195 protein-coding genes, 3 tRNA genes and 1 pseudogene (1 of these 199 cut by a window edge) are annotated in these 230,686 nt (G+C 40.6%); 97 read left to right on the forward strand and 102 right to left on the reverse strand.

Translation table 11 applies throughout. The annotated features are described in order from the left end of the window. Together psaJ and ACPZ3T_RS04910 are read right to left on the reverse strand one after the other, a co-directional pair. A protein-coding gene (gene psaJ, locus ACPZ3T_RS04905) for a photosystem I reaction center subunit IX (RefSeq protein WP_490273952.1) crosses the window boundary here: on the reverse strand, nucleotides 1–117 show its 5' portion. The gene continues 30 nt to the left of window position 1, outside the view; the window shows 117 of its 147 coding nt (coding positions 1–117); its start codon is at nucleotides 115–117; its stop codon lies off the left edge, out of view. A 38-nt stretch (nucleotides 118–155) separates the two neighbouring features. Next, nucleotides 156–650, reverse strand: coding sequence for a Photosystem I reaction center subunit III (locus ACPZ3T_RS04910; RefSeq protein WP_490273954.1), 495 nt, complete (start codon nucleotides 648–650; stop codon nucleotides 156–158). Between the two features lie 329 nt (nucleotides 651–979). On the opposite strand from ACPZ3T_RS04910, the gene tsaD reads away from it, so the two are divergent. Further along, nucleotides 980–2,029: a tRNA (adenosine(37)-N6)-threonylcarbamoyltransferase complex transferase subunit TsaD gene (tsaD, locus tag ACPZ3T_RS04915; protein ID WP_490273956.1), complete on the forward strand. Its 1,050-nt coding sequence runs from the start codon at nucleotides 980–982 to the stop codon at nucleotides 2,027–2,029. Between the two features lie 96 nt (nucleotides 2,030–2,125). Here tsaD and ACPZ3T_RS04920 read toward each other — a convergent pair whose 3' ends face one another. The 3 genes from ACPZ3T_RS04920 to ACPZ3T_RS04930 all read right to left on the reverse strand — a co-directional run bounded on the left by ACPZ3T_RS04920 (nucleotide 2,126) and on the right by ACPZ3T_RS04930 (nucleotide 4,033). Continuing rightward, on the reverse strand, nucleotides 2,126–3,058 hold the full coding sequence (locus ACPZ3T_RS04920) for an alpha/beta fold hydrolase (protein WP_490273958.1): 933 nt from the start codon (nucleotides 3,056–3,058) through the stop codon (nucleotides 2,126–2,128). 101 nt (nucleotides 3,059–3,159) lie between these two features. Beyond that, nucleotides 3,160–3,879 (reverse strand): hypothetical protein, encoded by a 720-nt coding sequence (locus ACPZ3T_RS04925; RefSeq protein ID WP_011318303.1) that lies wholly within the window; start codon nucleotides 3,877–3,879, stop codon nucleotides 3,160–3,162. Between the two features lies 1 nt (nucleotide 3,880). Beyond that, nucleotides 3,881–4,033, reverse strand: a complete 153-nt coding sequence (locus ACPZ3T_RS04930; protein ID WP_490273961.1) for a hypothetical protein — start codon at nucleotides 4,031–4,033, stop codon at nucleotides 3,881–3,883. 536 nt (nucleotides 4,034–4,569) lie between these two features. Here ACPZ3T_RS04930 and ACPZ3T_RS04935 point away from each other — a divergent pair. From ACPZ3T_RS04935 to ACPZ3T_RS04960, 6 genes are all read left to right on the forward strand, one after another. After that, nucleotides 4,570–5,124 carry a GNAT family N-acetyltransferase gene (locus ACPZ3T_RS04935; RefSeq protein ID WP_490273963.1) on the forward strand — a complete coding sequence of 185 codons (555 nt, stop codon included), beginning with the start codon at nucleotides 4,570–4,572 and terminating at the stop codon, nucleotides 5,122–5,124. A 95-nt stretch (nucleotides 5,125–5,219) separates the two neighbouring features. After that, a tRNA-Pro gene (locus tag ACPZ3T_RS04940) sits at nucleotides 5,220–5,293 on the forward strand. An 802-nt stretch (nucleotides 5,294–6,095) separates the two neighbouring features. Then, complete coding sequence (locus tag ACPZ3T_RS04945; RefSeq protein ID WP_490273965.1) at nucleotides 6,096–6,896, forward strand: Tic22 family protein; 801 nt, start codon at nucleotides 6,096–6,098, stop codon at nucleotides 6,894–6,896. A gap of 208 nt (nucleotides 6,897–7,104) precedes the next feature. Further along, nucleotides 7,105–8,025, forward strand: coding sequence for a peptide chain release factor N(5)-glutamine methyltransferase (gene prmC, locus ACPZ3T_RS04950; RefSeq protein WP_490273967.1), 921 nt, complete (start codon nucleotides 7,105–7,107; stop codon nucleotides 8,023–8,025). Between the two features lie 52 nt (nucleotides 8,026–8,077). Continuing rightward, nucleotides 8,078–8,674: an L-threonylcarbamoyladenylate synthase gene (locus ACPZ3T_RS04955; protein ID WP_490273969.1), complete on the forward strand. Its 597-nt coding sequence runs from the start codon at nucleotides 8,078–8,080 to the stop codon at nucleotides 8,672–8,674. 63 nt (nucleotides 8,675–8,737) lie between these two features. Continuing rightward, the gene (locus ACPZ3T_RS04960) at nucleotides 8,738–9,652 is read left to right on the forward strand and encodes a sensor histidine kinase (RefSeq protein ID WP_490273971.1); all 915 of its coding nucleotides are present in this window, start codon (nucleotides 8,738–8,740) and stop codon (nucleotides 9,650–9,652) included. On the opposite strand, the gene ACPZ3T_RS04965 is transcribed toward ACPZ3T_RS04960, so the two are convergent. The 4 genes from ACPZ3T_RS04965 to secD all read right to left on the reverse strand — a co-directional run bounded on the left by ACPZ3T_RS04965 (nucleotide 9,612) and on the right by secD (nucleotide 13,438). Then, entirely contained in the window at nucleotides 9,612–10,082 is a 471-nt protein-coding gene (locus ACPZ3T_RS04965; protein WP_490273973.1) for a GNAT family N-acetyltransferase, read from the reverse strand. The genes ACPZ3T_RS04960 and ACPZ3T_RS04965 overlap by 41 nt on opposite strands. Nucleotides 10,083–10,321: 239 nt before the next feature. Then, the gene (locus ACPZ3T_RS04970; protein ID WP_490273975.1) at nucleotides 10,322–10,720 is read right to left on the reverse strand and encodes a hypothetical protein; all 399 of its coding nucleotides are present in this window, start codon (nucleotides 10,718–10,720) and stop codon (nucleotides 10,322–10,324) included. Nucleotides 10,721–11,033: 313 nt separating this feature from the next. Next, entirely contained in the window at nucleotides 11,034–12,017 is a 984-nt protein-coding gene (secF, locus tag ACPZ3T_RS04975; protein ID WP_490273977.1) for a protein translocase subunit SecF, read from the reverse strand. Continuing rightward, nucleotides 12,014–13,438, reverse strand: a complete 1,425-nt coding sequence (gene secD, locus ACPZ3T_RS04980; protein WP_490277120.1) for a protein translocase subunit SecD — start codon at nucleotides 13,436–13,438, stop codon at nucleotides 12,014–12,016. Before secD ends, secF begins: the two co-directional genes overlap by 4 nt. Nucleotides 13,439–13,515: 77 nt before the next feature. On the opposite strand from secD, the gene ACPZ3T_RS04985 reads away from it, so the two are divergent. Further along, on the forward strand, nucleotides 13,516–13,806 hold the full coding sequence (locus tag ACPZ3T_RS04985; protein WP_490273978.1) for a hypothetical protein: 291 nt from the start codon (nucleotides 13,516–13,518) through the stop codon (nucleotides 13,804–13,806). Here ACPZ3T_RS04985 and ACPZ3T_RS04990 read toward each other — a convergent pair. The 4 genes from ACPZ3T_RS04990 to ACPZ3T_RS05005 form a co-directional block, all read right to left on the reverse strand. Further along, the gene (locus ACPZ3T_RS04990) at nucleotides 13,793–14,776 is read right to left on the reverse strand and encodes an alpha-ketoacid dehydrogenase subunit beta (protein ID WP_490273980.1); all 984 of its coding nucleotides are present in this window, start codon (nucleotides 14,774–14,776) and stop codon (nucleotides 13,793–13,795) included. The genes ACPZ3T_RS04985 and ACPZ3T_RS04990 overlap by 14 nt on opposite strands. Nucleotides 14,777–15,000: 224 nt before the next feature. Next, nucleotides 15,001–15,291 (reverse strand): helix-turn-helix domain-containing protein, encoded by a 291-nt coding sequence (locus ACPZ3T_RS04995; RefSeq protein WP_490273982.1) that lies wholly within the window; start codon nucleotides 15,289–15,291, stop codon nucleotides 15,001–15,003. A gap of 267 nt (nucleotides 15,292–15,558) precedes the next feature. Then, nucleotides 15,559–16,521, reverse strand: coding sequence for a trypsin-like serine peptidase (locus ACPZ3T_RS05000; RefSeq protein ID WP_490273983.1), 963 nt, complete (start codon nucleotides 16,519–16,521; stop codon nucleotides 15,559–15,561). Nucleotides 16,522–16,688: 167 nt separating this feature from the next. After that, a complete protein-coding gene (locus ACPZ3T_RS05005; protein ID WP_490273985.1) occupies nucleotides 16,689–20,669 on the reverse strand; it encodes a CHAT domain-containing tetratricopeptide repeat protein in 3,981 nt (1,326 codons plus the stop codon). A gap of 67 nt (nucleotides 20,670–20,736) precedes the next feature. On the opposite strand from ACPZ3T_RS05005, the gene ACPZ3T_RS05010 reads away from it, so the two are divergent. From ACPZ3T_RS05010 to ylqF, 6 genes are all read left to right on the forward strand, one after another. Next, a complete protein-coding gene (locus ACPZ3T_RS05010; RefSeq protein ID WP_490273987.1) occupies nucleotides 20,737–20,919 on the forward strand; it encodes a hypothetical protein in 183 nt (60 codons plus the stop codon). A 457-nt stretch (nucleotides 20,920–21,376) separates the two neighbouring features. Continuing rightward, on the forward strand, nucleotides 21,377–21,646 hold the full coding sequence (locus ACPZ3T_RS05015) for an AbrB/MazE/SpoVT family DNA-binding domain-containing protein (RefSeq protein WP_490273988.1): 270 nt from the start codon (nucleotides 21,377–21,379) through the stop codon (nucleotides 21,644–21,646). After that, entirely contained in the window at nucleotides 21,643–21,816 is a 174-nt protein-coding gene (locus tag ACPZ3T_RS05020; protein WP_490273990.1) for a putative toxin-antitoxin system toxin component, PIN family, read from the forward strand. Before ACPZ3T_RS05015 ends, ACPZ3T_RS05020 begins: the two co-directional genes overlap by 4 nt. A 91-nt stretch (nucleotides 21,817–21,907) precedes the next feature. Continuing rightward, a complete protein-coding gene (locus ACPZ3T_RS05025) occupies nucleotides 21,908–22,873 on the forward strand; it encodes a glycosyltransferase family 2 protein (RefSeq protein WP_490277121.1) in 966 nt (321 codons plus the stop codon). Between the two features lie 117 nt (nucleotides 22,874–22,990). Continuing rightward, nucleotides 22,991–23,365 (forward strand): VOC family protein, encoded by a 375-nt coding sequence (locus ACPZ3T_RS05030; RefSeq protein WP_490273992.1) that lies wholly within the window; start codon nucleotides 22,991–22,993, stop codon nucleotides 23,363–23,365. A gap of 68 nt (nucleotides 23,366–23,433) precedes the next feature. After that, entirely contained in the window at nucleotides 23,434–24,318 is an 885-nt protein-coding gene (ylqF, locus tag ACPZ3T_RS05035) for a ribosome biogenesis GTPase YlqF (RefSeq protein WP_490273994.1), read from the forward strand. A 138-nt stretch (nucleotides 24,319–24,456) separates the two neighbouring features. Here ylqF and ACPZ3T_RS05040 read toward each other — a convergent pair whose 3' ends face one another. Beyond that, nucleotides 24,457–25,938: a VanZ family protein gene (locus tag ACPZ3T_RS05040; RefSeq protein WP_490273996.1), complete on the reverse strand. Its 1,482-nt coding sequence runs from the start codon at nucleotides 25,936–25,938 to the stop codon at nucleotides 24,457–24,459. Between the two features lie 683 nt (nucleotides 25,939–26,621). Between ACPZ3T_RS05040 and ACPZ3T_RS05045 the strand changes: the two genes are divergently transcribed. After that, a complete protein-coding gene (locus ACPZ3T_RS05045) occupies nucleotides 26,622–28,265 on the forward strand; it encodes an adenylate/guanylate cyclase domain-containing protein (RefSeq protein WP_490273998.1) in 1,644 nt (547 codons plus the stop codon). Nucleotides 28,266–28,811: 546 nt separating this feature from the next. Here the strand turns inward: ACPZ3T_RS05045 and ACPZ3T_RS05050 are convergent. The 3 genes from ACPZ3T_RS05050 to ACPZ3T_RS05060 all read right to left on the reverse strand — a co-directional run bounded on the left by ACPZ3T_RS05050 (nucleotide 28,812) and on the right by ACPZ3T_RS05060 (nucleotide 31,703). Next, nucleotides 28,812–29,384 carry a DUF3611 family protein gene (locus tag ACPZ3T_RS05050; protein WP_490273999.1) on the reverse strand — a complete coding sequence of 191 codons (573 nt, stop codon included), beginning with the start codon at nucleotides 29,382–29,384 and terminating at the stop codon, nucleotides 28,812–28,814. Between the two features lie 402 nt (nucleotides 29,385–29,786). Then, the gene (locus tag ACPZ3T_RS05055; protein ID WP_490274000.1) at nucleotides 29,787–30,425 is read right to left on the reverse strand and encodes a class I SAM-dependent methyltransferase; all 639 of its coding nucleotides are present in this window, start codon (nucleotides 30,423–30,425) and stop codon (nucleotides 29,787–29,789) included. 402 nt (nucleotides 30,426–30,827) lie between these two features. Beyond that, the gene (locus ACPZ3T_RS05060; protein WP_490274002.1) at nucleotides 30,828–31,703 is read right to left on the reverse strand and encodes a LysR family transcriptional regulator; all 876 of its coding nucleotides are present in this window, start codon (nucleotides 31,701–31,703) and stop codon (nucleotides 30,828–30,830) included. Between the two features lie 2 nt (nucleotides 31,704–31,705). Between ACPZ3T_RS05060 and ACPZ3T_RS05065 the strand changes: the two genes are divergently transcribed. Next, complete coding sequence (locus ACPZ3T_RS05065; RefSeq protein WP_490274004.1) at nucleotides 31,706–31,855, forward strand: hypothetical protein; 150 nt, start codon at nucleotides 31,706–31,708, stop codon at nucleotides 31,853–31,855. Nucleotides 31,856–31,887: 32 nt separating this feature from the next. Here the strand turns inward: ACPZ3T_RS05065 and ACPZ3T_RS05070 are convergent, their stop codons facing one another. From ACPZ3T_RS05070 to ACPZ3T_RS05090, 5 genes are all read right to left on the reverse strand, one after another. Beyond that, a complete protein-coding gene (locus tag ACPZ3T_RS05070) occupies nucleotides 31,888–32,877 on the reverse strand; it encodes a phosphonate dehydrogenase (protein ID WP_490274006.1) in 990 nt (329 codons plus the stop codon). An 11-nt stretch (nucleotides 32,878–32,888) separates the two neighbouring features. After that, nucleotides 32,889–33,698, reverse strand: coding sequence for a phosphonate ABC transporter, permease protein PhnE (gene phnE, locus ACPZ3T_RS05075; RefSeq protein ID WP_490274008.1), 810 nt, complete (start codon nucleotides 33,696–33,698; stop codon nucleotides 32,889–32,891). 224 nt (nucleotides 33,699–33,922) lie between these two features. Then, on the reverse strand, nucleotides 33,923–34,861 hold the full coding sequence (gene phnD, locus ACPZ3T_RS05080; protein ID WP_490274010.1) for a phosphate/phosphite/phosphonate ABC transporter substrate-binding protein: 939 nt from the start codon (nucleotides 34,859–34,861) through the stop codon (nucleotides 33,923–33,925). 171 nt (nucleotides 34,862–35,032) lie between these two features. Further along, nucleotides 35,033–35,800: a phosphonate ABC transporter ATP-binding protein gene (gene phnC / locus ACPZ3T_RS05085; protein ID WP_490274011.1), complete on the reverse strand. Its 768-nt coding sequence runs from the start codon at nucleotides 35,798–35,800 to the stop codon at nucleotides 35,033–35,035. A gap of 277 nt (nucleotides 35,801–36,077) precedes the next feature. After that, entirely contained in the window at nucleotides 36,078–36,305 is a 228-nt protein-coding gene (locus ACPZ3T_RS05090; protein ID WP_490274012.1) for a hypothetical protein, read from the reverse strand. 119 nt (nucleotides 36,306–36,424) lie between these two features. On the opposite strand from ACPZ3T_RS05090, the gene ACPZ3T_RS05095 reads away from it, so the two are divergent. Next, entirely contained in the window at nucleotides 36,425–36,898 is a 474-nt protein-coding gene (locus tag ACPZ3T_RS05095) for a TspO/MBR family protein (RefSeq protein ID WP_490274013.1), read from the forward strand. Between the two features lie 334 nt (nucleotides 36,899–37,232). On the opposite strand, the gene ACPZ3T_RS05100 is transcribed toward ACPZ3T_RS05095, so the two are convergent. From ACPZ3T_RS05100 to bchE, 3 genes are all read right to left on the reverse strand, one after another. Continuing rightward, a complete protein-coding gene (locus ACPZ3T_RS05100) occupies nucleotides 37,233–37,937 on the reverse strand; it encodes a M15 family metallopeptidase (protein WP_490274014.1) in 705 nt (234 codons plus the stop codon). A 305-nt stretch (nucleotides 37,938–38,242) separates the two neighbouring features. Continuing rightward, nucleotides 38,243–39,127, reverse strand: a complete 885-nt coding sequence (locus tag ACPZ3T_RS05105; protein WP_490274016.1) for an all3515 family Zur-repressed PEP-CTERM protein — start codon at nucleotides 39,125–39,127, stop codon at nucleotides 38,243–38,245. Nucleotides 39,128–39,529: 402 nt separating this feature from the next. Continuing rightward, nucleotides 39,530–41,122: a magnesium-protoporphyrin IX monomethyl ester anaerobic oxidative cyclase gene (gene bchE / locus ACPZ3T_RS05110; RefSeq protein ID WP_490274018.1), complete on the reverse strand. Its 1,593-nt coding sequence runs from the start codon at nucleotides 41,120–41,122 to the stop codon at nucleotides 39,530–39,532. A gap of 726 nt (nucleotides 41,123–41,848) precedes the next feature. Between bchE and ACPZ3T_RS05115 the strand changes: the two genes are divergently transcribed. Further along, a complete protein-coding gene (locus ACPZ3T_RS05115; RefSeq protein WP_490274020.1) occupies nucleotides 41,849–42,019 on the forward strand; it encodes a hypothetical protein in 171 nt (56 codons plus the stop codon). Between the two features lie 78 nt (nucleotides 42,020–42,097). Here the strand turns inward: ACPZ3T_RS05115 and ACPZ3T_RS05120 are convergent, their stop codons facing one another. The 4 genes from ACPZ3T_RS05120 to ACPZ3T_RS05135 all read right to left on the reverse strand — a co-directional run bounded on the left by ACPZ3T_RS05120 (nucleotide 42,098) and on the right by ACPZ3T_RS05135 (nucleotide 45,173). Further along, nucleotides 42,098–42,955: a mechanosensitive ion channel family protein gene (locus ACPZ3T_RS05120; RefSeq protein ID WP_490274022.1), complete on the reverse strand. Its 858-nt coding sequence runs from the start codon at nucleotides 42,953–42,955 to the stop codon at nucleotides 42,098–42,100. A 595-nt stretch (nucleotides 42,956–43,550) separates the two neighbouring features. Beyond that, nucleotides 43,551–44,414 (reverse strand): mechanosensitive ion channel family protein, encoded by an 864-nt coding sequence (locus ACPZ3T_RS05125; protein ID WP_490274024.1) that lies wholly within the window; start codon nucleotides 44,412–44,414, stop codon nucleotides 43,551–43,553. 84 nt (nucleotides 44,415–44,498) lie between these two features. Continuing rightward, nucleotides 44,499–44,726 (reverse strand): hypothetical protein, encoded by a 228-nt coding sequence (locus ACPZ3T_RS05130; RefSeq protein WP_490274026.1) that lies wholly within the window; start codon nucleotides 44,724–44,726, stop codon nucleotides 44,499–44,501. Continuing rightward, on the reverse strand, nucleotides 44,727–45,173 hold the full coding sequence (locus ACPZ3T_RS05135) for a PIN domain-containing protein (RefSeq protein WP_490274028.1): 447 nt from the start codon (nucleotides 45,171–45,173) through the stop codon (nucleotides 44,727–44,729). 60 nt (nucleotides 45,174–45,233) lie between these two features. Here ACPZ3T_RS05135 and leuB point away from each other — a divergent pair, with 60 nt between their 5' ends. Continuing rightward, entirely contained in the window at nucleotides 45,234–46,316 is a 1,083-nt protein-coding gene (gene leuB, locus ACPZ3T_RS05140; RefSeq protein ID WP_490274030.1) for a 3-isopropylmalate dehydrogenase, read from the forward strand. Between the two features lie 304 nt (nucleotides 46,317–46,620). Here the strand turns inward: leuB and psaM are convergent, their stop codons facing one another. Continuing rightward, nucleotides 46,621–46,716 (reverse strand): photosystem I reaction center subunit XII, encoded by a 96-nt coding sequence (gene psaM / locus ACPZ3T_RS05145; RefSeq protein ID WP_490274032.1) that lies wholly within the window; start codon nucleotides 46,714–46,716, stop codon nucleotides 46,621–46,623. A 309-nt stretch (nucleotides 46,717–47,025) separates the two neighbouring features. Here psaM and ACPZ3T_RS05150 point away from each other — a divergent pair, with 309 nt between their 5' ends. From ACPZ3T_RS05150 to ACPZ3T_RS05160, 3 genes are all read left to right on the forward strand, one after another. Beyond that, entirely contained in the window at nucleotides 47,026–48,291 is a 1,266-nt protein-coding gene (locus ACPZ3T_RS05150; protein ID WP_490277122.1) for an FGGY-family carbohydrate kinase, read from the forward strand. Next, nucleotides 48,239–48,388, forward strand: coding sequence for a hypothetical protein (locus ACPZ3T_RS05155; RefSeq protein ID WP_490274034.1), 150 nt, complete (start codon nucleotides 48,239–48,241; stop codon nucleotides 48,386–48,388). Before ACPZ3T_RS05150 ends, ACPZ3T_RS05155 begins: the two co-directional genes overlap by 53 nt. Nucleotides 48,389–48,749: 361 nt before the next feature. After that, the gene (locus tag ACPZ3T_RS05160) at nucleotides 48,750–49,805 is read left to right on the forward strand and encodes a WD40 repeat domain-containing protein (RefSeq protein ID WP_490274036.1); all 1,056 of its coding nucleotides are present in this window, start codon (nucleotides 48,750–48,752) and stop codon (nucleotides 49,803–49,805) included. Here the strand turns inward: ACPZ3T_RS05160 and ACPZ3T_RS05165 are convergent. Both ACPZ3T_RS05165 and ACPZ3T_RS05170 read right to left on the reverse strand, forming a co-directional pair. Further along, nucleotides 49,797–50,768 carry an N-acetylglucosamine kinase gene (locus tag ACPZ3T_RS05165; protein WP_490274038.1) on the reverse strand — a complete coding sequence of 324 codons (972 nt, stop codon included), beginning with the start codon at nucleotides 50,766–50,768 and terminating at the stop codon, nucleotides 49,797–49,799. The two genes, ACPZ3T_RS05160 and ACPZ3T_RS05165, sit on opposite strands and share 9 nt — an antisense overlap. A gap of 179 nt (nucleotides 50,769–50,947) precedes the next feature. Then, nucleotides 50,948–52,216 carry an MFS transporter gene (locus tag ACPZ3T_RS05170; RefSeq protein WP_490274040.1) on the reverse strand — a complete coding sequence of 423 codons (1,269 nt, stop codon included), beginning with the start codon at nucleotides 52,214–52,216 and terminating at the stop codon, nucleotides 50,948–50,950. A gap of 558 nt (nucleotides 52,217–52,774) precedes the next feature. On the opposite strand from ACPZ3T_RS05170, the gene ACPZ3T_RS05175 reads away from it, so the two are divergent. Continuing rightward, nucleotides 52,775–53,047 carry a GlsB/YeaQ/YmgE family stress response membrane protein gene (locus ACPZ3T_RS05175; RefSeq protein WP_490274042.1) on the forward strand — a complete coding sequence of 91 codons (273 nt, stop codon included), beginning with the start codon at nucleotides 52,775–52,777 and terminating at the stop codon, nucleotides 53,045–53,047. A gap of 153 nt (nucleotides 53,048–53,200) precedes the next feature. Here the strand turns inward: ACPZ3T_RS05175 and ACPZ3T_RS05180 are convergent, their stop codons facing one another. The 3 genes from ACPZ3T_RS05180 to ACPZ3T_RS05190 form a co-directional block, all read right to left on the reverse strand. After that, on the reverse strand, nucleotides 53,201–53,968 hold the full coding sequence (locus ACPZ3T_RS05180) for a ChaB family protein (protein ID WP_490277123.1): 768 nt from the start codon (nucleotides 53,966–53,968) through the stop codon (nucleotides 53,201–53,203). A gap of 135 nt (nucleotides 53,969–54,103) precedes the next feature. Beyond that, on the reverse strand, nucleotides 54,104–54,643 hold the full coding sequence (locus ACPZ3T_RS05185) for a Dps family protein (RefSeq protein WP_490274044.1): 540 nt from the start codon (nucleotides 54,641–54,643) through the stop codon (nucleotides 54,104–54,106). Nucleotides 54,644–54,956: 313 nt separating this feature from the next. Further along, on the reverse strand, nucleotides 54,957–55,307 hold the full coding sequence (locus ACPZ3T_RS05190) for a hypothetical protein (RefSeq protein WP_490274046.1): 351 nt from the start codon (nucleotides 55,305–55,307) through the stop codon (nucleotides 54,957–54,959). Nucleotides 55,308–55,936: 629 nt separating this feature from the next. Between ACPZ3T_RS05190 and ACPZ3T_RS05195 the strand changes: the two genes are divergently transcribed. Both ACPZ3T_RS05195 and ACPZ3T_RS05200 read left to right on the forward strand, forming a co-directional pair. Beyond that, a complete protein-coding gene (locus ACPZ3T_RS05195) occupies nucleotides 55,937–56,182 on the forward strand; it encodes a hypothetical protein (RefSeq protein ID WP_490274048.1) in 246 nt (81 codons plus the stop codon). After that, nucleotides 56,163–56,447: a hypothetical protein gene (locus ACPZ3T_RS05200; RefSeq protein WP_490274050.1), complete on the forward strand. Its 285-nt coding sequence runs from the start codon at nucleotides 56,163–56,165 to the stop codon at nucleotides 56,445–56,447. The genes ACPZ3T_RS05195 and ACPZ3T_RS05200 overlap by 20 nt, the downstream gene beginning before the upstream one ends. A gap of 166 nt (nucleotides 56,448–56,613) precedes the next feature. On the opposite strand, the gene ACPZ3T_RS05205 is transcribed toward ACPZ3T_RS05200, so the two are convergent. The 12 genes from ACPZ3T_RS05205 to ACPZ3T_RS05260 all read right to left on the reverse strand — a co-directional run bounded on the left by ACPZ3T_RS05205 (nucleotide 56,614) and on the right by ACPZ3T_RS05260 (nucleotide 69,206). After that, nucleotides 56,614–57,159: a hypothetical protein gene (locus ACPZ3T_RS05205; RefSeq protein WP_490277124.1), complete on the reverse strand. Its 546-nt coding sequence runs from the start codon at nucleotides 57,157–57,159 to the stop codon at nucleotides 56,614–56,616. A gap of 19 nt (nucleotides 57,160–57,178) precedes the next feature. Then, nucleotides 57,179–58,702 (reverse strand): TrbI/VirB10 family protein, encoded by a 1,524-nt coding sequence (locus tag ACPZ3T_RS05210; protein ID WP_490274052.1) that lies wholly within the window; start codon nucleotides 58,700–58,702, stop codon nucleotides 57,179–57,181. A 10-nt stretch (nucleotides 58,703–58,712) separates the two neighbouring features. Further along, nucleotides 58,713–59,405 (reverse strand): hypothetical protein, encoded by a 693-nt coding sequence (locus tag ACPZ3T_RS05215; RefSeq protein WP_490274054.1) that lies wholly within the window; start codon nucleotides 59,403–59,405, stop codon nucleotides 58,713–58,715. A 31-nt stretch (nucleotides 59,406–59,436) separates the two neighbouring features. After that, nucleotides 59,437–60,252 (reverse strand): hypothetical protein, encoded by an 816-nt coding sequence (locus ACPZ3T_RS05220; RefSeq protein WP_490274056.1) that lies wholly within the window; start codon nucleotides 60,250–60,252, stop codon nucleotides 59,437–59,439. Nucleotides 60,253–60,273: 21 nt separating this feature from the next. Then, complete coding sequence (locus tag ACPZ3T_RS05225) at nucleotides 60,274–61,320, reverse strand: hypothetical protein (RefSeq protein WP_490274057.1); 1,047 nt, start codon at nucleotides 61,318–61,320, stop codon at nucleotides 60,274–60,276. Between the two features lie 169 nt (nucleotides 61,321–61,489). Then, nucleotides 61,490–62,233 carry a hypothetical protein gene (locus ACPZ3T_RS05230; RefSeq protein ID WP_490274059.1) on the reverse strand — a complete coding sequence of 248 codons (744 nt, stop codon included), beginning with the start codon at nucleotides 62,231–62,233 and terminating at the stop codon, nucleotides 61,490–61,492. A 106-nt stretch (nucleotides 62,234–62,339) separates the two neighbouring features. After that, complete coding sequence (locus ACPZ3T_RS05235) at nucleotides 62,340–65,087, reverse strand: hypothetical protein (RefSeq protein WP_490274061.1); 2,748 nt, start codon at nucleotides 65,085–65,087, stop codon at nucleotides 62,340–62,342. After that, complete coding sequence (locus ACPZ3T_RS05240; RefSeq protein ID WP_490274063.1) at nucleotides 65,035–65,412, reverse strand: hypothetical protein; 378 nt, start codon at nucleotides 65,410–65,412, stop codon at nucleotides 65,035–65,037. Before ACPZ3T_RS05240 ends, ACPZ3T_RS05235 begins: the two co-directional genes overlap by 53 nt. Before the next feature lie 21 nt (nucleotides 65,413–65,433). Next, on the reverse strand, nucleotides 65,434–66,048 hold the full coding sequence (locus ACPZ3T_RS05245; protein ID WP_490274065.1) for a hypothetical protein: 615 nt from the start codon (nucleotides 66,046–66,048) through the stop codon (nucleotides 65,434–65,436). Nucleotides 66,049–66,958: 910 nt separating this feature from the next. After that, nucleotides 66,959–68,041, reverse strand: coding sequence for a glycosyl transferase (locus tag ACPZ3T_RS05250; RefSeq protein ID WP_490274067.1), 1,083 nt, complete (start codon nucleotides 68,039–68,041; stop codon nucleotides 66,959–66,961). A gap of 229 nt (nucleotides 68,042–68,270) precedes the next feature. Then, on the reverse strand, nucleotides 68,271–68,603 hold the full coding sequence (locus ACPZ3T_RS05255) for a hypothetical protein (protein WP_490277125.1): 333 nt from the start codon (nucleotides 68,601–68,603) through the stop codon (nucleotides 68,271–68,273). A 201-nt stretch (nucleotides 68,604–68,804) separates the two neighbouring features. Beyond that, nucleotides 68,805–69,206 (reverse strand): fasciclin domain-containing protein, encoded by a 402-nt coding sequence (locus ACPZ3T_RS05260; protein WP_490274068.1) that lies wholly within the window; start codon nucleotides 69,204–69,206, stop codon nucleotides 68,805–68,807. Nucleotides 69,207–69,424: 218 nt separating this feature from the next. Here ACPZ3T_RS05260 and ACPZ3T_RS05265 point away from each other — a divergent pair, with 218 nt between their 5' ends. The 4 genes and pseudogenes from ACPZ3T_RS05265 (at nucleotide 69,425) to ACPZ3T_RS05280 (ending at nucleotide 72,780) form a co-directional block, all read left to right on the forward strand. Then, nucleotides 69,425–70,384, forward strand: a complete 960-nt coding sequence (locus tag ACPZ3T_RS05265; protein WP_490274070.1) for a putative 2-dehydropantoate 2-reductase — start codon at nucleotides 69,425–69,427, stop codon at nucleotides 70,382–70,384. Between the two features lie 154 nt (nucleotides 70,385–70,538). After that, nucleotides 70,539–70,762 (forward strand): annotated as a pseudogene (locus ACPZ3T_RS05270) (IS4 family transposase); the annotation flags it as partial. A 287-nt stretch (nucleotides 70,763–71,049) separates the two neighbouring features. Beyond that, a complete protein-coding gene (gene bchI, locus ACPZ3T_RS05275; RefSeq protein WP_490274072.1) occupies nucleotides 71,050–72,171 on the forward strand; it encodes a magnesium chelatase ATPase subunit I in 1,122 nt (373 codons plus the stop codon). Nucleotides 72,172–72,483: 312 nt separating this feature from the next. After that, nucleotides 72,484–72,780, forward strand: coding sequence for a hypothetical protein (locus tag ACPZ3T_RS05280; protein WP_490274074.1), 297 nt, complete (start codon nucleotides 72,484–72,486; stop codon nucleotides 72,778–72,780). Nucleotides 72,781–73,034: 254 nt separating this feature from the next. Here ACPZ3T_RS05280 and ACPZ3T_RS05285 read toward each other — a convergent pair whose 3' ends face one another. Then, nucleotides 73,035–74,123 (reverse strand): nucleotidyltransferase domain-containing protein, encoded by a 1,089-nt coding sequence (locus tag ACPZ3T_RS05285; RefSeq protein WP_490274076.1) that lies wholly within the window; start codon nucleotides 74,121–74,123, stop codon nucleotides 73,035–73,037. Nucleotides 74,124–74,483: 360 nt separating this feature from the next. Here ACPZ3T_RS05285 and psb29 point away from each other — a divergent pair, with 360 nt between their 5' ends. Then, complete coding sequence (gene psb29 / locus ACPZ3T_RS05290; RefSeq protein WP_490274078.1) at nucleotides 74,484–75,188, forward strand: photosystem II biogenesis protein Psp29; 705 nt, start codon at nucleotides 74,484–74,486, stop codon at nucleotides 75,186–75,188. A 76-nt stretch (nucleotides 75,189–75,264) separates the two neighbouring features. On the opposite strand, the gene ACPZ3T_RS05295 is transcribed toward psb29, so the two are convergent. The 4 genes from ACPZ3T_RS05295 to ACPZ3T_RS05310 form a co-directional block, all read right to left on the reverse strand. Next, on the reverse strand, nucleotides 75,265–75,633 hold the full coding sequence (locus ACPZ3T_RS05295; RefSeq protein WP_490274080.1) for a phage holin family protein: 369 nt from the start codon (nucleotides 75,631–75,633) through the stop codon (nucleotides 75,265–75,267). 150 nt (nucleotides 75,634–75,783) lie between these two features. Continuing rightward, nucleotides 75,784–75,972 (reverse strand): hypothetical protein, encoded by a 189-nt coding sequence (locus ACPZ3T_RS05300; protein ID WP_490274082.1) that lies wholly within the window; start codon nucleotides 75,970–75,972, stop codon nucleotides 75,784–75,786. Continuing rightward, a complete protein-coding gene (locus tag ACPZ3T_RS05305; RefSeq protein WP_490274084.1) occupies nucleotides 75,972–76,577 on the reverse strand; it encodes an ExbD/TolR family protein in 606 nt (201 codons plus the stop codon). Before ACPZ3T_RS05305 ends, ACPZ3T_RS05300 begins: the two co-directional genes overlap by 1 nt. A gap of 229 nt (nucleotides 76,578–76,806) precedes the next feature. Next, nucleotides 76,807–77,538, reverse strand: coding sequence for a MotA/TolQ/ExbB proton channel family protein (locus tag ACPZ3T_RS05310; RefSeq protein ID WP_490274086.1), 732 nt, complete (start codon nucleotides 77,536–77,538; stop codon nucleotides 76,807–76,809). Nucleotides 77,539–77,752: 214 nt separating this feature from the next. Between ACPZ3T_RS05310 and ACPZ3T_RS05315 the strand changes: the two genes are divergently transcribed. From ACPZ3T_RS05315 to ACPZ3T_RS05330, 4 genes are all read left to right on the forward strand, one after another. After that, on the forward strand, nucleotides 77,753–78,052 hold the full coding sequence (locus tag ACPZ3T_RS05315; protein WP_490274088.1) for a YkvA family protein: 300 nt from the start codon (nucleotides 77,753–77,755) through the stop codon (nucleotides 78,050–78,052). A gap of 189 nt (nucleotides 78,053–78,241) precedes the next feature. Beyond that, nucleotides 78,242–79,210, forward strand: coding sequence for a sodium-dependent bicarbonate transport family permease (locus ACPZ3T_RS05320; protein WP_490274090.1), 969 nt, complete (start codon nucleotides 78,242–78,244; stop codon nucleotides 79,208–79,210). 4 nt (nucleotides 79,211–79,214) lie between these two features. Continuing rightward, entirely contained in the window at nucleotides 79,215–79,526 is a 312-nt protein-coding gene (locus ACPZ3T_RS05325; protein WP_490274092.1) for a P-II family nitrogen regulator, read from the forward strand. Between the two features lie 175 nt (nucleotides 79,527–79,701). Further along, nucleotides 79,702–80,409 carry a carbonic anhydrase gene (locus ACPZ3T_RS05330; protein ID WP_490274094.1) on the forward strand — a complete coding sequence of 236 codons (708 nt, stop codon included), beginning with the start codon at nucleotides 79,702–79,704 and terminating at the stop codon, nucleotides 80,407–80,409. A gap of 35 nt (nucleotides 80,410–80,444) precedes the next feature. Here the strand turns inward: ACPZ3T_RS05330 and ACPZ3T_RS05335 are convergent, their stop codons facing one another. Next, nucleotides 80,445–80,594, reverse strand: a complete 150-nt coding sequence (locus ACPZ3T_RS05335) for a hypothetical protein (protein WP_490274096.1) — start codon at nucleotides 80,592–80,594, stop codon at nucleotides 80,445–80,447. A gap of 134 nt (nucleotides 80,595–80,728) precedes the next feature. Further along, nucleotides 80,729–81,469 (reverse strand): DUF1995 family protein, encoded by a 741-nt coding sequence (locus ACPZ3T_RS05340; RefSeq protein WP_490274097.1) that lies wholly within the window; start codon nucleotides 81,467–81,469, stop codon nucleotides 80,729–80,731. Nucleotides 81,470–81,680: 211 nt separating this feature from the next. On the opposite strand from ACPZ3T_RS05340, the gene ACPZ3T_RS05345 reads away from it, so the two are divergent. Continuing rightward, nucleotides 81,681–81,956, forward strand: a complete 276-nt coding sequence (locus tag ACPZ3T_RS05345; protein ID WP_490274099.1) for an AbrB/MazE/SpoVT family DNA-binding domain-containing protein — start codon at nucleotides 81,681–81,683, stop codon at nucleotides 81,954–81,956. After that, nucleotides 81,949–82,350 carry a type II toxin-antitoxin system VapC family toxin gene (locus tag ACPZ3T_RS05350; protein ID WP_490274101.1) on the forward strand — a complete coding sequence of 134 codons (402 nt, stop codon included), beginning with the start codon at nucleotides 81,949–81,951 and terminating at the stop codon, nucleotides 82,348–82,350. Before ACPZ3T_RS05345 ends, ACPZ3T_RS05350 begins: the two co-directional genes overlap by 8 nt. Before the next feature lie 20 nt (nucleotides 82,351–82,370). Here ACPZ3T_RS05350 and ACPZ3T_RS05355 read toward each other — a convergent pair whose 3' ends face one another. Beyond that, nucleotides 82,371–83,540: a cysteine desulfurase family protein gene (locus ACPZ3T_RS05355; RefSeq protein WP_490274103.1), complete on the reverse strand. Its 1,170-nt coding sequence runs from the start codon at nucleotides 83,538–83,540 to the stop codon at nucleotides 82,371–82,373. A 169-nt stretch (nucleotides 83,541–83,709) separates the two neighbouring features. Between ACPZ3T_RS05355 and ACPZ3T_RS05360 the strand changes: the two genes are divergently transcribed. The 6 genes from ACPZ3T_RS05360 to ACPZ3T_RS05385 all read left to right on the forward strand — a co-directional run bounded on the left by ACPZ3T_RS05360 (nucleotide 83,710) and on the right by ACPZ3T_RS05385 (nucleotide 89,711). Then, nucleotides 83,710–85,338 carry a phospholipase D-like domain-containing protein gene (locus ACPZ3T_RS05360; protein WP_490274105.1) on the forward strand — a complete coding sequence of 543 codons (1,629 nt, stop codon included), beginning with the start codon at nucleotides 83,710–83,712 and terminating at the stop codon, nucleotides 85,336–85,338. Nucleotides 85,339–85,596: 258 nt separating this feature from the next. Further along, nucleotides 85,597–85,842: a ChaB family protein gene (locus tag ACPZ3T_RS05365; RefSeq protein WP_490274107.1), complete on the forward strand. Its 246-nt coding sequence runs from the start codon at nucleotides 85,597–85,599 to the stop codon at nucleotides 85,840–85,842. A gap of 166 nt (nucleotides 85,843–86,008) precedes the next feature. Further along, a complete protein-coding gene (locus ACPZ3T_RS05370; protein ID WP_490274109.1) occupies nucleotides 86,009–86,203 on the forward strand; it encodes an RNA-binding S4 domain-containing protein in 195 nt (64 codons plus the stop codon). A gap of 331 nt (nucleotides 86,204–86,534) precedes the next feature. Beyond that, nucleotides 86,535–87,740: an NAD(P)/FAD-dependent oxidoreductase gene (locus ACPZ3T_RS05375; protein WP_490274111.1), complete on the forward strand. Its 1,206-nt coding sequence runs from the start codon at nucleotides 86,535–86,537 to the stop codon at nucleotides 87,738–87,740. A gap of 98 nt (nucleotides 87,741–87,838) precedes the next feature. Next, complete coding sequence (locus ACPZ3T_RS05380) at nucleotides 87,839–88,489, forward strand: HAD-IA family hydrolase (RefSeq protein WP_490274113.1); 651 nt, start codon at nucleotides 87,839–87,841, stop codon at nucleotides 88,487–88,489. Between the two features lie 205 nt (nucleotides 88,490–88,694). After that, the gene (locus tag ACPZ3T_RS05385) at nucleotides 88,695–89,711 is read left to right on the forward strand and encodes a sulfate/molybdate ABC transporter ATP-binding protein (protein WP_490274114.1); all 1,017 of its coding nucleotides are present in this window, start codon (nucleotides 88,695–88,697) and stop codon (nucleotides 89,709–89,711) included. On the opposite strand, the gene ACPZ3T_RS05390 is transcribed toward ACPZ3T_RS05385, so the two are convergent. Beyond that, nucleotides 89,708–89,875, reverse strand: coding sequence for a hypothetical protein (locus tag ACPZ3T_RS05390; RefSeq protein WP_490274116.1), 168 nt, complete (start codon nucleotides 89,873–89,875; stop codon nucleotides 89,708–89,710). The two genes, ACPZ3T_RS05385 and ACPZ3T_RS05390, sit on opposite strands and share 4 nt — an antisense overlap. Nucleotides 89,876–90,678: 803 nt before the next feature. Between ACPZ3T_RS05390 and ACPZ3T_RS05395 the strand changes: the two genes are divergently transcribed. Both ACPZ3T_RS05395 and ACPZ3T_RS05400 read left to right on the forward strand, forming a co-directional pair. Further along, nucleotides 90,679–91,329 (forward strand): hypothetical protein, encoded by a 651-nt coding sequence (locus ACPZ3T_RS05395; RefSeq protein ID WP_490274118.1) that lies wholly within the window; start codon nucleotides 90,679–90,681, stop codon nucleotides 91,327–91,329. Between the two features lie 97 nt (nucleotides 91,330–91,426). Next, nucleotides 91,427–92,707, forward strand: a complete 1,281-nt coding sequence (locus ACPZ3T_RS05400; RefSeq protein WP_490274120.1) for a hypothetical protein — start codon at nucleotides 91,427–91,429, stop codon at nucleotides 92,705–92,707. Nucleotides 92,708–92,826: 119 nt separating this feature from the next. Here the strand turns inward: ACPZ3T_RS05400 and ACPZ3T_RS05405 are convergent, their stop codons facing one another. Continuing rightward, entirely contained in the window at nucleotides 92,827–93,099 is a 273-nt protein-coding gene (locus ACPZ3T_RS05405; protein WP_490274122.1) for a hypothetical protein, read from the reverse strand. Here ACPZ3T_RS05405 and hetI point away from each other — a divergent pair. Further along, nucleotides 93,081–93,785 (forward strand): 4'-phosphopantetheinyl transferase HetI, encoded by a 705-nt coding sequence (hetI, locus tag ACPZ3T_RS05410; RefSeq protein ID WP_490274123.1) that lies wholly within the window; start codon nucleotides 93,081–93,083, stop codon nucleotides 93,783–93,785. The two genes, ACPZ3T_RS05405 and hetI, sit on opposite strands and share 19 nt — an antisense overlap. Nucleotides 93,786–93,824: 39 nt before the next feature. Here hetI and ACPZ3T_RS05415 read toward each other — a convergent pair whose 3' ends face one another. From ACPZ3T_RS05415 to ACPZ3T_RS05455, 9 genes are all read right to left on the reverse strand, one after another. Beyond that, complete coding sequence (locus ACPZ3T_RS05415) at nucleotides 93,825–94,622, reverse strand: SDR family NAD(P)-dependent oxidoreductase (RefSeq protein ID WP_490274125.1); 798 nt, start codon at nucleotides 94,620–94,622, stop codon at nucleotides 93,825–93,827. Nucleotides 94,623–95,090: 468 nt separating this feature from the next. Beyond that, nucleotides 95,091–96,620, reverse strand: coding sequence for a thioester reductase domain-containing protein (locus ACPZ3T_RS05420; protein WP_490274127.1), 1,530 nt, complete (start codon nucleotides 96,618–96,620; stop codon nucleotides 95,091–95,093). A 223-nt stretch (nucleotides 96,621–96,843) separates the two neighbouring features. Further along, the gene (locus tag ACPZ3T_RS05425; RefSeq protein ID WP_490274129.1) at nucleotides 96,844–98,502 is read right to left on the reverse strand and encodes a PfaD family polyunsaturated fatty acid/polyketide biosynthesis protein; all 1,659 of its coding nucleotides are present in this window, start codon (nucleotides 98,500–98,502) and stop codon (nucleotides 96,844–96,846) included. 101 nt (nucleotides 98,503–98,603) lie between these two features. After that, the gene (locus tag ACPZ3T_RS05430) at nucleotides 98,604–101,942 is read right to left on the reverse strand and encodes a PfaB family protein (RefSeq protein ID WP_490274131.1); all 3,339 of its coding nucleotides are present in this window, start codon (nucleotides 101,940–101,942) and stop codon (nucleotides 98,604–98,606) included. A 217-nt stretch (nucleotides 101,943–102,159) separates the two neighbouring features. Further along, nucleotides 102,160–103,509 (reverse strand): beta-ketoacyl [acyl carrier protein] synthase domain-containing protein, encoded by a 1,350-nt coding sequence (locus tag ACPZ3T_RS05435; RefSeq protein WP_490274133.1) that lies wholly within the window; start codon nucleotides 103,507–103,509, stop codon nucleotides 102,160–102,162. A gap of 303 nt (nucleotides 103,510–103,812) precedes the next feature. Next, nucleotides 103,813–105,546, reverse strand: coding sequence for an SDR family NAD(P)-dependent oxidoreductase (locus ACPZ3T_RS05440; protein ID WP_490274135.1), 1,734 nt, complete (start codon nucleotides 105,544–105,546; stop codon nucleotides 103,813–103,815). Between the two features lie 159 nt (nucleotides 105,547–105,705). Then, nucleotides 105,706–111,072, reverse strand: a complete 5,367-nt coding sequence (locus ACPZ3T_RS05445; protein ID WP_490274137.1) for a beta-ketoacyl synthase N-terminal-like domain-containing protein — start codon at nucleotides 111,070–111,072, stop codon at nucleotides 105,706–105,708. Nucleotides 111,073–111,515: 443 nt separating this feature from the next. Further along, entirely contained in the window at nucleotides 111,516–111,794 is a 279-nt protein-coding gene (locus ACPZ3T_RS05450) for a hypothetical protein (RefSeq protein ID WP_490274139.1), read from the reverse strand. A 685-nt stretch (nucleotides 111,795–112,479) separates the two neighbouring features. Beyond that, entirely contained in the window at nucleotides 112,480–113,817 is a 1,338-nt protein-coding gene (locus ACPZ3T_RS05455; protein WP_490274141.1) for a ParB/RepB/Spo0J family partition protein, read from the reverse strand. Nucleotides 113,818–114,113: 296 nt separating this feature from the next. Here ACPZ3T_RS05455 and ACPZ3T_RS05460 point away from each other — a divergent pair, with 296 nt between their 5' ends. From ACPZ3T_RS05460 to devC, 3 genes are all read left to right on the forward strand, one after another. Next, nucleotides 114,114–114,284: a hypothetical protein gene (locus ACPZ3T_RS05460; protein WP_490274143.1), complete on the forward strand. Its 171-nt coding sequence runs from the start codon at nucleotides 114,114–114,116 to the stop codon at nucleotides 114,282–114,284. A 320-nt stretch (nucleotides 114,285–114,604) separates the two neighbouring features. After that, complete coding sequence (locus ACPZ3T_RS05465; protein WP_490274144.1) at nucleotides 114,605–115,813, forward strand: ABC exporter membrane fusion protein; 1,209 nt, start codon at nucleotides 114,605–114,607, stop codon at nucleotides 115,811–115,813. 150 nt (nucleotides 115,814–115,963) lie between these two features. Next, on the forward strand, nucleotides 115,964–117,139 hold the full coding sequence (devC, locus tag ACPZ3T_RS05470) for an ABC transporter permease DevC (RefSeq protein ID WP_490274146.1): 1,176 nt from the start codon (nucleotides 115,964–115,966) through the stop codon (nucleotides 117,137–117,139). Here the strand turns inward: devC and ACPZ3T_RS05475 are convergent. Further along, complete coding sequence (locus tag ACPZ3T_RS05475; protein WP_490274148.1) at nucleotides 117,107–117,343, reverse strand: hypothetical protein; 237 nt, start codon at nucleotides 117,341–117,343, stop codon at nucleotides 117,107–117,109. The two genes, devC and ACPZ3T_RS05475, sit on opposite strands and share 33 nt — an antisense overlap. 22 nt (nucleotides 117,344–117,365) lie before the next feature. Here ACPZ3T_RS05475 and ACPZ3T_RS05480 point away from each other — a divergent pair, with 22 nt between their 5' ends. The 7 genes from ACPZ3T_RS05480 to ACPZ3T_RS05510 all read left to right on the forward strand — a co-directional run bounded on the left by ACPZ3T_RS05480 (nucleotide 117,366) and on the right by ACPZ3T_RS05510 (nucleotide 124,222). After that, nucleotides 117,366–118,367: an NAD-dependent epimerase/dehydratase family protein gene (locus ACPZ3T_RS05480; protein WP_490274150.1), complete on the forward strand. Its 1,002-nt coding sequence runs from the start codon at nucleotides 117,366–117,368 to the stop codon at nucleotides 118,365–118,367. A 78-nt stretch (nucleotides 118,368–118,445) separates the two neighbouring features. Beyond that, complete coding sequence (locus tag ACPZ3T_RS05485; RefSeq protein ID WP_490274152.1) at nucleotides 118,446–118,631, forward strand: hypothetical protein; 186 nt, start codon at nucleotides 118,446–118,448, stop codon at nucleotides 118,629–118,631. Next, entirely contained in the window at nucleotides 118,585–119,592 is a 1,008-nt protein-coding gene (locus tag ACPZ3T_RS05490) for a glycosyltransferase family 2 protein (protein ID WP_490277126.1), read from the forward strand. The genes ACPZ3T_RS05485 and ACPZ3T_RS05490 overlap by 47 nt, the downstream gene beginning before the upstream one ends. Before the next feature lie 36 nt (nucleotides 119,593–119,628). Further along, complete coding sequence (locus ACPZ3T_RS05495; protein ID WP_490274154.1) at nucleotides 119,629–120,096, forward strand: DUF2141 domain-containing protein; 468 nt, start codon at nucleotides 119,629–119,631, stop codon at nucleotides 120,094–120,096. Between the two features lie 150 nt (nucleotides 120,097–120,246). After that, the gene (locus ACPZ3T_RS05500) at nucleotides 120,247–121,506 is read left to right on the forward strand and encodes a glycosyltransferase family 2 protein (protein WP_490274156.1); all 1,260 of its coding nucleotides are present in this window, start codon (nucleotides 120,247–120,249) and stop codon (nucleotides 121,504–121,506) included. A gap of 119 nt (nucleotides 121,507–121,625) precedes the next feature. Next, nucleotides 121,626–122,852, forward strand: a complete 1,227-nt coding sequence (locus ACPZ3T_RS05505; RefSeq protein ID WP_490274158.1) for a glycosyltransferase family 2 protein — start codon at nucleotides 121,626–121,628, stop codon at nucleotides 122,850–122,852. A gap of 104 nt (nucleotides 122,853–122,956) precedes the next feature. Continuing rightward, nucleotides 122,957–124,222, forward strand: a complete 1,266-nt coding sequence (locus tag ACPZ3T_RS05510; protein ID WP_490274160.1) for a glycosyltransferase — start codon at nucleotides 122,957–122,959, stop codon at nucleotides 124,220–124,222. A gap of 390 nt (nucleotides 124,223–124,612) precedes the next feature. Here ACPZ3T_RS05510 and ACPZ3T_RS05515 read toward each other — a convergent pair whose 3' ends face one another. Further along, the gene (locus ACPZ3T_RS05515; RefSeq protein WP_490274162.1) at nucleotides 124,613–125,851 is read right to left on the reverse strand and encodes a tetratricopeptide repeat protein; all 1,239 of its coding nucleotides are present in this window, start codon (nucleotides 125,849–125,851) and stop codon (nucleotides 124,613–124,615) included. A gap of 175 nt (nucleotides 125,852–126,026) precedes the next feature. On the opposite strand from ACPZ3T_RS05515, the gene ACPZ3T_RS05520 reads away from it, so the two are divergent. Next, complete coding sequence (locus tag ACPZ3T_RS05520) at nucleotides 126,027–126,623, forward strand: chromophore lyase CpcT/CpeT (RefSeq protein WP_490274164.1); 597 nt, start codon at nucleotides 126,027–126,029, stop codon at nucleotides 126,621–126,623. A 455-nt stretch (nucleotides 126,624–127,078) separates the two neighbouring features. Then, nucleotides 127,079–128,290 (forward strand): RNA-guided endonuclease InsQ/TnpB family protein, encoded by a 1,212-nt coding sequence (locus ACPZ3T_RS05525; protein WP_490274166.1) that lies wholly within the window; start codon nucleotides 127,079–127,081, stop codon nucleotides 128,288–128,290. A gap of 11 nt (nucleotides 128,291–128,301) precedes the next feature. Here the strand turns inward: ACPZ3T_RS05525 and cpdA are convergent, their stop codons facing one another. Next, nucleotides 128,302–129,111 (reverse strand): 3',5'-cyclic-AMP phosphodiesterase, encoded by an 810-nt coding sequence (gene cpdA, locus ACPZ3T_RS05530; protein ID WP_490277127.1) that lies wholly within the window; start codon nucleotides 129,109–129,111, stop codon nucleotides 128,302–128,304. 410 nt (nucleotides 129,112–129,521) lie between these two features. On the opposite strand from cpdA, the gene ACPZ3T_RS05535 reads away from it, so the two are divergent. Beyond that, nucleotides 129,522–129,593 (forward strand) — tRNA-Cys (locus ACPZ3T_RS05535). Nucleotides 129,594–130,072: 479 nt separating this feature from the next. Here the strand turns inward: ACPZ3T_RS05535 and ACPZ3T_RS05540 are convergent. The 7 genes from ACPZ3T_RS05540 to ACPZ3T_RS05570 form a co-directional block, all read right to left on the reverse strand. Next, a complete protein-coding gene (locus ACPZ3T_RS05540; RefSeq protein ID WP_490274168.1) occupies nucleotides 130,073–130,234 on the reverse strand; it encodes a hypothetical protein in 162 nt (53 codons plus the stop codon). 106 nt (nucleotides 130,235–130,340) lie between these two features. Further along, nucleotides 130,341–131,465 (reverse strand): hypothetical protein, encoded by a 1,125-nt coding sequence (locus tag ACPZ3T_RS05545; RefSeq protein ID WP_490274170.1) that lies wholly within the window; start codon nucleotides 131,463–131,465, stop codon nucleotides 130,341–130,343. After that, nucleotides 131,455–133,410 (reverse strand): AAA family ATPase, encoded by a 1,956-nt coding sequence (locus ACPZ3T_RS05550; RefSeq protein ID WP_490274172.1) that lies wholly within the window; start codon nucleotides 133,408–133,410, stop codon nucleotides 131,455–131,457. Before ACPZ3T_RS05550 ends, ACPZ3T_RS05545 begins: the two co-directional genes overlap by 11 nt. Next, nucleotides 133,407–134,975, reverse strand: a complete 1,569-nt coding sequence (locus tag ACPZ3T_RS05555; protein WP_490274174.1) for a restriction endonuclease subunit S — start codon at nucleotides 134,973–134,975, stop codon at nucleotides 133,407–133,409. The genes ACPZ3T_RS05550 and ACPZ3T_RS05555 overlap by 4 nt, the downstream gene beginning before the upstream one ends. Next, nucleotides 134,972–136,849 carry a class I SAM-dependent DNA methyltransferase gene (locus tag ACPZ3T_RS05560; RefSeq protein ID WP_490274176.1) on the reverse strand — a complete coding sequence of 626 codons (1,878 nt, stop codon included), beginning with the start codon at nucleotides 136,847–136,849 and terminating at the stop codon, nucleotides 134,972–134,974. The genes ACPZ3T_RS05555 and ACPZ3T_RS05560 overlap by 4 nt, the downstream gene beginning before the upstream one ends. Nucleotides 136,850–136,934: 85 nt before the next feature. After that, a complete protein-coding gene (locus tag ACPZ3T_RS05565; protein WP_490274178.1) occupies nucleotides 136,935–139,670 on the reverse strand; it encodes a type I restriction endonuclease subunit R in 2,736 nt (911 codons plus the stop codon). Nucleotides 139,671–140,002: 332 nt separating this feature from the next. Next, complete coding sequence (locus ACPZ3T_RS05570; protein WP_490274180.1) at nucleotides 140,003–140,266, reverse strand: helix-turn-helix domain-containing protein; 264 nt, start codon at nucleotides 140,264–140,266, stop codon at nucleotides 140,003–140,005. A gap of 98 nt (nucleotides 140,267–140,364) precedes the next feature. On the opposite strand from ACPZ3T_RS05570, the gene ACPZ3T_RS05575 reads away from it, so the two are divergent. The 7 genes from ACPZ3T_RS05575 (at nucleotide 140,365) to ACPZ3T_RS05605 (ending at nucleotide 149,898) form a co-directional block, all read left to right on the forward strand. Continuing rightward, nucleotides 140,365–140,676: a hypothetical protein gene (locus ACPZ3T_RS05575; protein WP_490274182.1), complete on the forward strand. Its 312-nt coding sequence runs from the start codon at nucleotides 140,365–140,367 to the stop codon at nucleotides 140,674–140,676. Next, nucleotides 140,669–140,953: a helix-turn-helix domain-containing protein gene (locus tag ACPZ3T_RS05580; RefSeq protein WP_490274184.1), complete on the forward strand. Its 285-nt coding sequence runs from the start codon at nucleotides 140,669–140,671 to the stop codon at nucleotides 140,951–140,953. Before ACPZ3T_RS05575 ends, ACPZ3T_RS05580 begins: the two co-directional genes overlap by 8 nt. A 104-nt stretch (nucleotides 140,954–141,057) precedes the next feature. Next, the gene (locus ACPZ3T_RS05585; RefSeq protein WP_490274186.1) at nucleotides 141,058–142,368 is read left to right on the forward strand and encodes a hypothetical protein; all 1,311 of its coding nucleotides are present in this window, start codon (nucleotides 141,058–141,060) and stop codon (nucleotides 142,366–142,368) included. A gap of 500 nt (nucleotides 142,369–142,868) precedes the next feature. Then, a complete protein-coding gene (locus ACPZ3T_RS05590; protein WP_490274188.1) occupies nucleotides 142,869–145,655 on the forward strand; it encodes a TnsB C-terminal domain-containing protein in 2,787 nt (928 codons plus the stop codon). Next, the gene (locus ACPZ3T_RS05595; protein ID WP_490274190.1) at nucleotides 145,655–146,830 is read left to right on the forward strand and encodes a TniB family NTP-binding protein; all 1,176 of its coding nucleotides are present in this window, start codon (nucleotides 145,655–145,657) and stop codon (nucleotides 146,828–146,830) included. The genes ACPZ3T_RS05590 and ACPZ3T_RS05595 overlap by 1 nt, the downstream gene beginning before the upstream one ends. Before the next feature lie 5 nt (nucleotides 146,831–146,835). Next, nucleotides 146,836–148,437, forward strand: coding sequence for a TniQ family protein (locus tag ACPZ3T_RS05600; RefSeq protein ID WP_490274192.1), 1,602 nt, complete (start codon nucleotides 146,836–146,838; stop codon nucleotides 148,435–148,437). Nucleotides 148,438–148,617: 180 nt separating this feature from the next. Continuing rightward, nucleotides 148,618–149,898, forward strand: a complete 1,281-nt coding sequence (locus tag ACPZ3T_RS05605; RefSeq protein WP_490274194.1) for a TniQ family protein — start codon at nucleotides 148,618–148,620, stop codon at nucleotides 149,896–149,898. A gap of 181 nt (nucleotides 149,899–150,079) precedes the next feature. Here ACPZ3T_RS05605 and ACPZ3T_RS05610 read toward each other — a convergent pair. Both ACPZ3T_RS05610 and ACPZ3T_RS05615 read right to left on the reverse strand, forming a co-directional pair. After that, nucleotides 150,080–150,153, reverse strand: a tRNA-Val gene (locus ACPZ3T_RS05610). A gap of 66 nt (nucleotides 150,154–150,219) precedes the next feature. After that, the gene (locus ACPZ3T_RS05615) at nucleotides 150,220–151,092 is read right to left on the reverse strand and encodes a hypothetical protein (protein WP_490274196.1); all 873 of its coding nucleotides are present in this window, start codon (nucleotides 151,090–151,092) and stop codon (nucleotides 150,220–150,222) included. Nucleotides 151,093–151,254: 162 nt separating this feature from the next. Between ACPZ3T_RS05615 and ACPZ3T_RS05620 the strand changes: the two genes are divergently transcribed. Continuing rightward, nucleotides 151,255–152,031, forward strand: coding sequence for an SDR family NAD(P)-dependent oxidoreductase (locus ACPZ3T_RS05620; RefSeq protein ID WP_490274198.1), 777 nt, complete (start codon nucleotides 151,255–151,257; stop codon nucleotides 152,029–152,031). 50 nt (nucleotides 152,032–152,081) lie between these two features. Here the strand turns inward: ACPZ3T_RS05620 and ACPZ3T_RS05625 are convergent, their stop codons facing one another. From ACPZ3T_RS05625 to ACPZ3T_RS05660, 8 genes are all read right to left on the reverse strand, one after another. Next, nucleotides 152,082–152,861 (reverse strand): photosystem II electron transport protein, Sll1252 family, encoded by a 780-nt coding sequence (locus ACPZ3T_RS05625; protein WP_490274200.1) that lies wholly within the window; start codon nucleotides 152,859–152,861, stop codon nucleotides 152,082–152,084. Between the two features lie 18 nt (nucleotides 152,862–152,879). Continuing rightward, entirely contained in the window at nucleotides 152,880–153,032 is a 153-nt protein-coding gene (locus tag ACPZ3T_RS05630; RefSeq protein ID WP_490274202.1) for a hypothetical protein, read from the reverse strand. Next, nucleotides 153,029–153,523, reverse strand: a complete 495-nt coding sequence (locus ACPZ3T_RS05635) for a hypothetical protein (RefSeq protein WP_490274204.1) — start codon at nucleotides 153,521–153,523, stop codon at nucleotides 153,029–153,031. The genes ACPZ3T_RS05630 and ACPZ3T_RS05635 overlap by 4 nt, the downstream gene beginning before the upstream one ends. A gap of 248 nt (nucleotides 153,524–153,771) precedes the next feature. Further along, on the reverse strand, nucleotides 153,772–154,149 hold the full coding sequence (locus tag ACPZ3T_RS05640) for a hypothetical protein (RefSeq protein ID WP_490274206.1): 378 nt from the start codon (nucleotides 154,147–154,149) through the stop codon (nucleotides 153,772–153,774). Between the two features lie 323 nt (nucleotides 154,150–154,472). After that, nucleotides 154,473–156,608: a TolC family protein gene (locus ACPZ3T_RS05645; protein ID WP_490274208.1), complete on the reverse strand. Its 2,136-nt coding sequence runs from the start codon at nucleotides 156,606–156,608 to the stop codon at nucleotides 154,473–154,475. A 107-nt stretch (nucleotides 156,609–156,715) separates the two neighbouring features. Then, nucleotides 156,716–158,275, reverse strand: coding sequence for a circadian clock protein KaiC (gene kaiC, locus ACPZ3T_RS05650; RefSeq protein WP_490274210.1), 1,560 nt, complete (start codon nucleotides 158,273–158,275; stop codon nucleotides 156,716–156,718). A 75-nt stretch (nucleotides 158,276–158,350) separates the two neighbouring features. After that, nucleotides 158,351–158,677 (reverse strand): circadian clock protein KaiB, encoded by a 327-nt coding sequence (kaiB, locus tag ACPZ3T_RS05655; protein ID WP_490277128.1) that lies wholly within the window; start codon nucleotides 158,675–158,677, stop codon nucleotides 158,351–158,353. Nucleotides 158,678–158,748: 71 nt separating this feature from the next. Continuing rightward, the gene (locus ACPZ3T_RS05660; protein WP_490274212.1) at nucleotides 158,749–159,315 is read right to left on the reverse strand and encodes a KaiA family protein; all 567 of its coding nucleotides are present in this window, start codon (nucleotides 159,313–159,315) and stop codon (nucleotides 158,749–158,751) included. A 596-nt stretch (nucleotides 159,316–159,911) separates the two neighbouring features. Here ACPZ3T_RS05660 and ACPZ3T_RS05665 point away from each other — a divergent pair. Beyond that, entirely contained in the window at nucleotides 159,912–163,205 is a 3,294-nt protein-coding gene (locus tag ACPZ3T_RS05665) for an ATP-binding protein (RefSeq protein WP_490274214.1), read from the forward strand. 176 nt (nucleotides 163,206–163,381) lie between these two features. Here ACPZ3T_RS05665 and ACPZ3T_RS05670 read toward each other — a convergent pair whose 3' ends face one another. Both ACPZ3T_RS05670 and ACPZ3T_RS05675 read right to left on the reverse strand, forming a co-directional pair. Further along, nucleotides 163,382–165,331: an ArnT family glycosyltransferase gene (locus ACPZ3T_RS05670; protein ID WP_490274216.1), complete on the reverse strand. Its 1,950-nt coding sequence runs from the start codon at nucleotides 165,329–165,331 to the stop codon at nucleotides 163,382–163,384. A gap of 306 nt (nucleotides 165,332–165,637) precedes the next feature. Beyond that, the gene (locus tag ACPZ3T_RS05675; protein ID WP_490274218.1) at nucleotides 165,638–166,261 is read right to left on the reverse strand and encodes a hypothetical protein; all 624 of its coding nucleotides are present in this window, start codon (nucleotides 166,259–166,261) and stop codon (nucleotides 165,638–165,640) included. 547 nt (nucleotides 166,262–166,808) lie between these two features. Here ACPZ3T_RS05675 and ACPZ3T_RS05680 point away from each other — a divergent pair. Together ACPZ3T_RS05680 and ACPZ3T_RS05685 are read left to right on the forward strand one after the other, a co-directional pair. Next, nucleotides 166,809–167,141, forward strand: a complete 333-nt coding sequence (locus tag ACPZ3T_RS05680; protein WP_490274220.1) for a DUF565 domain-containing protein — start codon at nucleotides 166,809–166,811, stop codon at nucleotides 167,139–167,141. Then, nucleotides 167,141–168,166, forward strand: a complete 1,026-nt coding sequence (locus ACPZ3T_RS05685) for a glycerate kinase (RefSeq protein WP_490274222.1) — start codon at nucleotides 167,141–167,143, stop codon at nucleotides 168,164–168,166. Before ACPZ3T_RS05680 ends, ACPZ3T_RS05685 begins: the two co-directional genes overlap by 1 nt. Nucleotides 168,167–168,286: 120 nt before the next feature. Here ACPZ3T_RS05685 and ACPZ3T_RS05690 read toward each other — a convergent pair whose 3' ends face one another. From ACPZ3T_RS05690 to ACPZ3T_RS05700, 3 genes are all read right to left on the reverse strand, one after another. After that, nucleotides 168,287–169,276 (reverse strand): diguanylate cyclase domain-containing protein, encoded by a 990-nt coding sequence (locus ACPZ3T_RS05690; RefSeq protein WP_490274224.1) that lies wholly within the window; start codon nucleotides 169,274–169,276, stop codon nucleotides 168,287–168,289. Further along, nucleotides 169,273–174,729, reverse strand: coding sequence for a PAS domain S-box protein (locus ACPZ3T_RS05695; protein WP_490274226.1), 5,457 nt, complete (start codon nucleotides 174,727–174,729; stop codon nucleotides 169,273–169,275). Before ACPZ3T_RS05695 ends, ACPZ3T_RS05690 begins: the two co-directional genes overlap by 4 nt. A 581-nt stretch (nucleotides 174,730–175,310) precedes the next feature. After that, the gene (locus ACPZ3T_RS05700) at nucleotides 175,311–176,768 is read right to left on the reverse strand and encodes a protein adenylyltransferase SelO (protein WP_490274228.1); all 1,458 of its coding nucleotides are present in this window, start codon (nucleotides 176,766–176,768) and stop codon (nucleotides 175,311–175,313) included. A gap of 658 nt (nucleotides 176,769–177,426) precedes the next feature. On the opposite strand from ACPZ3T_RS05700, the gene ACPZ3T_RS05705 reads away from it, so the two are divergent. The 7 genes from ACPZ3T_RS05705 to ACPZ3T_RS05735 all read left to right on the forward strand — a co-directional run bounded on the left by ACPZ3T_RS05705 (nucleotide 177,427) and on the right by ACPZ3T_RS05735 (nucleotide 187,870). Next, nucleotides 177,427–178,809, forward strand: coding sequence for a CmpA/NrtA family ABC transporter substrate-binding protein (locus ACPZ3T_RS05705; protein WP_490274229.1), 1,383 nt, complete (start codon nucleotides 177,427–177,429; stop codon nucleotides 178,807–178,809). Between the two features lie 211 nt (nucleotides 178,810–179,020). Further along, on the forward strand, nucleotides 179,021–179,860 hold the full coding sequence (gene ntrB, locus ACPZ3T_RS05710) for a nitrate ABC transporter permease (protein WP_490274230.1): 840 nt from the start codon (nucleotides 179,021–179,023) through the stop codon (nucleotides 179,858–179,860). 250 nt (nucleotides 179,861–180,110) lie between these two features. After that, nucleotides 180,111–181,844, forward strand: coding sequence for a diflavin flavoprotein (locus ACPZ3T_RS05715; RefSeq protein ID WP_490274232.1), 1,734 nt, complete (start codon nucleotides 180,111–180,113; stop codon nucleotides 181,842–181,844). 176 nt (nucleotides 181,845–182,020) lie between these two features. After that, nucleotides 182,021–182,533: a phosphate-starvation-inducible PsiE family protein gene (locus tag ACPZ3T_RS05720; RefSeq protein WP_490274234.1), complete on the forward strand. Its 513-nt coding sequence runs from the start codon at nucleotides 182,021–182,023 to the stop codon at nucleotides 182,531–182,533. Between the two features lie 200 nt (nucleotides 182,534–182,733). Continuing rightward, nucleotides 182,734–184,455: a diflavin flavoprotein gene (locus ACPZ3T_RS05725; protein ID WP_490277129.1), complete on the forward strand. Its 1,722-nt coding sequence runs from the start codon at nucleotides 182,734–182,736 to the stop codon at nucleotides 184,453–184,455. Nucleotides 184,456–184,577: 122 nt separating this feature from the next. Beyond that, entirely contained in the window at nucleotides 184,578–186,581 is a 2,004-nt protein-coding gene (locus ACPZ3T_RS05730) for an ABC transporter ATP-binding/substrate-binding protein (protein WP_490274236.1), read from the forward strand. A gap of 446 nt (nucleotides 186,582–187,027) precedes the next feature. Then, nucleotides 187,028–187,870 (forward strand): nitrate ABC transporter ATP-binding protein, encoded by an 843-nt coding sequence (locus ACPZ3T_RS05735; protein WP_490274238.1) that lies wholly within the window; start codon nucleotides 187,028–187,030, stop codon nucleotides 187,868–187,870. Nucleotides 187,871–188,014: 144 nt separating this feature from the next. Here ACPZ3T_RS05735 and ACPZ3T_RS05740 read toward each other — a convergent pair whose 3' ends face one another. Further along, nucleotides 188,015–190,198, reverse strand: a complete 2,184-nt coding sequence (locus tag ACPZ3T_RS05740) for a site-2 protease family protein (protein ID WP_490274240.1) — start codon at nucleotides 190,196–190,198, stop codon at nucleotides 188,015–188,017. A gap of 580 nt (nucleotides 190,199–190,778) precedes the next feature. Here ACPZ3T_RS05740 and fba point away from each other — a divergent pair. After that, entirely contained in the window at nucleotides 190,779–191,858 is a 1,080-nt protein-coding gene (fba, locus tag ACPZ3T_RS05745) for a class II fructose-bisphosphate aldolase (RefSeq protein ID WP_490274242.1), read from the forward strand. A gap of 464 nt (nucleotides 191,859–192,322) precedes the next feature. Here the strand turns inward: fba and ACPZ3T_RS05750 are convergent, their stop codons facing one another. Then, a complete protein-coding gene (locus ACPZ3T_RS05750; protein WP_490274244.1) occupies nucleotides 192,323–193,588 on the reverse strand; it encodes a glycosyltransferase family protein in 1,266 nt (421 codons plus the stop codon). Between the two features lie 371 nt (nucleotides 193,589–193,959). Here ACPZ3T_RS05750 and ACPZ3T_RS05755 point away from each other — a divergent pair, with 371 nt between their 5' ends. After that, a complete protein-coding gene (locus ACPZ3T_RS05755; protein WP_490274246.1) occupies nucleotides 193,960–194,724 on the forward strand; it encodes an Rpn family recombination-promoting nuclease/putative transposase in 765 nt (254 codons plus the stop codon). Between the two features lie 213 nt (nucleotides 194,725–194,937). Here ACPZ3T_RS05755 and ACPZ3T_RS05760 read toward each other — a convergent pair whose 3' ends face one another. Beyond that, the gene (locus tag ACPZ3T_RS05760) at nucleotides 194,938–196,449 is read right to left on the reverse strand and encodes a beta-barrel domain-containing protein (protein WP_490274248.1); all 1,512 of its coding nucleotides are present in this window, start codon (nucleotides 196,447–196,449) and stop codon (nucleotides 194,938–194,940) included. A gap of 495 nt (nucleotides 196,450–196,944) precedes the next feature. On the opposite strand from ACPZ3T_RS05760, the gene ACPZ3T_RS05765 reads away from it, so the two are divergent. The 4 genes from ACPZ3T_RS05765 to ACPZ3T_RS05780 all read left to right on the forward strand — a co-directional run bounded on the left by ACPZ3T_RS05765 (nucleotide 196,945) and on the right by ACPZ3T_RS05780 (nucleotide 203,409). Next, a complete protein-coding gene (locus ACPZ3T_RS05765; RefSeq protein WP_490274250.1) occupies nucleotides 196,945–199,494 on the forward strand; it encodes a two-partner secretion domain-containing protein in 2,550 nt (849 codons plus the stop codon). A 114-nt stretch (nucleotides 199,495–199,608) separates the two neighbouring features. Further along, complete coding sequence (locus tag ACPZ3T_RS05770; RefSeq protein ID WP_490274252.1) at nucleotides 199,609–201,753, forward strand: peptidase domain-containing ABC transporter; 2,145 nt, start codon at nucleotides 199,609–199,611, stop codon at nucleotides 201,751–201,753. 374 nt (nucleotides 201,754–202,127) lie between these two features. After that, nucleotides 202,128–202,310, forward strand: a complete 183-nt coding sequence (locus ACPZ3T_RS05775; RefSeq protein ID WP_490274254.1) for a hypothetical protein — start codon at nucleotides 202,128–202,130, stop codon at nucleotides 202,308–202,310. Between the two features lie 331 nt (nucleotides 202,311–202,641). Continuing rightward, nucleotides 202,642–203,409: a lecithin retinol acyltransferase family protein gene (locus tag ACPZ3T_RS05780; protein WP_490274256.1), complete on the forward strand. Its 768-nt coding sequence runs from the start codon at nucleotides 202,642–202,644 to the stop codon at nucleotides 203,407–203,409. Nucleotides 203,410–203,540: 131 nt separating this feature from the next. Here the strand turns inward: ACPZ3T_RS05780 and ACPZ3T_RS05785 are convergent, their stop codons facing one another. Together ACPZ3T_RS05785 and vapB are read right to left on the reverse strand one after the other, a co-directional pair. Then, nucleotides 203,541–203,927 (reverse strand): type II toxin-antitoxin system VapC family toxin, encoded by a 387-nt coding sequence (locus ACPZ3T_RS05785; protein WP_490274258.1) that lies wholly within the window; start codon nucleotides 203,925–203,927, stop codon nucleotides 203,541–203,543. Then, nucleotides 203,924–204,169 (reverse strand): type II toxin-antitoxin system VapB family antitoxin, encoded by a 246-nt coding sequence (gene vapB / locus ACPZ3T_RS05790; protein WP_490274260.1) that lies wholly within the window; start codon nucleotides 204,167–204,169, stop codon nucleotides 203,924–203,926. Before vapB ends, ACPZ3T_RS05785 begins: the two co-directional genes overlap by 4 nt. A gap of 456 nt (nucleotides 204,170–204,625) precedes the next feature. On the opposite strand from vapB, the gene ACPZ3T_RS05795 reads away from it, so the two are divergent. The 7 genes from ACPZ3T_RS05795 to ACPZ3T_RS05825 all read left to right on the forward strand — a co-directional run bounded on the left by ACPZ3T_RS05795 (nucleotide 204,626) and on the right by ACPZ3T_RS05825 (nucleotide 212,365). Next, on the forward strand, nucleotides 204,626–208,612 hold the full coding sequence (locus ACPZ3T_RS05795) for a magnesium chelatase subunit H (RefSeq protein WP_490274262.1): 3,987 nt from the start codon (nucleotides 204,626–204,628) through the stop codon (nucleotides 208,610–208,612). 161 nt (nucleotides 208,613–208,773) lie between these two features. Further along, complete coding sequence (locus tag ACPZ3T_RS05800) at nucleotides 208,774–209,352, forward strand: transposase (RefSeq protein WP_490274264.1); 579 nt, start codon at nucleotides 208,774–208,776, stop codon at nucleotides 209,350–209,352. Between the two features lie 79 nt (nucleotides 209,353–209,431). Beyond that, nucleotides 209,432–209,767 carry a XisI protein gene (locus ACPZ3T_RS05805; RefSeq protein WP_490274266.1) on the forward strand — a complete coding sequence of 112 codons (336 nt, stop codon included), beginning with the start codon at nucleotides 209,432–209,434 and terminating at the stop codon, nucleotides 209,765–209,767. Nucleotides 209,768–209,967: 200 nt separating this feature from the next. Further along, nucleotides 209,968–211,713 carry an AIPR family protein gene (locus ACPZ3T_RS05810; RefSeq protein WP_490274268.1) on the forward strand — a complete coding sequence of 582 codons (1,746 nt, stop codon included), beginning with the start codon at nucleotides 209,968–209,970 and terminating at the stop codon, nucleotides 211,711–211,713. A gap of 46 nt (nucleotides 211,714–211,759) precedes the next feature. Continuing rightward, nucleotides 211,760–211,903 carry a hypothetical protein gene (locus ACPZ3T_RS05815; RefSeq protein ID WP_490274270.1) on the forward strand — a complete coding sequence of 48 codons (144 nt, stop codon included), beginning with the start codon at nucleotides 211,760–211,762 and terminating at the stop codon, nucleotides 211,901–211,903. Continuing rightward, nucleotides 211,903–212,169 carry a type II toxin-antitoxin system HicA family toxin gene (locus tag ACPZ3T_RS05820; RefSeq protein WP_490274272.1) on the forward strand — a complete coding sequence of 89 codons (267 nt, stop codon included), beginning with the start codon at nucleotides 211,903–211,905 and terminating at the stop codon, nucleotides 212,167–212,169. Before ACPZ3T_RS05815 ends, ACPZ3T_RS05820 begins: the two co-directional genes overlap by 1 nt. Further along, a complete protein-coding gene (locus ACPZ3T_RS05825; RefSeq protein WP_490274274.1) occupies nucleotides 212,153–212,365 on the forward strand; it encodes a type II toxin-antitoxin system HicB family antitoxin in 213 nt (70 codons plus the stop codon). Before ACPZ3T_RS05820 ends, ACPZ3T_RS05825 begins: the two co-directional genes overlap by 17 nt. A gap of 255 nt (nucleotides 212,366–212,620) precedes the next feature. Here ACPZ3T_RS05825 and bioU read toward each other — a convergent pair whose 3' ends face one another. Then, nucleotides 212,621–213,625: a (S)-8-amino-7-oxononanoate synthase BioU gene (bioU, locus tag ACPZ3T_RS05830; RefSeq protein WP_490274276.1), complete on the reverse strand. Its 1,005-nt coding sequence runs from the start codon at nucleotides 213,623–213,625 to the stop codon at nucleotides 212,621–212,623. Nucleotides 213,626–214,061: 436 nt separating this feature from the next. Between bioU and ACPZ3T_RS05835 the strand changes: the two genes are divergently transcribed. Next, the gene (locus tag ACPZ3T_RS05835) at nucleotides 214,062–214,607 is read left to right on the forward strand and encodes a pentapeptide repeat-containing protein (protein ID WP_490274278.1); all 546 of its coding nucleotides are present in this window, start codon (nucleotides 214,062–214,064) and stop codon (nucleotides 214,605–214,607) included. A gap of 248 nt (nucleotides 214,608–214,855) precedes the next feature. Here ACPZ3T_RS05835 and ACPZ3T_RS05840 read toward each other — a convergent pair whose 3' ends face one another. From ACPZ3T_RS05840 to ACPZ3T_RS05850, 3 genes are all read right to left on the reverse strand, one after another. Continuing rightward, on the reverse strand, nucleotides 214,856–215,206 hold the full coding sequence (locus ACPZ3T_RS05840; protein ID WP_490274280.1) for a hypothetical protein: 351 nt from the start codon (nucleotides 215,204–215,206) through the stop codon (nucleotides 214,856–214,858). Between the two features lie 253 nt (nucleotides 215,207–215,459). Beyond that, nucleotides 215,460–216,110 (reverse strand): GTP cyclohydrolase I FolE, encoded by a 651-nt coding sequence (folE, locus tag ACPZ3T_RS05845; protein WP_490274282.1) that lies wholly within the window; start codon nucleotides 216,108–216,110, stop codon nucleotides 215,460–215,462. 315 nt (nucleotides 216,111–216,425) lie between these two features. Then, a complete protein-coding gene (locus ACPZ3T_RS05850) occupies nucleotides 216,426–217,028 on the reverse strand; it encodes a DUF411 domain-containing protein (RefSeq protein ID WP_490274284.1) in 603 nt (200 codons plus the stop codon). 317 nt (nucleotides 217,029–217,345) lie between these two features. Between ACPZ3T_RS05850 and fldA the strand changes: the two genes are divergently transcribed. The 5 genes from fldA (at nucleotide 217,346) to ACPZ3T_RS05875 (ending at nucleotide 222,556) form a co-directional block, all read left to right on the forward strand. Next, the gene (gene fldA / locus ACPZ3T_RS05855) at nucleotides 217,346–217,858 is read left to right on the forward strand and encodes a flavodoxin FldA (protein WP_490274286.1); all 513 of its coding nucleotides are present in this window, start codon (nucleotides 217,346–217,348) and stop codon (nucleotides 217,856–217,858) included. Between the two features lie 69 nt (nucleotides 217,859–217,927). Continuing rightward, nucleotides 217,928–218,314, forward strand: a complete 387-nt coding sequence (locus ACPZ3T_RS05860; protein ID WP_490274288.1) for a hypothetical protein — start codon at nucleotides 217,928–217,930, stop codon at nucleotides 218,312–218,314. Between the two features lie 18 nt (nucleotides 218,315–218,332). Continuing rightward, entirely contained in the window at nucleotides 218,333–220,402 is a 2,070-nt protein-coding gene (locus tag ACPZ3T_RS05865) for a copper-translocating P-type ATPase (RefSeq protein WP_490274290.1), read from the forward strand. A 40-nt stretch (nucleotides 220,403–220,442) separates the two neighbouring features. Then, nucleotides 220,443–221,837: a rhodanese-like domain-containing protein gene (locus ACPZ3T_RS05870; protein WP_490274292.1), complete on the forward strand. Its 1,395-nt coding sequence runs from the start codon at nucleotides 220,443–220,445 to the stop codon at nucleotides 221,835–221,837. A 161-nt stretch (nucleotides 221,838–221,998) separates the two neighbouring features. Beyond that, nucleotides 221,999–222,556: a DUF305 domain-containing protein gene (locus ACPZ3T_RS05875; RefSeq protein ID WP_490274294.1), complete on the forward strand. Its 558-nt coding sequence runs from the start codon at nucleotides 221,999–222,001 to the stop codon at nucleotides 222,554–222,556. A 397-nt stretch (nucleotides 222,557–222,953) separates the two neighbouring features. Here the strand turns inward: ACPZ3T_RS05875 and ACPZ3T_RS05880 are convergent, their stop codons facing one another. Beyond that, nucleotides 222,954–226,076: an efflux RND transporter permease subunit gene (locus ACPZ3T_RS05880; RefSeq protein WP_490274296.1), complete on the reverse strand. Its 3,123-nt coding sequence runs from the start codon at nucleotides 226,074–226,076 to the stop codon at nucleotides 222,954–222,956. A 25-nt stretch (nucleotides 226,077–226,101) separates the two neighbouring features. Beyond that, the gene (locus tag ACPZ3T_RS05885) at nucleotides 226,102–227,742 is read right to left on the reverse strand and encodes an efflux RND transporter periplasmic adaptor subunit (RefSeq protein WP_490274298.1); all 1,641 of its coding nucleotides are present in this window, start codon (nucleotides 227,740–227,742) and stop codon (nucleotides 226,102–226,104) included. Between the two features lie 178 nt (nucleotides 227,743–227,920). Between ACPZ3T_RS05885 and rppA the strand changes: the two genes are divergently transcribed. Both rppA and rppB read left to right on the forward strand, forming a co-directional pair. After that, complete coding sequence (rppA, locus tag ACPZ3T_RS05890) at nucleotides 227,921–228,625, forward strand: two-component system response regulator RppA (protein WP_490274300.1); 705 nt, start codon at nucleotides 227,921–227,923, stop codon at nucleotides 228,623–228,625. Beyond that, a complete protein-coding gene (rppB, locus tag ACPZ3T_RS05895) occupies nucleotides 228,612–229,949 on the forward strand; it encodes a two-component system sensor histidine kinase RppB (protein WP_490274302.1) in 1,338 nt (445 codons plus the stop codon). The genes rppA and rppB overlap by 14 nt, the downstream gene beginning before the upstream one ends. Nucleotides 229,950–230,686: the final 737 nt, after the last annotated feature.

Consider the following 230,686-nt stretch of genomic DNA (forward strand, 5'->3'; position numbering starts at 1 on the left):
GAAAAAGCGATTGAATTCAATCAAAATACCGGCTGTAATTGTTAGCCAGATAGTAGCTGCAACAGGTGCTGTGGAAATGAACTTAATCAAATAGCCTTGATCAGATTTGTCTGCCATGATTTACTCTCCAAAATAAGTGAGTGAATTAAGTTGGATTAGCGAGGAGAAACAGTAATTTCTGTGTCTTTCGCAGTTAATTCCCCAGACAGCAGTTCTTTGACGGCTGCGGCTGGCCAAGCAAAACCTGTAGCCATGATTGACAGTGCTAGACCGAGATCGATTTGAATTTCTTTTTGCTCGGTGTCAGATTCTTTTTTGATGGCTTGTAAGTAGGCACGACCTACCCAACCAATCCAACCAGCGATGTACAAGAACAGAATGCTAGGAATTAAAAAATCACCAGCGCGATCAAGGCGACCATCAACAATTAAGTGAGGATAGCCTTCTGGGCCACATAGTGCCTGGGAATAACGTTCAAAACGTTTTTTGCCTGATTCTGGGTCGGCTGTAGTATTACGGGCGTTTTTTGCTAATGCTTGAAATGCAGGATTGTCTTTACAGGGGGTCAGGTTCGCGCCTAGAGCCTTAGCTGGAGGTGCAAAACTGAACGCAAGACAAATCACCAAAATCAAAGCAAACAATCGTTTCATGGATGTGTTTCCTTTTATTACAAAAGAAAAAGTTTTTTGTACAAAACGAAGCGGCTTGTACATTCTTTATTTGCTTAACTAGCAAGTCATCATACTCTTGGGCGGGAATCGAGTAAAGTTGAAGTAAATAAAAGTTAAAGCTTCTCAAACAAGTGATTACGGAGTGATGAGTAATAAGTGGAGAGTGCTGAGTGTTTGTTTATAGCATATAACTCACCCTTGAAGACTGAGTTTGGTAAGACTACTCTAGGTTTTACCAAAGATACTCTGACGGCTCATAGCCTAACACTCCACATAGAAAATTCAGCACTGATTACGCCTTTGTAGCAATGGTAACTGTTTTAGCGATAGAAACTAGTTGTGATGAAACTGCTGTGGCAATTGTTAAAAATCGTCAAGTTTGCAGCAGTATTATTACCTCTCAAATTCCAGTACATCAGCAGTATGGTGGGGTAGTACCAGAGGTGGCATCTCGCCAGCATTTAGAAACGATAAATGTGGCGATCGCCCAAGCCTTAGAACAAGCTCAATTAACTTGGGAACATATTGATGCGATCGCCGCCACTTGCGCCCCTGGATTAGTCGGAGCGTTGTTAGTGGGGTTAACGGCTGCCAAAACTTTAGCGATTGTCTACAACAAACCATTTTTGGGAGTTCATCACCTCGAAGGTCACATTTATGCCACTTATTTGAGTGAGCCAACATTAGATCCCCCTTTTCTTAGCTTACTGGTTTCTGGCGGACACACAAGCTTGATTTATGTTAAAGAATGTGGTATTTACGAAACCCTGGGAGAAACTCGTGATGATGCCGCAGGAGAAGCTTTTGATAAAGTAGCTAGATTGTTAAAGTTAGGTTATCCCGGTGGCCCGGTGATTGATCAATTAGCCCAAGGCGGAAATTCCCAAGCCTTTGCTCTACCAGAAGGCAAGGTGTCTTTACCCGGAGGAGGTTTTCATCCTTATGATGGTAGTTTTAGCGGATTGAAAACGGCAGTATTGCGTTTAGTACAGCAGTTAGAAAAAGATGCTCAACCTTTGCCAGTAGCGGACATAGCAGCCAGCTTTCAGGTAACTGTAGCCAAGGCATTAACCAAAAGAGCGATCGCCTGTGCCATTGATTATGGCATCAATACAATTGCTGTCGGTGGTGGCGTAGCAGCCAACAGTGGCTTAAGAAAAAACTTACAAGCAGCAGCCTCAGAGCATAACATCCGCGTCCTTTTCCCACCCTTAAAATTTTGCACCGACAACGCTGCCATGATTGCCTGTGCCGCCGCCGATCATTTCTCTCGTGGTCATACCTCACCCCTCACCTTGGGTGTAGAATCTAGACTGCCATTGACCCAAGTGATGAAATTATATTCTGTAGGGGTGTAGGGGCAAATCAATTCAAAATTCAAAATTCAAAATTCAAAATTAAATGCCCCATGCCCCATTCCCCATTCCCCATTCCCCATTCCCCATTCCCAATAACTAATTACTATTAACCATTGACTCCTGCTTGATCAATATTTCCCGAATATGAACAGCCACAGCATCTGGCTGTTCCAACATTGCCAGATGTCCACAATTAGGAATTTCAATTACATTGTCACCACAGTATTGAAAAAGCCTATGAAAACTAGCTAAATGACGCACGTACTTAGGTTCCATGACTTTATCATCAGCACCAGCCAGAAAATAAACTGGTTGTTTTAACTGTGATACCAACTTTGGTAGACGATTGACTTCTTCTTCTGTTGTAGATTCTAATAATGATCCCAGAGCTGCTTGTGGATCAGCCACGACAAAATCAATGACGCGCTGACGCGCCCAATAACGCTCCAAAGGGCGAGATACACTATTTCTAGTAAACAGTAAATCAATTAAAGGTACTTGAGACAGCCATCGGGGACGGACTTGTAAAAATTTTTGTCCTACGGAACGAAACTGATCAAAAGCCTCTTTGAGATAAATACCACCGCCTGCATTGATACAAATTACACCCTTAATACACTCAGGCATTTGAGCAGCTGCCCAAAGAGCGATCGTCCCTCCCAATGAGTGACCAATTAACCAAGCACTAGTAATATTTAACTGTTGCAGAAGGGCTACTAAATCCTGAGCATAGGCTTCTGGTGTATGGACGGACTCACCAGAAGAATTAAGGGGATCAACGGAGGTAGAGGCCAAATTAACAGAACTTTGTGTTTGACTAAAATCAGTGTCTATTTGTAACTGAGATTCGCCAAAGCCTCGTAAATCATATGACAGACACTGCAAATCAGCTGACAACCGAGAAATCACAGGTTGCCAGTATCCACGGCTATTGAGCCAACCGTGGATAAATACTAAAGCATGGGGGCAGGACGTTGGAGCTGTTAGCTCGTATGCGTGTGGAAAACCCAAGATTTCAATAGTTGCCATACTTATATCCTACCCTTAACAGTGGATAGGACTGGATACACAGGGAGACAAACTATCGAAAATTCAAAATATCCTACAAAAAAACAGTTAAAAAATTCAAACTACTTACCCAACAATCTTTGACGTACTCCTTCAGCGATTTTATGTCCTAGATATTCAGGAATTAGGCTTTCATTTGGCCCTAATAAGTAGAGAATGAGCCTTGTACGTCCCCGCCAAACCAGTAAATTCGCATTCACAACTAACAGGTCTTCCTGCCAAATGGCATACATAACCTTGTAAAATAAACCAGGCTGATTATCCGCTTCAATCACTAAAGCAGGCAGATGAAACACTGGATCAACATAAAACTCAGTCTGTACCTGTTCTAAGCCAACATCTAGGTTAAATTCTACTGCCAGCATTTCTTCTACCTCAAATCTTCCCCCTAAAGCTTCCCGAATGGCACGACAAACATTTTCTGCGGTTTTCTCTGTTAGGGCTTTACTACCACGAGATACCAAAAGTTTGATAAAAACGAGCATGGGGGGGCGAATCTGCCCATATAAGCTTAAACCGTGGATTGTTAGCCCATAAGCTGCCAATACACCAAAAATATCACTGAGGAGAAAGGACTGATTGCGGTAAGCAAAATGCAAGGCACTTTTACTACCTTCTGGTTTTAGCTCAATTACAGCCCGTTTGGTCTTATAGAGACGATAAGCTAACCGTAAATTTTGCAGTTGAATTTCACTGCTTACAAATTGCTCATAAAACTGGGGGAACGCTCGATTAAAGCGTTTTAGAAGTTCCAGTGTTGAAGATTTTAAGCCAGAAGCCATCTTAGGTGTTAAAACTCGCTTGCTGATTTCGCCTGGGAATTGGGGGACTGGGAACTGGGGACTGGAGATAAAAAATCAAAAAGTCATCAGATGCGCTGATTTTGCTTTTTACCTTTTTACTTCCTGATTCCCCTGTGTTCCTAGTGTTCCCCATCTTGCCCTGCAATCAACTGAATTGCGAAGCCATATCCGTGTGTTAGGTTAGTTCAGGAATTTCTCCTAGCCTTGACAACAAAGTGCTAAAGTTGAATATGATTGGTGTGAAACACGCTATTAACAGAGTGTTACCATGAAAAACTCCCATAATATCTAAACAAATTGAGAGGAAGATTCAGAAACAATAGTAGAATCCCTGAGTAGGATGGGCTACATCCGAATTGACGCTTGTGGACAAGAAGGAGCCTACTCCCTTGGTTGAAGCAAGAAAAGAAGATCGATCTGTATGACCTAGTTCAATCAGGTTTGAGTAAGTTTCTTATAGCAGATAAACGGCTTTGCCGAAAAACGCTCTGTAAAACTTAGATCGGATTCAGTTCCGGGTATTCAGTAATGAATACGCTCAACAGAGCAACAGCAAGTGAGACGCGTTTGCGTAGCGGCGCGTTAGGGCAGCCCTGACTATAGCGGAGCTTAGTTGGGATACCTCACTAATAGAATCCAATTCAGTTATACTCCCCGAACCACCTTGGCATGGGTTTTTGGAAAACTTGGTTTAGCACTTCTGAATCTGCGACAACAAGTAAAACAAACTCTTTTGAAGAGCATACAGTAGACGCTACAGGCAACTCTTACTCCAACAGTGATGCCTCAGGAGTCTCCCGGAGTGCAGAACGTATTGTTTTTAGCACTGAGCGAGATATTGACCTGTATGAACTAGAAGAACTTTGTGATGCTGTCGGTTGGTCGCGTCGTCCGTTAAGAAAGGTCAAAAAAGCTATTGAGCATAGTTTTCTGGTCGCCTCAATGTGGCAGGTACGAGGCAACCAAAGGCGACTGATTGGTTTTGCTCGTGCTACCTCAGATCATGCCTTTAACGCCACTATTTGGGATGTGGTAGTTCATCCAGACTTTCAAGGCAAAGGAATGGGTAAGGCATTGATGAAATACGTCCTCAAAAAACTCAGAAGTGAGGAAATTAGCAATGTGACTCTTTTTGCCGATCCTCATGTGGTAGATTTCTATCGCACTATGGGTTTTATGCCCGATCCAGAAGGTATCAAAGGTATGTTCTGGTATCCTCATTAATTTTCTGTACCAGAATATAGCTGACTATAAAAAAGTCAGTTATTATGGTATAGTGTTAATAATGCTGATTCATGATTAAAGTCAAATCAGCTATACGGGATGTAGCGCAGCTTGGTAGCGCGCCTGCTTTGGGAGCAGGATGCCGCAGGTTCAAATCCTGTCATCCCGATTTTAAATTATCAATAAAAGCCACTGCACCATTTTTAGTATTGACCACCCCTCGTTGGGGCAGGGCGTAGGGGTGGTTGAAAGTCTAATAATTTCCTGGGTTTTAAAGTTCTCACTGGAATTATTTACAGGAAAAACCTGCCCTTAAAAGACCCCATACTCAGTTTTTGACAGACTTGAAAAGCTTTAATTATCAGCATTTTATGTTGGTTTGATCTCCTAAGTAAAACGACTTGAAAAAAACAAACTATGTAAAGTAATGTAAAAAAAATTGCATTTAGTTCGTAGTAAGGACTTTAGTCCTCTCATAAGGACTAAAGTCCTTACTACAAACCTTTAATTATTTACACCGTTCTAGTTAATCTATCTAGCTACGGCTATAAATTTGGTTTTGATTATCTAGACTCACCCGTAATGGAACAATTAATTATTTGATTGTGTCTGTGATATCTGAGAAACGCAATACAATGGCATTGACTGCCTGAAGGTGAAAAATTTTTTGCTGCATAAGTGGTAAAAGGGCTATATATCCCAGGCATTTACAGTATTGTTGGACGCATAGCAGGGTGAATGTGAGAAAAATACACTTGATGAGAGTCTACTAGTGGTAAGTATTCAAGATAGCGATTCTCAGGGGCTTGACAATATCACGTTTTACGAGATGATGGTTAGCATTTAACGCTTGCAGAATTTTTTCACATCTCAAAGGGATTGCTATATAACTAAGACTAGTTGGTGCTGTGCCAATTCCACCATTGATCTAACTTCATAACTAAATTGAACTATTGATGCGAGTAACAGTCATGAAAACATTGGTTCGCTTGGGCGTAATATTGGGTATTGCTGGCAGTATATTATCTGCCGATTTGCCAGTAATAGGGAATCTACAAGCAGTGGCATTACCACAAGAGCAGGTAGTTAAAAAACTGCAAGAAGTTCCTGTATTTACGCTGACCAATGCTAAAGGGGAATTTGTCATTATTTCCAGGAACAACCAAGGGAAGACAATCTCTCAAGTCGGATTTTTTATTAGTAGGCAGGATGCTCAGAAATTTTTAGATAATCGCCTCAAGAAAGAAAATCCCCAATTGGCAAGCACGCTACAAGTAAGACCTCTGTCCTTAGCTGACTACTATAAAATAGTCTTAGAAGGCAAAAAGAAATCAGACTCTATCATTTATACTTTGATGCCCATGCAAAATCAGGTAGAGTCAGCAATTAGCCTGTTAAATCAAAGTGGTCAAAAAGGAAACCAGTTCAATGGTATTCCTTTATTTGTACCTAAATTTAAGAAAGAAAATAGCTACTTGACGATCCCGATGCCACAAGGTAATGAACGGTATATCCCTTTCTTTTTTGAGAAAGAGCAAGCAGTGGCTTTGTTAGATCAGTTCAAAAAAGCTGTACCACAGGAAGGTGCTAATACTGAGATTCAAGTGGTGGATTTGTTTGGTGTGATGGAAGCTCTCAATAGTAGCAATGATCCTATGATCAATAAAATTGTTCTGTATCCTTCACGAGAGTCGATCAGTTTTATTCGATCGCTAGTGCAGAAATCCCCGGCACCAAATCAACCAGCACCTAGACCTGCTCCCAAAAAATAGTTAACATTGGACTTACGCAGTGTACAAATGGGACATCATGTGTATTCACACAATCAGGTCGTTTTGGTATTTTGGCGAATAAGATTTGAATCAGCAGCGATCGCTATCTCATATTAGAAAAATCAACCTTGAATACCTGATGATTTTGCTCAATGCGTAAGTCCTATGAATTAACAAGACTAAGAAGTAGCGATCGCCCTCAACAGGAATGGTAGAGCAGAAAATCAATTTAGTCTCTGGTTTACAACTTTGGCAGTGGCGTAATAGAGCGATCGCACAAGCGATCGCTGATAATATTCCTTTAGCAGAAATAGATTGGTTATTACAAGAAATAGCAGGATTAGAACGATTATCACTGCGTTTAAACTCTTTTAAAGACCAAGCTGAGATTTACATGGCTTTGTCTTTAGAAGAGTTAGAGCATTTTTGGCAAAGACGCTTAAAGGATAGCTTGCCAGTACAGTACATTGCTGGTAGTACACCTTGGCGAAATTTCAGACTGAAGGTGTCAAGTGCAGTTTTAATTCCCAGACCAGAAACTGAATGCTTGATTGATTTAGCCTTAATGGCAGCTACCAGAGATATTCAGTCACAATTACAACAAGGGAATTGGGTAGATTTAGGGACGGGTAGTGGTGCGATCGCCTTGGGATTGGCGGATGCCTTGCCACAAGCCACAATTCATGCTGTTGATTACAGTCCAGAAGCCTTAGCGATCGCCCAGGAAAACGCCCATAATCTCGGTTTAGCTCACAGGATCAAATTTTATCAAGGGTCATGGTGGCAGCCTTTAGCAGCGATGCAAGGTCAATTTAGTGGTATGGTTTCTAACCCTCCCTATATTCCCAGCTATATTGTGCCGACACTGCAAGCAGAAGTAGTTAACCATGAACCACATTTAGCCTTAGATGGCGGTGTGGATGGACTAGATGACATTCGCCAATTAATAGAAGTTTCCCCCAGTTATTTGCAACCTGGTGGCGTATGGTTAATTGAAATGATGGCAGGACAGGCTGAGGCTGTGACAATGCTCCTAGAAAAGCAAGGTAGTTATGAAAACATTCAAATTCACAAAGATTTAGAAGGTGTGGAACGCTTTGCTTTAGCTTATGCCAAACATAATTTGTAATTAAATAGTAAATTACGAATTACGAATTACGAATTACGAATTACGAATTACTATGGCTAAAGTTACTTTAGAAGAATTAATAGCTGGCGTTGGTGCTGGTGTTGTAGTCAGTTTTCCTACGGATACTGTTCCTGCGCTGGCGGCTCTCCCAGAAAAAGCGGCGTTGATTTTTGCGGCTAAACAGCGTAGTCAAGATAAGCCGTTGATTTTGATGGCGGCTCAGGCAGAAGATTTATGGCCGTATGTCCGAGGTAGCGCGGAAGAATATCAGATTTGGCAGCAAGTAGTAAATCAGTATTGGCCGGGAGCATTGACATTAGTATTACCGGCTAGCGATCGCGTCCCCTCAGCTATGAATCCCAATGATCCCACAACCATTGGGATTCGAGTGCCAAATAGTGCGATCGCTCGACAAATTTTATCTCAAACAGGCCCTCTAGCTACTACAAGTGCTAATTTATCGGGTCAGCCAGCTTTAGAAACTATGGCAGAAATTGATGCTCAGTTCCCGGAAGTGTTGACGTTGAAATCCAGAGATACAGAATTTTTCCGTGAAAATACTGCACTGAGTCAACCTTCAACTGTTGCTAAATGGACAGGGAGCAATTGGCAAATTTTACGTCAAGGTGCATTACACTTAGATGTTTAAGTTTAAGCTGGAAAGTGATTGTTTGTTTTTGTGGTCAATTAAAAAGTTAATAACTGCCAAATTATGAGTTGGAGTAACTGGATATACCTCGGAGTCGGAGTATTAATAGGGTTGGGTTATCGTGGATTTGTAACAAAAAGGTCTGTAAATCCCGTTTCTAGTGATTCACCAATCACCCCAAAAGATCAAAAGCACACGGGAGCATCTCAACAAGAGATCGAAAATACACAGCTAGCCTATGAAATGGCCAAAGAAATGAGCCAGTTTAAAGGGGGATTTTTAGCACGTACTACCCATGAATTGCGATCGCCTCTTAATGGTCTGATTGGCTTACATCAGTTAATTTTGTCAGATTTATGTGAAAATCCAGCAGAAGAGCGGGAATTTATTGAACAAGCTCATGAAAGGGCTTTAAAACTATTACATTTGATGGATGAAATTCTCAATGTTGTCCGTACAGAACACGGGACTAACAAGCTAGATATTCAACCCCAACCTGTAGCTGAGATTTTACAAGAAGTTTATAACTTAACTTATATGTTGGCAGTAGATCGCAATTTAAAGTTGCGAATTTTGCCTCCAGATAGCGAGACTTGTGTTTTGGCTGATCAAAGATGGTTGAGGCAAATATTACTCAATTTAGTAGATAATGCTATTTCTCAGATGACAGAAGGAAGTATTTGTATTTCTACTGCTATTGATCCTAATTTTGTCCAAATTTATCTAGATTTACCTCATCATGCCTTCGTTAATCATGAGTCTATAGATTTACTCAAATCTGATGAAAATTCTGTTGAGGGTGAGCCAGAGAAAACTGCTTTGTCTCCAGGGATGAAGCTATTACTAAATCACAAACTCTTAGAAGTGATGGGAGGCAAATTAGATATTTTACCCTCTCCCATCTCTGAACCAGAGCCTTTAACTAGACTACAGATATCTATGCCCCTAGCGATTCTTGCAGGTGAACTTCCACAGTAGTTAAAGTGCTAATATTCGATTGGTTATGCAGCACCATAGTTGTAGTGTTATTAACTTGGAAACCAATTTTTTCGTAGAATTTCTGTTGGTGAGTAGTCATTAAATAAACTCGCTCAACCTGCATTCGGGGATGGCTTAAAACAGTTTCAACTAATTTGCTACCTAGTCCAGTACCTTGATAATCTGGGTGAATGACCACATCCCAAATTGTTGCCCGATAGATACCATCGGAATTTGCCCTAGCAAAACCAATCAACTTTTCTGCATCCCATACAGAAATTACCGGATCGCTATTGGCAATAGCTATACTCAAATCTTGAATACTGCGTTCTTTTGCCCAAAAAGCTGCAAGATTAAATAGCTCTTGGAGTTGGTAAAGGTCTATTTGAGTATGGCGATGTTCGCAAAACTGAATCTGAGGGTGGTTCATGATGTAGGCACTCCGATGTGGCAGTATTTTGTTACTGTCTTTCAATCATATTGTGCAGGAAATTACGGAGTTCGGATATGTATATGCAACTAAATTAAGAAAACTGTTATATCAAGTTTGGATAATTAGTTATAATTCTCTGACCTGTGCAGAAAGAAAAAACTCCTTCTTCCCCCTGCCCCCTGCCCCCTGCCCCCTTGCAGTCTTAATTATAAATCTTTAACTAAACACGATATTAACTATTGACACACCCATTTCCATAAAGGATGAGTAGGGCCTTGCTGGCGAATCTGAAACACTTGTTTTTCTAGGCGTTGTTGTTCTTGGCGTGGTAAACCGAGTAAAATATTGCGACTTTGCCAAACTAAAACAGAAGTAGTCATCCCAATACAAAAAGCTAAACCAATAGCAGATAAGGGATGATAAAAGAGTCCATACCGTAGTGCTACCCAAGTAAAGTATTGTTGCCACAAGGCAATTTCTGAGCGGAGATTCCACAAACACACAGGCGCAATTGTCAGCCATAAACAGCCAACAAATATCCATCTCCCATATACAGTTAATTGGTGCAGTTTTTGGACTTGTTGGGCTAAAGATTCTTCATTGCCAGAAATTGCTGGTTGTTCTGGTTCAGTCATGGGCAATTTTAGGAACTAATCAATTTAAAATTCAAAATACCCTGGGGGAAGTACAAAATTCAAAAGTAAAGAATTGTCCAGGAGTGGAAATACAAACTAAGTACAACAGGGTAAATTATTAAATATTTGTTATGAAAACTTTAGTTCTCCAAAAAGGACTAAAGTCCTTACTACAAACTTAATTCTAGTGTTTTTACATTATTTATCATAGTTTGATTTTTTTAATTGGTTGCACTTGTATCAAGGAGTTATATCAGTAAATAGTCAACAGTTATCAAGTAAATAGTAACTGATAACTGATAACTGATAATTACTACTCTACAGATGTATCAGTGACTCCAGTGGCTGCTACTGCTGTAGAATTAGGTTTACGTTCTCGCCAGACACTCAAGAGGGTGCTGGCGATGAAAATGCTGGAATATGCGCCGGCTATGAAGCCAAAAATGAGAGCTAGAGCGAAGTTTTTGAGAGTTTCGCCACCAAAAAGAAAGATAGCGAATAATGGCAGCATGGTAGTCAAAGTTGTATTGATTGATCTGCCTAAAGTTTGGTTAACTGCATTATCAACAATCTCATTAATTGGTTCATTAGGAGTTGCTTTTAATGTTTCCCGAATGCGATCGTAAATAACTACTGTATCGTTGACAGAGAAGCCTGTAATAGTTAGTAGAGCCACAATAAATAAGCTATCTACTTCTGTACCGAAAACTAGACCGAAAATAGAGAATATGCCCATTGTAACGAGGACATCGTGAAGCAGGGCAACAATCGCAAATACAGCGTAATCTAACTGAAACCGAAAGGTTAAATAAGCAATGATACCTAAAAAAGAAACAATCAGGGCAATCATCCCAGAGGTAAACAACTCTCTGCCCAAGGTTGGCCCTACGGTGTCAATTTGATTTTTTTGCTCGTCAAAAGTGCCGACTTTTTCACTTAAAGCAGTTTGTAATTTGATACGCTGTTCACGATCTAAGTTTTTGGTGCGAATTAAGATGCCATTTTCTTGGCGTGTTTCTTTGTCAGCAATAATTTGAATGCTGCTGTCTCCGAGTCCTTCGGCTTTAGCGACTTCCCGAACTACATTAATATCTATGGGTTGGTCACAGTTACCTGGTTTGGTACAATCTCGTTCTAGTTGTAATCTTGTGCCACCGACAAAATCCAAACTCGGACGTAGGGGAGCGCGAATGTTGGGGTTTTGCCAAGAAATCACCATTGAGATGATACCAGTCAAGATGATCGCACAAGAAATAGTCCACCAGAGCGATCGCATTTTGTTAATACTTAGTTTCATTGAGCTACCTCTGCCTTGTTAGATGCCCCTGATGCTGGCAGGTTTGGACAAAATAGTTCTACTTTCCGCAGTGCAGGAATGGAAATGGCGACAAACATTAAACTGCGGCTACAGGTAATAGCTGTGAACATACTGACGGCTACACCTAAAGCCAGAGTTAAAGCAAAGCCTTTGACTAAACCAGCACCGAGCCAAAATAGTGCGGCACAGGCGATTACTGTTGTCACGTTGCCATCTAAGATACTAGAAAAAGCGCGGTAAAAGCCTGACTCTACGGAACGATACAATGATTTACCTGCTCTTAATTCTTCCCTTGTGCGTTCAAAAATTAGCACGTTTGCGTCTACTGCCATGCCGATGCTGAGAATAAAACCAGCGATACCTGGGAGAGTGAGAGTGACACCTAACAGAGCAAAGCTAGCCCAAGTCAAGATGGCGTAGGTGATTAAAGACAAATCAGCAATTAATCCTGGTAGTCTGTAATACACCACCATAAATATTAAGACTAAAATCAGACCGCCAATGCCTGCATAGATACTGCTGGTGATACTATCTTTACCCAAGGTTGCCCCAACTGTACGAATTTCAGCAATTTCAACTGGTACAGGTAAAGCACCGCCCCGTAATTGTACGCCTAAGTCGTTAGCTTCTTGGGCTGTAAATCTACCAGTAATTACCGCAGCACCGCCTGTAATCCCTGTAGCGGCAAATTCTACCCCAACAACGGGAGAACTGATCAATTCATTGTCTAAGAAAATCCCGATGCTGCGTCCTGTACCTGCGAGATTTTTAGTTAAGGTGGCAAATATTTCACCACCTTTTTGATTAAAGCGAATGGCAACATTCCAGTTGCTACCTTGTTGAGTAGGTTCGCCGTAGGCATCTTGCAGGTATTTACCATCAAGTGGTGGGTTGGTACTTTCAAATAATTCGGCGATCGCTTGATTATTTTTCTGTAAATCTTCTAAATTTTTATTAATTGCGTCTTGATCGTTACTTTTTCTTAATTCTGCTTGCTTGACTTTCATCTCAGCCCGTGAAGCTTGAAAAGCCAATAATTGAGTTTCTGTATTGGGTTTTTGTTGGCGAAATTCTAACTGTGCTGTACCTCCCAAAACTCGCTCCGCTTGTTCTGGGTCATTCACCCCTGGTAACTGCACCAGGATTTTATCTGTACCTACTGTTTGGATGACTGGTTCAGAAACACCCAGTCCATTAATTCGACCTTCAACAACTTTTTTCACCCCATCTAATTCACGGTCGGTGATTTGCTTGATTTCGGCTGAGGGTTTCACCTGAATAGTCAGTTGTGAACCCCCGCGCAAGTCTAACCCCAAGGGTACAGGAATCAAAGCAATAGCTGTAACGGCAGCTATCACTAAAATAAATATCAACGCTAAAAGCGATCGCTGTCTCTGCATACCATAACTCGCAACTGACAAACGCTATAATAACGCTCTTTGCATCAGTTATGAGTAGTGGGCATGGGGAATTGGGCATGGGGCATGGGGCAAAAAAATTCAAAATTCAAAATTCAAAATTCAAAATTGAAGAGTTTTACTCCCCTGCTCCCTACACCCCTACACCCTTACACCCTTACACTAGGCTGTTGACTTTGTTGAAATTTGGGCGGTTTTTAGTAATTTTGTACGCGATGTTTAATTTGTGCCTCAAAGCCTTCTCAAAACACAGTTTCAGCCATCGTAACTACGCACATTTTTTGCATGGACAAAATCCCAAAAAAGGTACAGAGTCAACAGCCTACCCCTACACCCCTACACCCGCATAGCAACCATTTTCTGCACTGCTTCCACAATTTGCTCTGGTTGCACAATTGTCAGACGTTCTAGTGTGCCGTTGTATGGTGTGGGGATGTCTTGGGATGATAGTCTTAATACTGGTGCGTCTAATTCATCAAATAGGCGATCGTTAATAGATGCCACTAATTCTGCACCAATACCACCGGTTCGCATACATTCCTCTACGACAATCACGCGGTGAGTTTTCCGCACGGATGCACCAATGGTATCAAAATCTAATGGTTTGAGGGATATTAAATCAATTACTTCTGGGTCATAACCTTGTTTTTCTAAAGGTTTCACAGCTTGCATCACATGATGACGCATCCGTGAATAAGTTAAAATTGTTACATCTTTACCTTTGCGGACAACTTCGGCTTTATCTAAGGGAAGTACATATTCTTCCTCTGGTAGATTTTCTTTTAAGTTGTAAAGTAAAACGTGTTCAAAGAATAATACTGGGTTATCGTCGCGGATAGCAGCTTTTAGTAGTCCTTTGGCATTGTATGGGGTAGAACAGGCGACAATTTTTAATCCTGGTACAGCTTGGAAGTAAGCTTCTAGGCGTTGGGAGTGTTCTGCACCTAGTTGTCTACCTACACCACCAGGGCCACGAATTACCATTGGGATTTTAAAGTTACCGCCGGAGGTATAACGCAACATTCCGGCGTTGTTAGAAATTTGGTTAAAGGCTAAGAGCAAAAAGCCCATGTTCATGCCTTCAATAATAGGCCGCAGACCCGTCATGGCTGCGCCTACTGCGATACCTGTAAAGCTGTTTTCTGCGATAGGAGTATCTAAAACTCTCAAATCACCATACTTTTGGTGTAGGTCTTTGGTAACTTTGTAAGAGCCGCCGTAGTGTCCTACGTCTTCACCAAGAACAAATACGCTGGAATCACGCGCCATTTCTTCATCAATGGCTTCCCGCAAAGCGTTAAAAAATAGTGTTTCTGCCATTTAGACCTTTTTTTACAACTATCGTTTTAGAATCTTATCGCGCTAGTGCAACCAATATGGTGAGCGATCGCACTAGTTAGAGATCAGTTAGAAACGCTCAACATCCGACTAGAAAATCATCGCCCTTGCTGACAACTTTGGAAACAGTTATCATCCAGCAATTATCTACTGTGAAATTGAGCCAAAGTTATCTACTTTGAGATAGACTTTGAATTAGCAGGCTATCAGCTGCAAACTGGCGAATCAGTTACCTCTGTTACCTCATCTTCCCGAAAGCGTTTTGGCCTGCCTGGTTTGCGTTTGTGTTGTTGATTAATTGACTTTTCACTAGCGATCGCCAATTCTTCCGGTGTACATTTAAATATCCGCAAAGCTTCCAAATATTTCTTTGGTGTCATCGTTGGCTCAGTGCGCCCAGCTTCCCAATTGCGAACACTGGTTTCACTGATTGCAAGCCTGAAGGCAACTTCCGCGCGACTGACACCAGCACGCTCTCTCAGGACTTGCATATCCATAGTTCATGCTCCCATTACAAAATTTAAAGTTTTTTGCTAAAACAATTGACATTTTTTGTCAATTATGAAATTCAAAAGACTAAATTTATTATTGATATTTATTTTATAGGCGATCGCACCACTCTTTGACAAACTCGGCCACTAATTTCTGTAACACCCCATACAAAACCTACTTTTAACCTCAACAATAGTAGGTTGGGTTGACGCAAGGAAACCCAACAAAACCTTGTATGTTGGGTTTCGCCCTCACCTAACCTTTACCCAAGATTAATTTCTCCCAAACAACCTATCCAAGAAATCAACCCTTACCGCCAGATTAATAATCCCCCGATTCGTGCGTGAATCTCTAATTTCCGCATTATTCAACGCCACAATATAAGGCTCACCACCAATCAAACCAATCAGCGCACCACCGGAAGAACCCCCAGTAGTATCACAATCATGGAATAATACGCCATCCTTCTCCTGAACAATACCGCATCCAGCTTGATATGAAGCAGTCCAACCCTGACCAGCAGACAGGAACTCATAGCCTTTTTTTCTAGTATCAGGGAAGTCACCAGAATAACCGACAAAGAAGAGTTTATCCTGATTTTTCAAGAAACTGGCAGTAGAGAGAGATTGCCAACCCAAATAACCATACTTACGACCAAGTGGCCTATCAATTACCATCACCGCCCAATCATTGATTTGATTACTGAGTTCATTTCCAGTAAAATCAGTACCATAAACAACACGCTCAACCACAGCGATATCTCTTTTATTAGGAACTACACCATTAATTACATTGGGTAAGAATCGAATTTCTCGACTTAACTGATTGGTTCTAGAATCAATCACACAATGAGCATTTGTTAAAACCAGCCTTTCACCAATTAAAGTACCAGTGCAATGATAATCTCTAAAGTCAGTAGTTGTTCCCTGCACGCGCCCAATAGTTGACCAAGGATATTCTCTACTAATCATAGGAATACGGTCATCCCAACCAATAATCGCTCTGTCTGCTGGATAGGGTTTTTCAGACCGTTGCAGATTAGCAGGTTTGAAGGGCTTACTATTACTTAATAGATTTAATTTACCTGCATCTTCGAGTTTAATAAATTCTGGTGCTTTTGTTTCTTTTGCTTGGACAGATCCCCAACCGCCTAAAGTTGTAAAACTCAAAATTCCTGCGATGAAGCAAGCGAAAATTACGGTCAAAGGTTTCTTATAGAAAGGCTTTTTAGTCATCGTTCAAACTCCTTAATGACAAATTCATCGGTGATGCTATGAGATTATTTATGTTTCACGCAGAGGCGCAGAGACGCAGAGAGTTAGGAAGAGTTAATCACTTGAGCAGCCATAATCTTGTTGACCAAACCTCCATTAATTACGAATTACGAATTACGAATTACGAATTATTCCCACTTTCCTTGGATAGTAAAAGCTGACCAAAAACGGGGGTTTTGCCATTGTTTTTGTTGCCATAATTTCAATTGCGCCTCCCTGAGAGCTACCGCAGGGGTTTTCCCTTCCCTCAAGATTTGGGTGTATAATTCCTGCATTAGTAAAGATGTGGCTTGATCATTCACCTTCCACAAAGACACAACTATCCGCGCTGACCCTGCATACATTAGCCCCCTTGTCAACCCTATTAAGCCTTCCCCTTGGACTTCCTTACCTAGTCCGCTTTCGCAAGCACTTAGGACAATTAACTCGGCGGGGAGGTCGAGGTTAAAAATATCGTTGAGGCGTAAGAAACCTTTTTGCGCCTTACCATCTTTATCTACCAGAGATGTCACAATACCTGATAATTCTGGGTTGGTGTCATCGAAAATACCATGAGTAGCGAATAACAGCAGGCGATATTGACTTAGTTGTTGGCTAGTCACGAAGTTGTAGTTAGCATCAAAGTCAAAGGCTTGCAGACTTTCTTGAGGTGACACCATTTTCAACACTGCGTCAGCCTCTTGGCGCGTACCGGGAAGTCTATCTAAGCGACTACGATTAATATTATTCAACAACCTTTTCAGGGCTGAACGTTCTAGTTCTAGGTCGAGAGATGCAGAAGTTTCCGGTGCTTTACCAGTGACGCGTTCATCATTAGCACTGAATACGGGGTCAGCCATAACCGCGAGGGTTTTAGGTGCGGGTTTACGTCCTTTGAGTTGTTGTCTGTGGGTGGCGAGGCTAGTAACTGAGGGGAGAGTAATGATTTCATGGTTGACTAACAAAGGTTGGTAATTGACCCCTCCCCCAACCCCTCCCCGAAGCGGAGAGGGGAGTTTATTTTTCTCCTCTCCGTGCGCTTGCTTCTCCTCCTGCCCCTGCTCCTTCTCCTTCTCCCTCTCCTGCTCCCCCTTCCCTTGCAGGGAAGGGGGTTGGGGGGTTAGGTCAGCCAACACCGCAAATGGAATCTTATGCAAAACACCATCAGCCACCACCACTAAACGTTTTCTTCCCAACTTCCCAGCCACAGGCGCAAGGATAATTTGACTCAGTTCCTTAGCAGCTTTAGTCGTATCAGCAAAAGATTGGGCTTTTTCTTCTTCAGTTGCACCAGCAATAAGTGGACGTGTTAATTGTTGGTGTAAATTTCTCGCCGCTTTTTCTATCTGTTCATTTCCTGGGAGTTCGTAAGTATTGAGAGAGTTGGAGGTGACTAACCATAGATAACTGCGGTCTTTATCCAAGGAATATTGCAATAATACGGTGTCCTTATCTAACTGTTGTTGAATTTGAGGTAAGGTAAGGGGTTGGGGATATTTCAGCGCAGCATATTCCGGGTTAGTAGTGCGGATTTTGTTTTTTAAATTTTCCTGTTGTTTGAGTAGGGCTGCAATTTGTTGTTTGGTGGCTGTTATTAGTTGGGTTGGTGGTTGTTTTTGACTATATAGTTGTGATAGTTGTTTTTCTCTAGCATCAAGTAGCAAATTTAAGCGGCGTTCTTCTGCGATGACTTTGGGATCTGCATTTTTACGGATATCTACGTTAGCTTGGGTTAATAGTTCTACTAAACCCCTAGTGCGGGAACGTTCACTGATGTGCAGTGCTAATGCGTCGTAGCCCTGGGAGGCGTCTTTTTTGTGCAGTTGCATCAGCAGGTCGGTGTAGAATTTATAGTAATCTTGGACTGAGGCAAAGTAGGAAGTACGCAGCTTTTGGTCAATGATTTTGGTGCGTAAATCTTCAATGATGTCGATAGCGGCTTGAATGTGTGTGCGGGCTTGTTCTAGGTTGCCTTTGTCACGTTCTAAGTAAGCTAAGTTAAAAAGGGTGGTGGCTTCCCCTCCCCTGTTCCCCACTGCCCGGAATAGGGGTAGGGCTTGGTTGTAGTATTTGAGTGCTTCTTGCTTTTCTCCTAATGAGGAGTAGACAGAACCAATATTGCTGAGGGTGGTGGCTTCCCCTCCCCTGTCCCCCACTGCCCGTCTTAGGGGTAGGGCTTGGTTGTAGTATTTGAGTGCTTCTTGCTTTTCTCCTAATGAGGAGTAGACAGAACCAATATTGCTGAGGGTGGTGGCTTCCCCTCCCCTGTCCCCCACTGCCCGTCTTAGGGGTAGGGCTTGGTTGTAGTATTTGAGGGCTTCTTGCTTTTCTCCTAATTCGGCGTAGACACCGCCAATATTGTTGAGGGTGGTGGCTTCCCCTCTCCTGTCCCCCACTGCCCGGAATAGGGGTAGGGCTTGGTTGTAGTATTTGAGTGCTTGTTGCTTTTCTCCTAATAAGTCGTAGACAGAGCCAATACCAGTGAGAGTGGCAGCTTCCCCTCCCCTGTCCCCCACTGCCCGGAATAGGGGTAGGGCTTGGTTGTAGTATTTGAGTGCTTGTTGCTTTTCTCCTAATGAGGAGTAGACTAAGCCAATATTGGTGAGGGTGGTGGCTTCCCCGCCCCTGTCCCCCACTGCCCGGAATAGGGGTAGGGCTTGCTTGTAGTATTTGAGTGCTTGTTGCTTTTCTCCTAATGAGTCGTAGACAGAGCCAATATTGTTGAGAGTGGCAGCTTCCCCTCCCCTGTCCTCCACTGCCCGGAATAGGGGTAGGGCTTGGTTGTAGTATTTGAGTGCTTGTTGCTTTTCTCCTAATGAGTCGTAGACAGAGCCAATATTGTTGAGAGTGGCAGCTTCCCCTCCCCTGTCCCCCACTGCCCGTCTTAGGGGTAGGGCTTGGTTGTAGTATTTGAGTGCTTGTTGCTTTTCTCCTAAATCGTTGTAGACACCGCCAATATTGGTGAGGGTGGTGGCTTCCCCTCTTCTGTCCCCCACTGCCCGGGATAGGGGTAGGGCTTGGTTGTAGTATTTGAGTGCTTGTTGCTTTTCTCCTAATGAGTCGTAGACAGAGCCAATATTGTTGAGAGTGGCAGCTTCCCCTCCCCTGTCCTCCACTGCCCGGAATAGGGGTAGGGCTTGGTTGTAGTATTTGAGTGCTTCTTGCTTTTCTCCTAATGAGTCGTAGACAGAGCCAATATTGTTGAGAGTGGCAGCTTCCCCTCCCCTGTCCCCCACTGCCCGTCTTAGGGGTAGGGCTTGGTTGTAGTATTTGAGTGCTTGTTGCTTTTCTCCTAATGAGGAGTAGACTAAGCCAATATTGGTGAGGGTGGTGGCTTCCCCTCTTCTGTCCCCCACTGCCCGGAATAGGGGTAGGGCTTGGTTGTAGTATTTGAGTGCTTCTTGCTTTTCTCCTAATGAGGAGTAGACTAAGCCAATATTGTTGAGAGTGGCAGCTTCCCCGCCCCTGTCCCCCACTGCCCGGAATAGGGGTAGGGCTTGGTTGTAGTATTTGAGTGCTTGTTGCTTTTCTCCTAATGAGTCGTAGACAGAGCCAATACCAGTGAGAGTGGCAGCTTCCCCTCCCCTGTCCCCCACTGCTCGGTATAGGGGTAGGGCTTGGTTGTAGTATTTGAGTGCTTGTTGCTTTTCTCCTAATGAGGAGTAGACTAAGCCAATATTGTTGAGAGTGGCAGCTTCCCCGCCCCTGTCCCCCACTGCCCGGAATAGGGGTAGGGCTTGGTTGTAGTATTTGAGTGCTTCTTGCTTTTCTCCTAATAAGTCGTAGATTCTGCCAATACTAAGAAGGGTAAAGGCTTGCCCAGTTTTATCATCAATTTGCTGCCAAAGTTTTAAGGCTGCCAACCATTTATCTCTTGCCTGTCGCAGTGATTCTACTGTCCCTTGTTGAAAAAGTTGCAACCCCTCTTGTGACAGTTTTTCCGCAGCCGCGCGAGTTGCATTTTGTTGTGTGTTTTCTGGTTGCTGTGCTATCTGCAACCTTTGATTTCTCTGGGTTGCTCCCACTGACTCCGATAGCAAAACAGCACTCAGCAAGAAAATTAAACCGTGACGGGTGACTTTTGCTAGCCAGCACCAACATAACCCTTGAGACTTTACACTCCTCTCCATTCTTCAGCCTCACAGCCTCAATCAGTAATTAGTTACAGCCCTATCCTGCCGATATTAATTCCCTCTGTTGGTAAATTATTTAATTGTCACCAGTGATATTGCTGAAACTTTAATGTTGATTCTACTGGGTATAGCTAGCGAACTCATCCGTGGTTGCAGTTTTGGTAACAGATTTTTTGGGGGAGTGACAGAGGCAGGGGGCAGGGGGCAGGGTTATTCCGGTGAACTAAACTTGCTCAAATCTATATAATTGGTGTTGGGGCTAGAAACAGCTTAAAACGTGATAAAATTCAAGTAAAAATAAAAAAATATTTCAGAGCCTATTTATAAAGTAAATATTAAGTAGGGTGTGTTACGGCAATGTGAGGATTTGAGTATGAGCGACAGTATAAATTGCCGTAACGCACCATAATCACACGGTGCGTTACGCGTTGCTTTAACGCACCCTACAATTTCAGCTTTACTTTATAAATCATCTCTCATATAGTTCGATATTTAATATCTCTTTTAGTAGTGGACTGACACAGCTAAAATAGTGCATTAAATGTAGGTTGGGTTAAGCGGAGCGCAACCCAACATTGATCTCGGAAACTCAATATAGATGTTGGTGTTGGGTTTCCTTACGTCAACCCAACCTACAATTTTTTTGCAACTAAAGCTTTCTAAGTATATGTTGACAAACAAATATCATTCCTATAGTAAACATTATGCAGACACATCCAATTATTAGAGTGACTGATGAAAAACAAATAACTTTACCACCAGAGATTCAATCTCAACTGCAACCTGGTGATGAATACCGAGTAATTATTCAAGGCAATTCTATCGTTTTAGAAAAAATTACTCAATCAAATGTAAATTTAGATGATTTTCTCAAAGAATTAGAAACTTTAGAACCTGATCCTAATCAACCCACAATGGAAGAAATTAGCCAAATAGTTAAGGAAGTTAGACAAGAACTTTGGACTGATAAATGAGGGTTGTAGTTGATGTAAATGTTTGGATTTCCGCCTTACTTTGGGGAGGTGTGCCAGATCAAGTTTTGATATTAGCACAAGAACAGAAAATCACTATATTTACCTCTGATGATCTATTTTTAGAGTTAGGCGTAAGCCGTAACGCACCTCCCCCAAAGCTTCGGTGCTGACTGAGTCTTCATAGCCAGGACTTGAGTCCTGATTGTACCGAAGTTCATCAAAAAGGAACTGTGTTAAGTGCTGTGGTGTCCTATCCTGGAGATGGGTAGTTGTGTTGTGGGTGAGACTGTGTTTATCAGCGTTGTGATACCAACTTATAATCGTCAGCCAATTCTAGAAAAATGCTTACGGGCTTTAGAGATGCAGCAACTAAGTGCATCCAGTGTTGTAGGTGGTTATGAAGTTGTGTTAGTAGATGATGGTTCTACTGACGGTACATTAGATTGGTTAACAGCAAATAAAGAAGAATTTCCCCATGTGCGGTGGTTTGAACAAGATCATGCAGGCCCGGCGGCGGCGCGGAATTTGGGCGTAGAGAAGGCACAAGGGGACATTATCATTTTTATAGATAGTGATTTAGTAGTCTTAGAGAATTTCCTGCAAGCTCATGCAGATGCTTTAGTGCAGGGTGAAAAGAAATTAGACAGCGATCGCTTTTTTACTTACGGTGCAGTAATTAATACTTGTAATTTCGACAACCCTACCGCCGAACCCTACAAAATCACAGATTTCTCTGCTGCATTTTTCGCTACGGGTAACGTTGCTATCCCTAAACACTGGCTAGAAAAAGCTGGATTGTTTGACACAGGTTTTCAACTTTACGGCTGGGAAGATTTAGAACTGGGTGTCAGACTTAAAAATCTCGGTTTAAAACTAATTAAATGTCCCGCCGCCGTGGGGTATCATTGGCATCCCCCATTTAATTTAGAACAAATTCCCAATTTAATCGAGAAAGAAATTCAACGGGGGCGCATGGGCGTTTTGTTCTATCAAAAGCATCCCACCTGGGAAGTTAAAATGATGATTCAAATGACATGGATTCATCGTTTATTGTGGGGGTTGCTGTCACTTAATGGGGCATTAAATGAACGGACAATGACCCCGTTGTTGCAATGGTTGATTAATTTAGGTAAGCCACAGTTAGCCTTAGAAATCGCCCGTATTTTCCTCAACTGGTATAACGTCAAGGGTGTATATGAGGCTTACGCTCAAATGAAAAGTGTTTAGGAAAAATCAATCTTCCCATGCCCAATGCCCAACATCTTGCACCTGGGTTAAAAACCGGGTTTCTTGAAACCCAGTTTTTTAGGGCTTGTTTGGTTCTTGACGGCTACTTTAAAGACTATGGATTTCTACTATACTGATGCAATTGTCACTATAGCAACACAAGATATTGATACATTAGTTAATTTCTACTCTGATTTATTGGATAAACAACCAATAAGTTTTATTCCTAGAATATATGCTGAATTTGAGCTTATTGGTTTGAAATTGGGTATTTTCCAACCAAAAGAAAATCATAATGCAGAATTTAAAACCTCAGCTAATAGTAAAATTAGTCTGTGTTTAGAGGTAAATAACTTAGATACAGCGATCGCTCACTTAACTAATATAGGTTATCCACCACCTGGAGAAATTGCGATCGCCTCCCACGGTAGGGAAATTTACGCCTATGATCCTGATGGCAATCGTCTGATTTTGCATCAAAGCTATAATTGATAATTCGTAATTCGTAATTCGTAATTCGTAACGATGCTACCGCTCCGCTAACGTAATTTGTAATTGAGATGGGTATAACAGATAACTATAAATTAAATTTGATCCAGTGGTATCCGGGTCATATTGCTAAGGCCGAAAAGAATCTTAAAGAACACCTATCAAGGGTAGATGTGGTTTTTGAGGTACGAGACGCGAGGATTCCTTTGGCAACACACCACCCACAAATCGATGAATGGGTGGGAAATAAGGCACGAGTTTTGGTATTGAATCGCTTAGATATGATACCGCCCCAAGTGCGATCGCTATGGGTAAATTATTTTAAAAATCGTGGCGAAGAACCCTATTTTACCAATGCTCAACACGGCCAAGGTGTAAGCGGAGTAGCCAAAGCTGCTCAATCTGCCGGTGTACAACTTAATCAAAGAAGACGGGAACGGGGAATGTTACCTCGTCCCGTCCGAGCTGTGGTGATTGGTTTTCCTAACGTTGGCAAGTCAGCTTTAATCAATCGTTTATTAGGTAAGCGAGTCGTAGAAAGCGCGGCTCGTCCTGGGGTGACGCGTCAACTACGCTGGGTGCGAATTTCTGATCAATTAGAATTATTAGATGCACCTGGAGTTATCCCCGTTAAATTAGGTAATCAAGAAGCAGCCGTCAAACTAGCAATTTGCGATGATATTGGTCAAGCTGCTTACGATAATCAACTAGTAGCCGCAGCACTCGTAGATTTACTCAATTCTTTACAAGAGCAAGCCGGTGAATTATTACCAAAATCACCCCTATACTCACGTTACGAACTCGACCCCATACCCCACACAGGAGAAGCATACTTACACGCTTTAGCTGAACATCGTCATCAAGGTGATGTAGAACGCACTGCTAGGCAACTATTAACAGACTATCGCAAGGGTTTACTGGGAATGCTGCCTTTAGAATTACCACCTAATTTTTGACACTAGCCCAGGGGGCAGGGGGCAGGGGAGCAGGGGGCAGGGGAGCAGGGGGAGACAAGGGAGACAAGGGGGACAAGGGAGAAAAATTAATGTAGTTTGTAACTTGCTTCCCGCGATAATGGGAATTGCGAATTGATATTAATTTTTTCCTTTTATCTGAGAGGCTCTGGCTTTTAATACCAGCATCGTTGCTGCTGTAAATGTAACTCCCATTAACAAATTTTTCATACTAAAATGTTTACCGCTTTCATTGACTAAAACACCTTCTATAATTAAAGAAGGTATTAATATTCCACTGTAAATAAGTTTAGAAAATATGAATCTTTTTTGTGTGAATAGAGTGAGTATAGTTAAGCCTATTCCTAGAGGGATAAAAGTTAGTGCATAGTAGAAAAGTTTTTGTTTTCTGGGAATTAAATCTAGTAAATTAAAACAGTAAGCATTCTGTAATTTATCTACATAAACTTGAATAGTTCCTCTAGAATAAGTAATGATTATATGATGTGGTTTAGTATCGACAAAAATATTAGGTATATTCAATTTTAGCTCAGAGCCATTTTCTCCAGTAATGGGCGTTCTGATGCGAAAATCTAAACTATTACCCTGTTGTCCTAATGTTAAATTACGCCGATAAGCATTTTCAGAGATTGAAATAATTCGTGCTGGCCCATCCTGTTCAATATTCGCTGTTGTCACAATCGCACTAATAGTAATCTCTGATGTTTTACTGATTGTTTTACTTAATTGCGTCACAGGTACAGATGTTTGTAACCAATGTTGACTACTTAAAAATACACCTTGACTTTGCTCTTGATTTACTGGGTTTCCTTGCCATACTAATTTGGGTAGCTGTCCTGTTTTATCTTGATAGCAGCATTTACCATTAAATTGATAGTGAGCTAATAAGGAATTACCAAGATGCTCAAAAGTACTAGGATTTGCTAAAATATTTCCTATTTGATTCCTCGATAGAGCTTGATCAGCAATATGAATTTCAGATAGATATCCTTCCCAGGGTTTTTCACCAGTTTTTTCATTACCAATAACGAGTGGATAGTTTAAGTCCCAACTACTTAAATTAGTTGTGCTTTGCCATAGTAATGCAATTAAGAAAGTCAAACATAGATATGCTAGAAACAATCCTAATATTTGCTGATTAGAACGCCTCAATCGACTGGCTTCTATTTTTTCTAAGGTAATATTAAAGCTTTTTTTATTCCATAAATAAAAGCAAATAAATCCCAAAAATCCACCGATGGTATTATTTAGTAAGTCCGCAGGTGTAGGCATTCTAGACGGTAAAAATATTTGTAATATTTCTACTGTTAATGACAAGCCAAAGCTTACTAATAAAACTAATAAAACTTGTAATATACTTTGCTTTTTCATGTTTTGTAATAGCCTGGCTAAACCAAAACCTAAAGGCATAAATAACAAAACATTATTGATCTGATCCTGAAAAGGACTAAAGTTATTAAAACTCAAAGTCAGTTCCGTTAATGAAAAATTATCTACAGATGAGAAATTAAATGGATAAAGTGTAGCGAGCAATACAGTTAAAATACTAATACTGCAAATTAGCCAATTATATGTTTGCAAATAACGCTGTTGATTAGTCATATGTAAATATCTGTTTTTCAGTAGCTATGTATGAATTATTGCTTGGCTATTAACTATCAAAAATTAGCGGATAAATGCTTGATGGAGATGCAGATTAGATAATGCTTTTCTAATATTATTCACCCATTTATATTTAGACTGAATTATATATATTTTTTTTGTAAAATTATCATAAATAAAATGTAAATCTAAATCTAAATCTAAGTTGCTAAATAATCAAAGTTCATTTGTTCTCAATGAACAAATAAACCGTGACTAAAAATATCCAAAATTTAGGGTGCGTCAGTATAAATAACTTTTTGGTATAAGTAAGTCGGAGAGAAAAAACAAACTGTATTAAGTAATGTAAAATTTAATTGAATTGGCTTGTAGTAAGGGCTTTAGACCTTAAGAGAGGACTAAAGTCCCTACTACAAACCTTGAATTATTCAGGCCGTTCTACTTAGTTAGGTTTTCTCAAACTGACGCACCCTATCCCCTTCTGAATTGGAGCGAAGTCAAAAGCAACAAAGTACCGTTGTAATGGAAATAATCCTGAAAGTCATAGATTTTAGTGTAATTTTTAATACAAACAGTTGTCGATCGCCATGAACAATGCCATAAAGAGATGGTAAAGGATGGATAAATATCCGACAAACCAGATATGCTTGCGCTCCCAGTCCCCAAATAGGCACATTACATCCATGACTGAACTGAGTTTACGTTTAAAACAGGGAGACACTGAAACAACTGTCATCGTGAATCAAAATGTATTCACAATAGGTCGGTTGCCAGAATGTAACTTATATCTGCCTTTTGGGGGAGTTTCCCGCAAGCACGCACAACTCGTCAAAATGGCTGATGGTACGTGGATAGTTGAGGATTTGGGTAGTAAAAACGGTACACAGGTGAATCAAACTGTCGTCAGCCAACCACAAAAGTTACATCATGGTGATGTAATTTGGGTAGGTAATATTAGTTTGGTGGTATTTTTTCATACTCCTCCTCCCCCACCGCCATTACCTAAACCAATAACTTTTTTCAATGGTTCGGAGCAGAAAACGATTTTTCGTAACGTTAAACAACTACAACAGCAGTGGATAGAAGCTAATAGTAATGATGGTGATCTTGGGGACAAAAATAAAACTATTGCGCGTCTGAAAGACTTAGTAGATATAGCAAAAAATTTGTGTGCTGCCGCATCTATAGAAGAAATTTTCTCCCAAGTGCAACAAGTAGTGTTTCGTTATCTTAGTAGTATTGACCGGTTGGCATTATTAATTGATGTTAATGGTTGTGGAAATTTAGAGTTAGTTAATGCGGCAAGTAGAGATCAAACTCACCAGAAATATCTTTTAGCAGATGCTAGTTGGATTAGCCGGAGTATCTGTCAAAAGGTGTTTGAAGAGAAAGTATTAATTCAAACTGCTGATACCCAAAAAGATGAAAGGTTTTCTGGGGAACATAGTATTTTACTCAAAGGTATTCGCAGTGCAATGGCTGTACCTTTGTGGGATGAAAATAAAGTAGTAGGTGTACTTTATGCTGATGCTCATTTATCTTCTTATCACTGGGAAGAAGATGGTGAAGAAGAACTCAGCTTTTTTTCGGCTTTAGCTAATCTTGTAGCATCGAGTGTACAACGTTGGTTACTGGCAGAGAAACTCAAAACAGAAGAAGTAATTCGTCATCGCTTAGAACGTTATCACTCGCCTGCCGTAGTCCAACACTTAATTGCTGTAGGTGGTTTACCAGATGGACGTTTAAGACCAGCAGAAAGTGAAATTAGCATTTTGTTTGCAGATTTAGTTGGCTTTACTGCTATTTCTGAGAGATTAACACCAACTGCGATCGCACAATTATTAAATAATTTATTTGAAGAAATGTTACAAGAAGTGTTTGCTTGTGGAGGCACTTTAGACAAATATATTGGTGATTGTATCATGGCATTTTTTGGCGCACCTGAACCCCAACCAGACCACGCCGACCGCGCCACGGCCACCGCTAAAGGGATGCTAACTCGTCTAGAACATCTCAATGCCAACGGTTTTTGGTATGAACCCTTACAATTACGCATTGCGATTAACAGTGGCAAAGCCGTAGTCGGAGATGTCGGCAGTTCGCAACGTGTAGAGTACACAGCATTAGGTGCTACTATTAACCTCGCCGCTAGAATGGAAGCAGTTTGTCCTCCCAGCGAATGTGTGATTAGCGAAGCCACATATAAATTACTCTCCCACCCTCAAGACTTCCAAAAAATGGGAGATTATCGTTTTAAAGGTATTGATAGATTAGTCAGAGTCTATCAAACCAAATTACAAAATTTAACGACAATTATTCATCATTAATCATTAGAAAAATGGGCATTGGGCATTGGGAATTGGGCATGGGAATATTGATTTTGATAAATTAACGTGAGTTCGACAAGTCTTTTCTGACCTCTCCCCCAACCCCTCTCTCTTGAAAAGTTCTGTTCGCCCTTGGCGTTGGCGAAGCCATCGGAGGAAACCTCCGCTCAGACTTTTCGCTCCGACGCGGAGAGGGGAGTAAAAAGCATGATATATCAAGGAAAAATCAAGGTTTTAAAGCCTCTCTCCTTGCAGGGGAGCCAGTGCGTTGGGCGGCTTTGCCGACTTGTTCGCGTAGCGTCTCGTAGAGAAGCAACTGGCGTGAGAGGTTTGGAGAGGGGTTTTTTCCAGTCGTCGAACTCACGTTAAATTACGCCTGATGTGAATTAAGAAAACCACCTATCCAATAAATACCCTATAGGTGTGGCGTATCAAACTTGGTAGGGGCGGGTTAACAAACATCATTCATTATTAACTTTTGATCTCAATGAACCCGCCCCTACAAATATCTACGTATTCGCAAGATTTTACGAATTACGAATTAATTTAATGTTGATGTACTTTTTCTAATAACCACATCGAAGCTACAGTCCCGATAAAGTGAGCCGTAATACCATTAACGTTGGCTACCATGACAAACACATCTAAGGCTCTGATAATTTTATTAGGATCAGTAATAGCTACACCTGGGGGTTGAGAGATAGACTTTGCTATTAACACTCCCAAAGTTGCACCAGCACCCAAAATACTTAATAGTATTCCTACTAAACCTGCAATTATTCCTAATTGAATAATTCTAGTTGTCTCTGCTTTACTAGGATGTAAACTGGGATTAGGATTATCTAACCGCTTACCGATGCGAGTGTAACGAAAATCCCAATACACACTAAATAATAGTGCTACAAGTCCGCAGATAGCCCAAAATATCCCGATACCGAGTCCAGCATTTGGTTGAGCTGTAAAGTCACGACCAGTAGAAGCAAATAATAGCACTAATCCAGAAACTACAACTAATGTCAGCTGTACCCAAAAAGTAATCCAGCCCGTGAGACGAATATTTTTAGCAATTCCATGTAGCGAACTATGTACTAGCGATCGCGTTTCTGTTTCAGCTTGCATATTAACTCATTACCTGATACCCCAATCACTAGGATATTTTTACTGCGGAAACTTTACCCCCACCTGTGGGCATAATTTTTAATTCACATCTAATGTGAATTGAGTCGTGAAAATTTCGGTTAAATTCGCTTAGTTTCATCATTACATTGGCATTGTCAGGCGATACATTAGCATTGTTAGGCGATACGTTAACATTGTCAGGCGATACATTAGCATTGTCAGGCGATACATTAACATTGTCAGGCAATACATTAACAATGCCGATGAAGCAACTTCTGTTTACACCGTAGATAGATTTATGCAAAGGGGAGACAAAGCATAATTTTGACGGAGTGGTGTAACGCGAGGACTACAAGATAAATCATCATCCAGACTTACTATTATTCACATCTAGGTGATTATTTAAATGTTATGTGGAGTTTGTGATATTGCTTGAACAATCATCATCCCCCACACAAAATTAAAACGAAATTTAGCTGCACGCTCAATATGAAACTGAGCAGATGCTAGTAAATCATGAAACTCTTTTTGGGTGTAACACTGCTTGTAAGCCGGGTCAACAATCTTCAATATAAAATCACATATCTGACAGGATAAATAATCTTTACACCAATCTAAGATAAATACTTTTCCTTGTGGCTTCAAAACACGTTTGATTTCCCTTAATGCAGCATGAGGATTATCAAAATAATGAAATGCACTTGCTGATACAATTACATCAAAAGTATTATTCTCAAAAGGTAAGTTTGACACACTCACATTATGAAAGGAAACATGAGGATAAGCATGACATTTCTGTTGAGCCACAAGGAGCATTTTTTCGGAAATGTCTACTCCAATCATAACCTGTTGGGGGTTTTCTGCTAAAAATAACTGCTCTAATTCTCCTGTTCCACAGCCAATATCAAGCACTTTTGCTTCTGGTGAAATCTCTGCCCAATTTTTGAGAATAGATAGTGTTTTTGTAATGTAATTATTCCAACGTTTATCATAGTAATCTGCCATTTCGTTATACTGTTTACGAATTATAGTTTCGCTCATAGTTATAGTTTTCACTGGAGAGAAGATATTAATAGAGTTACATCTGCGTGATCAAGTAGAATAATTTAACACCTTTTGCTCCCCCCTAACCCCCCTTGAAAAAGCAGGCTGGTTTCATACGAAAAAAGAAAAATCTATAAGTTTTGATTATTCGTTTTGTAGCCGAGATTTTGACCCCTCTCCAAACCTCTCCCCCACGGGGAGAGAGGCTTTGAAAGCTAGGTTTATTTTTTTCTCTGGTTGTATGAAACCACCCTGCCCAACTCACCTTGAAAAAGGGGGAAATAAGAATCAAATTACTTATTATTTATTACTCATTACTCATTACTCATTACTCATTACTCATTACTCATTACTTATCATTCATGTTGTATCTCACTCACTTCAAAAGTGCTGTATATTTCAGATTGACTCATGTAATAACATTTGAATAAATTGATGGATTGGAGTAGCTAAAGATAAGCTGCTACGCCATATCACAAATAATTCTTTACGTAGAGTTGTGCTATCTACATCTATAGGAATGGCGTGTAGTAATCCCGCTTGTACTTCTTGAGTAACTGATTTTGATAACACAATTGAAACTCCTAACCCTGCTTGTACGGCTCTTTTGACGGCTTCTGTGCTACCTAATTCCATAGAAACTTGCATCTTGTGAACTTGCTCACCAAAGAATTTTTGCAGCAAGCGTCGAGTACCTGTCCCTTTTTCTCCGCCTAACATTTCGATATTTTCTAAATAGGCTTTGGGTACTTTCGTCAAATTCCGCCAAGGATGATTCGGTGGCACGATGACCACAAGTTCTTCATTTTGCCATAGTTGAGCTATAAACCCAGGACGATGATCCCACCACTCCATCAGGGCGATGTCTACTAATCCAGTTTCTAGCTTGTCAGCGATCGCTAAATTAGTATCAATTACTAAATCAACCTCATAGGAGTGAGCATAATTTTCCAAATGATATTTCAAATACGGTGGTAAGAGATATATACCAATATTAGAACTTGCCCCAATGACTAATTTTGTGGATTTTAAGGCGGAAACGGCTCTTTGTGTCACTAAAACCAGACTTTCGGCATAGGGAAGTAATTTTTGTGCCGCAGGAGTCAATTGATTACCCTTGCGATCGCGGATAATTAGCTGCGTATTCAAAGATGCTTCTAACTTTTTAATGTGTTGTGAAACCGCAGGTTGAGAAATTCCCAATTTTTTGGCAGCTTGGCGAAAACTCCCTGTGTGAACAACGGCTAAAAAACTTTCTACGTACTCGAAATTCATAGGTGGAGGCGGGGGAGGCAGGGGAGCAGGGGGCAGGGGAGCAGGGGGCAGGGGAGCAGGGGAAGCAGGGGGCAGGGGAGACAAGGGAGACAAGGGAGACAAGGGAGACAAGGGAGACAGGGGGAGTAAAACTCTTCAATTTTGAATTTTGAATTTTGAATTTTGAATTGATATGCCCTAGTACCTAAAGATAATTAATTGCTCCCTGTGGCTTTTGTCCTTGTAGGGCTTGCAGAATATTTTGGGCGGCTTCTAGGGCAATGTTTCGCCGTAGTTCGTCAACGGCAGATCCAATATGGGGAGTGAAGAAGGTTTGTTTGGTATTTTCTAATAATGGCTGGGGTATATTGTAAGGGCGATTCGTACGATACCAGTCTTCCATTTCAAATACATCAGCAGCATAACCTGCTAAATGTCCTGATTCTAAAGCCTGAGACACTGCTTGCTCATCCACGACTGAACCACGACAGGGGTTAATTAAAAAGCTGCCTGGTTTCATTTTGGCTAGGGTGTTGGCGTTGATTAAATGCAAGGTTGCTGGTTGCAGAGGTACTACCAATACAACAAAATCACTTGACTCAATTAAAGTCTCAAAAGATACTCGTGATATATTCCAAGCTGCTTCTTGTTCTGGAGTTAACGCTACGGGATCACTATAGAGTAACCGCATCTCAAAACCTGCTAGACGTTGCGCGATCGCTTTGCCTAATGCACCCATACCGACAATGCCCAAGGTGCGATTTGCTAGCCCTAAACTGTAAAATTGAGGCCGCCACCCAACAAATTTACCTGTGCGAATGAAGCGATCGCCTTCTAACATCTGCCTTCCTAGCCCAATTAATAACCCAATGGTAATTTCAGCCGTAGGTGCAGACAATAAAGAAGGCACAATTGTAAACCAGATACCGCGATGGGTACAGGCTGCAACATCAAAATTATCGTAGCCTTTAAGGGCAGCCGCAATTATTTTCAATTTGGGACATTCTTGCACAAAAGCCTCATCAATGGTATCAGGCATAAATACCATGAGAGCCTCTGCATCTTTTGCCCGTTGCAGAATTTCCTCACGAGATAAAGCCTCTTTACTGGGATTAGCAATCACCTCACAACTAGGTTTGAGCAGTTCAATCACTTCGGGATGTACCCAATTAGTAATCACAACCTTTGGTTTCATTGGGTATATCCTCAAGCTAACTTTCTGCGTAAATAGCCACTGAAACTATCTACCAGCGTTACCATTACCAGAATTACCAGCAGGATTGCTGACACTTCCTTATAGTTAATGATGCGTAACGCACCAATCAATTCAAAACCTATACCGCCTGCTCCCACTGCTCCCATAATAGTAGAAGCACGAAAGTTATATTCCCAGCGATATAAGGTTACATCGAGCATTTGCGGCAAAACTTGCGGCAAAACACTGTGATAAATCACCTGAGTCTTGTTTGCACCCGCCGCCTGTGCAGCTTCTATCGGTGCAGGGTGGACGTGTTCAATGTACTCAGCAAAGAATTTACCCACCATCCCCACCGAATGTAACCCTACTGCTAATGCTCCCGGTAACGCACCAAACCCCACTGCCGCCACCAGAATAATCCCCATAATCAGTTCTGGTACAGCTCGTAAACCATTGAGAATTAGACGCGCCACTTGAAACGTTAGCCGATGGGGTGTAGTATTACTAGCCGCCAATAGTGATAATGGGAGGGAAAAAGAAACTGCGATCGCTGTAGCTGCGATACTCATAGCCAAAGTATCAAATAATGGCTTAATCCAGTTAACGGCTGAACTAAAATCAGGTGGTAGCATCTGGCCAATTAAATTCATCCCACTGGGGACACCTTTAGCCAACCTTTCCCAATCTAAAAGACCAACCAAAAAAAAGGATATCAGCACAATTACCACAACAACAGCTACCTGCATTAAGCGATGATATCTCTGCTGTCGTTGTTGTTTTAGTACAGTGTCAAACTTCTGATAAATATTTGTTGCCATAACTAGTTGCACAAAATCAAATTCATTGGTGGAGATAGGGAACAGGGTTGAGGGAACAGGGAAGAGTGAATAAAGTTGTGTAATTAATTTTGTTTAGGTACTTAACATTTTTAGTGAAAAGATGAGGAAGAAGGACAAGGAAGAAAACTAGTCCTCAATGCCCAATGCCCAATGCCCAATGCCCAATGCCCCATGCCCCATGCCCCATGCTCCATGCCCCATCCTCATTTATTCAACTTCTGAAAATCGAGATTCAAAGTTTTCCCTAAATCCCGTACTACGTCATAATCTTTATCTTCAATCGCATCAAATCCATCAGCTTTAAAAGGTTTGAGGACTGTTTGATCATTCATTTCAATAAACGCTGAACGAATTTTTGCTTTTAGTTCCGGGTTCAAATCAGAGCGCATTGTCCAAGGATATTGGGGAAATGGTTTCGACTCTGCCAAAACTTTCACTTTGTTACTATCAATTATTTTGCGCTCAATTAGAGATTCAAAAATAGGTTTACTTAATCCACCCACTTGGGCATTGTTATTCTGAACTGATAAAGCAACCGCATCATGAGAACCAGCAAAAACTTCTTGATAATTTGTTTTTGGTTGTAAACCCTTTTCGGCAAGCATAGATTTGGGGATTAAATGACTGGAAGTAGAAGCTTGATCGCCAAACGCTACTGTTTTTCCGGCTGCTTGCTCGATGGAATTAACACCACTACTAGTATTAGCGATAATCACAGATTTATATGTAGTTTCGCCATCTTTTCTTAATGCTGCAAAGGGTTCAATATTACTTTTAGTCTTAGCTAAAACATAAGAAAGTGGCCCAAAATATGCTAAATCTAAGCGGCCATTACTAGCTGCTTCAATCATCGAAGAATAGTCTGTAGTGACGACTAATTCCACATCTTTGCCTACTTTTTCTTCCAAATATTTTTCTAGACCTTGATTATTTTTAATAATCGTGGAAGGAGTTTCATCAGGTAAAAGAGCAACTTTTAAGGTTTTGGGGTCAGATACACTAGGATCAACCGCACCTGCATTCTGAGCGTTAGGAGAAGCAGAACCATTAGTAGTAGTGTTATCGGATGCTTGACAGCCAACCAATGCAAACACCGCTACAGCAACGGATGTGAGTAAGGGTTTTTTAATTGCGATCGCCATAAAAATCCTCCTGATATATTAGTGTGTAAACTTTTTAGGAATTGGGAATATAGCATTTCCTAGTCTGCTGAGGTACAAATCTCTGCGTAACTCTCTCTTGAAAAGTTTCCTACGGAGGGAAACCCTCCTCCAGAACTTTTCGCTGCGCTTTACTCCGCGCTCCTCTACGTTTCAAAATAGTACCTGTACCTCTTGCTGAATATTCTCGGTGTTGCCATAGATGCGATTCAGTTCGCTCTCCTCTATATCTGCGGCACTACCATCAAAAACTACATGACCTTGAGATATACCAACTATTCTGTCTGCATAAGCTTTGGCTAAATCTACTTGGTGCAGACTCATAATCGCTGCAATGCCATCTTCCTGACAAATTTGACGCAGAAAAGAAATTACTTTGTGAGAACTAGCAGGGTCAAGACTCGCTACTGGTTCATCTGCCAACATTAATCTTGGCTGTTGCGCCAACGCACGGGCAATTCCTACCCGTTGTTGTTGACCACCACTGAGATTATCTACTCGTGCTAAAGCTTTATTCAACAGTCCTACTCTGTCTAAACACTCCAAGGCTATATATTTGTCAGCTTTGGGTAATGGGAAAAAGCTCCTAATAGTTGAGTGATAGGCTAAACGACCAGTCAACACATTTTGCAGTGCAGTTTGTCTACCAATTAACTGGTGTTGCTGAAAAATCATCCCTGTGCGCTGGCGATGTTTATGCAATACCTTGGGGTCATTGATTTGACGAGATCCTTCTATTGTGATAGTCCCTGCTGTTGGTTGAATGAGTCCATTTAAACACCGGAGCAACGTTGATTTGCCTGAACCAGAAGCTCCCAAGATGACTGTAAACTCTCCTGGGTTGAAGTTTAAAGAAACTGCCTGGAGGGCTTGAACTCCGCCAGGATAAGTTACACTCAAGCGATCAAGCTGAATCATCATCCTAGGAAAATTCCTCTATCTTCTACAATGCACACGCATTACATTGACTTCTCTAACTATTGATTTGAAAATTTAATCAAAACATTAGTTAGATAAGTATAAGTTTTCACCTCTTATTTAAAATTTAAGTTAAGAATCGAGTTCTTTTAGGTTAAATCGATGCAACATCTTCACCTGTGCCGCAGGCTTTATGCAATTCGTCAAGTCGCTTCGCTCCAATTCAAAATTCAAAATACCCTTACGGGAAGCAAGCTACAAAATTCAAAATTGGAGAGTTTTACTCCCCCTGCTCCCTTGCTCCCTGCTCCCCTACTCCCCTGCTCCCTTGTCTCCCTTGTCTCCCTTGTCTCCCCCTGCTTCCCCTGCCCCCTGCCCTCTGCCTTTCTTCGTCAATGCAAATTAGGAATTTCTCACTTAGGATTGATGAAACATGGCTCTGAACATAGGCATAATTTTTAACACAATAATTCAAATTACTAAAATTAAAACGTAAGCTGTTGTGCATCGAAGAAAGCACATCTTCTTGTGTTGACAGTCAACAACCTGGATGAATGAGTGTGCAATTTTCAGGCGTAATAGCTAATTAACAGTAATGATCCTCTGCGATCGCAAGGAAGAAGGGCAATGATAAAATCTTGGATGGTGATTGGGGGTGTGACTTTTTTAGTAGCCTTGGCAAGTAATTTTACTACACCAAGCGATCGCCAGTGGTTCAAACGCTTACAAAGACCTAAATGGCTCACCTTTGAAGCCGCAATTCCTATAATTTGGACTATCATCTTTATCTGCGGTGCATGGTCAGCTTATATCATTTGGGAACGCCAACCAGATACAAATCCCACTTGGTTACTTATGGGTTTATACTTACTACTAGAAATTGTCACTATTGCCTACACCCCAGTGATGTTAAAGCTGCGTAGCCTTCATGTAGGTACACTTCTTGGTGGCACAGGTTTTACTATCTGTATCATTTTAGCCATTACAGTTTTAACTGTTTCTAGTTGGGCTGCACTATTATTAGTCCCCTATTTACTTTGGAGTCCAATTGGTACATACACAACCTGGCGAATGATTCAAATTAACCCTCAAGATGCTTAACCTCTAAAAATGTGTTCTTCGTTGTGTAGTATGAGAAACATGAAGTCCTTGTTTGAAACCCATCCTTTTAAGTATGGAGTTGACTACACCCTACACCTAGGGTGTTGACTTTGATGAGATTTATCTATTCTTTATTCATACAGTTTTGGTGTTATCATCGGTGAGCCAAATTCAATAAGTAATAAGTAATAAATCATGTGTATTTACTCATTACTCATTACTCATTACTCATTACTCATTTCTTAAAGAAAGAAAGGATTGTGCATGAATTTTTGACCCCTGAAAAGGTACAGAGTCAAAACCCTACCCCCTACACCCTGTTCAACGATAACTGTTAAAACACGCGCCCATAAAGTGCTGTAGGTTGATTAGTCAGCCAAGCCCACATTTGATCACCGTAACAAAAATGCCACCATTCTTTCGGGTTACGTTGAAACCCAGCTTTGAGCATGACATCGTACAATAACTGACGATGGGCGTGATAGCGATCTGCATTTGGGTAATCCCTATCAGCATAGTAATCAGGATGCGATCGCTCTGACATTTCATCTATGGGCGAACCCATATCTATAATTTGTCCAGTTTCATTTACTAGTGTAATATCCACGGCTGCACCTGTACTATGAGGAGGGGGCGTTTTTTCGTCCATACTCGGCACAGCCCAAATTTCATATACTGCTTCCCAAATCTCTTGCTGTTGCTTGGGAGTTAACTCAGCTTCAGTTAGTCCTCGTTGTTGTAATGCTGTAGCAAAGCTGTAATCTACCATAAACTGCTGTACAGCTACTGGGCGATAACCATCAAATATTTGAATACGCCAGTGAGGATGCAGCAATTGCAGATAATTCTGCGCTTGAATTAAATTCTCAACAACACTCTGGCGCAGATAATAGGGAGAATAATCACCGTAAGTAGCCCCTATTTTTTCATAAGGATGGGGACTTTCTATAGCAAAAATTTCTTGGGGAATTTCGATTAGCCTTTCACCACATTCTACAATTGGTATCTGATGATACGGTCTGATTTGATAAGTTTGCATTCACTCACAGCCACAAATTTCAGATCAGTTTATATCAAATTCAACTCCAAATATATAGCGGTTCTCCCTTGGGTGTAGCACAATTTTGACCTCTCTCCTACAAGGAGAAGCCACTGCGTTGCACGGTTTTCCTGCGTTGTAGCAAGTGGCGTAATCCCATTTCACGAAATTATTGATACAAATCATTTCTCTTGCTCCCCCTGCCTCCCTTACTTCGCCTGCTTCCCCTGCTTGCCTAAATGTATCAATCTTAAGGTGAAACGGTATTACGCCTAACACACCCTACTAACTTAATCAGATCAAAACTAAGCAGTACGTTTCTTGAGATGAGAAATAGATAAAGCCAATAAACTACCTAATCCCAAAGCAATAGTAGTGGAAGGTTCTGGTACTTTTTCAACTCGAAAATCTAAGCTAAATCTACCAGACTCTAAATAGTTATTACTCAAATCCACTAATTTAAATGTTGCCGAGTAAGTTCCTGGTGTTGCTGTTTTCTCTGTCCAAAAAGTAGGGGTAAAGGAAAAATCATCCCCGCTACCAAGGGTATAAATATCACCAATAGACGTGAGAATATTTTCACCCGTATCATTGGCAATATTTAACCCGCTACTAATTTCTAGCAACTGTAAACCAATGGTTGCACCCGTCAGTGTCGATTGCCAACGACCACGAGAACTATTAAATAAATACTCGCTCTCTACTTCTGAACTACCTGCCAAAGAAGTGACAGGTTTGATGTTGAGATTACTATATTCTTCGTGGGTGTCAGAACTAATTAAACGATGAGCATAAATCCCTGTACCTGGGATTAATTTTAGTGGCGGCATACCTGTAGAAATCTCAGGTATTCTATTGTTTGAATTGGTAGAATTAATACTTGGACTATCAATAGCACCTAAGTAACTATAAGCTCCAATACCATGAAAATGATTACTTGCAGGATTTTCTGACCAATGTGCATATAAGAAGGTCAAACGATTGTAGTTGGGGTTCTCTAATCCTGCATACGTCCCACTAGTGAGAACCTGTAACCCATCTAAGCCAATGTAATATTCAGTGTCATCACCATGAGTTCCATGAGCTTGTGCAGGTGCAATAGCCGTAGATACTACTAATGGCGCAGCAGTAAAAAATCCCACAGCAAGATAAGCTTGCTTGTGCCAAAATCTTGTGTATTTTGAAACCACTAGGGTTCTCCATGAAAGTATTATTTTTCCTAGTGATAATGATTATCATGTTCTACTTCTGCTTGTCAATGAAGAATTTGTTAAAAAGTAGAACTATAAGCGACAGTATTCAACAAGCCCAAAAACCGGGTTTCTGAACGAAAGATTAAGGTTTTAAGCTGAGGGATTTGCAAGACACCCGGTTTTTAACCGAGGTGCAAGTTAGGAGTTAATACGAAAAGCCCCAGTTTCTTGAAGAAACCAGGGTTTTGAATGGTGCATTATACCAATTCTCCAAAATTAGGCAACAGATGCAAAGCTTGAAACCCAGATGGTATATGACTTTCTAAATTGCGAATTGCGAATTGGTATTACGGCTTACGCGTAATATACCAAAGGCTTTGGGGGAGATGCGGTATCATATTAAACTTGTTCTTCATGATACTCTGGTAGATCATTAGGTGCGCCACAAGCGGCGATATTACCTGTAAAATTGACATCTGCCATCAGTTCTGGATGTGCTTGTTTGCGTTGGGCGATTTGTTCGCGGGTGAGAATCTTTGATTCGTCAAAACCTAGCTCAATTTCTGTGTGTAAGCCATTGTACTTAACTCGTTTTAAGTTGTAAAAACGTTTGTTGAGGGTGGTTTTGACAAATGCTTTCAAGCAACCTAACAGATACTTGCGTTTAAAGGGATCTTTGACAAACCAATATTCGATGGTTTTGCGGAGGTAAAAACGAGCGTAGTTTCGCAATACTCCTTTGAGTACGTCTTCCCTCTCCATTGCGTCGGGTTTCATGATTGGGGTGACGAAGTTATATTGCGAATAATCTCTAACTTCGACGCGATCGCCTAAATCCTGAAATAATTCGGAAAATGGCCAAGGCGTAAACATATTCCAGTTCACCATGTCTGCTTTCCAATCTAAGGCCATTTGATAGGTTTGCTCAATGGTTTCTGGGGTTTCGTTTTCTAAACCCATAATAAATTGAGCTTCGGCAATCATCCCATTTTGTCTTAATAGTTGAATTGCTTTTTTGTTTTGTTCGATTGTTGTTTCTTTGCGGAACAAGTTTAACTTTAATTGTGCGGCTGCTTCTGTTCCCAAAGAAACGTGAACGAGTCCAGCTTTGCGGTACAGTGGTAATTCTTGTTCATCCCGTAAAATATCTGTCACCCGTGTATTAATTCCCCAGTAAACCCCTAAATTACGTTCGATTAATTCGTTACATAGGGCGATAAATTTGGGTTTATTAATAGTGGGTTCTTCGTCAGCGAGAATAAAGAATCCTACTTTGTGTTCTTTTACCAGGATTTCAATCTGATCAACAAATTGCTTAGGAGTGCTGGAACGGTATTTGCGCCAGAATGCCCATTGAGAACAGAAACGGCAGGAAAATGGACATCCTCTGGCGTAGTTGGGAACAGCTACCCGCACATTTAAAGGGGTGTAAATGTATTTACTCCAGTCTAAAAGACTCCAGTCTGGGGTGAGGGTGTCTAAATCAGCGATGGGAGGATGGGCTGGTGTGGCGATGACTTGCCCATTTTCAATGAAGGCGATACCTAAAATATTACGGCGATCGCGCTCATCTGTACCATTAGCGATCGCTGTGAGCAAGTTTACCGTAATTTCTTCCCCCTCACCTCGGATAATATAATCTACCCAAGGGGCTTCCTGAAACACCTCATTGTACATATAGGTAGGATGCACCCCACCCATAATAGTTTTCGCTTGGGGACAAACTTCTTTGACAATTTTCAGGGTGGTTTGTGATTGGTAAATCATCGGTGTAATTGCCGTTGCCAGCACTACATCTGGCTGATGCTGGGCAATCATTTTGGCTAAAGCATCATCAGGAATATCATCAGTCATCGCGTCAATAAACTTGATGTCCTTAAAGCCAGCTGTCTTTAATGCACCACCAACATAAGGAACCCAACTTGGCGGCCAATTCCCCGCAATTTCTGCACCACCAGAATGATAGTTGGGTTGAATCATCATGATCCGCATAATCTATCTCCTAATTCTTGACAGATGGCTAGCATTTAATTGCTTGATAAAAAAGTGTCTTTTGGCGATTTCTACTATGAAGCGTTAAGGACAAATTGCAATATTTCTTACTAGTAATTTACATTTCTCTAGGAGAGAAATTAGTTAAGAAATATTCCCATGATTTCATCTTCTCAGCCTTGCAGATACAATGATTTTTTGTACCCATATTTCTGAATTTTCTATGAGAAGTTATAATTAGGACGTTGCTTTTCTCCATGACTTATCATTTTGAAATCTATCCTTATATAACTTTATAGTTATTTAGGCTTAATAATAAAGTGAGTGTTTTAAAACTTAACGATTAGGGAGTGAGTGGCGAGTTACTCATTGCCCACCTGTGACTGAGGTTGTCGAATTATATAGCGATTGCCAGTTAAGTGAGGTACACCATGAGTAATGAGTAATGAGTAATCAGTAATGAGTAATCAGTAATGAGTAATCAGTAATACCGTTTCTTGATGTAGCTTGCCTGGCGTAGCCATAGATGCAATTTATTCTGTAATGTAGAGACGTTGCATGCAACGTCTCTACGTCATTTATTTGGCTAAAAGACAAATCTTAAAAATTAAGCTAGCATGGGTTTTGAATTAACTGTCAGTTTTAGAATTTATGCCTCAAAAACATCTCAGCAGTTCCCGAAAACCCAGTAAATTCAGACCAAAAATCAGCTATATTTTTGTAACAATGGTTACTTTAATAGTAGCTTTTCCTTGGTTGTACGAAATTAAAACCAAAGCGGGAATTAATATATCAAAAAGCCGCCATGCTGGGACGTTTTTAGAAAAACACACAAAGGGAATTTTTCGCTGTGAATGGCTGTATCCTTATAAGTGCGATCGCTCTCATATGAATTAGATTAGTATATCGGGTTTGTAGTAAGCACTTTAGTACTGAGAAAATTAGGACTAAAGTCCTTACTACAAACTTAAAGTCTTATGAACTCCTGAAAGATGGAGAGGAGATAAAAGGCTTCGTGCCATCTTCAGAATTACCACTAAATGCGTAGCGTTGTTCAGGAACAGGATAACCAGCTTCACCAAAGGTTTGTTTGATGACTTTATTGGTGTCAAAATAAACTTGCCAGTAATGTTCATTATTGCAATAGGGACGCACCGCTAATACAGTCCCGGCAAGATTGAAATCTAAAATCTCTACATCTGGTGCTGGGTTATTCAAAACATTGGGAATTTGGCTGACGCGTTGTTTTAATAGCCTAATTGCTTCGTTATGATCTACACTATGATGTAGTTGTGCTTTAAGATCCACACGACGGTAAGGATTGGCAGAAAAATTCTCAATATTATCAGAAAATACTTTATTATTGGCAATAATGGTCATCACATTATCAAGTGTATTGATAGTTGTGGTAAACAGTCCAATTTCTGCTACTGTTCCGGTGACACCTGCGGCTGATATCATGTCACCTGTCTTAAATGGACGAAAAATCATTAAAAAAGCACCAGCCGCAAAGTTGGCTAATAACCCACTCCAAGCCGCACCAATGGCGATACCAATTGCAGCTAATAATGCAGCAAAAGAAGTGGTTTCAACACCAAAAAAGCCGAGAATTGCTACAATTAGGATAATTTTTAGCGTTACTGAAACGATATTTAATACATAATTAATTAGTGTCGGCTCAATACTTTGGCTACGGAAACCGCGCCGGAGTAATTTTAAGCCAAAATCAATCAATCTTTGACCAATAATCCATATAGCGATCGCGCCTAATAATTTTAGTGCAAACTGTGTTAATAATGCAATCGCAACCGGAATAATTTGATTTAAATCCATAAATTTTTATTGACAATCAATCAACACGAATTTTTTCATTATTGGTGCTTGTAATAATGGTGTGAATAAGCATCAAACCCCACCTCTCCCTCAAGATGGATTATATTTATATTGGTTTGATGTCCTCATCTATCTGGCTACGGCTATAGATTTTCTCTCTTGGGAAAAATATTTATCAATAAAAAAGCAGGTAAATTATTAAATTTACCCACTTTTGACTGATACAGCAGATTCGATGTTTATGAGATACAGCAATTGATTGAAAAAAGTCATGAGTAATAAATTTACGCGATGTGCAACTTATTTTTGAAACCCCTCTCCATAGAGCGAAGCTCTTCTCGTAGAGTAACTCTCCCCTGCAAGGAGAAGCCACTGCGTTGGGCGGGTTTCCCGACTCCCTCAGTGGCGTTAGAGGCTTTGATTCTTGCTCCCCTTCCCTTGTAGGGAAGGGGTTGGGGGTTAGGTTTGAGAGAAAGTTGCACACGGCATAAATTTACTTATTACTCACTACTTATTACTCATGGTGTACCTCAAGTACTTCAAAAGTGCTGTATATTGTGCTGTTAATATGTTGCCAATCAGACCATAGTTTTGACTATGAGATAAATTCACTTAATGAGCCAGTAGGAACAACAGCATTCACAGGAATTTCTGAAGAATTGCTGACAGCGTAGCGTGTTTCAGGAGCAGGGAAACCAGCTTCGCCAAAGGTTTCCTTAATAGTTTTATTGGTGTCAAAATAAACTTGCCAATAGTGGTCATTATTACAGTAAGGACGCACTGCTAATACTGGACCTGCTAAATTGAAATCTAAAATTTCTACATCTGGTGCAGGATTATCGAGTACGTTGGGGATTTGACTGATTTTAGCTTTTAAAAGTGCGATCGCTTGGTTATGATCGACAGTGTGATGTAATTGGGCTACGAGGTCAACCCGACGGTAAGGATTCGCAGAAAAATTCTGGATATTATCAGAAAAGATTTTGTTATTAGCAACAATAGTTAAGACGTTATCAGGTGTATTGATGCTGGTGGTGAACAGTCCAATTTCTGTGACAGTGCCAGTTACACCGCCGGCGGTAATAAAATCACCCACACTAAAGGGACGGAAAACTATTAAAAAAGCACCGGCGGCAAAATTGGCTAACAGTCCACCCCAAGCCGCACCGATGGCGACACCAGCCGCCGCTAGTAAAGCCGCAAAAGAAGTGGTTTCAATGCCAAAAAAGCCCAAAATCGCCACAACTAGGACGATTCTCAAAGTTACACCAATAATATTGAGCAAATAACTAATTAGGGTTGGCTCAATATTTTGACTGCGGAAAGCGCGTCTTAGTAGCTTGACAGCAAAATCAATCAGTTTTTGGGCAATTAACCAAAGTGCGATCGCGCCTAACACTTTTAAGCCAAACTGTGTTAACAGTTGAATAGCAACCTGTCCAATCTGCTGAAAGTTCATAAATTATTCTTATCTTTAGGTGTTTATCAAAGAACATACTAGTAAAATCACCTAAAAATGCCGAAAAATACTTTTTTTTAATGTTTACAAACTGTCACTTTTTTCCTGTTTTCGTCGCGCTTCAATCCGATCAAATATTTCTTCAATGCTAGGATTTCCTAATATTTCATCTCTATCTCTTGTATAGTCACCACTACCCTTTTCAAATTGCTGCATAAATCGCGCCATACCAGCAGGGCCTAAAGCCTGTGTGAGAGCTTCTATTCCTAACCTTTTAATCTCAGCTTGAGTGAGCTTAGTTACATCGAGCATCTATAATACCTCCAGTACCCATCGTAATGGATTCTCTACTCTCACTTGTAACATGGCACTGTATCTTGCTGCTAAACGCAACATCCTGTCATCCGTTGTTAAGAAAATATCGGCATTTCCAGTTTCTGCACAAGCAAGATGAGCAGCATCAAAAGCTTTAAAACCAAGAACAGTAAGTTGTCTAGCACGGTATTTTACCTGTTCATTAGCTAAAATTTTGGTGTTTGCCATATCAGTCAAAATGATCATTTGCTGTTTTCTACCTCCATCTGGTGTCTGTGTCAACTCATCATCTATGACTTCACTACCTAATAATTGCCATTCACCAATTTGACAATGCGCTAAAATTATCCGCACTGCTTCAGTTTCCAAAATAATCCGTTCTTGTGTCTGATCATCGAAAGGCCGATTCAGACAACACACATCTAAATAAATTAAAAACTCCATAGGTACATCTTGCTCGGTATGATATTTAATCTGCAAGCATTTACCGAATAAGAAGTAATTATGACTCAGAACTACCGTATTACCCTACTTCCTGGCGATGGCATCGGCCCCGAAATTATGGCGGTGGCGGTAGATGTGCTGACAGTCATAGGAAAGCAATTTGATCTCCAATTTGAATTTCAAGAAGCTTTAATTGGCGGTGCAGCTATCGACGCAACAGGCGAACCTCTGCCACCTGCTACCCTCGACACTTGCCGTAATAGTGATGCTGTCTTACTCGCCGCTATCGGTGGGTATAAGTGGGACACTCTACCCTCTCACCAACGTCCAGAAGCAGGTTTATTAGGACTCCGCGCCGGCTTAGAACTATTTGCCAATTTACGTCCAGCCCAAATTTTACCCCAACTTATTGATGCTTCCACCTTAAAACGGGAAGTAGTGGAAGGTGTAGATATTATGGTTGTGCGTGAACTCACCGGGGGAATTTACTTCGGTAAACCCAAAGGAATTTTTACCAACGAGACAGGTGAGAAACGCGGTGTCAATACAATGGTGTATACGGAATCCGAAATAGACCGGATTGGTCGTGTCGCATTTGAAACAGCCCGCAAACGTGGGGGTAAACTGTGTTCAGTTGATAAAGCCAATGTATTAGAAGTATCACAATTGTGGCGCGATCGCATGACCAAATTAGCCGCAGAATATCCAGATGTGGAACTTTCACATCTCTATGTAGATAATGCAGCCATGCAGTTAGTACGCGCACCTAAGCAATTTGATACAATTGTCACAGGCAATTTATTTGGTGATATCCTTTCCGATGCTGCCGCTATGCTCACAGGTAGTATAGGGATGTTACCTTCTGCCAGTTTAGGTGCATCGGGGCCGGGAGTATTTGAACCAGTCCACGGTTCTGCACCCGATATCGCAGGGCAAGATAAAGCCAACCCCCTAGCCCAAGTTTTAAGCGCAGCCATGATGTTACGCTACGGCTTAAATCAACCCCAAGCCGCCGACAAGATAGAACAAGCCGTATTAAAAGTTTTAGAACAAGGCGATCGCACCGGGGATATCATGTCACCAGGAATGAATCTTTTAGGTTGTCGAGCAATGGGTGATTCATTAATGAAAGCTCTGGGTTAAGTAGGTTGGCGTAAATAATTATTGTTGGAATAGCGCAGGGGGCAGGGGGCAGGGGGCAGGGGGCAGGGAGCAGGGAGCAGGGAGCAGGGAGCAGGGAGCAGGGGGAGAAAGCGTTTGAGCCTTATTTGCTTTTCTTCACATAGTTTGGTTTTATTGCGCCAACTTACTTAAAAGTCAACAGTTATCAAGTAACTGATAACTGTTGACTGTTGAGTGATTAAACTCTAATTTGCGCTTTAGCTCATCTATACCAGGAGTGGAGAAGAAATTAATTCAACTCCACTCTTGGCGAATTTTGCAGGCGTTATTTATAGAGTTCTGTCGCTAAACGCCAAGCCAAAAAGCCTGGAACTAGTGCCACAACTAGAGCGATGTAAACTTGAGTATCAGAGATAGGCATGGTTGTAAACCTCCTGAGCGTCAAATTGATTTTTAAGAGTTCGTTTACTACTTTTCCTTGTTTTGCCAAAATTTTGGAACATCTTGTTGCATCTTGTAACAAAATCCCTGCTTAATTCGGTAGTCTGAGTTATTTTTCATAAAAAAAATTTATAGATTATGATACTGAATTGGGATAGGTAGTATTGTTTCCAGATTCTGGAATACGCTAAGAATATAGGCTTTTAATCCAAAATCCGTCTTGAAAAGTTTCCTACGGCGGGAAACCCGCCTACAGAACTTTCCGCAAAATCCAAAATCCAAAATTGCTATGAGTTGTTATTTAGGAATCGACTTTGGTACGTCTGGAGCGAGGGCAGTGGTAATTGATGAGGCAGCCCAAATTCAGGCACAAATGCGATATCCTTGGGCAGTAGGGGCGATCGCTGATGTCAGATCATGGGAAACAGCATTATGGACGCTGCTGGCACAAATCCCGGAAAATTGGCGGCAACAGATGAGAGCGATCGCTATTAACGGCACTTCCTCAACTGTGTTATTGTGTGATGATGCAGGCAACCCCATATCTACACCCTTACTCTACAACGATGGCCGGGCATCAATAGTCTTAGAACAATTGAGCAACATCGCACCGCCACATCATACTGTTTTAAGTGCAACCTCCAGCTTGGCTAAACTTTTCTGGATGATGCAATTACCAACTTTTAGCCAAGGGAAATATTTTTTGCATCAAGCCGACTGGCTGGGATTTCTCCTGCATGGTAAGTTGGGCATCACTGATTACCACAATGCTTTGAAGTTAGGTTATGACGTAGAACAGCTAGCATACCCAGAATGGTTGACAAATCTGCAACTACCAATTCAATTACCCCAAGTATTAGCCCCTGGAGAACCGATAGCAGAATTACGCCCTGAAGTTGCCCATCAATTTTTACTACCTGCTGATTGTTTAGTCTGTGCTGGTACAACTGATAGCATTGCAGCCTTTTTAGCCAGTGGTGCAACATCACCAGGAGAAGCCGTCACTTCCCTGGGTTCAACATTAGTACTAAAACTTTTGAGTCGTACCCGCACAGAAGATTCCCGATATGGTATCTACAGCCATCGTCTCGGTGATTTGTGGCTAACGGGTGGTGCTTCTAATACTGGTGGTGCAGTCTTAAGGCAATTCTTTACTGATGCGGAATTAGAAAATCTCAGTGCTGAAATTGATATTTCTCAACCTAGCGAGTTAGATTATTATCCTTTATTGACAACAGGGGAACGCTTTCCCATCAATGATCCTAATTTATCCCCACGACTCACACCACGCCCAAATAATCCCGTGGAATTTCTACATGGCTTGTTAGCAAGTATGGCTCGTATAGAAGCACGGGGTTATGAATTATTGCAACAATTAGGGGCAGATAGTTTAAATCGAGTTTATACAGCCGGTGGCGGCGCAAAAAACCTCACTTGGGCAGCCATTCGTCAACGCTATTTAAAAGTGCCAGTAGTTTCCTCTGTGCATACAGAAGCCGCCTATGGAACAGCACTTTTGGCTAAATCAAAAGAAGGCAGGGGAGCAGGGGAGTAGGGGAGCAGGGGGCAGGGGGCAGGGGGCAGGGGGCAGGGGGAGACAAGGTAGACAAGGGAGACAAGGGAGCAGGGGCAGAAAAACTCTTGAATTTTGAATTTTGAATTGATATGCCCAATTCCCATTTTCAATAATTCCGTATCTCTCCCAGTGACAATCAACATATGACGGCTGATACTGGGTTCATTAGATACCAGAATTTCTATAGTTCCAGGTTCGTCATCTGGGCAGCTATTTGGGGGTAGATGTATATCATCTATCCCCTTAACTAATTTATCAGGTCATTCCTTATTTTATTATTTTATCGCAAATATTTAGCAAATAAGCGGTTAATTGATAATTGCAAGGCTAATATAGGAATTTTTTGCGTAAATACCCTATCTTAAACAGTAGTAGCTTATAGAAGCAGATCAAGAAAAATACTTCTGCTTTATAAAATCTTTAAGCAGAGTAAAATTATGCTAGTTCTCAACCTAAAACAAAGATTATTACAAAGTCTGACTGTCTTAATGGTAGGGTTGTTTATTACTTCTGCCTATAGTTATTTTCGCTATAGATTTATTGCAAATCCCATATATTTAATTAATAGTCTACCGAGCAGTTTCTTTTTAGAGAAATCATTATCAGTAGATGCCACAGTTGATACTATTAACTTTAGTCATGATGGTAAAACTATCACTATCACTAGTGGAAAGAATATCCAAATCTATAATCTGAAAACCGGAGAAGAAATTGACATTCTCAAGGGTAATTCTTGGGGTGTTAATTCTGTTGTTATAAGTCCTGATGGCAAAATTCTGGCTAGTGGTGGTAGTGATGATACTATCAAACTTTGGGATTTGGCGACTAGAAAAGAAATACTTACTCTCAAAGGACATAATTTAGGTGTTAATTCTGTTGTATTTACCCCCGATAGTAAAACCCTAATTAGTGGTGGCTGGGATAATACTATTAAAATTTGGAATGTCACTACAGGGGAAGAAATTCACACGATAAAAGACGATGAAATCAAGGTTACTTCCATAGTTTTAAGTCCTGATGGTAAGACTATTGCTAGTGCTAGTTGGGAGATAGATAAAACTATCAAACTCTGGGATGTGAAAACAGGTAAAAAAGTCCACACTCTCACAGGACATTCATCTACACTACGAGCGATCGCTTTTAGTTGTGATAGCAAAACTCTCGCTAGTGCTGCTAATGATGATACTATCAAGTTGTGGAATCTCACAACAGGAGAAGAAATCCGCACTTTAGAAGGCTTTAGTGCTAAATCTCTGAGTTTTCACCCTAATGGACAAATCCTAGCCAGTGCAAATAACGCCAGTAAAAATCTCAGTCATGGTGGCAGTTGGGAAAGCGAAATTAAACTTTTAAACATCACCACCGGAGAAGAAATTCGCACTCTCAAGGGTCATATATTTGGCGTGTTTTCTCTGGCTTTTAGTCCAGATGGTAAAACTCTTGTTAGTGGTGGTGGAGATGAAACAGTGAAAATTTGGCGCATCTCAAATTAAAATCGTGTTCTGTTGCTGTAATGCTAATAAACCAGCACCATAAGCAGGTTCATGACGAGGAAAAATGATATTTACTTGGGGATATTTCTTAATTATAGATATCTTAAATCTCTCTTGTATTTCCGCTTTACCACGCCATACACTTCCTGTAGTCACGATTTCAAATACTGAGTCTGGGTTGAAAATACTGGCAATTACTGTAGATGTTGCTGTGACTAATTCTTGAATAGCATCATCAATGATATTGTTAGCAACTTCATCACCACAGGCGGCTGCTAAATCTACAATTGGTGCTAAAGCAGCTATTTCTTTAACTCCCCAGTCACCCCGATAAATGACTGCAATTAAATCTTCTATACTTGTTAAACTCAGATGTTGTGAAAAATCTTCTACAAGTCTAGTGTATTTTATCCGTCCATCATAAGCTTTTAACGATGCTTGCATTCCAGCAATAGCAATTTGATAGGCACTACCTTCATCACCTAAAATATATCCCCAGCCACCTACTCGCTTAATTTCTCCCTCAGCATTACGACCGAAAACTATAGAACCAGTACCAACTGCAACTACAATACCTTGAGGATGACCAATTCCACCCACTAAAGCAATTAAAGCATCATTACAAATAATGATGTTTGATGGTGGTAAATCCCAGATAATAGGTAAAGATTGATGATTTTGTAATTCTGTGACTATGCTTTTAACTATTTCAATATCTGCGGCACGACTAACACCAGCTAACCCCAGACATATTGATATAATTGTAATTGAGGTGGTTAACTTTAATGCTTCTTTAGCGGCTTGATAAATTGCTGCTGCAATAGATTGGCAAGCTGCTACTTTACCTATACTCTGGTAGTTGGATGCACCCGCTTCACCTCGTCCAATGATTTGATGTTGTTCATCCATTAATATACAGACAGTTTTACTACCGCCGCCGTCTATTCCTAAAACATAATTCATGACTGTTTTGATAATTTATGGTGTTTGTAGTAAGCACTTTAGTGCTGAGAGAAATCAGGACTAAACTTGGGTAGGGTGCGTCAGTGGAATAGAACCTAATTATACTCAAAAATTATTCATACTGACGCACCCTTGTATATTAAGAGAAATCAGGACTAAAGTCCTTACTACAAGCTGATTTATGGTAAATTAGTTTGTCTTTCCGCTTTTAAAGGAATGAAAAATAAAGTCATCATTCCAGGAATGGTTAATAGACAAACTAAAACAAAAAATAAGGGATATCCCAGAGAACTTTGCAAATAGCCGCTCACTATTCCAGGTAGCATCATTCCTAATGCCATGATGCCTGTAGAGATCGCAAAATGAGAAGTCTGATATTCTCCTTGAGAACTGTACATTAAGTAAACAGTAAAAGCCGTAAACCCAAAGCCATACCCAAACTGTTCTAAAGAAACTAGAGGATAGACTAATGTTAATGAAGGTTGATTATAAGCCATGTAAACATAAAACAAATCTGGTAAATTCAAGGCTAAAGCCATTGGCAGTATACATTTTTTTAAGCCATATCTAGATATAACTAAACCGCCAATTATCCCACCAAAAATTAGAGATACTACCCCAAAAGTACCATACACTAAGCCAACTTCCGATGTATTTAATCCTAGTCCACCTGCCTCTGGATTATCCAATAAAAATAAAGAGGCTATTTTCACAAGCATTGCTTCACCTAATCGGTAGAGCAATATAAAGGCTAAGATAGCGAAAATTCTTTCTTGTTGAAAATAAGAATTAATAATTTTAAGAAATGGTATCTGATTAACTTCTTGAGGCTGTCTAGGTTGATCAGATTCGGGTAATGGTAAAACTAAACGATGAAATATCAATAGTATTGCCAGTATGATAGCAGCCAAGGCAATTGCTACTGTCCAACTCAGGGGGATATTATTCAAGTATTTTTCTAATAAACCAGCGATAACTACTAAAAAACCAGAGCCGAAGATGACAGCTAGCCTGTAAAATAATGAGCGAATACCAGAAAAGAAAGCTTGTTGTTCTGGAGCTAACGCTAGAAGATAAAAGCCATCGGTAGCAATATCATATGTTGCGGAAATAAACGCTCCTAATGTTAACGCTGCTAGGGAGATAAAAAAGAAATTGGGCAATTGTAAACAAAAGGCTACTATACCCAAACAACAACATATTGCTAGTTGGCTAGAAAGCATCCATTTTCTTTTTGTTGAGTAAATATCAACAATTGGCCCCCAAAACATCTTAATTACCCAAGGTAGATACAAAAAGCTAGTCCATAGAGCAATTTGTGCGTTACTGATGCCAAGTTTTTTATAAAAGATAACAGAAACGGTGTTAATAATGACGTAAGGTACACCAGAAGTAAAATATAATGTGGGAATATATTCCCAAGGGGAAGATTTAGCAGGATTCCGCATTAATTTGCCTAAAAAAAGTTTGTAAAAGCCTCTAAATAAGTTGATGATTTTTACCTATTTAGGAATACTTCCTGAAGATTATAAACGCTAATCGCAGCATTAATTCATTCAAAAAAAATATTGATTATCCTATCTTTGGCGTGGTAGGTAATATCAATTGTGTAGCTTGCTACTATTCCCTAGGGGATAACTGTTACCTGGCGAACACAGCGATCGCATTTTTTTTAGCGACAATTGATTGTTGGTGCGTGACGCTATCACTCTCACGACTACGTTGCAATACTTTTGCAGCGTCACAGAATCTACATAAAATATGCCAGTATTATCTATGAATTTGCGTCAAATAAATGATGTAGAGACGTTGCATGCAACGTCTCTACAGTACAGAATAAAGTCCATCTATGGCTACGCCAGGCAAGCTACATCAAGAAATTGTATAAGTTGTATAAACATCTAAGCTCATTAATATAGTTATTAATACTTATTTCTTACGATAGAAGGAAAATAATATATTAATGAATAAATTACTGGTAAGTGTTTTGCAAAATTAATTAAATCATGAACATTATCGCTTGGATAATTCTTGGTATTATTGCCGGAGCGATCGCTAAAGCTATTTACCCTGGTCGTCAGGGCGGTGGTATCATATCAGCAATGATTTTAGGGGTGATTGGTGCTTTAATTGGTGGTACTTTAGTAGCTCTTTTACAAACAGGAAGACTACAACTAACAGCAGCTACCTTAAGTATTCCCGGTCTTATAGTTGCTATTATCGGTGCAATAATTGCTATTTTTATCTGGGGTTTAGTAACTGGACGTACCAGTCAGTAATTAATCAATTCAACATTCAAAATAAAACATAAAAACTCCACTGCTTAAAAAAGTGGAGTAATTTTAAAATTTTAAATCATAAACTCAAAATAATTCGTAATTACGAATTACGAATTACGTAGGCGTTAGCCTTCTCGTAGATTATTACGAATTTTAAACACCAACTTTAGCTTTTGACCAAACACCGTTTTCGTCTTCATCAAACTTTTGATGCACATCTGCCCAAGCTGCTTGTTCTGCTGTAAACTCATCGCTAGTTTCATTTAACACAGCATTATAGCGTTGAATAAATGTCTTTTGAGCTTCTGAGGAAAGATGAGAACGCACTTCAGGCGATAAGTCTTCTGGACTGTTACAAGGCCCTGAACAGGGATGAGTTAAAGTTTTGTCAATAGTATTAATTTCTTCTGCACCAGCACTTTCTAGGAGTAACTGAAATTCACCGGCGCGATCGCTTGGCACTTCTACCATCAGTAAAAACTCGCCAGCTTGTAGACGGGTTTGATACACGGCTGCCTTATCTTCAGGCATTCCCAAGGCAGTGAAAACCGATACTAAACCAGCACCAGCACTACCTGCGATCGCACCACTAGCAGCCCCCAATAATAAGGCACTAATAGGCCCGGCTGCAACGATAGGGCCAATAAAAGGAATAAACAGCACTCCCACACCTGTCAGCAAGCTGAGAAATGAACCAAACAAAGAACCAAAAATTGCCCCAGTTCTTAAACCTCCCAGAATCACATCCCTTTTAGTAATGAATCCCGCAATACGAGTTTCTGATTGGAAGTTTCTACCCATGACCGAAATATGATCTCTAGGTACACCTCTATCTAATAAACGTCGAATTGCATCATCAACTTGCTTCTGTTCTTTAAATACAACAGAAATTGTACGTTCTGCTTGATAAACTTCTGCCACTTGCATACTCCTTAAATACTGGAATTGGGAATGGGGCATTGGGAATGGGGCATTGGGCATTGGGGTAAAAATCTACCTTGTCTCCCTCTGCCCCCTGCTCCCCTGCTCCCTGCCTCCCTCTGCCCCCTGCCTTACCTACACACCCACAGGGGTTTTAGTTTGACGTGCAGGCTGTGTACCACTAGGTTGTACTGCTTCTCCTTCAATAAATGAGCGCAACATCCAAGCCATCTGTTCGTGATCTTCCATGAGTTCGGTGAGAAAATCGGCTGTTCCTTGATCATGGAACTCGTCACCACTACGATCTACATGGTCTCTTAAGTTGCGAATGATTTGCTCATGATCTTCTACGAGTCGCGCTACCATCTCAGTAGCACTAGGAACATCTCCGCCATGTTCTTTAAGGGTTGTTATTTCTAAAAATCCCCGCATTGTGCCTACAGGATAACCCCCTAAAGCACGAACTCTTTCGGCTAACTCATCAATATTTTCTGTTAGCTCTTCGTAATGTTCTTCCCAGAGTTCATGCAGACTACGGAATTGAGGGCCAACTACATCCCAATGGTACTTTTTGGTTTTGACTAATAGGAGGTAAGAATCTGCTAAATCTTGATTTAACAAATTAATTACACCTTGACGTTGTTCTTCAGTTAAACCAATGTTAATAGTACGCATTGCTTTCATTTCCTAAGTTAACTTATCTACTAAAATCGCAAAAAATGGGGTTTCAGCACATCAATCAAAGGAAAGATTATAAAATAGCAATTTACTATCTCTAAAGTAGCAGTAGATGCCTTAAATCACATAAAAAAGCATCTAAAAAACGGTATTTATGCTGATAATCAATCTTTATAGAATAGAGTTTTACCTGCCAAATATGACCTATAGCAATCCAGTTTGATTTCTGAAAAAATATAAGTATATGTAGGGTGTGACTATCACTAACACACCCTACTTGTGATTCAAAAATCAAATATGAATCTTATAGTTATTTATTACCAGTAACTTTTTCCAAGAAACTCTTAACTTCATCTTCTACAGAAGTTGCACTTTGGGAGTTTGCTGGACGTTTCATTTTGTCGATATCAGCAGCACCCTGTACTTCATTGAGTCCCTCGTTGGATTTCTTTTGTACCTCTTTGAGTGTGGGGGGTGCAGACTTAGCTACTTCATCAGTTTTGCGTTGTGTTTCTAGAAGTTGTGTAGTAGCTTCGGTTGGTTCGCTTTGGTAGCTTTCGATAGCAAAGGCGGGAATTGTGCTAGATAAAAATATGAGCGCGCAGGTAAAAGCTACAACCAGAAACTTGAGTGGATTTAAAGCCAATCTAAAAATTTTCATTACTGATCCTCAATTACATTTTGCAAAAGACATCACTTAAGTGAGTTGATCACAATTTCTTGAACGTTCAACTCATGTCTATTTTTGTTGAAAGCTTGTGTCAAAATCCTGATGATTTGCTATATTATTTAAATAGAGAAATAATAAATTAATTGTCTATCAGGATATTTTTTTAACAGCAAGATTCACGCAATAATTTCATTGTTAACCAAAAAAACATATTTAAAATCGACCCAAAGAAGGAAATTTAATGTTGTAATTTAAACAATGAAATCCTACTTGTGATACATGAGAAATAGTATGGTCAACCTAAATAATTAATAAATTAAAATCGAGGTAAAAGCAATAATTATCTATGACTTTAGGTAGAAGTTTTACTGACAGTAAAATTACTAAAAGGATTGATTAATATTACTGAGAAGGTAGTCAGTAGCATACTTGCAATACTTATAAGACTATTTGTTAACCTGACGAGATTTTTAAGAGAAAACCGCGATCGCCTCAAATTTACTGTACGCGAATGCGCTGATGATTGAGGATGGCATCTTCATAAATTCCGCAAAAACACGGTTACGTTAATTTGTGCTTTTGATCAACACTGCGATCATCAAGTTTATGAGGGGACTGTGATGATTAGCCCTGTAACTAACGTTATCCGATGCAATGTAGAAAAAGCTAAAGAAGTTGGTCTTAAATGGGAAAATGCTTCTTGTAGCGAACTGAGAGCTTATTGTTTAGAAATTCTTAAGGAAATCGGATGTAATGATACGGAACTTCCGCATAACTTACAAACGCGAGAACAACAATTAAATTTCATTACAGGTTTTGCATCTTTTGCCTTTGGGGAGGTTCAAAATGTTCAAAGCTGTAATTGAAGATATTTTTTATGATCCTGATGGCTCAGAAGAGGCAAGTTTACCTGCAACCGATGGAGATTTGTTGATTTTGACACAAAGGCTTTGTGATCAAGAAGTTCCTACCAAGGTGTTCTTTCAAGCGATCGCCATCGCGGCTTATGATGGTGCGGCGGCTTTCCGCTATGCTGATAATTATCTCAATAGGGTTAAACGTCAGCGTCAGCGTAGACGCAAAAATGTAGTTTTGTTAAGACGGTCGTTGCGTAATTTTGAGCAAAATTAATAACAATTACCAAAAAATCACAGGTGTAGGTTTTTCACACCACGGCGAGATTCAAGCTCTTTCAAAATTTCCTCTTTAAAATTGTTTTTCTGGCATTTATTGCATTTGCTAAAAACCTACACACAGATTAATTGATTGTCAACTACTGGATTTAATTAAAACTCATTTAGCGAGAAACTCTCACACATGATTCTCCAGCAGGAGGAGGATCAGCAAACACAGCTAAAGTATGATATTCCGGTGCTTCATCCCCATAGAGAACCCTAAAAGTATATAGTTTTGGTTGACCTTGAGCATCGGTAATTACGGTTAAAAGTGTATTATTAGTGTTGGGTAAACCGGGAATATTTAGTTTCGGAATCCGTCGCAGTTGGATGACATTAGCTCCTGAGTTTTTACAGTCTCCTGTGTTACCCCTGTCTGGGCCAAACTGCATACACATAGGGCCGTCAAAGTCTAATGTTACCTGTGATGGGTCGTTAAGCCAAACTTTTCTAATGGTTTCACCTGCGGGAATAAAGCTTAAGTTTGTCCCTTGTTGATACCAAACTTTAATGGTAGGTACAACCCCGCTTAAACCTTGGGCTTGACAGGAAAAAATCGAGCGCAGAACGGCGTTATTAGCCATAGCCCGACCTGCTAATAATAAAATGGCAGTTGCAAATATTAGAGAAACACCGTTGCAGAAATGACGATGTAAATAAAACTGCATAAACTGGTATTTTTTCATCTTATAATTGCAAAGATTGATTGACATATATCTCAACTTCAGTACCGGCAGGCAACAGCCAAATGTTGCTTTGTTGCATCATTTGCGCGATCGCTTGTTGATTGCGCTGGGAAATTTGCGGAACTACGGAATTTAAACCGCCTTCCAGGACTCCCGCCCAGATATTTCTACGGTTAGAGTCGTTGGTGACAACGGTACTACCACCGTTGACTGTGACTTGAGAATCGACACGATTATATAATTCTGCGGCTTTACCAATGCCACCTAAGACAAATAATCCTGCATCCATTGAGGCGATTGACGAGCTGCGATTGGGATATTGCCGTGCTACGAGGGGTCTACCTCCAGAAGCACGGATGAGAAGGGCATTTTGTGGGATGTCTCTTTCTGTGAGGTTGCCGTTATCTGGAATAATCACCTTGACTATGTTCAACTGCACTAAACCCTGTTCGGAAATAGAACTGACTTGGGTTAATAACTCAGTTTTAGCAGGTAAAGCGATCGCCCCATCTGTGCCTTTGAGTGGTTCTCGTAGTTGCACAACAAATACATTGGGGTTTTCGTTATTATCATTACCTCGTCCTCTAGTATTTTCACCAAATACAGCCGTGGCGAGGACACCTTTAGCACTAGTTCCCACCTTCAGGGCTTTAGGAGCTTGGTATCTTGCTTGACTGATCATCGGAGATGTTCTCGGTGGTTGAGAAGTTCTAGAATTGACATCTGCCGGTGGCACGTAATTATTAGTTTCTGGTGGTGCAGTAGCTGTAATTTTCGGTGCATCACCAATATTCACCTCGCCATAGCTACCCAATTTAGCTAACCTTGACCATTCGCTAAAGGGGTTGGGTGTAGCTGGTGCGGTGGGAGGTGCGACTGGTGGCGGTGGCTGGGTAATGGGAGTATTAGCTACAGGGATGGGTGGTGGTAGATAAGGAGGGTTGGCTGCAACTCGCTCAACTATCACAGTCCGGGTTGCAGGCTGGGTTGATAATCTCGGAGTCGTCGCACCAGCATTATTTTGTGTAGTGGGGGTAACTGTTGGACGTGGAGAGGGTGTAGTAGCATTTCTCAGATTTTGTTGTGCTATCTTCACCGCCTGAGCTTGTTCAGCTAGAGCTAATTTAGTTTTGAGAGTTTCTACTTCTTGTTGCAGGTTTGGTTCAGGAGATAAATTCGTCACTGGTGATGGCGTGGGAGAGGTAACTAAATTATTCGGTTTTGACTTTTGATTGTTCCCGCTCATCATTTGCGATAAAAATACCCCGGCTACCAACACGAGAGTTAAGGTAGCTGTACCGACTAAGGCTAATTTGGCAAAGGGGTTAGCAGCTAAGGGTTGTTCAGTTTGAGCGGCTGGGGGTGGGGGTGGTGATGGTTGTTCTGCTAAAGATGGAGGATTAACATCAACAGATTCTGCTTCTAAACCCACTAATTTCGCCATCTGTGATTCCCAATTATCTAATTGGTAATTTTCAGTGGTTGACTGGGGGGAAATTTCGGAACTTGGAGAATAGGTAGTCATGGTGTAGTACTTAGTTGGAATTACCGGAACAGTTTTTGTCTTTGAGGTCGCAGATATTGTAAATTTCTAACCGAGCTTCACCCAGACGGTAAGCAGCTAATTGCCAGGGTAGGGGTGTAGTGGGGAGAGAAATTGGTGATTCATCTATAGCTCTGACTAAAATTTGTTTATTAAAGGGAATTGACCTGCCTAAGTTGTCTGAATTATTAAAGATGATTTGATTAGCTAGTATTTCTACTTTCCATTCTCCTTCACGCAGTCCGGTTGGTCGAGAAATTCTTTGAATGACTAATATATGTTGATCACTTCTGTTAGTATTGCCAAATTTCCCTGAGAAATTCAAGTTATTGATCTCAGATAAAAATTTTGATTGTAAATTGGTAGCTAATAATGAGGAACTAGTTTCCCAGATAGTTGCTTGTGGCTGTTGGGATGACCAAGTGAGCATCAGCGTCATGGTTTCACCGACAAAGCGGCGAATTGTTTCGGGATGTCTTTCTGTGCTTGGTTTTGGGTCTACTGTAATGGCATTACCGTTAGCAAGTTGTACTAAAGTACGTGGTGTTAGTCGCTGACTTAATAGCTGTAACATTGACCCATGAAACATTAGTAACAGTAAGGTGAACAGGTGTAAACTAAATGTCCCTACTGCTAACAGGGGGAGAATACTATTTTTTCTAGTTTCTGATTTGAGTAATTGCATAGTTTGTAGTAAGGACTTTAGTCCTGATTATTCATCTAAGAAAACTATCATTTGTACAGGGATTAGCTTGATTATTATCTCCATTGTTATAGTTATCTATTAAGCATAAATTGCGAATTTCATAAATTTCTAATTTGTCAGTGCGGCTACTATAAATAGCCTTTTGTAAGTCGGTGCTATTTTCTGCTAAGGGATAAGGAAAATAATCTACTGCCCGCACTAATATATCTTTATTAAAAGGAGTAATTAATTTTTTACCATCCACAGATTTTTTTTGAATTAAGTCAGCTACCATTCCTACCCGCCACTGACCAGGGGAGATTTGTACAGGGGGATAGACTCGTTTAATAATTAATTCTGCGGTGATAATTTGGTTGGGGTTAGTAGCAAAAATTTCTGGGGGAGTCATATCAGCCACTACACTCAAAAAGCCTTTGCGAAAGTCTTCAGAAATGGCAAAACTTGCTATCCAACTACTCGTAGTTACTTTTTGACTACCACCGCCTGGGGTTCTGACTAAAATTCCTGGGTCGGGTTTGGGTGTGGCGACTTCTTCAATAGTTTGGGGGGGTAGAGTTCCCGACCAATTAAACATGGACATCATTGTCTTACTGACGAACTGACGAATGGCTTGGGGTTCTCTGGCTAGTTCATCAATATTGTTGATAGGTTGGCCGTCAATTGTCTGCACGAAAGTCGGGGGTTTGCGTAGGCTTAATTGACGAATTGTTATACCTTGTAACAAGAAAATTAATAATACTAATAAATGTAAACCGAAAGTGGCGATCGCAAATACTGTCAACGCACTAATTTTTTGTTCTTTTTTTCTCGTCAGCAAGTTAGCCATTGCTCATTAACCCCCATAATTTTAAATTCTGTCTCTGATTAATTCTGATGAATGACTAATAGCATTAAATACTGACATTCCCCCTAAACCAGCTAAAATTAACGATAATACGGGGGCTAAAATCCCCAAAAAGATGATAAACCACATTAAATCAGGATTAGCATTGGGGTCTTGTGCTGGGCCATTCATGATCACGGCGGCAGTGAAAACGGCAATAATATTAAAGGATATTTTGGCAATTCCCGCCGATAAAAATCCTGTCACCCAAGCGAAAATCGGCTTACCAGCTACAGGTAATAAAGAACCACCCACAGCTAAAGGGCCTAAAGCTGCTATTAACAACATAGTGGCTTCAATTAAGTTTTGAAAGGCGAATTGTAAGGAAATTAAAAAGTTTTTAATTGTGGTTTGAGCGGTATTACCTAATAAAGAGTTAAAGTTAGTTTCGGTAACAATTCCTGTGCCGAATCTAATTTGATTGACTTGATTTTCTAGTCTATTAATCCAAGTTTGATTCCCGTATAAATTTCTGTATTCCCGCCAGAGGTTATCAATTCTTTCGCTGGCTTTGGTTAAGCATTGGCTTTGTTGTTCTCCTGTGAGGGACTGACAAGGACGTAGTAAAGAACCAGCTACTTCTTCGGCTACACTCATATTTAATGCTTGCTGGTAAACTTGATTGGCGTTGGCTGTAGTAATAACTTGCTGGTTGACTGTATTAATGAAGTTTCTCACGCCTAATGTTAAGTTTGAGAGAATGCTACCATTACCAGGGTTACTGAGTAAAACTACGACGATAAAAGGCCAAACAAGTGCTGATATAGGACGGGAATATTCACTGTGAATTACGTCTTTTAGCCATTGCATCATGAAAAATAATAGTGTACCAACGGCGAAGAATACACCTAGGTTGGTTAATGCTCCATAGAGGTTATTGTTGGTGTTATTTTGGAGTAAGTCTAGCCATTGGTTGTCCCAGCTTTCGGCTAGGCGGCGCGCGGTTGTAATACCACTATTTAGGGTGTCGGTAATGCCAATTTCTGCTAGGATTTGTGTATAAAAGGACATTTTAATTTACATGGTTGGGAAGATGTTTTTGGTTGGTTGATTTTTTCACGCAGAGGAGGCAGCGCGTTGCGGGGGTTTCCCCCGTTGTAGCGACTGCCGTCACGCAGAGACGCAGAGAGAGATTTGGAGGTTGATGGGGGTTTGGATATAAGATGTTTTATGATTAATTTTATGGTTTTGTACCAAATAATTCTATTTGGGAGGTGGTGCGTAATAGTCTGGCGGCTTCTGTGGCAGAATCTAATCTGCGCGCTCGATTTGATTCTTCTATTTGTTGGGAAATGTTGGCTAAGTTTAAGTTGGAATATTGGATAAATTGGTTGGTTTGTATGTTTTGGGCTAAGTTTTCGGCTATCAGTTTTGATTGTTCGCTCTGGATTTTGATAGTTTGATACTGTAAATTAGATTGTTCTCCAGCAATATTCTTAGGATCTGGAGTTATTTTTGCCAAAATTTGGCTAAGTAAGTTATCAGATTCACTACTGATATTTATAATGTTTCTGATTGTTTGTTCTGTATTTTCTAATTTGTTCTTAGTTCGGAGTTGGGCATCTCTACCTAAAACACCTACTACGGCACTACGGGTTACTATCCGATTGATTTCGTTGTTGACTGAGTTGGAATATACTGCTTGATTATTTTCAAATTTATCAGGGATAGAATTAAAGAATAAAATACTTTGTCGGGCTTGTTTACCGGCTTCTATGGGATTGAGTATATTCAAATCACCACGAGAGGTATTGACGGCATTTTGGGGGGTATTTCCTAATGTGTCACTCAGGTTATTTCTGAGGTAGTTTTGAAAGTCTGTAGAGTAATATTGGAAGTCTGTCCAGACTTGGCCTAGTTGTGCCATTGCTGGCAAAATTAAGAGGGCTGAAAATGTCAGAGTTAATAAAGTGGTTTTTTTCATATATCTATCATCTCAGTCACATAACTTAATTTTGAATTTTGAATCTTGTAACTTTGTTGCCGTAGGGAATTTTGAATTTTGAATTTTGAATTTTGAATTGATAAGACTAACTACCACGCAACGAAGCTATTAATTGCCGGGCAAAGGTGGATATTGCTTCATATTTATTACTATAAGTTTGCATTGCTTGTTGACGGGCGGTTTGTTCATTGGGATTATTAGCAACTACGGCTAATTGTTCGTAACCTGGATAGTAACGACAAAAGGTAGGAATGCCGTTATCGTCTAGTAGCCATTGGCTATATACTCCTTCTTTGCGGGGGAAAAAGCTTTCGGTGGCATTGCGGGAAATGATTTCACGGGGATATTTTAAGATGTTGACAAAACTATCGACAGCTACCGGTTGAATACGCCCAATTAAACGGGTGGAGAGGTTTTGTAATATCTTGGATGCGGCTCTTGATTTGGCGATGGTGTCGGGGTCTTGGGCTGATAAGATGACTCTAATACCAGCTTTTGCACCGTTGGCGCACATTCTGCCCACTAGGTCGGAAATCTGGTCAAATTCAAATAAAATTGGGGCTTCGTCAATAAAGAAGATGGAGGCGGGACTACTTAAGGCACGGCGCAAGGCGGCAGAATAGGCACTTAAGGATAGTACTGCCGCATCTTCGTTATCGGAGAGGTTTCGCAGTGCAAATACTAAAAGTTGGGCATCGGTGGGAAAGCTGGAGGGTGCAGAGATGGCTTGTCCAACACGGCTGGATAACCAAAATCTTAAGCGCAGGTGAATTTGACTGAGGGCATCTTCTACCCTGCCACTGACAGCATCAAGGCGCAGATGTTCGGGGGAACAAAAATACAAAAAGTCTTTGAGGGTGGGGGTTTTTTGCCAAGCTGGAGAACCAAAGCCGCCTTCTATGGCCATGCGATAGCGTTCTTGAATGCCGATATCAGCAAAGAAGGCACTTAAGGCTAAGTTGATGAGAGAACGGACGGTTTGGGCTAAAAGTTGATTATCGCTGGATGAGCCTAAGACCATTGTCATTAAGGCTGATTCTAAAAAGGCGGTATAATCTAGTAGGCGATCGCGTTGTTGTTCTGGTTCAAGCGATCGCAAGTCTGGTTGTTCAAATAAGTTATTGGATTGTTTGGAAATATCAAAGTAAGCTCCGTTGCCTCCCATGAACTCGGTATAGTCGGTAAAAGTTGATGTGCCGTCTGGTTTGGGGAAGTCTAAGGCGACTACAGGAATGCCATGTGCTAAGGCTTGGGTTAAAATTCCTGAAACTAATACTGATTTACCTGCACGGGTGGTAGCAAATAAAGCTAAATTTTTGTGTTGATGAAATAAGTCTAGATGTATCGGTGTACCGCCTTCTTCGGCTATTAATTCAAAGCCTTTTTTATCTCCGGCTTTGGTGACTACTAAAGGCATCAACCCCGGTACTTCACTGGTTAAATATAACTGACGACGGTTAAATGGTTTAACTAGTAAACCTTCCCAAACTATGGGGAGAGACTGTAACCAAATTTTCCAGGCATATTCTATTTCTCTCACTACCTGGGCTGGACGTTGAAAACAGTTTTCAATATATCTTGTGGCTTCGTCTAATTTTTCTACTGTGGGACGATGCACAAAAATTGCTATCCCCGTATAAATGGGAACTGCACCTTCATATAATTGTTCTTGGGCAGCAACGGATTTTTTTAATTTTAATTGGGCATTGACATCAATGGTTCTACTTTTTTCCTGCGCCATCATTGCTGTCATATTTGACTGCTTGAGGACTCGCTGCAAGGTGGTTTTAACTAAAGCTGGGTTGGCGGCTGTCAATTCACAGAAAATTTCTGTATCTACTACTGTTTCCCTCGCTAGTAGTTCCCATAAATACCGCAGTTGGGCGAATTTATTCGGCCAGCCACCAGGTTTTTCTAAGAAAGTCAATGCGCCAATATAATTATTTTTGACATTTACCCATCTGCGATCGGCACAAGGTACACTAGACTCCATCAGCATGGTTGTACTGTGGATATTTTCTATCAGCAATTTTGTACTGGGTAAATCGGAATAAACTTGCTCGTGCAGTCCATTCTCATCTAAGCTCACTAGTTGGGGAATGGGTATCGGTTGAGTATCGTTAAACCGTTGCCATATATTTTCCCAGAGTTCTTCTGCATTTAATGGTTTAATATCTAAACCCATTTTGTTAGATAACAATTGTTCCCAACGACAAAACCCTTGTTGGTAAGCTTTGATAATAACTGTTTCTATGCGTTGATTTTCAATATCGGCAAGATCACCCTTAAATTTTAACCACCAATCTTCAGCTTGTACTAATAGTTTTTCAATCCAATCATTAGCTTGTGTTGAATTTGGTTCAATGGTGTAAGTTACATAAATTTTCAGAAATTTCGGCTTACGTAGTCCAGCATTGGTGAGTTCTTTGATTCTGGCTCTTTCTGCCATTAATAAATATTTGATATCCCGTGAGGCAGCAGATTTAATTAAGTCTGTCAGTTCTGCTTGTCGCTGGGCATCAGAACTAAAAGAACCCATGTGTAATGTCATTCTTTCCCCATCAGGGATGTCTTTTAATCCTGATTCAAGATTATTAAAAATTGTGTCTATTTGTTCTTTTCTTAAGGTAGTATGAATACCTCGACACTCAAAACCAAAAACAAAGCAGAATCTATCTTTTTGAGTTCCTTTAGTTAAAATATATGCCCCAATATCACGCCCATCTAAGGCAATACGCAGCATTGTTGACAAATGCAGTGCATCTTCAAAAGGCGTTAATCTACTTTCTTGTCCGGCGATGCCGACGCTTTGTTTTCCGATTTTTTGCTTCATGGTTAACTTCTAACAAGCTTTGATAACGTGCAAAGCCTCTTGTCCAAGTGGGAACTCCAATAAATTTACTTAAAAATCGCCAACTCCTACCTCCAGATAATATCCACCAAGTTGCTATTCCCCAACCCGCAATTAATGCCGTCCATAACCAGCGTTGAAAATCATCTGCAAACAGCCCCCCAAAAATGCCATTGATGATAAAATATGCGGCTAAAACAATTACTGTCCAGGGAAATATTTGGTCGGCAGGAATAGGGCCTAATGATGGTTGTGAACCTAAAATTTGATTAACTGGGCGAAAATCTGGTTGCCGTTCCTCAGACATAATCTCTTAATACATTTGACTTTAGTTATTTGTATCACCAATTACAAACCCTGTGAGAACATCTGCCACAGTTACAGCTACAACAACTAATAAAGGAGTTCTGGCTACACTTTGCCAATCTTCATCTTTACGGACTGCATTGATTACCCCAATTAAGGAAACAGCTATATACAGTAAATAAATAGCACGTAATACGTTGAATATTAAACCAACTGCCAGTTGACTATTATTATTTGATGCTCCTTGCGTTAATGTTTTGTTAAAGAAATCCTCAGCCCTTCTAAAAAATTGTGCCTGTGCTGGTGCAGCAAAGTAATCTAACCAAAATAAGCTCAAAATCAGAGCCACAGCCAGAATTTGATAGATAATTAACCACCGTTTTGGTAAGTGCGATCGCTGCCCAATTTGCTGAATTACTATGGTGATTAAACTGCCAAATAGCAAACAAAAAATTAACAAGGGGCTTTTGAAGCTGATCACGATTAAAAATACAGCACAAGCTAGTAAAAATGGGACTGATTCAATTAAATTCAACCACAAAAATTCTAATACCTTGCTAATTTTCTCAGTAGCTTGTCCTAGTCCGGCTGTGAAAACCCGATCAATTTTCTTGGCATGAATACTTGGTTTAGGCATTGACTAATTTCCTGGCTAACTGTTGCAAATATAGGTTGGTTGTGATATCAAGGCTTTGATAATTTAACATGAGATAACACCTGTTATACAAAAATCTCTAGACCTTTCCTTAGAATATCCACCCCTCCCATTAGCTATTGTTAAAATTCAGTTAATAGGGTCTTAACATTACGTTAAATAAAGTTTTTTGCTAGCATCTAATTACCGATTTTGTCACTCCTGTAGATTCATCATCGTTAGTTAGGATTACAAGTTTGGCTGATTCATTAACCACAAGAGCAATTCTGGTAATTATTCATAAAAATTTTGCAATTAGCAGGTAAATTAATGCTATATTTAGTCTTGATCATGATTAGATTTAATTTTTACGACTTAGCCCAACTGGCACATTTTTTATGTAGGTTGTGTAACCCTGCGAAAGTATTTGAACGTAGTCATGAGAGTTATAGCGTCACCCACCAATCATAGATTGTGACACTTCCGTAAATCCTGATTTGAATATACTAAACCTAAAATAACTCCTCTTGCTTCATAAATATACTTTGGTAAATAGATTTGATGCCCTTGACCCATAATTACAGGTCAAAGGCTCTGTTTGAGTATGTAAATGATTAACTTTTGGTATCTCAAGCGATCGCCTTTGTGATAACCTTTGCACTAGGTTACTGGATAGGGGGTAAAATGTCTAGTCTAAAAAGCTACTACTTCCTAGCTACAGTTATCAGTTATCAGTTATCAGTTATCAGTCAGCTAATAACTAACCCACCACCAATTTAACTACCTTGTCTCCCTTGTCTCCCCTATCTCCCCCGTCTACCTTGTCTCCCCCTGCCCCCCTGCTCCCTGCCCCCTGCCTACAGTTCTCTAATTTTGAATTTTGAATTTTGAATTGATATGCCCCCTACCTACATCACTGGCAATGTAGATATTCAATAATAGCCTGGGCGATCGCCTGATTACCATCCTTAGCTAAAGGTTGTGCTTTTTGTGGTGGTAGCATTGGTTGATGTAGGAAATCCCAGTTACCACCAAAAAACTCCTCTGGCTTAATAATTTGGTGAAAGTTGTAGTTTCTCAACCCTTCTAATAGACAAGGTGCTTCCGCAAAATCATCACGGGGGATAGTAATAAGAGGCACATCTAATAAAGTGGCTTCGGAAAATGTGCCGTAACCAGGCTTAGAAACTAATCTCCCACAAATCGGCATAAAATCTACAGGGCGGAATTTGCGGTCATGAATCTTGATAACATTAGGTAAATCAGGGGCAGACTGATCAAAGATAATAAATTGCCAGTCGGGAAAATCGCGGAGGTTGTGGTAGGGAATTTGTTGCAAACCCAAACCGCCAAAACTGAGCAAGATAGTTTTATCTTGGGGTGCGGTGATACCCCAAATATTACGAATTTCTTCAGGAGCGTAACGGGGAGTACCACCAGTTAAGCCGACATCGGTAATATTGGAGAAAGCCTGCAATGGTTCGTGAAACGGTAAACGAAACAAGCGATCGCATTTAGCATAACATTCACTAATCCAATCAGCGATCGCTATAAATTCCCCACCCCAGTCACGATAAATAAAATCCCAGCCGAAATTACTCATCATCCAGCAAGGAATACCCGCTTTTTCAGCAAATAACGGCGCAAGGAAAGGAATATCAGCTAATATCAACTGCACCCGATTTTGGCGAAGGAAATTTACTTCCGAAGCAATTAACGAATTTTGCTGTTTTTTAATCTCCAGCAACTTCGCCAAAGTCGCCGCCTTATCCATATTTAAGCTATCGCTTTGCACCACACCCAAATCAAAAGCGCGGGGACGGTGGATAAAATCACCCTCGATATAACACTCCAGCAACCACCGAGGCGCGGTAGTCACCATAATTAACAGCACTTCAGGACACATCTTTTGAATTGTCCCTGCTACCGAGGCGGTACGGGTAGCATGGCCAAAACCATGATTTGTAATGGCTACGTATAAAATTGGGCGTTGCATAAATAGAGAAACCTATCTCTCAAATAATTTGAGAGTTTGAGTATGGGCAGGTTGATTTTACCTGCTGCATGACGGCAGTTGGCACAAAAATGCCAGAAATTGCCATTTTGCCAATCGCAATAGTAAGGCGTTAACAAATAAAGGCTACTAATTCCAAACAAAGATAACTCTGCAAAAGTTTCTCGTGCAGAGTCAATTAATATATTGATATAGGCGATCGCAATCAGCTTTAAAATTTAAATCTGAAAGCTAAAATGCGGTGACGTTTGTGCAACATAATCACTGCGGTATTAATCAATAAACAGGTAATGGCTAAAGCTAACAAAATATAAGTCGGAGGCATCACCACACCAATGACAAACCAACTATATACGTGTAGCACCATTAACAATCCCAAAATACTTGCAAAACCAGCAGCTTGCCAAATTTGAAAAGTTGGGCGACCAATTACAGCCAAAATTATTGTCAACAATGTAGCTAGTAAATTAGCTGGTACGAGGAATGCACAAATACCAACGCAGTTATTACGAGAGAACTCAGCTAAAAAATGAAAATCGAGCATTAATTCTGTGGGGATAATGTTGGCATCTAAAAAACTCAATCTATTTTTAGATATATCAACTTAACTCAGCATATCTCTAAAGTAAACGCTGCTGCATATATTTAACATAAATTAAAATATATAAGTACTTAATTATGCTTGTAATAAGTAATCATGATAGTTAACTAAGAAACAGGTGGGGAATACCCACCTAGATGAAGATTACCCCATCAAAATTACTGTATCAATAACGTGAATCACACCGTTATCTGCTTCGATATCGGCGGCTAAAACCGTGGCATTTTTGACTTCAAAACCATCAGAACAGTCAATCTTGATAAGTGAACCCTCAACAGATGTGACTGTACCAAGTTTAGCTAAGTCAGCCTGTTTCAATTTGCCAGGCACGACATGATAAGTAAGGATTCTAGTTAACTGAGGAATATTCTGCACCAAGGTTTGAATAGTTCCTGGGGGTAATTTTGCAAAAGCCTCATCATTGGGTGCAAAGACAGTAAAAGGGCCAGGACTTTTTAATGTTTCAACTAAACCAGCAGCTTGCACAGCAGTTACTAGAGTATTAAAAGCACCAGCACCAACCGCAATATCAACAATATCAGCCATTTTTGTTACCTGAAAATAGGGATTGGGGACTGGGATTTTCATCTTGGCGGATGAAGTTTGTTACAGTCTCTCCTGTGAAAAATTTTAAAATATTGTGAAACAGTTTGAATTTTTATAAATGAAATGATTTTTAAACATGGCGATAAGTAAAATTTACAAAAAAATTTTTTGGCGACACTAGCTTATGATATTCATCAGCAAATTTTCGGGAAAATAGTATGAGGGAACAACAAACCGCGCTAGGCGATCGCAAGTATGCCATCATAGGCACTGGTGCATTAGGTGGGTTTTACGGTGCTAAATTGCAAAAAGCTGGTTTTGATGTTCACTTCTTACTCAAGAGTGACTATGAACACGTTAGCCAGCAAGGTTTAATTGTTGAGTCTAAAGACGGTGACTTTACCCTTCCTCAAGTCAACGCTTACAACGATGTCAACAAGATGCCAAAATGCGATGTAATCGTACTGGCACTAAAAACCACACAAAACCATTTACTACCCCAGTTATTACCACCCGTAGTTAAAGACGATGGTGTAGTTTTAGTATTACAGAACGGGTTGGGTGTAGAAGAAGAAATCAACCGAATTGTGCCAAAAGTTAACGTAATTGGCGGTCTATGCTTCCTTTGTTCCAATAAAGTTGGTTTAGGACATATTCGCCATCTAGACTACGGACACATCACTTTAGGGGAATATCTCCCGGAATATTCTCAAGCTGGGATAAGTGAGAAAATGCAGCAAATAGCCGACGATTTTCAACACGCCGGAATTGGGATGGAATTGGCTGAAGATTTATTATTAGCCAGATGGAAAAAACTAGTCTGGAATATCCCCTACAATGGGCTATCTGTAATTCTCAACGCCAGCACGAACGAATTAATGGCTGATACCTACACCCGCACGTTAGTAGAACAAATCATGTATGAAGTGAAAGCCGGGGCGAACAGTATGGGGCGGATAATTCCCGATAGCTTCATTCAAACCATGCTAGATTACACCGTCAAAATGACACCTTACCGCACCAGCATGAAAATCGACTATGATGAACGCCGTCCCTTGGAAGTAGAAGCAATTATGGGGAATCCTTTAAGAGCAGCCCAAGGTTTGGGAGTAGACTTATCAAAAATTAGCTGTCTCTACCACCAGTTAAAATTTATAGATGCCAGAAATCAAAAGTGAAGCATCAACACACACTCTACAGAAAAAATCTGCCAGTTGCGTCAGTCCTATAAAATTTGTTGTATTTCATCAACAGAATTTGCTAAAAGCACAGTCCGAAAAATTTGCTGCAATTTTTCCAACTCTTGAATAGGGGAAATTTGGGACATTGGTTGAATCGCAATCTTTATGTGCGAGTGTGAACAAAAACCCCATTCCACCAGACGAGCCACCAACATTAAGACAACCTGTACGCAGATTGCTCAACTTGGTGGTTTTCTGGGTCGTAAAGGTGATGGTGAACCCGGTGTCAAGACTATTTGGCGAGGGTTACGACGATTGCACGATATCGCTGCCACTTGGAAACTAGCCCATCACATCTCAACGCATACTTTCTGAATTTTGTCTAATCTTCATGGCAACCCCATCTCCTGAAATCACCTCTATAATTGCTTTTCCGCCTTTATTAACAAAGATGTGACTAATGGATAGAGAGGGGCTTAAATATCTTAAAAGCTCAATACTCTACGAGAAGAGCTTCGCTCTATGGAAAGGGATTTTTTAAATTCGTCGAACTGACGTTAATTCACATCAGGGGTAATTGCGAATTGATTTAATCTCCGCCCAACCCCTAACTGTGGCACAATAAAGAACTGTAATAAGAAAGATATTATTAAGGTAATTTAGTGACTCCAACTGCTCAATCCACGGCAAGTGCGCGTCGCGTGGTATTTCCATTTACGGCAATTGTAGGCCAGGAAGAAATGAAACTGGCACTACTATTGAACGTGATTGATCCCAAAATCGGTGGTGTTATGATTATGGGCGATCGCGGCACAGGTAAAACTACAACTATCCGGGCTTTGGCTGACCTTCTACCAGAAATCCCTGTGGTTGTCAATGACCCCTTCAATAGTGACCCCACCGACCCCGACCTGATGAGCGATGAAGTCCGCCAAAAAACAGGCCAAGGAGTTGAACTAGCCGTAGAACTGAAAAAAGTTCAAATGGTAGACTTACCTCTAGGAGCTACAGAAGACCGGGTATGCGGCACTATCGACATCGAAAAAGCTTTATCTGAAGGTGTGAAAGCCTTTGAACCAGGACTGCTAGCTAAAGCCAATCGGGGTATCCTCTACGTAGATGAGGTTAACTTGCTCGATGACCACCTAGTAGACGTACTCCTCGACTCTGCTGCTAGTGGCTGGAACACCGTAGAAAGAGAAGGGATTTCTATTCGTCACCCTGCAAGATTTGTACTGGTAGGCTCTGGCAACCCAGAAGAAGGTGAACTCCGTCCCCAATTACTTGACCGGTTTGGAATGCACGCCGAAATCCATACTGTCAAAGAACCTGCTTTAAGAGTGCAAATTGTGGAACAAAGGTCAGAATTTGACCAAAATCCCCCAGAATTTCTAGAACATCACAAAACTGAACAACAAGCACTGCAAGAAAAAATTGTCAACGCTCAAAAGCTATTACCACAAGTCAAACTTGATTATGACTTGCGGGTAAAAATTTCTGAAGTTTGTTCAGAATTAGATGTAGACGGTTTACGGGGTGATATCGTTACCAACCGCGCCGCCAAAGCCTTAGCCGCTTTAGAAGGTCGTACAGAAGTCACAGTTGATGATATCCGCCGTGTCATTACCTTATGTCTGCGTCACCGTTTGCGTAAAGACCCCTTAGAATCAATTGATTCCGGTTACAAAGTCGAAAAAGCCTTTGCTCGTGTCTTTGGTGTAGAACTACCAGATGATACTACGCAAAAAAACGGTACAGGACAAATCAAGACAGGTGTTCGGTAATTATCCTCAGTGAACAGTGAGTGAAGCAGTGCGGTATTGGGAGTTTTCCTCACGAGCAACAGCTGAAACCATTGGTGTAGCCTCTGTCTACGACACGCTCCGCGTACTCCTACAGAGAAGCAAGCTACGCGTAAGCGTCCCGCAGGGAACGTAGAGAAGGGCAAAGGAGCTTTAACCCTCTTCTCTCTGCCCCCTGCTCCCTGCCCCCTGCTCCCTGCTCCCTGCCTCTGATTAACATTCCTGACTCAGTAACAAAAAACTGTAGTAATTACTGTTCACTGATAACTGATAACTCACAACTCATAAATATTAATGAGATTTTGGCACTTTTGGTTAAACAGCTTCATTTTAGCTAGTCAATACAACCCACCTCGGTTTGTAGAGTTAGTGATGTTGATGCTAGCGATCGCCATGTTAGCCATTGCGATGATTGTACCAGACATACCATATATAGTATTAGGGTTAAGTTTGGTAGTAGGTGCAGCTATCTCTATCTTAGTACGAGAGGCGATCGCACCCTCACCCCAAACCAGACTCACCCAACTCACCGCAATATTATTACTCCTCATTAGCTTCTACGGTTTCGCCGACCTTATTAAAACTCTATAAGTCATAGTAATTCGTAATTCGTAATGGACTTCGTCCCGCTTCTCTACGAGACGCTACCACTAACGTAATTCGTAATTAATTTAAGATGGGACGCATAGGAGACAGGTCATATCCTATTAAGTTAAAGACTTATAATTTAAGACTGCAAGAGTGCAGGGGGCAGGGGGAGTTAAACTCTTGAATTTTGAATTTTGTTCGCCCTTGGCGTTCCCGAAGGGTATTTTGAATTTTGAATTGATATGCCCCATGCCCAATTACCACCCTTGAATTTCTACTAATTCCATACACAAATCATTAATTGCCTTTAAATTTGGGTGATGGGGTAAAGTTGATGTTTCATAAATAGCATCCATTTGAGCAACTAAATCATCAGCCATTTGCATCACTTGCTCATAAGAATATTCACCCTTGAGAATAGCTTTTAAATCTTCAGCATCACCTGCAACTCTTCTATCTACAATTACCTTACCAGTCTGTAAAATTTCTAACCCACTGCGTAATAATCTAATGCAGTGCATTCCATGTTTGAGGTCAAAACCTGACTTCCTTTCCATTTCGGCTCTAGCAGGATTTCTATTTTCTTGCCAGGATATATAAGCCTTCCATTCTCTTAAGGCTACCTGATAACTTTGACTTTTTTGTAATAAACGAATAAAATCACTACGACTATTAGTTAATTTTTGGGTGTAGTCCAAAGCTTCATTAGGCAGAGTATGCTGCTTTAATACGCCCTTAAAATCAATATCAGCCGTCAGTAATTTATATAATTGTTCAGCTTCTTCTAAAAATTCAATTCTGCCTCGAACTAAGATATATAAGTATTCTAAAAAAGCATTTAACTCATCTTTAATCAAAGGTTCTTCATTTTCTATGCCAAAATCAGATGGTAGAGGTTTCTTTTGTGGTGGATGTAATAACCACTTGCGATGAGTTTCCATTTTTTTAATTTGAGCAAAAGCATAACCAGAATAAGTATGCTTAACTTTTTTACTCAAAAATAATTGTCTATGCTTAATTAAATGCAGCCCAACAGAAGTTACAACAGGATAGCTAGGCAACCATAGCAATTCTAAAACATTGGGGTTAGCCCCTGCTAATAACTGAAGAACTTTCTTCAATTCATAGATAACAGTATCTTTGTTATCATCAATAAATGGAAAAATCCCAGATTCATCCCAACCAGCATCTTTCTGTTCAACGTGGTCAAATCCTAAATAATATCTTTTAGGAGCAATAAACACACCCCGAAAATCCCAGTCAGAATCAGGACGATTTAATCCATAGCCGTGGCTACCTGCTAAACCTATTAAAATAGTTCTTTTTTCAACTTCTATTCTTTTCATATTAATAAATTAAAATATAATCATTTTATCTAAAGACTTACGTAATTAGCATATTGTATATGTAATATATGTAGGGGAGGCAAATTGCAGTGTGGATTTTCCTCCTGCAATATTGCCGTTGTGTTAGGCGTAAGCCGTAACGCACCGAAAAGTATTAGGTACTTCAGGACTCAGGTAAGCATCACAATTGTATGTTTGGTGCGTGACGCTATAACTCTGATGACTACGTTCTCAATACTTTGGCAGCGTCACACACCCTACATGACATATTGCGGACTTTGATTGCATACGGAAAGCCCAACTTGGCAAAGTAGCCTTTAAAGTACACAATAAGATAACGTCGCCCTTAACATTTTCTTTGTGAATAACGTCCGTACTGTCTCTGATACAAAGCGAACTTTCTACGCGCTACATACCCGACCGATTAATACAATTTATCGCCGGGTAGTAGAGGAATTGATGGTAGAAATGCACCTACTGTCAGTCAATGTAGATTTTAGCTACAATTCCGTTTATGCCTTGGGCGTTGTCACTACCTTTGACCGCTTCATGGCAGGTTATAAACCCGAAGGGGATAAGGAATCGATTTTTAATGCTATATGTCAGGCGGTGGAGCAAGAACCACAACGCTATAGACAAGATGCTGAACGTTTAAAAAGTGTAGCTCAAAGCTTACCAGCTAATGATTTAGTGGCGTGGCTGAGTCAAACTAATCACTTACAGCAAGATCCTGACTTGCAAGCACAATTGCAAGCGATCGCTAATAATCCTAACTTTAAATACAGTCGGTTATTTGCGATCGGTTTGTTTTCTTTGCTGGAAATATCAGATCCTGAACTAGTCAAAGACGAAAAGCAACGTACTGAAGCACTAAAAACAATTGCTGATGGCTTGCATTTGTCTCATGAAAAACTAAGTAAGGATTTAGATTTATACCGTTCTAACTTAGACAAAATGACACAAGCACTAATTGTCATCGCTGATATGGTATCAGCAGATCGCAAAAAGCGCGAACAACGTCAACAACCAAGTACCCCAGTTGCTCCTCCAACTGGTAATGAGTAGTCAGTAGAGACGCGATTAATCGCGTCTGTACAAAAACCATCTAGTCATGTGGACTAGAAAGTTTTGACTTCTCTTGCTAGAAAACACCTAATAATTTGTAAATCAAGCTGTTGATAATAGTGAGTGCAAACGCCCCTAGCACAGCACTCCAAATTCCGAAGCGCAGGCGAAAACCTTCTACTAACCAAGCAGCAATACTAAAACAAACAACGGCAATCATAAATGTGAAAACACCCGATAACAAGTTAAAAGTCAAGATATCGGGTACAACAAATATCAAACGCAAAATTGGTCTGACTATTGCCGTTACAATGCCTAAAACAGCTGCGGAGATAACTGCTTTTTGTGGACTGTCAACTTCAACACCTAAAGGCAACTTACTGATAATCAACAAGCTGACGGATGTGACTACCCAAACAATTAACAGTGTCACAATTTGATTCATTGCCGTTAACCCCTGAAAAGTAAATGGTGCTTGGCGATAAATTATTTAGTTGATTGAGTCTATCGATAGAGAAAATTCACATCGGCAGATTATTTGTAAATTACCAGATTTTTTTATCTATTCAGAATTTATTTTGGATATCTTTAGGATTTAGGGCATGGGGCATTGGGGAATGGCACGCTTGTTAAGCTGAAACCTCGTCAGGGCAGGGTGTGGGAGGTGTGGGAGGTGTGGGAGGTGTGGGATGGTAGAGAACAAATCTTTCCCCCCAAACTCCCCCCTCCCTTGTCTCCCTTGTCTTCCTTGTCTCCCCTGCCCCCTGCCCCCTGCTCCCTGCATTAATTGCTGTTACCAGGTGCTTGTGTTGATGGTGCATTGGGAACTAGCGGCGAAATATCCTGTCCTGTAGGTGGTTGAATGGGTGTTGTGGGTAAATTGGGGATGGTTTGTGGTAAAGGTACGGTGTCTGGGGCGACAGGGAAATTAGGATTTATCGGGAAAGTAGGGGAATTGGGGCTGGGAGTAGAGGAAGTGGGTATAATTCCCAAAGAAACGCGATCGCCTCCTACTTGTCGTAATAAATCTAAGGTTTCAATCACATCATTGTAAGTAGCTGTGCGCGAAGCATTCAGAATTAAGACACCATTGGGGTTAGCTTGTAAAAAATCCCTCAACTTTTGCTGTAATTCTGATTTTTGTACTAGTTGTTGTTCTATATAAACATTACCGATAGCATCGATTGTCACAATTTGACTACCACCAGGTGAATTAATCCCAGCCGACGTAGTGGTACTAGCTTTAGGTAAATCCACATTTATCGCCTGTTGCCTAGTAAATTGCAAAGCTGCCAACAAGAAAAATGTCAAAATGCAAAAAATGACATCAATTAAAGGAATAATTTGAACTTGAGCTTCTTCTATTTGAGTATGTAAATTAACTTTCATAATTCAATAACTACTGACTAGTAAGCAGGGGGCTAATTAATTCAAAATTCAAAATTCAAAATACCCTTCGGGAAGGCTTACGCCTACAAAATTCAAAATTCAAAATTAGAGAACCTGGGCAGGGAGCAGGGGGCAAGGGAGACAAGGAAGCAGAGGAGATTTTACCCCAATGCCCAATGCCCAATGCCCAATACCCAATGCCCAATACCCCATACCCAATACCTTTATTTCAACTTTGATTTGGTGGTTCTGGTGGCTGGGAAAATCGGCTTTTTGGCTTGCCGGAGGAAGTAAAACTCTCTTGTGAAGTTTCTGAACCCAGTGCTGAGGTGCTGCTCAAATGAGGTGGGAACTGACGGTAGAGTAATTCCAATTCATTGCCAGCTTTGCGAAAAACCTTCACTTGATTGACTACAAAACTTTGAAATAATCTGTAGAATACTAAAGTAACGATCGCCACAAGTAGACCTGTTGCTGTACTAATTAAGGATTGGCCAATACCTCTGGTTGCTGTTGCACCTCCCCCTGTGGCAATATCGCCAATGTTAATCGATTTCAAAGAATCAATTAAACCTAGAACTGTACCCAATAATCCTAATAATGGTGCAAGGGCAATCACAGCTTCTAACAGCTTTTCACCCCGGCGCATCCCTGCTAATTCATCTTCGGCGTTAGCTTCTAGTGCTAGCCGAAAGGTTTCTGTATCACTTTTTTGTAAGTTTAAGGGTGCATAAAGAAAACGGCCAATGGGTTGATCTGTTGCTCTCTGAGCAATATCTGCCGCCAGTTCCCAATTATCTTGAGCGGCATCTAGTACCCGCTCAACGATTTCCTTTTCTTGGGTTAAAATTCGTAACCAAAACCAAAGCCTCTCAAAAATCACACTTAAAGACAGAATAGACAGAGCCAGTAAAGGCCACATGGCTGGCCCGCCTTCTTGAAATAAATTTACAATATCCACTGTTTAAATTTCCTCCCTCCATTGCTGAAGCAACTATCCCAAAGCATTTTAATTCTAAAGATTAATGCACAATTAACATAGTGTTGTACAGAATCAGTGGGTGAGTATTTCCCAAAATCATGATTAGCATATTCCCAACCAACTGGGACGGTTATTCCCACCGGGAATATATAGCATAATTTGTCAAAATTGAAGTTAACTGGAGGGTTAAACCATGAACTTCTCAATCCAATCTCTGTATAATTGGTATCGCGGATTGCTACGTAACCCAAAATACCGTTTGTGGGTGATTTTAGGCACGATCGCCTATATTCTCAGCCCATTTGATATTGCACCAGATTTTTTACCAGTTTTGGGTCAAGTGGATGATGTTTTACTGTTGACTATACTAGTTACTGAAGTATCTGGACTAGTGGTTGACGGTTGGAAAGCACGCAAAACTGAAACTAACACCTCAAAAGATTCTACCGCAACTGACAACACTGTTGATGTTGATGCTGTGTCTGTGAAGTAAATTTCAATAACCAACTAAATTTAACCTCTACTTTGGGTATGCGATGCACTAAGTACCACCGTTAGCGATCGCATTTGTAATTCTCACAGTAGGGGATATTTTTTTTATATGATGATTCAACAAGTTAAATTTTTTTCAAATGAAAAATTTGATTAACTGCAAGTTGCATCAGCATGGACAGAGGTGGTTATGGATGTTAGCTTAATTGTTTCCAACATCCTCAATCCGCCAGTGTTATTTTTCTTTCTGGGGATGACGGCTGTTTTTGTCAAGTCGGATTTAGAAATTCCCGCACCGGTACCCAAGCTGTTTTCGCTGTATTTGCTGTTGGCGATTGGTTTTAAAGGGGGAGTCGAACTAATCAAAAGCGGTATCACTCAAGATGTAGTGTTAACCCTAGCAGCAGCCATGTTAATGGCCTGTTTTGTGCCAATTTACTCCTTTTTTATTCTCAAGCTGAAGCTGGATACTTACGATGCAGCTGCGATCGCAGCTACCTATGGCTCTATAAGTGCTGTAACTTTTATTACCGCCAGTGCTTTTTTAAGTGAGCTAGGTATTAATTATGATGGCTACATGGTTGCAGCCTTAGCTTTGATGGAATCCCCAGCCATTATTGTGGGGTTGATTCTTGTGAATATCTTCACCGTTGATGGTAAGCGGGAAGTTTCCTGGAAGGAAGTTTTACAAGAAGCATTTCTTAATAGTTCCGTGTTTCTGTTGGTGGGTAGTCTTCTAATTGGTGTCTTGACTGGAGAGCATGGTTGGCAAGTCTTAGAGCCATTCACTCAAGGTTTATTTTATGGTGTTCTCACCTTCTTTTTGCTCGACATGGGACTAATTGCAGCCAAAAGAATTAAAGACTTGCAAAAAACCGGACTTTTTTTAATATCATTTGCCATACTAATGCCAATACTCAATGCCTGCATTGGGTTGCTAATTGCCAAAACCATCGGGATGTCTCAAGGTGACGCACTCTTGTTTGCTGTGTTATGTGCCAGTGCCTCTTATATTGCTGTTCCAGCTGCAATGCGGATGACTGTCCCAGAAGCGAACCCTAGCCTGTACGTTTCTACCGCTCTGGCAGTAACATTCCCCTTCAATATTATTGTGGGGATTCCGTTATATCTCTACGGAATCAACCTATTATGGAGGTAATAATATGCACCTAGTAAAAAAAATAGAAATTATTGCCAACTCCTTTGAGCTAGGCAAAATTTTAGAAAGTTTAGATAAATCAGGTGTACACGGTCACATAGTTATCCGTAATGTTGCCGGGAAAGGATTACGAGGTAATACAGAAGATTTAGACATGACCATGCTAGATAATGTCTACATCATGGCCTTTTGTATGCCAGAGCAAATCAAGCCTGCCATTGAAAATATCAGACCCCTACTCAACAAATTTGGCGGTACTTGTTACGTCTCCGATGTGATGGAAATTCGCTCTGTCAAATGCGTGGCATCGTTATAAGAGGGCATAGGGCATGGGGCATAGGGCATTGGGGTAAAATCTCCTGTGCTTCCTTGTCTACCTTGTCTCCCTTGTCTACCTTGTCCCTCTTGTCCCCCTTGTCTACCTTGTCTACCTTGTCTACCTTGTCTCCCCTGCCCCCTGCCCCCTGCCCCGCCCCCTACAAATTAACACCATGAAACATTTTATAGAACGCCGTGACTTTTTAAAATTAGGGATCACGGGAACATTAGGAATGATGGTAACTGCTGGTGATTTAGCGTGGCGAGTCAAACAAGCTCAAGCCGCCACTCCAGCAGCCTCACCATCTTTGAGTGGTGATGCAGCTTTGCAAAAGCTACTAGCAGGAAATGAACGGTTTGTAGAACATAAACCCCAATACCCTGACCAGTATCAGGGGCGGTTGCAGGAATTAGCCTCAGCACAACATCCATTTGCCACTATCTTGAGTTGTGCTGATTCACGAGTACCACCAGAGATTGTTTTTGATCAAGGTATTGGTGATATTTTTGATGTGCGGGTGGCTGGCAATATTTCCACACCTGAAACTCTCGGCAGTATTGAATATGCGGTAGCTTTATTAGGCACACCATTACTGATGGTACTGGGTCATGAGCGATGTGGTGCAGTTACCGCCGCCGTACACAATGAATCAGTGCCGGGTGATATTAGTAGCTTTATCAAAGCCATCAAACCAGCAGTGGCAAGAGTCAGGAAAAAGCCTGGTGATCCTGTAGAAAATGCTGTAGTGGCAAATGTGCAGTATCAAATAGAACGCCTGAAGCGATCAAAAGTTTTAACTGCACAAATCAAATCAGGCAAATTAAAAATTGTCGGAGGTCGTTACGATTTAGATACAGGCAGTGTGACTATTATTGCTTGATTGGGCATTGGGCATGGGGCATATCAATTCAAAATTCAAAATACCCTTCGGGAACGCCAAGGGCGAACAAAATTCAAAATTAAAGAATTTTGGGCATTGGGCATCGGGCATTGGGGAATGGCACGCTTGTTAAGCTGAAACCTCCTCAGGGCAGGGTGTGGGAGGTGTGGGATGGTAGAGAACAAATCTTTCCCCCCACACTCCCCTCTCTCCCCGCACTCCCCCCTCCCTTGTCTCCCTTGTCTCCCTTGTCTCCCTTGTCTCCCTTGTCTACCTTGTCTCCCCTGCCCCCTGCCCCCTGCCCCCTGCCCCCTGCTCCCTAACTATTCAAAGCCTTAATAAACCGTTGCAAACTCTTAAACACACTGGGTTTTTTCCCTGGTGTAGCTGTGTTATCTGGGGATGTTTGCGGTTGTCCTTTGGCGAGGATTAAATCTATTTCATCACCTGATGGTTTGTTGGGTAATTCGGCAATTTTTGACCATGTACCGCTATTTTCTACCCAAATTTCCCATAATCCAGGGTAGCAACGAAAGACGGCGGTTTCATCATCAACGGGGCGCAGGTAATAACAAGATTCAATGGTGCTGATGAAACGTTTACGGGTTTGTCTGGCGGCGTAACCAATGCCTACAACCCCGGAATCCTCTAAACGGGGGTTTAACATTACATAGGGGCGATCGCCTATTATTTCACAAATTTTTTCCAGTTGCGGCACTTCTACAGATGTAGGGGCGATAAATAAGAAAATCTCGTCCTCTGGCTCAATTTTCGACTGGATAGAAGCAGCCCTACCTGTACCAATATCCAAAATTTTATAGGACGTATCTGCCCAATCACGCCTAGCTAAAGCTGCCGCACCAGCATCAGCAAAAAAGATTTTCAAGCGAGATTCATATTCTGTAAACAAAGGTAAAAATTGTTCTGCCACAGGCATAAACTTGAGTTCTGGAAACAGTAACTCGATTTGAATGCGGCTATAACCGTCTGCTAAAGCGGCTTTGGTGGCTTCTCGCGCCTGGGCGATCGCATCTTCTAAACTATTTGGTAATTCCGGCATAATCTGTATATGGCTATTTCGTATGTACTACTATTGTTTCAGGATTAGCTCTAATTTTCATCCCTCAGTTTTGGAGAGAAATATAGCAATCCACCTCTTGAAAACGCTAATTCTATTATGAAGGCAATGGGGTATGGCCTCATACCACAAAAAATCATACAGTCAGAGGGAGACTGAATACTGAATCTCCCATTACACATTTTTATCTGTTATGAAAGATACTAATTTATCAATTCCTGAGCAGCACTATACAGTTGATATTGAACCAGAAGGGCGTTTAACTTTACCCAAGGAGATACAAGAAAAACTGAATTTAAAATCAGGCGATCGCCTGATTTTAACACTGCAAAATAATGATAAACTTCAATTAGTTAGCCTCGAAAAACAAGTGAAAAAATTACGAGGATTATTAAAAGATAAGTCACCTGAAATAAATTTAGTAAATGAACTTATTCAAGAACGGAGAAACGAAGCTTTAAATGAGTAAGTTTGTTTTAGACGCTTCTGCATTTTTGGCTTATATTAGGGATGAGCAAGGTGCAGATATTGTTGAAAACGCACTCGTAAACGGGTGTTACGTTAGTATTATTAATTGGGCAGAGATACTATCAAAAATTGTCGATTTAGGAGAAAATTGTGAAGAATTTATGCAACAATTGAGAGATGAAGGACTATTAGAAAATAGTCTCGAAATTATTTCTTGTGATGAAGAAGATGCCATGATCATAGCTCAATTGCGACCTATAACTAAAAGTGCAGGCTTATCATTAGGCGATCGCGCCTGTTTGGCTTTAGGTAAACGCTTAAATTTACCTGTATTAACAGCCGATAAAATATGGAGTAACTTATCAATTGGAGTTGCTATTACCGTAATTCGTTAATGAAACTAAAAATTAATTAACTATTGATGCTTGACTAATTCTAAAGGTGTCAACCTCTGCAAAACTTGCTTTAATACCATCGCTGTCCAATCAATATCTGCTGCTGTGGTATCTCGTCCCAAGGTGAGGCGGATTCCCCCAAATGCGGCGTTTTCGGGATAACCCATAGCTAAGAGTATGGGACTGGGGCTAAGTTTACCACTGTGACAGGCACTCCCCGCACTAATGCCAATACCAGCTAAATTCAGTTGGCGGACTATGGTTTTACCACTGAGTTTTTCACCATCGGCGGATTCTAGACAGAAACTAACGTGGTGGGGTAAGCGGTGTTCTAAATCACCAGTGGGAATTAAACCGGGGACATCGGCTAACAAAGAAAATAGGCGATCGCGTAATCTAATTAAACGTGGTGTTTCTGTGGCTAGTTCTGTAGCGGCAAGTTCGGCGGCGACTCCAAACCCTGCAATAGCCGGTAATGCTTGTGTCCCTGAGCGTAAACCCCTCTCCTGTCCACCACCACCGAGTAAAGGTATCAATTCTACACCAGGACGGATATATAAAGCCCCTGCACCTTGCGCGCCATATAATTTATGACTAGACAAACTCAGCAAATCTACCGATAGTTGTTGTACATCTATAGCTAAACGTCCGGCGGCTTGTACTGCATCGGTATGAAATAAAGCTCCGTGTCTTTGAGTGATTTCGCTTAATTCTGCAATAGGTTGGACTGTACCAATTTCACTTTGTCCGTAAATTACCGATACTAAAACTGTATTATGTCGCAATGCAGCTTGTAAGTCTTGGGGGTTGACTCTACCTTTACTGTCTACTCCCAAGCGGGTGATTTCCCAACCCCACTTTTCTAGTAAATTGGCTGGTTCAGTAATAGCTGAGTGTTCCACACTGGAAATAATCATGTGTTGTGGAACTGGGGAGAGTCTAGCCACACCCATCATTGCCAGATTATTAGCTTCTGTACCCCCAGAAGTAAACACAATAGCATCGGCATGAGGGGCATTAATTAAACCAGCTACTTGCACCCTAGCTTGTTCTAAAATCATAGCTGCCCGTTGTCCCCACTCATGGAGGCTAGAAGGATTCCCCCATTGTTGGGTGAGTACAGCTTGCATTGTGGCGATCGCTTCTGGGCGAGGGGGGGTAGTAGCACTGTAATCTAGATATATTTGCATATCATTAATGGTGGAAACAAGGGGCTATCTATATTTTCAAGAGATAGGGGTAAATTGCCGAAATCTTAAAAAATTGCTTGATTACGAGTTACTGGAGCGATTTTTATGAGATAGGTAATTTTGGGAATCATAGATATATTCACTCCCAATCCACTTTTAGCAGATTACCGTGCAGATTTTACCTACTCTCAGGAAATTTTGGGTCTTATTTTTGTTAATGGCGATCGCAGCTTGTCAAAAAGTCCAGTCTCAGAATACCCGTCTGCCTCCTCTCCCACAAGACCCATTTATCAAAGTTTACTTTAATCAGTCTCAATCTGCTGAATATCGAGAGCCTTACCGTCAACAAACTCGATTAGGAGATAACTTAGAACAGCAGATTATTGATACAATTTCCCAGGCTAAATCTACCATAGATGTGGCAGTACAAGAATTACGTTTACCAGGAATTGCCCAGGCTTTAAGAGATAAACACAAAGCTGGAGTTAAAGTCCGGGTGATTTTAGAAAATAACTATAGCCGTCCCTGGAGTAGTTTTACAACTGATGAAATCAACAAATTACCTCTCAGAGAAAAAGACCGCTATCTAGAATATTTTAAATTTGTAGACAAAAATCAAGATAATCAACTCAGTCAGGAAGAAATTAACCAAAGAGATGCCTTGAGTATTTTACACAATGCCAAAATACCTTGGATAGATGATCAAGCAGATGGTTCAGCAGGTAGTAACTTGATGCACCATAAATTTGTGATTGTCGATAACCGCTTTGTAATTATTACTTCAGCTAATTTTACATTGAGTGATATTCATGGCGATTTTACTAATCCCCAAACTTTAGGAAATTCTAATAACTTCTTACACATTGATAGCCCAGAATTAGCCATTTTATTTACAGAAGAATTTAACTTCATGTGGGGTGATGGAGTCGGAGGTAAACCAGATAGTAAATTTGGTTTAAATAAACCTGTGCGTTCTCCCAAAACTATTACATTAGGAGATACCATCATTACTGTACATTTCTCCCCCACTTCACCTACCCAACCTTGGAATAATAGCAGTAATGGCTTAATAGGTAGCACTTTAAATTCATCTACTAAATCAGTTGATATGGCGTTGTTTGTATTTTCTGAACAGCGTCTTGCTAACATTTTAGAAACCCGTCATCAAGAAAATGTATCCATTCGGGCTTTAATTGACAAACAATTTGCCTATCGACCTTATAGCGAAGCCTTAGATATGATGGGGGTAGCTTTAAGTGATAAATGTAAATATGAATTAGATAATAAACCTTGGCAAAATCCAATTACTAGTGTTGGTGTACCGACATTAACCAAAGGGGATTTATTACACCACAAATTTGCCGTAATCGATGCAGAAAAAGTAATTACAGGTTCTCATAACTGGTCAGATGCAGCTAATAATGCTAACGATGAGACGTTAGTAGTTATTAAAAATTCTACAATTGCGGCTCATTATGTCCGGGAATTTGCACGGCTTTACACTAAAGCTAAAATTGGTGTACCAGAAAATATTCAACGGAAAATTCAAGCACAATTAAAACAATGTCCGCAAATTTTAAATCCCACCTCTAATGGTGCTGCAATCACTAAAGTAGTAAATGTTAATACAGCCAGTCGGGAACAATTAGCAACTTTACCAGGAGTGGGAGATAAATTAGCAGAAAGAATTATTATTTTTCGTCAACAACATAAATTTACATCATTACAAGATTTAGAAAAAGTTCCTGGTATCAGCGAGAGAATGATAGACAATTGGCAAGGCTATATTGAATTTTAAGTTTATAGTCAGGATTTTAGAAGCTATTTATAAAATAAATATGATAGTTGCGTAATACTGTTTATTGATGAAAATGCAGTTTATTCTATACTGTAGAGACGTTGCATGCAACGTCTCTACATCATTTATTTGCCCCAACTTCATAGAGAATTAGTATAAATTCTAAAGAATATTTTCTCATCTATGCTTGGAGAAAGAGGAAACTACAGTGGCAAAATATTTAGGATCAACCCAACTTAGATAAATCGGAGTGGGTTTATGACTTACGAAACGAAAGATCAATTGCCACAAGAAATTAGAGAACAATTACCAGAACACGCCCAACAAATTTTTGTCGCCGCATTTAATGCAGCCCAAAGAGATGGGTTGAGTGAAGATGGTGCTTGTAATGTGGCCTGGAATAGTGTAAGAAATGAATACGAACAAGGTAGCGATCGCCAATGGCACAGAAAACCAGAAGACCCAGCAATACACCACAAAGCAGTAACCTCCGGTGGTAATTAGGGCTATTTTGTATGTAGGGCAGTATGTAGGAGTATGTAGTATGTAGGGTGTGTGACGCTGTGAAAATATTTGAACGTAGCAATGAGACTGATAGCGTCACGCACCAAGCATTAATTCTGATACTTAGGTAAAATTAGGAGTTAGCCCTGATTTTACAAATTATACAATGATTAAACTCGACCAGTTTCTAAAATTTGTGGGTGTAGCCCCAACTGGAGGTCAAGCGAAACTAATGATTAATGATGGTCATGTCCAAGTCAATGGTACAGTTGAAACTCGACGGGGACGAAAATTAGGGTCAACAGACCAAGTAACAGTAAGTGGAAAAACTTACCAGGTAGGAGAAATCATCCAAGAATGACTTTGACAAGGGACTTTCAGAGAATAAATTAAGCAATTTATTTCCATAATTTTCTCCTTTTTCCCCCTCCCCCCTATCTTACAAGTGTAGGTTTTTTGGCAAGCAGTGAGTAATGACTCTCAGACTAACGAAAGAATCATCGTTTTACTAACCCCTATACCCCTACACCCTTACACCCCTACACCCCAAAACCAAGGTTTTTGGTACACAGCGTAAAAAACCTACACCTGCCACCCCCCTTCCCCCCTTGGCTAATTCATGGTCACAGACAGCAATAAATCATTACACTGAGAATTAGTTGCCTGACTAGGATGGATATCCTGTAGAAACCATGACTCAACAGACTATGCGAATTGTTATCCTTGGCGGAGGCTTTGGTGGTCTATACACAGCTTTGCGTTTAAGTCAATTACCTTGGGAATCTGCACAAAAACCAGAAATTGTACTCATAGACCAAAGCGATCGCTTCCTATTCTCCCCCTTATTGTATGAATTACTCACCGGAGAACTACAAAGTTGGGAAATTGCCCCTCCTTTTGTAGAACTTTTACAAGGCACAGGTATACGTTTTTGTCAAGCCATTGTCTCTGGAATTGACATCGACCAGCAACAAGTTAACCTACAAGATGGCCCCACTATTTCCTACGACCGCTTAGTATTAGCCCTAGGTGGAGAAACCCCCCTAGATTTCGTTCCCGGTGCAACTTCCTACGCCTACCCCTTCCGCACCATTAATGATGTCTACCGCCTAGAAGAACGCCTACGGATTTTAGAAGCATCTGAAGCTGAGAAAATTCGCGTCGCTATTGTTGGTGGTGGTTATAGTGGAGTGGAATTAGCTTGTAAATTAGCAGATAGGCTAGGAAACAGAGGACGCTTCCGTTTAATTGAAATTAGCGACCAAATTTTAAGAACTTCCCCAGAATTTAACCGCGAAGCTGCCAAAAAAGCTTTAGAGGCGCGAAGTATATTTCTGGATTTAGAAACCAAGGTCGAATCTCTCACCCAAGATACCATCTCCCTAGAATACAAAAATCAATTAGATACCATCCCCGTAGATTTAGTTATTTGGACTGTAGGTACAAGGGTTGCACCTGTAATCAAAACTCTACCTTTAAAACAAAACCAGCGTGGTCAAATTACAACTAACACCACATTACAAGTTCTTGACCATCCAGAAATTTTTGCTTTGGGAGACTTAGCCGACTGTCTCGACGTAGAAGGTAAACAAATTCCTGCCACCGCCCAAGCCGCTTTTCAACAAGCCGACTATACAGCTTGGAATATCTGGGCTTCTTTAACACATCGTCCCTTGTTACCGTTCCGCTATCAACAGTTTGGCGAAATGATGGCACTCGGCAAAGATAACGCCACCTTAACCGGTTTAGGAATTAAGTTAGATGGTTCTTTAGCCTATATTGCCCGTCGTCTAGCTTATTTATATAGAATGCCGACCTTTGACCATCAATTGAAAGTTGGTTTTAATTGGTTAGTCCGTCCTATTATAGAAACACTTTCGTCAGTGGCGGATAATTAAAGTTGCTGACTGTTGACTGTTGACTGTTGACTGTTAACTGTTGCGTCAGCAGTGACTATTTACCCTAACCAAATTAAAATTTATTCTCAGTCAATTTAATGGAAAGACCCAAAGTTATTTTTTTAGATGCTGTGGGTACACTATTCGGTGTTAAAGGCAGCGTCGGTAAAATTTATAGTCAGTTAGCCCTAGAGTTTGGTGTGGAAACTTCACCAGAAGCTTTAGACCAAGCATTTACCCAATGCTTTAAAGCTGCGCCACCACCCATATTTCCTGATGCGGAATTGGAAGATATTCCCCAAAAAGAATTTGAGTGGTGGCGAACTATTGCTGTCAACACCTTTGAAAGTGCAGGTGTCATCAATCAATTTTCTGACTTCTCTAATTTTTTTGGAGAACTGTACATTCACTTCGGCACTGCCGAACCTTGGTTTATTTATCCTGATGTTTTACAATCTCTGAGTAATTGGCAACATTTAGGAATTGAATTAGGTGTGTTGTCTAACTTCGATTCCCGCATTTATTCAGTGTTGCAAGCTTTAGATTTGAGTCATTTTTTCAAGTCGGTGACAATTTCTACTCAAGTTGGTGCAGCCAAACCCAGCACCAAAATTTTTGCTGCCGCCTTAGAAAAGCATGATTGTTCCCCTAACTCAGCATGGCATATCGGTGACAGTATTGTAGAAGACTATCAAGGTGCGAAAGCATCTGGACTTAGAGGTATTTGGATTAATCGGGAAAAGGGTTAAAAGTTAACAATTAACAGTTAACAGTCAACAGTCAACAAATTAATGCTGATTAAACTTGTGGCAGATTGTTTAATTTTTATTTAAATATCTGATTAATCAGGATTTTTAGAAAAATTTAATCCAGGTGCAACCAGATATGGTATATATAGAAATTACGGTAATCCTAGCAAGTAGCCGTAGTTAAACTGGCAGAGGGGTAGCATTTGTGGGCATAGTAGTTGAAAATGTATCCAAGCAGTTCGGTAGTTTTAAAGCTGTTGATCAAGTCAACTTAGAGATTAAAAGTGGCTCATTAGTGGCTTTATTAGGTCCATCGGGTTCTGGTAAATCTACCCTACTCCGCTTAATTGCTGGTTTAGAAATGCCAGATAGCGGCAAAATAATTCTCACAGGTAAGGATGCTACCCATCAAAGTGTGCAAGAACGCAATATTGGATTTGTGTTTCAGCACTATGCCTTATTTAAACATTTGACAGTCCGGCAAAATATTGCTTTTGGGTTAGAAATTCGCAAAACTGCCCCGAAAAAAGTCAAAGGTCGAGTTGAACAGTTGCTAGAATTAGTGCAATTAAGTGGATTAGGCGATCGCTATCCTTCACAGTTATCTGGTGGACAAAGACAGCGTGTAGCTTTAGCCAGAGCCTTAGCGGTAGAACCTAGTGTACTACTTTTAGATGAACCCTTTGGAGCGTTGGATGCGAAAGTTCGTAAAGATTTACGCGCCTGGTTACGTCGCCTCCATGATGAAGTTCATGTAACTACAGTTTTTGTTACCCACGACCAAGAAGAAGCAATGGAAGTCTCCGATGAAGTTGTGGTAATGAATCAAGGACGTGTGGAACAAGTCGGCACACCAGCAGAAATTTACGATAATCCTGCCACTGCCTTTGTCATGAGTTTTATCGGCCCGGTGAATGTCTTACCCAGCACATCGAAAATTTTCCAAAGCACAGGGTTTGATTCCCCACACCCAGAAGTATTTTTACGACCCCAAGATGTAGTGATAGAAAGACAAGCCAACGGTACAACTGCACCTGCAACAGTCAGCCGTTTAATTCACTTGGGTTGGGAAATTCAGGTAGAGTTGACCTTAGATGATGGTCAAGTTGTGAATGCTCACTTGACACGCGATCGCTTTAACGAATTACAGTTAGAAGCACAACAGAAAGTATATGTCAAACCCAAGGATGCTAAATCCTTCCCCCTATACTATTCCATCTAGTTCGCAAAAAAGCAGGGTGTGGGGGTGTAGGGGTGTGGGGGTGTAGGGGTGTGGGGGTGTAGGGGTGTGGGGGTGTAGGGGTGGGGAGAGAAGGGAGACAAGGGAGACAAGGAAGCACAAAAGATTTTATCTCCATTCCCCATTCCCCATTCCCCATTCCCCATTCCCCATTCCCAAAAACTCCACCCACAAGCGGGCGGAGTTTTTCATATTGATTTAAATAACCATATCGGTTTTTAGGTATATACTTAAATACATTTTTTAACATTTATCAATACTTCATATTGTTTCAGCCTGTAATTTTAAAGGTAAGAAAAATTTCTAGTGTGCGATTTTTAAAGTTGTCTATGCTACCCTTAGATCCCGATTAGGTAATGGTAGAATTACTGCACACTAGCTAAAAAACAGGTTGAATTAGTCAGCCAAAGACCGTGATTACACAGGTAATTGGTTAAACAAGCTCTTAAACTGTTCAAACAACCGCAAGAGTGATTAGTATTTTCGGCAGCAACCAAAAAATATTAGTGGTGTAAAGCACTCAATGTATCATCAAAGAAAAGTTTCTTTGTAAATATTCGTAACCAAAGAAACATTTAAATAATATTACATAGTTCAGGAGAGGTAAGAAACACTGTTATAACTAGCAAGCAAATATAAAAAGTATTAAGTATAACCAACTTCACGTTGTTGTTATCAGAAAACCATCCCCTAACGGGACTTAGCAAAAACTAATCACGCAATTTTTCGGAGAACACATCAAAAAAAGTTATAACTATGACTCAATAGTTGTAATAAATACACAGAAAAACACCCAATTAATTATCATCAACTCCTAAACTATTTTATGAAGTCATGCAACACTGACTGACAGATTTTGCTGTTATTCAATAGTTGAATTTTCATAAAAATTTTTAATAAATATTTCGATTTTTCTTGATTGCATAACAACATCCCAGAGGCTACCAAAATGAATCCAATTATTCGTCTCCAGACATTAATTACCTTAACTACCATTGCTTGTATAGCGATATTGAATGGCAAGCAATTACCAGTTAATGCTCAAGAAGTCCCAACCACTCCTCAAGCAACAACTAGCCAAAAGATTTGCTCTTTAGATCCTGTAGATAACTTATTACCTGCTCTACCGACTCAAAAAACTAATTCTTTGTTTTCCTACCTAGCAGAAGAAGGCTTTTCACGGAGCGAAGATGGTTCTTGGGTTTGTTATGTGAATGATCCCAACAAAGAAGGACGATACTACACATTGTTTAAAGTCCAAGAGCAGAACGGAAAACTAATTGGTAGCTCTTTCTTAGATGATGGCAATTTCATAGTTGGTCAAGACGAACGCAGTTTAGACTTCTTTATGACTTTGATTGAGCGTCACACTCAGGCTACTCAAGACAATCAACCAAGTATCCGCAGATATTTAGAAGCCTTTATCACTCTAGTTAAAGATGGGAAAATTAAACCCTCTCGTCGTGGTTTTCTCTTTGATGAACCAAACCGCGCATTAATTATGTATCACCCACTAACAGCAGGAAAACTGAAAGGAACAGGAATCACTATCAACATCCAATTACCTAAAAACCTTAGTTCTCAATCACAGCAAAACTGAGTAGCTACCTCACACACAGAGCTTTTCTACCCTCATTAAAATTCATTTATTCTTACCAAGCATTCCAATATTCTGTGTCATCTACCGGAGAAGGGTCTTGTTCAAATTAACTCTGAAAAATATCTCACTTGTCATCTCCTCTTTAGCTACAGTGCTGATGATTAGCCAGACAGCCAATGCACAGCAAAAAGGACTAAATGTCGGGACATCGCGTATTCCACCAGGACAAGAACAACAGTTATTGCAATTTCAGCTACAAAATGATAAAGCTGGCTTGCGTCGGATGCGAATCATCCCTGAATGTGCCGTGGGATTTGGTTTGAGCTGTAATAAAACTGCGGCAGTAGTAAAGACAGTTATTGAATCTAATGGTGGGCCTACTTATCAACAGATGCTCATCAGAGCAGCCGGTGGAGATGATAACTACCGTAGGTTTGCAAATTTTTATAACAACAATCCTAATCTTCCTCTAGTCCCTCTTAGTTCCTTTTGGAGAGACTCATCTCCTTCAGTGCTGGATAGCCATCAATATACATTGGGAGGTCTTGCAGGTCGTCGCCCTGTTAGTGGTCTAGGGGATGTAACTAGAAATTTTGTTTGGAGTCCACAACAAGGAGAGAGTTTACGCAGTGGACTGCTCAATTTTAAATATGCTTTTGGACGGGTGTTCTTAGAAGAAGCAGCAAAAATCCCTGACCTACGGCAAAAGATTATTGATTTGCAACTAGACCAAAAGATGACAGATTATTATCTGAGTAATCTGTCTAGGGGATTAACGGCTTTACAGACAGGCAATGAAGCCGCACTCAAACAAAGTATTTTGGTAATCATGTCTAGCCCCTATGCCGGAAATGCACAAAATGATGGTTGGGCTAACAGAATAGAAGTTCCAGTGCCAGAGATGCAACCAGGAGAAGCAGCAACAACTCCTCCTGATATGTTTGCGGATTCACCAATACAAGCACTTCCCATTGAGGACGTAATAGTAGAAGCCAGTGGCAACGAGGTCTTTTCAGTTGTTCCACAGGGTGGTCGTGGTTTTCCTGCATGGACTTTAGCTTTACCTTTATTAGTTGGACTATTGTTATTAATAGGTGGTGGAAATGATTCATCAAGTGCATCTGTTGCTGAGTCTGTTCCTGAAATTACGGGTACGCCAATACCAACACCAGACCTTCCTAATAATCAATGTCCTCCAGGAACAATTCCCGTGAGTGGTGGAAATGTTGGTGAAATTAGATGTGATTCTAATTTTCAAGAACCCCCGCCAGATACTAAGACAGTAGCAGAACCTTCTGCGTTGAAAGCGATTATTTTGGTAACATTGATATTTTGCTTAGTTAATTACAAAAAAAGGCGTAAACATCGGTTAAGCTAATTCGTAATACTCGCAAAGCGATAAGCAAGCTACGTAATTCGTAATTCCGCTACGCGCAAGCAAGGTACGCAACGATGCTCTCCCTGCTAGGATCTAAGTGTAGCTATGCCACTAAATTTTTAATAAAAATCTCTCAGTCGTAAACTGAGAGATGAAACGTTTTTATTACTTTTCACACGAAATTTATCCCACTTCCATAGCATACCTATACTTTTGGAAATATGTATGCCAAAATGCCTATTGATAAGAGGCAGGGAGCATTGGGCATTGGGCATTGGGCATTGGGCATTGGGGTAAATATTTCTCCCTTGTCTCCCCTGTCTCCCTTGTCTCCCTTGTCTCCCCTGTCTCCCTTGTCTCCCTTGTCTCCCCAATGACGTGGCTATTTTCACCAAAAGACTTAACTTTATTGCCAGATGAGGTTCATGTTTGGCGATTTTATCTTGATAGAACCGAATTAGAGCTAGAGTATTTAACTGCAACTCTATCTAGTGATGAACTGACTCGCGCTAACAGATTTTATTTTCCAGAGCATCGGCAACGTTTTATTGCAGGTCGGGGCATTCTTAGGCGGATATTAGGCGGCTATTTGGGAATTGCGGCGGAACGAGTCAAGTTTGATTATGAACCCCGTGGGAAACCAGTGTTAGCAGAAGATTTACAGCACCGTGGCTTATTGTTTAACTTGTCGCATTCCCAAAATTTAGCTTTGTGTGCGGTGAATTATAATCGTCAAATTGGGGTAGATTTAGAGTCTGTACGCCCAATGTCAGATGTTGAGGCTTTGGCGCAAAGGTTTTTTTTATCACGAGAGTATGATTTAATGCGATCGCTCCCTGAAGATCAAAAACAAAAAACCTTCTTTCGCTACTGGACTTGTAAAGAAGCGTATTTAAAAGCAACCGGTGATGGCATATCTCAATTAGAACAAATTGAAATAGCACTAACACCCACAGAACCAGCTAGGTTAGTTAAATTACCTACTTGGAGTCTAGTAGAGTTAGTGCCTGATAATAACTATGTTGCTGCTCTTGCCGTGGCGGGTTGTGGCTGGCAGTTAAAGTGTTGGCAGTATTAACCATCTAAGCCGCATTCCCGAATCAGCTCACTATAATTTTTAGTAACGACCACAATCGGCCGCATATTTGAGATTAGCTTGATTTCCGGCTATGAATTGGTTGAAATTGACTATACCTAACAACTGATAAAGTTTATCAACCACAGTCGGAAATATTTGTCCCATAGCTGGCATTAATTTTGTCACACCTTCCATAATCGGATGTTGATTGACAATAATTTCTGCTGGGTTGCCTTTAATGGCACGAGCATCAACAGTCATACCAGTATGAGAAACATATCCCGGACAAACCGCCGAAATATGAACACCATTACCTGCTAATTTTTGACGGACGGCATCAGTCCACATAATCAAACTTGCTTTACTAGCAGAGTAAATACTATTAAAAGCAATACCCTTTTTACCAGCCAGTGAAGCAATCTTAACAATGCGGCCACTACCTCGTTCCATCATGTTGGGGAGTAATAAACGAGTTAATTCCATAGTAGCCAAGAGGTTAGTGTTGAAAACAGAATGAATTTCCGCGAGAGAATAATTGGCGATCGCACTAATAATTTTTATGCCAGCATTATTGACTAAAATATCAACGAGGCTGACAGTTGAGTGAACCTGTGGAGTGAGAGATGATAACTCCCTTACCTTAGTGAGATCAAAAGGCATGGCGTTAGCTCTACCACCTGCTGCATTGACTGCATCACAAGTCTGCTCTAATTCTGAACGGGAACGCGAAACACAAACCACAGAGGCTTGCTCTTGAGCGAAAGCACGAGCGATATGCACACCTAGACCGCGTGAGGCAACGGTCAACAGCACTGTCTTACCTGTGAGAGTTGTCATTGTAACCTGCTATTACCTGTATTCTGATCGGCAGGATTCACGCATTATCAATTTGGTAAATTCTGTGTAGCCTCATTCAGACTACAGACAGACCAAACCTTCAAACTCACCCATCCGCAACTAAATGCGATAAAGACAGCTACATTCTCAGACTTGTAGATTGCACCTTTTGGTAGAAAATTGGCTTATAACAGTGTTAATCGCCTTCCGTTGCAGAACAGGCATAAAGTCAAGGATTTGTTCAATGAGGTTCAACTTTACATCAACTTCATTTATAGCACTTATTTTGTGAAGCTAGTGTTAATAGCAAACTTATTTAAAGGGACTGGGGAATGAGGAATGGAAATCCTCATAAGAAAAACCCAGCTTCTTAACAAAACTGGGTCATGGACGCATAAAACTTAATTTTTTGTAACCTCTTTGCGTACCTTTGCGTTTACCTTTGCGCCACTCTGCGTTTAAATCTTCCTAACCCAGAGTCAAAAAACCACTCTGAAGTAAATACGCAATGTAGGTCATAAACAACTTAGAATCAATTGGCGGACAAGTAACACCACTACCAGCCAAAGCCTTAACAGTTGCTTCACAACTAATGTGAGGTCTTCTAGCTTTCAGGTACAAATCAGGAATAGTTAATTGCTCATCAGACCAACGCTCTAACAAGAAAGGCCGCAAAGTGTACAGAGGATTATCAGTAGAAGTAGCACTTTCAATTAACTTCTCCTGCCATTCTTCATAGGGGAGAATGTTAATGTCATAACCGAAAGAGCGTACCCAATCAACTAAAACATCCAATCCTACTGGTTCGGGATGTTGTAAGTGGAAAGCTTCACCGATCGCATCTTTTTGCATAGATAGATGTACGATCGCTTTACTAACATAATCTACAGGGGACATATCCAGCATATATTCCACTTCGGGGAAATATCCCATTTGTAGACAACCCTTCACCATCAAATTGATAAAGTCGTGGGTGTTACCGATACCTGTCTCACTGTCAGCAGCGATGAGGGGGGGTCTATGAATGGTAACAGGTAAACCGCGATCGCTCGCAATCTTCACTAGTTTTTCTGCTACCCACTTAGTTTGGGAGTAACCCAAATAAATCCCTTCCCAGTGGCTAAAATCATCATCTTCCTTCACAACCTTACCAGCATAGAAAGGAGCTTCAAACACCGCCACACTAGAAACATAATGCACAGGCTTAACTTTCACCTGACAAGCCAAGCGCAAAACTTCTTGAGTTCCTACAACGTTAGCAGCCTTCAATGCTGAATAAGGGAAGACATAATTTAACAACGCACCACTATGATAAATAGTGTCAATTTCTGCTGCTAAAGTTTGGAACTGAGTAGAACTTAAACCCAACAAAGGTTCAGATAAATCACCAATGACAGGAATAACTCTGGACTTGCTCCCATCCTCACAAATACCATAGCGTTCTAAATTCTTTTGCAGCTTACTATCACCTTCATCCAAATTAGCTGCACGCACCAAACAATAAATATCAGCCTTGGTTTGTTTGAGCAATTCCCGAATAATAAAAGCACCTAAAAAGCCAGTTGCACCAGTTAAGAAAACCTTCTTAGGTTGAGTGATAGGTAAAGCAACAGGAATAGCACCACCAGGATGAATAGTAGGATCAAGAACAGCTTCAGCCTGCAAATCTAAAACAGGGGTATCAGAGAGGCTAGAACTATTTGTTGAACGAGTAACACCTGTATCTTGTACCTCTATACCTTCTGCCAATTCTTCAGCTAAACGCTCGGATAAAGATTCAATTGTAGGATAGTGCCACAACAACAAAGGTGATGGTTGAAACCCCAATAATTTTTCTAATTGACTCACCATAGTCATAGCTTGAGCAGAATCCAAACCATAACTTTCTAAATTCACACTGGGGTCAATTTCATCAGCTTCTACCCCTAAAATTTCAGCCAGATGAGAAACCATCCAAGCTTGAATTTCTGCTGCACTATAAGATTGTTTTACAGTCATCTCAAAATCTCCAATAATTTTCTACGCGTCCCTTACATCCGACTTTTTACGGGATCTGGAAAACCCCTCTCCAAACCTCTCCCCTACAAGGAGAGAGGCTTTAGCTTTTCCCCCTTCCCTAGTAGGGAAGGGGGCTAGGGGGTTAGGTTAAGCGTCATAACCTAAAAAGTTAGCCCTTAAACCCCTACACCCCTACACCCCTATACCCCTACACCCCTATTTATTAAGAACGAACTGGTCGATATTGCATATAGAAATCAGGGATTTGCATTCCTTGCAATTTCAAACTTTGAATGCGATATAAAAATGCTGCTCCTGTCATTATGTGATCAGCTACATCAACAACATGGCGATTATTTGCTTCCTCTAAATAAGAACCCCGCACCCAGTCATTAAAACTTCCCATTGCTGGGCCGCACCAAATTTGATAATCAACTTCTCTACCTTTTTCAGCCGCAGTAGACCAACGAGAAGATAATCCTAAATACCATCTAAAAATTAAAGCCATTTTCAGTTTAGGATTATTAACTGCCTTGCCTAACTTTTCAGGACTTTTTTGTGATAAATAAGCCGCAGTTCCTTCCCAAACTTCAGCAATAGTTTTGCGGAAAACTTGTTTTTCTAATTTATCCCTTTCTGCCAAAGGAATTTCTTCAATTGAGTTATAAGTGCGGTACAATTCATACAATTTTTGGGCGCGCATGGGGAACATTGTCCCCCGTTTGAGAACTTGTACTTTCACACCCATTTCAAACATATCGCCGGCAGGGGCCATAGTCACATCAGCCATTTCTGCTTGTGCTAATAGTTTTTTAGTATGCTCACAAGCACCAGATTCTACACAAGCTTGATTGACTGAACCAGTAACTACATAAGCAGCACCCATCATAAAAGCTGCTAACGCTGATTCTGGGGTAGCAATTCCACCGGCTGCACCAATTCTAATTGGCTGGGGATAATGATATTGAGCTTGAATTTCATCCCTTAAAGCAATTAGTGAAGGCAGCAAACAAACCAACGGTCGATTGTCAGTATGTCCGCCAGAATCAGCTTCTACAGTAATATCATCAGCCATTGGGACTTTCGCCGCCAATTTAGCTTGCAACTCAGTAATTAACCCTTGTTCCAGCAATTCTTTTAAAATTCTGGGTGGTGCTGGCTGCATAAATTTACTCGCTACTTCCCGGCGAGAAATTTTGGCAATGACTTTATTTTTAATTTCAATTTGATTGGCATCATTTAAACTTAGTCCCGCAACACGGTAATAAACAATGTTGGGAGTTAAATCTAAAAATGCTGACGCTTCCACAATTCTCACGCCATATTTTAAATATAAATCCACAGCCCGGCGTTCTACTGCCATATCATTGGGACTGTGAATTAAATTAAATGCGTAAGGACTATGAGGTAAAGCTTGTTGAATTTTATGAATCGCTGCTTCTATTCTGTCAGGAGTTAAACCACCTGCACCAAAGGAACTCAAAATTTTATCTCTACCTAATGCAATGACCATTTCCTCGGAAGCAATACCCCCAGCCATTGCACCACTCATGTAAGCATATTTTACCCCATAAGTAGAAAGAAAACTAGGGTCGCCTAATTGTTGATTGGTGATGGGTGCAATTGATGTTAATAGCTCTAATTGACTTAATACGCCATGTTCCGATGGTGCTAAATAACCATCATTAGTTACACCGACTTTACCCGCAGCTTTGACAATGTAACAAGGTTTATCTAAAGCTAGTAATTTTGTTTTGATATCTGTTTTTTCAAAAGCTACACAATCTAAAGAACCTTTCCAGATGAGATTGTGATTGTAGGTATGGGTAGCAAATCCCAGACCATTATCATGTTTATTTATAGGTGTATCCACAGTGGTCACAGTCGTTCCCTCGCACGATTTGCAATGAATCAAAATCTGGTTTGTAGTAAGGACTTTAGTCCTTAAAGAAGAAAGACCAAAGTCCTTACTACGAACTTTAATTACTTAGGTTCTTCATTCAATAAGTCTTCAGCACAGACCATTTGTAATTGAATGATTTCACGCAATTGTTTACTAAAATCCTGCCTAGCTTTTAAGAAATCTGTGTGATTTTTAGTTATACGTGCATTGTTTGCGTTCAGTTTTTGATACTGAACTCTGTTTAATTCCAACATATTGATGATGGTGGTGAATGCGTCGTCAGTTTCAGGTGAATAAAAAACTCTTTGAGGCGTAGCCGAGTCAGAAGTAGTTGACTCAGAGAATTGTACTTCTTCTTCAGTTTTCAAATCGTGTTCCATGATATTTTTCATGGAATCTTTTTCTGACTCAACTATAGGGGTAGCCGGAGTTTCATTATTAGTAATAGACTGGATAAAATTCAGTGAATTTATACCTAGAGAATCACTAATTACGGGTTGTTTTGGCTGTCGTTTTTGCGCTATAGCTGCAAAGAGTTGACGATTTTCGTCTGTGAGGATTTTCTCAGTAATTGAATCACCACCTAGTGTGATAGTCCGCAGCATGGATTTATTTTTTTTGATGCTGGCTGTGACTGAAGTGTAAAGTGGTGATAAGTCTAAACTCACCCGATGACTAACGAGTTTACCTAATGCTTTGACAATGGAACTATGATCATCCATACCGCGACGGTTGAGGGAAACGGTGATGTGTTCTTTGTCTTCGAGAATTTTATCTATCCAACGAGAACAGACACTACCCGCACCAGCTTCGATAAAGATTTTTGTCCCGTCTTCGTAGACACGGTTAACTAATTTGGGAAAATCTAATTCTTGAGATAACCCTGTGGCAATGCTACGCGCAATTACTCCACTCTCTAGGGTGATAGTTTGATACTCAGCCGCCGAATAAAATACAATTCCGGGTATTTCCTGACTCGGTAAAGTATTTAATTTTACTAACTCGTCAAACTCCGATCGCATGGCTTGACAATGAATCACATGATCGAAGGGAGCAGAGAAAGCATTGCAACCGATAGTTTTAATCACTCTCTGACAAGCAGCCGGATCACCTGCAATTAATACTTCTTCTGGGGTATTAATCTGTGTCAAATAAACACGCGGTTCATTTCTGATTGCATCCCGTACCTGTACAGGACTAGCCATCAGCACATAATTACCCCACAGATTATCCCCTAAAGCCGTGGTAGATTTTGGTAATCCCCAATACTCACGCACAGCATTTTTTGGGCCAGATAATCTGTCGCCAAATAAGGCTGATGAGTTGAAAGAACTACTACCCTCATAGAAATTACTCCACACCCCTTGAGCAACCATCATGCTGGTTTCACCCAAGCTATAGCCAAACACATATTTGGGTTGGACTTGGAAATCATCCCGGATGACTGTGGTGATGAGTCTGGTGAAGAACATTTCCGCTTCAAACATCGCTAGAGAGTCATCTAACAATTTTTTCTCTAGCTTCTCTAATTCTCTGGTGCTAAATTTGCTCAAGCTTCGAGGAAAAACCAATCTTTCCACATCAGCCGCACGTTTGTAAATACTCTGGACAAAGGGGTTATCGTGCAGTTTGGGAAACAGTCGGAAAAGATTACGTCCAATCCCTACATAGGAATTTACGGCAGCCGGATACACATAAGCTACCTCGCCTTTTTTACCCAGAGGATTGGCTGTAAAGTAACTACCTACAGGAGTTTGCCAATCTATCCCCCTATCAAACGCGCCATTAATCCCTTTCCTGGCTGATTCAATTTCTCGGAGGAGTTCTTTTTTATTCCGTCCGGTAATTGATATGGCGTACTGTGCTTGAGATTGCTGCTGATAGGTATTAAAAGCTTGACTAGCATTCTCAGATAAAGAATCATTCTCTTGAATACTCTTTTGCAAGCTGTCTAAAGCCGCCATCAGACTAGCACGGTCATCAGCAGCTACGGGGAATAGATAAAACGGTGTTTGCTGCAAATACCGATTCGGACGCTCTTGTTGCTTGACTTCTTCCGACAAAATCACATGAGCATAACTACCATCACAACCCATCCCATTAATTGCGGCGATGCGTCGAGGAGCATTCTTACTGAGAAACCAAGGTCTAGATTCTGTCGCTACATAGAAAGGACTACCTTCAAAGGCTTCGGGAGTCTTCACACCAGACCAGTTAGGGGTGGCTGGAATATATCTGTAATAAAGACACAGAGCAGTTTTAATTAAACTAGCAATCCCGGCAGCAACAAAAGTATGTCCGATATTGGCTTTCACACTACCAATGGCACAGTGCAAACCATTTCCTACCGATGGATAAGCTTGAATTAAACCTGCAATTTCCGCTTCGTCTTCTTGAGGAATCCCACTGGCGCAAACTTCTACATAGTTTACTTGGTCAGGTTCAATACCTGCGGTTTTGAGAGCTTGTTGACAACCTTGATGGAGATTTGAGTGGGATTGACCAATACTAACAGCATCAATGACAGCATAAATGCGATCGCCATTTTCTAATGCTTGCTCATGACGCTTGAGAACTACAACCCCCGCACCTTCTCCTGGTGTCCAGCCGTTGGCTTTTTGATCGTAGCTGAGAGTATTAGCACCAGTGTTAATTTTAGCTGATTGGCTGCGTAATAATACGCTCTCTACACCACCAGCTAAATCCACCGCACCAACAACTACCGCGTCTACTTCTTCTGTCATCAGTAGCATTTGCGCCACTTCCAACGCCTTAAATGCGGAAGTTTCTACAGCCGTGAGAGTAAAAGAAGGCCCTGTAAAATTCCACAAAGAAGAAATCCGATTGGCTGTGATGTTACCGATGTAGCTTAAATACTCACCCACCTCTACTTGATGGTGAACGCTATCCTTAACGATAGTTTCTAGTTGGGCGATTTTGTCTTGGGGTAAGGTAATTTCCGCCCCATTCAAACCGTCTTTAACTTGCCAAGATGAATCCCAGCGTTGTTGTAGTTGATGTACAGATAACTCGGTTTCCGTAGCGATAATAACCGCTACATTACCCCCTTCTGGAATCTTCGCATCTTTCAAGGCGCGATCGGCCACTGTCAGTAATAGCAGTTGTTGTGGGTTGAGCTTTTCAACTTCGTTAGGAGGAATTTTATAAGTCAGGGTATCAATATCAAACTCTTTGATATATGCCCCTACAGGTGCTTTACCTGTTAATAAACCATATTTTTGTAGTAATTCCTGTTGTGTTTCTATGCCGTACCATCTCTTTGGCGGTAAAGAGATGAAATGCTGTTTACCGTCATAGATACTGCGTTCAAAACTATCTAAACTATTGCATTCACCGAAGAAGGCATCCATGCCTACAATAGCGAGTTTGCCCGTATTGTTATTTTCTTGTTCAAACATCTCTTTACTATTACCTGTGAGCGTCCAATTTACCGATAAGTAAGTTTGTAGTAAGCACTTCAGTGCTTAAGAGACTCCAAAATGTAGGGTGCGTCAGTATAAGTAATTTTTTATATGTTGAGGTTTTCTCAGACTGACGCACCCTACTAACTCGTGAATTTGGGATAGTTTGTTTGAGGTTCTCTAAGAAAGGGCTGAAGCCCTTACTACGAACTTTTTATTTCTCTAGAATTAGGTGGGAGTTTGTACCACCAAAACCAAAGGCACTTAATCCTACGTGTTTAGTTGATTTATTTTGTGGCCAGGGTGTCGGAGTCCGCACGATATTTTGGGGAGAAATGACGTTATTTTCTGAACCAATAGGATCATTCACATTAATAGTAGGGGGAATGACACCATGATTGAGGCTATAAATTGCCTTCGTCAAACTCACCATACCCGCAGCTACTAATAAATGACCAACATTAGCTTTGGTTGAACCCACTAAAGGTGATGCTTGGTGTTTTCCAAAAAAGCTCTCTATAGATGTGAACTCGGTACTATCTCCCAAAAGAGTGCCGGTAGCGTGACACTCCATATAATCAATAGCTTTGGGGTTAAGTCCAGCTTCTTGATAGGCTCTTTCAAAAGCTAGGACTTGGCCTTTAGTATTGGGGGTTAGTAAATGCTTACCTTTACCATCGTTAGAAAGACCATTACCGCACACCGTAGCCAGGATTTTATCCCCATCCCTGACAGCATCACTGTAGCGTTTGAGCATTACCATGCCGATACCTTCAGAGCTAATGAGTCCTCGTGATGTTTTATCTAGAGGCGAACTCACACCGTTGTCTGGATAGCCTTGAATCCCGGAAAATAACATCCGTAAAAATAAAGGATCTGAACAACTGATAGCTCCAGATAGCATCAAATCAGCTTTGTGTGATTGCAAGTAATATGATGCCAGCTTAATCGCATAGAAAGAAGAAGAACAAGCTGCATCTATACAGAAATGAGTCCCCGAAAGAGAAAAAGCCTTGGCAACTAACGCAGCAGGTAAACCAGAAATCATGGCGTTTTCTGTAGCGGCTTTAGTGGTTGTAGGGATAGCCGCTAGATGAAAATCTTGATCCTGTAAAAGTTCTGCTACTGCCGGCTCAATGGTTTGGCGATAAATCGGTGCGATAAGTTGATTAGAAAGCTTTGTGGGGAAAGAAAGAGTACCTAAAATTACTCCACATTTAGATAGAACTTCTTGATTTCCCCAATAACCACTATGTACAATTGCTTGTTTAGCTGCATATAGTGACCATTTGAAGGTGTTATCTAAGCTTTCCACAAATTCTGATGGCAGATTGTATTCACTGGCATCAAATTGAAAATTGCGGATAAATCCACCTTTGAGAAAATAAAATTTTTCCGGCTTGCCTTTGACGGGGTCGTAAAATATTGTGGGATCTAAACCCAATTCTGCAACACTAATTGTTGATGTCGCATCTTTCTGTTCAGTGAGATTTTGCCAAAATTGATCGGGATTATGAGCATCAGGAAAGAGGCATGATAATCCAATGATGGCGATTTTTTCCACTGTTTGTATCCTCGTTTGGGTAAAGTTTTAATTCGTAATTCGTAATGGGCTGCGCCCCGCTACGCTAACGTAATTAAGAATTATTTGGATTTATTTGATTCCCCGAACTGGATAGGATTTACGGTATTTTGCAGATGAGTAAGGTGTTAGGCCAATTTAATTATCGGCCTACTATAGCAATCCTCAAGGATTTAGGGTTTTATGAGGGGTTTTATTTAAGGTTTTTGTCACGCAGAGGCGCAGAGAGAGAAACAATAAAATATTTATTTCCCCTGCCCCCTGCCCCCTGCCCCCTGCTTCCTCCTACTTGGGTTTATGCAGATTCATGGGTGCAATTACTGCTTTCGCTCCGAGGATGCGGGAATATATTTTTCCTTCTCGATCATGGAGGATATAATTAGCGGTGACACCTGCTGCTGTTTTGTTGATAATGTCACAAGAAACGTAGAAGGGTGCGTTACAAGGAATGGCTCGAAATTGTTCTGAATATGTTAGTTGTCCTGGTAAGCAAACTTCTTGGTGAAGATGGCTTAACCATAGCCATAGGGGTTGTGTGCTTAAGTCGGTGGTGTAGGGATTATGCCATTTTACAGGGAATTGTCCTTGGGCTTCTAGTGAGATTTCTGACCAAAAACATTCGGTAGTGATTTTATTTTGGCTAATGTTGATAACTCTGGTAATTTGTTGAAATGCTGCACCATGAAATAGGGATGAATCTCCGTTTTGATAAAAATCTTTACCTGTTTTGGTAATGATGTGATCTTCGGTCAAATCCATGTTTTCGTAAATTGGTGCTGCTGGTAATTGCCGCACAATTGTAATGGTGGCACAAAAGTGATAGAAGGTTTTACCTTGGGGGTTTTTACTGAGAATTGTGGTTTTAAATTCAACAGATTCAGAACCATTTTTGGCGAGTTCTTGAATTTCTAGAATATATTCTTTCGCCAGGGTGTCATTAAAGGTAATCCCCTTGAGAACTTTGAACTCTTTGCAAGTTAAATAACGATAACCTGGATAACATTCTTCGCAAGCATGAATCATCCAGGACATCGCACAGGTGGCTGGTAGTACGGGAGTACCAGCAATCACATGATCGAGTAAAAAGGGATTTGCATCTACTGTCATGCGGCGACGGATGCGATAGCTGCGGAGTTGAGGATCTAGGGTTATAGGTGGGGGTGTGATGGGGCTACCAATGACTACTTGTGTAGAATCACGATGATTGGGATGCAGTTCATTGACTAGCATTTGTGTACCTACATCCACAGGGATAATATCAATTCCCCGTTCTGCAAAGGCTTTTTTGAGTTCTGGTGTCACCATACCGCTATCCCATCCGCCCCAGTTGATAGCGACAACGTGACAATCGGGATTGTATTGTTTGATTAAATGGGCTGACTTGTTGAGAATTTCATTAGCGATCGCATAATCCGATTGTCCCATATTCCCATAAAAACCAGCCACGGAAGAAAACAACACTAAATGCTCTAGTTGTTTAACATCCACACAAGACAGCAGATTTTCTAAACCTTGCACCTTAGCGGTGTAAACCTTCTCAAAATCTTGCTCTGTCTTCTTCTCAATTAACTTATCCGCTAAATTTCCCGCACCGTGAATAATTCCGGTAATTTTGCCAAATCTTGCCGCTACAGCCGCCAACTTTTCCTGTAAATCTGCAACATTAGTGACATCAACACTTAAATATTCCACCTGCGAGCCTGTTTCTTGAATCGCCGCCAGAGTTGCTTGAATTTCCCGGCTAGAAACAATTTTGTGATATATTTTCTGCACACTCATGGGTGTAGGCTTCTCCCCTTGAGCCTGCAAATGCTGCATAATCCGTTTTTTTAATACAGCCTCTTCAAAACAACCCTGAGTAAAATCCGGCTCACTCGCTAAAACCTCCGAACGCCCAAGCAGAATAAACCGACAAGCTTGGTGCTGCGCCAACTTAGTTACACATTGCGCCGTAATACCCTTAGCACCACCACTAACAACAAAAACCGATGAAGGACGAACCTGGGTAAGTGTAGTCATATTAATTTTGGAGAGAGTGAAGAAAAAAGATGGTTTCGCGCAAAGGCGCAAAGGCGCAAAGGTGTTAATTATCTTCAAATTCTGTTTAACAACACCAGAACATTTGCGATCTTCTTGGCGACTTTGCGCCTTTGCGCGAGGAAAAAAAAGTCTATATAACTACTCGAAAGAACTAATCAAAGTAAAGCGTCCTTGAGAACCGTAAGCAACCTCACCGATGTAAAGATTAGAGTCGTGCAGTTCGTCAATAATGTGTTGTGCTGAGACTTGAGGATCTAAACTGGGGCTGAGGTCAATTCCTCTAGTAAATACATTCGGCCATTCCCATCTCAGAGTCTTGACTAAACCGAACAAACCAGCCCCAATTGCTCCGAAGTTGACATTATGCTCTAACCCAAAGCTTCCATCTAACCGAGTCACAGTCAAAAAACAACTGCGTTGATAGTTTCCGGTTGCTGTCAAGGATTTTTTCAAGTGCTTCGCCATCAAAAAGACGTGCTTCACAATGGCTTTTTCTTCTGGGATAAAAGGTATTGTGCCGGTGTTATCTACCTGAAATCCTGGGTGGAGGTGAATAAAAGCCCCAATCGTGCCATAGTTAGTTGCGATCGCCGATAATTTTCCTTGGAGTAGTTCTTCACTCATGTCTGCAAGGGTGACTTGGTGTACACCTGCGGGTAAGGGGGAACGCTGGGGAATAATTGATTGGGGGAAGCTCAACACTACTACTTTCCAGCCCCGTTCTGTCAGGGTTTGCGCTACTTGGGAGGTAGTGCCAGAGCCATCATCGGTGATTAAACAAATGTGTCCCTCTGGCAATGTGAACTCTAGACTATCGGGTGCTGGTAGGTATTTGAGCTTGGCTGGACGACGTTTAACACCGTCGATTATTTGGACTGGTTGCCAGTTAAGCTCAGACTGAGACTTTTTTTTTTCACCTCCCACCAGCTTCTGGAGGTAGTCAACAATTTGACCGATGGTGCGGAGATCACCTAAGTCTTCCAAGTTGGGCTGGGGCAAGTTGGGATAGACTTCTTGTAATCCACCCAAGATTTCTACCCGTTTGATAGAGTCAATCCCTAAGTCTGCTTCCATGTCCATCTCTAGTTCCAGCATTTCTACTGGGTAGCCTGTCTTTTCGCTGGTGATGTTGAGCAGAGTTTGGGCGATGTCTGCGTAATCTGCGCTGTCTGCAACTTTAGCCTCGGCAATGGTTTCTACCACAGCTACAGGCTCAGGTGCAGGGGGAGCAACTACAGCTACAGGCTCAGGTTGTTCTACTGGTGATGGTGCTACTTCTACAGCTTGGCTACTACCAGCCATTACTTGCAAAAACTCGATAATTTGACCGATGGTGCGTTTTTCTGCGAGTTCTTCTAAGTTGGGCTTGGGTAAATCGGGATACATTTCCTGTAATCCCCCTAAGATTTCTACCCGTTTGATGGAATCAATACCTAAGTCTGCTTCCATGTCCATTTCCAGTTCCAGCATTTCCACTGGGTAGCCGGTTTTATCGCTGATAATTGCTAGGAGGTTGTTACCCAACTCAGCAATATTCACAATGGGAGCAGCTACAGGTGCAGGAGTAGGAGTAACTTCAACTTCTTGGACTGGGGGGGTGGTAACTTCGGCTATAGGTTCGGGCTGCATTTGCCAAGCTGTAGGTGCAGGTGCAACAGGTGCATCAGCAATGGTAAATTCAGGTTTGGCTACAGGCTCAACTACAGGCTGGGTTTCTACTTTTGCTACAGTTGCAGGTGCTTCAACAACTGGTGTGTCGATGGTGAAAGCAGGGATTTGCTGGCTGACTTCCTCTACTGGTGCAGTCACTCCACTGGAGAGAACCAGAGAATATTGTTGTTGAATCAACTCGAAGAAGTTTTTAGCGTAGGCTAGCTGTTCTTGAAGATATTTTTCATGGATGCGGAGGGTTTCACCTTGTTGGGAATGAAACTGCATCATACTGCGTTCCAAGCTTTCCATCACTACTAGCTTGAGTTGAGCAGCTTCTTGGGAAGTCTTAGCGTTAGCAAACAAAGCATTTTGCTGTTGCATCAGTTGGAAGAATGCTTTGGTGTATTCCATCTGATGGTTGAGGTAAGTACCATGTACTTGCAGGTTCTCAGTTTGGTTTTGCTGGAACTGAGTCATCAGATACTCTAGGCTTTGTAGCACTCGCTGGAAGTTTTCCAGTTTGTCTGGTGTTGGCATCTTCTTTTCTTCGGCTAGTTGAGGTGCAAGGATTGCAGAGTTCATTTGAGGTTGTGCTGTGGTGGTAATAGTAGAGTTATGAGTAATTTTGGTGGCGCGTCCGTTACCGTTGGTTGCTTTTGGGGCATTGGGAATTGGCAATGGGGAAGGCAGTGTGTTGGGGAGTTCTGCTCCTTTGTAGTAGCTGCTGTCATTGGCCATAGTTGTTTCTACCAATGCCCCTTGCCCCATGCCCAAAACGGGGGGTGTTTCTGCTACTGGGGTAGCGGGGACATTAACTGTAGGTGCAGCCGGGAAGGAAACTTTATGTCCGTTATTTAATGCTTCGACAAAGGCGTTTTTGGTTTTGTCGGAAATATAGTTAATGCCTCTTAAGGTGACACTCAGAGCTTTCTTTTTCTCGGCTGGGGGTAGAGTAGGTTGGGTTTGGTAGGGGTCGAGGTTTTTCAACTGCATACCGAGTACCCGCATTTGTACTGCTGCTTCCCGCAAAGAGCGATCGCTATTTTTCTGAGTGCTGGGGTTCAAGGCTATGGTAATGTGGGGGCGATCGCCTAAAATATCTTTGACTAAGTTGGTTAATATTCTCTTGGGGCCAAATTCCACGAAGCAAGAACCACCAGCCGCATAGATATTTTCAATTTCCTGTTTGAATAACACCGAGTTAGCTAGGTGAGTTTCCAGGATTTTTTGAATTGCTTGGGGTTCTTTGGGATATTGTTTACCTGTAACGTTAGTGAATACAGGAATTTTTGGCGCGTTGAAGGTGACTGCTTTGGTAGCAATAGCGAAGGATTTTTGAGCAAAAGCAATCAAGGAGGTGTGGAAGGCGGCAGACACTGGTAAAGGTACGGCGGCACAACCTTTTTCTTGTAAAGCTTGACGGACTTTAGCGATTTCGGTGGTTGGCCCTGCTAAGACAAATTGGGTGGGAGAATTGTAATTAGCGATCGCTACCCGTGGGTAATTCTTCAGAATCGCTTCTACTTTGCTGATGTCTTCTTTCACCGCCAGCATTGTACCTGCATCATGGTCAGGATCTTTGGGTGCAGCCATCGCTTGTCCCCTAGATTTGACTAGATACATATAATCTTGGTCGCTTAATACACCCGCCGCCCACAAAGCGGTGATTTCACCAAAGCTATGCCCAGCTACAAAGTCAGATTTAAAGCCAGCTTGTTTGAGAATAGAATATAAACCTGCACTAAATGCCCCAATGGCTGGTTGTGCGTATTCTGTGCGTTGCAGTGCGGCTACTTGAGCTTGTTTCTCGTCTTCATCAAACACAGGATGAGGGAAGACAATCTCTGAGAGGGGGTGTAAGTTATCTTGCAACAACAACCCATCCATATAACCAAATAATCGGCGCAAGGTGGGGAAGTTCATCACCAGTTCTCGACCCATTTCTAGGTACTGAGAACCTTGACCAGAGAATAAAGATACTACTTTCCCGCCTAGTTCCATCCCACTTGCGCGGTAGTAAATCCCTTGGGGATGTTCCCAATTAGGCATTTCACCTTTCAGCTTTAACCAGTCAATGCTAGTTTGCATTAACTTACAAGCTTCCTGTAAATTCTCAGCTACAAAGCCAACTCTCGCTGCACTCTGAGGAATTTCTACAGATTGGCACTCTTGCACTAATTGTGCAAAGTGTCTTTCACCGCCTTCTGATTGCAAGTTACTTAAAACTGCTTCACATTTTTGCAGTAGTTCTCCAGGGTTGGCAGCAAACAGCAGAATTTCGCGGGGGGTGCTGTGCAAGCGATAGGGGCGATTTTGTTCGGTTTCGTATTCTTCCAAAACTACGTGGTAGTTTGTGCCACCAAAACCAAAGGAACTGACACCAGCACGTCTTGGTGCTTCCCCTTCTGCCCGAATCCAAGGCCGAGTTTCGGTGTTGAGATAAAATGAGGAATTTTCAATATTTAGCTTAGGATTGGGCTTTGTAATGTTAATTGTGGGGGGTAGAATTTTGTGGTGTAATGCCAAAGCGGTTTTAACTAAGCTGACTGCACCCGCAGCCGCTTTGGTGTGTCCGACTTGGGATTTCACGCTACCCAAGGCAATGTGTTGCTTTTTGTTGTCGTGTTTAGAGAAGAAGTCTCTTAAAGAACCGAACTCGGTGGGGTCGCCAGCCATTGTTCCTGTACCGTGGGCTTCAATCAAACCAACGGTAGCGGGAGAGAAACCTGCATCTTCGTAAGCCCGGCGCAAGGCGTTAACTTGCCCTTCTTTGCGGGGTGCATAAATACTCTTGTAGCGTCCATCGCTGGAAGTACCGATACCTTTAATCACTGCATAGATTCTATCTTGATCTCGGACTGCATCTTCCAGACGCTTCAACACCAACATACAAACCCCTTCACCCAGCATCATGCCATCAGATTGGGCATCGAAGGGTTTAACTTTATCTCCTGGGGAAACGGCTGGGGTTTTGCTGAAGGAGATATAAGCCATGATGGTGTTATCTGTATCTACACCACCAGTTAGCATCATGTCAGCACGATGTTCAACTAGTTCGCTAATCGCCATTTTCAATGCGCCGAAGGAACTAGCACAAGCTGCATCAACAACGCAGTTCATCCCGCCAAAGTTCAAACGGTTAGCAATTCGCCCAGCGACGACGTTCGCCAACATCCCAGGAAAAGCGTTTTCATCCCACTTGATGTAAGCACTTTTGATTTTTTCGACAATTTTGTCGGTATCTTCGTCGGAGAGTCCACTGCTTTTGAGGGCTTTCTTCCAGATGGGGTATTCTAAGCGCGCAGAAAGGGGCATACCCAATTGCTTGGCCATAGCTACCCCTAAGATTACCCCCACCATCTCCCGGTTAAATTCACGAGATTCACCATAACCAGCATCTTCCATTGCTTCTTTTGCAACTACTAAACTTAATAGTTGCGAAACATCTGTAACTTCTAAAATGCTGGGAGGAATACCAAATTCCATTGGGTTAAAATCTACCTCTGGAATAAACCCACCACGTTTACAGTAGGTTTTATCTTCTGGGGTTCTGGGGTTGGGGTCGTAGTAATCCTCTATGCTCCAGTGGGTTGCAGGAACATCGGTGATACAATCCGTTTTATTAATAATGTTTTGCCAGTATTCCCGCAAATTTCTGGCTTGGGGAACTAGTGAGGCCATACCAATGATGGCTATAGGATTTTGTTGTAGTTGTCTGTTAATTTTGTTAATTGACATTGGTTTTTCCAAGTTCATTTTTTTTTCCTCAATACACCGCAACAAAGCCTTTTCGCAGTTATTAATCTGGTTTTCTAACTCCGCTAAGGCAGCATCAATTGGATTAGCAGACATAGGGCATATAGTGTTCTGGGGTATGTGGATTGTGCAGCAACAGGAATCAATTCGTAATGGGCTAACGCCCCGCTCCGCTAACGTAATTCGCAATTCGCAATTGGCTAACGCCTACGTAATTTGCAACTATGCTCTTGCCCCGCTTCGCTCTAAGGGCAGCTATGCGGCAGGCTTTAGGCAATTAAAAACTCCAGGTTTTATACCAAATTGGGATAGGTAGTATTATTTTGATCTGCTGTAATAGCCTATGAATCTAGGCTGGCAATCCAAAATCCAAAATCCAAAATTGGTATTACTAGGGTTTTTGAGTTGCGAACTGTTAATGAATTTTGAATTATTGGTATAATTCTTGTTGCTTACCCTGATGAGTTTTATTTCTTGTTAAGCATTTGTGGGCATTGGGAATTGGCTGTCAAAATTCCTCTAGTGCCTTGTGAATGATTTTATCCAACGCTCGACTCTTGATATGGTGGCAATAGGTCGATGACGTTATTGAAACTAGTAAAATAGTCTTGAAGCGCGGTAGCTGCTGAACCAGTAAATTCCATCCATTCGTAATGGTAGAAATTTTGAGCATTTGTATCTAACTGGAGCAAGGGAAACTTAGGAGTAGCTATTAGAACAGAAACGCTTTTTTCTCCCAAACTACTTTGATGATCTAGTTTTACGGCAGCCACGTAGCTGGTATTAATGACAACGTTCTGTATTTTGATAAATGCCATAGCCAGTTTCAGCGTCCAGGATAATATATGTTATGGGATTCGACCCAAAAAAGTTGACAAGTTCGTTACAGAAGAAACACCACTTGGAATCCGAATTAATACAGTGACTGGAACGAATATCAACCATTGAGCAAGGGGTGGATAGGCAGCTTGGCTTAGTTATTTTTTACTACTGTTCTACTTGCACATAAATAACTAATTTACCTCGCTACTTTGGAGCATTGAATTAATACAAAGAATAGCACAATTCATAGAAACTAAATCATTTGTTTAAATTAATTTTATGAACCAAATAGATATTTGTTGATGAAAATCTCAAATTAGCCATAGTCCTCTAGTATAATGGACGACTTATCAATACAAGCTGATAAGTTGCTTGATGTCGGCTGTAAGGTTGACTGGATATCGCTAGCGATCGCAATTATAGTTTCTCCTCAGCCCCGTAAACATTTCATCAATAGACAAATCTGATTACATCCCTATGAAAATTTATTTTTTAGCAGCACATCATAATCAACAGATGTTTTTTGATGAATTTTTAATATAAATGACTAAAGATGATTGAGGAGTATTTATTAAGCAAATATTTCTTACATATATTGTGCGGCATAAACAAAATCTGCAATATGCAAAAGATAATTTACTTTCTGCCTTTTTACCTATATAGTTCAAAAATCACAAAATCCTAAGACATCAAACCTATTTTTTTGGTTTGTTTACCAGTCCAGTTTTGCCAACGTGCCAAGCCACGGTTAACTAATTCTGAATTGCTGTCACCGATAAAACAAATACGTCCTAATCTTTCGCAAGCAATGAGAATTTCACCGTGTCCCATAAAGGGAGCAATCACAAAATTATTCGGATTGGTGTACAAATTGAGCAAATAATTAATAATTCCCTCGACTCCTTCAATATTAATTGGGGTTTGGGGTTTGGTCATTGTTTGATGAGAAAAAATCCCTATATAAAGATTGCCGAGTAATAACTCATATTGGAAGGGCATTTGATTATGTTGATAAAAATCATAGATATGTCCTTCCGAACGAATAACAGCCACAACTTTGGCTTCATCTACTAAGTAATTATGCTCCCAGGTGGATGAGAGAGTAGCGATCGCCAATGCTGCATCTGAAGGTAACAGCTGGCGAAATTCCCCTTGGGAGGTGTCACCACAATATACTAGATGTCTGCCTAATATCCATTCATCACCTGTTTGGATGGGGGAATGGGGGGAAGTTTGAGCAGGTGAAAAAGAGGCGATCGCTGGAGTTTTCTTAACAGCTAACTTAGCTTGTTTTTGCGCCATAGCACTTTTGTAAGCTAATGTCTGTAACTCTTTTTGCTTCACCTGTAATTCTTCTATTAATTGCGCTTGGCGTTGGGCTTCGGCGGTGTCTCCCCTAGCTTCAGCTAATTCCATAGCTGCTTGTGCGGCAGTAACTTGAGCGCGCTCTTTTGTCCCTGCCCTAGCAATACTTAAAAGTGCTGTAGGACTATCAGCAATCGGTGTACCCTTAATTAACTGTTTCACTTCTGGGTGAATACTTTTAGCAATTTGCTTACCGTGCTGAAATGTCCGTTCTGAGTAACCAGCTTCCCTAGCTAACTCTAAAGTTCTTTTGGGTGGTGGTGAAATCGTTTCACCACCTTTGAGAGTATGTTGATTGTCTCCCACCTTTGCCCGTAACCCCATCCGCTCTAGAATTTGGTCACGTTCCAACCATAATTCTGAACGTTCCAGGGGTTCTAACTCATTCCGAATTAAATTTTCGTCAATTTCAGCCAACCGGGCTTGATCTGCACCAGCATAAGCAACAATATTACACTCAACCGTGTCTAGCCCCAACAACTTACAAGCCGTCAGCCGATGCAACCCAGCAATTAAATTCAGCTTTTGGTCTACCGTAATCGGGTTCAATAGACCATTCGCCTGAATTGACTCCTTGAGTTCATCAACCTTCTCACCCTTAACCGGACGACGATTGCGACCGATTTTAATTTGGTCTATGGGTACTGTAGGCATAAAAAATTCAAAATTTAAAATTAAAGACAGTGAGTCAAATAACTCAGGATTACGACTCAGATAAGCCGGATATGTTTCACAAATATCTAAAAACCATGATTTTACTCACACATTTTCAGATAATGTCGAATACTACACAACAGTAGCGATCGCAATTCATCAATAATATTCCAGACAAAAGGAAGGAATCAGGGGAAAGGAGACAGGGAGACAAGGGAGACAAGGGAGACAAGGTAGACAAGGTAGACAAGGTAGACAAGGTAGACAAGGTAGACAAGGGAGAAATATTTACGCTCATGCCCCATGCCCCATGCCCCATGCCCCATGCCCCATACCCCATGCCCCATGCCCAATGCCCCATTCCCAATCAATTGACAAAATCGAATTTTTTTGCAATGATTAAACACGTATTTAGTAAGTTATTCTCATTAATTTCCACTCCCCGCTTCGTATTGATTGGAATTTAAGTTATTTAAAGGTTCAAGCGTATTTTACGCTACTTGATGCGAAGTCTAATTAAGGTAAAACTGAGAAAGATTTGTAGCCAATTCAGTATCATTAACTTTACCGCTAAGTAGTTTGTGTGCGGTAGTGATCAAACTATCAAAGCATTTACATAAGCCTCACTAGACATTCAAATCATTAATAATAATACAGGGAAAAATTGCTCCTAGTAGCCATGATTAAATGCGTACACTAACACGCATGAAAAGCTCTATTACCCAGTCCCCAATCCCCAATCCCCAATCCCCATTCTTACCTCATCACACCAATTGGGAATAAAAATATGGAAGTAAATAAACAACGCCTACGCCAGTTATTGATCAAACCCCAAGTTAGATGGCGGTTAATTTTAGCCACTTCCATCACCTTAGCAGTGGGAATCGTCACTTTATACAGTTTTAATCCCAATAAATTCCGCTCTCAAGACCAAGCACCCGCCCCTAATTCTCCCAAAGCCGCACCAGTCAAACTTGCTGTCACAGCTTTAGGACGGTTACAGCCTGATGGTGAAGTAACTACCTTATCAGCACCTAGTTCTACTAATGGTATTCGAGTAGAAAAACTGTTAGTGAAAGAAGGTGATGAAGTTCAAGCCGGGCAAGTATTGGCATATTTAGAAGATTATGCCCGTGCTACCGCCGCTTTACAACAGGCTTTAGATAAACTGGAAATTGCCAAAACTCAATTAGCACAAGTTAAAGCAGGTGCTAAACCTGGAGATATCGCTGCCCAAAAAGCTACCATTGCGCGGTTACAGTCACAACTCAAAGGAGAAATTGCCACTCAAGAGGCAACTATTAACCGTATCCAAGCAGAAGTTAATAACGCGCAAACAGAAAATGATCGCTATCAAAAATTACTGCGCGAAGGTGCTGTTTCTGCTTCTGTTGCAGACACAAGAGCTTTACAACTAAAAACAACTCAACAACAACTAACCGAAGCTAAAGCGGCTCTGATTCGGACTCAAAACACTCTCGCAGACCAAATTAAAGAAGCCAAAGCCAGACTCAACAGTGTTCAAGAAGTACGAAGTATAGATGTAGAGTTGGCACAAAATCAAGTTAAGAGTGCTGTAACTGCTGTCAAACAAGCCAAAGCAGACCAGGAGTTGACCTATATTAAAGCTCCTATCGATGGCAAAGTGTTAAAAATCCACGCCAAAACCGGAGAAGTTATTAGCAGCACAGGATTTGCTGACATTGGTAAGACCTCTCAAATGTACGTAATTGCAGAAGTCTATCAAACCGATATTCAAAAAGTTCGCTTAGGTCAAAAAGCCACCATCACCAGCCCTGCATTTAGCGGTAAATTGCAAGGAACAGTTCAGGAAATTGGTTTGCAAGTTGACAAACAAAGCATCTTCAGCATTAATCCTAACTTCGATACAGACCGCAGAATCATTGAAGTCAAAATATCTATCGATAAACCCGCAGATAATCAACGGGTATCTCGATTAACCAATTTACAGGTTGATGTAGCCATTGATATTTAAAGCAATTCGCAATTCTCAGTTAGGTGTTGCAACCGGTATTTAGAAAGAGCCACAACACTTGCAGTTTGATAGAAGCCGGGGATTTAGTCATTAGTTTTTCTCCCCAATCCCCAGTCCCCAATCCCCAATCCCCAATCCCCATAAAAAGCCATGAATATTAAAATTCCTTTAGCATGGCTACAGCTCGCCCAACAAAAAATTAGATTTCTGGTGGCTGTAGCTGGTATTGCTTTCATTGTCTTACTGATGTTTGTGCAACTTGGTTTTCAAGATGCGCTTTATTCTAGTGCTACTGCCCTACATCAAAATCTCAAAGGGGACTTATTTTTAGTCAGTTCTCAATATAAATCTTTGACATCAAATCAAAGTTTTTCTCGAACTCGTTTGTATCAAGTTTTAGGGTTTGATGGTGTCGAATCAGTTAGCACCATGTACTTACAATTTGCTAAATTGAAAAACCCTGCTACTGGTGAGAAATACTCTATATATGTAATAGGGTTCGACCCAGGCAAATCTATCTTAAATATTCCTGAAATCGAGCAGAACTTAGATAAGCTCAAAATTCCTGATGTCATGTTATTTGACAGAGATTCAAGGCCAGAATTTGGCCCCATCGCCACGAATTTCGAGAAAGGAATTGACCAGACAATTGAAATCTTTCCCTTTGATGGCCCTAGAGGATACAAAGTTAGAGTCGGTGGCTTATTTAGTTTAGGCCCTTCCTTTGGTGTAGATGGTAACTTAATTGTCAGCGATACAACTTTTCTCCGCATCAACCCCAACACTCGCCCAGTTGAGAAAATAGATATAGGTATCATTACCCTCAACCCAAATGCTAATCAAGAACAAGTTTTAGCGAATTTGCGAGCTAATTTACCTAATGATGTCAGGATTTTCACTCGCCAAGGTTTTATAGATTTTGAGAAACAATATTGGTCTGCTAGAACACCAATTGGTTTTATTCTCAACTTGATGTTGACAATGGCTTCAGTGGTGGGTGTAGTAATTGTCTATCAAATTCTTTACAGCAATATTGCAACCCAATTTATTGCTTATGCCACATTAAAAGCAATTGGCTATCCCAATTCTTATTTATTAAATGTGGTTTTTCAACAAGCTATTATCTTGGCATTATTAGCTTATATACCAGGATTTTTAGTTTCTGTAGCTTTGTATAATTTCGCAATGGAAGCTACAAAATTACCGATTATGATGACTGCAAACAATGCCTTAATCGTCTTTGTTTCCGCAGTTTTAATGTGCATCACCTCTGGCGCACTTGCTATTAACAAACTACGTTCCGCAGACCCGGCAGATATTTTTTAGGGCATTGGGCATCGGGCATCGGGCATCGGGCATCGGGCATTGGGCATTGGGAATGGCGCATTGGGCATAGGTAAAAATTTCTCTCTTATCTCTCTTATCTCCCTTGTCTCCCTTGTCTCCCTTGTCTCCCTCGTCTCCCTTGTCCCCCTGCCCCCTGCCCCCTGCCCCCTGCTCCCTGCCCCCTACACCCCTACACCCCCACACCCCTACACCCTCTTTAATAACTATGAATTTACACAACAAAACCCTTCTGATTACTGGGATTGATGAATTTATCGGCTTGCGTGCGGCTGAGTTAGCCATAGCACAAGGAATAAAGGTGCGTGGACTGCAAGCTTCTAATAAGTCTGATATAGCGAAAAAATTGGGTGCTGAGGTAATTGTTGGAAGTATTACCGATACGACTATAGCCCAAAAAGCTTGTCAGGGAGTAGACATTGTTTTAAATACAGCCCAAATTACCGAAGAAGCTGGCCCTATTAAACAGTTTCAGGAAGTGAATGTTAACGGTGCGGTGAATATAGCTAAAGCTGCCAAAAGTGCTGGTGTGAAAACTTTTGTGCATCTTTCTAGTATTTTGGTCTATGGGTTTGATTATAGCGATCGCATCACCGAATCCGCTACACTCTCCGCTAGCGATAACCCCTACTGTCAAACTAAAATCGCCGCCGAAACCGAACTTTTACCCCTCAATTCACCTCCAGATTTCGGCATGATTATTATTCGCGCAGGTGATGTTTACGGGCCTGGTAGCCTACCTTGGGTAGTTCGCCCCATTCACTTTATGCGACAAAAATTATTTGCTTATCCGAATGATGGGCAAGGTGTAATTAATCATGTCTATGTAGATAATCTCATTGATGCCATCTTTTTAGCAATCGAAAAACAGACCTACGGTGAGATATTTAATATCACCGACGGACAAGAAACTTCCTGGAAAGAATATTTCATGCGCCTAGCCGCAATGGAAGGTTTACCTACACCAATGTCTTTAGGTAAAGATGAAATCAAACTATTTTTACAACTACGTCATCAGGGGCAAAAACTATTTCGTAAAAAAGCGGACATTCTCCCAGAATCAGTAGATTTTATGAGTCGTCCCTATGCTTGTTCAATTGCGAAAGCTGAAAGTTTATTAGATTACAAACCAAAAATTGATTTAGAAACAGGGCTGCGTCAAACCAAAACATGGCTTGAGAAGACTGATATTCAAAAGCTACTGAAATAAGGAGGCAGGGGAGCAGGGGGCAGGGAGACGAGGGAGACAAGGGAGACAAGGGAGGGGGGAGTGTGGGGAGAGAGGGGAGTGTGGGGGGAAAGATTTGTTCTCCACCATCCCACACCTCCCACACCTCCCACACCCTGCCCCATGCCCAATGCCCAATGCCCAATGCCCAATGCCCAATGCCCCATGCCCCATTCCCCATTCCCAATCACAATTATTTATGAACAACAATTCACCAAAGTTAAGCATTGGTTTACCTGTATATAATGGGGAGAAATTTATTCAGGCAGCCCTAGACTCTTTGCTGGCTCAAACATTTACAGACTTTGAATTAATTATTTCAGATAACGCATCTACAGATAATACAGAAGCAATTTGTCGAGCCTACGCTGCTCAAGATAAACGTATCCGCTACTACAGAAATAACGAAAATATTGGTTGCGCTCGAAATTTTAACCGTGTCTTTGAATTAGCCACTGGTGAATATTTTAAATGGGCAGCCCATGATGATTTACACGCCCCTGATTTTCTGATGAAATGTATTGCGGTATTGGAAGAAGACCCTACAATTATCCTGTGCCATTCTCATGTATATTTCATTGATGAAGCTGGTGAGTTTCTGCAAAAATATGACATTGCAATCAAGGCAGACTCACCTAAAAATTACGAGCGTTTTAATGAATTACTAACCAAGCATTTCTGCTATCAAATGTATGGTGTAATTCGCTCTGAGGCACTCAAAAAAATTCCGCCAATGGGTAGCTATGGCAATGCAGATGGCATTTTTCTCTTAAGGCTGTGTTTAGTAGGTAGGTTTTACGAAATTCCCGAATACCTATTTTTTGCTAGAAGCCATCCTCAACAATCACTGAGTATGTTTTTCCCTGGATATATGTCGCTTAGTAATAGCAATAACAGCTATTCATCGGATATATTGCCGGATTTCTATGCCTATACAGTGTGGTTTGATTCATCAAAACAGGGCAAGATTTTGTTCCCGCATTGGCGAATGTTTTGGGAATATATTGTTTCTGTATGCCTGTTGCAGATGAGTTTACACGATTATGTCCGTTGCGCTATCAGTTTATATCAGAAACTCAAAGGCAAGGAGTCTTTATTATTACAAGACTTACTGATAGCAGGACGAAAAATTTGGCAGAGTTGGCATCAAACTCCACTACCAACAGAGCAAATAAAAACTCAGTTGATTGTATCTGAACAAAAATAGTTTGTGAAACACTCTCTATGTAATGAGGAGAAAAATATGTTCAAGATTGTGCGACTGCATCATATTTTACTAGCAAGTTTATTGAGTTTCACTGTTGTTAAGCCATTAAATGCTGAACCAACAGCAAAGTTAACTGTTGTAGTTAACGGTATCCGCCATCAAAAAGGCCAGATTTGCATGAGAATTTATGCTAACGAAAAAGGATTTCCGTTAAGTGACACTAGTGAAGTGCAAAGTGGTTGTACTCGCATTACAGGTACATCAGTTACTAAACATTTCTACGGCTTGAAACGTGGCACTTATGCAGTAGCAGTAGTAGATGATCAAAACAGTAATCAAAAACTTGATTCTGATTTCTTTGGCATTCCCAAGGAAGGTTTTGGGATTTCTAATAATCCTACTGTATCCATCCAAACTGGTACGCCTAAGTTTAATAAATCAAGTTTTCCTGTCACCAAAAATACAACAGTCAATATTAAGCTGAAATACTCACTAGATCGCTAGATTATTTCCGCTTTTTTAAGGTTTGTAGTAAGCACTTTAGTGCTAAGAAATCAGGACTGAAGTCCTTACTACAAACTGTAATTACAAATTATAAACTCTTTCTTCTCAACTATTACAGATGGCGAAATTTGCCGGAGACTTATAGATGTCATGAGAGAATTGGCAGAATTTTTGTTTAGGTCTTTGCTGGGATGGTTGGGGATTCAGGTATTTCTTTCTGTGATGTTTTTGTTGTATGTGCGATTATCGCGGACAAAAACTTTACCTGATGAAAAGTTACCTAAAACGGCGGTAATTCTTTGCTTGCGAGGGGCTGATCCGTTTTTACCCAACTGTATTGAGGCGTTGTTAAAACAGAATTACCCAAACTACGATTTAAAGGTGATTATTGATAGTCAGGAAGACCCAGCTTGGCAGGTTGCTGGTGATACTATCAAACAACTAGATGTAACTAATGCTGACATCAGTCATTTAAGAATTATCCGCCACAATTGTAGTCTTAAATGTAGTGCTTTGATTCAAGCTATTTCTGATTTAGATGATTCTTATCAGGTGGTAGCTTTAGTAGATGCTGATACAATAGTTCATGCTAATTGGTTGCGAGAATTAGTTAGTCCTTTAGAGCATCCCAAAATTGGGGCGACTACTGGTCATCGGTGGTATGTACCTACAGGGAAATATTGGGGTTCTTTGGTACGCTACACAGGGAACATAGCTTCAGTGGTGCAGATGTATCTGTTTGGTATTCCCTGGGGTGGGACTTTGGCTGTGAAAACTGAGGTATTGCGTCAGACAGGAATTTTAGAGCAGTGGGCGCAAGCTTTCGGTGAAGATTTGATGATGCACAATATCCTCAAAAAACATGGTTTGGGGGTGAAGTTTGTACCTTCGCTGATTATGGTGAATCGTGAAGAGTGCGATTTGCTGGGGATAATTGACTATGTACAACGTCTGATTTTGTATTTGCGGATGTACCATCCCCGGTGGTTAGCAATTGTGAGTGAAGCTGTTTCTAGCATTTTGTTTCCCACCTTAGTAATTTTCTTATTCTTCTTATCGTTAGGTGATGGTCAGTGGGATGTAGCTAATTTATTATTTAAATCCTACAGTATTTATACTTTGGGATTGCTCTCATTGACGCTGCTGCTAGAGATGGGTTTACAGCCTGTGATTCGCGCCCAAGGACAGCCAGGGACAAAATTATCAATGGCGATGATAGGAAGAATGTTGTTGGCTATTCCCCTAACACAGTGGGTATATGGGTTAGGTATGCTCTCTTGTCTGTGGATTTCCACGGTGAAGTGGCGGGGAATCGTCTATCGTATTCAAGGCCCTTGGAATGTTCGGTTGGTGGAATACCATCCGTATGATTTTTTAGATCAACCTGTGGATAGCAAGATATCTCTTTGATTAAGAGGCAGGGGTATATCAATTCAAAATTCAAAATTAAAGAGTTTTTCTACCTCTGCTCCCTTGTCTACCTTGTCTCCTGCTTTTTCATTGATACATCATGTAAGGGTCATCAAAAAATGAATGATTTGGTGATATCGATATCAAGATTTTTGGTGGCTTGGTTAGTTGTTCAGGTGGGTTTTGTGCTGCTGTTTTTGGCGAATTTAGATTTACGCTCCCAAAGTTTACCTGATGAACAGTTACCGAAAACAGCTGTGGTATTGTGTTTACGTGGTGCTAATTCACTTTTACCGGATTGTTTGCGATCGCTATTGCAACAAAACTATCCAAAATATGACTTAAAGTTGATCATTGATAGTGAAGAAGACTCAGCTTGGCAAGTTGTCAACAATACCCTGAGTGAATTGGGTGCAACTAATTTCCAAATCAGTCATTTACAAACTATCCGAGCCACCTGTAGTCTTAAATGCAGTTCGCTGTTACAAGTTGTTGGGGAACTAGACGATAGTTATCAGGTTGTGGCTTTGGTGAATGCTAACACTATTGTTCACCCTAATTGGTTGCGCGAGTTAGTCTCTCCTTTAACTAATCCCTCCGTAGGTGCAACCACAGGAAACCGTTGGTATGTACCGACTGCGAGGTCTTGGGGTTCGTTAGTCCGTTACCTGTGGAATGCTTCGTCCGTCGTGCAGATGTATTTATATGGCATTCCTTGGGGTGGAACTTTAGCGATAAAAACAGAGGTTATCCGCCAAACGGGACTGCAACAAAAGTGGGGACAAGCTTTGAGCGAAGATATAACAATTCGTAGTGTTTTGAATCAACATAACCTCCAGGTGAAATTTGTACCGTCTTTAGTGATGTTGCATCAAGAACACACAGATTTATCTAGTTTCCGCTATTGGTTACAACGTCAATTAATAGCTTACCGATTTTACCATCCCCTGTGGCTAGGTGTGGTTGGTGAAGCAGTGTTGACGACTGTGTTACCCAATTTGTTAGTTGTGGTGTTTGTCCTAGCTTGGTTGACTGGACAAGCAGGTACAGCTGCGATCGCTTTTATCTGGTATGGAATATATATACTGGCGTTAGTGATGCTGACTTTGTTATTGGAGATGGGTATACAGCCAATAATTCGCTCCCAAGGTCAGCCTGTGACAGCATTCTCTAGCTCGATTATCTGGAAAATGATGATTGCTATGCCCTTAACTCAATGGGTGTACGCATTAGCTATGTTCCGTTCTTTCCAGATGACAAAAGTAGAATGGCGTGGTGTTAGCTATGAACTCAACGGGGCTGGGCAAATTCATCTGATGGAATATCGCCCTTATATCCGCCGCTAAATTTCTATATCGATGGGTAAATCCTCAATTCTCATCCTAATGACTCAGTAGGGTGCTTTACTTGCGCTCTAGCTGAGACAAGACACACATATTTAGATAGAATTATGAATAAGGAAAAACTCCGCATCGCTTTGTTTTCAGGATTGTACTCTCCTTTTTTGACCGGGGTTTCCGTTGCCGTTCACCAGAGAGCGCGTTGGTTACTACAACAGGGTCATGAGGTATTTTTAGTTCATCCCCAATTTAATGATCAGTATCCCAAACAAGTAGGCGATCGGCCTATGCCTGGGTTAGATGAATTAAAATCTTATCCCAATTTCTCGTCCTACTCATTCCCCACAGAACCACTGATATTTTACAAATCTCTACCCCAACCTTTGAGTTATCGTCATTGGAGCGATACCGAGTTACTGGTTGAGTTTCAACCTGATATCATTGTCGTGGAAGAAGCCGCCCAAATGCGCGGTTTATATTCAGCATTAATCCAAGGTTATGGTCGTCCTGTGGGTGTAGAATATGCACGACGCACTAAAACCCCGATTATTTCTGTCTTTCACACAGATATTGTTGCCTACATCAGATATTACTTAGGGGATGTCTTCTTTAATTTATTACGTCCCATCATTCCTGTTTTGGTACAGCAGTTTAGCCAAACCTACGACTTAAATATCTTTTCTTCTCGTGAACAATTGGTTAAATACCAAAAGTTAGGATGCAAACCTAGTGAATATGTCCCATATCAGGGTATTGATTGTGAAAAATTCCATCCCCGGAATATTTGCCACAATCCCATCCCTGATGATCATAGACCGACTATGCTCTTTGTAGGACGCATCACTGCGGAAAAGAATGTTCTGCAATTAATAGATGCTTATCCTTTCATTGCGGCGGCAATTCCTAATGTGCATTTAGTAATTGTTGGCAGCGGCCCTCTAGATGCAGAAATTCGCAAACGGGCGGAAAAATTTGGCTCTGGTATTACTATTTGGGGCGAATCTCATGGGACAGAATTATTAGGTTGGTTTGCTCGTGCGGATGTGTTTGTCAATCCCTCCGTTACAGAAAACTTCTGCACTACAACTAATGAAGCCTTGGCTTCTGGTACTCCTGTTGTGGCAGCTTTAGCACCATCTACTACTGAACAAGTAACTCCTGGTGTTAATGGCTTTTTAGCTCAACCCAACAACGCAGCAGATTTTGCTCAAAAGGTAATAGATATTCTCAGCAATGCTGAACTTAAAGCAGCTATGGTGCAAGAGGCTCGTCCTTCCATTTTGGAATATGATTGGTCAGCCTGTATGGAAAAGTTTGAAGCCAAACTGTATGAGTTGGTACAAGTATCAGATACAGCAGAAGCTACTCCTGTTTAAAGTAATTCGTAATACGTAATTCGTAATTCGCAATTACGTATTGTAACAGGGATTTAAACCCCTACATTTTGTTAACAGTGAACAGTTATCCCTGATACTTAAATAAGTAATGAGTAATGAGTCAATCCAACTACTTATTACTTATTATTTATACCGTTTCTTGATGAAGACGCACTTTATTCTGTGCTGTAGAGACGTTGCATGCAACGTCTCTACATCATTTATTACTTATTACTCATTACTTAAAGACAAGAGCTAGATTTTTGTGTCACGGATCACAGTCACATATGTTCTACAGCATTACAATTAGGATAAAAATCCTGGTTTGTTATCTGAAACCACAGATAAACGCCGATGAGTTATCTGTTAAAGTCTGTGGTTTCATTTTATTTACAACTTTCCTTGGGATGCTTTTTCTATTTGTTGAGTAAAGTATCCTTGACGATGTTGTAATTGCTTTGCTAATTCTAAGCCGTCTTGAAAAGCTATGAGTGCTTGGGGATAATCTTTAATTTCTAAATATATTTGCCCAATTTGGTCATAAGCTTGCATCATGCCATAATAATTAGCGGCTCTGGCTTCGGTTTCTAAAAGAATTTTGCTAGTTTCTAAAGCTTCATTAATTTGTCCTTGAGAACGATATAAAGGAATTAATTTTTGCAAGGCTTCAGCCGCACGCCCATACTGTTGTAATTCCCAAGCTTTGAGATAAGCTGCTTGGTAGTTTTTAAAGGCTTCTGGTAGCACCGCCGGATTTTGTTGCGCGAGGGTTTCGTAATTGCGGGCGATCGCTATTTGCAATGTTGGCAATTGTGTCTGATTATCATCTTGGGAGTAAATTGCTTGCAGTTTACTCAAAACATCAATAGATTTTTCTGGCTGCTTGGCTTGTTGATAGATATAAGCTAGCTGTTGTAGGTATGCTACTTCATCCTGGCGTTCCCCTTTGGCGGTGGCTAAACTTAATAAATCCTCATAGTTGCTGGCAGCTTGGAGATAATTAAACCAACTCAGATTTAGTTCCCCCAGAATTTTAAGGGTATCAATTTCCTCAGAGGTATCTTTTTGTTGTCGCACCTCTGCTAAAATTTGGTTATACAATTCTATGGCAGGCTTAGGCGATCGCACTTTTTGATAAGCTGTACCTAAAGCCCGTAATAGCTCTAAATCTACACTGGCTTGATTTTTGGATTTTGTGCGTTGTACCTGTTTTTGAATTGTTTGTAAGCGTTGTGTAATGTAAAATAACTGTTGGCGATCGCTTTGATTCCAAGCAATCTCACCCACTCTAGAAAGTGCTTGTACCTCAGCTACAGTACCCAAATACCGCCGCAAGCGCAATTCCCGATTCCAAATTTCAAAAGCTGCTTCTTTGTCCCCAGCTTGCAACTGTACCGCCGCCTCTTGATTTAACTTATCTAACGCCGCCTGAAGTTTAAGTTTTTCCGCCAGACTTAAAGGCTGTTTATTCCGTAAATTTGGTAAAAGTGGATCTGGTGTAGTAATTTCTAATGGACTAGGAGGAAATTTATCCGCCTGTTCAGGATTGTAAACCTGCGCCAGCGTTAAATTACTGCTAAATTGCCAGAGTATAGCGGCTGTAATAATTACACTCAAGGGTTTTAGCATAAGTATTTTAGAATTATATGGGCATGGGGAATTGGGCATGGGGCATCTAGTTCTAACAACTTTAACAGCAAATTAGTTTGACGCATAAACCCTTGATAATTATCCCCAATCCCCGATGCCCAATAACCTTTAAAATACTGGCAGATATGTTTCAGGAACTAATCCATCATCTGTAATGACTCATTCTACGGATATTGCCTCATTAGCACGTTGGATGGCTGGTGATTTTAGCAATCAAGCACAGGCTTTTGAAAATCCACCTTTTTATGCTCATATCCGCGTCTGTATGCGTCCCCTGCCTTGGGATATCTTATCGGGAGTAGCATTGTTTTTAGAGCAGGCTTATGACTTTATGCTCAGTCAGCCTTATCGCCTGCGAGTGTTAAAGTTATATGTTGTAGGCGATCGCATTCGCCTAGAAAACTATACTGTCAAATCAGAAGAAAATTTCTATGGTGCATCCCGCGACTTACAACGCCTCAAACATCTCAAAAGTGAAGACTTAGAAAAAATGCCAGGCTGTGACATGATTGTTGAGTGGACTGGCAATACTTTCAAAGGTAAAGTCGAACCAGGTAAAGCCTGTATTGTGGTTCGCAAAGACAAAAAAAGCTATTTAGACAACGAATTTGAAATTAACGACGAAATATTTTACAGTCTTGATAGAGGACGAGATTTAGAAACCGACGAATTACTTTGGGGTTCTGTTGCAGGGCCATTTCAATTCGCGCGTTGTCAGAGTTTCGCTGATGAAGTTGTCATCAGTTCATGATTAAGTACTGTAGAGACGTTGCATGCAACGTCTCTACATCATTTATTTGGCGCAACTTCATAGAAAATTGGTATTACCACTCATTACTCATTACTCATTACTCATTACTCATTACTCATTACTCATTACTCATTACTCATTACTCATTACTCATTACTCATTACTCATTACTCATTACTCATTACTCATTACTCATTACTCATTACTCATTACTCATTACTCATTACTCATTACTCATTACTCATTACTCATTACTCATTACTCATTACTCATTACTCATTACTCATTACTCATTACTCATTACTCATTACTCATTACTCATTACTCATTACTCATTACTCATTACTTACACCCCACACTCTGTTGCTGACCGAAATTAATGGGATACAAGCCCCGTCCTTCTAGGGCGGCTTTGTTTGTGTTAGAATAAATGCCGTAGAAGTTTTCCACGTCAAATGATAGTTTTAGAGTTTAAGGCTAAAGGGAAAACAACTCAATATGCAGCTATAAATGAAGCAATAAAGACCGCTCAATTTGTCCGCAACAAGTGTATCCGTTTTTGGATGGACAACCGAGGTGTAGGGCAGAAAGAGCTATATCGCTACAACACTGCATTAAGGGCTGAATACTCCTTCGTAAAAGACTTAAACTCTCATGCAACTCAGGTAGCAGTAGAAAGAGCATATAGCTCCATAGCTAGGTTCTACTACAATTGTAAGAAACAAATCCCTGGTCAAAAAGGATATCCCAAGTTTAAGAAAAATAACCGTTCGGTGGAATATAAGACCTCTGGCTGGAAACTATCACAAACGAGAAAACAGATAACCTTCACCGACAAAAAGGGAATTGGCAAACTTAATCTCAAAGGAACGTGGGATTTAAACTTCTACCCATTAGAACAGATAAAACGAGTTAGGTTAGTACGTCGTGCTGATGGTTACTATGTTCAGTTTTTAGTCAGTGTAGACAATAAAGTAGAAACACAACCAACAGGTAAAACCATTGGCTTAGATGTTGGCTTGAAGGAGTTTTACACAGACAGTAATGGACACAGTGAACCTAACCCAAGATTTTATCGCACAGGAGAAAAACGTCTCAAGTTTCGACAAAGACGTGTTCAAAGCAAAAAGAAAGGCTCTATCAACCGCAAGAAAGCCATTAATAAATTAGGGCGAGTACACCTCAAAATAAGTAGGCAACGTGAAGAACACGCTAAGAGAGTAGCGCGTTGCGTCATCCAATCTCACGATTTGGTCGCCTATGAAGACTTGAGGATTAAGAATTTAGTGAAAAATCACTGTCTCGCCAAATCTCTTAATGATGCTGGTTGGTATCAATTCAGAAAATGGTTAGAGTATTTCGGGGTGAAGTTTAGCAGGATAACTGTAGCAGTCAATCCTGCCTATACATCCCAAGAATGCTCTAACTGTGGAGCAGTAGTCAAAAAATCTCTATCCACAAGAACTCATGTTTGTGAATGTGGATTTGTGCTGGATAGAGATTGGAATGCTGCTATTAATATTCTGAAATTAGCCTTGAGTACGGTAGGGCATACCGGAACTTGGATCTTATATCCGAACGCTTTAGGAGATTCGACCTCTACTCATGCTGGAGAAATCTTGTATGAGCAAGTTGGGTCTATGAATAAAGAATCTTCGTCCTTATAGGGCGGAGAGTGTCAATTGAGTGAATAGGGATAAGGAACTCGCTCCACCCTGGTTTCCCACCTACCGTCAGGGTATAGTTTTAACAACCGAAAACCGGGAAAGTCTTGATTAATGACAAAAGTGGGACTTTCTGAATGAAATTGATAACAGGTTGAGGGAGTACCCAGGTATTCAACATGACGATGCTGGTGTTGAAATTCCTGGTGAATATGACCAAATAAGACTAACTTAACTTGGGGATAACGATCTAAAACAGTAAATAAATCTTCTGGGTTTTTGAGACTACTAGCATCTAACCAAGCCGAGTTAACCAGAAAAGGAGGATGATGCAATGCTATTAAAGTAGGGTTGTTATCTAGAATTTGTAACTCAGATTCTAGCCAGTTTAGAGTTGTAGTTGACAAATACCCATGCCAATTATCAGGTACAGAGGAATCCAGCAAGATAAAATTCCAACCACCCCTTTGAAAAGACTTGCGTCGGGAAAACATCCCTAGATTTAAAATTTTATCCATTGCGATCGCGCAATCATGATTTCCTGGTAGCCAATAAGTTGGTATCTTGAGTATATTAAGGCGTTCTTGTAAATTTTCATAAGATTGTGTCGTACCATCATCCGACAAATCTCCAGTTAGTAGCAGTAAATCAAGTTCATCTCTGAGTTCTTGCAACCGTTCTATCACTGCTTGCAAAGTTTCTGTAGTCTGTATCCCTTGCAGTTGTTGATTTTCTGCTGCTAACAAATGTATATCCGTTACTTGCGCCACAGATATTACAGAAGCTTGATTCATCTTTACACTTAGGGATTTGTGCGTATTAATCTTTGGTTCTCCTTCTCCGAAAATAATCTTTTGGGAGGCAGTAATAAAATTAACTTGCTAGTAAAGATATCATTAACAGCATCAATAAGCATCATTCACATTGTATTTTCATACATATAAAGTAAAGTGCTGTTGAACTTATTTAAGCAAATTTACGCATTTTTTAGCAATTTTTACGTATTAAAAAGCTATTTTTGGAAAATATAACACTTTTCATCTATCTTAAGATAGAAAATTTGATTATTTTGTATTTTAAGGCACTGATCTACAGAAATGTAAATGCTAGTATTACTTAAGTAAACTTAAATTTTTCAGTTGTCGGCAAAACTTTAAACACACAAACTAAAAATTTTCCCCTCAATGGATGTTAATTTAGATCCACATCTGCTAATATAGTTAATTGTGAATACGGCGACATAGCCAAGTGGTAAGGCAGAGGTCTGCAAAACCTTTATCCCCCGGTTCAAATCCGGGTGTCGCCTTTTAGAAAATATAAGTATTACAGGGCTTTCAAGCCCTTTTTTGTTGCCAGCGCAAGGACGCGTTCTCAATACCTGCAAAGATTTTTGGGGTTTTTTCGGGTTGTTTGGGGACACAACTGGGGTAAAACTGGGGTAAGAATTTAAGGTAGAGGTTTTTACCCCAAGCAGCATTTCTGGGGTAAAACTGGGGTAAAGTGAAATCGGAGTTTAAATCTATTAAACTTAAAAGGGCAGGGTAAGTTAGCTTCTTTCTCTACACCTGGAAAATTGGAAGCATAACCTTGCCGCTTTTTATTTTGTTTCAACGATTAATTACGATACGAAAGCTTTTCTAAAAATTGTGGGTTGAAAGCGAATCCAGTTACGTCCTGATTAACTGGTTTAATTACTACAAAGTTTCTATAATTGAGAAAAGATAGAAACTAAGTCTCTTGGCTTCGTTAGTAATGTTCAAGAATAATATTTTGTCAACACGGACATTAATCTGTCAACGCGGACAAATAATGTGGCAATCGACAGGTAAAGTCACAATAAACTGCGACAACAACCTTAAGTTGTCCTAAGTGACAACCAATAGTTGACCAAGATGCGCCTTCAAAATCTGATTCTTTCGTTGGGGCGATCGCGCTAGGAAAACCCACTGACAATTATTAGTTGACCAAGAGTAGAAATACAAGCCATTAGCTGACCAAAAGTTGTAAACTGGGATTTTACTAGAATTTGGTGCAATAAGTTCTATAAAATTTATTAGTTAGTAGACTCCGCAAGTAATTCAGTTAATTCCTGATTATTCGTTAAGGTATAATGTAAATAGCTGCATTGCATAACATAGTAGTGCTTCTCTCCTAACTTAGCTATATTTTCTTTAAGCTTATCCTCCAAATCATACTTTAAGTCCTCTAATGTTAATGTAAGTCCTCTCCTTCTTAGTTTTCGTCTGTCCTCCCTTACAGCTTCTACAATGGAATTGACGACGTAATCTAAATGGTCTAACCATTGTTTTTCTAACTTAAATACTCGATTTAAGCTGGCAACACGGCGAGATGGCATACCAGCCTTGTCTTCAATCTTGACCTGTCGTTTACCAACTTGATTGCGGCTTACTATTACATCAACCTGGCTAATTGCGGGATTAGCGTATGGGTGAAAGGTATTTACTAAAGGTTCTTGATTTAGGTCATCGATAGGGTCTCTGTCGCCCTTCATACTTCGGTTACAATCAAGGCATAGCGGCACAAGATTTGCATAATGAACTGACAAAAATGGATAAGTGGATTTAGGGAAAAAGTGATCCGCATCGCTATAAACTTTATTATCAACCTTCGGAGAACGAGGGCGATCGCAAGCTGGACAAACGGTTAATTTGGAATTAGCGATCCAAAAAGATGAAATAAATTTATCTCGATCAAATTTTTGAGTCTGCCCATGAATAACTGAAGGAAAACCAGATGCTAGAAGGTCTGTATAGAATGCTGTTAGTAAGCCCTTGACTACCTTTTGAACTGTAAGACTTAGTTCTCCACGGTACTTAAACTTAAAATTAGGGTCATTTAAATGTTGATGAAATTGTATGTCATGGTCGAAAGCATCCATGATTTTTGCGCTCATCGTAGAGTGGCGTTCTATATATTTAATAAGTTTCTCTAATGCTTTATGTAATTTTGATTGAACCTTATTGCCACTTTTACGCTTAGTCCATAACTTGTCCCATAGCCACTCACCAATCTCATCGCCGAACTCTGCTTTAAGTTGGTTCTCTGTAATTGGTAAGGAGGTACTAGAATTGCAAGCAAAATTTAACAATTTACGTTGAAATAACACAATTCTTTCTAGTTGATTAACGCAACCAGGAAATTTAATTTTATGAAACACTAGATTCCCTTTCTCGTAATGCTCTTAAACGACGACGAAACTCAAATTCATAATATCCGGGGCCAATCTTTTCTTTAAGCACTTCTAAGGTTTCAGTTACAGTGACATCTTCCTTATTGCGTTCTTTTTGGGTGTACTCACGAATTGATTTCAAGACTCTGAGTATTTGTTCATCAAGCTGTTCAGAATCATTACCATCATATTGATGAGGTAGCTCTTGGACAAATTCTCTAAGTTGCTGAAATTCTGGTAGCTGAATAATTGTAGTAAGCTCACTTTCGATTACTGCCCAAACAGTTTGTACATGATCTGGGTGAGCAGCTAGCATCAATACTAGATCCAAAAACTCTGTGGCACGCTTGCCTGCACTTTCAGGGGCATCAAAAATATCAATCATAATTTCATTGGGTGAAGCTCCGAAAGTAGTTATTCTTGGCTCAATGATGGCGATCGCACCATCAATTTCATTTTTATAGAGTAGAGTAATTTCGGTATCAAATACATCTGTAAGTGAGATACTTGAGTGCGTGGAAATAATGACTTCACTGCTATTATCTCGTAAGCTGGTATCAATTACATCGACAATTTCACGTTTCCAAACATCGTTAAAGTGAGTTTCTGGCTCATCCAGAATCATTAAAGCATCGTTTTCGCCCCGTAGCAGTTGAAATAATGCCATACGTCCTAAAAATACCCGTTCACCGTCACTTAGCCAGTTATAGAGCAACATATCTTCAACATTCCGTTTGCAAAAGGTCATCGTTAAGTCTTGGAGCCAGCCTTGTTCTTGCCAGGAGAGCAGTTGCTTAAAGATATCAAAGGGGGTGATTTCATCAATCGCGGTATCGAGTTTGTCGCAGATAGCTCGGATGAGGGCGGCACAAGTGCTGGTATCCACATCAGTTTGATTTGGTAGGGAGCGACGCAGGTCAAAGACGAGTTTCCGACCATTGCTTGGAACGGGTTCACGGATGACGGCAGTTGCTATGTCATAGAGGCGTTTCAGTGGGCGGGTCTGCTGAGAGAAGTGATTAGGTTGAAAAAGAATCTGAAAATTGACGCTAATCAACCAAAGCCAGTCAATTTTATTGAACAGTCCCCGCAGTCCAGTCATCGGTTCATGATTTTGGATAGCTTGCTGGATGCGATCACGGTAAGCTTGTTCTGCTTGTTCGGTGGGCATTTCCTGAAAGTCTTTTCGCGCTTGGTGTAGCGCAACAGCAAAGAAGACAAGTTTAAGTGCTTGGGGAGACACATAATAGCCGATGCTGCGAGTTTGCGCTCCGTCAAAAGTTAGTTCTGGTTCTAGTAGAGGCTCTAATCCTTCCTGTTCTCGATAAAGTTTTTCTTGAGCGAGATCCCAATTAGGAGGGCGTTCTTCTTCAAGGGTAATTTCCTCAAACACGGCATCAGGTAAATTTTCACGTTCGGTCTGCTGATTGGCAAACAGATTTGCCCAAGTTTCGGTTGCGCCGGAAGTGTAAGCTAACAGAACTTTTGGGAGATAGGGACGAATGTTACTACCGAGTTGATCGCCACGAATAAGGAACGAAATTCCAGAAACCTCTGTTTCAAAATTTTCGCTAGGAATGTTTTCTAGTGCTTCCCAGTCTTGCTCCTCTAAACGTGGCTCAAATACAGCGAAGATGGCTGTGGATGAAGGAGTATCCTGTGGATAACGGAGATATATAGTTGCAGGGCGTTCTTCTTCGCCGATTTTTTCGAGGTCGTAGGCAAATGTAACCCGAAAGGGCGGTAATCTTTTTCTTTCTAGGCTCAAAAAAATTTCTGTAAGGGTTTGCAGTAGTTGGGTTTTCCCTGTGCCGTTTACACCAACAACAAAGCGAATAGCACATTTCCGCCCCAGGATTTGTTCCTGGTTAAAGGTAGTTATTAGTTCCTGTAACGGCGGTGTCCCCCACAGATGTAAGTAGCGTAACCTCACACAGCATCCTTCCTTAACAATGAATCATCACTATACCGGGCATCATCATCCTGGTTTAAGTTACGATAAGCCGATTCATAGTGTAATCCACTAGATGTAGGCGTGGGTAAAGTTACGGGAACAATAAGTCCGGCAGCAGCTAATAACTGCAAGCTCTTGTGAGCAATGTTGCGGGGAATGGAATATTTTTCTTCAAGGTGTTCGGGAGTAAAATAGGCGGTTTCTTGAATTACCAATTCATAAATTTTCCATTGGCTCTTACTAAAATCCCGTAACAGTTCATCGCGATCGCGGTGCAGTTCCAATTTATTAGTTTTGCTTGCTTCCTCGTCAGCCAGTTCCTCGACATCCACAGGCTGAGATATCTGAAGTAATTGATCGCGCTCTGTTGTTGCCACTTCTTCTTGATGCTGCTCTCGCCACTTTGCTGTAAGTTCACCTGTAAAGGCATCAGAAAGTAGAGATTTAAAAAGAACATCAATTTTATCAATACTTGTAGTTGATAATGCTTCTAGTTGTAGATACTCATCAACTAAAGATTCAAATCTTTGTTGTAAATTCAATTCTGGCTTGGGGATTTTTAGTTTCTTTAATATTGATAAATTTAGATTTGCTTGAGGCCCACCCCTAGCTAAATCTCGAACATTTTCATACGAATTCTGAAACCAATACCATACATAATTTGGCAATAACTCGTTTGAAGGTAGAAAAGCAGCACAAGCTTGATTAGTTGCAGCAGGAATGCCAAGTTTTGCTGTTCTACCTCTTGTTTTCCCTTGACCATACATTGCCAGAAGAACTGTATTTTCAGGATAAATTTTGGCATTACTAAATTTCAATCCTGCATCCGTAATTGTTTCTTCTGTAGAAGTAATAATATTGTCACGCAGCTCTGTAGTTTTCACCCAAGCATAAGCACCCCCATAATAGCTTGAATTAGAACGGCTAGGAGTACCACCTGTACCTACTTCCAAAAAATCTTCTAGCTTAATAATTTCCCAGCCCCTATCATTAAGTTTTGGATCTGGATTTCCAAATAGCTCAAAGAATACCGATTGTAAAAACTCCCTGCGTTTCTCATTTGCCTGTTTTCGCAAACGACGAAGTTCATCCGCCTCGCGCACAATAGTAACAATTTGCCTCTGTTCCGGTAATGGTGGCAGAGGAATTTGTGTTCGAGCTATATCATTACGATTAATGCCTGGAACACCTACTGTGATAGAAAATCGAGATAAATCTATTTTGCGAAGTGCATGAGCTAAAAATTCAATATCAACGACTGAACTAATTGAATCCAAATAGAATGCTGTATCAATACACCAGAAAGGGAAAGAAACATAGTGAATAGAACCTACTGTTCCTTTGCGTCCAATGATGATACTTGGTTGAGAAGACAAAGCTTTATTGTGTTCTCCAACAATTCCACTAGAACCGAAAACAGGTATGCCGCCTTTACCCGCTCTTTGTCCAGAGGGTAAAGATTTTCCGTATACAATTTTTGCAATATTACCTAATTCAACAATTTTCCATTTAGAAGGTAATTCTATTGTGTTAGTCAAACTCATTTTTTACCCTCTATCATCGAGAGCAAAGAATCTAATTTAGATTGAATTTTAATTTCTAAATCTTGCAAATCAGCGATAATTTGTGCCGGAGAGTCGTATTTTACTACACCTAATGTGAGTGGTTTATAACGTCCAGCAGAAAGGTTGTGATCGTTTTCAGAAATGTATTCTATAGAGGCTGACCAGTTTTTAGGCTCAGTTAGTTCTTCAGTTTCCAAGCCTTCAAAAATCTCAACTGGAAAGGTGACAACGGCAAACAAGAAGTGATAGCCAAGACTGAAGAGCCAAAGTTTCAGCTTTTCAGAATTAATCGACTCTTGTTTTTGGATTTGTAGAAGTGATCTGTACCAGAGATACAATAGAGCTTTAATCTTTTTGATTCTGTCGTCAATTTCTCGCTTTTCAGGTTCCTCAGAGCGGAATATCTCAGTTTCGATTATTGGTCTAGCATAAGACACCGATCGCCTTTTAGGTTCCATCGTCTGCCATTGCTTCCAAGTTTCCCCATTTACAAATGCAGGGGCAGATTCTTCAAATTGCAGCCGATATTTCAGTGTTAAATCCCATAGGTCATTTTCCTGCGGTCTGGGATTCCGCTTGGCATCCAACGTTTCCCCATCCTTGGCTACCTCATAAAACCAGACTTCATCAGTTTTACCACCTTTGTTAAACAGCAAAATCGAAGTTTTCACACCTGTGTATGGCTGAAATACACCTCCTGGCAACGAAATCACCCCTCTCAAAGTGTTTTCAGCAACCAGCTTTTCTCTCAAGGCTTTGTGTGCTTTAGTTGAGCCAAACAGCACCCCTTCCGGTACAATCACTGCTGCTCTGCCACCAATTGCCAAAAGCTGCAAAATCAGTTCTATAAACAGTAGTTCGGTTTTGTTGGTTTTAAGCTCCTGAAGGGTTTCACCGATATCTGTTTTATCTAAACTGCCTGTAAATGGCGGGTTAGCTAAAATCACGCTAAAATCACCCGCCTCACCAGACTGAATCTTTTGATTAAACGCACTGCCCAGCGTATTAGCGTAGTTAACCTTTGGTTTTTCAATGCCGTGCTGAATCAGGTTCATCCAGCCCAAACGCACCATCGTTTTGTCAAAATCGTAGCCATAGAGTGCGTTTTCTCGGAGATATTTATCCTGTTCAGTAGAGAGATTTTCACCCACCATATTGAAGGGTCTGCCTTCTAGCGTATTCATGGGTGTGCCATCTCCTTCAAATACCAGATTTGCTCGATCGGTATGGGTCTTAAGAACGTGCTGATAGGCATTCACCAAAAATCCTGCTGTGCCGCACGCTGGGTCACAAATGCGATCATTCCATTGCGGATTAACCAGATCACACATTACCCGAATGATGTGACGGGGAGTCCGAAATTGTCCATTTTTCCCAGCTTCAGCAATTTCACTCAGCAGGTGTTCATAAATGTCGCCCAGTGTGTCTTGATTGCGTGAGGGAATGAAAAGTTTATCAATGGTGTCAATTGCCCGCCGCAGCAATGTGGCATTTGGAATTAAAAAGACAGCATCGCTCATCCGCCCGTGACGCTTCTCGCTTGTCTTTTCGTCCGCATCATCTTCAGAACTTTCAGTTTCAGACTTTTGTGCTTGTGGATCATCTGTATCGAGGGAGCGCAGCCACTCAAATACTTCACCCCGAACCCGCTTCAGTAAAGCATCTCCTGAAAGGTGCTTAAAATTGCTCCAACGACATTCCTCTGGAATAACGTTTGGATTCAAGTCCTCCAGTCGCTTCAGAAACACCAAATAGGTAATTTGTTCGATCGCGGCTAATGGGTTAGCAATCCCACCCGACCAAAAATAATCCCACAGTTGACGAATTTCTCGTTTGAGTTGCGGTGAAAGCACAGAACCTTAATCAAAATCAGCGACTAACTTATAACCTTATAAGGTTACTGCCAAGTTGTCATCTGAGCCACGTTGCTTAATGTTTCTACGCAACAAACTGATTGGAAAAATTCAGAATTTCTTCTAGTTCTGCTTCTTTAAACAACTGATGCACTGCTCCAACTCGGTTAAAAGGTGGTTGTTCTAAATCGTGAACTGTTAACCTTGTCCGGCGCAATATCGCCGAGCGCATAGTCCTGAGAAAGTAAATTTGCTTGGCCGAAAAACTGGGATGGGCAGCAATAAACTCATCAAACGCCGCAGAAATCTCTTCTTCCTGGCTGGTAATTTGCACTAATCCTAGAATGTGACGCAAAAAGTCTATGAGAGTAGTATTGGGGCGATTATACACCTCTCTTAACACATCTTCCGTTACAAACAGATCGGACTGGTTCAGCGTATGGGCAAGAGAGTCAATTTCGTTGTCACTCAAATTATGCCCCCGCATCAGCATTTGTATGGTGGGATGTTGCTCTGCTAAGGTTTTCACATGAGCCTCAACCTGCTCTCGATAATTCTCTGCAAAGGCTCCTTCGCCACTTGGCCCATAAATTACCCAGCGACGGGTGGCAATCTGGTCGGGTAGATTTAGCTCAATTAAGTCTTTGCGTGGACGCTGGCGGAACCGCATCAAAGGAGCAAAGGTTGTCTGCAAATCCAAAATACGCTCATAGCTCAGATGTTGCCAAAATTTAGCACTCTTCATCCAGGCAAGTTTTTCGCTTTGTGCTTGAATATCCGGTAGGTTTGTGGGCAACAACTTCAAGTCTTCGGTAATAGATTCCCTTAGCTTATCAATCAAATCAACTTGTCCGGCAAGGTGGGTAACAGCTAACCGTTCTGTTTTTACCTCAAATGTCATTACGGGCAGGTTGATATCAGGCAGAAACCGCAACAGAGGTGCGATCGCCTTACTCAAATGCTCCACTTGAGCTTCATCTAAAGACTTCCAAGCTCCAGCCTTAGCCAATTCTGCTAACTCCTGCAAGTGAGGACGTACATTGATGTTATCGGTGGGTAGTTGCGTCAACATCTGCTGAAGTTGAGTAATAGTAGCAGCAATTGCTCCCGTTTTTTTTTGGCTTCTGAGTAGCGCAAGTTTTTCGAGCCGCAATCGAAACAATCGTACAGGTAGTGGTTCTGTCGGGCTGGCAATTTCTCCTTCTGGATTCATGTTGAAGTAAGCAAAATTGTTCCAAAAATCAATGATCAGGAAATCTGCCTTCTTTTCTCCCGTTTGTGGATCTGTCCACAATCTAGTTCCTCGCCCAATCATCTGCCAAAATTTCACTTGACTGAAGACAGGTTTAGCAAATACCAGATTTTGAATTGCAGGCACATCAATTCCGGTATCAAGCATATCCACCGAAATAGCCACGCGTGGCATATTCTTCCGCTTAAAATCATCCAGCGTTCGGTCAGCCCGCTCCATGTGACTATCAATAACCTCTGCTAATCCTCGTTTCTGCAAATCTGGGTAAAGGCGATTGAAGCTTTTCCAAATTTCAACTGCATGTCGGTGGCTCATAGCAAAAATTATTGTTTTAGCAGGCAGCGTTCCTGTTGCATCCTTGCGACATTTCGCCATAAATTCTTTAACCAGAGCATCATTTGTACCTGTATTTGTTACCCGCCGCTCTAGGTCACCTCCCTCAAAATTCAGTTCGCTCAGGTCGATACCCTGTTGTTCTATTTGCTGCTGAAGTTCTGGGGGTAATTGCCCTGCTTTAATACCCTGAAGTTGAAAAGTTGTCTGTACTTCTAATGCTCGGTAGTTGACTAAATAACCTTCATCAACTGCTCTTGTATAGGGATAGTAGAAAGTCGGCAGTCCATCTGGACACTCAAACAGTTCAAAAGTATTGTGGTCAATGTAATCTGTAGGCGTTGCCGTTAAGCCAAGCTGTAAGGCATCAAAATGCTGAAACAACGCCAGATAGCGGTTGTAAATCGAACGGTGACTTTCATCAGCAATGATAAGATCATAGTAGCCAGGAGAAAGTTGCTGGAAAACTTTCATCATGCTGGGGTAAGTGGCTACATGAATTCGAGCGGTGCTATCAACCTCGTTACCTTCTATCCGCGCTCTAGTTTCGTTAGGAATATGTTCTTTAAAATCGCCTAGTGCCTGTCGTACAAGCTCCCGTCTATCTGCAAGAAAAAGAACGCGTTGTATCCATTTAGCACGCAGCAATAAATCTACTAAAGCAATTACGGTGCGAGTTTTACCTGTTCCCGTTGCCATCACCAGCAGAAACTTTCGCTGTCCCTGTTCTAAAGATTCAGTTACACGCTTGATGGCTTCAAATTGGTATAGGCGATCAACAATATTTTTGCTAGGACTGAACTGATTTAAAGATGCATGATACTGGCGCTGAAACGCAAGACGTGCCAAATCTTCCTCAGTAAAAAAACCGCTAACTTTTCGCAATGGATACCGCTCACGATCCCAAAAATAAATAGTTTCACCATTGCAGAGAAAAATGAAGGGTTCAAATTTGTGTTTTTCTCTGATGCGGTCAGCATAATCGCTAGCTTGCCGCTTGCCAGCTAAAGCGTCGCGACTGCTTCTCTTTGCCTCTACAACAGCTAATGGTCTACCATCTCGATTAACAAGAGCATAGTCAACGTATTCCTTACTTATGAAGAAAGTTTCCTGATCTTCCTTAGCAATTAGAAACTCATCCAATCGATTTCTTTGCTGAGGACTCCACCCAGCTTGAGCAAGTTGGCGAGCAATCAAGTGTTGACGGGTTTCAGCTTCTGAAAGATTAGGAGACATTGCTCAGTTAATTAACTAATTTTTAGTTACAGGCACAACAAAAAGTACCAAGTTATCAAAGGGAGAGGTTACTTAGCTCTATCTTGCCCTTTCCTGCCAAACAAATCAATAATTTCATGGCCTCTGGCGAACATATTTCAAATAATGTTTGTTTTGGAGAAGACTGTTGACAATCATACAGGCTTGTAAGAGCAAGGTAGAAAAGTACTATTTTCAACAATTTACTTAGTTGAGAATAAAATTGAACTTATATTTCACAGTTATAGTAAAAAACTTTTGATTTGTTCTGAGCAGTATTAAGTGGTGCGAAAACTGCTAATAGATTGAAATACTCAAAAATCCTTGTATTTTTCATGCTCTACATGAATGTTGTAATCAATAAACAGCGCAGGAATCGATATGTTTAGGGCATTTGCAAGCTTTTCAATGGTTTCCAGGGAAGGATTTAGCTCACCTCTTTCCAGGTTAGAAATATAAGTACGGTGAAGCCCAGCCTGTTCTGCAAGCTGTTCTTGTGATAAATCAAGTTCACGCCTACGTCGCCTGACCGCTTTGCCAAAGCGTTGTTTGATGTCTAGTTCATTATTTTCACTCACTGCACCATCTTCAGAAAGTGCAGGAAACTTGTCTATAGATTATAAATAAACTTTTGTAGTGTATAAATAACATTAGGGAATAATTAGCAAAAACATTTATGCCTGAGACACCCCTTTCAATACCGCCTGTAGCCTTGCCAGAGCGAATCCCTCCAGTCTTACCCCAACAGAGATTCCAACTAGGTGAATGGGTACGATGGTTTCAAGTACCCAATGGTGACTTTGGTCGAGTCATTGGAGTCATGTACACCCATCAAGCTAGTTGTATGGCCACTGGCTTACACTACTTAGTTCTTTTAGATGAACGTAGCCCCTCCCATGAAATCTGTACCTGCGACTTCGCTTTTGAGGAAGATATAGAACCCCTAGACTCCTCATCCTTGGAACAGCTTAGGGGCAATTATGTCTGATACCGAAAAATCCCAGAAATTGCTAGAACTACACAACCAAATGTTCATGTCCCCCCAAGACTTTAGCTACCGTTGGGGATTAGGTTATGAAGAACTAGCCAAAATCTGCTCCATCTCAAAATCCACCACATATCATTGGCTAGGTGGACAAGCCAGCCGCCGTGCTGCTGGATTACCTTACCAGAGAATTATGGCTGTCGCTGACTTTTTACTTGCCAACACGGAGGTCATTCAACCTCTGTTGGAACAGTGGCATCAGTCTCAACCGCCAAATTAATCAGTCAGTTTTTGCAAATTGACAAAACTTTTCTCTATCTCCTTGACCAAGCCAAAAAGCAGATAGTAGGGTGCTTGTTATCGTCACCAGCAACCAACTGATTCATGAACCGCGCCACTCAGGACTCTTACTATCTGCCCTCTAGTATTGAAATCACAGAGAATCATGTCCTGATTTCTCGCATGGCTCTCCCGCTTCAGAATGCCATCAGCTACCTCAGACAATTTCCCCAGTCAGAATATGAAGATATTTGTCTCGATGCCTTTGAGTTGGGATTTCTCTGCTTGCAAACTACTCAAGCTCGTAACGGCAGCGAATTAGTCAAGCAGCAGATGGAATCTTTATTGGTGGAATTTCACCAAGCTGTCAAAGTGATTGCTGAATCTTTCCAGCAAGAATTGGTTAGTCAGATTGGCACAGATAATGGTCAATTATTAGCCCCACTGCAATCCCAAATTAGTCAAACTTCAGCTATTTTCACAGAGAAACTCAATAGCGTCAGCACTTTGCTGACACAGGACATCGACCCTGCCAAGGAAACCTCTGTTGTTGGTCGCTTCCTTCAAACATTACGTCATTTATTAGATGCCAAACGCTCAGATTCCATTCAAGGGGCATTCAAAGCAGCATTAGCAAATGTCACTACTGAAAACGGTACTTTGGCAGTGACAGTGAGAAATGTAGTTGCTGAATCTATCAAACCCTTGATTGAACAGGTGGAAAAACTGACTCTAGAAATCCACGACACCCAGGTGACACAACAGGTACTTCAACAGACAACAGCAAAAGGTATTAGCTATGAAGAATTAGTTGTTGGTGAATTACAACAAACTTGGTCAAAGTCTAATGGCATAGAGGTAGAGCATATTGGTAACGATAAGGATACAGGTGATATTCTCGTCAAGTTCACTAGCAAATCCCTAGCGGCAATAGAACTATCAATTGTAATTGAAGCGAGAAACAGACCATCAAAGCCGTTTGGTCGCCAAGCAATTGCTCAACATTTACAGCAGGCTATGTTGCGGCGTTCTGCAAATGCAGCAATTTTTTTAAGTTATTCCCGTGAGGGACTAGCACAGGAAATAGGTGACTGGGCAGAGGGTGTGACTGAAGCTGGTTACTGGATTGCTACAACTCAGCCATTTTTGATTGTTGCGATTCGGTTTCTAGTCATTCAACAACGAGTGAATCAACTGCGTACTTATCAGTCAAAGATAGATGTGACTTTTATTGAACAGCAGCTTGAGCAAATTCGCACAGCTTTGGGGCGTATTAGAACTATCAAAAAATCCCTCACAGATATTGGTAAGGGTGTGACCTTAATTCAAGTTGAGGCAGATGCGCTGAGTACAGATATCCAATCCGCACTGAAATCAATTGAACAAGCCCTGAGTGTTATTTCAAGCACAGGCTAGTTTAATAAACGGCAGTGCCAGTTACCGAATAACGCTTCTGATTACTATTAAATAGTATGAGCAATAATCACAATTAATCAAGAATAAAATCAAGAGATGAATATAAACAAAAATATATTTTTACAAAAATATATTTTTGTTTTAAAAAGAAAACATCAATCCGTATCATTTTAATTATCAAATGATACCGGAGATAAGCTTGGTATTTATTATTGGTGATTTTTCAAAAAAAATCAGCAAATCTTCTCTATACAGATGAAGAATATATTTATTTAATATTTTTTAAATACAAACTGAAGGAGCAATAGTTTATTTAGGCTTTGGAATGAATCATTGCCAGAAAAAAATTTCCATAGACTATATTTAGATTTACTAAATATAGTCTATATGATGAATTTATCTATCTAATTTAGATTATTGAGTACAGATTTATGTTGCTATGTAAAAGTTGAGTTTTTCAGCCAGCATAGTATATTCTGTTTGCTAATGAGAGTGTCTCAATGCTTACTAATGAAGAGTTTAATCAATGGTGTTATAGCTTGAATTTATCTGAACAAGCTCAAAAAATTGTAGAACAAATTCGCTCATCACCACCATCAAGACGTGTAGGAGGCGGTAAAAGAAGTGTTTCTGGTCGTTATCCTAGCCGGAAGATGGGCGTAACTATTCAATTTGAGTCTCATCGTAACGAGTTAGCGCATATATATAAGTTGGAAATAGATGATGACGTACTGGAATATTATGACCAGCCCCCCCCTATCTTTCTTGATTACCTTAGCAAACGCGGTAGACGGAACCGCCACCAACATACCCCAGATTTTTTTGTAATCCGAAAGAACACTGCGGGTTGGGAAGAATGCAAGACTGAAGAACATTTACTTAAGCTAGAACAAGATAGCCCAAATCGTTGGTGTAGAGAAGATAACGGTCAATGGTACTGTCCTCCTGGTGAAGAGCATGCTTCTTCATTTGGCTTTTACTATATTGTTCGCTCCTCTGGTGAGATTAATGTAACCTTTGTACGCAACTTTATTTGGTTAGAGGATTACTTTTCCAGCAAGATATTAATAGTTGAAGAAAAGAAAAAAGATGATGTAAAAGAAGTTATAAAGTCATGTCCTGGAATCACTTTAACTAATTTAATTCTTGAAATTCAAGGATTAACTATAGATGATTTGAACATACTCATTGCCACAAATGAAATTTATGTAGATATATATAATGATTTTTTAGGAAAACCTGAAGAAGTCACGGCTTTTTTAGATGAAGAGTCAGCGTTTATTCATACACAAAAACTAAAGGTTGCTCATGCAATTACAGAGAGGAACTCTTGTAGTATAAAGGTAACAATAGGAACATTTGTATGTTGGGATGGGAATATTTGGACAATCACTAATGTAGGAGAAAAAAGAATTGCTTTACTCAAAGAAGATGGAGGATTAATAGAGCTACCTAACCATGTTTTTGAAAATTTAATTAAACAAGAAAAAATTACAGGCTTGTTAACAACAGAAGAATATATCCATCCTGAAATTGAGTATTTATTCAATAAGGCAAGCACAGAAGATAGAAAACAAGCTACTGATCGCTACAAGATTATTGAAGCATTCCTTAATGGTACTTCTCATACGAAACCCAATCGTACACAAAGACGTTGGATTCAGAGTTATCGGAAAGCTGAAAAAATTTACGGTAACGGTTTTGTAGGACTTTTCTCCAGACATCAGGATAAAGGATGGCGAAGAGAAGGTCTTCCAGAAGAAGTAAGACTTCTCATGGAAGAGCATATTAAAAAAAATTACGAGAAATATACACAACCCTCAATTCGTCAGTCTTACGGAGCTTTTGAAAAATTATGCGAAGAAAAGGGGTATAACCCTCCAAGCCGCGAATCATACCGTCAAGCAGTCAGAAATCGTCCTCTACATGAACAAATAGAGAAGCGTATGGGTGAACGTGCTGCGTATAAGGAAGAGCCTTTTTATTGGTATTTGTATCGAGATGAAACGCCTCCTCATGGTGATCGTCCATTTGAAATCGCTCATTTAGACCACACTGAGGCAGATATTGAACTTATCAGTGAAATCATGTTGAGCCTTGGTGTCGATCCTCACGTTGTTCAAGAGAAAACTAATATGGGAAAACCTTGGGCAACATTATTAATTGATGCCTACTCCCGAAGTCCACTGTCTATTTATATGACGTTCGATAGCCCAAGCTACCGTTCTGACATGATGGCTTTAAGAATTTGTGTTCAAAGACACCAACGACTTCCTCAAATCATTGTAGTGGATGGAGGAGCAGATTTTAATAGTACCTATTTTGAAACTCTTTTGTCTTACTTCAGAATTACTAAAAAGCAAAGACCTGCTGCTAAACCAAGGCATGGGACGATAATCGAATCTTTTTTTGGAGTAGCTGATAAAGAATTTTGGCACAACCTAGTTGGGAATACTCAAATTATGAAAAACGTACGGCAGGTAACAAAACAGGTAAATCCCAAAAATCATGCCGTCTCAACACTCACTAGTATCTATGCTTCCTTCTGTGACTACTGCTACGAAATTTATGCTACTTGCCCACATCCAGCCTTAAGAATGAGTCCTAAGGAGGCATTCAATATTGGATTAGCAAAAGGAGGTCTTCGGGAGCATAGATTTATTAGCGAAAAAGAGTTTAATCTCTTAGCTCTTCCATCACCAACGGATCATGCTGGAAAAAGACAAATTACCCAAGAAGGCGTAAAAATTAACTATTTATATTACTGGCATCCTAACTTTAGTAAAATTCGTAACACTAAGGTAGAAGTCAAATTTGATCCCTTTGATATTACAGTAGCTTATGCCTATGTCAAAGGCGAATGGATAAAATGCCGTTCTCGTTATTTGCAAGAATTTCAAGGTCACTCAGAACGAGAATTGATGATTGCAGCAGCAGAATTAAGAAAACTAAACCAGCTTCAAAATAAACAATTCAACGAAATTACTGGCAAAAAATTAGCTGATTTTTTTAAACGTATAGAAATGGAAGAGGCTGCTCTAACAGAGCCTTGGATTAATGCGAAAAAGGCTATACAAAAACAGCGTGTAAAAGATGCAGAACTTAAGCGAGTTCATATACAGCTTGAAGCAGGATTTAGAATAATTGATAAGAATGACTATTCCAGTGTTGATAATTCTAATCCTATGACAATGGAAACTACGGAATTTCAAATAAATGAAACCTCTGACCAAGAATGTGATGAGTATGATTTAGACGAAACTTTTGAACCTTTGGAGGAATGGTAATGCTTAATAATCGACCTAGTTTTCCTCGTGAATTACTTGATAAGACAACAGAACAACGACTGCTCTACTTCAAAAATCCGAGTGTTACATTCATGCACCGCAACCTCAAAGTTGCGTTTGAAAAAGTATTTCGTAATATTCTTGAACCTGCTGGAGCCTCAATCATTTTGATTATTGGCCCTTCTGGTGTTGGTAAATCAACATTACTAGGTATAACTAGAAAAAAAATTATTGAACAAAGTGCATCTCAAATAGAAGCTAATCCTGGTTGGATTCCTTTTATTGATGTTGAGGCTCCCGCTCCTGCAAAAGGTACTTTCAGGTGGAAAAACTTCTACAGAATTATTTTGGAGGCTGTTGATGAACCTGGGATTGATCAGAAAATCTACTATAACTTGGAAGGTATACGTCGAGATAGTAATGGAAAGCTAGCTTTTCGTGTTAAACAAGCAACAGAAGATGCTCTACGCCTTGCTATGGAGAAGGCTTTAATTCATAGAAAACCTTATACGTTAGCAGTTGATGAATTTCAGCATATTGGAAAAATGGCTAATGAAGAGGTGTTACAAGCTCACATGGACTGTATTAAATCAGCCGTTAACGTTACTAAAATTCCTTGGACTGGATTTGGTACTTATCAACTACTTGATTTTTTACAACTCAGCCCACAACTAAGCCGACGTACTAAAGTTATACACTTTTCAAGATATATTCTTAATGATGAAGATATTAAAGAATTTAAAAAAACTCTAGAGCATTTACAAAATAAAATGCCCTTGTCAAAAACGCCTCAACTGCTTAAATACTGGGAGTTTTGTTACGAACGTAGTATTGGTAATATTGGTACTCTTAAAGATTGGTTAACAGATGCTTATCGCCTAGCACTTTCTGAAAATGCCACTACTCTTACTTTCGAGCATCTTAAAGAAACATCTAAGTCAGCCATTGAATGTGAACAGATGGCTTTGGAAGCTATGTATGGTGAAGAAAAATTAAGTGACACCAGAGATAAGAGTCGTAGCTTACGTGTCATTTTAGGTTTGGAGAAGGAGAAAACTCAAACTAGTAACCAAGAAGCAAATAATAAAGGCGATAAAGTAAATAATAATTTAAAATCCAAAAAAGATAAAGACCCAGGCAAACGTAATCCCAAACGCGATCTAGTTGGAGATTAATCTGTATGAGTAGTGATGATTTTGAAACTATTGAATTATATAATCTACAACCATATCAAACTATAAAATCTAGCCGCTTATATCATTTAGAACCAATAGGATTAGAAACGCCTTATATAGAAAGTTTGACCAGTTATATTGCCCGACTTGCTGATGCTCATTGCTTCACTACAAATATGTTGATTATAAGCGAGATTTTACCGCTTATCAAAGAAGGCTATATGTTCGATAGCAAAAATAAATATCAATACTTCAACCAAGTTTATCCAGCTTATGGGGGTATTAGTTCAAGAGCGATTAATGGAATTGGTTCAGTAGCAAAAAACTCTATAAAAGCATTAGAGCATCTTACAAAGCAAAATAATTTACAGTTTTTAACTATGCTCAGTTTTTCTGAAATTATTTCTAAACTAGATTTGCTTCGCCCCTCTAAATCTTGGTGTTCTATCTGTTATGAAGAAAGAAGTTTAGCAAAACAAATAGTTTATGAACCTTTGATTTGGGCATTCAATTTAGTTACTATTTGCCCACATCATTACCAACCTTTAGTAACAAATTGTCCTTATTGCCACAAAACCAATAACTTTTTAGATTCTCACTCGCGACCTGGATACTGTTCAAAGTGTGGAGAATGGTTAGGAAGTGACACTGTAGACAAAGCAGATGACAATCAAATATTACTTGTGTCAGAGGAAGACCTTGATTGGCAACTTTGGGTTATTCAGAATATTGGCGAATTAATAGCAAAAGCTCCTGCTTTACCACATCTTTCCAGAGCTAAAATTACAAAAGCTATTACTTCATATATAAATTTACTTACTGAAGGAAATATTACAAGCTTTGCGAGCTTGTTAGGAGAACCCAAACCAGTCGTCACGGATTGGGCTAAAGGTAAGAGTATTCCTATATTTAATACTCTCTTACGAATTTGTTACAGATTGAAGATATCTGTACTGGATTTTTTGGATATAAAAGACATTGATTGTGATTTCATATCTTTACTAAAACAGCCAGAAAAACAACAAAAACCACAATCAGAGGATTGCCAGCGAACTGTTATTGGGCTGAAACAAATAGAGAAAATATTGGCATCAGCTATACAAGAATACCCTCCGCCATCCTTATTAGATATTAAAAAACGCTTAAAAATTAAAAGTTGTGCAATTTTCTACAAATATTTTCCAGAATTTAGCTATGAAATATCATTACGCAATAAGAATTATCTCCAACAGTTAAAAGAGATCAGACATAAGAAAATTAGAGACAACCTTTTATTAGAGTTGTATAGTGATGAATATCCACCACCATCTCTTAAAGAAGTTGCAAGACGAATTGGGGTAAGCGTAAGTACTTTATACAACTACAACCGAGATTTATGCCATGAAATATCAGCAAAATATACTGATTATTGTCATGAAGTTTATTTGAAAAATGTAGAAGAAATGCGTCAAGAAGTTACAAAGGCTTTCGTTCAAATTCACTATCAAGGAATTAGACCAAATAGCAGTAATATAGGTAAATTATTATCAAAACCAGGAATAATGCGTAATAAAATCGCAATTTCTACTTTTTATGAGTTATTGCATAAATTCGGATATTCAACATAATTATAAAAAGGCAATCTATATCTTTAATACCTCAATTAAATTTGTTTATGTATTATGTTATAACAAAGATGAATGCTAAGAGACAATCAAAGTATTGATGAAGTATATATAACAGATGAACCGAGAATTTTGGAACGTAGTCGCTTATATCATCTCCAACCTGTAGGAATCAGTACCCAGTTGGTAGAAAGTTTGACAGGTTATATAGCTAGACTGGCGAAATCTCATTGTCTACTTTCAGGAGTTTTAGTATCTAATCATATTGCACCTTATCTGAACACTGTATTTGTAAAAAAAGCTGGTAGTAGAGGGTTACACGCTTTATTTGCTCGTGCATCAGCTTTAAATGGCACAGGAACTTTAGCAAGCGATTTTGTAAGCACTCTTGAGAGTTTAACTTTGCGAAAGGATTTAAGTTGTTTAACCTTGCTTAGTTGTGCTGAAGTAATTCCTACAAAAAACTTATTTAATACTCACAAGGCTTGGTGTCCTTACTGCTATGAAGATTGGCGTATGTCTAAGCAAGTAGTCTATGAACCTCTACTCTGGACTATCAAAGCAATAAAAGTCTGTTCCCAACATCAGCAAGCACTCTGTAATAACTGTCCTAATTGTCATCAACAACTACCATTGTTGACATGGCAATCATTTCCTGGGTACTGCTCAAGTTGTGGAACATGGTTAGGTAAAACTCAATCTGCTGATCTTGTTAGTAGCACAAACTTAACTGTAGATGAATTGAGAAAGCAAATTTGGATTGCCGATACAATTGGAGAACTATTGGCTACACTGCCCTTTCTATCATCTCCTGTGCCAAAAACAAATGTCGCAAAATCTTTTCGTATAGCTGTTGATATCGGAACAAAGGGCAATATAGCTGCTTTCTCTAGACTATTAGGAATACCTAAAAATACACTTTGGGGATGGTATAGTGGAAAAACTTTACCGTTATTTGATGAGCTTATTAAGACCTGTCATTTTCTTGGTTTACCAGTGCTTGATTTTTTAACCCAAGAACCGCTAAATTTCCAACCTTTTAATATAAATGGTCAAAAAACTTCGATTGAACAGCGCAAATCAAGACAACCATGCAGATTATTTGACTCTCAACAAGTGAAAGATACTCTGTTAGCTGTGCTGGAAAGTGACGAAGAGCCACCACCAACAATGCAAGAGGTAGCTAACTCTTTGAAATATGATAGAAGAACTATTTTTAGACACTTTCCAGACTTATGCCGAGCAATTGCCGCAAAATCCTGCACTTATAAAAAAGCTTTACATTGTAAAAAAATAGAGCAATCTTGCCAAGAAGTTCAGCAGATTGCTTCTCAACTTTATAATAAAGGCATTTACCCTTCAGAAGCTCGTGTAGCTGAGTTAATAACTATGCCTGGGTATCTCAGGTATAAGCAAGTACGTGCAGTATTGCATGAAGTTCAGTTGAAAGGGGTAACTAAATAAAATATTGACTAGATATGAATTAAGTTTTGATTCTGCTGTATTGCCTACTCCAAATGACAAGCATAAGTTGCCAAGAACCCATAAGTTGACCACCGACCATGACAAGCATAAAGTGACAATTTTGGACAACTAATGGTTGTTGTCGCACAATAAACAACTAGGAAATTGCTTGTGTTTAAAATGGACGTAACTGGATTCGAACCAGTGACCTCTACGATGTCAACGTAGCGCTCTAACCAACTGAGCTATACGTCCTTAACTTCACGATTTACTAATATAGCATATTTTTCTCATACAGCAAAGATTTTTTCTGAAAAATTCCTACTGCTGAAGTCGCTTATTGGCTTGTGATATTAGTATTTGGGCTTCTGCGTAGGCTGTTGTCCCAGATTGCACAGTACTTAGCTGGTTAATAATGCCTTGGATTTGGGCTTGAAACTCCTGTCTATCGGAGGGAGGTGCAGCAATTAACCTTTGTATTTGTTGATTTGCTTGTTTGAGTGACGATTGTGATTCTATCTCAGCTTGCAGTCGAGTTTCTACAATTCCTAAATTAGTTTGATAAGTCGCTAGTAACTTTTGAGCTTCTACATAAGCGGGTTCTTCTACCCCAATGCTTTGCAATTGGTTAATAGCTGTTGACCACAATTTAGCAATTTGCTGCCATTTCATCTCTGTATGTGGTGGATTTTGAGCGGATTTAGCGGCTGCAAGGGCAAATTGTTTTGCACCTTCAATTAATTTCTGACTACGGGGATCAACTATACCCTGAATTTTAGTTTGGTAGCTGGCTAATAACTTTTGGGCTTCTATATAGCGAGGATTTTCTGAAGGAACTTCATTAATGCGCTTAATAGCCTGTTGCCATAATTCTGATGCTGCTTTCGGCTGAGTTGGCTTGGCTTGTTCGGCCGCTAAGTCAAATTCTTGAGCGGCTGTGATAAAGTTACCAATACGTGCATTTTCAAAGTCACGTTTGTAGGCGTTGAGTTTAACTGTGGCTGTTTTTGCGGCTAGTGTTTGTTGGGGAATTTGTTCTAATTGGTCTATTCCTGCTTGCCAAATTGCGATCGCTTTTTCTCTATCTTGAGTATTAGTAGCCTGCTCATATTGCTGCTTGGCGGCTTTTAGGGTTTCTTCGGCTTGCAAGAACGGTACTAAAGCATTTTTATCTTGAAATACTATTATTCCCATTACGTATGATAAAAATTACCATTGCTGAGGATTGGGGACTGGGAGGAAGTTAGACAAGGTAGACAAGGTAGACAAGGTAGAGAGTAACTATTGAATATTCAGGCTCTCCTTTAAAAACTATTGTTAAAATTTATAGGTCTAAAAAAAAATTGATTATCTAAAATGTCAACTGCTTTAATTACCGGTGCATCCAGTGGTATTGGTGAAGCCTTTGCCAAAGAATTAGCGGCGCGTCAAACTAATTTGGTTTTAGTCGCACGTTCACAAGAGAAATTACATCAGCTTGCCCAAGAACTGCAAAAACAATACAACATCCAAGTAAAGGTGATAGTTAAAGACCTCACTGAACCTAATGCAACTGCGGATATATTTGATATCACTAAAAATCAGGGATTAACTATAGATTTGTTAATCAACAATGCTGGTTTTGGAGATTATGGCGACTTTGCAGAAAGGGATGGGGAACGCCAAATCAAAATGATACAATTAAATATTTTGGCTTTAGTAGATTTAACCCATAAATTTTTACCCTTGATGCGAGAACGCCGTTCAGGCAGCATTATTAATGTATCTTCAATTGCGGGATTTCAACCGATACCTTATCTCTCGGTATATGCTGCTAGTAAGGCTTTTGTATTAAGTTTTAGTGAAGCTTTGTGGGCTGAAAATCGTGATTATGGGGTACGTGTCTTAGTTGTTTGTCCTGGCCCGACAGAAAGCAACTTTTTTACTGAAGCTAGTTTTCCTTTAAGCTTTACTGGTAAAACTAGTAAAGTATCTACTCCTGAAGAAGTAGTAAATGATGCGTTAAACGCTTTAGCCAAAGGTGACTCGACTGTAATTAGTGGTGGTGTATTAAGTAAAATAATCACCAATATGCCAAGATTTTTACCAAGAGAAACCTTGGTAAATATTTTAGAAAAACAGTTTAAAGCTTAGTAATGGGGATTGGGCATTGGTTAGATTCCCCATTTCCTTAACCCCATTTTCTACATATATCTTGTTAATTGAACGCGGTAGCGTTCTTTTTTTGTGACAGCAATTTCTCCGACTTCTAAACGTCCTTTACCACGAATAGCGATTAAGTCACCGGATTTAACTTGTGAACTAGCTTGAGTGACTTCTTTCCAATTCACCCGCACATCGCCTGCGTCAATGAAGTCTACCATTTTACTACGAGACATCCCAAAACCAGCAGAAGCGATCGCATCTAATCTTAAGGAAGCTTCTACAGTAGTTAATTCTTTTTTCTTCGGTTCGCGGATTTTTAGCTCACTCAAATCTATCGCCTGAGTTTTTACAGGCACAGAACGCACCTGTTTAAGATTCATTGTCAAAAATTCTGCTAACTCTGGTACGACTATGACTTGTGCGCCGCGTTCTCCTAAAACAATAATGTCTCCAGTTTTGTCTCTGACAATACCTGTACCTAACATCGCCCCTAAAAAGTCCCGATGCGTCGCCGGGTCGAATAAGAAATTACCAGCGATTTCTAAGGCTACCAAGCTGACTTGAGATTGATCTAAGGGTAACTCAGAACGAGCGATCGCTACTCTTTGCCTCTCAGCTTGTGGATATCCACCCCAAGCTAACAATTGTACTTCTGTTAAGCGACTAAACACCCGTTGCATTTCTGCCAATTCTGGCGGTGACAAGAAATCTGTCAACACCACTTCCCAAGTTTTAATCGCTTGCTCCGCTTGGTCAATTACACGAGCAATACTATCTCGATTGTCAACACCCTTTAATAATTCTTCTCGTGGCAACATGATAAATCAATTCAAAATTCAAAATACCCTGCGGGTTCGCGGTAGCGTCTCGTTAGAGAAGCAAGCTACAAAATTGAAGAGTTTTACTCCCCCTGCTCCCTTGCTCCCTGCTCCCTTGTCTCCCTTGTCTCCCCTACTCCCCCTGCCCCCCTGCTCCAAGTCCCCAGTCAACCTGCGTAACCTTGAATATTTTCTGGTTCAAATTGGCGTAATATGCGAGTGGCTTGGCGAGAGAGAGTTTCAGAACCTTGCACTACGACCAAATACTTGCCAGCATCCAAACGGTTACGGTAGGGTAAAGCATCACCACTACCCACAACTAAGCCAACTCCGCCACCCACAAAGACGCTACCCATAGCACCACTAGCAGCACCTAAGAGTCCGCCAATGACGTGATTACCAATTTCACCAGCCCAAGCGAAGGTATCTAAACCAGTAATGAGACTAAAGGTAAAACCGGCAAAAAAGCCAAATGGTACTAACCAATAGGCCATAAGTCGGGCTTGTTTTTTGGCTTGGGCGTTGGGATCAATTAAACCAAACTCATCGGCGGTTTTATAACCTTTACCTAAAATTGTGCTATTTATGCCTTCTTTTTCTAAAGCTAAGTAAGCAGCTTCAGCTTGGATACGGTCTGGTAATACGGCAACAAGGTAATTCATCGATACGATAGTATTTTTTCTATGGAAGTTTTCCCTTAATTACCAGCGTATCAGGAGTTGTTGGGCATTGGGCATTGGGCATTGGGCATTGGGCATTGGGCAATTTAATTTTGGATTTTGGATTTTCAATTTTGGATTGGATTTGAATCTAAAATCCAAAATCTAAAATCTAAAATTCTTCCCCTTGTCTACCTTGTCTACCTTGTCTCCCCCTGCTCCCTGCCCCCTGCCCCCCTGCTTCCCATTCCTTACCTTAAAGTATCCATCGGTTCACAAAAGTTATTAATACCTTGCTTGATGATGTACATCAAAACTGGTGTGGCTAAAATTTTGGGAAATGTGGGTATCGTTTTCAGATGTGCCACCATTTCTTTGATTGAACCGTTATGTAAGTCTTGTCTGAATTGTTGTTCACAAATAACAGCACGCCACCTTTTAGCTAAATCACCCAGCCACTCTGAATTGCCTTGTTCTGGTTGTTGTCCAGCTTTAATTGCTAGAGTCATGGCAGCATCTTCTAAATCTCCTTCACAGTCCTCAATTAATTCCAGGGCTTCCATAGCTTCTTGATCATCTACCAATTGAGAACGAAATATGGCAATTTCTTGGGATGTGACTGTAGTCATGAGTTTTTTAATAGTAGTCAATAGTCCATAGTTTAATAGTCTGTCATTTCTGAGCCAATAATGACTGAGTACTGAGTGGTGAGGCAGTCCGTTGGGCGGCTATGCCGACTTGTTCGCGGAGCGTTCCCGTAGGGTAGGAACTGCCGTGCATGGTTTCCCGGCATAAAGCAACTGCTTGCCCGAAGGGTCATAGGTGGCAACCCTTCGGGATCTTGCTAGGTCGTTGTCCGGCTTATATCCCCACCTAACATTCGTATAGGTGGGGACTTACGCCGATTTTGTTAAAAATTTCCTAACCCATCACTCAAGACTATTGACATTAACTATTGACTATTGGCTGAGGCAGACAAGGCTCTAGAACTGACAGCTCTTTGTAAATCAGCTAAGGCTCGGTTGTATTCCAAAATCGCTGTGATGCGATTACCTTCGGCTCTAGTTAATTCGTTTTCAGCGTTAATCACGTCAGTTTGCGTACCGACACCAGCTTGGAATCGTAAACGTGCTAAACGTAGTGATTCTTTAGCTTGTTCTAGGGCGGTGTTAGCAGTTTGGACGTTGTTGAGGTTAGATTGCTGTCTAAAGAAAGCTTGTTCTACTTGAAAACGAATTTGATTACGCTGTTCGGCAAATCGGGTTTCCGCGATCGCTTTATTTTTCTTGGCCTGTGCTGCTCTAGCTCTAGATGCTCCACCATCAAACAAATTTAAACTCGCTCTGACTCCCAGAGAATAACCGTCAGTCATGCTAACACTGTCGTCAAACTGATCTAACAGGTTGTAGTTAGCAACTAAGCTCACTTGTGGCCCCAAATTAGCCAAAGCTTGCCGTCGCTGTTGTTCGCTAATGTTACGTTGTGCTAGTTGCTGTTGCAGTTCGGAACGATTTTGATAGGCTAAAATGATGCTGTTTTCTAGGGATTGTTGCCAAAGACCTGCTAATCTTACGGGATCTGCGGCACTAATACTCAGGTTTTGGGGCAAACTCAACCGAGTTGCTAGGGTGCGACGGGCAATTTGCTGCTGAGATAGAGCGTTAGTTAGTCCTTGTTGCTCGTTGGCTAAGTTAACTTCTGAGCGCAGAACATCAAACCGTGTTCCTACACCAGCTCTTTCTAATGCTTGGGCATCTCTTAAACTGGCTTGGGAATTTTCTACGGCTGATTGAGCAATCCGTACTCGTTCGTCTGCCTCTTGTAAGTTGTAATATTCTGTCGCCACATTGCGAAGGATTTCTTCTGACTGACTCTCTACTGCTAATTCACTTAAGCGTACTTGTTCTTCTGCTTCTTTGATGCTGGCGTTACGTCTACCAGAGGTGTAGAGATCATAGCTTAGTTGTAATTGACCGTTGAAGGCTGTACCTGGTTCATCGGAATTGGAAACTAACCCCCGGTTTTGATTTAATTCGTCTTGGAGTTGTCCGCTAGCAGATTGGCTACGGGTAATATCAGCATTAACAGAAAGATTAGGAAGCAAAGCGGCTTGAGCTTCTCTTAATGCAGCTTGCGATCGCTCCAATTCTAACAACGCCACTTGTAAATCCCGATTGTTCCGCCGCGCTATTTCTAGAGCCTGCCCTAAAGTAATTGGCTGATTTTCCTGGGTTGTGACTTCCTCTGGTGTTGTCGGAAATTGCAAAGGATTAGCATTAGGAGTCAGATTGTCTGGAATTTGTTGATTATTACTTGTAGGTACAGGGGTTTCTGGAGCGGGTGTTGTTGCTGGTTCGGTAGTAGTATCTGCTACAAAATCAACAGTTTCTGGGGTATTAGTGCTGGGAGAAACTGGCTGACTATTTTGTGCTAGTCGCTTTCCTACCCGATTAGATTGAGGACAATTACTAGCCAAAACCAGTTTTCCTGCATCCAATGTTTGCACAGAACAACTATTTGATACTAGTAATTGGGCTGCACCTGCACCCCTTACAGATGGTTGCAAAGCTATTGGTAACTGAGTTTTGAGATTATTCAGTCCTACTGGTTTGGTAATAGACTGAGTAACAGGTATTACATTTTTTTCTAAATTGGCTTCACCGCGCGCTAAGTTAGTTTGTTTTTCAGTCTTGGCAAAACGATGCTGCTTTAATCTTTGAATCAAATCCCGATTAGGGGACACACTGGCGATTTTAATTTCATCCCTTGGAGATTTTTGCTCCTTAGCAATACCAAGATTTTTTGTCAATATATCTGAGGTAGTCTTACTACTGAAAGACTGTGACTTCAGTTCCGACAAATCAAAATTCTCAATAATCTCTGGTAATGCTGTAAATCTATTTGATGATAGTTGTGTCTGAATATTGTCTGCTACCGAGCTTTGACTATCGTTAGAAGTCAATGTACTAGGAGAAGACGCTAGTTGTACACTACTTACCTTCATTGCCTCAGCCACAGCTGGCTGAGTGGTCAATACAGCTGCTGTCACACTAGGCAAGAAACCATAAAGTAATTGTTGTCCTTTCACCGCATCCCCTCACACAAAAATCAATCTGGCGGCAGAAAACTTTTCTTCACAACAGAATATAGCACGAGCATTAAAGATAGAACTAGGGATATAACACTACGGTATTTTTAGGAATCACTACCCTGTTTATCTTCAAAACGTTTCATGATGCGAGAAAGTTCAGCCTTTTCATCAATGCTAACGCGGGTAGGCGCACCACTCACAATTCTTTCATAGTTACGGAAAGAATCTTTAATTTCAGGGCCATCGGCAGTGATATTGTACTCACGAATACCTTTATCATGCCAAGACCCCCGCATTTTAAATACGTTGATTGCTCGTGACATTTCTCCACGAATTTCGACATATTGTAGCATCAAAATTGTGTCGGTAATTGTGGAAATATGGGAATCTGTAATTGAATGTGATCCCATAAATTGATCTGTGGTGTTAGTAAAGAAACCAGTGATTTCTTCTTGTTTAGCATACCCTGTCACACCAATTACAAATTGTCTAAAAGCATTATTGCTGACTCCCCTAGCTAGAGCCGAAAGTGAATCAATCGCAATACGTGCTGGTTTAAACTCAGCAATTTCTGATTTAATAATTTGTAGGTGATCTTCTAAACCAGTAGATTCGGGATAGGTACAAATAATTTTGAGTAATCCTTGACGTTCTAGTTCCTCAAAATCAATTCCCCAAGAGTAAGCATTACGAGATAGTTGAGCGCGTGATTCTTCATACGCAAATAATATGGCGCGTTCACCATTAACGCAGCCATTCTGTATAAACTTGCTAACTAATAGTGTCTTACCAGTACCTGTTGCACCTGTGGCTAAAATAATTGAATCTTTGAAGAAACCACCTCCGCACATGACATCTAAGGTATGGACACCAGAAGAAACCCGGACGTTAGATGATCTTTGGGTGAGTCGCATCGCACCCAATGGGAAGATGTTTACCCCGTCATTGGTAATGGTGAATGGGTACTCACCTTTCATGTGAGTTGTACCACGCAACTTCAATATTTCAATGGTGCGCCGCCGACGTTCTCCTTCTAAAACGTTGCGAACAATGACTACGTTATCAGAAACAAATTCTTCTACCCCAAAGGAAGCCACCGGGCCGTATTCTTCACTACGTTCTGTGGTAATAACTGTAGTCACATTTAGTTGTTTTAAACGTGCAACTAAACGAAAAATTTCCCGGCGGACTACACCGATGGCTTCATACTGTTGAAATACTGCTGTAATTGAGTCAATAGAAACTCTTTTGGCTTTGTATTTGCGAATGGCGTACTGTAATCGCTCAATTAATGCTGAAAGGTCGAAGTTGCCTACTATATCTTGACCTTCTGGATCTGGGGAAGCGTCAAGAATAAATAATTTACCATCATTAATTAAACGTTGTAAATTCCAACCAAAAATATGAGCATTTTTAATAATATCACTGGGGGATTCTTCAAAAGTAACAAATACTCCTGGATCATCAAAGTAAGTGATACCGTTATATAGAAACTGTAGAGATAATAATGTTTTACCTGTCCCTGATGTGCCACTGACTAGGGTTGTTCTCCCTACTGGTAGTCCACCATGACTGATATCATCAAACCCCTCAATCATTGTCCGAATTTTTTCTACGCCACTACCAGATGTGGGTTTTACTTCTTGTTGTTCGTTCTCGCTCATCGTTTTTGAAAAATGGGTACTAAGCCCAGGATTTTAATTACTAAAATTTTGTAATTTTAATTGTTTTTTTATGTTTTAAACTTCGTCTTGTTCTTCCCAGTCTTCTTCACTCAATTCTTCATAGAGCAAATCTAATCCGATCAATACTCGTTCACGATCTGAAAGATCACCTATGATTTTGCGAACTGGTGGCGGTAAAATCTTAGATAATGTTGGAGTAGCCAAGATTTTATCTTCTTCTGCTAACTGGGGGTTTTTCAGAACATCAATCACTTTTAAAGCATAAATACCTTGAAATTCTTGTTCTAAAATGTTTTTAAGCGTTTTGAGCGCTCTTACAGAATTAGGTGTATTGCCTGCCACATAAAGCTTAAGAACATAGGTTTTTCTGGCTTTATTCATCATAGGGAGAAACAAAACATTAACATGATAATACTCGATAATTTTATTAATCCATAAATTGTCAGTTGTGACTATTTAAAAATCGCACATCTATAGGCTTCACATAAGTGAGCTAGGATGTCTATCAATGTCAAGCGGTAGTCTAGTAATGTTTCATCGCTTCTTCCTTCTAATTGGAGTTGGGTAGAAAATTCATCAATAAGCTCCATATGAATTTCTATAATTTGTGGCACAGGAATATTAGCACAAAATACTACATTGATAAATTTATCAATTTTCTCTTTGATGGCTTTGTCTGTAGTAAAGTAATTTATGAGAATCTGCCGATAGTCTGATTTGAGTTGCTGCAATAATACTTGCCGATCAACTTCTTGAGTCATCTGCTGACAAACCTGTTGTGTTTTTGGCTTTTGGTGTGCAAAGGCATAGGAATATTTACTAGTAAAATTTTTGTTAATTTTAGGGTAAAACCATTCGAGTCCGTAATAAATCTGATAAGTTGTAGTGGCGATGCAACAGAGTAAACATCTCCAAGTCCATATACAACTGCTGAAGGGGAGATTGGTAGCTAGTGGCTGGCCTCGCGGATCTAAATTTTTTTTAACATCTGGTTGAACAATCAATATTGGTAGTAGCATTTACATACTTATATATCTCACGTTAATTCTGACAGCAAAATTACTAGTGAAGTTAATAGTGAAGGTAAAACCATCGGTTTATGCACATAGAAACTGCCAATCAAGCTAAATCACTATCTATATCTAAATGATATAGTGAGGGATTATGAAGATGAGTGCGGTTGTTGTCGAAAACACATTACTTAATTTATGATTTGCATATGTATATCTGTCTAAATAAGGATTTTCTATTTTACTCCTTGATAAGATACTTAAACGAACTTAAAGTATTGTCGCATTTTAAATAATTATAATTCCTCAAGGTTCTAAAGCGAATCTTTGGAGTCATAATTGTTTTAGCTGTCGCTATTGATGAAAAGTTAAGATACCGGTGGGAGACTGGTCAGGCTTTTCAAACAGAGTTGAGAGTGGTCAAGTCACAGACCGCATCTGGTGGACTATTGAAATGAAACACCGATGTTCAATAGCCCAAAAGCTGGACAAGATCGCTGATATGAGTCTTCTGAAAGAATACTGCTTCAGGCGCGATCGCTATTTGCCCCTGTGCTGATGGTGAAGCCAGAGGCGTTTATAAGAAGAATGACCCCCAAAGCCTTATGTCAATGCTACAGTATCCGCTTTATGAATTTCTGGCAACTGGTGAGAGTTGTCGAGAAACGAGTTCTCTAGCAGTGGTGCTGGAGATGTTTGAACACAAGCAGTGCGATCGCTTAATCATAGTTAATCAACAGCACTGTCCCCTTGGGGTAGTAACTTCGGCTCGGCTCACACAGGAGTTTTTACTCAATACAGGAAATGAGGCAGTTGTAAATTTACAACAACCACTTTCTAGTTTGGGTGCAGCCATAATTGACCCAATACAGATATTACCAGCTACTCATTGTCTAGAGCAATTGAGTTTATTATGGCAGGATCAAAAAACCCAGCATCAACATCACCTAGAGTGGGTATTAGTTGATGGTGATGGCAAATTTTTAGGACTATTGAATAGTGTGCGTCTATTAACGTTGTTAGCTAAAGAACAACTACCAACCCCACACCCGACTGTTAAACCGTCAGCCACCATACATCAAGACACATCCTTGATTAGTGATGGGAGAATGAGGCGCGTACCTAAACTGAAACACCGCCCACTTCAAGGATATAAACCACTTGTACAATTATTAGAAAGACTACCTTGGCCTTTGATGTTGCAAACCAGCACAGGTCAAGTCTTAACCAGAAATCTCGCCTGGTGGAAACAATTAGGAACATTAAAAGATCCCGAAGGGATCAGACAACAAGTAGAAGCAATTTTAGCCGCCACGCGCATCAAACAACCAAAATACACTCACCCAAAAACAGTGAAAGTTTATGCTCGTGGTTATGAAAATGAGCTAGATGATCATCACTGTTTACCGCTCACAGAATTACCAAATTTCAGATCATATAACCCCGAATCACCCCAACAAGATAGGGACACCCCTAGAGGCCGCTGCTTTCTGGATGGGCAAATGGGTAGTTGTACCTGTGTTGTGGAAGTGCAGAGTGGACAAGAGCGAGTTTGGCAGTTTACAAAAATTCCCTTAGATCATCCAGATTTAACACTCCACATAGCTCCATCAGAAGCCAGACTACACAAAGATAACTTGTGGTTAGTTTCAGCCACAGACGTAACTGAACAACAGCAACTTTGTAAAGAACTAGCAGCAAAAAACGCTGATCTAATTCAACTCAATCGCTTAAAAGATGAGTTTTTAGCTTGTATTAGCCATGAACTCAAAACCCCACTGACGGCTGTCTTGGGGTTATCGCGGTTATTAGTAGATCAACAATTAGGTGAACTCAATGAGCGTCAAGCGCGGTATGCAGGGTTAATTCATCAAAGTGGCCGCCATTTGATGAGTGTGGTTAACGACATTTTAGACTTAACCCGCATGGAAACAGGTCAGATGGAACTGACCCTAGCACCTGTAAATATACAATCTATTTGCGATCGCGCCCTCTCCGAAGCCAAAGCCATTCACAACCAAACCAACAAAACCACATCCACTAGTCAAAAAGCTAGCCCTCGGTCATCACAAGTCAAATTTACAATGTCCATTGAACCAGAGCTAGACCAGATCATCGCCGATGAATTACGCTTGCGCCAGATGTTGGTACATCTATTATCTAACGCCTTTAAGTTCACAGAAATATCCGGCGAAATCGGCTTAAAAGTCAATCGTTGGGAAGGGTGGATTGCTTTTACTGTCTGGGATACAGGTATCGGTATTCCCGAACATCAGCAACATCTAATTTTCCAAAAATTCCAACAACTAGAAAATCCCCTCACCCGTCAATTTGAAGGCACAGGTTTAGGACTAGTCTTAACTAGGGCTTTGGCGCGTCTCCACGGAGGTGATGTCAGTTTCTTATCCCAGGAAGGTAAAGGTAGTCAATTTACCTTACTATTACCACCCAGTCCACCCACCACAGGTTTTGGTGAATCAGAAATTGCCACACCCACAGTTAATGAACTCGAAACAGCCGCAACACTCCAGTGCATCAGCAACACTGAGCAAAATCCCCTCATCTCCTCCCAAAGATTAGTTTTGGTAGTTGAGGCCGTAGCTCGTTATATTCAAGATTTAACAGATCAACTCAAAGCTAACGGGTATCGGGTAGTGATTGCCCGTTCTGGTACAGAAGCGGTAGAAAAAGCCCGTCGCTTACAACCACAAGCGATATTTTTAAATCCCTTGTTACCCTTGTTATCTGGTTGGGACGTGCTGACATTACTGAAATCTGATCCCAGCGTGGGACATATTCCCGTAATTGTCACAGCCACAGGGGCAGAAAAAGAACAGGCATTTGCTAACCGAGCCGATGGATTTTTAAACTTACCCGTCCAAGTGCAAGCCTTGACACCATTGTTAGAAAAATTATGTGCCAAACCCACAGATCAATCCCCTAGTTTAAATCATCCTCCAGAGATTGAGCCAAATCACCCCTTAAGGATTCTCAGATTAGTCAGTCCTGAATCAGAATCAATCAATCCCCACCCTTCATTACAAGAACATCGAGTCATTGAAGTAGATGATTTAGATCAAGGCGAACTCTTAGCCAGGGTTTGGCAATTTGATGTGATTTTGCTGGATGTAGAGCCTTCCCTAGCAAAAACTTACTTACAACAATTAACTCAACATCCCCGCTTGGCTGCCTTACCCTTAGTGACTTGTGATGTTGCCACCACCTTGACAGCATCCCAAATACCGGGTTTATCCGTATTTCCTTGTTTAACCCCTTTAAATGAAGACAATAACAGTAGTGATCACAAACATCCCTTATTGTCAGTACTGCAAATCGCCTCTAGTGTCACCTATCCGCCTAACATCTTAGTAGTGGATGTCACAATGTTACAGGACTTGCCACAAACCAGACGTAAACCAGTCAAGAGTTATGGCAAAGCCAAAAATTACCCTGTGAATCAAGAGACTGCTGAACGGGGAACAGAATGGTTTCAAGCTTTAATTCAGTATTTGCAAACCGCAGGCTTAAAGGCGACAATAGCACGCTGTTGGGCAGAAATTTTACAACAAATACGTCACCAGAGCATAGACTTGCTACTAATTTGTTTAAGTGTTGCAACCATTCATCCAGAAGTATTAAAAGCACTGAAAACTTTGCAAGATTTACCGTTAAATCTGCCCCCAATTTTAGTGATAGACCAAAGATTACATTCTATGCCGGGTAATTCTGACACTGACATTGCTCACAATCAACATGGACAGAAAACAAAAAATCAGAGGGAATCAATCGAAACAGTTTTAAGTGCGATCGCTACCCAAATTCTCCCCCGTTCTATCTCAATGGAGGAGCTATTGACCCAAATTAATCAAACTTTAAGTATCAAGATGATGGGGGGATGATGGGTGTGTAGGAGGCAGGGAGCAGGGAGCAGGGGTGTAGGGGAAGGTAGACAAGGGAGCAGGGGAGCAGGGTGCAGGGGAAGATAGACAAGGAGGACAAGGTAGACAAGGTAGACAAGGTAGAAATATTTACCCCAATGCCCAATGCCCCATGCCCCATGCCCAATTCCCATTAACTAAGATATATCTAATTTTGGCGACTTCATTTTCTTAAAGTTAATCCGAGTTAATTGATAAGCACCTTTGATAGCTAAATTCTGATAAATATCTGGCTGCAAATCCATTTTAAAAAAGTTTCTTTTTTCAGTTAAAAGTAGTAATGAAGCTGGGTGTTCTGGCTGATTAGCTACAGTTTTGATATACTCAATCCCCTCTTTTGTCAATTTGATAAATCTGATCTGTTTGTGACTGTAAAAAACTACACTCGGTTTTTTAAAGCCAACCATGATGATTTCTTCTTGTGGTTGCTGAAACTGCACGACAGATGCAGATAAATCTCTTAAAGGTAGTTGACGTTCCTGATCTACTAAGAGCAAACTAGGCATTAACATGAAGATAAAAAATGCCACGAATCCTAATAAATTTAACCCAATGATTGTGTACCATTGCCGACTTAATATTGATCCGGCAATGATGACTGCAAACACTAGCCAAATCCAACCAGCTATGGCTGGGAAACCGGATTCTTGAAGTATTTGGTTGAAGTTAGGAGCAGCAGGATCTTTACCTAAAAAGTGGAATATGTGAAAGAATCCTACTGATAATACAGATAGAAATACGACATTGATCCAACTACTTACCTGCATCCAAGAAATCGGGTAAGTGATTTCATTGGTGCTGGGGTTTGGCTCTGGCTGTGGGAAAAAATCACTCCATAATAAAGCTACTAAAATAGCGGCGGCTGGCATTAATGGCAATACATAGCTAGGCAGTTTAGTGACAGCAATGGTAAAAAAGCTAAAAATAGTCACAAACCAGATGAATGCAAACAAACCTAATTGTTGAGAGCGTTCTTGATTGCGCCAGTGCGATCGCTGCCAAAATTTCAGCCTGATCATTGCCAAAGGTAAGTAAACTGAATATGGCGCAAACAATAGCAGCACAATCAAAAAGTAAAAGTACCAAGGTGCTGAGTGACCATTAACTACTTCCGTAAATCGTTCTATGTTGTGATAACCAAAAAAGGAGTTAATGTAATTCCACCCATTGCGCCAAGTCACGAGTAAATACCAAGGGACAGACAAACAAAAAATAATTACCAGTCCCAAAACCAGACGCATTTCTTTGACTACTGCCCAAAATTGTCCCACATACAGCAAAAAAGCCCCTATAATCAGCCCTGGTAAAACAATTCCCACTGGCCCTTTCGTCAAAATGCCGCCAGCAATCAACACATAAAAAGCTAAATACCATTTGTTGGGCATGGGGAATTGGGCATTGGGGTAAATATTTCTCCCTTGTCCCCCTTGTCTACCTTGTCTATCTTCCCCTGCACCCTGCACCCCTGCACCCTGCACCCCTGCACCCTGCACCCCTGCACCCTGCACCCCTGCTCCCCTGCTCCCCGACTCTGCATATCCTCGGAAAAAGCACAACAAGGCTGAGGCTATACACCCTGTCAACACCATATCTGAGACACCTGTTCTACCCCAGATGATCATTTCTGGGTTGAGTGCGGTGACTGCGGCACCAATGGCTGCGGTGAAGTAGCGACGAGTTAAAGAAGAAACTTGTTGAGCCAAGCTCCATTGGACAGTGTAAAACACCAAGGCGATAACTACCATTGCCGCTAGTGCTGAGGGGAGACGTACTGCCCATTCATTTACTCCAATCACAGCATAGGCGATCGCCTGCAACCAGTAAATTAAAGCAGGCTTATCAAACCGAGTTTCACCATTGAAATAAGGAGTAATCCAATCCCCTGTCACTAACATTTGCCGGGAAGCTTCCGCAAATAATGGCTCAGTTTCATCAATCAAGCCAACACGCCCTAAATTCCATCCATAACCTATCCAGCCAATTACAACTAACCACACAATTACCACAGTCACAGCAAGGGCTGGACGCTTTACAAGATTCTTTAACCACTGCTCAACAGCGTGGGGAAAGCTCAATTTTAACCTCATCAGTAGTTAGTCAATAGTCAATGGTTAATAGACAGTTATTTAGTCGTTGAGTGACTAGGTTTTGTTCTTGAGAATTTTGGTTTTCAGCCAAACTCAGCACTCAGGCAACAGTCAAAAATAAATTACGTCTAATGTCAATTCAAATCTTGCGAATATCTAGATATTTGTAGGGGCGGGTTAACAAACATCATTCATGATTAACTTTTGATCTCGGTGAACCCGCCTCTACCAAGTTTGATACACCCCACCCATAGGCTATTGATTGGATAGGCGATTTTCCTAATTCACATCAGGCGTAAATTATACCTAATTACTCAATAGCAATACCCATTCTTGCTTTTCGGCATCCCAGGTTGGTAGGGAACTTTCACCTACCACATATGGCCCCCAGTAGCGACGAGAACCATCTTGAGCAAAAGCTACCAAAATATCACCTGTTTCAATTTTGAGATTGCCTTGGGGGAGGGACAGAATCAAACCTTTTTCGCTGCCTTCTTGGGGATCAAAATCCCAATGAGCCGGAATCTGAGCTTTTTCTTTGACTGCACCTTTTTTTACTGACTGTCTAGCTAATAGAGCCAAGCGCACAGGCTGATCTGTTTGATTACTCATCCGTAATGAGCCTAAATACTTAGTATTGCTTTTTAACGTTTGGCGTGATGTCAAGATGGAGGTTGATTTGTCAGTGTTTTGTTGTGATTTGTTACTGTCAACGGTTACTGGATGAGAAATAGTCGTAGAATTGCTGTCTGTCGATGCTACAGGTGATGCTAAATCTTGATTTTCTGGGATGACATCACTAGATGATGATGATGTCTCTGGATTTGTAGTTTCAAAAGACACACTCATGTCTAGACATCCTACCAGTAAGGCCAGCAATGCCAAACAGCCAGCGATAACCGCAGCGTTACGATACCCGGAAGACTTCATATTGATATGAATTTACAAATAATGATTTGTTTAGGCTTGACCAAATACTAGCCTATTATCACTAGTTAGGTTCAAGGAAAGTTTTCTACTTCCTTACCAAAGGTAAGGTGTAGGGTGTGGGGTGTGGGGTGTGGGGGTATTGGGTTAAATCACTAGATAACGCCGTGTGCAACTTTCTCTCAAACCTAACCCCCAACCCCTTGCCTACATAGCTTGCTTCTCCGAAGGAGTGGGAAGGGGAGCAAGATTTAAAGTAGAGACGTTGCATGCAACGTCTCTACAGTTGTAGGGGAGATGTACTCTACGAGAAGAGCTTCGCTCTATGGAGAGGGGTTTCCAGAATAAGTCGCACATCGCGTTAGATATAGCAAAAACATATTATTCACATTTTTTAATATTTTACAGCCTGTCTTTCGATCATGATCTGCGATTCCCAGATAATATTGACTGTAGAAAAATCGAAACAAAATGATAGATGCACAGGAGACTTAAATTTGTCAACATTCACTGTTCCCTGTTAATTGCTAACCGCTAAAGACTCAATTGAATGCAAAATACACGTCTAAACAACTTGTTTGATACCATTGCTAGGCGTTTGGGGCAATGGTTTGCTAATCCTTGGCGGCGATTATCACTGCTGATGATCAGTTTTTTATTTGGTTTTTTTCTGGGGACGGCAATTTCCACCATAGCAGGACAACGTGGTGTAATAGACATTTGGATAGCTGGGTTATTAGTTGTACTCACAGAGGTCACAAGTAGAATATTCTATAGTCAGAGCTTTTTTGCTCGGCGAGCGTTGTGGGTAGAAGTGCTGAATTTGTTGAAAGTAGGTTTTACTTATAGCTTGTTTATTGAAGCCTTTAAACTGGGTTCTTGATGAATGATTGGTTAGCAGCAATGGGAACGGCAAGTGGGCAACAAGCAGCACAAGCCGCAGCTTTAGAAGATATCAGAGCAGAAGCTTTTGGGATTACATCGGAGAATGTAGGGCAAGTGATCCAAGAGCGATCGCAGCTTTTACAATCAGTACTACCAGCTTTTAGCCAATTTTGCGAAAGTCGCCTACATATTGCACCAGAGGAAATGTTACCTGTGTTGTGGAAATGGTGGCTACCTCTAGCCATGAAAATAGCATCCCAACACCAAAAATTACAACGTCCTTTTATCCAAGGCATCTTAGGCAGTCAAGGAACAGGTAAAACCACAATGTGTCAAGTTTTGGGGTTAATTCTCCAGGAGTTGGGATATTGTAGTGTAAGTTTATCGTTAGATGATTTGTATAAAACTTATCATGAACGTCTGGCATTAACCCAAAAAGATCCCCGGTTAATTTGGCGTGGCCCCCCAGGCACTCACGATGTAGACTTAGGAATAAATGTTTTAGAGCAAATCAGACAATCTCAAACCCCTGTGATGATTCCTCGCTTTGATAAATCAGCTTATCATGGGGCAGGCGATCGCACTTATCCAGAAATTGTAGAGAAAGTTGATATCCTGTTATTTGAAGGTTGGTTTGTCGGTGTACGCCCTATAGATTCAGTGGTATTTGATCATGCACCACCACCAATTATCACTGATGCAGATAAAGCATTTGCCCGTGAAATGAATACTCGTTTGAGGGAATATTTGCCATTATGGGAGAAATTAGATAGCTTAATTGTCTTATATCCCCAAGATTATCGTTATTCTGTAGAGTGGCGCAAACAAGCAGAACGGCAAATGATAGCGGCTGGGAAATCAGGAATGACAGATGCAGAAATTGAAAGATTTGTCAATTACTTTTGGCGATCGCTGCATCCTGAATTATTTATTAAACCATTAGTTGCATCAGGCTCATGGGTTGATTTAGTCATTGCCATTGATCAAGATCATAGGTGGATTGATATAGCGGTTGACTATTGACGAAGAAAGGCAGAGGGCAGAAGGAAAGAAAAATACTTGTTGGGTTCAAGCCCCACCTATGAGTGGGTGGCTGTCTTTAATTTTGAATTTTGAATTTTGAATTGGAGCAAAGCGACTTGACTATTGACTATTAACTTCTTTCCATATAAAAGCTGTAGAAGCGGGGAGTTTGTTATATTTTTGACAGCGATCGCGCCCGGCAATTTTAGCCTGGTATAATGCCCGATCAGCCTCGTCAATAATTTCTTGAAAATCCGAGTTCGGTTGAGGGATAATAGTAGCTACACCTGCGCTGATGGTGACACAAATATTAGCTTGGGAACTGCAATGTGGTATGCCTAGCATCCGCACAGATTGACAAATAGCCTCAGCGATATGAATTGCTCCCTCAGCATCGGTTTTGGGTAAAATCACAGCAAATTCTTCCCCACCATAACGGGCGACTAAATCAGCAGGACGTTTGACACTATCTTGAATAGCTTTCGCAACTAATTGTAAACAGCGATCGCCTGCCCGATGACCGTAAGTATCATTATATGCTTTAAAGAAATCAACATCACAGAGAATCAAAGACAAAGATTGTTGCTCCCTAGCCATGCACTGCCATTCTTGCAAACAATATTCTTCAAATCTGCGGCGGTTAGCGATTTGTGTTAATTCATCAATTGTTACCAGGCGTTGCAATTCCCGGTTAGCAGCTTCCAGTTTTTGTTGGAGATGGGATTGTTGAATTAAACGCTTGACGCGTTGGCGCAAAACTGGCCAGTGAATTGGTTTTGTGACATAATCGATAGCACCGACATCAAAAGCGCGATCGACAGATTCTTTATCTTCTAGCCCCGTAATCATTAAAACTGGTGTATGCTTACTTTGATCTAGCAGTTGTAAGCGAGTACAACACTCAAAACCGTCCATGTCAGGCATAATGGCATCAAGAAGCACTATATCGGGTTGCAGTTGATGAAAAACACTCAACGCCTCTCTACCATCCTGAGCTTCCACTGTCCGATAGCCTTCATATTGTAGAGACAAACGTAACTGCGCCCTGATAAATGGCTCGTCGTCAACAATGAGAATTAAAGAAGGCTCTTGTGGGACAGTAGGTTTCATGATCTCTCCTGATTGATTTCTCTTTGCAAAGCAATTCTGACTCGCTCATACTCTTGACAAAGTTGAGAGCCAATTTCCGCAATATCTGTCAAGTTGTTACTGCGCCCCTGGGCTTCTAATTGCTTGCAAAGTTGTGCTAATAACACTGCTCCCACTGAGCCACTGCTGGATTTCAATTTGTGTGCTGTATTCCATATAGTTTCGGCATCACAAGTTGTGATTGCTACACTAATATTTTGGATCAACTTGGGAGCTTCTGTCAGGTAACAGTTAATTAATTCAGCAAATGCACCTGATTCTCCGCATAACATATTGCGTAATTCTTGCAGTATTTTCGTATCAATAGCAGTTTTTGTTAACAAAGGATTTGCGGAGATATCAGGGGTTGAGCCTGCAATTTTGTAACTGATGGGATGATCAAGTTTTAGGGGTTGACATTTAGCCAATGCTGTGGCCAAATCATTAATCTGAATCGGTTTACTAATATAGTCATCCATGCCAGCCGCTAAACACACTTCCCGATCGCCTTGCATAGCATTAGCTGTCATGGCAATAATATAAGGACGAGAATCATCACTCCAAGTTTGACGAATTGTGCGACTAGCTTCTAAGCCATCCATTTCTGGCATATTCACATCCATCAACACCACATCATAATTTTGAAGTTTTAATGCTGCTAAAACTTCTAAGCCGTTGGCTACCACATCAGCTTGATAACCGATTTTTTTGAGCATGAGTAGGGCAACTTTCTGATTAACTACCATGTCTTCAGCTAATAGTAATCGCAGTGGTATTTGCTGTGCTAAATTGCCATCAATCGGTTTGGCATGAGAACTAGAAACACTAGCTCGAATTGGCTGATTTTCTAAATTACGGGTGAGAACGTCGTAGAGTTGAGATTGTTTAATGGGTTTATGTAAATAAGTAACAAATTCTATCTCCTTCAAATCGGGATTATTGTCTGGTTTACCCCAAGAGGTGAGAATTACTAAAGGTATATCTTGATAACCAGAACGACTGCGAATTTCTCGCGCCAAGCTCAACCCATCCATTTCGGGCATCTGCATATCTAAAATGGCGATATCAAACTTGATTTTCTGATCAAGTAGAGCTAAAGCTTCTGCACCAGACGGCACAGCATAAGTTTGCATTTGCCAAGGTTCAGTTTGTAGGCGTAAAATTTTGCGATTGGTAGGATTGTCATCGACTATTAACAAGCGTTTACCGATTAACTGAATTGGCACAGTCATCACTTCATCAGCATTGGCATCTGTCACCACTGGGGCAGTGATGGCAAAGTAAAAGGTAGAACCGGGGGCTGAGACAGTAGATGATATGGGTTTTTTGCTCTGCCATCTAGGAGGGGGACTACCACCGACACATCCTTGGCTTTCCACCCACAAATAACCCCCCATCATCTTGCCTAAGCGTTTACTAATTACTAGCCCTAACCCTGTACCACCATATTTGCGAGTCATAGAAGCATCTGCTTGCACAAAAGGTTGAAACAGGCGTTTCATCTTGGCTGGGGGAATACCAATGCCTGTGTCTTGGATACTAAACACCAGTTCACAGCAGTTTTTTGGTTTGGGGGTACTATGTAAAGACAAAATCACTTCACCTTGTTCGGTGAATTTAATAGCATTATTGAGCAAGTTAGTGAGAATTTGCCGCAGACGAGTTAAATCACCGACAATTTGAGGGGGAACTTGGGGATGAATCAAATAAGCTAGTTCAATATTTTTTTGGGCAGCTTTGGGGGCTAACAAGTCAATTACTTGTTCTACGCAAGCTCGAATATCAACAGGTTGGGCTTCTAGTTCTAATTTGCCTGATTCAATTTTGGAAAAATCCAAAATGTCATTAATGATGGTGAGTAAAGCTTCACTACTGCTTAAAACAGTTTCTAAAAAGTCTCGCTGTTGCAGCGTTAATTCCGTATTCAAGATTAATTCTGTCATGCCAATAATGGCATTCATGGGAGTGCGAATTTCATGGCTCATCATGGCCAAGAAATCACTTTTGGCGCGATTTGCGGCTTCTGCTGATCGTTTTGCCTGTTCTAAGGCAAAGTTTTTTAAAGTCAGTTCTTCCCGTTGACGGGTTTCTTGTTCTAAGAGTTGTGCTTGGGCGAGGGCGATGCCTAATTGTGCCGCGACTGCTTCTAGTAATTCAATTTCTTCTGGAGTCCACTGCCGGAAATGGCTACACTGGTGTAAGCCGATCGCACCATTAGGTTCTCCTTGATAGGAGGTACGGATGGCTAGCATAGATTTCAAACCTATGTCTTGACAAATTGACACTTGATCTGATAGCAAAGGATCTGCGTAGACATTGGGTGAAGCGATCGCATGATCTTGAGTCATCATCTCTATAGCGTGGGGATTCCCTGACATGGGTATTTCTAGTGCCTCTATAGAGGAGAAACCAGCGACATTGTTATATTGTGCTACTAGGGGAATCCGGGGGAAGGGGTCGCTGATGTAAGCATGAATTAAACAGCGATCTGCTGCAAAAGCTTCTCCAATGCGAGTGGCAGCCGTAGCAAAAATTTCTTTAATATCCAGACTTTGACGAATTTCCTGGGTGATTTTTTCTAGGAGTAGTGTCCGATTTAATTGTTTTCGTAATGTTTCTTGTGCTTGTACCCATTCGGTAATATCTTTAATTGAACCGACCATCCGCACTGGATTACCTTGTTCATCCCATTGGGCAGTCGCATGAACTAACACCCACTTATATGTGTGATCATGGCAACGCAGGCGATACTTTATAGCATATTTGGGGATTTTTTGACTCAGATAATCTTGTGTCATTTTGATTACCCGGTCGGAATCTTCGGGATGAATGTGGCTATAACAATCTTCACAATTAGTGATAGGTTGATAGTCTTCGTCTCCTACTAACTCTGCCCATCGTGCCGAGCGAAATATTTCTTGGGTAATAATATTCCAATCCCAAATGGCATCTTGATTACCTTCAATGACTAATTGCCAGCGTTCTTCACTTTTACGCAGTGCTTCCTCGGCTTGTTTCCGTTCAGTAATGTCAACGGCAATGCCTCCGATTAAACATTGTTCTCCTTCACTACCAATCGGAAATTGATACACTAAAAAATCTCCCATTGTGCCGTCAGCAGCAGAGATCGATTCCACAACTTCTAGGACTTGATGACTGCGAGCAACTGTTTGAATATTCTTGAGAAACTTTTGAGCAAATTGACTCGGATAAATATCAAAGATGCTTTTGCCGATTAATTCCTGTAAAGGTAATTGCAAACTGCGCCGGTAATTCTCATTCACATAAATAATTTGTCCTTCAGAGTCTGTAATCCAGGCATGGGTAGGACTATGATTCATGAAGGCTTGGAAGCGTTGTTCACTTTGATGTAATAAAATTTCTGATTGTTTACGTTCGGTAATGTCACGATTAACGCTAATTGTCGCTATATTTTCTCCCTGTTCATCTAATAAAGAAACTATGGTAGTTTCACAAATCCCCAAGCTACCATCTTGGCGAATAAAGTTAATTTCACCTGACCAACGTCCATATTTAACTATGTCTTCAATAATGCTATTATTTAAAGCTGTATCTTCTTCGGGTTTATGTAAGATGCTGATCGATTCTCCGCAAATCTCGGTTTTTTTATAGCCAAATATCCTCTCGGCCGCAGGATTCCAGTCGAGAATATTGCCTGTTAAATCTGTGATGATCACAGCATCATAGATATTTTCAAAGGTGAGGGCTTGCCGACGTAGGGAAATTTCGGCTTGTTGGCGGTTGGTAATATCGGTTTGTATCCCTAGAAATTGGCTTAATTGACCTGTTTCGTCATAAATTGGAGAAATGCTTAATTCATTCCAAAATAAACTGCCATCTTTGCGGTAGTTTCGCAGAATTACTGTGCAACTCCTCCCAGCTTTCAGGGCTAATCGTAGTTCTTCGAGTCCTGGTTGCTTGGTGTCTGTACCTTGCAATAATCGACAGTTCTGCCCAATGACATCGGTATCACTGTAACCTGTAATTTGTTCAAATCCAGAGTTAACATAAATGATCGGATGGTTAGCTAGTCTGGCATCAACAATCACAATGCCATTATTTATCCCCGCCAATGCCCTCTCACGGAGTCGCAGGGTTTGTTCTACTAGTTTCAAGTCAGTAATATCAAACATGAACCCCCGCAGCATTACGGGATTGCCATCTGTCTGCACTACGCTCACAATGTCTCGTAGCCACACAACTCTACCATCGGCGGCTATCATCCGATATTCTGTGTAGAAGTTTTCACCTCTAGCTATAGCTGCTTGATAAAGACTTAATGTCTGTTCTCTGTCTTGGGGATGCAAATGATTGAGCCAAAAATTTTCTGCATACCATTCGGCGATCGCATATTCTAACAGAGTTTCTGCTTGTGACCCTACATAGGTAAAACGCCTGGTTTTTAAGTCTAATTCCCAAGGTATAACTTTCTCTGTTGCTAGTAGCTGTCGCCATCGGTTTTCACTGGCACGTAGAGCAATTTCTGTTTGTTGTTGTTGGGCAATTTTCTCAGATAGTTCTTGGTTGATGGCTGCTATCTGACGATGACTCATTTGGGTAAATTGTACCAAATAAGTTAATAATGTTAGTCCTCCAGCTGCTAAGATGCCGGCGAATAAGACAAAGGTGGGTAGAGGTGAATGTAAATCTGCTATCAACTCAGCACTAGGGTAAATCTGTAATTGCCATCTCACTCCGTACAAGTCAATATTGACTTGCTGCTGCCAAGATGACGGCACTACTGAGAATTGATCTTGACTATAAATTAAATCTTTGCCTGCAAAAATCTTAATTTTGTAACCCTCTGGTATCTGCACAATAGCATCAAATAACTTTTGAATGTCGAAAATTCCTAAGATAAATCCATTCAAGTCCTTACCACTAAATAAAGGTACACAGGCTAAAAGTCCCCGTCTACCTTGTCCTAGCTGTATTGTCTGCGTCAGCGTAGTTTGATGATTTTTACCTGCTATCGCTAAAATTGACTGTTGTCCACGGATTTGATTTAAGTCTATAGGCAGTGCAGTTGTGTCATTCCCTAATGGCACAGTCCACAACACCCGCCATGTTGGATCAATCCGTGCAATTGCTTGATAGCCGCTATATTCTTGGATATAGGTTGCGGTTTCTAGTTCCCATTGGCGTTGGGAAATCCCATTTTTTACTTGCGAATGTTTGTTAATCCGCTCTAAGGCTAAAGTGCGATAATTTAGCTGGGTGACTAACTCGGTTTTAGTTGCGATCGCCTGTTGTTGAATCAGCTGTTGAATACTATTTTTTTCTGCAACTATTAATCTCTGCCAAAGGATAATTACTACAACTACGATGACAATACCCACCAGCAATGGGAGGAATTTCTGATTACCCCAAAAATTCACAGATTTACCTCGGTGATGCTGGTGCTGCCTGTACACTAATTCACCCTCCAGCATTTGAACAGCTGTAGTTGCTTTTTTCTTTTTAAGAAATAAAAAAAATACATAGCAATCGTGCAACTACGCAAAATTGCTACAGTAAAACAATCTATACATAACTTTTTAACTTTAGGTCTTAATTTTATATTTATTTTTAAATCTTTCTAAATATGTTGATGTTTCTACATATTGATTTTTGTTATTTGAAGTAATTTTTGATGCCCCTCAAATAATTATTTATGTAAACACATAAGACTAATTCATCATATATGCAGTTATTAACACGTTATTACATTTCAATATCAATTAAAGGTTTTTAACTTTGTCAGGGAACAGAGTGAAGGTAAGAAGGCATAAAAATGTACTAAGTTTTTTCAGAAATCAAATTGGATTCCTATAAGTAATAAGTAATAAATAAGAAGTAAGAAATAAATTCCATCACTCATCACTCATTACTCATTACTCATTACGCATCACTCATTACTCATTACTCATCACTCATTACTCATCACTCATCACTCATTACTCATTACTCATTACTCATTACTCATTACGCATCACTCATTACTCATTACTTATTCCTACTCCCTCAATGTTATTTTTTGCAATAAATCAGCGAAAGGTTGCCAATTATCTTCCTCAGCAATTGCTTCCCAAACAGTTTCAATTACAGGTCTTAATAATGCAGTTTTAGGATTGTAATCAGCAAGAGTTTTACCAATATTCTCCATTTGATCTGGGTCAAAAGTATTTAAGATTTTGTGATAGAGGATGCACCAATTATCAAAAATCTCTGATTTGTCTGATGTGGGGACAACTTCGGCAGAATTGAGTATTAGTCCCGGCTCATCTCGCCACTTAGGGGAGAAAGTCCGCGCCATTTCCGAGAAAAACAAATGATATCCGACTTGGCTATCTTGCAAAAATTGCATAGTCAGGCGTAAAAGTTCATCACCTTCTGGTGCAACTAACTCGACAAACCCTAATTTTTTCAACATTAAAGAGCGATATGCAGCAAAATAATACTCACTAAATTTTGCTAGTCCGGCTTCTAAGTCAGCTTTATCAATGACTGACCTTAATGGTTGTTGGAGCAGTTCTAGATTTAATTGGCAAATGCCTGGTTGATGACTATAGCAATAGCGTTTGTAATAGTCAAAATATGCCGCAGTGAAATAAGGGTCATAAGTTGGAATAAACGCATAAGGGCCATAGTCAAAACTTTCGCCAGTGATAGACATATTGTCAGTATTGAGGACTCCGTGACAAAAACCCGCAGCCATCCACTGTGCAACTAATTCTGCAACTCGTCTGACTAATTCGCCATAGAATAAAGCATATTTATCTTGTTCATTAACTAAGTGAGAGTAATAATTTTCAATGACATGATCTAATAACTTTTGAATTAAGTCTGGACGTTGTATGTAGTACAACCGTTCAAAAGTGCCAAAGCGAATATGTGAACTACTCATCCTCACCATGACAGATGAGCGAGTAGGGGAAGGTTCATCACCACGCCACAAAGATAAACCAGTTTCAATCATACTCAGACAGCGTGAGGTGCGGACACCCAATTGATGTAATGCCTCTGCGGCTAAAACTTCCCTGACTCCACCTTTGAGAGTCAACATCCCATCACCACCACGGGAATAAGGTGTTCTCCCAGAACCTTTAGTGCCAAAATCATAGAGTTCGCCATCAATTCCCCGGACTTGGCCATATAAAAAACCCCGTCCGTCACCTAATTGGGGGTTATATTCCCCAAATTGATAGCCGTGATAACGCAATGCTAACAATGGTTTGCGACCTTGAAACAGACTAAAAGCTGTAATAAAGTCTTCATCCTCAACATCTTGGGGGTTCAGTCCCAATTTGGGTAATAAAGCATCATTGCGCCAGCGTAGAGTATGTTGGGGAAAATCTGCTGCGGCTACTTCATCATAATAATCATCACCCAAAGATTCTAAAGCTGGTTCGTAATTGAGGGTGAGAAAAGGATTGAGGGTGTTTTTGGTGTTGTGGGTTTCAGCTAAGGTCATTATGAGCCAAGCATAATTTATTCTTCTCTTAATAGTACATCTGACAGCATCTCTCGTGTGAGTTTAAATAAGCAAAACTTAGAGACTGAGTATAAAAACCTTATCTATAGACTGGAATAAATAGTTGTAATTATAAATTCCATTTTGATGTGCAAACAGCTACTTTAAGTCTTGGATGAGAAGCTAAAATCATGCTGTTTCACGAAAAACCAGATTGTGTATTTCTAGCCCTTATAGTTGCAATAAATGAAATACATATTGATCTGGAAATTAATCTAGGTTTATTTCGTTCATTCAATAGCTATCATCAATAAATCCTGATACATTGAAACTCACTAGGGTGTTTTATTCTCCAATATAAATTTTTACTTATATGTCTAATCTAATATTTATTTAATAATTGCCTTCTCAAAATGAACCACTTTTCCTGGAATACCTGTAAACTGATTTCAATGCAATTAAAGACTGCTTGAAGCAACCGCACAAAAGAAATCAAACCAGCAAATGTTAGTCATCTGAGTGATTTCTTAAAAGAAGTAATTATGCAGGACTAATTGAATATAGCGAAAATTTTCATGGCTTTTGCAATAAACATCAATGTTTATTTGCAGAGTTTGTGGTGAATAAAAAAATTAACCTGACCAATTAAGGAGATATTATGTCAGATTTTTTTAACCAAGTGTCTCGCCGTAAGTTTATCCTCACAGCAGGGGCATCGGCTGGTGCAGTGTTTTTAAAAGGTTGTTTAGGTAATCCCCCAGAAGCTAACACTGGCGGTAATAATCAAGCTGCTTCCACTGCTCAACCTGTTGCTAATATTAGTCCTGAACAAGCACCAGAAACTAACGCAGTTAAGTTAGGATATGTACCGATTGTAGAAGCTGCGCCGTTAATTATTGCTCAAGAAAAAGGCTTTTTTGCTAAGTATGGTATGACCAATGTAGAGCTTTCTAAACAAGCTTCTTGGGGGTCAGCTAGAGATAACGTTGAAATTGGTTCGGCTGGTGGTGGAATTGATGGTGGTCAATGGCAAATGCCTATGCCCCATTTAATTACTGAAGGTTTAATTACCAAAGGTAATAAAAAGATTCCCATGTATGTATTATGTCAGTTAATTACACATGGGAATGGAATTGCGATCGCCAACAAACACAAAGGTAGCGGTATCGGTTTAGACTTAGCCAGAGCTAAGGCTGTATTTTCCAAACTCAAAGCCTCACCCACGCCCTTTACAGCCGCTCAAACCTTCCCAGCCGTTAACCAAGATTTTTGGATTCGTTATTGGTTAGCAGCCGGTGGTATTAACCCTGATACCGATATCAAATTACTCACAGTCCCATCAGCGCAAACCGTCGCCAACATGAAAACAGGCACAATGGACGCTTTCAGCACCGGCGACCCCTGGCCTTATCGTATTGTCAAAGACAAAGTTGGCTACATGGCTGCATTGACAGCAGAGATTTGGAAAAATCACCCCGAAGAATATTTAGCAATGCGGGCTGACTGGGTTGACCAACATCCCAAAGCCACCAAAGCATTATTAAAAGGCATCATGGAAGCTCAACAATGGTGCGACAACTTTGATAACCGCCAAGAAATGGCTAACATTTTGTCAGGACGAGCTTACTTTAATGTCCCAGTTGATGTGTTAATTGACCCATTCATGGGTAAATATGACATGGGTGAAGGTCGCAAAATTGATGATAGGTCAATGGCTGCCTTGTATTGGAAAGATGAAAAAGGTAGCGTTTCTTATCCATATAAGAGCCATGATTTATGGTTCATTACTGAAAGTGTACGTTGGGGATTCTTACCCAAAGATTACATTGATAATAATGCCGCCAAAGCTAGAGCATTAATTGATAAAGTCAACCGCGAAGACATTTGGAAAGAAGCAGCAAAAGAAGCAGGAATTGCGGCTGCTGATATTCCCACAAATACATCCCGTGGCGTTGAAGAATTTTTTGATGGTGCTAAGTTCGACCCCGAAAACCCAACAGCATACCTCCAGAGTTTGCAAATCAAAAAAGTAAGTATTTAGTCTTTGGGCATTGGGCATCGGGCATCGGGCATTGGGCATCGGGCATCGGGCATCGGGCATCGGGCATTGTATTTTCTCCCCTGCCCCCTGCCCCCTGCCCCTCTGCTTCCTTGTCTCCCTTGTCTCCCTTGTCCCCCTTGTCCCCCCCTGCCCCCTACACCCCTACACCCCTACACCCCTTTTCAATTGTCATCTGAGGAACACAAAAATCATGACTGTAGCACAACGCAGAACTGCTAGTCCTAAATTTGATAACAGTTTTCTATCTCAACTGCAAAAGCAATTTCCGAATATTGTACCGCCAGCGATCGCCATTGGTATATTTTTAATTTTGTGGCAATTATTCTCTTGGACTCCGGGCGCGACATTACCAGGGCCAATTAAGGTAATACAAGAAACTTGGGAGTTAATTATTTATCCCTTTTATGACAGAGGCGGCATTGATAAAGGATTATTTTGGCAGATTTTTGCTAGTCTGCAACGGGTAGCAATTGGTTACTCCTTCGCTGCCGTCATTGGTATTGCTTTAGGCATTGTAATTGGTGTGAATAAAACCATGTCTAAAGCTTTAGATCCTCTGTTTCAATTATTGCGAACTGTACCCCCTTTGGCTTGGGTACCTATTTCCTTAGCTGCCTTACGCCAAAACGAACCCGCCGCCTTGTTTGTGATCTTTATTACCGCCATTTGGCCAATTTTAATTAACACGGCTGTAGGTGTGAAAGAAATTCCCCAAGACTACAACAACGTCGCTAAGGTACTGCAACTTTCCAAAAAAGACTATTTCTTTAACATTCTCATTCCTGCTGCCTTGCCCTACATTTTTACAGGGTTGAGAATTGCCATTGGTTTAGCTTGGTTAGCAATTATTGCCGCCGAAATCGTCATGTCAGGTATTGTAGGTATCGGCTTTTTCATCTGGGATGCCTATCAGAATAACTACATCAGCGAAATTATCTTGGCATTAGTCTACATCGGTGCAGTCGGTTTGTTACTAGATAAACTTATGGTTTGGGTGCAAAACCTGATTTTACCGACAGAACAGAAGTAATTAACAGTCAACAGTTGACTGTTAACTGTTAACTGTTGACTAATTGATAAGACTGATAGCCACAATTTAATTTTCTCATCATTATAAAACTTATGGACAACATTCAATAGCATAATGATGCCGCTATTGGATGAATCATAAAAATTACTAATCAATTCATTTAGAAATTGGCATTTTACTAATTGTTATTTTCAGGTAAACATAAGAGATAAGAAAATTTGCTCTACATAATATATTTCTGGATAAAATTATGGTCACACTCACACAGCTTAATCAAGCAATATCTAATTCTGGCAGACTGACAATTGAAACGGTAGAAATTGCCACTGAAACTACTGCTATTCGTTGTCTTGATTGGGATAGAGAACGGTTTGATGTTGAGTTTGGTTTACGAAATGGGACAACTTATAACTCCTTTTTAATTCAGGGTGAGAAAGTTGCCTTGGTTGATACTTCTCATCGTAAGTTTGAGGAATTGTATCTGGAAACAATTACAGGTTTAATTGACATTAATCAGATTGATTATTTGATTGTGAGCCACACTGAACCTGACCATAGTGCTTTAGTGAAAGACATTTTAAAATTAGCTCCTAATATTATCGTTGTTGGGGCGAAAGTAGCTATTCAATTTTTAGAGAATATGGTTCACCAGCCCTTTAAATCAATGCTGGTAAAAAGTGGAGAACGGCTAGATTTGGGTAATGGACACGAATTAGAGTTTATTTCTGCACCTAACTTACATTGGCCGGATACAATCTTCACTTATGATCATAAAACTACCATTCTTTACACCTGTGATGTGTTGGGAATGCACTACTGCGATGATCAAACTTATGATGAAAATTTCACCGCCATAGAAGAAGACTTTAAATATTACTATGAATGCCTGATGAAACCTAATTCTCGGTCTGTATTAGCAGGGTTAAAACGGATTGAGAAATTACCTATAGGAACAGTTGCCACAGGTCATGGCCCTTTACTAAAAGAATATATTCCTGAATGGATTGGACGTTATCAAAACTGGAGTTTAGAGCAAGCTAAAACAGAAAAATTAGTAGCTTTATTTTATGTTGAAGATTACGGTTATAGTGAGAGTTTAGTCAGAGCGATCGCCTCTGGTATTATCAAGACAGATGTGGTAGTAGAATTAGTAGCTCTCAATGACACCGAACCCCAAGAAATCAGAGAGTTAGTAGCACAAGCGGCAGGTTTAGTCATCGGAATGCCTCCCCAGTCTTCCGTTGTCGCTCAAGCAGCATTAAACACAATTTTGGCTGCTGCTCATAATAAACAAGCCATTGGCTTATTAGAATCAGGCGGAGGAGAAGATGAACCCGTTTATCCCTTACGCAATAAATTTCAAGAACTGGGATTAATTGAAGCTTTTACCCCTATTTTAGTAAAACAAACTCCCACCGAAATCACCGAAAAACTCTGTGATGAAGCCGGCACAGACATGGGGCAATGGTTAAATAGAGATCGCACAATCAAACAAATCAAATCTCTCAATAGCGAACTAGAAAAAGCCCTAGGGCGGATTAGTACAGGATTGTATATTATCACCACCAAAAAAGGAGAAATTCAAAGTGCAATGTTAGCCTCCTGGGTAATTCAAGCTAGTCTAAACCCCTTGGGAGTTGCAATTGCAGTTGCTAAAGACAGAGCCATTGTATCCTTAATGCAAGTAGGCGATCGCTTTGTGTTAAATGTCTTAGAAGAAGGCAGATATCAAGGATTAATGAAACATTTCCTCAAGCGTTTCGCCCCCGGTGCAGATCGTTTTGCTGGCATTAAAACATACCCGGCTGCCACCAATCAATCCCCCATTTTAGCCGATGCTCTAGCTTATATGGAATGTGAAATTACCAGCCGCATCGATTGTGGAGATCATTGGGTAATTTATAGCACCGTTCAAACTGGACGAGTCGCCGAAGTCAACGCACTCACCGCCGTTCATCATCGCAAAGTCGGGAATCATTACTAATTTGGGCATAGGGCATAGGGCATAGGGCATAGTTATTCTCCCTTGTCTCCCTTGTCCCCCCTACTCCCTGCTCCCTGCCCCCTACTCCCTGCTCCCTGCCCCCTGCCCCCTGCCCCCTGCCCCCTGCCCCCTACCCCCTCCCTCCCCTACTAACCTCCACTCTCCTCACAAAAGCCATGTACCATCCTGCTGAAGAACACTCAATTCCCACATATGAAATTAACCGGGGACGTGTTGTCAAAACCTTGGAATTTATCCAAGATGTGATCGTAATTTGTCTTTGTATTGGTTTATTTAGCTTCATGGTAATTCAAGTGAGAGATATGTTTCTCTCCTTGCTTCCGCCCTTAGATTTTAATGCTGTCACCGCAGACATTCTGTTTTTACTCATCTTAGTTGAATTATTCCGACTGCTGATTATTTATCTACAGGAACATCGAGTATCTATTGGGGTAGCTGTAGAAGTTGCCATTGTTTCGGCATTAAGAGAAGTGATTGTTAAAGGTATTTTAGAAACAAATTGGACTCAGGTTTTAGCCACTTGTGCCTTTTTATTAGTGCTAGGAGTCTTGCTAATTCTGCGAGTTTGGCTACCCCCCACCTTTGAAGGTATTGATCCTGAACAAGCAGTATCTAAACGCCATAAAAGTCGAGCGAAATCTCAATTAGTAAACACCAATAGCCGTTAATTATAGGGGAAGCAGAGGGGCAGGGAGCAGGGGGGCAGGGAGCAGGGAGCAGGGGGAGACAAGGGAGACAAGGGAGACAAGGGAGACAAGGAAGTAACAATGCCCGATGCCCGATGCCCGATGCCCCATGCCCTATGCCCTATGCCCCATGCCCCATGCCCAATGCCCAATTCCCAATGCCCATATCAAAAGAGGTAACTATGGTAACTAATACTGTAATAACCAATCGTAAAAGAGATGTACAGGTTGCTGAAATTGGTAAGAATACATTAGTTTTGCGATCGCGGACTTGGGAGCGACTAAAATTTGAGGTTGAGTATTCGCGCCAAAAGGGAACTACGGCTAATTCTTATCTAATTCAAGCTGATAAAAAAGCTTTAATTGATCCTCCTGGTGAATCTTTTACAGAAATTTACCTCCAGGAACTCAGACAACATCTAGATTTCAATACCTTAGATTACATTGTTCTCGGTCATGTCAACCCGAACCGTAGAGCGACTTTGGAAGTATTACTGTCTCAAGTGCCGCAAGTTACCTTAATTTGTTCTCGCCCTGGGGCTAATGCACTCAAAACGGCTTTTCCTGAGTGGGAGTCACGGATTCAAGCGGTACGCTCTGAAGATACTCTAGATTTAGGACAAGGACATCATCTCACCTTTGTGAGTGTACCTACTCCCCGTTGGGCTGATGGACTCTCCACTTATGATAGTGCCACCAAGATTCTTTATACAGATAAATTTTTTGGCGCACATATCTGCGAAGATACTTTATTTGATGAAGACTGGAAAATTTTAGACGCGGAACGTCGTTATTATTTTGAATGTCTCCATGCACCCCAAGCCAAACAAGTTGAAGTGGCTTTAGACAAGTTTTCTGCTTTCCCTGCCAAGTGTTATGCTCCGGCTCACGGGCCAATTGTGCGTTACAGCCTCAGCCGATTTACTTATGATTACCGTCAATGGTGTCAAGGGCAGAAATCTCAAGAATTAACTGTGGCATTGCTTTATGCTTCTGCCTATGGAAATACAGCCGTTTTGGCAAATGCGATCGCTCAAGGTTTAATTGAAAATGGCGTTAATGTCGAATCTATTAACTGTGAACTAGCAGATTCTACCGAAATTACCCGCATTGTAGAAGCAACCGACGGATTTATCATTGGCTCACCGACTTTAGGCGGCCATGCACCGACTCAAATTCAAACGGCTTTAGGAATTATTCTAGCTACAGCAGCTAAAACCAAATTAGCTGGAGTGTTTGGTTCTTACGGCTGGAGTGGAGAAGCCATTGATTTACTAGAAAGCAAACTCAAAGATGCTAATTATCGGTTAGGATTTCCATCAATTCGTGTCCGCTTCACTCCTACACTCGAAATTCTGCAACAATGTCAACAAGCAGGTGCAACCTTTGCTCAAAACTTAAAGAAAACCAAAAAAATACGCACTCCTCGCCAAGCTGTTACAACAACCCAATTAGATCGTACTGAACAAGCCGTAGGGCGGATTATAGGTTCTTTGTGTGTAGTGACAACTCGTGATGAAGACACTCACAAAGGCGTTTTAACTTCTTGGGTATCTCAAGCCACCTTTAACCCTCCTGGAATCATGATAGCGATCGCTGATGAACAAAACGCAGATTTAATGTCTCATCCCGGCAATAAATTTGTGCTGAATGTTCTCAAAGAAGGCAGAAATGTCCGCCGCTATTTTTCCCGCCAAAGCACTTTAGGAGATAACCCCTTCATCAATCTTTCTACAAAAGTTGCTGTTAATGGTTGTCTCATTCTCACTGAGGCGTTGTCTTATTTAGAATGCACAGTTCAAAATCAAATTAAATGCGGTGACAGATGGTTAATTTATGCAGTAGTGGATAACGGCGAAGTCTTTGAAAATGAAGGCTTAACTGCTATCGAATATAGAACGTAATTCGTAATTCGTAATTCGTAATTCGTAATTCGTAGTTGGTGAAGTTTTCTTGACTGTTTGCTCTGTTGTTTATAGCCCCCATTCCCTGTTCCCCATTCCCCATTCCCCATTTAAAACCTGCCATGCCTACATTTGTTGCTGTTGACCAAATTGATAAAGTATTTAATCTGACTGGTGGCGGTCAATATATTGCCCTCAAAGGTATTGACTTGCAAATAAAAAAAGGTGAATTTGTTTCTTTAATTGGTCACTCTGGTTGCGGTAAATCGACTTTATTAAATATGATTGCGGGTTTGGATTTACCAACTGAAGGTGTGGTGACTTTGGAAGGACAAAGAATTACCAAACCAGGGCCAGATAGGATGGTAGTATTTCAAAATTATTCTCTATTGCCTTGGCGGACAGTGCGAGAAAATATTACTCTGGCTGTAGATTCAGTCATGCGGGGTATGCCGGCAGCTGAACGCCAAGCCATTGTAGAAAAACATATTGATATGGTGGGTTTACGTCCCCATGCAGATAAACAACCAGGGATGTTGTCGGGTGGACAAAAACAACGGGTGGCGATCGCCCGCGCTTTAGCAATTCGTCCTAAACTACTATTATTAGACGAACCCTTCGGCGCACTTGATGCCCTGACACGGGGTAATTTACAAGAACAGTTAATGCAAATCTGCGAAGAAAATGAAGTTACCGCCGTCATGGTAACTCACGATGTAGACGAAGCTGTGCTGTTATCTGACAGAATTGTCATGCTCACCAACGGGCCAGAATCTAAAATTGGTGACATCCTCGAAGTTGATATCCCCCGCCCCCGCAAACGCATGGAAGTAGTAGAACACCCCAGCTACTACAGCTTGCGGAGTGAAATGATTTACTTCCTCAACCAGCAAAAACGAGTGAAGAAAATCCGCGCTCGCAAAACCGCAGATGTGGCTCGGCATGGGTTAGAAAAAGTTAACTTAGAAATTGGCTTTTTACCCCTCACCGCCTGCGCTCCCCTCGCCATTGCCAAAGAAAAAGGTTTCTTCACCAAGCACGGTTTAGATGAAGTCAACTTAGTTCGGGAAACTAGCTGGCGCGGTATCGTCGATGGAATGGCTGGCGGCTACATCGATGCCGCACAAATGCCTTCCGGGATGCCCATGTGGTTAACATTGGGAGGACACAACAACACACCCCTCCCCGTTGTCACCTCCCTCACCATGACTCGCAACGGTAACGCCATCACTTTAGCCAAACGCTTCTATGATCAAGGTGTACGTACCTTATCTGACTTCAAAAACTACCTGTTGCGTACCCGTGAACAACGGCACATCATGGGGGTAGTGCATCCCGCCTCGATGCACAACTTACTCCTACGTTACTGGTTAGCGGCTGGCGGAATCGATCCCGACATAGATGTAGACATGAAAACCATTCCTCCCGCTCAAATGGTAGCTGACTTACAAGCCGCCACCATTGACGGTTACTGCGTCGGTGAACCGTGGAACTACCGCGCCGCTATGGAAGATATAGGTTTTACCATTGCCACCGACTTAGAAGTGTGGTTAGGACACCCCGGTAAAGTCCTCGGTGTGCGGGAAGACTGGGCAGAGAGATATCCTAATACTTATATTGCCCTCACCAAAGCCTTACTAGAAGCCTGCCAATATTGTGCCAAACCCGAAAACGTCGAAGAAATCAGACTAATTTTAGCGGGTAGAGATTACGTCAGCACCGATGTTGACTACATCCAACTAGAAGATCCAGATACAAACACTTGTAGTTTAGATCATCCCATGCGGCAGTATGCTCACCATCAATTTTATGCAGATTCTGCCATTAACCGTCCCAGTCGCACCGAACAAATGTGGATTATGACACAATTAGCACGCTGGGGAGACACACCCTTTCCTAGAAACTGGGTGGAAATTGTCGAACGAGTGTGCAGCGTCAGGATATTTAGCACCGCCGCCAGAGAATTAGGCTTAGATATCAGCTACATCCGCCAACCCATTCAACTATTTGATGGTACACCCTTTAACGCTGACGATCCTATTGCCTACCTCAACAACTTAGAAATTAAACGTGATGTTTCCGTAGCCGAAGTTGTTCTAGACTCACCCACCAGAAGGGCAGCTTAACCCAAGCAAGGAGAGACAGATATCATCCGCGAGGAAATTTACTCCGTTCATCTACCTCAGAACTGGAATCACGAGGAAATTTACTCCATTCATCTACCTCAGAACTGGAATCACGAGGAAATTTACTCCATTCATCTATCTCAGAACTGGAATCACGAGGAAATTTACTCCGTTCATCTATCTCAGAACTGAAATCACGAGGAAATTTACTCCGTTCATCTATCTCAGAACTGGAATCACGAGGAAATTTACTCCATTCATCTATCCCAGAACTCCGCTCACGAGGAAATTTACTCCGTTCATCTATCTCAGAACTGCGCTCACTCTCCGCGTACCTCCCTCCGGGTTCACCAGTCGTCTACGGAGGGAAACCCTCCTACAACGCTGGTTCACTGCGCTTACCTCCCCACCCTCCGCGTTAAAAAAAAATCACCCCCATCATCACCATGCAAAACCTCACCACAACCCTCAGAGACAGACAAACCGCATCTTCCTTCACCAGTTCATTCTTAGAAATCAGAGACGTTACCAAAGTTTACCCCACCAAAAAAGGCCCCTTTACCGTCCTCGACGGTGTAAACCTCAACGTCGAACAAGGTGAATTTATTTGTGTCATTGGTCACTCTGGCTGCGGTAAATCCACCCTCTTAAATATGGTGTCAGGCTTTAACACCCCCACCACCGGACAAGTCTTACTAGAAGGGCAACCCATTACCAAACCAGGCCCCGATAGAATGGTAGTCTTTCAAAACTACGCCTTGCTACCTTGGCGCACAGCGTTTGAAAACATTTACCTAGCCGTTAACGCCGTTTACCCCAACAAAATCGAAGCCGAAAAGCGGTCAATTGTACGGGAACATTTAGCAATGGTGGGGTTAGGTGACGCAATGGACAAGAAACCTACCCAAATGTCCGGGGGTATGAGACAACGGGTTTCTATTGCCCGTGCTTTGGCTATACGTCCCAAGGTATTAATTTTAGACGAACCCTTCGGCGCATTAGACGCGATTACCAAAGAGGAATTACAGGAAGAACTGCTGAAAATTTGGAACGAAAATCGCTGTACTGTGTTAATGATTACCCATGACATTGATGAAGCGTTATTTTTAGCAGATAAATTAGTGATGATGACCAATGGCCCACACGCCAAAATTGGTGAAGTCATGAACATTCCTTTTTCTCGTCCGCGCGATCGCGCCCGCATCATGGAAGATCCAGAATATTATAAGCTGCGTAACTACGCCTTAGATTTCCTCTTCAACCGTTTCGCCCATGATGATGTCGGTTAACAGCGTTCCCAGATGACAAAGGTGGGAACTTAGTTTCTACCATCTCTCAGGGTGCAGAATATTGCGCCCTTTTTTTGTGGACTTCCAAGGGATTGTGATCACAAAGCTATTTCCAGAATGGGAAAGCAAAATCCAAAATTAAGATTAACTGGGATCTTCTTGCTCTATTCTCTTAAATAGTTTATCTGCCAGCTGTTGATCAGCGATCGCACCTTGAGTATCTCCCAAACTCTCCCGGACTTCACTACGTAATTGATAAGCCTCACCAGAATTGGGATGTTGCTTAATCATATACTCGGCATCTATCAACGCTCCTTTGTAGTCTTGTAGCTTTTGTTTTGCTTGTCCCCGCCAGAGATACACCCAGGTATTATTGGGGTTTAATTGGATAATTTGATTGTAATCAGCGATCGCACCTCGATAATCTTGGATCAGATTCCGTACTTGGGCGCGTTGTTGATAAGCAATCAAATTTTTGGGATTCAGCCGTAAAACTTCGTTATATTCTTGTATAGCCCCTTCATAATCAAGCAATCTCCTACGAATAGTTGCACGGCTGAGGTGAGCTGCAACATCATTTGGGATTAAGCGAATCACTTCGTTATAATCTGCCAATGCTCCCTCCTCATCCCCAGACATCATCCGTAACCAAGCACGACGTTTATAAGCATTGGCATCATTAGGATTTTTATCTAAAGTTGCAGTCAAACTATCAATTTGCCCTTGTCTTTTTTGAATTAAATGCTCATGCCTCTGCTGGGGAGTTGCCAAAAAGTAAGGTAAAACATTTAACCAACCAGGAAGTATTGCTTGCAGACTACCAACCATTCCCCCAAATAAGCTAATACAGTAGCAAATCACAAGTATTACTCTAGTAGTCCACTTACCACTAGCTTCGTAATACCTTTGCATTAAATCTTTCACTAAAGCATATTTAGCCGGGAAGGGTAAGTTTCCATAGCCCCATTTTTTCAGAGATTTGAAGATCACATATAGCAGATTATCTTGATTACTAACTGCATTTTGCTGGATTTCTTTGTGCAGTTTACTACTGACTTGAGCATTACGAAAATCTCCAGGGATAGTCAAAGCTACTAACATTAAAAAAAATAATATTCCTGGTTCTTCTTTCGCTACAAGCAAAAAAATCACTACCCCAATGAGCTTAAATCCCACATCAGCAAAAGGTAATCTAGAAAACAGCAGCAAATTAGCAATCTTTCCCCCATCTAAAGGATAAATTGGCAACAAATTTAATAAATTGAGAAAAATTAATATCCAACTTGTTTCTCGTAACCAAGCCAAACTATTAATAGTCTTAGGTGTCAACATTACTAAAACTATTCCCAAAACTAACCCCGGTAATGGCCCTGCTAGAGATATCCAAAATTTTTGACTCAAGGTAGCTTCGTGTTTGTGTCCTGTAGCTAAAGCACCTAAAAACGGTACAAATAAAACCGAAGTATCCCGATAACCAAAAAGTCGCATTGCTAGTATGTGTCCACCTTCATGGAACAGCAACACAACAATAAAGATCACCACAGTTTGAAAATTCAGAAATTTAGTCGAACTAGCTGCAAATACTGCCAAACTTCCTAAAAATAGCCAAGTCCGGGATTGTTTACCTAGTAAACCCTGCTGCATATACTGCATATATTGAAAACCTGCAACTTCCAGTTCCACAGGAATTTCTGTGAGCAAACTAGGATCAGTTTTGGCTTTTTGTCTGCGCTGATGCACTATACCTGCTGCTTTTTTATTACCTTGAACAATACCATGAAGTTTTTTTAGAGATGTTAACCAATTTATTTGCCATAATTGCGTATCTTTAATAGGTAAAATATCACCTTTTTGAGCCAAAGACTTGACATAATTACTCATATATATTTGTAGTGCCGGAGGAAAAGCCACTGGTGCTACAACACAAGCTACTTTCTCCCTAATTAATTGGGTGAGTTGATTTTGATGATGTAACCATTGAGTTGCAACTTCACTGGTATAAACATCTTCAACAATAGTATGGGGAATGTCTGCAATTAATCCGTGTGACTTACCGTTGACAGTTAACAATAAAGTTTTATCTTTAAAAAAAGTGTAAAATTCAATATCAAATAAATTTACCGGGTCAACCAAACGATGAGTAACTATTGTGGCGTAAGTTTTATACTCTTGATTGTATAAGAGAACTTCCCAATTAGTTGGGTGATCAACTGCCAACATGGGCTGATATTTGAGATAACTGCATGGCTTAAAGCCCAACTTGTCTAATTCTGCGATCGCACCCTGCAATAAATCTTGCCAGTAACGCGGCACTTGCTCCGCTTTCATAACTTGGTACTTAGGATATTGAAATCTAGCTTTGCGAAGCTGTAAAAAAGTAAGCAAATATTGGATAAACAGTAGTAAAACACAGGTAGCGATTGGGTAAAGCAGGTATGACATAGATAATTCCCAAATTTCACTATCCTTAGTATTCCCACTCTACGAGAGCCAAAATCACCCACTCATCACTCATCACTCATCACTCATTACTCATCACTCATCACTCATTACTCATCACTCATCACTCATTACTCATTACTCATTACTCATCACTCATTTGATGACACCAAAACGGTATAAATAAAAAATCGGTAAATCTCATCAAACTCAACACCCCACCCCCACACCCCCACACCCCTAATCTGGCATAACAGACTACCAAAGCCTAAAACCTTGACGTTACATCATTTACAGCATTGTCGGTCAAGCATAAGGCATCTTGATTATTAATCCCGTAAACTTTTTCAACATAAACACCCGACACTAGTTATAATTTCCTATAAGTTGAAAAAAGTCTTAAGATTAGCGTAAGAGTTACGCTTGTCTCATACCGACTAGCAAAAAATCAATATTAGGAGGACTATCTATGGCGTTGGTACCAATGCGGCTGTTGTTGGATCACGCGGCTGAGAACGGTTACGGCATCCCAGCTTTTAACGTTAACAACCTGGAACAAATTCAGGCAATCATGAAGGCGGCAGAAGAAACAGATAGCCCCGTCATTTTACAAGCTTCCCGTGGTGCGCGTAACTATGCAGGTGAAAACTTCCTCCGCCACTTAATTTTGGCTGCGGTAGAAACCTATCCTCACATTCCCATTGTCATGCACCAAGATCATGGTAATGCTCCTTCTACCTGCTACTCAGCTATCAAGAACAACTTCACTAGCGTGATGATGGATGGTTCTTTAGAAGCTGACGCTAAAACCCCTGCCAGCTTCGAGTACAACGTTAATGTTACCCGTGAAGTTGTAAATGTAGCTCATGCCTTGGGCGTAAGTGTAGAAGGTGAACTTGGTTGCTTGGGTTCTCTGGAAACAGGCGCAGGTGAAGCTGAAGATGGTCACGGTTTCGAGGGTACACTCGACCACTCCCAACTGTTAACTGACCCCGATGAAGCTGTTAATTTCGTAGAAGCAACCCAAGTAGATGCTCTGGCTGTAGCTATCGGTACAAGCCACGGTGCTTACAAATTTACCCGCAAACCCACCGGCGAAATTTTGGCTATCAGCCGCATTGAAGAAATTCACCGTCGTCTACCTAACACCCACTTGGTAATGCACGGTTCTTCCTCCGTTCCCGAAGATTTAATCGCTTTGATTAACGAATACGGCGGTGCAATTCCCGAAACCTACGGTGTACCTGTAGAAGAAATCCAAAAAGGTATCAAGAGCGGTGTACGTAAAGTTAACATTGACACCGATAACCGCTTGGCTATCACTGCGGCTGTCCGCGAAGCTTTAGCAAAAGCACCCAAGGAATTTGACCCCCGTCACTTCCTCAAGCCTTCCATTAAATATATGCAGAAGGTTTGTGCTGAACGCTATCAGCAATTCGGTACTGCTGGTAACGCTAGCAAGATTAAGCAAGTTACTCTTGAAGATTTTGCTGCTAAGTATGCTAAAGGCGAACTGAACGCTGTCACCAAAGCTGCTGCTAAAGTTTAATTTTAGTCAAAGATAAATAGGGGCAATTATTTGCTCCTGCAAAGTTTTTGATATAAATATAAATCAACCGGGGAATTGTTAAATCTCCCGGTTTTTTATTGTCGTAATTTTCTATGAGTAATACCAATTCTCCAAAATTAACCAACAGATGCAAAGCTTGAAACCCAGATGGTATCTGAATTTTTTAATTGCGTAAAGCCTGCGGCATAGCTGCGCTTAGAGCGGAGCGGGGCGTTAGCCCATTGCGAAGTGCGAATTGGTATAAAGTGAGGTGCAGATAATGTTTTGAAACGCAGAGGTACGCGGAGTAAAGCGCAGCGAAAAGTTCTGGAGGAGGGTTTCCCTCCGTAGGAAACTTTTCAAGAGACAGGTACGTAGAGATTTGTACCTCAGCAGGCTAGAAAACACTATAATGCTGTCCTCTCCATAAATAAATTTAGGGGCTTGTATCCTTTTTTCTCTGGTCACAAATTCTCTATCTCCTCCTTGACCAAAGTTGCTATCTTCTCGGCTGCACCACTTTCGCCTCTGGCATTTCTAAGCTTATTTCTCATTGCTTCTAATTTTTCTGGATGAGTCAAAAAGTCTAAAACCATCTCCCCAACTGCTTCAGCGTCGAGTTTACCTACTAATTCTGGGACAATTTCAGCTTTTGCCCAAATATTTGGCCAGGCTAATAAACCTTTGCGTCGGAGAAATAGCCAGTTGATAATTTTGGCGAAACTAGAACCTACTCCTGGTAAATTAGCCAACAATCCTGGTAAACCATCCCAAGAACGCATAGCATCAAGTTGTTGTGTAGGTAATAACACAACCATTGGCACACCCAAAGCACCCAATTCGGCTGTATTTGCTCCCACGGTGGTTAAGCAAATGCAACAACGGGATAGTAAATTATAGGCAGGATTTTCTTGATGTAACTCTACATTTAATCCTTTATCTGTTTTCAGTACGGGGTATTGACTAATGTCTTCTGGTAAAACTAAAGCAGCACTAGAGAATTGAAACGTTTCTACAAACGGGTTGTTTTGAGGATCGGCAAAACTAGCTATAGTCTGTAAATCTAAAGTTGCTGCCACAGGAATCGCAAAACTAATTTCAGGTCTTTTACTGTGGATATATTCAGCAATTTTGAGCATTAAAGGCACACCTTGGGTTAATTTGGCGGCTTTTGACCCAGGTAAAAGACCGATAATTGGTGATTGGGAATTGGGAATTGGGGATTGGGAATGGGAAACTAAAGATTGCGCTTCTTGCATGATGTCGCCGACGACTGTAAATTTGTCGGCGTATTTGGGGGAGACTTTGGCAGCGACTTCAGCTTTCATGACTGCAAAGCGGTCAATCAAATTATGCCATCTGGCTTCCCATTCGGCGTAAACTACTGTACGATATCCGAGTTTTTTACCGATGATGACAGGGAAAATTTGATCGCCACCTAAGAATATAATGATACCGCGATCGCTCCAATCCCAATTTTCTACAGTTTTACCCCAGAGTAAAAATTGCCAGAAATGCTCTGCTGATTGTACTCTGTCTACTTCAGGATAAGAAAGGGCGATCGCTGCTTCTTTACCGCTAGCATTGGGACACGGTGACAAAACTACAGAAATCCTCACCTCATCACGGTTATTTCCTAACTGTTCTCGTAAAGCCTTGACTACTGGACGTACCCAAGTCGTTACTTCCCCTGGGCCATTGGAGAGAATGAGAATATCTACTAAATCCATAAGTTCAAAGTAAACATTTATATAAAAAATTACGGACGTAAAAGGGTACTGATAAAATTACAACCTATGTATGATAACGTCTGTAAGTTCCTGGTTGAACAAAGAATGTTGAGCGCAGTCCCTACCTATAACTTGTTTAGGTAGGGTAAGCGAAACCCAAGATCGTGGTAAAATATAGTTGGTACGGTAAAAGGCAAAGCCTGGAGACACGACCATTTTTATATTAGTAATTACTAGTTTTGTTGCTATTATTACTAATTTTTTTACTAGAGTGTCCGTAGGCAAAAGTTCCAACGGCACACTGAGAACGCCAGTTTTTCTGGTAACGCTATTTTTAGCGAATGAATCCCCATCTATAATCTTTGATTTAGATGGGGTGCGTTCAATCATTTTCTAGTGATTTTGCAACTTGGTTGCTGAATGAGCCAATTGCACTCACTCAACTAAGTCCATCGGAATTATCCCTCGAACCCATACGGGCAGATGCACTAATTTTGTTACATTCCGATGAAATTGTCCTCCATCTAGAATTTCAAACCAGACCAAAAGTCGATATTCCCTTTCGCATGAATGATTATCGCTTAAGAGGGTATCGCAAATTTCCCCAAAAAAAAATGCGTCAGGTGGTAATTTATTTACAACCAAGCGATTCTGAGCTAGTTTATCAAACAGAATTTATTTTAGAGAATAGCTGGCACAGATTTGACGTAATTCGACTGTGGGAACAGCCAATAGCAATATTTTTCAATTACCCAGGTTTGCTACCGTTTGCAACTTTAAGCCAAACCGATAATCAAACGCGAACCTTAGAAGAAGTGGCTCAAGTTATTGAAGCAATCGAAGACAACAGAATCCGCAGTAATCTTGCTGCATCAACAGCCGTGTTATCTGGGTTAGTATTAAATAAGGACGTGATTAAAAGAATTTTGCGGAGTGATATTATGCGCGAATCTGTAATTTACCAAGATATTTTACAAGAAGGTCTTGAGCAGGGTATTCAACAAAACACTCAAGAAATTGCCATCAAAATGATTAATAAAGGTATTAGCCTGGAAATAATTGTTGATGTCACAGGTTTAACTATTGAACAGTTGCAAAAATTACAGGCTCAAACAGAAGACACTCAAACCCAGTAACTTTATACATAAATTGGTTATTGATCAAGATATTTGGCAGTAGAGAGCTAAACTTGAAAAGTCCTACAGGTATTTTCTATTTATACAAAATAGATATCCTTCCATCAACTCAATCAATTTTTCAGGCGTTAGTGATGGAACACTGTCAAAGAATTTGGTCAAAGTTACAATAATGACTGAACAAAGGCAGAGGCAGGAGGCAGAAGCGAGAAACTATATTTTGCCCTTTCCTAAATCAGTTAGTAAACGAGCTTTTCTTAAAAGAAAACTTAGCACAGTTTCCTCTTTGGAGATAATATCAGCTGTAACTTCCATGCCAGGTTGAATGAAATATTTTTGATTTTCTTTTTCTAAATATAGTCTCTCAGGTTCAATAGTCACTTCATAGTAAGGTGTTACTGTTAAATTGCCATTATTTTGAGGGATAATAGCATCTGGTGTAATAGACCTGACAGCACCATTGAGAGTACCATAATCAGGGTAAGGATAAGCCGAAATCCTGAGTAAAACTTTTCCGTGTTGACAATCTACCATCTTTTCTGATTCACAAACTCGTACTTTACTGACATCGCTAGATGCAACACGGGCTTTAATTAAGATAGGCACATTACTGGGGGAAATTTGGGCAATAGATTCTCCTGCACGCAAAAATTGCCCAGGATTTCTTAATTCTAGTTTTAAAATAGTTCCTGATTCTGGACTCGTAATTATAGTTTTTTCTAACTCTGCTTCTACTTTTTTGAGTTCTTGTTGTGCATTACTAATTTGAGTTTGAATTTCAACTTGACGCTGAATTAAAACCTGCCGTTCTTGATTCAATTTTGCTAAATTAATTTTAGCTGTTGCACGTTCTTGGGCAATTCTTTCCTTTGCAATTACTATTAAAGCTTGAGGAGGGTTGAGTCCTGATAATGTTCGATTATATCTAGCAATAGATGCTTCAAGTATTCGCTGTTGTCTTTCAACAGCTTGTTTTTGACCTTCAACGATTGCTTTTTGCTGTTCAACAATTTGCTGTTGCTGCTCAAATCCTAACCTTGCTTCTTCAAGCTGATTTTTGGATAACGCTTCACCTACGGATTTATACCTATCCCATCTTATACTTGCTGCTGTTAAAGCAATTTCATTTGACTTGAGGTTTGCTTGTGCTGACTTTAAATCAGCTTGGGTTTTTTGCAATTCATATTCTGCAACTCCCACAGAAGCTTGCGCCTCTTGCATTTCAGTAGTGCTGATAATTTGTTTTTCTTGATAATCTCGCTGTTGACGGTTTAATTCTGCTTGTGCAGATACAACGAAACGACTATTGCGATCGCCTTCTGCAACTATTTGGCTATCCAGAAAGCGAATTTGGGCATATATCTGTATTAATTGTTGCTCTGCTTGATCAATATTGCCAACAATTTGAGTTTTTTTAATTTGTAGTTGAGAAGAATCAATAGTAGCAACTAAATCGCCTTTTTTGACAACTTGATTCTCTCTAACTGCAATATTTTTGATATTTCCCTCTAACGCTGATTGCACTAACCGTATTTCCCCGGAAGGTCGAACAGTTGCAGAGGTTTTAACTGTGACATTGTATTTTGTAAATGTAGCGAGTATAATCACAGCACCAAAAGTACAAAGTAACAACAAGCCACCAAGATTCGTCCAAAGGCTAACAGGAGATAGAAATTCATCGCTTTGAACTGGATGAAGAAAATCAGGATTAGGTTCGCTTAACATTAGTGATTAATATTATTTATGTTTTATTATTCCCTATACCTTACCAGTTCAATCATTTTTCATGAAAATCACAATTTAGATAAAGATTTCATCATTTTGAATCATGATTAATTTCAGCATCAATACTGTCACTTTTTTTTTCATAAGGTAATAAATTTGATATAGAAAAACAGATTAATAATTATTTAGATTAAGTGCAATCAATGCCCTATGACAGCAGTCCGCTCAAGTCGGGAAACCCGCCCACGCGGCTGCCTCCCCTATACCCCAAGCGGCGGGGCGGCTGTCCTTCTCCACGCACAAGGAAATGGAGTTTCCCGCCGCTTTCAATAAAAAGCATGGATAAAAATCAAATTTTTACCGATTTAAGCTCTGAAGATTAGCTGTAATTGGCATTGCTGCTTGACTCAAACTTCGTCACCAAAATTAACAAAGCATTTGTTTGTTAGCTGAATCAAGTTTTGGGGAACTATACCTTAGTGACATAGAAATAAAATGCTAATTCCACAACAAACAAAAATACTATTCATATTTACCCTTTGCCTAATTTGGGAAACACCTTTCAAGGCATTAGCACAAACTCAAATTAACCCAGACGGCACTTTACCCACTAATGTCAATAATATCGGTAATGTATATGACATCACTGGGGGTAATAGACCTGACAATGGTGCAAACTTATTCCACAGCTTAAAAGATTTTTCAATTCAATCAGGTGACACGGCAAGATTCATCTACGATGCAGGCGTTAACAATATCATCACAAGAATCACAGGGGGTTCGCCTTCCCAGATTAATGGGACTATTCAAACACTGCTCAATGGTACGACAAATACAGGTAATGCCAATCTATTTATAATTAATCCCAGTGGCATTATCTTTGGTGCTGATGCCAAATTAGATATCGGTGGCTCTTTTATTAGCACTACGGCAGATAGTCTCAAATTCACTGATGGTACAGTATTTAGTGCCATCAACCCTACAGCTAATCCGCTTCTTACCGTCAGTGTTCCTCTGGGACTGCAATTTGGTTCTCGCCCCAATAGTACAATTCAAGTACAAGGTTCAGGCAACAATCTGGGACTGAATCCTGACTTTTCCATTGATACCAGCAACCGTCCCCCAGGACTGAGCTATGCAACACCCAACGGTCAAACGATCGCTCTAGTTGCTGGTAACTTAGAACTAAATGGAGGGAATGTCACTGTACCCCAAGGAAGAATTGAATTATGGTCTGTGAGTAGTGGTCAAGTGGCAATAGCCAATACTAACGGACAGCTACAACTACAACCGGGGCAAGAAATTAATTACGGTAATATTGATTTTCGTAATGCAGCCTCTGTAGATACTAGCGGTAACAGTGGTGGTTTTATCCAGGTGCAGGGGCAAAATGTGACTTTTCAAGAAAGCTCAGTCATCCTCACAGATACTTTAGGTAATGGTTCTGGTGGCACATTAAATATATCTGCATCTGAGTCTTTAACGGTTAATGGTTTCGTCTCAAACCCTGACGCTCTCTCTAGCAGCTTATTAGCTGATGTTGGTTCAGGTGCAAGTGGAACAGGGGGTAAAATCAGCATTACCACAAAAACTTTACAAGTGGTTAATGGCGGTCAAATCTCTACTGGTACTTTTGGCAGTGGCAATGCAGGAGAATTGAGTGTCAAAGCCCAGAATGTCTTCCTAGAAGGCGATTCTCCCTTTGGCCCTAGTGGTTTATTTGCGCCTGTGGCCCCTGGAGCTAGAGGAACAGGAGGTAACTTAACAGTTGAAACTAACACATTGCAAGTTACTAATGGAGCGCAAATATTTAGCAGTACCTTTGGTTTCGGTAAAGCCGGTGATGTGAACATTTTTGCTCAAGATGTGGCAGTAATTGGTAGCTCTCAAAATGGAGGAAGCACTATTCAATCTTCCACTAACATAATTTCAGGTTTTCCTGAACCAATAGCGACTGCTTTAGGTATAGGTTTTGGTACTGGTGGCAATATACTGATTGAAACCAATAATATACGAGTTGCCGATGGCGGTCAGATTGCTGTGGGTACAATTGGCAAAGGCTCGGCTGGTAATATGAAAATTACCGCCAACTCTGTAGAATTGTCAGGTTCAAATCAATTTGGTCGTAGTGGTTTATTTGCTAGTGCTATTGTCAATGATGGTCAAGGTGGTGATATTAATGTCACTGCTAATCGCTTAGTTGTCAGTGATGGTGCAACTATTAATGCCAGTAATTTTCTCAGTCGAGATCCAGAGAATCTGCGCGGTTTAGCTGGTAAAGGTGGAGCAGGAAATATTACAGTTAGTTCCGCTTTTATTTTATTAGCAAACCAAGGCACAATCACGGCTAACACTAACGCCGGAGATCAAGGTAATATTACAATTCAATCAAGTACCCTGCAAATGTTTCAAGGTAGTAATATTAGCACTAATGCCCGTAATAGTTCGGTAGGTGGAAATATTAATATTACGACAAATACTTTAGTGGCATTTGAAAATAGTGATATCACTGCTAATGCTGAAAAAGGCTTTGGTGGTAGGGTTGTTGTCAACGCCAAAGGGATTTTTGGTACTGAATTTCGTCCCCAACTGACTCCAGAAAGTGACATTACAGCTTCTTCTGATTTGGGTGCAGAGTTTAACGGTACGGTGACAATTAACACTCCAGATGTTGATCCAGCTAGTGGATTGGTGAAGTTACCTGCTGATTTTAGCGATCGCTCTCAACAGATTACCAGTGGTTGTGCTGCTCTACAACAGAATCGGTTTGTTGTCAGTAATCGCGGTGGACTACCTGCCAATCCTACTGACACTATCAGAGGTCAAACAGTTTGGAATGATATCAGAGATTTATCAAATCAAGTCAGTACCACCAAAACCACCAGTAACTACCAATCTACAAAGCATCCAGAACCAATTGTAGAAGCTCAAAGATTAATCACTAGTCCAGATGGAACAATAGAGTTGCTCACAACCATGCCAAAAGAAATAAATAATACTCCTTGGCAAGTATTAGTACAGTGCAATGGCAATCCAAATTTATAGGCATTATTAACACTAGAAAGCCAGATTTTCTCAAGGGTGCGCTAGCAACGCACTCTTTTGATTAAAGCTAGATTTTTTGATTTATACTTAGTTATTTTATACATTCACCATAAAATGAAATACCCTATCGTTTTGCAACAGAGTGAAGAAGACTGTGGTGCAGCGTGTATTGCAACTATTGCCAAATATTACGGACTAATTCTCAGTATTAGCCGAGTTAGAGAACTGGTCGGAACTGGACAACTTGGTACTACTTTATTAGGATTAAAACGTGGCGCAGAAACTCTTGGTTTTCAAACACGCCAAGCCAAAGCTACTCCAGGATTAATTGAGCAACTTCATGAAGTACCCCTACCTGCAATAATTCATTGGAAAGGTCATCATTGGGTAGTTTTATACGGAAGAAAGGGCAAAAAATATGTAATTGCCGATCCAGCCGCAGGAGTTATTTATATCAGCCACGCAGAACTAAACGCGGCATGGACAGATGGTATTATCCTACTGTTATTGCCAGACGAAATCCGGTTTTATGAGCAAGAATCAGATAAAATTAGGGGTTTTGGTCGGTTTTTGGCTAGAGTTTTGCCCTATCGTTGGATATTAGCAGAAGCCATAGTCATTAACTTAGTTATTGGCTTACTCTCCCTAACTTCCCCTTTCCTTACCCAAATTCTTACAGATGATGTACTAGTCCGAGGCGATACCCAACTTCTGACGAGTGTAGCTATCGGCATTATAGCTATGAATTTGTTTAATAATCTGATTGGCTTAGTTCAATCTCATCTTTTAGGTTTTTTTAGTCAAAAGTTGGAATATGGATTAATTATAGAATATGGTCAACAACTTTTACGCTTACCCCTAACTTACTTTGAGTCTCGTCGCACTGGGGAAGTTGTCAGTCGGTTAGGCGATGTCAAAGCGATTAAATCCTTAGTTCATCAAATTGTATTCGGTTTACCCAGCCAATTTTTTATTGCCCTAATTTCCTTGGGGTTTATGCTGATCTATAGTTGGCAACTAACCATTGCTTCTGTGATTTCATTTGTGATTATTGCCCTGATTAATCTAGCTTTTTTACCAATCTTACGTCGAAAAACTCGCAACAATATTGTTCTAGGGACAGAAAACCAAGGATTTTTGGTAGAAACATTTCAGGGGATTCAAGTTCTCAAAACTACCCCAGCTACCACCCAAGCTTGGGATGAATATCAAAGAAATTTTGGTCGTATCGCCAGGCTAGGCTGGAGTACGATGAAGTTAGAAATTTATAGCAGCACCATCACTAATATTCTTTCTCATTTAACTACCATTAGTTTAATGTGGATGGGTTCTTATTTAGTTATTGACGGCACTTTAACCATCGGACAATTGCTAGCTTACAATACTATGAGCCGGAATTTTATCGGCTTCCTAGATTTAGTCACTAAGTTAGTTGATGAATTTATTACAGCCCAAATAGTTATTCAACGTCTCACAGAAGTTCTTGATACCACTCCAGAAGAACAAAATAGTGAGAAAAAACCTTGGGTGGAAATTGCTGGGGATGCTGATATTATTTGTAGAAACATCAACTTTCATCATATAGGCAGAGCAGACCTTTTAAAAGATTTTTCTATAAGTTTTCCTGGTGGTAAAGTTATAGCTTTAATTGGTCAATCAGGATGTGGTAAAAGTACCTTGGCTAAATTAATTGCTAGTTTATATACACCAAAATCAGGAAGTATCCATTTAGGAATTTATAATCAAAAAGATATTTCTCTAGAATGTCTCAGACAACAAGTCGTTTTAGTTACACAAGAAACAAACTTTTGGAGTCGTTCTATTCTGGAAAATTTCTATTTTTGTTATCCTAGTATTAAATTTGAGCAAATTATTAAAGCCTGTCAAATTACTGGAGCAGACGAGTTTATCAAGAATTTACCAGATGGCTATCAAACTATCTTAGGTGAATTTGGTGTCAATATATCGGGTGGGCAAAAACAGAGATTATCCTTAGCTAGAGGCATAGTTACAGATCCACCTATTCTTATTTTAGATGAATCTACCAGTGGGCTAGACCCAGTATTAGAAGCACAGGTACTTGATAAAATTCTATATTATCGGCAAGGTAAAACTACGATTATCATTAGTCATCGTCCTAGAATTATTCAACGAGCAGACCTGATAGTTTTGTTAGATAAAGGTCTATTAAAAATTCAAGGTCATCCCCAGGATTTACTAACTATTCCTGGTGAGCATTTAGATTTTTTGACACCTTGACAATCAATATCATTAAGCTCTTGTAGCTTTAATGCCCACCATACAAAACTTGTACCTAATTTAAATTAGTAATACCTAGTTAGAAACACTGACAGTATTGAATAATAAGGCAGGGGGCAGGGGGAGAAAGAGTTTGAGCCTTATTTACTTTTATTCACATAGTTTGGTTTTATTGCACCGACTTACTTAATTGGTTTTGCAGTTAATATTACCAAGCTAATTTTTTATATTATCCATTTTTTATAAACTTACGATAAAGGCTTATTTTATCCAAAAAATACATAATAATTGTATAAGCAAAATAAAAAATACAAATTATTTGAGATAAAATCGCCGTAACCTCCCAAAAATATTGATTAAGAACAATGTCAAATATGCAAAAAAACAAACGTCACAAACTTCCTCAAGCGACTTTAGAAACTAACCTAGTGACAGACTTAGATGACACCATGAGTGAGCAAACAAGTGGTGGTATTTCTAGTAATGCTAATATTACAGCTATAGAGGCTATTTCTAATGCTACCCAATGGCCTCTTCCATTGCCTGTAGGTTGGTAATTTACCTTTAGCACAGTCATATCTCCACTTCACTTGATGATGACTTACTCAGTCACAGTGGGTTGTAGGAAAATTATTGACCAACCAGGAATTTGCTAACACAAAAGCAAATTTTGGTTGGTTTTATATTTTATTAATAATTTCTGAATATAGTTAGGTTCTATCGTACTGACGCACTCTACAGTTTGGAATACTCACATTATCTTTAACTTTGCTGTCACTGCTTCATCTAAAATTTTTCGTGTTTTTACGACTGACGTGGTGCTTTAAACTCAAATATTCTAGGTACAAAGTAATACATTTTTTGTACCTGAATATAGTGGGGTTACTCATGGCAAAGGGAGATCACATCTACCGCAAAATGATGATGACTGGAGGTATGACATATCATCATGGAATAGATTGTGGGGACGGTACAGTTATTCATTATGACGGTGAAACTATCTGCCGTGTCAGTAAATATGAGTTTTCTAAAGGCGAAAAAATTAAGGTTTATCAGTACGAAAAATGTGATGCTCCAGAAGTTGTAGTGCAAAGAGCAATCAGTAAGTTAGGTGAACAGAAATACCATGTTGTTTGCAATAACTGCGAACATTTTGCATACTACTCTAAGACAGGTCACTATAGAAGTGAACAAGCAAATCAAGCTGTCGCACGTACAGAAGGACTTGTTGGGGGAGGTGCTATTATTATTGGAACTAAATTAGCAACTCAAGCCGCATCTGAAGTTGCTAAACAATCATTAAATCCGATATCAAAAGCTCTCGTAAATATAGGAATAAAGCAAACACCCAGTCTAGCAGGTCGTGTTGCAGGTGGTATTGCTGGTGCTGGTGGTTTAGTGAGTGGGATTGCAACCGATATAGTGGTTAACAAAATGATGGAAGATGACGAACACTTACCACAAAAAGAGCGTGAAGCTAGAAAAAATGCTAGACAAGCTGGACAAGTTGCATCAACTATCGGCGGAATTGCTGGAACGGTTGCGGCTGTTGCAATAGGTGGAACTGCTGCTGTTGGTGCAGCCATTGCTGCACCTGCTGTTTTAGGTTTAGCAGCTGCAATAACAGTACATCAGTTGTCCAAAGGTGATGATTAACAATAACCTTTTAGTCTTAGCTATGGACGGAAGTTCTAATAAATTCATGATTTTACCTTAAATAAGTTAAACTTCCACCTAACTTTTTTTGATAGCTGGCTTTTACAATTTGCTTGAATAAGTCAGTTATTCTACCAAATTCTTTGGATTGGGTATAAATCAAATACTGTATCTACACTTAACAAAGGTATGTTTTCATATATTGACTGAGCTATCAAAATTCTGTCGAAAGGGTCACGATGATGATTTTGTAACCCATCAAGAGCATAGATATGTTCCAATTCTATTGGTAATATTTTGAGATTGTTTACTTGCTTTTGAGTTTCAATTAAATTAGGTAAGGATAAGTGTAAGTTGAGTTTGCCAAGCTGATATTTAATTTGTAATTCCCAAATACTAGCTATACTAACTAACCAAGAGTTGTTAGTATCCATTAATAGGTTTCTAACATTGTCAGATAGTTTTTTTGGCTCTCCGACTGACCAAATAAGTACGTGAGTGTCTAACAATAATTTCATACTGCACCTTCACCCATCCAAAATTCATCAGGTAAAGGATCATTAAAATCATCGCTCATCCAAATTTGACCTTCATTTAATCCCAATACCCTTTGCTGAGGAGTTTCTTGGGTTTTTTCAGGTTGAGCATATTTTTGCATTAAAAATTCCACAAAATCTAAGACTTGCTGTTGCTGTTCTGGTGCTAGAGTTTGCACCTTGGCAATTAATTCTGAGGTGGTATCTACAACTTGAGCAGTCATCTCACCTTCTCCCTTGGGTACATCTGATTTTATGTTACTGGTTTAGTCAGGCGATCGCCTTTGATTTGGTACTACTATAAAAATATGGGGAAACACTACGCGAATCCTGACCTCTTCATTCTCGTCGCCTAGATTTTCCAGTTAAATATTGACTAAATAGCATATTTATGTATAAAAGTCTCTGGCGGCTAAAAATTACGAATTTGCCAGAAACTATCGAAAAATATTAAGTTTTTGTTACATTAAGTGAGCAATTGCTTTTATTATTCATTAATGTTTGTTAACAAAGTTTGCGATTTTTATATCGATTTATGTCAGTTAGACGACAAAATCCCCATTTGGTAAGGTTTTTCTGATAAAAAACTCTTATTGCCGAACAAAATCGTTAAACTTTGTGGGCAACTTAGCCGCAAAGAAATCCTAGTAGAGAACACGCATCAAAGGAGCCGAGGAAGCATGTTCACCCACGTCAAGTCCACCATTAGACACATTGCGCCTGATAACCTGGGCGGACGTAACTTAATTAAGGTGGTCTATGTCGTGCTTGAGTCCCAGTACCAGAGCGCACTGTCGCAAGCGGTTCGCACGATTAACTCAAACAATCCCAACCTGGCGATTGAAATCAGTGGTTATTTGATTGAGGAACTTAGAGATCCTGAGAACTACGAAGAGTTCAAGCGGGATGTCGAGAGTGCCAATATTTTTATTGCCTCATTGATTTTCATCGAAGACTTAGCACAGAAAGTTGTTACAGCAGTAGAACCACACCGCGATCGCCTCGATGTAGCTGTTGTGTTTCCCTCGATGCCAGAGGTAATGCGCCTGAATAAAATGGGCAGTTTTTCCTTGGCACAATTGGGTCAATCGAAGAGTGCGATCGCACAATTCATGAAAAAACGCAAGGAAAAATCCGGTGCGGGATTCCAAGATGGGATGCTAAAGCTATTGCGAACCCTGCCGCAAGTGCTGAAGTATTTACCAATGGATAAAGCCCAAGATGCTCGCAATTTTATGTTGAGCTTTCAGTATTGGCTGGGAGGTTCACCAGACAACCTGGAAAACTTCTTGCTGATGCTAGCCGATAAATATGTATTTAAATCTGTAGATAAACAAAATTCGGCATCTCTGGCATATCAACCACCAGTAGTTTATCCCGACATGGGTATCTGGCATCCTTTAGCACCAACAATGTTTGAGGATGTCCGAGAGTATCTCAACTGGTACACAGTCCGCAAGGATATATCTAAAGATTTAAAAGATCCTTTAGCTCCCTGTGTCGGGTTAGTATTACAACGCACACACCTAGTTACAGGTGATGATGCTCACTATGTGGCGATCGTGCAGGAGTTGGAATCCCTGGGGGCAAAAGTATTACCAGTATTTGCTGGTGGTTTGGATTTCTCCAAGCCTGTAGATGCTTACTTCTACGAACCCACAACCAAAACCCCGTTAGTAGATGCGGTAATATCTTTGACAGGTTTTGCGTTGGTAGGTGGGCCAGCTAGACAAGACCATCCTAAAGCGATTGAATCACTTAAACGCCTGAATCGTCCCTACATGGTGGCATTGCCTTTAGTATTCCAAACTACGGAAGAATGGCTAGATAGTGATCTAGGCTTACATCCGATTCAGGTGGCATTGCAAATTGCCATTCCTGAATTAGATGGAGCGATTGAGCCGATTATATTATCGGGTAGAGATGGGGCAACAGGAAAGGCGATCGCACTTCAAGACCGTATCGAAGCCGTAGCACAACGGGCTTTGAAGTGGGCGAGTCTCCGCCGTAAACCCAAATTAAACAAAAAAGTTGCCATCACCGTTTTCAGCTTCCCCCCCGACAAAGGCAACGTCGGTACAGCCGCATACTTAGATGTATTCGGCTCAATTTACGAGGTGATGCACGCACTCAAAAACAACGGCTACGAAGTGCAAGACTTACCAGAAAACGCGAAAGAGTTGATGGAACAAGTCATCCACGACGCACAAGCACAGTACGCTAGCCCCGAACTCAATATTGCCTACAAAATGTCAGTCCCCGAATATGAAGAACTGACACCCTATTCCCAACGCTTAGAAGAGAACTGGGGGCCACCACCAGGACACCTGAACAGCGACGGACAAAACTTATTAATTTACGGTAAGCAATTCGGTAACGTCTTCATTGGTGTTCAACCGACCTTTGGTTACGAAGGCGACCCGATGCGGCTGTTATTCTCCCGTTCCGCCAGTCCTCACCACGGTTTTGCGGCTTACTACACTTACCTAGAAAGAATTTGGGGCGCGGATGCTGTCCTCCATTTCGGTACTCACGGTTCTCTGGAATTTATGCCCGGTAAGCAAATGGGGATGTCCGGCGAATGTTACCCAGATAACTTAATTGGCACAATTCCCAACCTGTACTACTACGCCGCCAACAACCCCAGCGAAGCCACCATTGCCAAACGCCGCAGTTACGCCGAAACAATTTCTTACCTCACACCACCCGCAGAAAACGCAGGTTTGTACAAAGGTTTGAAAGAACTCAGCGAATTAATTGGTTCTTACCAAACCTTAAAAGATAGCGGTCGCGGTATCCCCATCGTTAACACCATCATGGATAAATGCCGGATGGTGAACTTAGATAAAGACATTGACTTGCCCGAAACCGATGCCAAAGATATGACCCCGGAAGAACGGGATAATATTGTCGGCAGCGTCTACCGCAAGTTAATGGAAATTGAATCTCGGTTGTTACCTTGTGGCTTGCACGTCATTGGTAAACCCCCAAGTGCAGAAGAAGCGATCGCAACTCTAGTTAATATCGCCAGCTTAGACCGTCAAGAAGAAGAAATTCAAAGCTTACCCCGCATCATCGCCAACAGCGTAGGGCGCAACATTGACGAAATCTACCAAAACAGCGACAAAGGCGTATTAGAAGATGTCCAATTATTGCAAGACATCACCCTAGCAACTCGCGCCGCCGTCCGCGCCTTAGTCCAAGAACAAACCGACGCAGAAGGACGAGTTTCCTTAGTTTCCAAGTTGAACTTTTTCAACATGGGCAAAAAAGAACCTTGGGTAGAAGCATTACAAAAAGCTGGTTATCCCAAAGTAGATGCTTCCGCATTGAAACCCCTGTTCGAGTATTTAGAGTTCTGCTTACAACAAGTTTGTGCAGACAACGAACTCGGCGCATTACTCAAAGGCTTAGAAGGCGAATACATCCTTCCCGGCCCTGGTGGCGACCCCATCCGCAACCCAGATGTATTACCCACAGGTAAGAACATTCATGCCCTCGACCCCCAAGCCATCCCCACGGCTGCGGCTGTTCAATCAGCAAAAATCGTTGTAGATAGACTATTAGCCAGAAATAAAGCCGAAAACAACGGTAACTGGCCGGAAACCATCGCCTGTGTTCTCTGGGGAACAGATAACATCAAAACCTACGGCGAATCACTGGCGCAAATCATGTGGATGGTGGGTGTACGTCCCGTTCCCGACGCGTTAGGACGGGTGAACAAGTTGGAGTTAATTCCCTTAGAAGAATTGGGAAGACCCAGAATTGATGTAGTCATCAACTGTTCTGGAGTATTCCGCGACTTGTTCATCAACCAGATGAACCTACTAGACCAAGCTGTGAAGATGGCGGCAGAGGCGGATGAACCCACAGAAATGAACTTTGTCCGCAAACACGCCATGCAACAAGCTGAGGATTTGGGAATTAACCTCAGACAAGCAGCCACCCGCGTTTTCTCTAACGCGTCCGGTTCTTACTCCTCTAACATCAACTTGGCAGTAGAAAACAGCACCTGGGAAAGCGAAGCCGAGTTACAAGAAATGTACCTCACCCGTAAATCCTTCGCCTTTAGTGCCGACAACCCTGGCATGATGGAACAATCCCGCCAGATTTTTGAAAGCACATTGAAAACTGCTGAGGTGACATTCCAAAACCTGGATTCCTCCGAGATTAGTTTAACGGACGTTTCCCACTACTTCGACTCCGACCCCACCAAGGTTGTCTCAACTCTGCGTGGCGATGGCAAAGCACCAGCATCTTACATTGCAGACACCACCACAGCCAACGCCCAAGTCCGCACATTATCTGAAACCGTGCGCTTAGATGCCCGTACCAAACTATTAAATCCCAAGTGGTATGAAGGTATGCTGTCTCACGGTTACGAAGGTGTGCGCGAACTCTCCAAGCGGTTGGTAAATACAATGGGTTGGAGTGCAACAGCCGGCGCAGTAGACAACTGGATTTATGAGGATGCCAACGAAACCTTCATCAAAGATGAAGAAATGCAGAAACGTTTGATGAACCTCAACCCCCATTCTTTCCGCAAGATGGTATCAACATTGTTGGAAGTGAATGGTCGCGGTTATTGGGAAACTAGCGAGGAGAATTTAGACCGCCTCCGCGAGTTGTACCAAGAAGTTGAAGACCGGATTGAGGGGATTGAGTAATGTTCTCTCATAAATGTAGAGACGTTCTATAGAACGTCTCTACATAAAAAATACACCGTTGTATAATATTTAATGTAGAGACGTTGCATGCAACGTCTCTACATTTTTGGATCATTTGATTAGATATGACATCATTCATATATTTTTTACTAAATAAAATAATGACCTTATTTAAAAATAAATATAGGGTTGAATCAAATAGATTAGCTAATCGTGACTATTCACAGAACGGTTGGTATTTTGCCACGATATGCACTTATGAACGTCAATGGTTATTTGGCGATGTAGTAAATAGTCAGGTTCATTTATCAGAAATTGGGAAAATTGCAGCAAAATTTTGGGCTGAAATTCCTCAACATTCTCAAAATACATACATAGATGCGTATGTGATTATGCCAAATCATGTACACGGAATTATTGTAATTGATAACCCTGAATGTAGAGACGTTGCATGCAACGTCTCTACATCGGGTGATGATTTTGATGATACAGATGTTTATAGAAATCTGTCGAAAATTTCACCAAAAGCAGGTTCTTTGAGTGTAGTAATCAGGTCATATAAATCTGCTGTTACCCGTTGGTGTAATATGAATGGTTATCCTAATTTTGCTTGGCAACAGCGATTTTTCGACCATATTATTCGCGCTGATCATTCTTTGGATAAAATTAGAGAATATATTATTAATAATCCACAAAAATGGGAGTATGACAAGAACAATTCAGCAGGGTTATGGATGTGATAAAAGATTCTTTAGGTAGTAGAGACGTTGCATGCAACGTCTCTACAAATTCTCACGTAGAACAAGAGGTAATTTTCCAATGGATAAATTAACTCATTATCGGCAGCTTGTACAAAACATATTAAATGATTACAGTGAGCAAAAACCATCTCACGGAAATATAGAAGTTGAGACAATTTTTGATAAAGAACGTGACCATTATCAAATAGTTCATGTAGGCTGGGAAGGTCAAAACTGGGTACACAGTTGTATCATCCACATTGACATTAAAGGTGGCAAAATTTGGCTGCAATGGAATGGTACAGAGGATGATATTGCTGCTAATTTGGTAGCTGCGGGAGTTCCCAAAGAAGATATTATGTTAGGTTTTCAGTCGCCTTTTATGAGGCAGTTTACAGAATATGCAGTTAGTTAAGAAATATGTTTAAGCATAAATTAATCAATCTTAAATATTATTTTTATGCAATATGGTATCAACATTGTTGCAGGTAAATGGTCGTGTTTATCGGGAAACTAGCTAGGAAAATTTAGCTATAGTAGTATATAATACCCAGAAATGATTTATTTACTGTTTTATACAGTAAAAACTTTTTGTAATCCTGTTAGGGAAAATACATGGCAGGCAACGATAGCATAGTTCTAGATAATATTATTAGGCAAAAAATCAATCAGAGCGATAATTCATTACCTGATGATGAATTTTTTGAATTATTTACTTTTGAACAAATATTAAAAAAATATGATCTTTCATATGATGAGTTAAGTTATGGAAAAATAGGAGGAGGAGATGATGGTGGCATCGATGGCTTTTTCATGTTTATTAACAATGAGTTTGTTAGCGAAGATGCAGATTTAGACAACTGTAAAAAAAGTCCTTGTATACAATTATTTTTAATTCAATCAAAACGGTCAGATTCTTTTTCTGAGAAAGCTATTGAAAAGTGGCTTTCAACTATAATGAATATTTTTGATTTAGAAAAGAATATCGAGCAAATTCAAAAATTCTATAATTCTGATTTGATTAATAAAGTAGCTTTTTTTAGAGAACTGTACCTTAATCTAGCATCACAACATCCTTCTGTTGAAATAACATATATTTATGCAAGTAAAGGTGATGTATCTACTATAAATCAAAAGGTATTAAATTTATCAGAAGTATTAAAAGAAAACACTTTAAGATATTTTTCTGGAGCTAGGGTGAACGTCAGTTTTGTCGGAGCAAGAGAACTAATAGATTCTTCTCGGCTCGAAAAAAGCTATACTTTACAGCTAAAATTTACTGAGAATGTTATTTCCAGAGGCGAAGATAATTACGTTTTATTGGCTTCTTTAAAAGATTATTATAATTTTGTTACTTATGATAATGGTGAGTTACGTACATACATATTTGCTTTTAATGTTCGAGATTACCAAGGTAGTAATGTAGAAGTTAATAAAGATATAAAAGCAACTTTAGAATCAAATGAAAAAATAGATTTTTGGTGGCTCAATAATGGAATAACTATTTTGTCTTCAAAAGCAAGTGTCGCTGGTAAAACTATTAGTTTGGATGATGTACAAGTCGTAAATGGTCTTCAGACAACAAACACAATTTATCATTATATAAAAAATAGACACAATGATAATAAAATATTGAATGAAGAAAGAGCTATTTTGATAAAAATAGTTGTTACAAATGACCCAGAAACCAGAGACCGTGTTATTAAAGCAACAAATTTTCAAACACCTATTCCACCAGCCTCATTAAAAGCTACAGATCCAATACAATTAGATATAGAAAATTTCTTTTTAAATAATGAATGGTTTTATGATCGTCGAAAAAATTACTATAAAAATACAGGTAAACCACTAGATAGAATAATTAGTATTCCATATCTAGCTCAGTCCGTCATAGCTATAGTTTTTCATGAGCCAGATATTGCACGTTCTAGACCATCATCAATTCTAAAGAAAGATAATGATTACAAGCGAGTTTTTAGTCAGAAAATTAGTCTTGATGTGTATCTTTTTTGTGCAAAAACCATGAAAATATTGGAAAGTTATATTCGTACTTTTACATCTAGTAGATCAATTGATACAGCTATTAATGAGCAATGGAAATACGCTTCACCAATCCGTATATTAATGTTTCACTTAGGTATGCTATTAGTAGTAAAAACACTGCAAAGACGAGATTACAAACCTAAAGATGTAGAAACACTGAAAAATACTCATTTTTCTAATTATTTTATCAAAAACACCTTATCTGAATTAATTCAATTAACTAACGATTATGTCAAATTGAAAGATTTACCCATTAACATCGGCATCAAACAAAAAGATTTTGTGACATATATACTAGACAAATGTAGTATTGAATAATTTTCACTAAATTCATTAAATACTTACTTACATTGATGAGATGACTATGATCGCTCATCATGATACACAGGCGACACGCTTGGGAATGTGGAGTGCGATCGCTCATATGGAAAAACAGGTGATCGCCTACCGTGCGATTATAGAATCAGCGTTAGCGCAGCTTACCGAAGGTATCGCTTATGGCAAATAATGAGTCAAACAGATAAACTACTGGCTAAGATATTATCAGGAACATCAGACAAAAACATTGCTTTTGAGCAGTTGTGTCAACTACTAATTAAACTAGGGTTTGATGAGCGCATTCGCGGTAGCCATCATATATATACAAAAGATGGTATAGAAGAAATCTTAAATCTTCAGCCCAAACAAGGAAAAGCTAAAGCTTATCAGGTCAAGCAAGTGCGTGAAGTAATTCTCAAATATGAACTAGGAGAACAAAATGAATCTGCGTTATGAAATTAATCTCTATTGGAGTGAAGAAGATCAAGCATTTATAGCAGAAGTACCAGAATTACCTGGATGTGCTGCTGATGGTGAGACTTATCAAGAAGCACTACAAAATGTAGAAGTTATTATGCAGGAATGGATTGAAACTGCTCAAGATATTGGTCGTTCAATTCCTGAACCAAAACAGCGTTTGATATCCGCTTAATTGATTAAAACATAAACTGCACTCATGTTTTCAAACAGGCGATCGCATTTGGGAATGTGGAGTGCGTTAGCGCAGTTTACCGTAGGTATCGCTCATCTTAAAACAAACAGGCGATAGCGTACGTGAAGGGAAAGCAAGCTAGCAAGAGCGTCTCTTTCGCGCTAGCGTTGCGTAGCAAAGAAGGGGCTTAGTCAGTTTCAGAAAAACTAACTGACGCACCCTACATCTTGAAGATTTTTGCCTCTAGAAGTCGTTTTATTTCACGAACAATGGCATAATTTCAGCTGCTGTAAATATGCCGTGGATACCGCGTTGATGTAATTGTCTACCAGCTTTGAGATAACCGAAAGCAGGCCCGCACACATTAGCTGCCATGCTGGTTTCATCACCTAAAGTAAAGGTATGAGTAGAAATTTTACCCTCAAAGGTGCGTCCTGTGACCTTAACATTGGTGCTGAGGGGCTTTTTGGGGTTGCGGGTATCGACTACACCACCAACAGTCACGCGATCGCGTTCTACTATCCCTGCTAACTCTAGCATTACATCATCAGCGTGTTCCATATTAGTTAAGGTCAGCACACCATTAGTTTTATCTAGTAGTGCTTCTACCTCTGCATCAGTCATTGCCCGTGCGGCTTCTACGGTGTACCCAGGCATATGTCCAATATCTTCCCTAACGGTAGCACGGTAAGCTTCCCAATTGGCAATACCTACGCCAAAGGTAATCTCTACTTGATGAATTTGGGCATAGCTTTGAGCAGCTAAAGCGGCGGCGGCGGTTAATAATCCAGGTGTTGCGCCACAGCCTGTCATGTAGGTGATACCAGCAGCTTGCAGTTCATCTTTCATTGCCATTAGCTGTTCTACTGCACTGGTGCGCTTAATGGCATCTACCAACACACCACGCCAACCAGATTTAATAAATTGCTTGGCGACAGCAGGAATAAAATCATTGGGTAGGTTAGGCAATGCCAAAAAATACCCGTCTACAGGTTGCGCGCTGTCGATTAAGTCTTGAATACTGTTGTTGCTTAAATTCCCAATGGGTTCTAAATAACCTACCGAACCTTGAGACTGGTAAGTTGCAATGCAATCTTTAAAATTCAAACCTTCAGCCGCATAAGCATAGCCTTTTTGATCTGCTAGTGCTACCAATGTCATTTCCCGTTTACCAGCCAGTAGCTTCGCGGCTGCTTGTCCAAGTCCACCGAAACCTAATACTCCGATACGTATAGCTGGCGCAATATTTGCTGTATTCATAGTCAATTACTTAAGTTGAATCACAAGCTTTCAGACTTGATCATCTCAGCTTGTAGCTGATGGCGATCGCTTAAAGCTATAAAGTCTAATTATGCTTTATTATTCTAGGTTCTTCCGCACCTATATGAGTTTTTCATCAGAAATTGTTGCTGAGGGTAGCAATTGCAGTCAACTAAAAAATTTTGCGATCGCTCTGTGATTGTCCCCTGGAACTCACTTGCGTATATTTCCATGAAGTAATTATTGATCACAGCCAAAAATAGATCACAATCGAATTACCAGTATTAATCATAATTAGGTTTGCCATAACTCTAGAAATTATTTTTGGTGTGGTAGGAGTGGCGTTAGCGTACCTGGAGGGGAAGCAGGCTAGCAAGAGCTTACCGGAGGTATCGCTCACAAATAGAAAATCCAACCAAATAATCAGGGGAATATTATGGACACTAATCAAATTTTGGATTTATACACAGCAGGGGAAAGAAAATTCCAGCAAGCAAATCTCCATCAGATCGATCTTTGCGCCTATAATTTAAGCGGTGCTGATTTTACTGAAGCTGACTTAAGTGGAGCTAACCTCAGTTACGCTAATTTAAATGGCTGTAATTTTAGTCGAGCTAACTTGACTGATGCTGATTTGAGTGGAGCTAGCTTAATTGGTGCGAACTTCGCTGAAGTTAATCTCATTGGTGCAGATTTAATCACAGCTAACCTCAAATATAGCAACCTGTCTCATGCTGATTTACGCGGTGCTAATTTAGCACGAGCTAACTTATCCCATGCCAACCTCTATGAAGCAGAAATGAGCGGGGCTAATTTCACGGGAGCTAATTTCCAACAAGCGAATTTAATCCGTAGCAATGTCATTGAAGCCGACTTCAAGGATGCAGATATCTCTCAAGCTATCATTTCTGAAGGTGAAATCAACGGTACAGTCGTCCGTATAGGTCTATCCCATAGATGGATAACCTGGGCTGGCTGTTAACGTAATTCGTAATTCGTAATACCGCTACGCGGAAGCAAGCTACGTAATTCGTAATTCGTAATTACGTCTAATATGAATTAAAATCTTGCGAATACGTAAATATTTGTAGGGGCGGGTTCACCGAGATTAAAAGTTAATCATGAATGATGTTTGTTAACCCGCACCTACTATTGATTGGATAGGCGGTTTTCCTAATTCACATCAGGCGGTCAACTACATAAATGTCAACCGTCAACTGTCAACCGGTACTAATATACTAAGGGAGTTACCCCACGCATTTGACGTAAAGAGTTAATACAAGCGGGACAGTCACAACCAAATAAATTAATTGCTACATCACTTTCTTCGTCAGTGAACTCTAGCATAGGGGCATCTTCTCTAGAAAATTCAATTTCCGGCTGATATTCAGGAATTTTAGCTAAGACAGAAGCCCTAGCACATACTAGTCCTACTTTATGCTTATTTCTAATACAAGATAGCTTATCTGTGGTCTTCGCTTCTGGCTCAACAGCTTGTGCTTGATTCATCATAACTGTCATAGACAAAAAAGATGCTATCAACACAGGGCTAGAAAGCAAGCTAAGTATAAATTTGTTCATGGGGTTTCCTTGGAAAATAATCCTGATAGTCCAGAATACTCCGATTAAATCTTACATACAAAGTAAATGTCTATCAGGAAATAGTAGCAAAGGAGCATAGAAGATGGCGAGAGCAAAATGAGCATATAAATTCAAAAGTTATTCTCCCCCTTGTCTCCCTTGTCTCCCTTGTCTCTCCTTGTCTCCCTTGTCTCCCTTCTCTCCCCCTGCTCCCTGCTCCCCTGCCCCCTACACCCCTACACCCCTAATTGAATCAATGAAACTTGGCATTGTGCCGAATTAAATTCATAAATTCTTCGCGGGTGAGAGTATTTTCAGCAAAAACACCACGCATGGCACTCGTAAGAGTCCAAGAACCTGGCTTTTGGACACCACGCATTACCATGCACATATGAGTGGCTTCTATAACTACTGCTACCCCTTGAGGTTGGAGTAACTCTTGCAAAGCATCGGCAATTTGCACAGTCAGACGTTCTTGCACTTGTAAGCGTCGTGCATACATTTCACAAATTCTGGCAATTTTAGATAATCCTATTACTTTGCCATTGGGAATGTAGGCAACATGAGCGCGGCCAATTATCGGTAGAATATGATGCTCACAGGAACTAAAAATATCAATGTCCCGAACTAGTACCATTTCATTGGCATCTTCTGTAAAGACTGCGCCATTTAAAAGTTCTTCTAAAGACTCATGATATCCCTTGGTGAGAAACTTTAGGGCTTTCATCACCCTTTTAGGGGTATCTTTTAACCCTTCACGGTCTGGATCTTCTCCTAATCCAATCAACAGAGTTCGCACAGCCTGCATCATTTCTGCTTCTGTGACGGTGCGCTTTTCTGGGGATGCTAAAGATAACAATACCTGATTGGTAGCAGTGAGATCGGGACTAATCGATAGAGTCATGTCTGAGTTTTCTGAGAATGTTTATACAAATCAGCCAGCAGTTTGAATACTGACCCTGAGAAATTGTAATATATCTTAACACTCATTGTGTATAGGTAATTTTCATGAAACTCATAAACAAATCCCAAAAAGCGATCGCACTTTTATGCCACTTGGTTATTTTAATTTGAGGCTGTACTGAAATTTGAGCAGTATTAAATTTTTGCCATACCTAGCAGCCATAGCCGTTTCAGCACTGGCCGCCGTGAGGGTGATAAACTGAGGGCGATGTAACTTGTTTATCACCGCAATTTTTCATGAATCTGGTTATTTATCTTAGTAAGATTGATACTCTTTGAACGCTGTAACTGCACCTGATTTATCAAATGCCATGATAGTAAATGGCTGTTTTTTATCTCCTGATTCCATCCCTGGAGTTCCTAAAGGCATACCTGGTACAGCTAAACCTGCAACTTGAGGCTTTTGTTTCAGAAAACGCTTAATATCGTCGGCGGGAATATGTCCTTCCATAACATAGCCATCAATAATTGCTGTGTGACAAGATGCTAAATCTTGAGGCAAGTGGTAGTTTTGTTTAATTGCTTCCACCTCATCGGTTTTGATATCTGCTTTGATATTAAACCCGTGCTTTTGCATATGTTCCACCCAAGCACCACAGCAACCACAAGAGGGAGTGCGATAAACTATCATGTCTTTTGTTCCTGAATAGGACTCAGTTGGCTTGTCCCAAAGACTGACGTTGAGCAGGGATGTAGAATTTTCAGCTAATACTTGTGGATAATTGCTAGCTGTAACACTGTCTTCTTGATGCAATAAATTGAATCCTACATAGGTAGTTACTACAACTCCAGTGGTAACAATCACTGCCAACAAATAACGAAGCAACTTACTCATCCAATCAGAAAAGCGTTTGTGCATTGTTCACACCTTCTCAGCAATTTTTAGTATTGAGATATTCAATACATTTTTGCTATTTTACACTCTCTAGTTAAGTGGAGAGTCAACGGCAATGCCTTAATATGTCAAAAAGTATTTAGTTTGTTATCAATAAATACTGTCTACATTTTTAGCTAAACATACGAAGATGAAAATTAGATGAAATTTGCTATATGACATTAGGAATAAGTTTTTTTCCTTCATATGGAAGATGTTTAAAAACTAGCTAATTCTTAAGGTAAAGCTAAGAAGCAAGTTCACTTCAAAGTACAGTTGACCATCTTGCAAAGGAGTTAAGTATGGCTAAGATAGGTTTATTTTTTGGGACTCAAACAGGGAATACCCAAACTGAATCAGAAATGATTCAAAAAGAGTTTGGTGAAGAAAACACTGTAGAATTACATGATATTACCCAAGTAGAACCAGATGATTTTACTAAATATGGTTATATCATTCTTGGCTGCCCCACCTGGAATGTTGGTGAATTACAAAGTGACTGGGAAAGTTTTTATGATGAGCTAGATAATGTTGACTTTTCTGGTAAAAAGGTAGCTTATTTCGGGGCAGGAGATCAAGTTGGTTATCCTGATACATTTCAAGATGCAATGGGCATTTTAGAAGAAAAAATATCAGAATTAGGGGGTAAAACTGTGGGTTATTGGCCTACAGATAATTATGAATTTACTGAGTCTAAAGCACTCCGTGATGGTAAATTTGTAGGTCTTGCTATTGATGAAGATAATCAATCTGATTTAACCGAGGAACGAATCAAAACTTGGGTGGCTCAACTTAAACAGGAGTTTGGCTTCTAGAGGAATAAATTACTTACTGATCTAGATTGATGTTAAAAACTTGAATTAAAAAGTGAACAAATAATGATTATGAGCAATATAACTATTGCTAATTATTTGGTGTCTGTTCTGACTCTATTAGGATTGAGTGCTGTCCCGTCTATTGCTCAAACTAACTCTTCTCAGCCAAGCTCAGAAATGAGTGTGAAACAGATGTATCAGCATCATGGAGAAATGATGGAACGGATGGGACAGATGCAGCAAATGATGGGACAAATGCAAATCAATATGGGTCGAATGCAACAGAGAATGTCCCAGATGACACCTCAACAAATGCAGCAAATGATGCAAAGGATGAGTCCACAACAAAGAGAACAACACCATCAAAAAATGATGATGCAAATGCAAGAAATGATGAGAAATATGCAGCAGATGAACCAAATGATGGGAACTGGTAATGCAATGCCAAAACAATAATAATGAGTGCTATTAATCATGACAAATCACAAGAGGAGAACAGCTACACATTCGGTTAACGAACATCACGAACATCAACACCATTCTGAGCATCCACCAGGGCATTTACAACATGGTGGACACGCTGGACATGGTAAGCACGCCGGACATAGCCCGGAAATTTTTAAACGTCGCTTTTTTATCTGTTTGCTGTTAACTTTGCCGATTTTGTATTTTTCTACTCAACTACAAGATTGGTTAAATTATGAAGCGATCGCCTTTCCTGGTTCACAGTGGATTAACCCAATTTTAGGCATCATCATCTATTTTTACGGTGGTTGGGTATTTCTCAAAGGTGCTTGGAATGAACTGCACAGCCAAATCGGGATGATGACGCTGATTGCACTGGCAATTACAGTGGCATTTGCCTATAGTTTGGCTGTTTCTTTTGGTTTGCGGGGAATGCCTTTCTATTGGGAACTAGCAACCCTAGTAGATATTATGCTGCTAGGTCACTGGATTGAAATGGCTTCTGTACAAAGTGCTAGCCGAGCTTTAGAAAATTTAGCACAACTTTTACCTGCCCAAGCCCATCGCCTCATGAATGGTCAAGTTGAAGATGTGCCAGTGAGTGAAATTCAAGCCGAAGATATTGTATTGATTCGTCCAGGGGAGCAAGTCCCCAATGATGGCGTTGTGATTGAGGGAGAAACTAGCATTAATGAATCTTTTCTCACTGGTGAATCTCGTCCGGTTACTAAACAGCAAGGGGATGAAGTAGTAGCTGGTTCGGTGAACGGTGAGGGTTCAGTTAAAGTTAAAGTGACTCGTGTAGGTGGCGAAACTACGATTAATCAGATTATGCGCTTGGTAGAAGAGGCGCAGGGTTCTAGAAGTAGATATCAAGTCTTAGCAGACCGGACAGCTTACTGGTTAACTATAATTGCGATCGCAGTTGGCACTCTAACTTTTGTAATTTGGCTATACTTTAGTGATTTAATCTTTGCTGTCAACCGTAGCGTTACCGTATTAGTAATCACCTGTCCCCATGCCCTCGGTTTAGCTATCCCTTTGGTAATTGCCAACTCTACAAGTTTAGCTGCTAAAAACGCCATCTTGGTGAGAAACCGAGATGCTTTAGAACGGGCAAAAGATATTAAAAATATGGCCTTTGATAAAACGGGAACTCTCACAGAAGGACGTTTTGCCGTGCAAAGAATTGTGAGTGATTCGTTAGGTGAAGAACAAGCCTTAACCATAGCCGCAGCTTTAGAAACTTCTTCTGAACACCCCTTAGCGCAAGCCGTGGTAGAAGCCGCCGAACGCCGTCAACTTGATTTACTTCAGATGTCTGATTTTAAGACTGTCACAGGACGGGGAGTTGAGGGGAAAGTTAACGGTCAAACTTACCGAATTGGTCGTCCAGAGTGGGTGACAGAACAAAATCTGACATTGCCATCATCTCTGCGTCAAGGGTTAGATATAGCAGATGAACGTGGTGAAAGTGCAGTAGTGTTAATGACGGCTAAAAGTGCTGTGGCTGTCATTTCAATGGCAGACCAAGTACGGGAACAGGCAAGACAAGCAGTCAACCGACTCAAAGAAAAAGATATTCAAGTAGTCATGATTACCGGAGATGCGGAAGCTGTAGCGCGGACAGTAGCTGAAGATTTAGGTATTGAGCGTTATTATGCCCGTGTTTTACCGGAAGATAAGGTGAGTATTATTAAACAATTGAAACAGGAAGGCGCAACTGCTTTTGTTGGTGATGGCATTAATGATGCGGCTGCACTTTTAGAAGCTAATATTGGAATTGCGATCGGTGCAGGAACTAATGTAGCAATTGAATCTGCGGATTTAGTGTTAATTGAAGATGATCCTTTAGACGCAGTTAAAGCCTTGAATTTAGCCCAAAAAACCTACAGCAAAATGATTCAAAATCTTGCATGGGCAACAGGTTACAACGTGATTGCTATTCCTCTAGCGGCTGGTGTTCTGTACACTTGGGGAATTTTACTTTCGCCGGCGGTGGGAGCATTATTAATGAGTTTGTCAACGGTGATTGTGGCGATTAATGCTGTGATGTTGCGACGGGCGAAGTTGGCTTAGTTTTAAACGCACCAGGTAGCAGAGTTTAAGGAGAAACACAATGGCACTGGTTTTAGAACAAATTAATGCAGAAGGACTTGCTCAGTTATCTTACTTAATTGGTGATGATAAGGCAGGTGTAGTGGCTGTAGTTGACCCACAGCGCGATGCGGATGTATATCTACAAATGGCTAGAAAGCGCGGTTTGAGAATTACTCATATCATCGAAACTCATATCCATGCGGATTTTGTTTCTGGTTCCCACGAACTCAAAGCCAGGACGGGTGCTACAATTTACGGTGGAAAAAGCGATGATTACCAGTTCGATTTGCACTCCTTAAAAGAGGGTGATGAGTTACATTTGGGTAAAATTACGCTGCGTGTATTGCATACACCCGGACATACACCAGAACACATTTGTTTGCATATATGTGATGCCCAGCAAGGTCAAGAGCCATTTGGTTTATTCACTGGCGATACACTATTTAATTTAGATGTGGGAAGACCTGATTTGCTAGGTACTGGTACAGAGAAAAAACAAGCCGCACAACTTTATCATTCTCTGTTCGATAAGATTTTACCTTTAGGAGACAGAATCGAAATTTATCCCTGTCACGGTGCGGGTTCTGCCTGCGGACGTTCGATAGGAGACAGAAAACAAAGCACTATCGGTAATGAACGAATCTTTAGTCAAGCTTTTAAAGAAAGAACAGAGTCAGAGTTTGTCGAGTGGATTTTAAGCGGAATGCCCGAACCACCTACCTACTATTCTTATCTGAAAAAGGTTAATGCTAAAGGTGCAAAAGTTTTGGGATGCGTACCGACTTTAGCACCATTATCGGTTCAGCAATTCCAGCAACAAATGCAGGATAAGAATACGGTAATTATTGATACTCGTTCAATTCTAGCTTTTGGTGGTGGACATATTCAGGGTGCAATTAATATTGCTTTAACCTCATCATTCCCAGCTTGGGTTGGTTGGATGATTGATCCGGATAAAACTATTTTGCTAGTAGTGGAGAGCGATCGCGATGTATCTTTGGTAGTAGAACATTTGTTCCGCATTGGTTACGACAACTTAGCTGGTTATTTACACGATGGTATGACAAGTTGGCAAAATGCCGGATTACCTTTGCAACAAGTAGGTGAGTGGACTGTCAAAGAGTTAAATCAACACAAAGAAAATTCAAATTTAACAATTTTGGATGTCCGCAGCGACAGTGAATATCAAAATGGTTACGTGCCAGGAGCCAAGCATATTTACCTGCCTCATCTAGAACAACACTTAGACCAATTGGATAAAAATCAAACAATTGTTACTTACTGTGGTAGTGGCTATCGGGCTTCAATTGCCGCCAGTATTTTGCAACAACACGGTTTTGAAAACGTTATCAATATACCCGGTTCGTGGATTGCTTGGAAGAATGAAAATTTGCCAGTACAACAACCAAGGTAAATTCTGAGGATTCAATAAAAACGCTCAAAATTATATATAGCAAGGCTTTTCATGGTAATTTGTAGCTTTTTATACATATTTTGGCTCAATACTTAGGAGTGATGCGGGGAGTTGAGCCAAAGCACTATTCTGAAATAATGGCGATCCGATGGAGAAGCAAGATGAATCAACAGAAACAAATGTCAGGAATGAGCTGGAACCGATTTGCGGCGATGATCGCGACCTCAACTTTCATCATGTTCTTCTTGATGTATCAGCTCATATACTCACTGGATCACGCAATGTTTAGTGTAAACCGACTGATCGCCTCATTGGTGATGGGGTGCGTGATGACCGTTGTGATGCTTTCCTTTATGTGGTCGATGTACCAAGGAGTAGGAATCAAGATCGCAGTTCTCGGTTTGGCTACCGCGCTCGGCTTGATTTTGCTCTCCGTGAATAGAAGCCAGGCACTGATCGGAGATGTCACCTTCATGAAGTCGATGATTCCTCACCACTCAATTGCCATTAACAGTTCGCGGAAGGCAAACATTAGCGATCCGCGCGTTCGCGAACTTGCGGATGAGATAATTGCGTCGCAGGTTCGTGAAATAGCTGTGATGCAGTCGCTCCTCGATGATATTGCGCGGAACGGAGAACGGGGGGCGGCGGTGCTTCCCCCTCGCTCGACCGAAATAACCCCTGATATGGAGCGTCAGATTAGAGAAGCAGTGCAGTAAATAAGCAGGTTTTCGTTGTGAAGGCCTAAGCTAATCAGCATTTAAGCTGCAACATAGCTACAATTACCTTTATGTTAAATATGTCCATACTTTGTGTTCAAATATCAAGGCAAATTGTCCAAAATCTGCCAACATATCTGTTTGTCCACTAGAAAAGGTATGTTGTTAGTACCTCTGTAGTAATCGGTGAGACAGCACCCATGTCATCTTCTACAGAAGTAGTAAGTGCAAATGCAGAGATTCTTCAAAAGGGAATAGTTAAAAATATGCGCGATGCTGCTCGCTACTAAGGGACAGCGCAAGCAAGCAGCGATCGCCATTTCGACTCAACTATCGGTATTCATCCCACGTTAGCTGAAGAATTTTTTACCATGCACTGAGTTTTTTAAATATGGTATTACCACTCCAATACTGCTCCAACTCCCTTTTCTTGTTCAACACTTGACATTTGTTTTGGCATTAACAACTTACCGAACTGAGCATATAAAGCAGGTAAAACTAATAATGTTAACGCTGTAGAAGTAAACAATCCTCCCAGCACCACAACAGCTAAAGGCTGAAGAATTTCCTTCCCCGCACCCGTACCAATTACTAAAGGTATCATGCCCAAAGCTGAAGTTAAAGCTGTCATTAAAATAGCCACTAATCTTTCCATTGAACCCTCAAAAATCACTGTTCTTAAAGGCATTCCTTCAGCTAATTTATTATTATAGTTGTCTACTAATAAAAGTCCGTTGCGTGTGGCTACTCCAAATAGAGTGATGAACCCGATTAAGGAAGCTACAGAAATAATTCCGCCACTTAAAGCTATGGAAAATATACCGCCTACCAATGCTAACGGTAAGTTAATCATAATCATCAACATCGCAGCCATAGATTTCACTGCAAAGTACATAAAGACAGCAATAATTACAACTGCTAATCCTCCAAATACCAATAAGTTTTGAGTAGCGCGTTGTTCTGATTCAAATTGTCCGCCGTATTGAATAAAATAACCTGTGGGTAACTGAATTGATTGCTTAACTTTAGCTTGAATTTCATCAACGACAGAACCTAAATCTCGACCAGAAACATTAGCAGAAACGACAATTAAACGTGAGACATTTTCTCTGTTAATCGTGTTGGGGCCTGTTCCATAGTCAATACTGGCGACTTGTGCTAAGGGAATTTTTTGTCCTGCGGGGGTATCAACTAATAAGTTGCGGATAACGTCTAAATTATTGCGTGCTTCTGGTTGTAACCACACTACTAAGTCAAATAATTGTTGTCCTTCCAATACTTGCGAAACAACACGACCATTCAAAGCAGTTTCGGTGATTTCTGCTACTTGACCTATTGTTAAACCATAGCGAGCTGCGGCGGCTCTGGAAAATTTAATTTGTACTTGTTTAATGGGGACTTGGGGTTCAAGTTGTAAGTCTACCAGTCCGGGTATATCTTTGATAGCTGCTTGTACTTCCGTCCCAATTTGACGCAGTTCGGCTAAGTCTGAGCCAAAAATTTTGATAGCGATCGCACTTCTCACTCCTGATAATACCTCATCCATGCGGTGAGAAATAAACCCGCCAATATTAGCTGCAATTCCTGGTATCTTGGCAAACTCTGCCCGTATCTTCTCTATACTGGCTTTCCTATCTTTTAACCCCTCCTTCGTCAATTCCACATCTAAATGTCCTAAATTCACACCCCCCGCATCAGCATCACCAGGAGCGCGTCCGGCTCGTAACTGCACTGTACTAAATCGCTTGTCATCCTTCAACGCCGCTTGCATAGCGAACCCGACTTGATTTGTGGCTGACAGAGAACTTCCCGGATACAGCAACACAGCATTAACTAAAGATGGTTCTTGAAACTCAGGCAGAAATACTCTACCCAAACTTGGTAAAATCACCAAAGAAGCTACTAAACTCGCTCCAGCTATTGCCAAAATAATTGTCGGGAAGCGCAGGGAAAAATTAAGTAACGGTCGATAAAGTCGCTGTGATAGAGCATTTACCCAGGTATCATCTGAAGGTAACTGACGGTGAGCCAATAAAATCGCGCACAGTGCAGGCGAAAGCGTCATGGCTACAAAGGTAGATGCAAAAATTGATACCAGATAAGCCACACCCATCGGGGCAAATATCCGCCCTTCTACGCCTGTAAGGGTGAAAATGGGGGCAAAGACTACGGCAATGATGACTGTAGAAAAAATGACGCTAACTCTAACTGCAACGGAAGTATCGTAAACCACCTTAAACGGATGTTCAGGATTACTTGAAGCTTGATTTTTGCGTAGACCCCGGTAGCAATTTTCCATGTCAACAATTGAGTCATCCACTACCGAACCAATAGCTACAGCCAAACCACCCAAGGTCATAGTGTTAATTCCCTGACCAAATAAATTGAGAATCAACATCCCAATTAAAACTGATAGAGGAATCGCACTCAGAGTAATGACAGCCGTGCGCCAGTTCATCAAAAACATTAACAGGATGATGGAGACAATGATAGTACCATCACGGAGAGAACTGGTAACATTTTCAATAGCTGCCGTAATAAAACTTTCTTGACGAAAGGTTTCTGTTACCTTCACATTTGGGGGTAATGCTAATTTTACCTCAGCGATCGCCTTTTCAATTGCTTTAGTTACAGTGGGTGTATCATACTGCGGCTGTTTATTCACCATCACCACAATTGCAGGTTGACCATTCAGGCTACCATCACCACGCTTTAAAGCCGCCCCGATTTGCACAGATGCCACATCTTGGAGTAATATCGGCTTACCATCACGGGCTGTAATTGCCGAGTTAGCCAACTGTGCAATAGAATCAACTCGTCCCAGTCCCCGAATAATAATTTCCTGGTCAGGATTAATTAAAAACCCACCAGCCGCATTCACATTAGCCGCCTTAGCTGCTGCTGTCACCTCATCCAAAGTGACATTAAATGCTTTCAGCTTCGCCGGGTCAACTAAAACCTGATACTGACGGACATCACCACCATAAGCAATCACTTGCGATACCCCAGGTACAGCCAAAAGTCGATTCGTCACATCCCTATCAACCAAACGCCGCACTTCCATTAATGGCGTAGTGTCAGCAGTGAAAGCATACTGCAACACCGTCCCAATTGGCGAAGTAATCGGCGAAATTTGGGGATTTTCCACACCTGACGGTAACTTCTCCTGCACCTGTTGCAATCGTTCCGTCACCAACTGACGAGCCTGATAAACATTCGTCCCCCACTTAAAAATCACCTTCACCACAGAAATTCCCACCGCCGAGGAAGAACGTACCGTTTCCACTCCCGGCGTACCATTCACAGAACTTTCAATTGGCAAAGTCACCAGCGATTCTACCTCTTCTGGAGCGAGTCCAGGGGCTTCAGTTTGAATCTCAACTTGCGGCGGTGCAAAATCAGGAAACACATCCAACGGCATTTGAGTCAGATTGTAGACACCCAAAAACGTAACTACAACCGCCCCCAACACCACCAACCACCGTTGAACAATCGACCATTTGAGGATGGCATTTAACATTTCCCAACTCCAAACACCAAAAAACTCACTCTAACTCTCTGCGCTTCTGCGCGACGGACACTTTGCTCAAGTCGGCAGAGCCGCCCACGCAAGTGTCCTCCTCTGCGTGAGACAAATCCAAACTCAAACTCACTGCCGAAGTCCGCCGACGAGACCAAACAGCCCCCCCAAAAAAAGCTCCTGTAATTAACACACTCCCTCCACCAACCCCCAACAACCACAGTGGTACAGGTAACTGAGATGTTACTGCTGTAGTCGCTTCCTCATGTTCAACTGCACTAGATTTATTTCCCCCAAGTAATGACTGCGCGTAAAGTTGCGGCGCACGCACAGTCACTACTAAATCTCCCGCAAATAAACCCGTCTTCACCTCCACCATATCCCCAGAGGTTTGACCCAAAGTAACATCAACTGCTTGATAAGCGTTACCGTTTTGGATATAAACTTTTTGCTTCCCATTAACATCAACAACGGCTGTAGTGGGAATCGCTAACACTGCTGATGATGTTTGATTAGTGAGAACTTCCAATTGGGCAAACATTCCAGGTTTGAGGACACCACCAGGATTATTGATTTCGGACTTCACTGGTACAACCCGCGTCTCCCCAGCAACCACAGAACCAATCACAGTAATGCGTCCTGTAAATCTGCGGTCAGGTAAAGCTGCAACTTTAACATTCACCCGTTGACCTAGACGCAGTTTATCTAAATCCTTTTCATAAATATTACCTGTGGCAAACACACGATTACCATCAACTATCGTCATTAATTTGCTACCAGCATCATTAAAAGTTTGACCGATAGTAACTTCTCTATCTGCTACTGTCCCAGAAATCGGGGCTGTGACTGTCACGAGTCCTTGATTATTGCCACGAATGCCCAGTTGTTGCAAGCGAGTTTCATAGTTGGCACTACTGAGATTCATGCGAGATTTAGCCACAGCCACAGCAGCTTGAGCGCGTTTGAGTTGATTTTCGGCGGCGATAACTTCCCGGCGACTATTGGCTTGAGTAAGTTGTGCTTTAGCTTGTGCGAGTTGAGTTTGAGATTCTAAAGCATTGCGTTGGGGTAAAGCACCAGCCGCAGCTAATTCTTTATCTTTATTGTATTTTTCTTGGGCAAAGGCTACTTGACTTTCAGCTTCGGCGATTTCCGCAGATGCAATTTGTTGATAACGATGATAGTTTTGTTGCGCTAACTTTAAATCTGCTAAAGCTTGTTGTAAATCGGCTTGACTTTCGGCGCGTTTTTCTTGTGATTCTACACGCAGTGAGACTAAATCTGGGCTGGTGACAACAGCCACAGGTTGACCTTTCTTAACCACAGTACCCGGTTCTACCAATAATTCAACTACTTTTGCGCCTGGAATGGGTGTAGTCACTTCCGCTTGTTTACTCGGTAGGGTTTCGATTTGACCTGTGGTTTTAATGCTAATAGCTAGTTGCTGTGATTTGACTGGTGCAACTTTTATCCCTAACCTTTGAGCCGTTTCCGTATCTACCTGCACGGAAGTATTACTAGATGCTTCATTGCTTCCCTGAAATTCATTTCCGTGTCCAGCATGGGCTAGAACTACTGCGGGGCTTGCTAAGAATAGTAAGCTGGCTAGTGTACTATAGACACTACGCATGATTAAAAGTGTTTGGCATCGCAGAGAGTTTGACATTGCTATCAGAAATCCTGAATTACGGGGGAAAGGAGATGTGCTATACCTCATCCCAGTTTTTCACCTCAAGATGAAATTGGGGTGAAATTGAGGCGGTGAGAGAGACGCGATAAATCGCCGTCTCTACAAGAAATTTATTTATTAATAAAATTAATTAAATTTTTGATCGATAATTTTTATGCGAATTTTATTAGTTGAGGATGAACCAGATTTAGGTAATGCTATTAAGCGCACTCTTACCCAACAGAAATATTTGGTTGATTGGGTAATGAATGGTGATGAGGCGTGGGCATATCTGGAAAATAGCTGGACACAGTACACATTAGCCATTTTTGATTGGATGATTCCGGGGATTTCTGGTTTAGAATTATGCAAAAAATTGCGTTCTTGCCGTAATCCTCTGCCTGTATTAATGCTGACAGCTAAAGACAGTATGGAAGATAAAGTTGCTGGGTTAGATGCGGGTGCTGATGATTATTTAGTCAAACCTTTTGGTATGGCAGAATTGTTAGCAAGACTGCGGGCTTTGCAAAGGAGATCGCCGCAATTTCAGCCCCAAGAATTAACTTTAGGAAATCTGACTCTAGATTATAGTAATAGTAAAGTCATCACTAAAAATACCGCAGGAAATAAACAAGAGATTGCCTTAACTAATAAAGAGTTTCAACTGTTAGAATATTTTATGAAACATCCCAATTACATCGTTACTTCTGAACAACTTCGCTATCAACTATGGGAAGTTAACGCCGAGCCTGTTAGTAACGTAGTGGCAGCACAAGTCAGGTTATTACGTCGTAAATTAGCTAATAGTGGCTATCAAAATATGATTGAAACATTACATGGACTGGGATATAGACTGAATCTCACTCATGAAACAAAATAGATTATTTCAGCGTACCCGTTTACGTTTGGCGGTGTGGTATGCACTGGTGATGGCTCTGATTTTAACTCTGTGTGGAATTGGTATCTATAAAGCTGTGTCTCATGCTCATTGGATGACATTAGACCAAGAAATAGAATCAGTAGCGGGAACATTACATGATAGTATCGAATTAAAATTAAAACAACCTGGTCAACTAGAACCAGTTATAAAAATCCTTTTACCCAATATTTGCATACTAGGAAAAAAATGTATTTCTGAGCCGATAAATTCTCAACGTCATACCCTCAGTGCTATTCATCAAGACCATTATTATGTACGTTTTTTTGATAATTCTGGCAACTTATTTGCTACAGCCGGGAGTTATCCAGAAGGGCTATCACCACAATTTCAGGGTGAATTATGGCAAACTCTCAAAGATAGCAAAGGTAAAATTTATCATCAGATTTCCTTGACGTTACACACCCAAAATAATCGTGATTGGGGTTACATTCAAGTCGGGCGGAGTATTGAAGATTTCAGTAATTATTTAGATGCAGTTAAACTAACTTTAGTCTTGGGTTCGCCAATTGTTATCGGTGTAGTTGGTTTTGCTAGTTGGTGGTTAGCAGGTTTAGCAATGCAACCAATTTATAAATCCTATAGACAAATTCAGCAATTTACAGCCGATGTAGCCCACGAATTACGCACACCTTTAGCAGCAACTCAAGCTACTGTTGAATCAGCACTTTTAATGCCACAATTAGATGAATTAGAGTCACTAGAGATTCTACAAACTATCCAACGTCAAAATCAACGTCTGACTAATCTGGTAGCTGATTTATTATTATTGTCTCGCTTAGACCGTCAACCTGTAAAAATCAGTTATGATATTTGTTGTTTAAATGATATCGTTAGCGATTTAATCGAGGAGTTTGCAGCATTAGCAATTGCAGCAGATATCACCCTCAAATCTGATATTCTGGTGACGAAGCCTGTAAATATTATTGGTAATCAAGACCAACTTTATCGTTTGATTTCTAACTTAATTATCAATGCTATACAATACACACCATCAGGAAGTGAAGTCACGGTTATTTTAACCCGTAGTGAACAATATGCTGTGATAGAAATTCAAGATACAGGGATTGGGATTCCTCAGTCAGAATTATCGCGGATTTTTGATCGATTTTATCGCGTGAATAGCGATCGCTCTCGTAGCACTGGCGGTTCTGGATTAGGACTAGCGATCGCTCAAGCAATTGTTCAAGCTCATCACGGTAGTATAAATGTGCAGAGTCAATTAGGTCAAGGTAGTATTTTTACTATTAAGCTACCCCATAAGTAGGTCGGCGTAAATAATTATTGTTGGAATAAGGCAGGGGGCAGGGAGCAGGGGGAGAAAGAGTTTGAGCCTTATTTACTTTTCTTCACATAGTTTGGTTTTATTGCACCGACTTACTTAAATAAATCAATTCAAAATTCAAAATACCCTGCGGTTACTCTCCGAGAATGCCTTCTCTTTCCCTCCGGGACGCTGCGCGAACAGAGATGCTAACGCGAATGGCGAACGCGGTAGCGTCTCTAACGAGACGCTAGAGCTACAAAAATAAAAAATGCCTGCCTAGGCAGACATTTGTGAGGTTTTCTGTCACTTTAATGGGCTACAATCATGTGTTTATCATGATGTTTTTATTTTTGATTAATCAGAATGATAAAACAAGTAGTTTTATAGGGCAAAACAGACATAAATCAGCCAATTTTATCTTTATTTTTGCTAAAGTTTACTCATTTAAGTTTCTAAAATTAAGCGATTATTAAAGATAAAATGTCTATAATTGCCCAAATTAGATGCAATATATCTGTTAATATGCCAGTAAATCTAGACTTGATTTAAACTTTTTTAAATAGCAAAATAAACAAAGATTATTTTGTTTTGTTTAGACAAAAATTACAGATTTAAGTCTGATGAAATGTGAAATTTACTATGTTTTTTAAACTATAAAAGTAGAGGTGGTCAGGTTATCAACCCCAGAAATTCCCAGTTCTGGGGTTTTACTTCATCACATCGGAAAGCAACTTAGT

Source organism: Aliinostoc maniaoense, from assembly GCF_058172895.1.

Excerpts from the sequence above, each read along its gene's own strand:
- ACPZ3T_RS04910 (WP_490273954.1), bottom strand. The coding sequence starts at position 650 with ATGAAACGATTGTTTGCTTTGATTTTGGTGATTTGTCTTGCGTTCAGT.
- tsaD (WP_490273956.1), top strand. The coding sequence starts at position 980 with ATGGTAACTGTTTTAGCGATAGAAACTAGTTGTGATGAAACTGCTGTG.
- ACPZ3T_RS04920 (WP_490273958.1), bottom strand. The coding sequence starts at position 3,058 with ATGGCAACTATTGAAATCTTGGGTTTTCCACACGCATACGAGCTAACA.
- ACPZ3T_RS04925 (WP_011318303.1), bottom strand. The coding sequence starts at position 3,879 with ATGGCTTCTGGCTTAAAATCTTCAACACTGGAACTTCTAAAACGCTTT.
- ACPZ3T_RS04930 (WP_490273961.1), bottom strand. The coding sequence starts at position 4,033 with ATGGGGAACACTAGGAACACAGGGGAATCAGGAAGTAAAAAGGTAAAA.
- ACPZ3T_RS04935 (WP_490273963.1), top strand. The coding sequence starts at position 4,570 with ATGGGTTTTTGGAAAACTTGGTTTAGCACTTCTGAATCTGCGACAACA.
- ACPZ3T_RS04945 (WP_490273965.1), top strand. The coding sequence starts at position 6,096 with ATGAAAACATTGGTTCGCTTGGGCGTAATATTGGGTATTGCTGGCAGT.
- prmC (WP_490273967.1), top strand. The coding sequence starts at position 7,105 with ATGGTAGAGCAGAAAATCAATTTAGTCTCTGGTTTACAACTTTGGCAG.
- ACPZ3T_RS04955 (WP_490273969.1), top strand. The coding sequence starts at position 8,078 with ATGGCTAAAGTTACTTTAGAAGAATTAATAGCTGGCGTTGGTGCTGGT.
- ACPZ3T_RS04960 (WP_490273971.1), top strand. The coding sequence starts at position 8,738 with ATGAGTTGGAGTAACTGGATATACCTCGGAGTCGGAGTATTAATAGGG.
- ACPZ3T_RS04965 (WP_490273973.1), bottom strand. The coding sequence starts at position 10,082 with ATGAACCACCCTCAGATTCAGTTTTGCGAACATCGCCATACTCAAATA.
- ACPZ3T_RS04970 (WP_490273975.1), bottom strand. The coding sequence starts at position 10,720 with ATGACTGAACCAGAACAACCAGCAATTTCTGGCAATGAAGAATCTTTA.
- secF (WP_490273977.1), bottom strand. The coding sequence starts at position 12,017 with ATGAAACTAAGTATTAACAAAATGCGATCGCTCTGGTGGACTATTTCT.
- secD (WP_490277120.1), bottom strand. The coding sequence starts at position 13,438 with ATGCAGAGACAGCGATCGCTTTTAGCGTTGATATTTATTTTAGTGATA.
- ACPZ3T_RS04985 (WP_490273978.1), top strand. The coding sequence starts at position 13,516 with ATGGGGCATGGGGCAAAAAAATTCAAAATTCAAAATTCAAAATTCAAA.
- ACPZ3T_RS04990 (WP_490273980.1), bottom strand. The coding sequence starts at position 14,776 with ATGGCAGAAACACTATTTTTTAACGCTTTGCGGGAAGCCATTGATGAA.
- ACPZ3T_RS04995 (WP_490273982.1), bottom strand. The coding sequence starts at position 15,291 with ATGGATATGCAAGTCCTGAGAGAGCGTGCTGGTGTCAGTCGCGCGGAA.
- ACPZ3T_RS05000 (WP_490273983.1), bottom strand. The coding sequence starts at position 16,521 with ATGACTAAAAAGCCTTTCTATAAGAAACCTTTGACCGTAATTTTCGCT.
- ACPZ3T_RS05005 (WP_490273985.1), bottom strand. The coding sequence starts at position 20,669 with ATGGAGAGGAGTGTAAAGTCTCAAGGGTTATGTTGGTGCTGGCTAGCA.
- ACPZ3T_RS05015 (WP_490273988.1), top strand. The coding sequence starts at position 21,377 with ATGCAGACACATCCAATTATTAGAGTGACTGATGAAAAACAAATAACT.
- ACPZ3T_RS05020 (WP_490273990.1), top strand. The coding sequence starts at position 21,643 with ATGAGGGTTGTAGTTGATGTAAATGTTTGGATTTCCGCCTTACTTTGG.
- ACPZ3T_RS05025 (WP_490277121.1), top strand. The coding sequence starts at position 21,908 with ATGGGTAGTTGTGTTGTGGGTGAGACTGTGTTTATCAGCGTTGTGATA.
- ACPZ3T_RS05030 (WP_490273992.1), top strand. The coding sequence starts at position 22,991 with ATGGATTTCTACTATACTGATGCAATTGTCACTATAGCAACACAAGAT.
- ylqF (WP_490273994.1), top strand. The coding sequence starts at position 23,434 with ATGGGTATAACAGATAACTATAAATTAAATTTGATCCAGTGGTATCCG.
- ACPZ3T_RS05040 (WP_490273996.1), bottom strand. The coding sequence starts at position 25,938 with ATGACTAATCAACAGCGTTATTTGCAAACATATAATTGGCTAATTTGC.
- ACPZ3T_RS05045 (WP_490273998.1), top strand. The coding sequence starts at position 26,622 with ATGACTGAACTGAGTTTACGTTTAAAACAGGGAGACACTGAAACAACT.
- ACPZ3T_RS05050 (WP_490273999.1), bottom strand. The coding sequence starts at position 29,384 with ATGCAAGCTGAAACAGAAACGCGATCGCTAGTACATAGTTCGCTACAT.
- ACPZ3T_RS05055 (WP_490274000.1), bottom strand. The coding sequence starts at position 30,425 with ATGAGCGAAACTATAATTCGTAAACAGTATAACGAAATGGCAGATTAC.
- ACPZ3T_RS05060 (WP_490274002.1), bottom strand. The coding sequence starts at position 31,703 with ATGAATTTCGAGTACGTAGAAAGTTTTTTAGCCGTTGTTCACACAGGG.
- ACPZ3T_RS05070 (WP_490274006.1), bottom strand. The coding sequence starts at position 32,877 with ATGAAACCAAAGGTTGTGATTACTAATTGGGTACATCCCGAAGTGATT.
- phnE (WP_490274008.1), bottom strand. The coding sequence starts at position 33,698 with ATGGCAACAAATATTTATCAGAAGTTTGACACTGTACTAAAACAACAA.
- phnD (WP_490274010.1), bottom strand. The coding sequence starts at position 34,861 with ATGGCGATCGCAATTAAAAAACCCTTACTCACATCCGTTGCTGTAGCG.
- phnC (WP_490274011.1), bottom strand. The coding sequence starts at position 35,800 with ATGATGATTCAGCTTGATCGCTTGAGTGTAACTTATCCTGGCGGAGTT.
- ACPZ3T_RS05090 (WP_490274012.1), bottom strand. The coding sequence starts at position 36,305 with ATGCACAACAGCTTACGTTTTAATTTTAGTAATTTGAATTATTGTGTT.
- ACPZ3T_RS05095 (WP_490274013.1), top strand. The coding sequence starts at position 36,425 with ATGATAAAATCTTGGATGGTGATTGGGGGTGTGACTTTTTTAGTAGCC.
- ACPZ3T_RS05100 (WP_490274014.1), bottom strand. The coding sequence starts at position 37,937 with ATGCAAACTTATCAAATCAGACCGTATCATCAGATACCAATTGTAGAA.
- bchE (WP_490274018.1), bottom strand. The coding sequence starts at position 41,122 with ATGCGGATCATGATGATTCAACCCAACTATCATTCTGGTGGTGCAGAA.
- ACPZ3T_RS05115 (WP_490274020.1), top strand. The coding sequence starts at position 41,849 with ATGGTTACTTTAATAGTAGCTTTTCCTTGGTTGTACGAAATTAAAACC.
- ACPZ3T_RS05120 (WP_490274022.1), bottom strand. The coding sequence starts at position 42,955 with ATGGATTTAAATCAAATTATTCCGGTTGCGATTGCATTATTAACACAG.
- ACPZ3T_RS05125 (WP_490274024.1), bottom strand. The coding sequence starts at position 44,414 with ATGAACTTTCAGCAGATTGGACAGGTTGCTATTCAACTGTTAACACAG.
- ACPZ3T_RS05130 (WP_490274026.1), bottom strand. The coding sequence starts at position 44,726 with ATGCTCGATGTAACTAAGCTCACTCAAGCTGAGATTAAAAGGTTAGGA.
- ACPZ3T_RS05135 (WP_490274028.1), bottom strand. The coding sequence starts at position 45,173 with ATGGAGTTTTTAATTTATTTAGATGTGTGTTGTCTGAATCGGCCTTTC.
- leuB (WP_490274030.1), top strand. The coding sequence starts at position 45,234 with ATGACTCAGAACTACCGTATTACCCTACTTCCTGGCGATGGCATCGGC.
- psaM (WP_490274032.1), bottom strand. The coding sequence starts at position 46,716 with ATGCCTATCTCTGATACTCAAGTTTACATCGCTCTAGTTGTGGCACTA.
- ACPZ3T_RS05150 (WP_490277122.1), top strand. The coding sequence starts at position 47,026 with ATGAGTTGTTATTTAGGAATCGACTTTGGTACGTCTGGAGCGAGGGCA.
- ACPZ3T_RS05155 (WP_490274034.1), top strand. The coding sequence starts at position 48,239 with ATGGAACAGCACTTTTGGCTAAATCAAAAGAAGGCAGGGGAGCAGGGG.
- ACPZ3T_RS05160 (WP_490274036.1), top strand. The coding sequence starts at position 48,750 with ATGCTAGTTCTCAACCTAAAACAAAGATTATTACAAAGTCTGACTGTC.
- ACPZ3T_RS05165 (WP_490274038.1), bottom strand. The coding sequence starts at position 50,768 with ATGAATTATGTTTTAGGAATAGACGGCGGCGGTAGTAAAACTGTCTGT.
- ACPZ3T_RS05170 (WP_490274040.1), bottom strand. The coding sequence starts at position 52,216 with ATGCGGAATCCTGCTAAATCTTCCCCTTGGGAATATATTCCCACATTA.
- ACPZ3T_RS05175 (WP_490274042.1), top strand. The coding sequence starts at position 52,775 with ATGAACATTATCGCTTGGATAATTCTTGGTATTATTGCCGGAGCGATC.
- ACPZ3T_RS05185 (WP_490274044.1), bottom strand. The coding sequence starts at position 54,643 with ATGCGTACTATTAACATTGGTTTAACTGAAGAACAACGTCAAGGTGTA.
- ACPZ3T_RS05190 (WP_490274046.1), bottom strand. The coding sequence starts at position 55,307 with ATGAAAATTTTTAGATTGGCTTTAAATCCACTCAAGTTTCTGGTTGTA.
- ACPZ3T_RS05195 (WP_490274048.1), top strand. The coding sequence starts at position 55,937 with ATGATTAGCCCTGTAACTAACGTTATCCGATGCAATGTAGAAAAAGCT.
- ACPZ3T_RS05200 (WP_490274050.1), top strand. The coding sequence starts at position 56,163 with ATGTTCAAAGCTGTAATTGAAGATATTTTTTATGATCCTGATGGCTCA.
- ACPZ3T_RS05205 (WP_490277124.1), bottom strand. The coding sequence starts at position 57,159 with ATGCAGTTTTATTTACATCGTCATTTCTGCAACGGTGTTTCTCTAATA.
- ACPZ3T_RS05210 (WP_490274052.1), bottom strand. The coding sequence starts at position 58,702 with ATGACTACCTATTCTCCAAGTTCCGAAATTTCCCCCCAGTCAACCACT.
- ACPZ3T_RS05215 (WP_490274054.1), bottom strand. The coding sequence starts at position 59,405 with ATGCAATTACTCAAATCAGAAACTAGAAAAAATAGTATTCTCCCCCTG.
- ACPZ3T_RS05220 (WP_490274056.1), bottom strand. The coding sequence starts at position 60,252 with ATGGCTAACTTGCTGACGAGAAAAAAAGAACAAAAAATTAGTGCGTTG.
- ACPZ3T_RS05225 (WP_490274057.1), bottom strand. The coding sequence starts at position 61,320 with ATGTCCTTTTATACACAAATCCTAGCAGAAATTGGCATTACCGACACC.
- ACPZ3T_RS05230 (WP_490274059.1), bottom strand. The coding sequence starts at position 62,233 with ATGAAAAAAACCACTTTATTAACTCTGACATTTTCAGCCCTCTTAATT.
- ACPZ3T_RS05235 (WP_490274061.1), bottom strand. The coding sequence starts at position 65,087 with ATGAAGCAAAAAATCGGAAAACAAAGCGTCGGCATCGCCGGACAAGAA.
- ACPZ3T_RS05240 (WP_490274063.1), bottom strand. The coding sequence starts at position 65,412 with ATGTCTGAGGAACGGCAACCAGATTTTCGCCCAGTTAATCAAATTTTA.
- ACPZ3T_RS05245 (WP_490274065.1), bottom strand. The coding sequence starts at position 66,048 with ATGCCTAAACCAAGTATTCATGCCAAGAAAATTGATCGGGTTTTCACA.
- ACPZ3T_RS05250 (WP_490274067.1), bottom strand. The coding sequence starts at position 68,041 with ATGCAACGCCCAATTTTATACGTAGCCATTACAAATCATGGTTTTGGC.
- ACPZ3T_RS05255 (WP_490277125.1), bottom strand. The coding sequence starts at position 68,603 with ATGCTCGATTTTCATTTTTTAGCTGAGTTCTCTCGTAATAACTGCGTT.
- ACPZ3T_RS05260 (WP_490274068.1), bottom strand. The coding sequence starts at position 69,206 with ATGGCTGATATTGTTGATATTGCGGTTGGTGCTGGTGCTTTTAATACT.
- ACPZ3T_RS05265 (WP_490274070.1), top strand. The coding sequence starts at position 69,425 with ATGAGGGAACAACAAACCGCGCTAGGCGATCGCAAGTATGCCATCATA.
- ACPZ3T_RS05280 (WP_490274074.1), top strand. The coding sequence starts at position 72,484 with ATGAGATTTTGGCACTTTTGGTTAAACAGCTTCATTTTAGCTAGTCAA.
- ACPZ3T_RS05285 (WP_490274076.1), bottom strand. The coding sequence starts at position 74,123 with ATGAAAAGAATAGAAGTTGAAAAAAGAACTATTTTAATAGGTTTAGCA.
- ACPZ3T_RS05295 (WP_490274080.1), bottom strand. The coding sequence starts at position 75,633 with ATGAATCAAATTGTGACACTGTTAATTGTTTGGGTAGTCACATCCGTC.
- ACPZ3T_RS05300 (WP_490274082.1), bottom strand. The coding sequence starts at position 75,972 with ATGCAGGGAGCAGGGGGCAGGGGGCAGGGGAGACAAGGAAGACAAGGG.
- ACPZ3T_RS05305 (WP_490274084.1), bottom strand. The coding sequence starts at position 76,577 with ATGAAAGTTAATTTACATACTCAAATAGAAGAAGCTCAAGTTCAAATT.
- ACPZ3T_RS05315 (WP_490274088.1), top strand. The coding sequence starts at position 77,753 with ATGAACTTCTCAATCCAATCTCTGTATAATTGGTATCGCGGATTGCTA.
- ACPZ3T_RS05320 (WP_490274090.1), top strand. The coding sequence starts at position 78,242 with ATGGATGTTAGCTTAATTGTTTCCAACATCCTCAATCCGCCAGTGTTA.
- ACPZ3T_RS05325 (WP_490274092.1), top strand. The coding sequence starts at position 79,215 with ATGCACCTAGTAAAAAAAATAGAAATTATTGCCAACTCCTTTGAGCTA.
- ACPZ3T_RS05330 (WP_490274094.1), top strand. The coding sequence starts at position 79,702 with ATGAAACATTTTATAGAACGCCGTGACTTTTTAAAATTAGGGATCACG.
- ACPZ3T_RS05340 (WP_490274097.1), bottom strand. The coding sequence starts at position 81,469 with ATGCCGGAATTACCAAATAGTTTAGAAGATGCGATCGCCCAGGCGCGA.
- ACPZ3T_RS05345 (WP_490274099.1), top strand. The coding sequence starts at position 81,681 with ATGAAAGATACTAATTTATCAATTCCTGAGCAGCACTATACAGTTGAT.
- ACPZ3T_RS05350 (WP_490274101.1), top strand. The coding sequence starts at position 81,949 with ATGAGTAAGTTTGTTTTAGACGCTTCTGCATTTTTGGCTTATATTAGG.
- ACPZ3T_RS05355 (WP_490274103.1), bottom strand. The coding sequence starts at position 83,540 with ATGCAAATATATCTAGATTACAGTGCTACTACCCCCCCTCGCCCAGAA.
- ACPZ3T_RS05365 (WP_490274107.1), top strand. The coding sequence starts at position 85,597 with ATGACTTACGAAACGAAAGATCAATTGCCACAAGAAATTAGAGAACAA.
- ACPZ3T_RS05370 (WP_490274109.1), top strand. The coding sequence starts at position 86,009 with ATGATTAAACTCGACCAGTTTCTAAAATTTGTGGGTGTAGCCCCAACT.
- ACPZ3T_RS05375 (WP_490274111.1), top strand. The coding sequence starts at position 86,535 with ATGACTCAACAGACTATGCGAATTGTTATCCTTGGCGGAGGCTTTGGT.
- ACPZ3T_RS05380 (WP_490274113.1), top strand. The coding sequence starts at position 87,839 with ATGGAAAGACCCAAAGTTATTTTTTTAGATGCTGTGGGTACACTATTC.
- ACPZ3T_RS05390 (WP_490274116.1), bottom strand. The coding sequence starts at position 89,875 with ATGGGGAATGGGGAATGGGGAATGGGGAATGGAGATAAAATCTTTTGT.
- ACPZ3T_RS05395 (WP_490274118.1), top strand. The coding sequence starts at position 90,679 with ATGAATCCAATTATTCGTCTCCAGACATTAATTACCTTAACTACCATT.
- hetI (WP_490274123.1), top strand. The coding sequence starts at position 93,081 with ATGACGTGGCTATTTTCACCAAAAGACTTAACTTTATTGCCAGATGAG.
- ACPZ3T_RS05415 (WP_490274125.1), bottom strand. The coding sequence starts at position 94,622 with ATGACAACTCTCACAGGTAAGACAGTGCTGTTGACCGTTGCCTCACGC.
- ACPZ3T_RS05420 (WP_490274127.1), bottom strand. The coding sequence starts at position 96,620 with ATGACTGTAAAACAATCTTATAGTGCAGCAGAAATTCAAGCTTGGATG.
- ACPZ3T_RS05430 (WP_490274131.1), bottom strand. The coding sequence starts at position 101,942 with ATGTTTGAACAAGAAAATAACAATACGGGCAAACTCGCTATTGTAGGC.
- ACPZ3T_RS05440 (WP_490274135.1), bottom strand. The coding sequence starts at position 105,546 with ATGACTACACTTACCCAGGTTCGTCCTTCATCGGTTTTTGTTGTTAGT.
- ACPZ3T_RS05445 (WP_490274137.1), bottom strand. The coding sequence starts at position 111,072 with ATGTCTGCTAATCCAATTGATGCTGCCTTAGCGGAGTTAGAAAACCAG.
- ACPZ3T_RS05450 (WP_490274139.1), bottom strand. The coding sequence starts at position 111,794 with ATGGCATTTATCAAAATACAGAACGTTGTCATTAATACCAGCTACGTG.
- ACPZ3T_RS05455 (WP_490274141.1), bottom strand. The coding sequence starts at position 113,817 with ATGCCTACAGTACCCATAGACCAAATTAAAATCGGTCGCAATCGTCGT.
- ACPZ3T_RS05460 (WP_490274143.1), top strand. The coding sequence starts at position 114,114 with ATGCCCCATGCCCCATGCCCCATGCCCCATGCCCCATACCCCATGCCC.
- ACPZ3T_RS05465 (WP_490274144.1), top strand. The coding sequence starts at position 114,605 with ATGGAAGTAAATAAACAACGCCTACGCCAGTTATTGATCAAACCCCAA.
- devC (WP_490274146.1), top strand. The coding sequence starts at position 115,964 with ATGAATATTAAAATTCCTTTAGCATGGCTACAGCTCGCCCAACAAAAA.
- ACPZ3T_RS05480 (WP_490274150.1), top strand. The coding sequence starts at position 117,366 with ATGAATTTACACAACAAAACCCTTCTGATTACTGGGATTGATGAATTT.
- ACPZ3T_RS05490 (WP_490277126.1), top strand. The coding sequence starts at position 118,585 with ATGAACAACAATTCACCAAAGTTAAGCATTGGTTTACCTGTATATAAT.
- ACPZ3T_RS05495 (WP_490274154.1), top strand. The coding sequence starts at position 119,629 with ATGTTCAAGATTGTGCGACTGCATCATATTTTACTAGCAAGTTTATTG.
- ACPZ3T_RS05500 (WP_490274156.1), top strand. The coding sequence starts at position 120,247 with ATGAGAGAATTGGCAGAATTTTTGTTTAGGTCTTTGCTGGGATGGTTG.
- ACPZ3T_RS05505 (WP_490274158.1), top strand. The coding sequence starts at position 121,626 with ATGAATGATTTGGTGATATCGATATCAAGATTTTTGGTGGCTTGGTTA.
- ACPZ3T_RS05510 (WP_490274160.1), top strand. The coding sequence starts at position 122,957 with ATGAATAAGGAAAAACTCCGCATCGCTTTGTTTTCAGGATTGTACTCT.
- ACPZ3T_RS05515 (WP_490274162.1), bottom strand. The coding sequence starts at position 125,851 with ATGCTAAAACCCTTGAGTGTAATTATTACAGCCGCTATACTCTGGCAA.
- ACPZ3T_RS05520 (WP_490274164.1), top strand. The coding sequence starts at position 126,027 with ATGACTCATTCTACGGATATTGCCTCATTAGCACGTTGGATGGCTGGT.
- ACPZ3T_RS05525 (WP_490274166.1), top strand. The coding sequence starts at position 127,079 with ATGATAGTTTTAGAGTTTAAGGCTAAAGGGAAAACAACTCAATATGCA.
- ACPZ3T_RS05555 (WP_490274174.1), bottom strand. The coding sequence starts at position 134,975 with ATGAGTTTGACTAACACAATAGAATTACCTTCTAAATGGAAAATTGTT.
- ACPZ3T_RS05565 (WP_490274178.1), bottom strand. The coding sequence starts at position 139,670 with ATGTCTCCTAATCTTTCAGAAGCTGAAACCCGTCAACACTTGATTGCT.
- ACPZ3T_RS05575 (WP_490274182.1), top strand. The coding sequence starts at position 140,365 with ATGCCTGAGACACCCCTTTCAATACCGCCTGTAGCCTTGCCAGAGCGA.
- ACPZ3T_RS05580 (WP_490274184.1), top strand. The coding sequence starts at position 140,669 with ATGTCTGATACCGAAAAATCCCAGAAATTGCTAGAACTACACAACCAA.
- ACPZ3T_RS05585 (WP_490274186.1), top strand. The coding sequence starts at position 141,058 with ATGAACCGCGCCACTCAGGACTCTTACTATCTGCCCTCTAGTATTGAA.
- ACPZ3T_RS05590 (WP_490274188.1), top strand. The coding sequence starts at position 142,869 with ATGCTTACTAATGAAGAGTTTAATCAATGGTGTTATAGCTTGAATTTA.
- ACPZ3T_RS05595 (WP_490274190.1), top strand. The coding sequence starts at position 145,655 with ATGCTTAATAATCGACCTAGTTTTCCTCGTGAATTACTTGATAAGACA.
- ACPZ3T_RS05600 (WP_490274192.1), top strand. The coding sequence starts at position 146,836 with ATGAGTAGTGATGATTTTGAAACTATTGAATTATATAATCTACAACCA.
- ACPZ3T_RS05615 (WP_490274196.1), bottom strand. The coding sequence starts at position 151,092 with ATGGGAATAATAGTATTTCAAGATAAAAATGCTTTAGTACCGTTCTTG.
- ACPZ3T_RS05620 (WP_490274198.1), top strand. The coding sequence starts at position 151,255 with ATGTCAACTGCTTTAATTACCGGTGCATCCAGTGGTATTGGTGAAGCC.
- ACPZ3T_RS05625 (WP_490274200.1), bottom strand. The coding sequence starts at position 152,861 with ATGTTGCCACGAGAAGAATTATTAAAGGGTGTTGACAATCGAGATAGT.
- ACPZ3T_RS05635 (WP_490274204.1), bottom strand. The coding sequence starts at position 153,523 with ATGAATTACCTTGTTGCCGTATTACCAGACCGTATCCAAGCTGAAGCT.
- ACPZ3T_RS05640 (WP_490274206.1), bottom strand. The coding sequence starts at position 154,149 with ATGACTACAGTCACATCCCAAGAAATTGCCATATTTCGTTCTCAATTG.
- kaiC (WP_490274210.1), bottom strand. The coding sequence starts at position 158,275 with ATGAGCGAGAACGAACAACAAGAAGTAAAACCCACATCTGGTAGTGGC.
- kaiB (WP_490277128.1), bottom strand. The coding sequence starts at position 158,677 with ATGAATAAAGCCAGAAAAACCTATGTTCTTAAGCTTTATGTGGCAGGC.
- ACPZ3T_RS05660 (WP_490274212.1), bottom strand. The coding sequence starts at position 159,315 with ATGCTACTACCAATATTGATTGTTCAACCAGATGTTAAAAAAAATTTA.
- ACPZ3T_RS05665 (WP_490274214.1), top strand. The coding sequence starts at position 159,912 with ATGTCAATGCTACAGTATCCGCTTTATGAATTTCTGGCAACTGGTGAG.
- ACPZ3T_RS05670 (WP_490274216.1), bottom strand. The coding sequence starts at position 165,331 with ATGAGGTTAAAATTGAGCTTTCCCCACGCTGTTGAGCAGTGGTTAAAG.
- ACPZ3T_RS05675 (WP_490274218.1), bottom strand. The coding sequence starts at position 166,261 with ATGAAGTCTTCCGGGTATCGTAACGCTGCGGTTATCGCTGGCTGTTTG.
- ACPZ3T_RS05680 (WP_490274220.1), top strand. The coding sequence starts at position 166,809 with ATGCAAAATACACGTCTAAACAACTTGTTTGATACCATTGCTAGGCGT.
- ACPZ3T_RS05685 (WP_490274222.1), top strand. The coding sequence starts at position 167,141 with ATGAATGATTGGTTAGCAGCAATGGGAACGGCAAGTGGGCAACAAGCA.
- ACPZ3T_RS05690 (WP_490274224.1), bottom strand. The coding sequence starts at position 169,276 with ATGAAACCTACTGTCCCACAAGAGCCTTCTTTAATTCTCATTGTTGAC.
- ACPZ3T_RS05700 (WP_490274228.1), bottom strand. The coding sequence starts at position 176,768 with ATGACCTTAGCTGAAACCCACAACACCAAAAACACCCTCAATCCTTTT.
- ACPZ3T_RS05705 (WP_490274229.1), top strand. The coding sequence starts at position 177,427 with ATGTCAGATTTTTTTAACCAAGTGTCTCGCCGTAAGTTTATCCTCACA.
- ntrB (WP_490274230.1), top strand. The coding sequence starts at position 179,021 with ATGACTGTAGCACAACGCAGAACTGCTAGTCCTAAATTTGATAACAGT.
- ACPZ3T_RS05715 (WP_490274232.1), top strand. The coding sequence starts at position 180,111 with ATGGTCACACTCACACAGCTTAATCAAGCAATATCTAATTCTGGCAGA.
- ACPZ3T_RS05720 (WP_490274234.1), top strand. The coding sequence starts at position 182,021 with ATGTACCATCCTGCTGAAGAACACTCAATTCCCACATATGAAATTAAC.
- ACPZ3T_RS05725 (WP_490277129.1), top strand. The coding sequence starts at position 182,734 with ATGGTAACTAATACTGTAATAACCAATCGTAAAAGAGATGTACAGGTT.
- ACPZ3T_RS05730 (WP_490274236.1), top strand. The coding sequence starts at position 184,578 with ATGCCTACATTTGTTGCTGTTGACCAAATTGATAAAGTATTTAATCTG.
- ACPZ3T_RS05735 (WP_490274238.1), top strand. The coding sequence starts at position 187,028 with ATGCAAAACCTCACCACAACCCTCAGAGACAGACAAACCGCATCTTCC.
- ACPZ3T_RS05740 (WP_490274240.1), bottom strand. The coding sequence starts at position 190,198 with ATGAAAGCGGAGCAAGTGCCGCGTTACTGGCAAGATTTATTGCAGGGT.
- fba (WP_490274242.1), top strand. The coding sequence starts at position 190,779 with ATGGCGTTGGTACCAATGCGGCTGTTGTTGGATCACGCGGCTGAGAAC.
- ACPZ3T_RS05750 (WP_490274244.1), bottom strand. The coding sequence starts at position 193,588 with ATGGATTTAGTAGATATTCTCATTCTCTCCAATGGCCCAGGGGAAGTA.
- ACPZ3T_RS05755 (WP_490274246.1), top strand. The coding sequence starts at position 193,960 with ATGGGGTGCGTTCAATCATTTTCTAGTGATTTTGCAACTTGGTTGCTG.
- ACPZ3T_RS05760 (WP_490274248.1), bottom strand. The coding sequence starts at position 196,449 with ATGTTAAGCGAACCTAATCCTGATTTTCTTCATCCAGTTCAAAGCGAT.
- ACPZ3T_RS05765 (WP_490274250.1), top strand. The coding sequence starts at position 196,945 with ATGCTAATTCCACAACAAACAAAAATACTATTCATATTTACCCTTTGC.
- ACPZ3T_RS05770 (WP_490274252.1), top strand. The coding sequence starts at position 199,609 with ATGAAATACCCTATCGTTTTGCAACAGAGTGAAGAAGACTGTGGTGCA.
- ACPZ3T_RS05775 (WP_490274254.1), top strand. The coding sequence starts at position 202,128 with ATGCAAAAAAACAAACGTCACAAACTTCCTCAAGCGACTTTAGAAACT.
- ACPZ3T_RS05780 (WP_490274256.1), top strand. The coding sequence starts at position 202,642 with ATGGCAAAGGGAGATCACATCTACCGCAAAATGATGATGACTGGAGGT.
- ACPZ3T_RS05785 (WP_490274258.1), bottom strand. The coding sequence starts at position 203,927 with ATGAAATTATTGTTAGACACTCACGTACTTATTTGGTCAGTCGGAGAG.
- vapB (WP_490274260.1), bottom strand. The coding sequence starts at position 204,169 with ATGACTGCTCAAGTTGTAGATACCACCTCAGAATTAATTGCCAAGGTG.
- ACPZ3T_RS05795 (WP_490274262.1), top strand. The coding sequence starts at position 204,626 with ATGTTCACCCACGTCAAGTCCACCATTAGACACATTGCGCCTGATAAC.
- ACPZ3T_RS05800 (WP_490274264.1), top strand. The coding sequence starts at position 208,774 with ATGACCTTATTTAAAAATAAATATAGGGTTGAATCAAATAGATTAGCT.
- ACPZ3T_RS05805 (WP_490274266.1), top strand. The coding sequence starts at position 209,432 with ATGGATAAATTAACTCATTATCGGCAGCTTGTACAAAACATATTAAAT.
- ACPZ3T_RS05810 (WP_490274268.1), top strand. The coding sequence starts at position 209,968 with ATGGCAGGCAACGATAGCATAGTTCTAGATAATATTATTAGGCAAAAA.
- ACPZ3T_RS05815 (WP_490274270.1), top strand. The coding sequence starts at position 211,760 with ATGATCGCTCATCATGATACACAGGCGACACGCTTGGGAATGTGGAGT.
- ACPZ3T_RS05820 (WP_490274272.1), top strand. The coding sequence starts at position 211,903 with ATGAGTCAAACAGATAAACTACTGGCTAAGATATTATCAGGAACATCA.
- ACPZ3T_RS05825 (WP_490274274.1), top strand. The coding sequence starts at position 212,153 with ATGAATCTGCGTTATGAAATTAATCTCTATTGGAGTGAAGAAGATCAA.
- bioU (WP_490274276.1), bottom strand. The coding sequence starts at position 213,625 with ATGAATACAGCAAATATTGCGCCAGCTATACGTATCGGAGTATTAGGT.
- ACPZ3T_RS05835 (WP_490274278.1), top strand. The coding sequence starts at position 214,062 with ATGGACACTAATCAAATTTTGGATTTATACACAGCAGGGGAAAGAAAA.
- ACPZ3T_RS05840 (WP_490274280.1), bottom strand. The coding sequence starts at position 215,206 with ATGAACAAATTTATACTTAGCTTGCTTTCTAGCCCTGTGTTGATAGCA.
- folE (WP_490274282.1), bottom strand. The coding sequence starts at position 216,110 with ATGACTCTATCGATTAGTCCCGATCTCACTGCTACCAATCAGGTATTG.
- ACPZ3T_RS05850 (WP_490274284.1), bottom strand. The coding sequence starts at position 217,028 with ATGCACAAACGCTTTTCTGATTGGATGAGTAAGTTGCTTCGTTATTTG.
- fldA (WP_490274286.1), top strand. The coding sequence starts at position 217,346 with ATGGCTAAGATAGGTTTATTTTTTGGGACTCAAACAGGGAATACCCAA.
- ACPZ3T_RS05860 (WP_490274288.1), top strand. The coding sequence starts at position 217,928 with ATGAGCAATATAACTATTGCTAATTATTTGGTGTCTGTTCTGACTCTA.
- ACPZ3T_RS05865 (WP_490274290.1), top strand. The coding sequence starts at position 218,333 with ATGACAAATCACAAGAGGAGAACAGCTACACATTCGGTTAACGAACAT.
- ACPZ3T_RS05870 (WP_490274292.1), top strand. The coding sequence starts at position 220,443 with ATGGCACTGGTTTTAGAACAAATTAATGCAGAAGGACTTGCTCAGTTA.
- ACPZ3T_RS05875 (WP_490274294.1), top strand. The coding sequence starts at position 221,999 with ATGAATCAACAGAAACAAATGTCAGGAATGAGCTGGAACCGATTTGCG.
- ACPZ3T_RS05880 (WP_490274296.1), bottom strand. The coding sequence starts at position 226,076 with ATGTTAAATGCCATCCTCAAATGGTCGATTGTTCAACGGTGGTTGGTG.
- ACPZ3T_RS05885 (WP_490274298.1), bottom strand. The coding sequence starts at position 227,742 with ATGTCAAACTCTCTGCGATGCCAAACACTTTTAATCATGCGTAGTGTC.
- rppA (WP_490274300.1), top strand. The coding sequence starts at position 227,921 with ATGCGAATTTTATTAGTTGAGGATGAACCAGATTTAGGTAATGCTATT.
- rppB (WP_490274302.1), top strand. The coding sequence starts at position 228,612 with ATGAAACAAAATAGATTATTTCAGCGTACCCGTTTACGTTTGGCGGTG.